Annotated in this window: 226 protein-coding genes, 1 tRNA gene, 1 other RNA gene, 1 pseudogene, 1 riboswitch and 5 other annotated features (1 of these 235 running past the window's edge); of the genes and pseudogenes, 184 read left to right on the top strand and 45 right to left on the bottom strand. The window is 44.5% G+C overall.

Going from position 1 to position 230,686, the window contains the following annotated elements:
• Positions 1-43: the end of a sulfite exporter TauE/SafE family protein gene (locus CW370_RS15005; protein WP_029946073.1), read on the top strand. The gene continues 860 nt to the left of window position 1, outside the view; the window shows 43 of its 903 coding nt (coding positions 861-903); its start codon lies beyond the left edge, outside the window; its stop codon occupies positions 41-43.
• A 175-nt stretch (positions 44-218) separates the two neighbouring features.
• Positions 219-1,538, top strand: a complete 1,320-nt coding sequence (locus tag CW370_RS15000) for a CBS domain-containing protein (protein ID WP_004398641.1) — start codon at positions 219-221, stop codon at positions 1,536-1,538.
• 18 nt (positions 1,539-1,556) lie between these two features.
• On the opposite strand, the gene CW370_RS14995 is transcribed toward CW370_RS15000, so the two are convergent.
• Positions 1,557-1,859, bottom strand: a complete 303-nt coding sequence (locus CW370_RS14995) for a YtpI family protein (protein ID WP_003229401.1) — start codon at positions 1,857-1,859, stop codon at positions 1,557-1,559.
• Positions 1,860-1,989: 130 nt separating this feature from the next.
• Here CW370_RS14995 and nrnA point away from each other — a divergent pair, with 130 nt between their 5' ends.
• Positions 1,990-2,931 (top strand): bifunctional oligoribonuclease/PAP phosphatase NrnA, encoded by a 942-nt coding sequence (gene nrnA, locus CW370_RS14990; RefSeq protein ID WP_004398971.1) that lies wholly within the window; start codon positions 1,990-1,992, stop codon positions 2,929-2,931.
• A gap of 17 nt (positions 2,932-2,948) precedes the next feature.
• Here the strand turns inward: nrnA and CW370_RS14985 are convergent, their stop codons facing one another.
• The 3 genes from CW370_RS14985 to ytrH all read right to left on the bottom strand — a co-directional run bounded on the left by CW370_RS14985 (position 2,949) and on the right by ytrH (position 4,083).
• Positions 2,949-3,140 (bottom strand): hypothetical protein, encoded by a 192-nt coding sequence (locus CW370_RS14985; RefSeq protein ID WP_003229407.1) that lies wholly within the window; start codon positions 3,138-3,140, stop codon positions 2,949-2,951.
• A gap of 101 nt (positions 3,141-3,241) precedes the next feature.
• Positions 3,242-3,745, bottom strand: a complete 504-nt coding sequence (ytrI, locus tag CW370_RS14980; RefSeq protein WP_003229408.1) for a sporulation membrane protein YtrI — start codon at positions 3,743-3,745, stop codon at positions 3,242-3,244.
• Positions 3,742-4,083: a sporulation membrane protein YtrH gene (gene ytrH, locus CW370_RS14975; RefSeq protein ID WP_003229410.1), complete on the bottom strand. Its 342-nt coding sequence runs from the start codon at positions 4,081-4,083 to the stop codon at positions 3,742-3,744. Before ytrH ends, ytrI begins: the two co-directional genes overlap by 4 nt.
• A gap of 139 nt (positions 4,084-4,222) precedes the next feature.
• On the opposite strand from ytrH, the gene dnaE reads away from it, so the two are divergent.
• The 7 genes from dnaE to CW370_RS14940 all read left to right on the top strand — a co-directional run bounded on the left by dnaE (position 4,223) and on the right by CW370_RS14940 (position 14,527).
• Complete coding sequence (dnaE, locus tag CW370_RS14970) at positions 4,223-7,570, top strand: DNA polymerase III subunit alpha (RefSeq protein ID WP_024572449.1); 3,348 nt, start codon at positions 4,223-4,225, stop codon at positions 7,568-7,570.
• A 136-nt stretch (positions 7,571-7,706) separates the two neighbouring features.
• The gene (gene maeB / locus CW370_RS14965; protein WP_024572448.1) at positions 7,707-8,939 is read left to right on the top strand and encodes an NADP-dependent malic enzyme; all 1,233 of its coding nucleotides are present in this window, start codon (positions 7,707-7,709) and stop codon (positions 8,937-8,939) included.
• Between the two features lie 334 nt (positions 8,940-9,273).
• Entirely contained in the window at positions 9,274-10,146 is an 873-nt protein-coding gene (gene accD, locus CW370_RS14960) for an acetyl-CoA carboxylase, carboxyltransferase subunit beta (RefSeq protein WP_024573337.1), read from the top strand.
• Positions 10,131-11,108: an acetyl-CoA carboxylase carboxyl transferase subunit alpha gene (accA, locus tag CW370_RS14955; protein ID WP_003229417.1), complete on the top strand. Its 978-nt coding sequence runs from the start codon at positions 10,131-10,133 to the stop codon at positions 11,106-11,108. The genes accD and accA overlap by 16 nt, the downstream gene beginning before the upstream one ends.
• 183 nt (positions 11,109-11,291) lie before the next feature.
• Entirely contained in the window at positions 11,292-12,251 is a 960-nt protein-coding gene (gene pfkA / locus CW370_RS14950; protein WP_003237788.1) for a 6-phosphofructokinase, read from the top strand.
• 42 nt (positions 12,252-12,293) lie between these two features.
• Positions 12,294-14,051, top strand: a complete 1,758-nt coding sequence (gene pyk, locus CW370_RS14945) for a pyruvate kinase (RefSeq protein WP_024573339.1) — start codon at positions 12,294-12,296, stop codon at positions 14,049-14,051.
• A 92-nt stretch (positions 14,052-14,143) separates the two neighbouring features.
• Positions 14,144-14,527 (top strand): FxsA family protein, encoded by a 384-nt coding sequence (locus CW370_RS14940; RefSeq protein WP_015251477.1) that lies wholly within the window; start codon positions 14,144-14,146, stop codon positions 14,525-14,527.
• Positions 14,528-14,560: 33 nt separating this feature from the next.
• On the opposite strand, the gene ytvI is transcribed toward CW370_RS14940, so the two are convergent.
• Positions 14,561-15,676 carry a sporulation integral membrane protein YtvI gene (gene ytvI / locus CW370_RS14935; protein ID WP_004399115.1) on the bottom strand — a complete coding sequence of 372 codons (1,116 nt, stop codon included), beginning with the start codon at positions 15,674-15,676 and terminating at the stop codon, positions 14,561-14,563.
• A gap of 96 nt (positions 15,677-15,772) precedes the next feature.
• Between ytvI and CW370_RS14930 the strand changes: the two genes are divergently transcribed.
• From CW370_RS14930 to coaE, 10 genes and pseudogenes are all read left to right on the top strand, one after another.
• Entirely contained in the window at positions 15,773-16,237 is a 465-nt protein-coding gene (locus CW370_RS14930; RefSeq protein WP_004398695.1) for a DUF441 domain-containing protein, read from the top strand.
• A 337-nt stretch (positions 16,238-16,574) separates the two neighbouring features.
• Positions 16,575-17,693 (top strand): citrate synthase, encoded by a 1,119-nt coding sequence (gene citZ, locus CW370_RS14925; protein WP_101169785.1) that lies wholly within the window; start codon positions 16,575-16,577, stop codon positions 17,691-17,693.
• A gap of 164 nt (positions 17,694-17,857) precedes the next feature.
• Entirely contained in the window at positions 17,858-19,129 is a 1,272-nt protein-coding gene (gene icd, locus CW370_RS14920; protein ID WP_014477637.1) for an NADP-dependent isocitrate dehydrogenase, read from the top strand.
• Between the two features lie 43 nt (positions 19,130-19,172).
• Positions 19,173-20,111: a malate dehydrogenase gene (gene mdh, locus CW370_RS14915; protein ID WP_003237775.1), complete on the top strand. Its 939-nt coding sequence runs from the start codon at positions 19,173-19,175 to the stop codon at positions 20,109-20,111.
• Positions 20,112-20,322: 211 nt separating this feature from the next.
• Complete coding sequence (phoP, locus tag CW370_RS14910; protein WP_014477634.1) at positions 20,323-21,045, top strand: two-component system response regulator PhoP; 723 nt, start codon at positions 20,323-20,325, stop codon at positions 21,043-21,045.
• The gene (gene phoR / locus CW370_RS14905; protein WP_046160730.1) at positions 21,038-22,777 is read left to right on the top strand and encodes a sensory box histidine kinase PhoR; all 1,740 of its coding nucleotides are present in this window, start codon (positions 21,038-21,040) and stop codon (positions 22,775-22,777) included. The genes phoP and phoR overlap by 8 nt, the downstream gene beginning before the upstream one ends.
• A 243-nt stretch (positions 22,778-23,020) precedes the next feature.
• Positions 23,021-25,663, top strand: coding sequence for a DNA polymerase I (gene polA, locus CW370_RS14900; RefSeq protein ID WP_101169784.1), 2,643 nt, complete (start codon positions 23,021-23,023; stop codon positions 25,661-25,663).
• Between the two features lie 22 nt (positions 25,664-25,685).
• Positions 25,686-26,516, top strand: a complete 831-nt coding sequence (gene mutM, locus CW370_RS14895) for a DNA-formamidopyrimidine glycosylase (protein WP_024572149.1) — start codon at positions 25,686-25,688, stop codon at positions 26,514-26,516.
• Positions 26,517-26,664: 148 nt separating this feature from the next.
• Positions 26,665-27,315 (top strand): annotated as a pseudogene (ytaF, locus tag CW370_RS14890) (sporulation membrane protein YtaF); the annotation flags it as partial.
• A gap of 15 nt (positions 27,316-27,330) precedes the next feature.
• Complete coding sequence (coaE, locus tag CW370_RS14885) at positions 27,331-27,924, top strand: dephospho-CoA kinase (protein ID WP_004398928.1); 594 nt, start codon at positions 27,331-27,333, stop codon at positions 27,922-27,924.
• Between the two features lie 42 nt (positions 27,925-27,966).
• Here the strand turns inward: coaE and ytbE are convergent, their stop codons facing one another.
• Together ytbE and CW370_RS14875 are read right to left on the bottom strand one after the other, a co-directional pair.
• Complete coding sequence (ytbE, locus tag CW370_RS14880) at positions 27,967-28,809, bottom strand: aldo/keto reductase YtbE (RefSeq protein WP_003229455.1); 843 nt, start codon at positions 28,807-28,809, stop codon at positions 27,967-27,969.
• Between the two features lie 23 nt (positions 28,810-28,832).
• The gene (locus tag CW370_RS14875) at positions 28,833-30,023 is read right to left on the bottom strand and encodes an MFS transporter (RefSeq protein ID WP_015483547.1); all 1,191 of its coding nucleotides are present in this window, start codon (positions 30,021-30,023) and stop codon (positions 28,833-28,835) included.
• A gap of 183 nt (positions 30,024-30,206) precedes the next feature.
• Here CW370_RS14875 and CW370_RS14870 point away from each other — a divergent pair, with 183 nt between their 5' ends.
• The 9 genes from CW370_RS14870 to thrS all read left to right on the top strand — a co-directional run bounded on the left by CW370_RS14870 (position 30,207) and on the right by thrS (position 39,589).
• A complete protein-coding gene (locus CW370_RS14870) occupies positions 30,207-30,587 on the top strand; it encodes a winged helix-turn-helix transcriptional regulator (RefSeq protein ID WP_003229458.1) in 381 nt (126 codons plus the stop codon).
• Between the two features lie 206 nt (positions 30,588-30,793).
• Positions 30,794-31,816: a glyceraldehyde-3-phosphate dehydrogenase gene (locus CW370_RS14865; RefSeq protein ID WP_003229459.1), complete on the top strand. Its 1,023-nt coding sequence runs from the start codon at positions 30,794-30,796 to the stop codon at positions 31,814-31,816.
• A 238-nt stretch (positions 31,817-32,054) separates the two neighbouring features.
• Positions 32,055-32,435: an adenosylmethionine decarboxylase gene (gene speD, locus CW370_RS14860; RefSeq protein WP_003223584.1), complete on the top strand. Its 381-nt coding sequence runs from the start codon at positions 32,055-32,057 to the stop codon at positions 32,433-32,435.
• A 273-nt stretch (positions 32,436-32,708) separates the two neighbouring features.
• Positions 32,709-33,167 carry a transcriptional regulator NrdR gene (nrdR, locus tag CW370_RS14855; protein WP_003223586.1) on the top strand — a complete coding sequence of 153 codons (459 nt, stop codon included), beginning with the start codon at positions 32,709-32,711 and terminating at the stop codon, positions 33,165-33,167.
• A 114-nt stretch (positions 33,168-33,281) separates the two neighbouring features.
• A complete protein-coding gene (gene dnaB, locus CW370_RS14850; RefSeq protein ID WP_029946071.1) occupies positions 33,282-34,700 on the top strand; it encodes a replication initiation membrane attachment protein DnaB in 1,419 nt (472 codons plus the stop codon).
• Positions 34,701-34,727: 27 nt separating this feature from the next.
• Complete coding sequence (dnaI, locus tag CW370_RS14845; RefSeq protein WP_024573514.1) at positions 34,728-35,663, top strand: primosomal protein DnaI; 936 nt, start codon at positions 34,728-34,730, stop codon at positions 35,661-35,663.
• A 33-nt stretch (positions 35,664-35,696) separates the two neighbouring features.
• Positions 35,697-36,338: a TVP38/TMEM64 family protein gene (locus tag CW370_RS14840; protein WP_029946070.1), complete on the top strand. Its 642-nt coding sequence runs from the start codon at positions 35,697-35,699 to the stop codon at positions 36,336-36,338.
• A 78-nt stretch (positions 36,339-36,416) separates the two neighbouring features.
• Entirely contained in the window at positions 36,417-37,262 is an 846-nt protein-coding gene (gene ytxC, locus CW370_RS14835; protein ID WP_024573513.1) for a putative sporulation protein YtxC, read from the top strand.
• 395 nt (positions 37,263-37,657) lie between these two features.
• Positions 37,658-39,589 (top strand): threonine--tRNA ligase, encoded by a 1,932-nt coding sequence (thrS, locus tag CW370_RS14830; RefSeq protein WP_024573512.1) that lies wholly within the window; start codon positions 37,658-37,660, stop codon positions 39,587-39,589.
• A 39-nt stretch (positions 39,590-39,628) separates the two neighbouring features.
• Here thrS and CW370_RS14825 read toward each other — a convergent pair whose 3' ends face one another.
• Positions 39,629-40,411, bottom strand: coding sequence for an HAD family hydrolase (locus CW370_RS14825; protein WP_015251491.1), 783 nt, complete (start codon positions 40,409-40,411; stop codon positions 39,629-39,631).
• Between the two features lie 166 nt (positions 40,412-40,577).
• Here CW370_RS14825 and lytS point away from each other — a divergent pair, with 166 nt between their 5' ends.
• The 4 genes from lytS (at position 40,578) to lrgB (ending at position 44,353) form a co-directional block, all read left to right on the top strand.
• Entirely contained in the window at positions 40,578-42,359 is a 1,782-nt protein-coding gene (gene lytS / locus CW370_RS14820) for a two-component system sensor histidine kinase LytS (protein WP_015251492.1), read from the top strand.
• The gene (gene lytT / locus CW370_RS14815; RefSeq protein WP_015251493.1) at positions 42,337-43,062 is read left to right on the top strand and encodes a two-component system response regulator LytT; all 726 of its coding nucleotides are present in this window, start codon (positions 42,337-42,339) and stop codon (positions 43,060-43,062) included. The genes lytS and lytT overlap by 23 nt, the downstream gene beginning before the upstream one ends.
• Before the next feature lie 133 nt (positions 43,063-43,195).
• Positions 43,196-43,636 carry an antiholin-like murein hydrolase modulator LrgA gene (lrgA, locus tag CW370_RS14810; protein ID WP_014477620.1) on the top strand — a complete coding sequence of 147 codons (441 nt, stop codon included), beginning with the start codon at positions 43,196-43,198 and terminating at the stop codon, positions 43,634-43,636.
• A 21-nt stretch (positions 43,637-43,657) separates the two neighbouring features.
• Positions 43,658-44,353: an antiholin-like protein LrgB gene (lrgB, locus tag CW370_RS14805; RefSeq protein ID WP_003229482.1), complete on the top strand. Its 696-nt coding sequence runs from the start codon at positions 43,658-43,660 to the stop codon at positions 44,351-44,353.
• Positions 44,354-44,384: 31 nt separating this feature from the next.
• On the opposite strand, the gene CW370_RS14800 is transcribed toward lrgB, so the two are convergent.
• A complete protein-coding gene (locus CW370_RS14800; protein WP_024573510.1) occupies positions 44,385-45,047 on the bottom strand; it encodes a hypothetical protein in 663 nt (220 codons plus the stop codon).
• A 256-nt stretch (positions 45,048-45,303) separates the two neighbouring features.
• Positions 45,304-45,434, top strand: a sequence feature (ribosomal protein L20 leader region).
• A gap of 58 nt (positions 45,435-45,492) precedes the next feature.
• On the opposite strand from CW370_RS14800, the gene infC reads away from it, so the two are divergent.
• The 4 genes from infC to CW370_RS14780 are packed head-to-tail and all read left to right on the top strand — an operon-like array spanning position 45,493 to position 46,944.
• Positions 45,493-46,014: a translation initiation factor IF-3 gene (gene infC / locus CW370_RS14795; protein ID WP_010886591.1), complete on the top strand. Its 522-nt coding sequence runs from the start codon at positions 45,493-45,495 to the stop codon at positions 46,012-46,014.
• Between the two features lie 12 nt (positions 46,015-46,026).
• The gene (gene rpmI / locus CW370_RS14790; protein WP_003222418.1) at positions 46,027-46,227 is read left to right on the top strand and encodes a 50S ribosomal protein L35; all 201 of its coding nucleotides are present in this window, start codon (positions 46,027-46,029) and stop codon (positions 46,225-46,227) included.
• 31 nt (positions 46,228-46,258) lie between these two features.
• Positions 46,259-46,618: a 50S ribosomal protein L20 gene (rplT, locus tag CW370_RS14785; RefSeq protein ID WP_003222420.1), complete on the top strand. Its 360-nt coding sequence runs from the start codon at positions 46,259-46,261 to the stop codon at positions 46,616-46,618.
• Between the two features lie 56 nt (positions 46,619-46,674).
• Positions 46,675-46,944, top strand: coding sequence for a DUF1294 domain-containing protein (locus CW370_RS14780; RefSeq protein ID WP_101169783.1), 270 nt, complete (start codon positions 46,675-46,677; stop codon positions 46,942-46,944).
• 15 nt (positions 46,945-46,959) lie between these two features.
• Here the strand turns inward: CW370_RS14780 and ysdB are convergent, their stop codons facing one another.
• Positions 46,960-47,352, bottom strand: a complete 393-nt coding sequence (ysdB, locus tag CW370_RS14775) for a sigma W pathway protein YsdB (RefSeq protein ID WP_003229493.1) — start codon at positions 47,350-47,352, stop codon at positions 46,960-46,962.
• Between the two features lie 183 nt (positions 47,353-47,535).
• On the opposite strand from ysdB, the gene CW370_RS14770 reads away from it, so the two are divergent.
• The 14 genes from CW370_RS14770 to CW370_RS14705 all read left to right on the top strand — a co-directional run bounded on the left by CW370_RS14770 (position 47,536) and on the right by CW370_RS14705 (position 62,873).
• Positions 47,536-48,621: a M42 family metallopeptidase gene (locus CW370_RS14770; protein WP_101169782.1), complete on the top strand. Its 1,086-nt coding sequence runs from the start codon at positions 47,536-47,538 to the stop codon at positions 48,619-48,621.
• A gap of 196 nt (positions 48,622-48,817) precedes the next feature.
• Positions 48,818-49,789 (top strand): arabinan endo-1,5-alpha-L-arabinosidase AbnA, encoded by a 972-nt coding sequence (abnA, locus tag CW370_RS14765; RefSeq protein WP_024573508.1) that lies wholly within the window; start codon positions 48,818-48,820, stop codon positions 49,787-49,789.
• Between the two features lie 177 nt (positions 49,790-49,966).
• Positions 49,967-51,457, top strand: a complete 1,491-nt coding sequence (araA, locus tag CW370_RS14760) for an L-arabinose isomerase (protein WP_014477615.1) — start codon at positions 49,967-49,969, stop codon at positions 51,455-51,457.
• Positions 51,458-51,470: 13 nt separating this feature from the next.
• The gene (gene araB, locus CW370_RS14755; protein WP_029946069.1) at positions 51,471-53,153 is read left to right on the top strand and encodes a ribulokinase; all 1,683 of its coding nucleotides are present in this window, start codon (positions 51,471-51,473) and stop codon (positions 53,151-53,153) included.
• Between the two features lie 16 nt (positions 53,154-53,169).
• Positions 53,170-53,859, top strand: coding sequence for an L-ribulose-5-phosphate 4-epimerase (gene araD / locus CW370_RS14750; protein WP_003229501.1), 690 nt, complete (start codon positions 53,170-53,172; stop codon positions 53,857-53,859).
• Positions 53,837-54,655, top strand: coding sequence for a sugar-phosphatase AraL (araL, locus tag CW370_RS14745; protein ID WP_080263034.1), 819 nt, complete (start codon positions 53,837-53,839; stop codon positions 54,653-54,655). The genes araD and araL overlap by 23 nt, the downstream gene beginning before the upstream one ends.
• Entirely contained in the window at positions 54,652-55,836 is a 1,185-nt protein-coding gene (egsA, locus tag CW370_RS14740; RefSeq protein ID WP_029946067.1) for a sn-glycerol-1-phosphate dehydrogenase, read from the top strand. The genes araL and egsA overlap by 4 nt, the downstream gene beginning before the upstream one ends.
• Positions 55,837-55,866: 30 nt before the next feature.
• Complete coding sequence (locus CW370_RS14735) at positions 55,867-57,168, top strand: ABC transporter substrate-binding protein (RefSeq protein ID WP_024573044.1); 1,302 nt, start codon at positions 55,867-55,869, stop codon at positions 57,166-57,168.
• Between the two features lie 35 nt (positions 57,169-57,203).
• Positions 57,204-58,145: a carbohydrate ABC transporter permease gene (locus CW370_RS14730; protein WP_003229507.1), complete on the top strand. Its 942-nt coding sequence runs from the start codon at positions 57,204-57,206 to the stop codon at positions 58,143-58,145.
• The gene (araQ, locus tag CW370_RS14725) at positions 58,146-58,991 is read left to right on the top strand and encodes an arabinose ABC transporter permease AraQ (RefSeq protein WP_014480513.1); all 846 of its coding nucleotides are present in this window, start codon (positions 58,146-58,148) and stop codon (positions 58,989-58,991) included.
• Between the two features lie 18 nt (positions 58,992-59,009).
• Entirely contained in the window at positions 59,010-60,512 is a 1,503-nt protein-coding gene (gene abfA, locus CW370_RS14720) for an alpha-L-arabinofuranosidase AbfA (RefSeq protein ID WP_101169781.1), read from the top strand.
• Between the two features lie 150 nt (positions 60,513-60,662).
• Positions 60,663-62,459, top strand: a complete 1,797-nt coding sequence (gene cstA, locus CW370_RS14715; RefSeq protein WP_014477607.1) for a carbon starvation protein CstA — start codon at positions 60,663-60,665, stop codon at positions 62,457-62,459.
• Positions 62,402-62,590 carry a hypothetical protein gene (locus tag CW370_RS21605; RefSeq protein WP_100506469.1) on the top strand — a complete coding sequence of 63 codons (189 nt, stop codon included), beginning with the start codon at positions 62,402-62,404 and terminating at the stop codon, positions 62,588-62,590. Before cstA ends, CW370_RS21605 begins: the two co-directional genes overlap by 58 nt.
• Entirely contained in the window at positions 62,505-62,873 is a 369-nt protein-coding gene (locus CW370_RS14705; RefSeq protein ID WP_225510034.1) for a VOC family protein, read from the top strand. The genes CW370_RS21605 and CW370_RS14705 overlap by 86 nt, the downstream gene beginning before the upstream one ends.
• 38 nt (positions 62,874-62,911) lie before the next feature.
• Here CW370_RS14705 and CW370_RS14700 read toward each other — a convergent pair whose 3' ends face one another.
• The 4 genes from CW370_RS14700 to sspI all read right to left on the bottom strand — a co-directional run bounded on the left by CW370_RS14700 (position 62,912) and on the right by sspI (position 67,148).
• Positions 62,912-64,246: a (Fe-S)-binding protein gene (locus CW370_RS14700; protein ID WP_101169780.1), complete on the bottom strand. Its 1,335-nt coding sequence runs from the start codon at positions 64,244-64,246 to the stop codon at positions 62,912-62,914.
• Positions 64,243-65,655 (bottom strand): glycolate oxidase subunit GlcD, encoded by a 1,413-nt coding sequence (gene glcD / locus CW370_RS14695; protein WP_101169779.1) that lies wholly within the window; start codon positions 65,653-65,655, stop codon positions 64,243-64,245. Before glcD ends, CW370_RS14700 begins: the two co-directional genes overlap by 4 nt.
• A gap of 102 nt (positions 65,656-65,757) precedes the next feature.
• On the bottom strand, positions 65,758-66,864 hold the full coding sequence (locus tag CW370_RS14690) for a CdaR family transcriptional regulator (protein WP_101169778.1): 1,107 nt from the start codon (positions 66,862-66,864) through the stop codon (positions 65,758-65,760).
• A 68-nt stretch (positions 66,865-66,932) separates the two neighbouring features.
• Positions 66,933-67,148: a small acid-soluble spore protein SspI gene (gene sspI / locus CW370_RS14685; RefSeq protein ID WP_003229525.1), complete on the bottom strand. Its 216-nt coding sequence runs from the start codon at positions 67,146-67,148 to the stop codon at positions 66,933-66,935.
• A 118-nt stretch (positions 67,149-67,266) separates the two neighbouring features.
• Between sspI and CW370_RS14680 the strand changes: the two genes are divergently transcribed.
• Complete coding sequence (locus tag CW370_RS14680; protein WP_003246182.1) at positions 67,267-68,013, top strand: TrmH family RNA methyltransferase; 747 nt, start codon at positions 67,267-67,269, stop codon at positions 68,011-68,013.
• 66 nt (positions 68,014-68,079) lie between these two features.
• On the opposite strand, the gene CW370_RS14675 is transcribed toward CW370_RS14680, so the two are convergent.
• A complete protein-coding gene (locus CW370_RS14675) occupies positions 68,080-68,286 on the bottom strand; it encodes a hypothetical protein (protein WP_004398812.1) in 207 nt (68 codons plus the stop codon).
• A gap of 81 nt (positions 68,287-68,367) precedes the next feature.
• On the opposite strand from CW370_RS14675, the gene pheS reads away from it, so the two are divergent.
• Together pheS and pheT are read left to right on the top strand one after the other, a co-directional pair.
• Entirely contained in the window at positions 68,368-69,402 is a 1,035-nt protein-coding gene (pheS, locus tag CW370_RS14670) for a phenylalanine--tRNA ligase subunit alpha (protein WP_004398818.1), read from the top strand.
• Positions 69,403-69,417: 15 nt separating this feature from the next.
• On the top strand, positions 69,418-71,832 hold the full coding sequence (gene pheT, locus CW370_RS14665) for a phenylalanine--tRNA ligase subunit beta (RefSeq protein ID WP_101169777.1): 2,415 nt from the start codon (positions 69,418-69,420) through the stop codon (positions 71,830-71,832).
• A gap of 191 nt (positions 71,833-72,023) precedes the next feature.
• Here the strand turns inward: pheT and rnhC are convergent, their stop codons facing one another.
• On the bottom strand, positions 72,024-72,965 hold the full coding sequence (rnhC, locus tag CW370_RS14660; RefSeq protein WP_101169776.1) for a ribonuclease HIII: 942 nt from the start codon (positions 72,963-72,965) through the stop codon (positions 72,024-72,026).
• Positions 72,966-73,098: 133 nt separating this feature from the next.
• Between rnhC and zapA the strand changes: the two genes are divergently transcribed.
• From zapA to CW370_RS14580, 14 genes are all read left to right on the top strand, one after another.
• A complete protein-coding gene (gene zapA / locus CW370_RS14655; RefSeq protein WP_003229534.1) occupies positions 73,099-73,356 on the top strand; it encodes a cell division protein ZapA in 258 nt (85 codons plus the stop codon).
• A gap of 6 nt (positions 73,357-73,362) precedes the next feature.
• Complete coding sequence (locus tag CW370_RS14650) at positions 73,363-73,896, top strand: CvpA family protein (protein WP_014477597.1); 534 nt, start codon at positions 73,363-73,365, stop codon at positions 73,894-73,896.
• Between the two features lie 73 nt (positions 73,897-73,969).
• Positions 73,970-75,682: a DNA polymerase/3'-5' exonuclease PolX gene (polX, locus tag CW370_RS14645; protein ID WP_029946063.1), complete on the top strand. Its 1,713-nt coding sequence runs from the start codon at positions 73,970-73,972 to the stop codon at positions 75,680-75,682.
• 20 nt (positions 75,683-75,702) lie between these two features.
• On the top strand, positions 75,703-78,060 hold the full coding sequence (locus CW370_RS14640; RefSeq protein WP_024571822.1) for an endonuclease MutS2: 2,358 nt from the start codon (positions 75,703-75,705) through the stop codon (positions 78,058-78,060).
• A 14-nt stretch (positions 78,061-78,074) separates the two neighbouring features.
• The gene (locus tag CW370_RS14635) at positions 78,075-78,479 is read left to right on the top strand and encodes a DUF350 domain-containing protein (protein WP_003237674.1); all 405 of its coding nucleotides are present in this window, start codon (positions 78,075-78,077) and stop codon (positions 78,477-78,479) included.
• Between the two features lie 189 nt (positions 78,480-78,668).
• Positions 78,669-80,351 carry a long-chain-fatty-acid--CoA ligase LcfA gene (gene lcfA / locus CW370_RS14630; RefSeq protein WP_101169775.1) on the top strand — a complete coding sequence of 561 codons (1,683 nt, stop codon included), beginning with the start codon at positions 78,669-78,671 and terminating at the stop codon, positions 80,349-80,351.
• 104 nt (positions 80,352-80,455) lie between these two features.
• Positions 80,456-81,040 (top strand): fatty acid metabolism transcriptional regulator FadR, encoded by a 585-nt coding sequence (fadR, locus tag CW370_RS14625; protein ID WP_014477593.1) that lies wholly within the window; start codon positions 80,456-80,458, stop codon positions 81,038-81,040.
• A 14-nt stretch (positions 81,041-81,054) separates the two neighbouring features.
• Positions 81,055-81,831 (top strand): enoyl-CoA hydratase, encoded by a 777-nt coding sequence (locus CW370_RS14620; RefSeq protein ID WP_024573019.1) that lies wholly within the window; start codon positions 81,055-81,057, stop codon positions 81,829-81,831.
• Positions 81,832-81,845: 14 nt separating this feature from the next.
• Positions 81,846-82,619, top strand: coding sequence for an electron transfer flavoprotein subunit beta (gene etfB / locus CW370_RS14615; RefSeq protein ID WP_014480500.1), 774 nt, complete (start codon positions 81,846-81,848; stop codon positions 82,617-82,619).
• Positions 82,620-82,654: 35 nt separating this feature from the next.
• Entirely contained in the window at positions 82,655-83,632 is a 978-nt protein-coding gene (etfA, locus tag CW370_RS14610; RefSeq protein ID WP_024573020.1) for an electron transfer flavoprotein subunit alpha, read from the top strand.
• 217 nt (positions 83,633-83,849) lie between these two features.
• Positions 83,850-85,337 carry an alpha-L-arabinofuranosidase AbfB gene (gene abfB / locus CW370_RS14605; RefSeq protein ID WP_029946060.1) on the top strand — a complete coding sequence of 496 codons (1,488 nt, stop codon included), beginning with the start codon at positions 83,850-83,852 and terminating at the stop codon, positions 85,335-85,337.
• Between the two features lie 322 nt (positions 85,338-85,659).
• Positions 85,660-85,974 carry a thioredoxin gene (gene trxA, locus CW370_RS14595; protein WP_003222500.1) on the top strand — a complete coding sequence of 105 codons (315 nt, stop codon included), beginning with the start codon at positions 85,660-85,662 and terminating at the stop codon, positions 85,972-85,974.
• Between the two features lie 135 nt (positions 85,975-86,109).
• On the top strand, positions 86,110-87,882 hold the full coding sequence (uvrC, locus tag CW370_RS14590) for an excinuclease ABC subunit UvrC (RefSeq protein ID WP_017696677.1): 1,773 nt from the start codon (positions 86,110-86,112) through the stop codon (positions 87,880-87,882).
• 64 nt (positions 87,883-87,946) lie between these two features.
• A riboswitch (Lysine riboswitch) is annotated at positions 87,947-88,126 on the top strand.
• Positions 88,127-88,251: 125 nt separating this feature from the next.
• Positions 88,252-89,478 (top strand): aspartate kinase, encoded by a 1,227-nt coding sequence (locus CW370_RS14580; RefSeq protein WP_024572581.1) that lies wholly within the window; start codon positions 88,252-88,254, stop codon positions 89,476-89,478.
• Between the two features lie 43 nt (positions 89,479-89,521).
• Here the strand turns inward: CW370_RS14580 and CW370_RS14575 are convergent, their stop codons facing one another.
• On the bottom strand, positions 89,522-89,968 hold the full coding sequence (locus CW370_RS14575; RefSeq protein WP_003222508.1) for a YslB family protein: 447 nt from the start codon (positions 89,966-89,968) through the stop codon (positions 89,522-89,524).
• A 292-nt stretch (positions 89,969-90,260) separates the two neighbouring features.
• On the opposite strand from CW370_RS14575, the gene sdhC reads away from it, so the two are divergent.
• The 12 genes from sdhC (at position 90,261) to CW370_RS14515 (ending at position 99,183) form a co-directional block, all read left to right on the top strand.
• Positions 90,261-90,869 carry a succinate dehydrogenase cytochrome B558 gene (gene sdhC, locus CW370_RS14570; RefSeq protein ID WP_003222512.1) on the top strand — a complete coding sequence of 203 codons (609 nt, stop codon included), beginning with the start codon at positions 90,261-90,263 and terminating at the stop codon, positions 90,867-90,869.
• 33 nt (positions 90,870-90,902) lie between these two features.
• Positions 90,903-92,663, top strand: a complete 1,761-nt coding sequence (gene sdhA, locus CW370_RS14565) for a succinate dehydrogenase flavoprotein subunit (RefSeq protein WP_003229567.1) — start codon at positions 90,903-90,905, stop codon at positions 92,661-92,663.
• Between the two features lie 2 nt (positions 92,664-92,665).
• A complete protein-coding gene (gene sdhB, locus CW370_RS14560) occupies positions 92,666-93,427 on the top strand; it encodes a succinate dehydrogenase iron-sulfur subunit (protein ID WP_003229569.1) in 762 nt (253 codons plus the stop codon).
• Between the two features lie 60 nt (positions 93,428-93,487).
• Positions 93,488-93,931, top strand: coding sequence for an acyl-CoA thioesterase (locus CW370_RS14555; protein ID WP_101169774.1), 444 nt, complete (start codon positions 93,488-93,490; stop codon positions 93,929-93,931).
• A 115-nt stretch (positions 93,932-94,046) separates the two neighbouring features.
• Positions 94,047-94,271: a spore germination transcription factor GerE gene (gene gerE / locus CW370_RS14550; RefSeq protein WP_003184172.1), complete on the top strand. Its 225-nt coding sequence runs from the start codon at positions 94,047-94,049 to the stop codon at positions 94,269-94,271.
• A 244-nt stretch (positions 94,272-94,515) separates the two neighbouring features.
• Positions 94,516-94,956, top strand: a complete 441-nt coding sequence (locus tag CW370_RS14545; RefSeq protein ID WP_003229573.1) for a MarR family winged helix-turn-helix transcriptional regulator — start codon at positions 94,516-94,518, stop codon at positions 94,954-94,956.
• A gap of 7 nt (positions 94,957-94,963) precedes the next feature.
• Positions 94,964-95,782, top strand: coding sequence for a glutamate racemase (racE, locus tag CW370_RS14540; protein WP_015251521.1), 819 nt, complete (start codon positions 94,964-94,966; stop codon positions 95,780-95,782).
• 114 nt (positions 95,783-95,896) lie between these two features.
• Positions 95,897-96,997, top strand: coding sequence for a spore germination protein GerM (gene gerM / locus CW370_RS14535; RefSeq protein ID WP_003229578.1), 1,101 nt, complete (start codon positions 95,897-95,899; stop codon positions 96,995-96,997).
• Between the two features lie 110 nt (positions 96,998-97,107).
• Complete coding sequence (gene rph / locus CW370_RS14530) at positions 97,108-97,845, top strand: ribonuclease PH (RefSeq protein ID WP_003246039.1); 738 nt, start codon at positions 97,108-97,110, stop codon at positions 97,843-97,845.
• A 12-nt stretch (positions 97,846-97,857) separates the two neighbouring features.
• Positions 97,858-98,454: an XTP/dITP diphosphatase gene (locus tag CW370_RS14525; RefSeq protein WP_015251523.1), complete on the top strand. Its 597-nt coding sequence runs from the start codon at positions 97,858-97,860 to the stop codon at positions 98,452-98,454.
• Positions 98,455-98,469: 15 nt separating this feature from the next.
• The gene (locus tag CW370_RS14520) at positions 98,470-98,979 is read left to right on the top strand and encodes a metallophosphoesterase (RefSeq protein ID WP_024572295.1); all 510 of its coding nucleotides are present in this window, start codon (positions 98,470-98,472) and stop codon (positions 98,977-98,979) included.
• A gap of 130 nt (positions 98,980-99,109) precedes the next feature.
• A tRNA-Arg gene (locus tag CW370_RS14515) sits at positions 99,110-99,183 on the top strand.
• Positions 99,184-99,246: 63 nt separating this feature from the next.
• Here CW370_RS14515 and CW370_RS14510 read toward each other — a convergent pair.
• The 3 genes from CW370_RS14510 to cotQ form a co-directional block, all read right to left on the bottom strand.
• Positions 99,247-100,071, bottom strand: coding sequence for a YsnF/AvaK domain-containing protein (locus CW370_RS14510; protein ID WP_024572294.1), 825 nt, complete (start codon positions 100,069-100,071; stop codon positions 99,247-99,249).
• A 182-nt stretch (positions 100,072-100,253) separates the two neighbouring features.
• Entirely contained in the window at positions 100,254-100,709 is a 456-nt protein-coding gene (locus tag CW370_RS14505; RefSeq protein WP_024572293.1) for a GNAT family N-acetyltransferase, read from the bottom strand.
• Positions 100,710-100,873: 164 nt separating this feature from the next.
• Positions 100,874-101,209, bottom strand: coding sequence for an inner spore coat protein CotQ (gene cotQ, locus CW370_RS14500; protein ID WP_024572292.1), 336 nt, complete (start codon positions 101,207-101,209; stop codon positions 100,874-100,876).
• Positions 101,210-101,655: 446 nt separating this feature from the next.
• Positions 101,656-101,902, top strand: a binding site (T-box leader).
• A gap of 121 nt (positions 101,903-102,023) precedes the next feature.
• Here cotQ and ilvB point away from each other — a divergent pair.
• The 13 genes from ilvB to yihA all read left to right on the top strand — a co-directional run bounded on the left by ilvB (position 102,024) and on the right by yihA (position 119,115).
• Positions 102,024-103,748, top strand: a complete 1,725-nt coding sequence (gene ilvB / locus CW370_RS14495) for an acetolactate synthase large subunit (protein WP_021480256.1) — start codon at positions 102,024-102,026, stop codon at positions 103,746-103,748.
• Positions 103,745-104,263, top strand: coding sequence for an acetolactate synthase small subunit (ilvN, locus tag CW370_RS14490; protein ID WP_004399096.1), 519 nt, complete (start codon positions 103,745-103,747; stop codon positions 104,261-104,263). Before ilvB ends, ilvN begins: the two co-directional genes overlap by 4 nt.
• A 23-nt stretch (positions 104,264-104,286) precedes the next feature.
• Positions 104,287-105,315: a ketol-acid reductoisomerase gene (gene ilvC, locus CW370_RS14485; RefSeq protein ID WP_003222549.1), complete on the top strand. Its 1,029-nt coding sequence runs from the start codon at positions 104,287-104,289 to the stop codon at positions 105,313-105,315.
• Positions 105,302-106,858, top strand: a complete 1,557-nt coding sequence (locus CW370_RS14480; protein ID WP_024572347.1) for a 2-isopropylmalate synthase — start codon at positions 105,302-105,304, stop codon at positions 106,856-106,858. The genes ilvC and CW370_RS14480 overlap by 14 nt, the downstream gene beginning before the upstream one ends.
• 20 nt (positions 106,859-106,878) lie before the next feature.
• Entirely contained in the window at positions 106,879-107,976 is a 1,098-nt protein-coding gene (leuB, locus tag CW370_RS14475; protein ID WP_015251530.1) for a 3-isopropylmalate dehydrogenase, read from the top strand.
• Positions 107,977-108,025: 49 nt separating this feature from the next.
• Entirely contained in the window at positions 108,026-109,444 is a 1,419-nt protein-coding gene (leuC, locus tag CW370_RS14470) for a 3-isopropylmalate dehydratase large subunit (protein ID WP_021480252.1), read from the top strand.
• Positions 109,445-109,456: 12 nt separating this feature from the next.
• The gene (gene leuD, locus CW370_RS14465; RefSeq protein WP_014480472.1) at positions 109,457-110,056 is read left to right on the top strand and encodes a 3-isopropylmalate dehydratase small subunit; all 600 of its coding nucleotides are present in this window, start codon (positions 109,457-109,459) and stop codon (positions 110,054-110,056) included.
• A gap of 118 nt (positions 110,057-110,174) precedes the next feature.
• Positions 110,175-111,179 (top strand): DNA damage checkpoint antagonist DdcA, encoded by a 1,005-nt coding sequence (gene ddcA / locus CW370_RS14460; RefSeq protein WP_024572348.1) that lies wholly within the window; start codon positions 110,175-110,177, stop codon positions 111,177-111,179.
• Positions 111,180-111,406: 227 nt separating this feature from the next.
• Positions 111,407-112,681: a trigger factor gene (gene tig / locus CW370_RS14455; protein WP_003229611.1), complete on the top strand. Its 1,275-nt coding sequence runs from the start codon at positions 111,407-111,409 to the stop codon at positions 112,679-112,681.
• Positions 112,682-112,952: 271 nt separating this feature from the next.
• Positions 112,953-114,215: an ATP-dependent protease ATP-binding subunit ClpX gene (gene clpX / locus CW370_RS14450; protein ID WP_003229613.1), complete on the top strand. Its 1,263-nt coding sequence runs from the start codon at positions 112,953-112,955 to the stop codon at positions 114,213-114,215.
• 152 nt (positions 114,216-114,367) lie between these two features.
• Complete coding sequence (gene lonB / locus CW370_RS14445) at positions 114,368-116,026, top strand: ATP-dependent protease LonB (protein ID WP_004398923.1); 1,659 nt, start codon at positions 114,368-114,370, stop codon at positions 116,024-116,026.
• 180 nt (positions 116,027-116,206) lie between these two features.
• Positions 116,207-118,531 carry an endopeptidase La gene (gene lon / locus CW370_RS14440; protein ID WP_003229618.1) on the top strand — a complete coding sequence of 775 codons (2,325 nt, stop codon included), beginning with the start codon at positions 116,207-116,209 and terminating at the stop codon, positions 118,529-118,531.
• Positions 118,528-119,115 (top strand): ribosome biogenesis GTP-binding protein YihA/YsxC, encoded by a 588-nt coding sequence (yihA, locus tag CW370_RS14435; RefSeq protein ID WP_003229621.1) that lies wholly within the window; start codon positions 118,528-118,530, stop codon positions 119,113-119,115. The genes lon and yihA overlap by 4 nt, the downstream gene beginning before the upstream one ends.
• A 21-nt stretch (positions 119,116-119,136) precedes the next feature.
• Here the strand turns inward: yihA and CW370_RS14430 are convergent, their stop codons facing one another.
• Complete coding sequence (locus CW370_RS14430; protein WP_024572349.1) at positions 119,137-119,634, bottom strand: hypothetical protein; 498 nt, start codon at positions 119,632-119,634, stop codon at positions 119,137-119,139.
• Positions 119,635-119,863: 229 nt separating this feature from the next.
• Between CW370_RS14430 and hemA the strand changes: the two genes are divergently transcribed.
• The 8 genes from hemA (at position 119,864) to cotN (ending at position 129,033) form a co-directional block, all read left to right on the top strand.
• Entirely contained in the window at positions 119,864-121,231 is a 1,368-nt protein-coding gene (gene hemA / locus CW370_RS14425) for a glutamyl-tRNA reductase (protein ID WP_004399038.1), read from the top strand.
• A 7-nt stretch (positions 121,232-121,238) separates the two neighbouring features.
• Positions 121,239-122,069, top strand: a complete 831-nt coding sequence (locus tag CW370_RS14420; RefSeq protein WP_003222575.1) for a cytochrome c biogenesis protein — start codon at positions 121,239-121,241, stop codon at positions 122,067-122,069.
• 32 nt (positions 122,070-122,101) lie between these two features.
• The gene (hemC, locus tag CW370_RS14415) at positions 122,102-123,046 is read left to right on the top strand and encodes a hydroxymethylbilane synthase (protein ID WP_080263035.1); all 945 of its coding nucleotides are present in this window, start codon (positions 122,102-122,104) and stop codon (positions 123,044-123,046) included.
• On the top strand, positions 123,036-123,824 hold the full coding sequence (hemD, locus tag CW370_RS14410; protein ID WP_024572901.1) for a uroporphyrinogen-III synthase: 789 nt from the start codon (positions 123,036-123,038) through the stop codon (positions 123,822-123,824). Before hemC ends, hemD begins: the two co-directional genes overlap by 11 nt.
• The gene (gene hemB, locus CW370_RS14405; protein WP_003229631.1) at positions 123,821-124,795 is read left to right on the top strand and encodes a porphobilinogen synthase; all 975 of its coding nucleotides are present in this window, start codon (positions 123,821-123,823) and stop codon (positions 124,793-124,795) included. Before hemD ends, hemB begins: the two co-directional genes overlap by 4 nt.
• Positions 124,796-124,824: 29 nt before the next feature.
• On the top strand, positions 124,825-126,117 hold the full coding sequence (hemL, locus tag CW370_RS14400; RefSeq protein ID WP_029946082.1) for a glutamate-1-semialdehyde 2,1-aminomutase: 1,293 nt from the start codon (positions 124,825-124,827) through the stop codon (positions 126,115-126,117).
• Between the two features lie 130 nt (positions 126,118-126,247).
• Positions 126,248-127,975, top strand: coding sequence for a spore coat morphogenetic protein SpoVID (gene spoVID / locus CW370_RS14395; protein ID WP_029946083.1), 1,728 nt, complete (start codon positions 126,248-126,250; stop codon positions 127,973-127,975).
• A gap of 32 nt (positions 127,976-128,007) precedes the next feature.
• Positions 128,008-129,033 carry a spore coat protein CotN gene (gene cotN, locus CW370_RS14390; protein WP_014480462.1) on the top strand — a complete coding sequence of 342 codons (1,026 nt, stop codon included), beginning with the start codon at positions 128,008-128,010 and terminating at the stop codon, positions 129,031-129,033.
• An 18-nt stretch (positions 129,034-129,051) separates the two neighbouring features.
• Here cotN and CW370_RS14385 read toward each other — a convergent pair whose 3' ends face one another.
• Entirely contained in the window at positions 129,052-129,243 is a 192-nt protein-coding gene (locus tag CW370_RS14385) for a hypothetical protein (RefSeq protein ID WP_003222590.1), read from the bottom strand.
• Positions 129,244-129,408: 165 nt separating this feature from the next.
• Positions 129,409-129,631, top strand: a binding site (T-box leader).
• A gap of 59 nt (positions 129,632-129,690) precedes the next feature.
• Between CW370_RS14385 and valS the strand changes: the two genes are divergently transcribed.
• The 16 genes from valS (at position 129,691) to rpmA (ending at position 144,117) form a co-directional block, all read left to right on the top strand.
• Positions 129,691-132,333, top strand: a complete 2,643-nt coding sequence (gene valS / locus CW370_RS14380; protein ID WP_024572908.1) for a valine--tRNA ligase — start codon at positions 129,691-129,693, stop codon at positions 132,331-132,333.
• Between the two features lie 59 nt (positions 132,334-132,392).
• Positions 132,393-133,685 carry a bifunctional folylpolyglutamate synthase/dihydrofolate synthase gene (locus tag CW370_RS14375; protein ID WP_024572907.1) on the top strand — a complete coding sequence of 431 codons (1,293 nt, stop codon included), beginning with the start codon at positions 132,393-132,395 and terminating at the stop codon, positions 133,683-133,685.
• Between the two features lie 140 nt (positions 133,686-133,825).
• The gene (locus CW370_RS14370; protein WP_029946084.1) at positions 133,826-134,572 is read left to right on the top strand and encodes a prepilin peptidase; all 747 of its coding nucleotides are present in this window, start codon (positions 133,826-133,828) and stop codon (positions 134,570-134,572) included.
• A gap of 133 nt (positions 134,573-134,705) precedes the next feature.
• Positions 134,706-135,704: a stage II sporulation protein SpoIIB gene (spoIIB, locus tag CW370_RS14365; protein ID WP_024572905.1), complete on the top strand. Its 999-nt coding sequence runs from the start codon at positions 134,706-134,708 to the stop codon at positions 135,702-135,704.
• A 152-nt stretch (positions 135,705-135,856) separates the two neighbouring features.
• Positions 135,857-136,426 carry a Maf family nucleotide pyrophosphatase gene (locus CW370_RS14360; protein ID WP_024572904.1) on the top strand — a complete coding sequence of 190 codons (570 nt, stop codon included), beginning with the start codon at positions 135,857-135,859 and terminating at the stop codon, positions 136,424-136,426.
• A 36-nt stretch (positions 136,427-136,462) separates the two neighbouring features.
• Positions 136,463-137,158 (top strand): RadC family protein, encoded by a 696-nt coding sequence (radC, locus tag CW370_RS14355; protein ID WP_003246034.1) that lies wholly within the window; start codon positions 136,463-136,465, stop codon positions 137,156-137,158.
• 91 nt (positions 137,159-137,249) lie between these two features.
• Complete coding sequence (gene mreB / locus CW370_RS14350) at positions 137,250-138,263, top strand: cell shape-determining protein MreB (protein WP_003229650.1); 1,014 nt, start codon at positions 137,250-137,252, stop codon at positions 138,261-138,263.
• A gap of 30 nt (positions 138,264-138,293) precedes the next feature.
• Positions 138,294-139,166, top strand: coding sequence for a rod shape-determining protein MreC (gene mreC, locus CW370_RS14345; RefSeq protein WP_003222609.1), 873 nt, complete (start codon positions 138,294-138,296; stop codon positions 139,164-139,166).
• Positions 139,163-139,681, top strand: a complete 519-nt coding sequence (gene mreD / locus CW370_RS14340; RefSeq protein ID WP_004398811.1) for a rod shape-determining protein MreD — start codon at positions 139,163-139,165, stop codon at positions 139,679-139,681. The genes mreC and mreD overlap by 4 nt, the downstream gene beginning before the upstream one ends.
• Before the next feature lie 52 nt (positions 139,682-139,733).
• Entirely contained in the window at positions 139,734-140,414 is a 681-nt protein-coding gene (minC, locus tag CW370_RS14335) for a septum site-determining protein MinC (protein WP_024572735.1), read from the top strand.
• A gap of 1 nt (position 140,415) precedes the next feature.
• A complete protein-coding gene (gene minD / locus CW370_RS14330; RefSeq protein WP_004398624.1) occupies positions 140,416-141,222 on the top strand; it encodes a septum site-determining protein MinD in 807 nt (268 codons plus the stop codon).
• A gap of 148 nt (positions 141,223-141,370) precedes the next feature.
• On the top strand, positions 141,371-142,165 hold the full coding sequence (gene spoIVFA / locus CW370_RS14325; RefSeq protein ID WP_024572736.1) for a stage IV sporulation protein SpoIVFA: 795 nt from the start codon (positions 141,371-141,373) through the stop codon (positions 142,163-142,165).
• The gene (gene spoIVFB, locus CW370_RS14320) at positions 142,158-143,024 is read left to right on the top strand and encodes a stage IV sporulation intramembrane metalloprotease SpoIVFB (protein ID WP_024572737.1); all 867 of its coding nucleotides are present in this window, start codon (positions 142,158-142,160) and stop codon (positions 143,022-143,024) included. Before spoIVFA ends, spoIVFB begins: the two co-directional genes overlap by 8 nt.
• A gap of 57 nt (positions 143,025-143,081) precedes the next feature.
• Positions 143,082-143,157: a sequence feature (ribosomal protein L21 leader region), on the top strand.
• Positions 143,158-143,170: 13 nt separating this feature from the next.
• A complete protein-coding gene (gene rplU, locus CW370_RS14315) occupies positions 143,171-143,479 on the top strand; it encodes a 50S ribosomal protein L21 (protein WP_003229668.1) in 309 nt (102 codons plus the stop codon).
• A gap of 2 nt (positions 143,480-143,481) precedes the next feature.
• Positions 143,482-143,820, top strand: a complete 339-nt coding sequence (locus CW370_RS14310; RefSeq protein WP_003229669.1) for a ribosomal-processing cysteine protease Prp — start codon at positions 143,482-143,484, stop codon at positions 143,818-143,820.
• A gap of 12 nt (positions 143,821-143,832) precedes the next feature.
• Positions 143,833-144,117: a 50S ribosomal protein L27 gene (gene rpmA / locus CW370_RS14305; RefSeq protein WP_003222623.1), complete on the top strand. Its 285-nt coding sequence runs from the start codon at positions 143,833-143,835 to the stop codon at positions 144,115-144,117.
• 120 nt (positions 144,118-144,237) lie between these two features.
• On the opposite strand, the gene CW370_RS21320 is transcribed toward rpmA, so the two are convergent.
• Positions 144,238-144,360, bottom strand: coding sequence for a hypothetical protein (locus CW370_RS21320; protein WP_003229671.1), 123 nt, complete (start codon positions 144,358-144,360; stop codon positions 144,238-144,240).
• A 77-nt stretch (positions 144,361-144,437) separates the two neighbouring features.
• Between CW370_RS21320 and spo0B the strand changes: the two genes are divergently transcribed.
• Genes spo0B through pheA form a run of 4 tightly spaced genes read left to right on the top strand, consistent with a single transcriptional unit; the run spans position 144,438 to position 147,714 of the window.
• Entirely contained in the window at positions 144,438-145,016 is a 579-nt protein-coding gene (gene spo0B / locus CW370_RS14300) for a sporulation initiation phosphotransferase Sop0B (protein WP_014480451.1), read from the top strand.
• A 33-nt stretch (positions 145,017-145,049) separates the two neighbouring features.
• Entirely contained in the window at positions 145,050-146,336 is a 1,287-nt protein-coding gene (gene obgE, locus CW370_RS14295) for a GTPase ObgE (RefSeq protein ID WP_029946085.1), read from the top strand.
• Between the two features lie 60 nt (positions 146,337-146,396).
• Positions 146,397-146,840, top strand: coding sequence for a transcriptional regulator ThrR (thrR, locus tag CW370_RS14290; RefSeq protein ID WP_003222630.1), 444 nt, complete (start codon positions 146,397-146,399; stop codon positions 146,838-146,840).
• 16 nt (positions 146,841-146,856) lie between these two features.
• Entirely contained in the window at positions 146,857-147,714 is an 858-nt protein-coding gene (gene pheA / locus CW370_RS14285) for a prephenate dehydratase (protein WP_004398512.1), read from the top strand.
• A gap of 23 nt (positions 147,715-147,737) precedes the next feature.
• Here the strand turns inward: pheA and CW370_RS14280 are convergent, their stop codons facing one another.
• Positions 147,738-148,280 carry a transcription repressor NadR gene (locus CW370_RS14280; RefSeq protein ID WP_004398582.1) on the bottom strand — a complete coding sequence of 181 codons (543 nt, stop codon included), beginning with the start codon at positions 148,278-148,280 and terminating at the stop codon, positions 147,738-147,740.
• The gene (gene nifS, locus CW370_RS14275; RefSeq protein WP_024572140.1) at positions 148,240-149,427 is read right to left on the bottom strand and encodes a cysteine desulfurase NifS; all 1,188 of its coding nucleotides are present in this window, start codon (positions 149,425-149,427) and stop codon (positions 148,240-148,242) included. The genes CW370_RS14280 and nifS overlap by 41 nt, the downstream gene beginning before the upstream one ends.
• A gap of 102 nt (positions 149,428-149,529) precedes the next feature.
• Here nifS and nadB point away from each other — a divergent pair, with 102 nt between their 5' ends.
• The 6 genes from nadB (at position 149,530) to CW370_RS14245 (ending at position 155,890) form a co-directional block, all read left to right on the top strand.
• Positions 149,530-151,125, top strand: coding sequence for an L-aspartate oxidase (nadB, locus tag CW370_RS14270; RefSeq protein ID WP_024572141.1), 1,596 nt, complete (start codon positions 149,530-149,532; stop codon positions 151,123-151,125).
• Positions 151,079-151,948 (top strand): carboxylating nicotinate-nucleotide diphosphorylase, encoded by an 870-nt coding sequence (nadC, locus tag CW370_RS14265; protein WP_024572142.1) that lies wholly within the window; start codon positions 151,079-151,081, stop codon positions 151,946-151,948. Before nadB ends, nadC begins: the two co-directional genes overlap by 47 nt.
• Positions 151,935-153,041: a quinolinate synthase NadA gene (nadA, locus tag CW370_RS14260; RefSeq protein WP_024572143.1), complete on the top strand. Its 1,107-nt coding sequence runs from the start codon at positions 151,935-151,937 to the stop codon at positions 153,039-153,041. The genes nadC and nadA overlap by 14 nt, the downstream gene beginning before the upstream one ends.
• 116 nt (positions 153,042-153,157) lie before the next feature.
• Positions 153,158-154,321, top strand: coding sequence for a spore coat assembly protein SafA (safA, locus tag CW370_RS14255; protein ID WP_029946089.1), 1,164 nt, complete (start codon positions 153,158-153,160; stop codon positions 154,319-154,321).
• A gap of 147 nt (positions 154,322-154,468) precedes the next feature.
• Positions 154,469-155,065, top strand: a complete 597-nt coding sequence (gene sgpA, locus CW370_RS14250) for a spore germination protein SgpA (RefSeq protein ID WP_015714450.1) — start codon at positions 154,469-154,471, stop codon at positions 155,063-155,065.
• 102 nt (positions 155,066-155,167) lie between these two features.
• Positions 155,168-155,890, top strand: a complete 723-nt coding sequence (locus CW370_RS14245) for a YebC/PmpR family DNA-binding transcriptional regulator (protein ID WP_015714449.1) — start codon at positions 155,168-155,170, stop codon at positions 155,888-155,890.
• 41 nt (positions 155,891-155,931) lie between these two features.
• Here CW370_RS14245 and CW370_RS14240 read toward each other — a convergent pair whose 3' ends face one another.
• The 3 genes from CW370_RS14240 to CW370_RS21315 form a co-directional block, all read right to left on the bottom strand.
• Positions 155,932-157,386: an alanine/glycine:cation symporter family protein gene (locus CW370_RS14240; protein WP_017696342.1), complete on the bottom strand. Its 1,455-nt coding sequence runs from the start codon at positions 157,384-157,386 to the stop codon at positions 155,932-155,934.
• A 163-nt stretch (positions 157,387-157,549) separates the two neighbouring features.
• Positions 157,550-157,690, bottom strand: a complete 141-nt coding sequence (locus tag CW370_RS14235) for a hypothetical protein (protein ID WP_017696343.1) — start codon at positions 157,688-157,690, stop codon at positions 157,550-157,552.
• Positions 157,691-157,696: 6 nt separating this feature from the next.
• Positions 157,697-158,023 (bottom strand): DUF5412 family protein, encoded by a 327-nt coding sequence (locus tag CW370_RS21315; protein WP_175405008.1) that lies wholly within the window; start codon positions 158,021-158,023, stop codon positions 157,697-157,699.
• Positions 158,024-158,223: 200 nt separating this feature from the next.
• Here CW370_RS21315 and CW370_RS21310 point away from each other — a divergent pair, with 200 nt between their 5' ends.
• Positions 158,224-158,346, top strand: a complete 123-nt coding sequence (locus CW370_RS21310; protein WP_003229707.1) for a hypothetical protein — start codon at positions 158,224-158,226, stop codon at positions 158,344-158,346.
• A gap of 45 nt (positions 158,347-158,391) precedes the next feature.
• Here the strand turns inward: CW370_RS21310 and CW370_RS14225 are convergent, their stop codons facing one another.
• Entirely contained in the window at positions 158,392-159,039 is a 648-nt protein-coding gene (locus tag CW370_RS14225) for a phosphotransferase (RefSeq protein ID WP_024572252.1), read from the bottom strand.
• 237 nt (positions 159,040-159,276) lie between these two features.
• Here CW370_RS14225 and iolG point away from each other — a divergent pair, with 237 nt between their 5' ends.
• From iolG to yajC, 9 genes are all read left to right on the top strand, one after another.
• Positions 159,277-160,302 carry an inositol 2-dehydrogenase gene (gene iolG, locus CW370_RS14220; protein WP_024572251.1) on the top strand — a complete coding sequence of 342 codons (1,026 nt, stop codon included), beginning with the start codon at positions 159,277-159,279 and terminating at the stop codon, positions 160,300-160,302.
• Between the two features lie 70 nt (positions 160,303-160,372).
• Complete coding sequence (locus CW370_RS14215) at positions 160,373-161,680, top strand: MFS transporter (RefSeq protein ID WP_003246197.1); 1,308 nt, start codon at positions 160,373-160,375, stop codon at positions 161,678-161,680.
• 47 nt (positions 161,681-161,727) lie between these two features.
• Positions 161,728-162,240, top strand: a complete 513-nt coding sequence (gene bofC, locus CW370_RS14210; protein ID WP_003229715.1) for a sporulation cell-cell signaling protein BofC — start codon at positions 161,728-161,730, stop codon at positions 162,238-162,240.
• A 138-nt stretch (positions 162,241-162,378) separates the two neighbouring features.
• Positions 162,379-162,984: a Holliday junction branch migration protein RuvA gene (ruvA, locus tag CW370_RS14205; RefSeq protein ID WP_014477531.1), complete on the top strand. Its 606-nt coding sequence runs from the start codon at positions 162,379-162,381 to the stop codon at positions 162,982-162,984.
• Between the two features lie 10 nt (positions 162,985-162,994).
• On the top strand, positions 162,995-163,999 hold the full coding sequence (gene ruvB, locus CW370_RS14200) for a Holliday junction branch migration DNA helicase RuvB (RefSeq protein ID WP_003229718.1): 1,005 nt from the start codon (positions 162,995-162,997) through the stop codon (positions 163,997-163,999).
• Positions 163,992-164,192: a DUF2905 domain-containing protein gene (locus CW370_RS14195; protein WP_003222669.1), complete on the top strand. Its 201-nt coding sequence runs from the start codon at positions 163,992-163,994 to the stop codon at positions 164,190-164,192. The genes ruvB and CW370_RS14195 overlap by 8 nt, the downstream gene beginning before the upstream one ends.
• Before the next feature lie 29 nt (positions 164,193-164,221).
• The gene (queA, locus tag CW370_RS14190) at positions 164,222-165,250 is read left to right on the top strand and encodes a tRNA preQ1(34) S-adenosylmethionine ribosyltransferase-isomerase QueA (RefSeq protein ID WP_003229723.1); all 1,029 of its coding nucleotides are present in this window, start codon (positions 164,222-164,224) and stop codon (positions 165,248-165,250) included.
• A gap of 26 nt (positions 165,251-165,276) precedes the next feature.
• Complete coding sequence (tgt, locus tag CW370_RS14185; protein ID WP_024573542.1) at positions 165,277-166,422, top strand: tRNA guanosine(34) transglycosylase Tgt; 1,146 nt, start codon at positions 165,277-165,279, stop codon at positions 166,420-166,422.
• Between the two features lie 37 nt (positions 166,423-166,459).
• A complete protein-coding gene (gene yajC / locus CW370_RS14180) occupies positions 166,460-166,726 on the top strand; it encodes a preprotein translocase subunit YajC (RefSeq protein ID WP_004398708.1) in 267 nt (88 codons plus the stop codon).
• Positions 166,727-166,941: 215 nt separating this feature from the next.
• Here the strand turns inward: yajC and CW370_RS14170 are convergent, their stop codons facing one another.
• Complete coding sequence (locus CW370_RS14170) at positions 166,942-167,331, bottom strand: TIGR04086 family membrane protein (protein WP_031315243.1); 390 nt, start codon at positions 167,329-167,331, stop codon at positions 166,942-166,944.
• Positions 167,332-167,528: 197 nt separating this feature from the next.
• On the opposite strand from CW370_RS14170, the gene CW370_RS14165 reads away from it, so the two are divergent.
• On the top strand, positions 167,529-168,185 hold the full coding sequence (locus tag CW370_RS14165) for a DUF421 domain-containing protein (protein ID WP_024573583.1): 657 nt from the start codon (positions 167,529-167,531) through the stop codon (positions 168,183-168,185).
• Between the two features lie 3 nt (positions 168,186-168,188).
• Here the strand turns inward: CW370_RS14165 and spoVB are convergent, their stop codons facing one another.
• A complete protein-coding gene (gene spoVB / locus CW370_RS14160) occupies positions 168,189-169,745 on the bottom strand; it encodes a stage V sporulation protein B (RefSeq protein WP_029946160.1) in 1,557 nt (518 codons plus the stop codon).
• Between the two features lie 115 nt (positions 169,746-169,860).
• On the opposite strand from spoVB, the gene comN reads away from it, so the two are divergent.
• The 8 genes from comN (at position 169,861) to dtd (ending at position 179,233) form a co-directional block, all read left to right on the top strand.
• Positions 169,861-170,157 (top strand): post-transcriptional regulator ComN, encoded by a 297-nt coding sequence (gene comN, locus CW370_RS14155; protein WP_003229735.1) that lies wholly within the window; start codon positions 169,861-169,863, stop codon positions 170,155-170,157.
• A gap of 38 nt (positions 170,158-170,195) precedes the next feature.
• Complete coding sequence (gene secDF, locus CW370_RS14150) at positions 170,196-172,409, top strand: protein translocase subunit SecDF (RefSeq protein ID WP_015714442.1); 2,214 nt, start codon at positions 170,196-170,198, stop codon at positions 172,407-172,409.
• Positions 172,410-172,566: 157 nt separating this feature from the next.
• Positions 172,567-173,064, top strand: a complete 498-nt coding sequence (locus tag CW370_RS14145) for a cation:proton antiporter regulatory subunit (protein WP_024572662.1) — start codon at positions 172,567-172,569, stop codon at positions 173,062-173,064.
• 75 nt (positions 173,065-173,139) lie between these two features.
• Positions 173,140-173,463: a LapA family protein gene (locus CW370_RS14140; protein WP_003229740.1), complete on the top strand. Its 324-nt coding sequence runs from the start codon at positions 173,140-173,142 to the stop codon at positions 173,461-173,463.
• Positions 173,464-173,529: 66 nt separating this feature from the next.
• Positions 173,530-175,890 carry a single-stranded-DNA-specific exonuclease RecJ gene (gene recJ / locus CW370_RS14135; RefSeq protein WP_024572661.1) on the top strand — a complete coding sequence of 787 codons (2,361 nt, stop codon included), beginning with the start codon at positions 173,530-173,532 and terminating at the stop codon, positions 175,888-175,890.
• Positions 175,891-175,895: 5 nt separating this feature from the next.
• Positions 175,896-176,408, top strand: coding sequence for an adenine phosphoribosyltransferase (locus CW370_RS14130; RefSeq protein WP_029727134.1), 513 nt, complete (start codon positions 175,896-175,898; stop codon positions 176,406-176,408).
• Positions 176,409-176,575: 167 nt separating this feature from the next.
• The gene (gene relA, locus CW370_RS14125; protein ID WP_003229747.1) at positions 176,576-178,780 is read left to right on the top strand and encodes a GTP diphosphokinase; all 2,205 of its coding nucleotides are present in this window, start codon (positions 176,576-176,578) and stop codon (positions 178,778-178,780) included.
• Positions 178,781-178,792: 12 nt separating this feature from the next.
• Positions 178,793-179,233 (top strand): D-aminoacyl-tRNA deacylase, encoded by a 441-nt coding sequence (gene dtd, locus CW370_RS14120; RefSeq protein WP_004398689.1) that lies wholly within the window; start codon positions 178,793-178,795, stop codon positions 179,231-179,233.
• A gap of 26 nt (positions 179,234-179,259) precedes the next feature.
• Here dtd and CW370_RS14115 read toward each other — a convergent pair whose 3' ends face one another.
• The gene (locus CW370_RS14115; RefSeq protein ID WP_024571557.1) at positions 179,260-180,816 is read right to left on the bottom strand and encodes an SH3 domain-containing protein; all 1,557 of its coding nucleotides are present in this window, start codon (positions 180,814-180,816) and stop codon (positions 179,260-179,262) included.
• 132 nt (positions 180,817-180,948) lie between these two features.
• Here CW370_RS14115 and CW370_RS14110 point away from each other — a divergent pair, with 132 nt between their 5' ends.
• From CW370_RS14110 to CW370_RS14090, 5 genes are all read left to right on the top strand, one after another.
• A complete protein-coding gene (locus tag CW370_RS14110) occupies positions 180,949-181,119 on the top strand; it encodes a YrzK family protein (RefSeq protein ID WP_004399157.1) in 171 nt (56 codons plus the stop codon).
• A gap of 59 nt (positions 181,120-181,178) precedes the next feature.
• Positions 181,179-181,411: a binding site (T-box leader), on the top strand.
• A gap of 89 nt (positions 181,412-181,500) precedes the next feature.
• Positions 181,501-182,775, top strand: coding sequence for a histidine--tRNA ligase (gene hisS, locus CW370_RS14105; RefSeq protein ID WP_024571558.1), 1,275 nt, complete (start codon positions 181,501-181,503; stop codon positions 182,773-182,775).
• Between the two features lie 13 nt (positions 182,776-182,788).
• A complete protein-coding gene (gene aspS, locus CW370_RS14100) occupies positions 182,789-184,567 on the top strand; it encodes an aspartate--tRNA ligase (protein WP_024571559.1) in 1,779 nt (592 codons plus the stop codon).
• 60 nt (positions 184,568-184,627) lie between these two features.
• A non-coding RNA gene (ssrS, locus tag CW370_RS14095) (6S RNA) lies at positions 184,628-184,820 on the top strand.
• An 81-nt stretch (positions 184,821-184,901) separates the two neighbouring features.
• The gene (locus CW370_RS14090; RefSeq protein ID WP_003229763.1) at positions 184,902-185,666 is read left to right on the top strand and encodes a tRNA threonylcarbamoyladenosine dehydratase; all 765 of its coding nucleotides are present in this window, start codon (positions 184,902-184,904) and stop codon (positions 185,664-185,666) included.
• A 39-nt stretch (positions 185,667-185,705) separates the two neighbouring features.
• Here the strand turns inward: CW370_RS14090 and CW370_RS14085 are convergent, their stop codons facing one another.
• Positions 185,706-186,971 carry a replication-associated recombination protein A gene (locus CW370_RS14085; protein ID WP_024571560.1) on the bottom strand — a complete coding sequence of 422 codons (1,266 nt, stop codon included), beginning with the start codon at positions 186,969-186,971 and terminating at the stop codon, positions 185,706-185,708.
• Between the two features lie 202 nt (positions 186,972-187,173).
• On the opposite strand from CW370_RS14085, the gene cymR reads away from it, so the two are divergent.
• The 8 genes from cymR (at position 187,174) to CW370_RS14045 (ending at position 193,958) form a co-directional block, all read left to right on the top strand.
• A complete protein-coding gene (gene cymR / locus CW370_RS14080) occupies positions 187,174-187,590 on the top strand; it encodes a cysteine metabolism transcriptional regulator CymR (RefSeq protein ID WP_003225879.1) in 417 nt (138 codons plus the stop codon).
• Positions 187,591-187,608: 18 nt separating this feature from the next.
• Entirely contained in the window at positions 187,609-188,751 is a 1,143-nt protein-coding gene (locus CW370_RS14075) for a cysteine desulfurase family protein (protein ID WP_014477512.1), read from the top strand.
• A 27-nt stretch (positions 188,752-188,778) separates the two neighbouring features.
• Positions 188,779-189,894, top strand: coding sequence for a tRNA 2-thiouridine(34) synthase MnmA (gene mnmA, locus CW370_RS14070; RefSeq protein ID WP_004398509.1), 1,116 nt, complete (start codon positions 188,779-188,781; stop codon positions 189,892-189,894).
• An 85-nt stretch (positions 189,895-189,979) separates the two neighbouring features.
• A complete protein-coding gene (locus tag CW370_RS14065) occupies positions 189,980-190,600 on the top strand; it encodes a tetratricopeptide repeat protein (protein ID WP_202926392.1) in 621 nt (206 codons plus the stop codon).
• A 24-nt stretch (positions 190,601-190,624) separates the two neighbouring features.
• Positions 190,625-193,021 carry an SF1B family DNA helicase RecD2 gene (recD2, locus tag CW370_RS14060; RefSeq protein WP_029946514.1) on the top strand — a complete coding sequence of 799 codons (2,397 nt, stop codon included), beginning with the start codon at positions 190,625-190,627 and terminating at the stop codon, positions 193,019-193,021.
• Positions 193,022-193,077: 56 nt separating this feature from the next.
• Complete coding sequence (locus tag CW370_RS14055; RefSeq protein ID WP_080262650.1) at positions 193,078-193,602, top strand: PRC-barrel domain-containing protein; 525 nt, start codon at positions 193,078-193,080, stop codon at positions 193,600-193,602.
• Between the two features lie 11 nt (positions 193,603-193,613).
• On the top strand, positions 193,614-193,805 hold the full coding sequence (locus CW370_RS14050) for a hypothetical protein (protein ID WP_003225893.1): 192 nt from the start codon (positions 193,614-193,616) through the stop codon (positions 193,803-193,805).
• 21 nt (positions 193,806-193,826) lie between these two features.
• Complete coding sequence (locus CW370_RS14045) at positions 193,827-193,958, top strand: YrzQ family protein (RefSeq protein WP_003229780.1); 132 nt, start codon at positions 193,827-193,829, stop codon at positions 193,956-193,958.
• Between the two features lie 34 nt (positions 193,959-193,992).
• On the opposite strand, the gene CW370_RS14040 is transcribed toward CW370_RS14045, so the two are convergent.
• The 4 genes from CW370_RS14040 to CW370_RS14025 are packed head-to-tail and all read right to left on the bottom strand — an operon-like array spanning position 193,993 to position 196,948.
• Positions 193,993-194,649, bottom strand: coding sequence for an amino acid ABC transporter permease (locus tag CW370_RS14040; protein ID WP_003229784.1), 657 nt, complete (start codon positions 194,647-194,649; stop codon positions 193,993-193,995).
• Positions 194,650-194,665: 16 nt separating this feature from the next.
• Positions 194,666-195,316 carry an amino acid ABC transporter permease gene (locus CW370_RS14035; protein WP_017696071.1) on the bottom strand — a complete coding sequence of 217 codons (651 nt, stop codon included), beginning with the start codon at positions 195,314-195,316 and terminating at the stop codon, positions 194,666-194,668.
• A 60-nt stretch (positions 195,317-195,376) separates the two neighbouring features.
• A complete protein-coding gene (gene glnH / locus CW370_RS14030) occupies positions 195,377-196,198 on the bottom strand; it encodes a glutamine ABC transporter substrate-binding protein GlnH (RefSeq protein ID WP_024572806.1) in 822 nt (273 codons plus the stop codon).
• 21 nt (positions 196,199-196,219) lie between these two features.
• Positions 196,220-196,948, bottom strand: a complete 729-nt coding sequence (locus tag CW370_RS14025; RefSeq protein WP_101169772.1) for an amino acid ABC transporter ATP-binding protein — start codon at positions 196,946-196,948, stop codon at positions 196,220-196,222.
• A 154-nt stretch (positions 196,949-197,102) separates the two neighbouring features.
• On the opposite strand from CW370_RS14025, the gene CW370_RS14020 reads away from it, so the two are divergent.
• From CW370_RS14020 to CW370_RS13960, 13 genes are all read left to right on the top strand, one after another.
• Positions 197,103-198,164: an AI-2E family transporter gene (locus CW370_RS14020; RefSeq protein ID WP_009967889.1), complete on the top strand. Its 1,062-nt coding sequence runs from the start codon at positions 197,103-197,105 to the stop codon at positions 198,162-198,164.
• Positions 198,165-198,494: 330 nt separating this feature from the next.
• On the top strand, positions 198,495-201,131 hold the full coding sequence (alaS, locus tag CW370_RS14015; protein ID WP_024573506.1) for an alanine--tRNA ligase: 2,637 nt from the start codon (positions 198,495-198,497) through the stop codon (positions 201,129-201,131).
• Positions 201,132-201,215: 84 nt separating this feature from the next.
• Positions 201,216-201,482: an IreB family regulatory phosphoprotein gene (locus CW370_RS14010; protein WP_003225903.1), complete on the top strand. Its 267-nt coding sequence runs from the start codon at positions 201,216-201,218 to the stop codon at positions 201,480-201,482.
• Between the two features lie 7 nt (positions 201,483-201,489).
• Positions 201,490-201,906: a Holliday junction resolvase RuvX gene (gene ruvX / locus CW370_RS14005; RefSeq protein ID WP_003229795.1), complete on the top strand. Its 417-nt coding sequence runs from the start codon at positions 201,490-201,492 to the stop codon at positions 201,904-201,906.
• A 17-nt stretch (positions 201,907-201,923) separates the two neighbouring features.
• Positions 201,924-202,205, top strand: coding sequence for a DUF1292 domain-containing protein (locus CW370_RS14000; protein WP_003246199.1), 282 nt, complete (start codon positions 201,924-201,926; stop codon positions 202,203-202,205).
• A 130-nt stretch (positions 202,206-202,335) separates the two neighbouring features.
• The gene (gene mltG / locus CW370_RS13995; protein ID WP_014477501.1) at positions 202,336-203,418 is read left to right on the top strand and encodes an endolytic transglycosylase MltG; all 1,083 of its coding nucleotides are present in this window, start codon (positions 202,336-202,338) and stop codon (positions 203,416-203,418) included.
• Positions 203,419-203,569: 151 nt separating this feature from the next.
• Positions 203,570-204,223, top strand: coding sequence for an O-methyltransferase (locus tag CW370_RS13990; protein WP_015714429.1), 654 nt, complete (start codon positions 203,570-203,572; stop codon positions 204,221-204,223).
• Positions 204,224-204,228: 5 nt separating this feature from the next.
• On the top strand, positions 204,229-205,158 hold the full coding sequence (locus tag CW370_RS13985; RefSeq protein WP_024573228.1) for a peptidase U32 family protein: 930 nt from the start codon (positions 204,229-204,231) through the stop codon (positions 205,156-205,158).
• 18 nt (positions 205,159-205,176) lie between these two features.
• Positions 205,177-206,445, top strand: coding sequence for a peptidase U32 family protein (locus CW370_RS13980; RefSeq protein ID WP_003229802.1), 1,269 nt, complete (start codon positions 205,177-205,179; stop codon positions 206,443-206,445).
• A gap of 6 nt (positions 206,446-206,451) precedes the next feature.
• Positions 206,452-207,087, top strand: a complete 636-nt coding sequence (gene udk / locus CW370_RS13975; protein ID WP_003225916.1) for a uridine kinase — start codon at positions 206,452-206,454, stop codon at positions 207,085-207,087.
• A 250-nt stretch (positions 207,088-207,337) separates the two neighbouring features.
• Positions 207,338-207,811 (top strand): transcription elongation factor GreA, encoded by a 474-nt coding sequence (gene greA / locus CW370_RS13970; RefSeq protein ID WP_004399078.1) that lies wholly within the window; start codon positions 207,338-207,340, stop codon positions 207,809-207,811.
• A gap of 53 nt (positions 207,812-207,864) precedes the next feature.
• Entirely contained in the window at positions 207,865-209,619 is a 1,755-nt protein-coding gene (locus CW370_RS13965) for a peptidoglycan D,D-transpeptidase FtsI family protein (protein ID WP_024572771.1), read from the top strand.
• Positions 209,620-209,683: 64 nt separating this feature from the next.
• Positions 209,684-210,385 (top strand): YrrS family protein, encoded by a 702-nt coding sequence (locus CW370_RS13960; RefSeq protein ID WP_003246156.1) that lies wholly within the window; start codon positions 209,684-209,686, stop codon positions 210,383-210,385.
• Positions 210,386-210,421: 36 nt separating this feature from the next.
• On the opposite strand, the gene CW370_RS13955 is transcribed toward CW370_RS13960, so the two are convergent.
• Positions 210,422-210,625, bottom strand: coding sequence for a YrzA family protein (locus CW370_RS13955; RefSeq protein ID WP_014477495.1), 204 nt, complete (start codon positions 210,623-210,625; stop codon positions 210,422-210,424).
• 192 nt (positions 210,626-210,817) lie between these two features.
• Between CW370_RS13955 and CW370_RS13950 the strand changes: the two genes are divergently transcribed.
• The 5 genes from CW370_RS13950 to CW370_RS13930 all read left to right on the top strand — a co-directional run bounded on the left by CW370_RS13950 (position 210,818) and on the right by CW370_RS13930 (position 214,616).
• The gene (locus CW370_RS13950) at positions 210,818-211,459 is read left to right on the top strand and encodes a class I SAM-dependent DNA methyltransferase (RefSeq protein ID WP_014480412.1); all 642 of its coding nucleotides are present in this window, start codon (positions 210,818-210,820) and stop codon (positions 211,457-211,459) included.
• Positions 211,460-211,479: 20 nt separating this feature from the next.
• The gene (mtnN, locus tag CW370_RS13945) at positions 211,480-212,175 is read left to right on the top strand and encodes a 5'-methylthioadenosine/S-adenosylhomocysteine nucleosidase (RefSeq protein WP_009967881.1); all 696 of its coding nucleotides are present in this window, start codon (positions 211,480-211,482) and stop codon (positions 212,173-212,175) included.
• A gap of 63 nt (positions 212,176-212,238) precedes the next feature.
• Positions 212,239-213,162, top strand: coding sequence for an O-acetylserine dependent cystathionine beta-synthase (locus CW370_RS13940; protein ID WP_042976679.1), 924 nt, complete (start codon positions 212,239-212,241; stop codon positions 213,160-213,162).
• 1 nt (position 213,163) lies between these two features.
• On the top strand, positions 213,164-214,303 hold the full coding sequence (locus tag CW370_RS13935; RefSeq protein ID WP_101169771.1) for a bifunctional cystathionine gamma-lyase/homocysteine desulfhydrase: 1,140 nt from the start codon (positions 213,164-213,166) through the stop codon (positions 214,301-214,303).
• Positions 214,304-214,385: 82 nt separating this feature from the next.
• Positions 214,386-214,616 carry a YrhC family protein gene (locus tag CW370_RS13930; RefSeq protein ID WP_003237358.1) on the top strand — a complete coding sequence of 77 codons (231 nt, stop codon included), beginning with the start codon at positions 214,386-214,388 and terminating at the stop codon, positions 214,614-214,616.
• Positions 214,617-214,651: 35 nt separating this feature from the next.
• Here CW370_RS13930 and CW370_RS13925 read toward each other — a convergent pair whose 3' ends face one another.
• Both CW370_RS13925 and fdhF read right to left on the bottom strand, forming a co-directional pair.
• Positions 214,652-215,134 carry a DUF1641 domain-containing protein gene (locus tag CW370_RS13925; RefSeq protein WP_014477490.1) on the bottom strand — a complete coding sequence of 161 codons (483 nt, stop codon included), beginning with the start codon at positions 215,132-215,134 and terminating at the stop codon, positions 214,652-214,654.
• An 18-nt stretch (positions 215,135-215,152) separates the two neighbouring features.
• Complete coding sequence (gene fdhF, locus CW370_RS13920; RefSeq protein ID WP_010886582.1) at positions 215,153-218,095, bottom strand: formate dehydrogenase subunit alpha; 2,943 nt, start codon at positions 218,093-218,095, stop codon at positions 215,153-215,155.
• A gap of 315 nt (positions 218,096-218,410) precedes the next feature.
• Here fdhF and CW370_RS13915 point away from each other — a divergent pair, with 315 nt between their 5' ends.
• From CW370_RS13915 to cypB, 7 genes are all read left to right on the top strand, one after another.
• Entirely contained in the window at positions 218,411-218,779 is a 369-nt protein-coding gene (locus tag CW370_RS13915; protein ID WP_004398508.1) for a DUF2294 domain-containing protein, read from the top strand.
• A gap of 262 nt (positions 218,780-219,041) precedes the next feature.
• Entirely contained in the window at positions 219,042-219,842 is an 801-nt protein-coding gene (locus CW370_RS13910; RefSeq protein WP_024572080.1) for a formate/nitrite transporter family protein, read from the top strand.
• Positions 219,843-220,231: 389 nt separating this feature from the next.
• Positions 220,232-220,381: a YrzI family small protein gene (locus CW370_RS13905; RefSeq protein WP_004399102.1), complete on the top strand. Its 150-nt coding sequence runs from the start codon at positions 220,232-220,234 to the stop codon at positions 220,379-220,381.
• A gap of 156 nt (positions 220,382-220,537) precedes the next feature.
• Positions 220,538-220,696, top strand: a complete 159-nt coding sequence (locus tag CW370_RS21305; protein WP_014477487.1) for a hypothetical protein — start codon at positions 220,538-220,540, stop codon at positions 220,694-220,696.
• A 187-nt stretch (positions 220,697-220,883) separates the two neighbouring features.
• Complete coding sequence (locus CW370_RS13900) at positions 220,884-221,426, top strand: class I SAM-dependent methyltransferase (protein WP_024572079.1); 543 nt, start codon at positions 220,884-220,886, stop codon at positions 221,424-221,426.
• Positions 221,427-221,647: 221 nt separating this feature from the next.
• Entirely contained in the window at positions 221,648-222,232 is a 585-nt protein-coding gene (gene fatR, locus CW370_RS13895; protein WP_021480200.1) for a transcriptional regulator FatR, read from the top strand.
• 16 nt (positions 222,233-222,248) lie between these two features.
• On the top strand, positions 222,249-225,413 hold the full coding sequence (cypB, locus tag CW370_RS13890; RefSeq protein WP_101169770.1) for a bifunctional cytochrome P450/NADPH--P450 reductase CypB: 3,165 nt from the start codon (positions 222,249-222,251) through the stop codon (positions 225,411-225,413).
• Positions 225,414-225,654: 241 nt separating this feature from the next.
• Here the strand turns inward: cypB and CW370_RS13885 are convergent, their stop codons facing one another.
• The 5 genes from CW370_RS13885 to CW370_RS13865 form a co-directional block, all read right to left on the bottom strand.
• Entirely contained in the window at positions 225,655-225,945 is a 291-nt protein-coding gene (locus CW370_RS13885) for a YrhK family protein (RefSeq protein WP_101169804.1), read from the bottom strand.
• A gap of 201 nt (positions 225,946-226,146) precedes the next feature.
• Positions 226,147-228,051: a peptidoglycan O-acetyltransferase OatA gene (gene oatA, locus CW370_RS13880; protein ID WP_101169769.1), complete on the bottom strand. Its 1,905-nt coding sequence runs from the start codon at positions 228,049-228,051 to the stop codon at positions 226,147-226,149.
• A gap of 110 nt (positions 228,052-228,161) precedes the next feature.
• On the bottom strand, positions 228,162-229,019 hold the full coding sequence (rsiV, locus tag CW370_RS13875) for an anti-sigma-V factor RsiV (protein WP_101169768.1): 858 nt from the start codon (positions 229,017-229,019) through the stop codon (positions 228,162-228,164).
• Complete coding sequence (gene sigV / locus CW370_RS13870; protein ID WP_004398891.1) at positions 229,019-229,519, bottom strand: RNA polymerase sigma factor SigV; 501 nt, start codon at positions 229,517-229,519, stop codon at positions 229,019-229,021. Before sigV ends, rsiV begins: the two co-directional genes overlap by 1 nt.
• 197 nt (positions 229,520-229,716) lie before the next feature.
• A complete protein-coding gene (locus CW370_RS13865) occupies positions 229,717-230,544 on the bottom strand; it encodes a TrmB family transcriptional regulator (protein ID WP_024571535.1) in 828 nt (275 codons plus the stop codon).
• Positions 230,545-230,686 lie beyond the last annotated feature (142 nt).

Below are 230,686 nucleotides of genomic sequence, written 5' to 3'. Positions count from 1 at the left end.
TATTGTTAAGACAGCGGTTGATGTCCATTTAAAAGAAAAATAAAGGTTTTTCCGCTTTACGATGTAAAAGGAGCCACGGGGTCCTTGCGCTTGACTGGAACGAAATCAACGCTGTAAGAAGCCGGTCGGGCTTCTTTTTTATTTTCCAGCCTCATTGCGTATAAATCCTTTGAAACCTTATAATAAAAACAAGAAGACTGTCCTTAGAGGTGAAAGGCTTGGCAACGAAGCATGAACAAATTTTAACGTATATCGATTCACTGCCTGTCGGTGAAAAAATTTCTGTCCGAAGAATTGCAAAGGAAATGAAAGTAAGCGAAGGAACCGCGTACAGAGCGATCAAGGAAGCAGAGAATAAAGGGTTTGTCAGCACGATTGAACGTGTGGGCACAATCAGAATTGAACAAAAGAAAAAAGAGAACATTGAAAAGCTTACCTATGCAGAGGTTGTAAATGTTATAGACGGACAAGTGCTCGGAGGCAGGGCAGGGCTCCATAAGACATTGAATAAATTCGTCATCGGCGCGATGGAGCTTGACGCGATGATGCGTTACACCGCAGCGGGGAATCTTTTGATTGTCGGAAACAGAATCAATGCACACAGGCAGGCGCTTGAAGCGGGCGCGGCCGTATTGGTGACCGGAGGCTTTAACACGGATGACAGCATTGTGCAGCTGGCAGATGAGCTTGAACTGCCGATTTTATCCACGAGCTATGACACCTTTACAGTTGCCGCGATGATTAACCGGGCAATTTATGACCAGCTGATCAAAAAAGAAATTGTTTTAGTGGAGGACATCCTAACACCTGCTGACCGCACGGTATATCTTTCGCCTAAGGATAAACTTGAAAAATGGTATGAGAAAAATTTTGAAACGGGGCACGGCCGCTTTCCGGTTGTCGACGATCAAATGAAAATCCATGGCATTCTGACATCAAAAGATATTGCTGGCCATGACCGAAATGCATCTATAGAAAAAGTTATGACCAAAAATCCCGTCACGGTTATTGGGAAAACATCTGTCGCTTCAGCTGCGCAAATGATGGTATGGGAAGGGATCGAAGTGCTTCCCGTCACTGACGGCCACCAAAAACTCATCGGCATGATCAGCCGCCAAGACGTATTGAAAGCTCTTCAAATGATTCAAAAGCAGCCGCAGGTCGGGGAGAAGCTTGATGATATCGTTTCAAGGGGGTTTAAAGATGAGGGTGATGATAAAGAAGATCAAACGGTTTACGAGTATGAAGTCACGCCGCAAATGACAAATCAGCTTGGAACCATTTCTTATGGCGTATTTACGACCATTTTGACGCAAGCGGCAAACCGATTTTTGCGCTCGAAAAAACGCGGCGAACTCGTCATAGAGAGCATCACCATCTTCTTTTTGAAGCCTGTGCAGATGGAATCAGTCATCGAAGTCAAACCTCGCATCTTGGAGGCTGGCAGAAAGTTTGGGAAAATGGAAGTGGAAGTGCACAGCCAAGGTCATATCGTGTCTAAAGCGATGCTGATGGTTCAGCTGATGGAAAGAAGCTAAGGGACGTTCAGGCGCCCCTTACGCGTGATCTCTTTCAGCTTCTTTGGCGTGAAGGGGATTGTAATGCCTGAAGGCTTTATAACCTGCCCAAGCGCTTCCTGCTCCTATGACGATAAAGATACCGCCGATTACTAACGTTAATACTGAATGGAATAATATCATTTGGTTGAGCCCGTAGAACAGGACTAGTGACCCTAAGGCCATGCTTGATTTTGCTGAACATATTTCTTTTGCCAAAGATGGCTTTGCCCGTACGCCTTTTACTTTATAGTACACATAAAAGCAGGCGGAAAGCCCAATCAAAAAAACAAGAACCAGCATAAATGAAATCCTCCATCGTAAAAGTTTACAAACCCATTTTATACAAAAACGGGCTTGGTTTTGACGTTATTTTTCTTTTCCGTCGGCAGAGAATGTGATTTAATGAATAAAAACAATAAAGGAGTATCAAATGAAAACAGAATTGATCAGAACCATATCATTATATGACACGATTATCTTACATAGACATGTGCGTCCTGATCCGGATGCCTACGGATCACAGTGCGGGCTTACGGAAATCCTGCGCGAAACATATCCTGAAAAAAATATTTTTGCGGTCGGCACGCCTGAACCGTCCCTCTCTTTCTTATATTCCCTCGATGAGGTGGACAATGAAACATATGAAGGCGCACTTGTCATTGTCTGCGATACGGCAAATCAGGAAAGAATCGACGATCAGCGTTATCCTTCAGGCGCCAAACTAATGAAAATCGACCACCATCCGAACGAAGATCCATACGGTGACCTTCTCTGGGTCGATACAAGCGCCAGCTCAGTAAGTGAAATGATTTACGAGCTGTATTTAGAAGGAAAAGAGCACGGCTGGAAGCTGAATACGAAAGCGGCAGAGCTGATCTACGCCGGCATTGTTGGAGATACCGGACGCTTTTTATTTCCGAATACCACGGAAAAAACATTAAAATATGCAGGCGAGCTCATTCAGTATCCATTCTCTTCCTCAGAGTTATTTAATCAATTGTATGAAACAAAACTGAATGTGGTGAAGCTTAACGGCTTTATCTTTCAAAATGTGTCTTTGTCCGAAAACGGGGCGGCTTCTGTTTTCATCAAAAAGGATACGCTTGAAAAATTCGGCACAACGGCTTCTGAAGCGTCACAGCTTGTCGGGACGCTTGGCAATATCTCAGGTATTCGCGCCTGGGTGTTTTTCGTAGAAGAAGACGATCAAATCAGAGTCAGATTCCGTTCGAAGGGGCCTGTCATTAACGGACTTGCCCGGAAATATAACGGCGGAGGGCATCCGTTAGCTTCAGGCGCCTCTATTTACAGCTGGGATGAAGCTGATCGGATTTTAGCTGATCTGGAAACATTATGTAAAGAACACGAGTAGAGGGGAGACCCTCTCTCTTAGTGTTCATCTGTGACGGGGATGAACCAGCAGCCGAAATCAGTAAGGTCCTCGTAGACTTGGAGATTGTGTGATTGAAGTTCTTTTTTGATGAGGGAAGCGAGTGAGTTTGTTTCGGCATATGCAGAAAAACCTTGTCTGAGACGGGCTGCTTGATCTTTTGCTAACTGACGGTCACTGTAAACCTCCATTTCCCTTCCTCCTTCCTTTCGCCATTAAGCCTCACATATAGTTTATAAAAAAGAATGGGAAAAAGCGACAGAAGTTTGGAGAATTTAAAAAAAATCCATAATTATGTGGCGAAAGAAATTTCAAGTTCCACTGTCAGCCTCGTATAAATAATCAATTCTCTGACGGTTGCCTCGTATTTTTTTTCATTGATCATATAGACTTTATTTTCAATTGTCCGCTTCAAGAGATCCTTTGTTTGATAGACGCTCTCTATGTCTTTTGTAATCACCTCTGAAATATCATCCTTTACATGCTCCTCGAATTTCGTTTTATCCGGCTGTGATATTTTATATTTATCCCCATTCAGCAATTTGACGCTGACGCTTTGAATCAGCAGTTTTCTTTTATTATCTTCATTCAGTTTATGGAGGTCTTCCTGATAGATCGAAATTTGATTGTTCAAGTCTTTTACATGCTCTTTTTGCTTTTCGATGAGGCTGACCTGCTCCTCTTGGAATGTTCCGTAAGTAAACAGGAAAAAGAACCAGCTGATTACGGCTCCGCACATCATTCCCGCGAAAAAACGCTGCCATCCCGGTTTTTTGTAATGCTGGGGGACCCTCATGAAGAAAGATGCTCCTGGGTCAGCCATGATATAATAAGCCAGCCGCTTTGCGCGCCCCCCATGGCCGAAATAATTAAAAGAAGCTGTTTAAAGATATCTCTCGTATTGCCTTCGAGTATGCCGCGTTCAAAGCTGTATACCGCATCAAAGGTGCCTCCGATAGCTGCGACAAGCGCCCATATTTTTAACCGGTTGGCAAGCTTTGTAATGGCTGTAAGCGGGGGTTCGCCTGCCAAGTATGCTCCGAGCCCTCCAATGAGTGCGCCTCCGATCAGCACCCCTAACGCAATGAAGTAGCTATTGATAAAATTCACCATAAATCCTGCTTCCTGATCCATCTTTATCACCTCACCTTTTATATCATATTGAGCTTTCAGGACAAGTATGATGATGAGTCAAAAAAGAACATTTGTTTCTTTTGGAAACCGGCCTTATAATGAAGGAAGAAATGGATCGTAATGAGAAAGAGGTGATAGCATGTCTTTTGTTCACCTGCAAGTGCATAGCGGGTACAGCCTGCTAAACAGCGCCGCGGCTGTGGAAGAGCTCGTCAGTGAAGCTGACAGGCTCGGATATGCGTCTTTGGCGCTGACAGATGATCATGTCATGTACGGAGCTATTCAATTTTATAAAGCTTGCAAGGCGAGAGGGATCAACCCAATAATCGGTTTGACGGCTTCTGTTTTTACGGATGACAGCGAGCTTGAAGCATACCCGCTCGTCCTGCTGGCAAAATCAAATACAGGCTATCAAAACCTGCTGAAAATCAGCAGCGTTCTGCAATCTAAATCAAAAGGCGGACTGAAGCCGAAATGGCTTCACAGTTATCGAGAAGGGATTATCGCAATAACGCCCGGCGAAAAAGGATATATTGAAACGCTTCTTGAAGGAGGGCTGTTCGAACAGGCTGCTCAAGCCTCGCTGGAATTTCAGTCTATATTCGGAAAGGGAGCTTTTTATTTCTCCTATCAGCCTTTTAAAGGGAATCAAGTCTTGTCTGAGCAGATTCTAAAGCTGTCAGAAGAAACGGGTATCCCTGTTACGGCCACAGGCGATGTGCATTACATAAGGAAGGAAGATAAGGCTGCCTACCGTTGTCTGAAAGCGATTAAAGCGGGGGAAAAACTGACGGATGCACCCGCTGAAGATTTGCCTGATCTCGATTTGAAACCACTCGAAGAAATGCAAAACATTTATCGAGAGCATCCCGAGGCACTGCAAGCTTCTGTAGAGATCGCGGAACAATGCCGGGTTGACGTCAGTCTCGGGCAGACCCGTCTACCGTCTTTTCCGACCCCAGACGGAACGTCCGCTGATGATTATTTAACGGATATCTGTATGGAGGGACTCCGCAGCCGTTTCGGCAAGCCTAATGAACGATACCTTCGCCGTCTTCAATATGAGCTTGATGTCATCAAGCGGATGAAGTTCAGCGATTACTTTCTGATCGTGTGGGATTTTATGAAGCACGCCCATGAAAAAGGGATTGTTACAGGACCGGGAAGGGGTTCTGCGGCAGGTTCTCTTGTGGCATATGTGCTGTATATCACAGATGTTGACCCGATTAAGCATCACCTTCTGTTTGAAAGATTTTTAAATCCCGAGCGCGTCAGCATGCCGGATATTGATATTGACTTTCCCGATACTAGAAGGGATGAAGTCATTCAATATGTTCAGCAGAAATACGGTGCAATGCACGTCGCACAGATTATCACCTTTGGAACACTTGCGGCAAAGGCGGCGCTCCGGGACGTCGGCAGAGTATTCGGCGTCAGCCCGAAGGAGGCAGATCAGCTTGCAAAACTCATTCCTTCAAGACCGGGAATGACGCTGGATGAAGCGAGACAGCAGTCACCGCAGCTGGATAAGCGGCTTCGGGAGTCAAGCCTGCTTCAGCAAGTCTATTCAATTGCCCGGAAAATAGAAGGGCTGCCAAGGCATGCATCAACCCACGCAGCGGGTGTTGTCCTGAGTGAAGAACCGTTAACAGATGTTGTTCCGCTTCAAGAAGGGCATGAAGGGATCTATTTAACGCAATACGCGATGGACCATCTTGAAGACTTAGGCCTTTTAAAAATGGATTTCTTAGGTTTGAGGAACCTGACACTTATTGAATCCATCACTTCAATGATTGAAAAAGAAGAAAATATTAAAATAGATCTTTCAAGTATTTCCTACAGCGATGACAAAACGTTCTCCTTGCTGTCAAAAGGGGATACGACAGGCATTTTCCAGCTTGAATCTGCAGGGATGAGAAGCGTCTTGAAACGGCTGAAACCTTCGGGCCTAGAAGATATTGTGGCGGTCAATGCACTGTACCGGCCGGGTCCGATGGAAAATATTCCGTTATTTATCGACCGTAAACACGGCCGGGCGCCTGTTCACTATCCTCATGAAGATTTAAGGAGCATTTTGGAAGATACATATGGCGTCATTGTGTATCAGGAACAAATTATGATGATTGCTTCCCGTATGGCGGGGTTTTCTTTAGGCGAAGCGGACCTATTGAGAAGGGCGGTCAGCAAAAAGAAAAAAGAAATCCTGGACAGAGAGCGAAGCCATTTTGTTGAAGGGTGCTTAAAAAAGGAGTATTCTGTAGACACTGCAAATGAGGTCTACGATTTAATCGTCAAATTCGCAAACTATGGCTTTAACCGAAGCCATGCGGTGGCATACAGCATGATCGGGTGCCAGCTTGCGTATTTGAAAGCTCATTATCCGTTATATTTTATGTGCGGATTGCTGACAAGCGTCATTGGCAATGAGGATAAAATCTCTCAATATCTTTACGAAGCAAAGGGGAGCGGGATTCGTATCCTTCCTCCGTCAGTGAATAAAAGCAGTTTTCCGTTTACCGTTGAAAACGGATCTGTCAGATACAGCCTCCGCGCGATAAAAAGTGTAGGCGTCTCAGCAGTCAAAGATATATATAAAGCAAGAAAAGAGAAACCATTTGAAGATCTTTTCGATTTCTGCTTTCGCGTGCCGTCAAAAAGCGTAAATCGCAAAATGCTTGAAGCACTTATCTTTTCTGGTGCGATGGACGAATTCGGCCAAAACCGGGCCACGCTGCTCGCATCCATTGATGTTGCTTTGGAACATGCTGAGCTATTCGCCGCGGACGATGACCAAATGGGATTGTTTTTAGATGAATCGTTTTCAATTAAGCCGAAGTATGTGGAGACGGAGGAGCTTCCTCTGGTGGATTTACTTGCGTTTGAAAAGGAAACGCTCGGCATTTATTTTTCAAATCATCCCCTCTCCGCCTTCCGAAAACAGCTCACTGCGCAAGGAGCAGTCTCTATTCTGCAGGCTCAGCGGGCAGTCAAAAGGCAGCTTTCGATAGGCGTTCTGCTGTCGAAGATCAAAACGATTCGGACGAAAACAGGTCAAAACATGGCGTTTTTAACGCTCAGTGATGAAACCGGCGAGATAGAAGCCGTAGTCTTCCCTGAACAATTCAGACAGCTTTCTCCCGTTTTAAGAGAAGGCGCTCTTTTGTTCACAGCGGGGAAATGCGAAGTAAGACAAGATAAGATCCAATTCATCATGTCCCGGGCAGAATTATTAGAAAATATGGATGCAGAAAAAGCGCCATCGGTTTATATAAAAATAGAAAGCAGTCAGCACAGCCAGGAGATCCTGGCAAAGATTAAGCGCATTTTGCTGGAGCATAAAGGGGAAACAGGCGTTTATCTCTATTATGAAAGGCAAAAACAGACGATTAAGCTACCTGAGTCGTTCCATATCAATGCAGATCACCAGGTGTTATATCGCTTAAAAGAGCTGTTGGGTCAAAAAAACGTCGTTTTAAAACAGTGGTAACGATTCGCTTTTTGTTATACAATTGGAGCAATTATGTGATCCTGTTTAAATATTCAGATAGATTTACTCCGCAGAATGCAGCAATCAACGCAGCAGTATACGAATCAAAAAATATCCATAAGGAGTGTTTAGGAGAATGTCATTAAGAGAAGAAGCATTACACCTGCATAAAGTCAACCAGGGGAAACTGGAGTCTAAATCAAAAGTAGAGGTCAGAAATGCGAAAGATCTAAGCCTCGCGTATTCTCCGGGTGTTGCAGAACCGTGTAAGGATATTCATGAAGACATTAACAAAGTATATGATTATACAATGAAGGGGAACATGGTAGCAGTTGTAACTGACGGTACAGCTGTACTTGGCCTTGGAAACATCGGCCCTGAAGCGGCGCTTCCTGTTATGGAAGGGAAAGCAGTTCTTTTCAAAAGCTTTGCGGGCGTAGATGCGTTCCCGATTGCTTTAAACACAAACGATGTTGATAAAATCGTTGAAACTGTAAAATTGCTGGAACCGACATTTGGCGGCGTCAACCTTGAAGATATTGCAGCGCCAAATTGCTTTATCATTGAAGAGCGCCTCAAAAAAGAAACAAACATCCCGGTTTTCCATGATGATCAGCACGGTACTGCCATTGTAACCGTAGCAGGTCTTGTGAACGCGCTGAAACTGTCTGGAAAATCCATGTCATCCATTAAAGTTGTCGCAAACGGCGCGGGTGCGGCTGGCATTGCGATTATCAAGCTTCTTCATCATTATGGCGTTCGCGACATTGTGATGTGCGATTCCAAAGGGGCCATTTATGAAGGGCGCCCGAACGGCATGAATGATGTCAAAAATGAAGTGGCGAAGTTCACGAACCAAGATCGCAAAGACGGTTCTCTGAAAGATGTCATCGTTGATGCTGACGTATTTATCGGTGTCTCTGTAGCAGGCGCGTTAACAAAAGAAATGGTTCAAAGCATGGCAAAAGATCCAATTATCTTTGCAATGGCAAATCCAAATCCGGAAATCATGCCGGAAGATGCGCGTGAAGCCGGAGCAAGCGTTATCGGAACTGGCCGTTCTGACTTCCCGAACCAAGTAAACAATGTTCTTGCATTCCCTGGTATTTTCCGCGGAGCACTTGATGTGCGTGCCACTCATATTAACGAGGAAATGAAAATCGCAGCGGTTGAAGCCATTGCTTCACTGGTTTCAGAAGATGAGCTTAGCGCAGACTATGTCATCCCTGCACCGTTTGATAAACGTGTTGCGCCTGCTGTTGCGAAGGCTGTGGCAAAAGCTGCGATGGAAACAGGTGTTGCAAGAATCGCTGTTGACCCTGAGGAAGTCGCAGAAAAAACAAGAAAACTTACGATTATTGGTGAATAATTTTAATTCATTCCAAAAATGGCAGCGCGTTGGCGGAGACCGGCGCGCTGTTCTCAAGTTAAACTGACGGCTGAAATTTTTTTAGGGGGTTAGCCTTAAAAAAATTTCAGCCGGGTTTAACATTATTTTTGAATGCGCTGTCAACCTTGTCGTTTCAACACCTTATCTGATTTCATACAAGCCTTTCCGAGCACGTCATCGAATAAAAAGTTGTCGAATTGAGGATGACAGCGTTTGACAAAAAAAGTACAATAGTTTCGGTAAAGTTATTAGCAAGTCTATCTGTTTGATGACATGCGGTGAAGAGAACCCTTCACAAAAGGGAGGTAATCATTTGTTAAAGGATATATTCACGAAAAAGAAAAAGTATGCTTCCGTACCATCTGATCAAGCGAAGCACGATGTTCCGGAAGGCATTATGACAAAATGTCCTAAGTGTAAAAAAATCATGCTCACTAAAGAGTTGGATAAAAATATGCGGGTATGCATGAACTGCGATTATCATTTCCCAATGAACGCAAAACAGCGTATCGAAAGCTTGATGGATGAAAAATCCTTTGAGGAATTCAATCAGGGAATGCTCTCGGAAAATCCGCTTGGTTTCCCGGGATATCTGGAAAAGCTTGAAAAAGATCGCGAGAAAACATCCTTAAACGAGGCTGTTGTGACAGGCAAGGGCACCATCGGCGGACACCCGGCTGTAGTCGCCGTCATGGACTCTTCATTCAGAATGGGCAGCATGGGTTCAGTCGTCGGTGAAAAAATCACGCTTGCGATTGAAAAAGCAAAAGCTGATAAAGTTCCGTTTATTATTTTTACGGCTTCAGGCGGCGCTAGAATGCAGGAAGGCGTATTAAGTTTGATGCAGATGGCTAAGACAAGCTCTGCGTTAAAACTGTTCAGTGAAGAACAGGGTCTTATTATTTCAGTAATGACGCATCCGACTACCGGGGGCGTATCAGCAAGCTTTGCATCCCTTGGCGATTACAATTTCGCTGAGCCTGGCGCGCTGATTGGTTTTGCCGGAAGACGGATTATTGAACAGACAATAGGAGAAAAACTGCCTGAGGACTTCCAAACGGCTGAATTTTTATTAAAACATGGACAGCTTGATGCGGTTATTCATCGTGACGATATGAAAAAAACGTTAGAAAATCTGCTGGATATGCATCAAACAGGAGGTGACATTGAGTGGCTCCAAGATTAGAATTTGAAAAACCGGTGATTGAACTGCAAACCAAAATCGCCGAACTAAAAAAATTCACCCAAGATTCCGATATGGATCTAAGTGCGGAAATCGAACGGCTCGAAGACCGTCTCGCTAAGCTTCAGGATGATATTTACAAAAATCTGAAGCCATGGGACCGGGTTCAAATCGCGCGTCTGGCGGACCGTCCGACAACTCTTGATTATATCGAACACCTGTTTACCGACTTTTTTGAATGTCACGGAGACAGAGCGTACGGGGACGATGAAGCCATTGTCGGCGGGATTGCGAAGTTCCACGGCCTCCCTGTAACGGTAATCGGGCATCAGCGCGGCAAAGACACGAAGGAAAACCTAGTCCGCAATTTTGGGATGCCGCATCCTGAAGGCTACAGAAAAGCGCTTCGTCTGATGAAACAGGCTGACAAATTTAACAGGCCGATTATCTGTTTTATTGATACGAAGGGGGCATACCCTGGACGAGCAGCTGAAGAAAGAGGACAAAGTGAAGCTATTGCCAAAAACCTGTTTGAGATGGCCGGCCTTCGAGTGCCTGTTATCTGCATCGTCATTGGTGAAGGCGGAAGCGGCGGAGCCCTTGGTCTGGGTGTAGGCAATCACTTGCATATGCTGGAAAACTCTACTTATTCTGTTATTTCTCCGGAAGGTGCCGCGGCACTTTTATGGAAGGACTCCAGTCTTGCTAAAAAAGCAGCAGAAACAATGAAAATCACTGCGCCGGATTTAAAAGAATTAGGTATTATAGATCATATGATTAAAGAAGTAAAAGGCGGAGCGCACCATGATGTGAAGCTGCAGGCAAGCTATATGGACGAAACCCTTAAACAATCGTTAAAAACTTTGCTGAAGCTGAGCGAAGAAGAATTAGTTCAGCAGCGCTATGAAAAATATAAAGCAATTGGCAAAGTCTCGGTTGAAGATCAATATATCGGGGTAAACTAAATAAACGTGAAGCCTTTGGCTCACGTTTATTTTTTGTGACATTCCTTAAATTTTATTTAAAAACAATTTATTTAATTGTATAATAGGTAAGGTTTCATAGGGAGGATGGAGATCCCTTTTCATTGTTTTTAGGGCAATGATCATGTTATGTTTAATCATATATGTTGCTGAGGTGAATGGAGAATGAAACGTATAGGGGTATTAACGAGCGGCGGGGATTCCCCGGGAATGAACGCAGCAGTTCGCGCAGTAGTTAGAAAAGCGATCTATCATGACGTTGAAGTTTACGGTATTTACAACGGATACGCGGGATTAATCAGCGGAAAGATTGAAAAGCTTGAACTCGGATCAGTAGGCGATATTATACATCGTGGAGGAACTAAGCTTTATACGGCAAGATGTCCTGAATTCAAAACAGTTGAAGGCCGTGAAAAAGGGATAGAAAACTTGAAGAAGCTTGGTATTGAAGGCCTTGTTGTTATCGGCGGAGACGGTTCATATATGGGTGCGAAAAAATTAACGGAACACGGGTTTCCATGTGTAGGTGTACCGGGTACAATTGATAATGACATTCCGGGCACTGATTTTACAATCGGTTTCGATACAGCTTTAAATACAGTAATTGACGCAATTGATAAGATTCGCGATACAGCGACTTCTCATGAACGTACATATGTAATCGAAGTAATGGGTCGTCATGCCGGCGATATCGCATTGTGGGCCGGTCTTGCAGGGGGCGCGGAATCGATCTTAATCCCTGAGGCAGACTATGACATGCACGAAATCATTGCCCGCTTAAAACGCGGCCACGAACGCGGCAAGAAGCACAGTATTATTATTGTTGCCGAAGGTGTAGGCAGCGGTGTTGAATTCGGGAAACGCATTGAAGAAGAAACAAATCTTGAAACTAGGGTATCTGTATTGGGCCATATCCAGCGCGGAGGTTCTCCGAGTGCTGCTGACCGTGTGTTAGCAAGCCGTCTCGGCGCATATGCAGTTGAACTGCTGCTTGAAGGAAAAGGCGGACGCTGTGTAGGTATACAAAACAATAAGCTTGTAGACCATGATATTATAGAAATACTTGAGACAAAACACACAGTTGAGCAAAACATGTATCAGCTTTCAAAAGAACTGTCTATCTAATGTGCAGCTGAAGGCTGAAGATTTCAGAAGGAAGTGAACCAAATGAGAAAAACTAAAATTGTTTGTACCATCGGTCCGGCAAGTGAAAGTATTGAAATGCTTACGAAATTAATGGAGTCAGGAATGAACGTGGCTCGATTAAACTTTTCTCACGGAGATTTTGAGGAGCACGGTGCAAGAATTAAAAATATCCGCGAAGCAAGTAAAAAACTTGGCAAGAACGTTGGAATTCTGCTTGATACAAAAGGTCCTGAAATCCGCACACATACAATGGAAAATGGCGGTATTGAGCTTGAAACAGGCAAAGAGCTCATTATTTCAATGGACGAGGTTGTAGGAACAACAGATAAAATTTCAGTGACATATGAAGGTTTAGTCCATGACGTTGAACAAGGTTCAACGATTCTTTTAGATGACGGCCTTATCGGTCTTGAGGTACTTGATGTAGATGCCGCTAAACGCGAAATCAAAACAAAAGTATTAAACAACGGAACACTCAAAAATAAAAAAGGTGTTAACGTACCGGGCGTAAGTGTCAATCTTCCGGGTATTACTGAAAAGGATGCGCGAGACATCGTTTTCGGTATTGAGCAAGGAGTAGACTTCATCGCACCATCTTTCATTCGACGTTCTACGGATGTGCTCGAAATCCGTGAGCTTCTTGAAGAGCATAACGCTCAGGATATTCAAATCATCCCTAAAATCGAAAACCAAGAGGGCGTTGACAACATCGATGCGATTCTCGAAGTGTCTGACGGCTTAATGGTTGCACGCGGAGACTTAGGTGTGGAAATTCCAGCTGAAGAAGTGCCGCTTGTGCAAAAAGAACTGATCAAAAAATGCAACGCGCTGGGCAAACCTGTTATTACAGCGACACAAATGCTTGACAGCATGCAGCGCAACCCGCGTCCGACTCGTGCGGAAGCAAGTGACGTTGCAAACGCGATCTTCGACGGAACAGATGCGATCATGCTATCTGGTGAAACTGCTGCCGGAAGCTATCCGGTTGAAGCAGTTCAAACAATGCATAACATCGCGTCCCGTTCTGAAGAAGCTTTAAATTATAAAGAAATTCTCTCAAAACGCAGAGATCAAGTGGGCATGACAATTACAGACGCAATTGGACAATCTGTCGCGCATACGGCGATTAACCTGAATGCTGCTGCGATCGTAACGCCGACAGAAAGCGGCCATACAGCACGTATGATTGCAAAATACCGTCCGCAGGCTCCGATTGTTGCGGTTACTGTAAATGACTCTATTTCCAGAAAGCTTGCCCTCGTATCTGGCGTATTCGCGGAAAGCGGCCAAAATGCGAGCTCAACAGATGAGATGCTTGAGGATGCTGTCCAAAAATCATTGAACAGCGGAATTGTAAAACACGGCGATCTTATCGTTATTACAGCAGGCACTGTCGGTGAGTCCGGCACTACGAATTTAATGAAGGTTCATACTGTCGGTGATATCATCGCTAAAGGCCAAGGCATTGGACGCAAATCAGCTTACGGTCCGGTTGTCGTTGCACAAAATGCAAAAGAAGCTGAGCAAAAAATGACTGACGGTGCGGTACTTGTTACCAAAAGCACTGACCGTGATATGATTACATCCCTTGAAAAAGCGTCTGCTCTTATTACAGAAGAAGGCGGTTTGACTAGCCATGCTGCGGTAGTCGGATTAAGCCTTGGCATCCCGGTTATCGTGGGTCTGGAAAATGCGACATCTATTTTGACAGATGGCCAGGATATTACAGTTGACGCTTCCAGAGGTGCAGTCTATCAAGGCCGTGCGAGCGTTCTTTAATTACAGGTGAAAACGGAAGGGGAATCCCTTCCTTTTCTCTTTATCATGCCTTTTGTTGAACAGAACGTGTTACACGTGTGGGGGGCTTGGATATGAGATTTTTGTTTTTGCTTTTTATTGTGTTTCCGGCAATAGAAATCGGCATATTCCTATTTTTAGGCAAGCTGATTGGCATTTTACCGACAGTTCTATTCATGATTCTGACGGGCATTATCGGCGCAGCAGCTGCAAAAAAACAAGGAACCGAAGTGTATTATAAGGTTCAGCGTGATCTTCAATATGGCAAAATGCCGGGGGAAGCGATTGCTGACGGTCTGTGCATTTTCATTGGCGGTCTATTGCTGATGCTTCCGGGCTTTTTATCAGATTTGGCCGGCGCCTGTCTTCTTATCCCGTTTACCCGCGGCTGGTGTAAGCCGATTCTGTTCAAATGGCTGAGAGGAATGTCGAAGAATAAGCGGATCATCATCAAATAAAAAACGGCAGCCATGAAAAAAACGGCTGCCGTTTTATTTTTGCTGAACGGTGATATAGGACCATATTTCTTTTAATGCGCCTGTTGTGATGAAAGCTTGGATGATGACGAGTACAGCCGGTCCCGCAATCAGTCCTAAAAACCCGAATAATTTAAAGCCGGCAAACAGGGCGATGAGCGTTGCCAGCGGATCGATCCCGATAGATTTACTTAGTATCTTGGGCTCTGTCAGCTGCCGCTGAATAAGAACGACGAGGTACAGGATACCAATTCCGATCGCTTGGGGCAGCTGGCCCGTAATCGATAAATACAAAATCCAGGGCACAAATACGGAGCCGGCACCCAAGTAAGGGAGAAGATCTACAAGCCCGATTAAAAAAGCAATTGTTGCGGCGTGTTCAACCTTTAAGAGAGAAAGGCCGATAAATACAATCACCATCGTGATGAAAACGAGGACGGCTTGTGCTTTGATAAAACCAGTCATTGCTTTTTTTAATTCGCTGCTGATCGCTTTGCTGTTAGCTGTCACACGATCCGGCAGAATTAAAACAAGCATGGCTTTCAGCTTATGCCAATCCTTTGTCATAAAAAAGGTTGCCAGAAGAGAAAAAATCAGAACCGCCGCCGTATTGGGGAGAAGAGCGAAAAATCTCGGGATCATCTCTAGAATGTGGGACAGCAGGAGTCCGGCATTTTTAGCGGCCGAATCACCGAGTGTCTGGATATGAGTGACGATGGAAGCCTGCTGGTTCGTTTCCAATTCTTGAAACAAAAGAGTTAACTCGTTATAGAGCGGCTGAATATGAGTTGTAAACAATTTTTCGCAATATGAAATAAACGTGCTGATATGCGGAGGCAGCGTTTTTGCTAGATAGGCTGTTCCCGTTACGATTTCGGCTACCAGAATGGTGAGCACGCCGAAGGCTGCGAGCAGAAAAAAAGCAAGAACGCCCAGAACATTTATCGTTCGGGGGAATCCTGTCACTTTGTCCAAATAATCGACAACAGGATGAATCACTGATGAAAGAATAAGGGCGATCAGGAACGGATAAGTTAACGGAAACGAATAATAGGCCGCAGCTATCGACCCTGCGGTCATTGATATGACAAAGAGGGTTCTGAAAAAAATAGTGATATAAGATTGATTCACGAAAACGGTCCTCCTCTCGTCAGCATGTCCTATTTTTTATATGTATTCACGCTGTTGCTGAATATGAATACATTCATCTTAAAGGAGGGATGGCATGTGTTTACACAAGCGAATTTATTTTTAATTTTACTCTTGGCTATCGCACTTATCGCAAAAAACCAATCATTGCTCTTTGCTGTATCCGTCCTTTTGATCATCAAAATCGTTGGGCTTGATCAGAAATTATTTCCGACCATCCAGTCAAAAGGCATTAACTGGGGTGTGACCATTATTACCATCGCCGTTCTTGTCCCGATTGCCACGGGAGAAATCGGATTTAAGCAGCTTGGAGAAGCAATGCGGTCTTCCTACGCATGGATCGCCCTTGGAGCGGGGATCGCAGTGGCGCTGATTGCAAAAAACGGCCTGACCCTGCTTGAAAATGATCCGCATATTACAACTGCTCTCGTGATCGGGACCATTCTTGCAGTCGCGCTTTTTGGAGGAGTTGCGGTGGGACCGCTGATCGGAGCGGGGATTGCTTATTTAGCCATGCAGATCGTAAAACTGTTCACTTCATAAAAAAAAAGCGGCCTTAAAGCCGCTTTTTTTTTTGTATGCAAAAACCCGCAAATAAAGGCGTTTTTTCGGGGAAATCACAGAATGAAAAAAAAAATTATAGGTAAACATTTAACAAATGTCTGATTATTGTTTATAATGAGAATAGGCTTAAACTTAAATAAGCTTATAAGAATTTGTTATGTTCTTTCATAAGCAAAGGGTTTTAGTTCCAGCAGCCAGTAAAATGTAAGCATTTTCTTTTTGGGGGAGAGAAATACTTGCATCGTGCTTTTTAAGTAAGCCTCATGTTTTTACAACACTCTTAAAGGGGAAATTTATTGAAAAGGAGATGTTATATATGACAGCGACACGCGGTCTTGAAGGGGTTGTAGCAACAACATCATCTGTTAGTTCTATTATTGATGATACCCTTACATATGTGGGGTATGATATCGATGATTTGACAGAGAATGCAAGTTTTGAAGAAATCATCTACTTGCTTTGGCATCTAAGGCTGCCAATCAAAAAAGAGCTTGAAGAGTTAAAGCAGCAGCTTGCAAAGGAAGCTGCCGTTCCGCAAGAAATTATTGAGCACTTCAAATCTTATTCCCTCGAAAATGTTCATCCCATGGCTGCTCTTCGGACAGCAATTTCATTACTAGGCCTGCTTGACAGCGAGGCTGATACCATGAACCCGGAAGCCAACTACAGAAAGGCGATCCGCCTTCAGGCAAAGGTGCCTGGCCTGGTTGCAGCGTTTTCCAGAATTCGCAAGGGTCTTGAGCCTGTTGAACCGAGAGAAGATTACGGTATTGCGGAGAATTTTCTTTACACATTAAACGGTGAAGAGCCTTCACCAATTGAAGTTGAAGCCTTCAACAAAGCATTGATTTTACATGCTGACCATGAGCTGAACGCATCAACGTTCACAGCGAGGGTCTGCGTCGCAACACTTTCTGACATCTATTCAGGCATTACTGCAGCAATCGGCGCGCTGAAAGGGCCTCTTCACGGCGGAGCGAATGAAGGCGTTATGAAAATGCTGACAGAAATCGGTGAAGTGGAAAACGCTGAGCCGTACATCCGCGCTAAACTTGAAAAGAAAGAAAAAATCATGGGATTCGGCCACCGTGTGTATAAGCATGGTGATCCGCGCGCGAAGCATCTGAAAGAAATGAGCAAGCGCCTGACCAACCTGACAGGCGAAAGCAAATGGTATGAGATGTCGATTCGTATAGAAGACATCGTCACATCAGAGAAAAAGCTTCCGCCTAACGTTGATTTCTATTCGGCTTCTGTATATCACAGCCTCGGTATTGACCATGATTTGTTTACACCGATTTTTGCTGTAAGCAGAATGTCCGGCTGGCTCGCTCATATTCTTGAGCAGTATGACAACAACCGTCTGATCCGCCCGCGGGCAGATTACACAGGCCCTGACAAACAAAAATTCGTTCCGATTGAAGAAAGAGCCTAAAGAACCATTGGAGGCTGGCTTGCGTTAATGAGGTTAGCCTCTTGTTCAGAACATCAAAATTGGGTTACACTTTAAATTGAATGTTAGGAAAAATCATTTTATTTTCTATATAAGAAAAATAAAATGTTTTCTAAATATGAATTACATACTGGGAGGTTTTTATTGTGGCACAAGGTGAAAAAATTACAGTCTCTAACGGAGTATTAAACGTACCAAACAACCCGATTATCCCATTTATCGAAGGAGACGGAACCGGTCCTGATATTTGGAACGCGGCTTCGAAGGTTTTGGAAGCAGCAGTAGAAAAAGCATACAAAGGCGAAAAGAAAATTACATGGAAAGAAGTTTACGCCGGAGAAAAGGCTTATAATAAAACAGGTGAGTGGCTCCCTGCTGAAACATTAGATGTGATCCGCGAATATTTCATCGCGATTAAAGGCCCGTTAACGACACCTGTCGGCGGCGGTATCCGTTCTTTGAACGTAGCGCTCAGACAAGAGCTTGACCTATTCGTCTGCTTAAGACCTGTAAGATACTTTACTGGAGTGCCGTCACCGGTAAAACGCCCTGAAGATACTGATATGGTCATCTTCCGTGAAAATACAGAAGATATTTACGCAGGCATCGAGTATGCAAAAGGCTCTGAAGAAGTGCAAAAGCTTATCAGCTTCCTTCAAAATGAGTTAAACGTCAACAAAATCCGTTTCCCTGAGACATCAGGTATCGGCATTAAGCCTGTTTCAGAAGAAGGAACAAGCCGCTTGGTCAGAGCTGCCATTGATTATGCGATCGAGCATGGCCGCAAATCTGTAACGCTTGTTCACAAAGGAAACATCATGAAGTTCACAGAAGGCGCCTTCAAAAACTGGGGCTATGAACTTGCTGAAAAAGAATACGGAGATAAAGTCTTCACATGGGCTCAATATGACCGCATTGCTGAAGAAGAAGGAAAAGACGCTGCCAACAAAGCGCAAAGCGAAGCGGAAGCAGCAGGAAAAATCATTATCAAAGACAGCATTGCTGACATTTTCCTTCAGCAGATCTTAACGCGTCCAAACGAGTTTGATGTCGTTGCGACAATGAACTTGAACGGAGATTACATTTCTGATGCTCTTGCTGCGCAAGTCGGCGGAATCGGCATTGCTCCTGGAGCGAACATCAACTACGAAACAGGACATGCGATTTTCGAGGCGACGCACGGAACGGCTCCTAAATATGCAGGCCTTGATAAAGTAAACCCATCTTCAGTTATTCTTTCAGGCGTTCTGCTTCTTGAGCATTTAGGATGGAACGAAGCGGCTGATTTGGTTATCAAATCTATGGAAAAAACAATCGCTTCCAAAGTCGTAACTTACGATTTTGCTAGATTAATGGACGGGGCGACTGAAGTGAAATGTTCAGAGTTCGGAGAAGAACTGATCAAAAACATGGACTAAGCAAGGAAAAAGCCTAAAACTAGCCATAAAGGAGAAGAGAGACATGGGAAATACTCGTAAAAAAGTTTCTGTTATCGGAGCAGGTTTTACCGGAGCTACAACTGCATTTTTAATCGCTCAAAAAGAGCTGGCAGACGTTGTTCTTGTTGACATTCCGCAATTGGAGAACCCGACAAAGGGAAAAGCGCTTGATATGCTTGAAGCAAGCCCGGTTCAAGGCTTTGACGCAAAAATTACGGGAACATCCAATTACGAGGATACAGCTGGCTCTGACATTGTTGTCATTACAGCCGGTATCGCAAGAAAACCTGGTATGAGCAGAGATGATCTGGTCTCTACAAACGAAAAGATTATGAGAAGCGTTACGCGGGAAATCGTGAAATATTCTCCTGACTCTATTATTGTGGTGCTGACAAATCCTGTTGATGCAATGACATACGCGGTGTACAAAGAATCAGGCTTCCCTAAAGAGCGTGTAATCGGCCAGTCCGGTGTGCTTGATACGGCAAGATTCAGAACATTTGTGGCAGAGGAATTAAACCTGTCAGTGAAAGATGTGACTGGTTTCGTACTCGGCGGACACGGTGACGATATGGTGCCGCTTGTGCGTTATTCTTATGCTGGCGGTATCCCGCTTGAAACTCTTATTCCGAAAGAACGGATTGACGCAATTGTGGAGCGCACTAGAAAAGGCGGAGGCGAAATCGTGAATCTTCTTGGAAACGGAAGCGCGTATTATGCGCCTGCGGCTTCTCTGACAGAAATGGTCGAAGCGATCTTGAAGGATCAGCGCCGCGTCCTTCCTACAATTGCTTATCTTGAAGGGGAATACGGCTATGAAGGCATCTACCTTGGTGTTCCTACAATTGTAGGCGGCAACGGTCTTGAGCAAATCATTGAACTTGAACTGACAGACTATGAAAGAGCGCAGCTGAATAAATCAGTTGAATCTGTCAAAAATGTCATGAAAGTATTATCCTAATAAAAAGAGAGAAAGGCTTGCTTAATACAGCCTTTCTCTTTTTACTATAAATGAAAGCGTTATCATAAACATCTATATTTCTTTTAAAAATGATGTAAAAGGCGAATTGTCGGAATGTCCTGCTTTCGCTAAAATAAAATCATGAAACATGTTAAGATGACATAAAATAGAGAAATAGGATGTCGGGGAATTATAATACTGGAGGCACAGCATGAACAAGAAAATTTTAGTTGTGGATGATGAAGAATCTATTGTTACTCTTTTACAGTACAATTTGGAACGGTCAGGCTATGATGTCATTACCGCCTCGGATGGGGAAGAAGCACTCAAAAAAGCGGAAACAGAGAAGCCTGATTTGATTGTGCTTGATGTGATGCTTCCAAAATTGGACGGAATCGAAGTATGCAAGCAGCTGAGACAGCAAAAACTGATGTTTCCCATTTTAATGCTGACAGCGAAGGATGAGGAATTCGACAAAGTATTAGGGCTTGAGCTCGGTGCTGATGATTATATGACCAAGCCGTTCAGTCCAAGGGAAGTAAATGCGAGAGTAAAAGCGATTTTAAGGCGTTCGGAAATGGCTGCGCCCTCTAGTGAGATGAAGAATGATGAAATGGAAGGCCAGATCGTAATTGGCGATCTGAAAATCCTGCCTGATCATTATGAAGCGTACTTTAAAGAAAGTCAGCTTGAACTGACACCGAAAGAATTCGAACTGCTGCTCTATTTAGGCAGACATAAAGGCAGAGTTCTGACAAGAGACCTGCTGCTGAGCGCAGTCTGGAATTATGATTTTGCCGGAGATACGAGAATTGTTGATGTGCACATCAGCCATCTTCGCGACAAAATTGAAAACAATACCAAAAAACCGATCTACATTAAAACGATTAGGGGATTGGGGTATAAACTGGAGGAGCCAAAAATGAATGAATAAATACCGTGTGCGCCTTTTTTCTGTATTCGTTGTCTGTATGATTCTGGTGTTTTGTGTCCTCGGGCTGTTTTTACAGCAGCTTTTTGAAACATCTGATCAAAGGAAAGCAGAGGAACACATTGAAAAAGAAGCAAAATACTTGGCTTCGCTTCTTGATGCCGGCAATCTGAATGATCAAGCAAATGAGAAAATCATTAAAGATGCAGGCGGCGCGCTTGATGTGAGCGCATCCGTTATCGATACAGACGGCAAGGTGCTGTATGGGTCAAACGGGAGAGCGGCTGATTCCCAAAAGGTGCAGGCGCTTGTTTCTGGACATGAGGGTATTCTGTCAACAACAGATAACAAGCTTTATTACGGACTTTCACTTAGAAGCGAAGGTGAAAAAACAGGATATGTGCTGCTTTCCGCCTCTGAAAAAAGCGACGGCTTAAAAGGCGAATTGTGGGGGATGCTGACGGCCAGTCTTTGTACCGCATTTATCGTCATTGTTTATTTTTATTCCAGCATGACCTCACGTTATAAAAGGTCAATTGAGTCAGCGACAAATGTAGCCACAGAACTCTCTAAGGGCAACTACGATGCACGGACGTACGGCGGCTATATTAGGCGTTCTGATAAGCTAGGACATGCGATGAACAGCCTTGCCATTGATCTGATGGAAATGACGCGAACGCAGGAAATGCAGCGGGATCGGCTGCTGACAGTCATTGAAAACATTGGTTCCGGGCTGATTATGATCGACGGAAGAGGCTTTATTAATCTCGTAAACAGGTCTTACGCCAAGCAGTTTCATATCAATCCGAATCATATGCTGCGCCGTCTTTATCACGATGCATTTGAACATGAAGAAGTGATCCAGCTTGTCGAAGACATTTTTATGACGGAGACAAAGAAATGCAAGCTGTTAAGACTTCCGATCAAAATAGAACGGCGTTATTTTGAAGTGGACGGCGTTCCGATTATGGGTCCGGACGATGAATGGAAAGGAATTGTGCTCGTTTTCCATGACATGACGGAAACAAAGAAATTAGAGCAGATGAGGAAGGATTTTGTGGCCAATGTTTCTCATGAGCTGAAAACGCCGATTACGTCCATAAAAGGGTTTACGGAGACGTTATTGGATGGGGCGATGGAGGACAAAGAGGCGCTTTCTGAATTTCTCTCTATTATTCTTAAGGAAAGCGAAAGGCTTCAGTCTTTGGTTCAGGATTTGCTCGATCTCTCAAAAATCGAGCAGCAAAATTTCACGCTCAGTATCGAAACGTTTGAGCCGGCCAAAATGCTTGGTGAGATTGAAACGCTTCTGAAGCATAAGGCGGATGAGAAAGGCATCTCCTTGCAACTGAATGTCCCGAAAGACCCTCAATATGTATCTGGTGACCCGTACAGGCTGAAACAGGTATTTCTTAATCTCGTAAACAATGCATTAACCTACACGCCTGAGGGGGGCTCCGTGGCTATCAATGTAAAGCCCAGAGAAAAAGACATTCAGATTGAGGTTGCCGATTCTGGAATTGGAATTCAGAAAGAAGAAATTCCGCGCATCTTTGAACGCTTTTACCGCGTAGATAAAGACAGAAGCAGGAATTCGGGCGGAACAGGGCTGGGCCTTGCGATTGTCAAGCATTTAATAGAGGCTCATGAAGGGAAAATTGATGTCACAAGCGAGCCTGGACGGGGAACTGTCTTTACCGTGACGCTGAAACGGGCCGCTGAAAAGTCCGCCTAATGTTTACAAAGGTTTAACAATATCTTCATGCACTGTTAAACCTATGCTGGTAGGATGTAGTAGAACCCCTTCATCCAAGGAGCCAATTTTGACGGCGGGAACCTATTTGTGTTCCCGTCCTTTTTTGTGTCTTCTCTTATAGTTCACGTATTTTCCTTTCAAATTGAACTTTGTTAAAATAAGAGGAGCTAATGACTATGTAAGAGATGAATGGAAGCCTGAGGCTTCTTAGGAGGAAATTGAATGACGGAACGAAAAAAATTAGTGCTTGTAGACGGAAACAGTCTGGCTTACCGGGCGTTTTTTGCATTGCCGCTGTTAAGCAATGATAAAGGTGTTCATACAAATGCTGTATACGGCTTTGCGATGATTTTGATGAAAATGCTTGAGGATGAAAAACCGACGCACATGCTGGTTGCGTTTGATGCCGGGAAAACAACATTTCGTCACGGCACATTTAAAGAATATAAAGGCGGCAGACAGAAAACCCCGCCTGAGCTTTCCGAACAAATGCCGTTTATCCGCGAGCTGCTGGATGCCTACCAGATCAGCCGCTATGAACTGGAACAATATGAAGCGGATGATATTATCGGCACACTGGCCAAATCGGCTGAAAAAGACGGATTTGAAGTTAAGGTTTTCTCAGGAGATAAGGATTTAACCCAGCTGGCAACGGACAAAACGACAGTTGCCATTACGAGAAAGGGAATTACCGATGTTGAATTTTACACACCGGAGCATGTCAAAGAGAAATACGGGCTTACGCCTGAACAAATCATTGACATGAAGGGTCTGATGGGCGATTCCTCAGATAATATTCCGGGTGTGCCCGGCGTCGGAGAAAAGACTGCGATTAAGCTTTTAAAACAATTTGATTCCGTTGAAAAGCTGCTGGAGTCCATTGACGAGGTGAGCGGAAAGAAATTGAAGGAAAAGCTTGAGGAGTTTAAGGATCAGGCATTGATGAGCAAGGAGCTTGCGACAATTATGACGGATGCTCCGATTGAGGTATCTGTTTCCGCCCTGGAATATCAAGGCTTTAATCGTGAACAGGTCATTGCCATCTTTAAAGATCTTGGCTTCAACACGCTTCTTGAACGGCTTGGAGAAGACAGTGCAGAAGCAGAACAGGATCAATCGTTGGAAGACATTAATGTCAAAACAGTCACAGACGTGACAAGCGATATATTTGTTTCTCCATCCGCATTTGTCGTTGAACAGATTGGCGATAATTATCATGAAGAGCCGATTCTCGGATTTTCGATCGTAAATGAAATGGGGGCTTATTTCATTCCGAAAGACATTGCCGTTGAGTCTGAGGTGTTTAAAGAATGGGTGGAAAATGACGAGCAGAAGAAATGGGTCTTCGACAGCAAGCGGGCTGTTGTCGCTTTGCGCTGGCAGGGCATTGAGCTGAAAGGAGCCGAGTTTGATACGCTCCTTGCGGCTTATATCATCAACCCGGGCAATTCATATGACGACGTTGCGAGTGTGGCTAAGGATTACGGCCTGCATATCGTTTCAAGTGATGAATCAGTTTATGGAAAAGGAGCAAAACGGGCAGTGCCGTCAGAAGACGTACTGTCTGAGCACCTTGGCCGAAAAGCGTTAGCGATTCAAAGCCTTCGGGAAAAGCTCGTTCAGGAGCTGGAAAACAACGACCAGCTTGAACTGTTTGAAGAGCTGGAAATGCCTCTTGCGCTTATTCTTGGAGAAATGGAATCAACTGGCGTCAAGGTCGATGTTGACCGTTTAAAACGGATGGGCGAAGAACTGGGTGCGAAGCTGAAGGAATATGAAGAAAAAATCCATGAGATTGCGGGAGAGCCGTTTAACATCAATTCTCCGAAACAGCTAGGCGTCATCTTATTTGAAAAGATCGGCCTTCCTGTCGTAAAGAAAACGAAAACAGGCTATTCTACGTCTGCCGATGTGCTTGAAAAGCTGGCTGACAAGCATGATATTGTCGACTATATTTTACAGTACAGACAAATTGGCAAGCTTCAATCAACATATATCGAAGGGCTTTTAAAGGTGACGAGACCGGATTCGCATAAAGTGCACACGCGATTTAACCAGGCCTTAACGCAAACTGGCCGTCTCAGCTCGACTGATCCGAACCTGCAAAACATTCCGATCAGGCTTGAGGAAGGGCGGAAAATTCGCCAAGCTTTTGTGCCGTCTGAAAAAGACTGGCTCATTTTTGCAGCCGATTATTCACAAATCGAGCTGCGGGTGCTTGCCCATATTTCAAAGGATGAAAATCTGATCGAAGCTTTTACAAATGATATGGATATTCACACGAAAACGGCAATGGATGTGTTCCATGTCGCTAAGGATGAAGTGACATCTGCGATGAGACGCCAGGCGAAAGCGGTCAACTTTGGCATTGTTTACGGGATCAGCGATTACGGTCTGTCACAGAACCTCGGCATTACTCGGAAGGAAGCGGGAGCATTTATCGACCGCTATCTGGAAAGCTTCCAAGGCGTAAAAGCGTACATGGAAGATTCAGTACAGGAAGCGAAGCAAAAAGGATACGTAACAACGCTTATGCATCGCCGCCGCTACATCCCTGAGCTGACGAGCCGGAACTTTAATATCCGAAGTTTTGCAGAGCGGACGGCCATGAATACGCCGATTCAAGGAAGCGCCGCTGATATTATCAAAAAAGCCATGATTGACATGGCTGCCAAGCTGAAAGAAAAACAGTTGAAAGCAAGGCTTCTGCTTCAAGTACACGATGAATTGATTTTTGAGGCGCCAAAGGAAGAAATTGAAATTCTTGAAAAGCTTGTTCCTGAAGTGATGGAGCATGCGCTTGCATTAGATGTGCCGTTAAAGGTGGACTTTGCATCAGGCCCATCTTGGTACGATGCGAAATAAACAGAGATAGGAAGTGATGGATGTGCCGGAATTACCAGAGGTTGAGACGGTCCGGCGCACTCTGACCGGGCTTGTAAAGGGAAAAACAATCAAATCGGTAGAGATCAGATGGCCGAATATCATCAAACGGCCTGCCGAACCGGAGGAATTTGCGCGAAAACTAGCAGGAGAAACGATACAGTCCATCGGAAGACGGGGAAAGTTTTTACTGTTTCATTTAGATCATTATGTTATGGTTTCTCACCTTCGAATGGAAGGAAAATACGGTCTTCATCAAGCCGAGGAGCCTGACGATAAACACGTGCATGTCATATTCACGATGACGGATGGAACCCAGCTTCGGTACAGGGATGTGCGGAAATTTGGAACCATGCACTTATTTAAACCGGGAGAAGAAGCGGGCGAGCTCCCGCTTTCTCAGTTAGGTCCGGAGCCGGATGCAGAAGAATTTACGAGTGCGTATTTAAAAGAACGGCTTGCGAAAACAAACCGCGCTGTCAAAACTGCCCTACTGGATCAAAAAACGGTAGTTGGACTAGGGAACATTTATGTGGATGAGGCTCTTTTCAGAGCGGGTGTCCATCCCGAGACAAAAGCAAATCAATTATCAGATAAAACAATCAAAACCCTTCACTCTGAAATCAAAAACACTCTGCAGGAGGCGATTGATGCGGGCGGAAGCACAGTCCGTTCATATATCAACTCCCAAGGGGAAATCGGAATGTTCCAGCTGCAGCATTTTGTCTACGGAAAAAAAGACGAGCCATGCAAAAATTGCGGAACGATGATTTCGAAAATTGTCGTTGGAGGAAGAGGCACGCATTTTTGCGCAAAGTGCCAGAAAAAAAAGTAGCATAATGCTTCATCGTCCAAGCTGTCAGTGCATATATCAGTAACTCTGTAATGGAGGATGCCATTTTCGAAACACGGATTTTTCACTTTCCCATATATATGATTGTGATGAATCCCGGGCATTTCACATCTGATACAAGAGCACCAACAGAAAGGAAGAAACGGATATGCAAATGGTTTCTATACTGCTGCTGGCGTTGGCTGTCAGCTTGGACAGTTTTTCAGTCGGATTTACGTACGGATTGAGAAAAATGAAAATACCGTTTAAAGCGATTTTGGTTATCGCCTGCTGTTCCGGTGCTGTCATGTTTATATCCATGCTGATCGGAAGCTTTCTCACGAAGTTTTTTCCTGTATATGTGACGGAGAAGCTTGGCGGTTTGATATTGGTTGGAATCGGTGCGTGGGTTCTGTACCAATTCTTCAAACCGGCAAAAGATAAAGAATACCTATTGCATGAAAAAACGCTGCTTAATTTAGAGGTTCGGTCATTAGGGATTGTGATTCATATTTTGAGAAAACCCATGAGTGCGGATATCGACAAATCGGGTGTGATCAACGGAATTGAGGCGGTCTTATTGGGATTTGCCTTATCGATTGATGCCTTTGGAGCAGGTATAGGCGCAGCCATTCTCGGTTTTTCGCCGATTGTGATGAGCATCGCCGTGGCAATCATGAGCTCGCTGTTTGTATCAATTGGAATCAATGCCGGCCATTTTCTGTCTAAGTGGAAATGGATCGATAAAATGGCGTTTTTGCCGGGGCTTCTATTAATCACGATTGGGCTCTGGAAATTGTAAAAAGGAGTGGATCTCTTGACCTTAGTCATTGGTTTAACGGGAGGAATAGCTAGCGGCAAAAGCACGGTAGCCAATATGCTGATTGAAAAAGGAATAACAGTTATAGATGCAGATATCATTGCAAAACAAGCGGTAGAAAAAGGGATGCCGGCCTACCGGCAAATCATTGACGAATTCGGTGAAGACATACTGCTCTCAAATGGCGATATAGATCGAAAAAAGCTTGGAGCGCTGGTATTTACAAATGAACAAAAGCGTCTCGCTCTAAATGCAATTGTTCATCCCGCAGTCAGGCAGGAAATGCTCAATCGCCGTGATGAAGCCGTTGCAAATCGGGAGGCATTTGTTGTATTGGATATCCCGCTATTGTTCGAAAGCAAATTGGAATCATTGGTTGATAAAATTATTGTGGTCAGTGTGACAAAAGAGCTTCAACTGGAACGTCTGATGAAGCGCAATCAGCTGACGGAAGAAGAAGCAGTCAGCCGTATCCGCTCTCAAATGCCCTTAGAGGAAAAAACAGCAAGAGCAGATCAAGTCATTGATAACAGCGGCACGCTTGAAGAGACCAAAAGGCAGCTTGATGAAATCATGAACAGCTGGGCATAATACAAAAAACACCGTTCATATTGAACGGTGTTTTTTTTGCCATTAAAAATCAAAGTTGTCCGGATCAGGACCGACGCGCAAGTTTTCATTCAGTGCATCGATTCGGTTCATGTCATCCTGCGTTAATTCAAAGTCAAATACGCTTGCATTTTCTTTAATGCGGTGTTCCTTCGTTGATTTAGGAATCGTAATGATGCCATGCTGCAGATCCCAGCGCAAAATAATTTGTGCGACAGATTTATTATATGTTTGAGCGATGTCAGCCAATACAGGGTGATCCAGCAGCTGTCCCTGCATTAAAGGTGACCAAGCCTCCATCTGGATGCCCTGATTTTGGCAGTATCTTATCAACTCTTTTTGTGTGAGGCGCGGGTGAAATTCCACTTGGTTAATCATAGGCTTAATTTCAGCTGCCGTCATCAGATCTTCAAGATGGTGAATTTGGAAGTTGCTTACGCCAATCGCTTTGATACGGCCTTCTTTATACAGTGTTTCAAGCGCTCTCCAAGCTTCTTTATACTTTCCTTCTACAGGCCAGTGGATGAGGTATAGATCCAAATAATCCAGACCGAGTTTGGACAGACTTGTTTCAAACGCGGCGAGTGTTTCTTCGTAGCCTAAATCCGCATTCCATACTTTCGATGTGATAAACAGATCCTCTCTTGAAATGCCTGCTTCTTCAATGCCTTCCCGAATCCCTTCTCCGACTCCAGCTTCATTTCCATAGATTGCTGCAGTATCAATACTGCGGTACCCGTGAACAATGGCAGTTTTAACTGCGTTTACCAGTTCAGATCCTTCTTCCACTTGGAACACGCCGAGGCCGAACCAAGGCATTTCTACCCCATTATGAAGTGTTGCTTTTGCTTGTAAATGTGTTGTCATGTTCATTTCCTCCTTTAAAATTGTCAGGCTTCCTGCCGATCTCGTTTTTCCATCAAGCGGCTCCAGCCTGTTAAAATGACTGCACCGACCACCATTAATCCGCCTATCCAAGCGGTATGAATCAATCCGATTGAATCGGTGATCACACCGCCAAGGTATGACCCAAGCGCGATCCCTGCATTAAAGGCAGCGATATTCATCGCGGATGCGACGTCAACTGCACTCGGGACAAAACGCTCAGCCAGCATGACGACATACACCTGAAGGCCGGGCACGTTCATAAAGGCCAGCAATCCCATACAGAGAATGGTAATGAGCCCAGCTGCTTGATACGGGGCTGTAAATGTCAGTACGAATAGAACAATTGCCTGTACGATAAACATATAGAATAAAGCGGCAATTGGATTTCGGTTTGACAGCTTTCCGCCAATCATATTGCCGATAGCAATAGCTATTCCGTATCCGAGCAGAATCACTGCAACAGTCCCGGCTTTGAAGCCTGTTACTTCCTGAAGCAGGGGAGACAGATACGTGAACACAACGAATGTTCCTCCGTATCCAAGCGCTGTAATGACAAATAAAAGCAATAACCGGCTGTTTGTCACAAGCTTCAATTGATCCCGCATCGTTGTTTTCGTCCCTTTTCGTAATTTGGACGGTACAAGAATGCCATTTGTAATGAAAGCAATGATTCCGACGGCGATAATGACCATAAAGGCGAAACGCCAGCCGAACTGCTGGCCGATAAATGTCCCAAAAGGAACTCCGGTTACAGTTGCCACAGTGAGGCCAGTAAACATAATTGAAATCGCGCTAGCCCTTTTATCCTCCGGGACAATATCCGCTGCGATTGTCGAACCGATCGACATAAACACACCGTGCGAAAATGCCGATATCACACGTGCTGCTAGTAAAATCCCGATGCTTGAAGCGGTTGCTGCCATCGTATTACCGGCAATAAAAATAAACATGATCCAAAGCAATAGTGTCTTACGTGACATGCTTGAGGTCAATGAAGTTAATATAGGTGCCCCAAATGTAACGCCGAGCGCATAAAGGGAAACGGTCAATCCTGCTGTCGTGACTGGAATATCCAGGTCATCAGCAATGAGCGGCAAAAGGCCGACACTGATAAATTCAGTTGTCCCTATTGCGAATGCACTTACGGCCAAAGCCAGTAGTGCAGGAATACTGCTTTTATTGGCTGAAGTCATGATGTTCCTCCTTTGTAAGATGTGTTGTATGATTGAAATTCTGCCGAGTAAGCTATATAAATAAAAAAGAGCAGATTCAAATCAGCCGGCAAATGTGATTATGAAACATATCGTTAAGAAATAAAAGTACGTACTTTGAAGTGCTATAGTCACTTTTTGGTGCCTGTGAGGAGAATGGATTGTATGGAGAAGAAAAAATATAACATTTCTGTTGAAGCGACTCTTGAAGTGATCGGTGGGAAATGGAAATGCGTCATTTTATGCCATCTGACGCACGGAAAAAAACGCACAAGTGAATTAAAACGCCTAATGCCCAACATCACGCAAAAAATGCTGACTCAGCAGCTGCGCGAGCTGGAAGCGGACGGTGTCATTAACCGAATCGTATATAATCAAGTTCCTCCCAAAGTGGAATACGAGCTCAGCGAATACGGCCGCAGCTTAGAAGGGATTTTAGATATGCTGTGTGCTTGGGGAGCGAATCATATTAACAGAGTGTACGGGGATACATTTTCTGTGCTAGAAGAAAGTGTGCTCAATGATAAGTTAAAACAGGAATCATAAAGCATGAGGCAGTCAGTGCGGAGCGCTGGCTGCTTTTTGGTTCTTATACGCCTGATATTCTGTGCAAGAAAACATAAGATGCATCATAAATTAGCGTTATAATCGTTGATTTTTATCAATATGTACTGGCGAATTTGTTTTAATGTGTTATACTAATTTTAGATAGTAACAAATTAGGATGGCATAATTGATAAGGGGTGTCCAACATGAAGGTAAAAGTAGCGATCAACGGGTTTGGAAGAATCGGAAGAATGGTTTTTAGAAAAGCGATGTTAGACGATCAAATTCAAGTAGTGGCCATTAACGCCAGCTATTCCGCAGAAACGCTGGCTCATTTAATAAAGTATGACACAATTCACGGCAGATACGACAAAGAGGTTGTGGCTGGTGAAGACAGCCTGATCGTAAATGGAAAGAAAGTGCTTTTGTTAAACAGCCGTGATCCAAAACAGCTGCCTTGGCGGGAATATGATATTGACATAGTCGTCGAAGCAACAGGGAAGTTTAATGCTAAAGATAAAGCGATGGGCCATATAGAAGCAGGTGCAAAAAAAGTGATTTTGACCGCTCCGGGAAAAAATGAAGACGTTACCATTGTGATGGGCGTAAATGAGGACCAATTCGACGCTGAGCGCCATGTCATTATTTCAAATGCGTCATGCACGACAAATTGCCTTGCGCCTGTTGTAAAAGTACTGGATGAAGAGTTTGGCATTGAGAGCGGTCTGATGACTACAGTTCATGCGTATACGAATGACCAAAAAAATATTGATAACCCGCACAAAGATTTGCGCCGGGCGCGGGCTTGCGGTGAATCCATCATTCCGACAACAACAGGAGCGGCAAAGGCGCTTTCGCTTGTGCTGCCGCATCTGAAAGGAAAACTTCACGGCCTCGCCTTGCGTGTCCCTGTTCCGAACGTCTCATTGGTTGATCTCGTTGTTGATCTGAAAACGGATGTTACGGCTGAAGAAGTAAACGAGGCATTTAAACGCGCTGCCAAAACGTCGATGTACGGTGTACTTGATTACTCAGATGAACCGCTCGTTTCGACTGATTATAATACGAATCCGCATTCAGCGGTCATTGACGGGCTTACAACAATGGTAATGGAAGACAGGAAAGTAAAGGTGCTGGCGTGGTATGACAACGAATGGGGCTACTCCTGCAGAGTTGTTGATCTGATCCGCCATGTAGCGGCACGAATGAAACATCCGTCTGCTGTATAAAATAAGGTCATGGACACATTTTAAAGAAAAAACCCTTAACAGCATATTTCTGAAAAAACGCACCTTGCAAATTAGACTTAAACACAGTATACTATTTTTCGTGAACTTCTTGCTTGAGACTGTTTCGGAATTACTTAAAGGGTTAGGACCTCTCCGGACTAACTTTCCCCCGTGGTAAATGGCCGACCCAGTTGTTGGAATTTCACTTTTTAATTCTTGTTAAGGGGGGTCCATGACTATGGAAACAATGGGGCGTCACGTTATCTCCGAGCTATGGGGATGCGATTTTGATAAGCTGAATGACATGGATTTTATTGAAAAAACGTTTGTAAATGCTGCTCTAAAATCAGGTGCTGAGGTGCGCGAGGTTGCATTTCACAAATTTGCACCGCAAGGCGTAAGCGGAGTTGTGATAATTTCTGAATCACACTTAACGATTCACAGTTTTCCTGAGCACGGATATGCGAGCATTGATGTTTATACTTGTGGAGACTTAGATCCTAATGTCGCTGCTGATTACATTGCAGAGGCATTACATGCTGATACAAGAGAAAACATTGAAATACCAAGAGGAATGGGGCCTGTGCAAATTAAACAGGCGCAAGCGAAAGTACTATAAAGTAAATTGCGAACACAAAGGGAGCTGAAGCTAGAAAGCCATTATGCGCTTTTTAGCTTATGCTCCTTTTATTTTTATAAAGAAACGAGAGTGTCAGCTTTTTCTTTTTTCATTTTTTTTGTAAAATAAGAAAGAGATTTTCACAAACCACCTAATGCTATAGAAACAAATTTAACAACGGCTCTCCCGACAGATGCTGTCACATCTATTTTTAAAAGGCGGAGGCTGCCGAAAATACATTGCAGGGAACGATATAGTTGGGAGCTGATTTTATTGAAATGTCCTTCATGCCAGCATAACGGAACACGAGTCCTTGATTCACGGCCTGTGGATGACGGAAAGTCGATTCGCCGAAGACGCGAGTGCGAATCCTGCCACTACCGGTTTACGACCTTTGAGAAAGTGGAGGAAACCCCGCTCATCGTCGTGAAAAAAGAAGGTGTGCGTGAGGAATTCAGCAGAGAAAAAATGCTGCGCGGCCTCATAAAAGCATGTGAAAAAAGGCCTGTTTCACTCAAAACGCTTGAAGACATGTGCTTTGATATTGAAAAAGAGCTTCGCAATCAAGGCTGCTCCGAGGTGAAGAGTGAGCTCGTCGGAGAAATGGTCATGGACCGGCTGGCTAAGATTGACGAAGTCGCATATGTGCGGTTCGCGTCCGTCTATCGGCAGTTTAAAGATATAAACGTCTTTATCGACGAATTAAAAGACTTAATAAAGAAAGAGCGTTAAAAGAGCTAAGAGGATTCTTCTAGCTCTTTTCTCATGTGCAAAATTGGCATTTGATAGATATAAGAAACGGTGTAAAATGAATGGTAGAAACAAATTCGGAAGGTTTGAGAATGTATGGCTGACTATTGGAAAGATGTACTGCCTGTAGACCCGTATGTGGTTAAAAGCAGATCGATGCTGCAGGATGTTGACAGACAAATTATTACACAACTGTACCAGCCCTTAATCGGCCCTGTTGCATTCTCTCTTTATATGACATTGTGGGGAGAGCTTGAACAAAACCGTCTGTGGGGCGGAGAGTCCACACATAGACAGCTGATGGGGATGACACAGTCCAACTTAAAAACGATCCATCAGGAACAGGGGAAGCTCGAGGGCATCGGATTGCTGAAAGTATATATGAAAGAATCCGAGCGGCAGGAGCGCCTCTTTATATATGAACTCCTTCCGCCGCTCAGACCAAATGAATTTTTTGAAGACGGAATGCTGAATGTTTTTCTGTATAATAGAGTCGGAAAAACGAAATATCAGCAATTAAAACAATTTTTTACGCACCCGGCCATTTCAGAAGATGCGAAGGACATTACGCGGCCGTTTAATCACGCGTTTGAATCGCTGCAGCCGAGTGAATGGAAGCTCACATCCGATATGGAGGAAACGGTAAGGCTTGCCGAGGGGTCCGAGTATACTTCTGTCGGACAGTCTCCGTCCTACACCATAACGGAGGATGTGTTTGATTTTGATTTGTTTTTAGCGGGACTTTCTGAGACGATGATACCGAGAAAAGCGATGACCCAGCAGGTGCGGGACACAATCAAAAAGCTTTCTTACCTGTACGGAATTGATCCTTTGCAAATGCAAAACGTTGTGATGAGCGCAATTGATGAGCGTGACGTCATTACGACGGAGGCATTAAGAAAAGCGGCGAGCGACTGGTATCAAATTGAAAGAAACGGACAGCTGCCCGATTTGGTGGAAAAAACACAGCCGGTGCATCTGCGTGAAGGCGAAAAACCGGCAGAAGAGGATTCTCTGGATGGGAAGCTGATCGCATTGCTGGAGGCGATTTCCCCGAAGAAGCTTCTGCAGGACATTGCTGACGGAACAGAGCCGTCAAAAGCTGATCTGAAGATCATAGAAGAAATTATGTTCGAACAGAAGCTCGAGCCAGGCGTCACAAATGTGTTAATTTATTATGTCATGCTGAAAACCGACATGAAGCTGTCGAAAAACTATATCCAAAAAATCGCTTCGCATTGGGCACGCAAAAAGGTGAAAACGGTCAGGGAAGCGATGAAGCTCGCAATAGAAGAAAACCGCCAGTATCTTGAATGGGCTGAGGGAAAAACAAAGTCTTCGAAACGAAACCAAAAAGTGATTCGTGAAGAAAAGCTTCCTGATTGGATGACAGAAAAGGAAACAGCGTCCGATTCAGAATCCGGACAGCAGAAGCTGCATCCGCAGGATTTGGAAGAACAGAAGAAAAAGATGATGGAAGAAATGCAAAAACTGAAAAAATACTCTGCCTATTAAAGACAGAGATGCGGGGTGAAGGAATAGATGGAACCAATCGGCCGTTCCCTGCAGGGCGTAACCGGCAGGCCGGATTTCCAAAAACGTCTTGAACAAATGAAGGAAAAAGTCATGAAAGATCAAGATGTTCAAGCATTTTTGAAGGAAAACGAAGAAGTGATTGACCAAAAAATGATCGAAAAGAGCTTAAATAAGCTTTATGAATATATCGAACAAAGCAAGAATTGCTCCTATTGTTCGGAAGATGAAAACTGCAACAATTTGTTGGAGGGCTACCATCCGAAGCTTGTTGTCAATGGGCGGTCTATTGATATCGAGTATTATGAATGTCCAGTCAAACGGAAGCTCGACCAGCAGAAGAAACAAAAGTCTCTTATGAGAAGCATGTATATCCAGCAGGATCTTCTCGGAGCGACGTTCCAGCAAGTCGATATTAGTGACCCGAGCAGGCTCGCGATGTTCCAGCATGTTACAGACTTCCTGAAAAGCTATAATGAGACGGGAAAAGGGAAAGGATTATATTTATACGGGAAATTCGGGGTAGGAAAAACGTTTATGCTCGCTGCGATTGCCAATGAGCTGGCGGAAAAAGAGTATTCTTCCATGATTGTCTATGTGCCTGAATTTGTGAGAGAGCTTAAGAATTCGCTGCAAGACCAGACATTGGAAGAGAAGCTCAATATGGTAAAGACCACACCCGTATTGATGCTTGATGACATCGGAGCAGAATCAATGACAAGCTGGGTAAGGGATGAAGTCATCGGAACGGTGCTTCAGCACAGAATGTCCCAGCAGCTGCCTACTTTCTTTTCTTCTAATTTCTCACCTGACGAGCTGAAGCATCATTTTACGTATTCGCAAAGGGGGGAAAAGGAAGAAGTAAAAGCGGCAAGATTAATGGAGCGGATATTATATTTGGCTGCTCCGATCCGCCTTGACGGAGAAAACCGCCGCCATCCGTAACTGCTGCGGTTCAAAGGGGAAGGAACTGAGGGTATGAATCGAAAAACCGCTTTTAAATGGCTGGCAGTGCTGGCAGGTGCAGGTTTAATCTTTTGGGGAAATAAAATATATTTGAATGTATCGCCGAAAGAGATCAGGGTATGGGTATTGTCGTTCGGAGTCTTTGCACCTTTGATGTTTATCGGGATATCCATCGTCAGGCCACTTGTTTTATTTCCGGTGTCTGTTATTTCAATAGCTGGCGGACTTGCGTTTGGCCCGCTTCTCGGCACGCTTTATACGTTATTCGGTTCGATGTGCGCTTCAGCTGTTTCGTTTTTTGCGGCCGGTTTGTTTGCGGCGAAAAAGAACGGGCATTACGAAAGGCTTGAAGCCATACAGAAGCAAATGGAAGATAACGGATTTTTCTATATCTTTCTTTTGAGAATCCTGCCGATCAATTTTGATTTCGTCAGCTATGCGGCAGGCCTTTCCAATGTCAAAGCGCTGCCGTATTTTGCGGCAACGGCTGTGGGAATCATCCCTGGGACCATTGCGCTTAATGTGCTGGGTGCGAGCTTTTTGGCTGGTAATCTGCCCGCTTTCTTTATGGTGCTCGCTTTGTATATCGTGTTTATCTCGCTGCCATTTATCTTCAGAAAGAAAATGCAAAACTTGTTCCAGGAATCAAATTAAGATTTGCCAATGACCTTTACGTCTATTTTAAAAACATCCCCCATATACTTGTAACAGATGCCGTAAGGGGGGACAAACATGCTTGAAATAATCTTTGAAGATGACCATGATGCAGCCGCTTTTTTACATCTCATTCAGCATTCGGACGATCGGAACAATATCATTGTCCGTGAAGGCATACGAAAAATCGGGATTGAAAAAGCGAATCCGGCTTTTCCTATTCAGCATTTTATGGAGCCGATTCTGGTCAAATTTTTTTTGGAATGCAAAGAAGACGAGCATATGCTGTCATTGATTGAGGAAACGTATTGTTTCACGGACCAGGATGAACAGCAGCAAATCCTTCAGCTCGCACACAGTATTATTGAAGGTGAAGCAGACGATCTTCCGTTTGAGCCGCTGAAGCTTTCACGGAAACAATCAATTTTGGATGAACTCCAAACGATCTGTTTAGAGGAAGGAGTATTTTACATTCGCTCCTTTCAGACCTTCCGACTTGGATCATACTATAAGCAGCTGAGAGATATTACAGAAGCAGCGATTGATGAATATAAGATGGAACAGGAATATCAAAACTTTATTCAAACACTCAGAGACTATGTAAACGCCAAACAGCCGCGAATCAAAAAAGTGCATATTGTCCATGATGGTTCCTTTACATTATGGGAGCTGCGCTATGTGCCGGAACGGGAAAAAATGAAATACATAGACAGGAGATTTGTCCGGGATCATCCTATGTATATTGATTCTCATTTGCTCGCGCCGCTGATTTCCATTGCGCCTGATGAAGTCGTGCTTTATACCGACCAGCCCGAGCACATGATGGCAAGGACCATTCAAAACGTATTTCAAGAGAGAGTGGAAATGCTCCCGCTGCATGCTTTTACAGATGCAGAAATACCGGTGAAGCACTCGGAAGGATGAGGGCCGGCAGCCTGTCTATATAAGGCTGTCGGTTTAAAAAAGGAAACGCGATCGTGTTGATTTTTTGGATTGAACAATTTATAATACATAGGAGATTAAGAAAGACACACGTATTGATAAGGACACGAAGGAATGATACCGGCTCAAAGAGAGGGAAGCCCTGGCTGCAAGCTTCCCAGCTAAGGACCATTCGCTTTACCGCCTTTGAACTTCAGCTGTGAACCTCTTGAAAAGGAACAGTAATGGCTGACGGGAACTCCCGTTACAGAGCTTAGAGCCGCAGGTGCCGTGTATTGGCTTTGCGGAAAAAAGGGTGGAACCACGATTCCGTTTATTCAACCTCGTCCCTTTCATAGGGGGCGGGGTTTTTATATGTAAAAAAAGGAGTGACAAAGATGTCAGATATGGTAAAAATCACATTTCCTGATGGAGCAGTCAAGGAGTTTGCGAAAGGAACAACAACAGAAGATATCGCGGCATCCATCAGTCCGGGATTAAAGAAAAAGTCATTAGCCGGAAAACTGAACGGAAAAGAAATCGATTTGAGAACGCCGATCAATGAAGACGGTACAGTGGAAATCATTACAGAAGGCTCAGAAGAAGGTCTTCAAATTATGCGCCACAGTACGGCTCACTTGCTGGCTCAAGCGATTAAACGCATCTACAAGGATGTTAAATTCGGCGTCGGTCCGGTTATCGAAAACGGGTTTTACTACGATGTAGAAATAGACGAAGCGATTACACCGGAGGATCTGCCGAAAATCGAGAAAGAAATGAAAAAAATCGTTAATGCGAACCTTCCGATCGTTCGAAAAGAAGTCAGCCGTGAAGAAGCGAAAGCCCGTTTTGCGGAAATCGGCGACGACCTGAAGCTTGAACTATTGGATGCGATTCCTGAAGGAGAAACCGTTTCGATCTATGAGCAAGGCGAATTCTTTGACCTGTGCCGCGGCGTCCATGTTCCTTCAACCGGAAAAATCAAAGAGTTTAAGCTGTTAAGCCTTGCTGGCGCATACTGGCGCGGTGACAGCAAAAACCAAATGCTTCAGCGCGTATATGGTACAGCTTTCTTCAAAAAAGCTGATCTTGAAGAGCATCTTCGTATGCTAGAAGAAGCGAAAGAACGCGATCACAGAAAGCTCGGCAAAGAATTAAAGCTGTTCGCGAACTCTCAAAAAGTCGGACAAGGCCTGCCGCTTTGGCTGCCAAAAGGCGCGACAATCCGCCGCGTCATCGAGCGCTACATTGTTGATAAAGAAATCAGCCTCGGCTATGAGCACGTATACACACCTGTGCTAGGTAGCAAAGAGCTGTATGAAACATCAGGACACTGGGATCATTATCAGGAAGGCATGTTCCCTCCGATGGAAATGGACAATGAAACACTTGTATTGCGTCCGATGAACTGTCCGCACCATATGATGATTTACAAACAAGACATTCACAGTTACCGCGAGCTTCCGATTCGTATAGCAGAGCTTGGAACGATGCACCGCTATGAAATGTCAGGTGCGCTGTCAGGACTTCAACGGGTACGCGGAATGACGTTAAATGATGCACACATCTTTGTGCGCCCGGATCAAATTAAGGATGAGTTTATCCGTACAGTCCGTTTAATCCAGGATGTTTATGAAGACTTCGGTTTAAGTGATTACACATTCCGTCTGTCTTACCGCGATCCGGAAGATACAGAGAAATATTTTGATGACGATGAAATGTGGAACAAAGCGCAATCCATGCTGAAAGAGGCAATGGACGAAATCGGCCACGACTATTACGAAGCAGAAGGTGAAGCGGCATTCTACGGCCCTAAACTTGATGTTCAGGTGAAAACTGCGATCGGAAAAGAAGAAACACTGTCTACGGTACAGCTTGATTTCTTATTGCCGGAACGTTTCGACCTGACATACATCGGTGAGGACGGCAAGCAGCACCGTCCGGTTGTCATTCACAGAGGTGTCGTTTCAACAATGGAACGCTTTGTTGCCTTCTTAATCGAAGAACACAAAGGCGCGCTGCCGACATGGCTTGCACCGGTTCAGTTCCAAGTCATCCCGGTTTCTCCGGCTGTGCATTTAGACTACGCGAAAAAAGTGCAGGAACGCCTGCAGCGTGAAGGCCTGCGTGTTGAAGTCGACAGCCGCGATGAAAAAATCGGCTACAAAATCCGTGAAGCGCAAATGCAAAAAATCCCGTACATGCTGGTGGTCGGTGACCAAGAAGCAGAAAACGGAGCGGTAAACGTGCGTAAATACGGAGAACAGAACTCTGAAACCATTTCACTTGATGAGTTTGTGAAAAAGGCAGTAGCTGAGGCGAAAAAATAAAATAAAAAAGCATGATCTCATTGAAGAGATCATGCTTTTTTATTTCTCTAATATAGGAAACAAATCATGAAGGCTGCTGATGATGTAATCAGGCGTTACGTCAGTTTCGTTTTTCTTATCCGTCCGGTTGATCCAAACGGTTTTGATTCCGGCTCTTGAAGCGCCTAAAATATCAGTATTCAAATTATCGCCGACCATGATGGCATCGTCTTTTTCAATATTCATCAGCTTAAGGCAGTGTTCAAAAATTGAAACATCCGGCTTGCCCTTGCCGAATGCGCCCGAGATGACGATTTCATTGAAGTAAGGAGCGAGCTCAGGCACGCCGGCAAGCTTCTCCTTTTGCAGACTCGGATCTCCATTTGTCAAAAGCAATAATTCATACTTGCCTTTTAATTGATCGAGTACAGCAAAAGTTTCATCATATACAAAAGGGCGTTTTCTGCGCTCTGCCGCAAAAAACTCTCCCAAGTATTCGCCATATGCAGGATCATCGATCCCAAGCGCTTTCAGTCCGTTTGTCCATGCATTTCTTCTGTACTCCGGCACAATCTTGTTCAGCTTTTGAAAGCCTTCACTGATTGGCTCTGAGAAATTGGACCACAGTCCTTCAAACGGGTTAATGCCGATCATCACTGTATATGGATACGTCTCATATGACATGTACAATTCTCTCGCCGCTTCGCGAACAGCTGCTTCGAATTCCTCAGGGGCAAGGCCATATTTTTTCTCCGCCTGTAAGCAAGTTTCTGCAAATGTTGTTCTGACGCTTTTTTCGTCCCAAAGTAGTGTATCATCTAAATCAAAAAATACGGCTTTCATGATCTTCTCCTCTGCTTCAGATTCAAATCTTTCTGCCAAAAGGCTCATGTTTTATTTTACAATAGATAAAAGCCTTGTGAAATATGTTTTCAGATGATTTTAAAAAAACAGTCAGCCGTAAAACAAAAACATGCTAGAATGAAAACGGAAAGAACAGGTGACATGAATGATTCATTTAATGATTATGATGCTGGAGAGAGTGGGGATTATTGTTATATTAGGGTTCATTCTCGCCCATACGAAACTTTTCAGACAAGCTCTTCAGAATCAGGACGGCTATAAAGGAAAAGCGATTTTAATTTCTATTTTTTCTCTTTTCAGCATCATCAGCAATTATACAGGCATCGAAATTCAAAGAAATATGATTGTAAACAATGACTGGGTGTTTACGATAGATCCATCGGGCTCTATCGCGAATACCCGTATTTTAGGCGTGGAAATCGGGGGCCTTCTCGGAGGTCCTTTTGTAGGGGCTGGGATCGGCATACTTGCGGGCCTGCATCGTTTTTCACTCGGTGGCAGCACGGCCTTAAGCTGTGCCGTCTCATCTATTTTAGCGGGTGTTCTTGCAGGCTTGATCGGCAGGTATTTTACGAAGCGATATCGAATGCCGACACCGCGCATCGCCGCTCTTGTGGGAATCGGCATGGAGTCACTGCAAATGATCATTATTTTGCTGATGGCAAAGCCGTTCAGTGACGCTTGGGAGCTTGTCAGCATGATCGGAATTCCGATGATACTCATCAATGGAACAGGCAGTTTTATTTTTCTGTCTATTATTCAAGCAATCATTCGCAAGGAAGAACAGGCAAGGGCTCTCGAAACGCATCGAGTGCTGACGATTGCTGATCAGACACTTCCATTTTTTCGCCAAGGATTAAATGAGAACTCCTGTAAAAGTGTAGCGGCTATTATCCATAAGCTGACAGGAACAGATGCGGTGTCTCTCACTGACAAAGAAAAGATCCTTGCGCATGTCGGTGCGGGAATGGATCACCACATCCCATCGAAAAGCTTGATCACCGGCCTGTCCAAAAAGGTGATTAAAACAGGGCATATTATGAAGGCAATTTCGCAGGAAGAGATTGAATGCACGCATGCTGAATGCCCTTTGCACGCTGCAATTGTCCTGCCGCTGACATCGAACGGCAATACAATCGGCACCTTAAAAATGTACTTTAAAAGCCCGGCAGGCCTGAGTCAGGTAGAAGAGGAACTTGCCGAGGGGCTGGCCATGCTGTTTTCGACACAGCTTGAGCTTGGGGAAGCAGAGCTGCAAAGCAAACTTCTCAAGGATGCTGAAATTAAAGCGCTTCAAGCACAGGTGAATCCGCATTTTTTATTTAATGCGATCAACACGATTTCTGCGCTATGCCGTACAGATGTTGAAAAAACCCGTAAGCTCCTATTGCAGCTCAGTGTTTATTTTCGTTCAAACCTTCAAGGAGCGAGACAGCTGCTGATTCCGCTCTCAAAGGAGCTGAACCATCTTAACGCTTATTTGTCATTAGAACAGGCGCGTTTTCCCGGGAAATATAAAATTGAGCTTAATATCGACAGCAGACTGGAGCAGATTGAAATCCCTCCGTTTGTTTTGCAGGTGCTTGTCGAGAACGCGCTTCGGCACGCGTTTCCGAAAAAACAAGACATATGCAAGGTTACAGTCTGTGTCTTATCTGATAACGCCTCCGTCTATATGAAGGTGGCGGATAACGGACGCGGAATTCCGCCGGACGTCTTGCCGGAACTGGGGAAGAAACCGTTTCCGTCTAAGGAGGGAACCGGTACAGCGCTTTATAACCTAAATCAGCGGCTGATCGGTTTATTCGGACAGCAGGCTGCACTGCATATCAGCAGTGAGGTTCATAAAGGGACAGAGGTTTCCTTTCAAGTGCCAATGCAACAGATGAAAGAGGGAGAAGAACATGCTCAGGGTGTTAATAGTTGATGATGAGATGCTGGCAAGGGATGAACTGGCTTACTTGCTTAAGCGGACCAATGAGGAAATGGAAATCAATGAAGCGGAAAATATCGAATCCGCTTTTGACCAAATGATGGATCAAAAACCTGATTTGCTGTTTTTAGACGTTGATTTATCCGGAGAAAACGGTTTTGATATCGCAAAGCGATTGAAGAAAATGAAGCATCCTCCTGCTGTTGTGTTTGCGACAGCGTATGACCAGTATGCGCTCAAAGCGTTTGAGGTGGACGCTCTTGATTATTTAACCAAGCCTTTCGATGAAGAAAGAATTCAGCAAACGCTGAAAAAATATAAAAAAGTCAATCGGGATATTGTAGAAACAGAGCAAAACAGCCATGCCGGCCAGCACAAGCTCGCGCTATCTGTGGGGGAATCGATTGTGATTGTGGATACGAAGGACATTATCTATGCCGGAACAGAAGATGGTCATGTCAATGTAAAAACCTTCGATCATTCTTATACGGTCAGCGATACACTCGTTGTGATTGAGAAAAAGCTGCCGGATTCTGATTTTATCCGCGTCCATCGGAGCTTTGTCGTGAATACTGAATATATTAAAGAAATTCAGCCATGGTTTAATTCAACGTATAATCTGATCATGAAAGACGGATCGAAAATACCGGTCAGCCGGACATATGCGAAGGAATTGAAAAAGCTGCTCCATATTTGATGGGCGGCTTTTTGCATTTCAGCCATTTGATTCTGCAACTCAGACCCGCTATACGGCATGTTATCTTGTAAGCGCTTTATAACAGGGAATTCTTATTTATAATGAGGGTACCAAAGAGAAAGAGGTGAAGAAAATGAGTGCTAAAAAAGTGTACGGGTTTTTAACACAAGCATTTATTTTTGCCGTCATTATGCTGGTTTCAAATATGATTGCCGCTATTGTCCCAATACCTATCCCGGCATCGGTTGTAGGGTTGGTCTTATTATTTCTCCTATTATGTTTGAAAGTCATTAAACTGGAACAAGTGGAAACGCTCGGAACGTCTTTAACCTCTCTGATCGGATTTTTATTTGTTCCATCAGGTATATCTGTTATGAATTCGCTTGGTGTGATGCAGCAATACGGCCTGCAAATTGTTCTTGTCATTCTGCTCGCAACGATTATTTTGCTGGGGGCTACGGGATTGTTTTCTCAGCTGATTCTGTCGCTGAGCGGAAAACGCAAAACCGCAGCGGACATGAAAACAAAAACAGTGCAAAGCCCGCAGAACAATAACGAACTCGTTCACCATTAAGGGAAACAGGAGGTTCTTCACATGGAAAGCACAATGAGTCCTTATTTTGGGATTGTCGTATCACTTGCTGCATTCGGCATCGGCACCTTTTTATTTAAGAAAACGAAAGGCTTCTTCCTTTTCACTCCTTTGTTTGTTGCCATGGTGCTGGGGATCGCATTTTTAAAAATCGGCGGTTTTTCCTACGCGGATTATAATAACGGGGGAGAGATCATTAAGTTTTTCCTTGAACCGGCAACGATTGCATTTGCAATTCCTTTGTACAAACAAAGAGATAAGCTTAAAAAGTACTGGTGGCAAATCATGGCCTCCATTATTGCCGGCTCTATCTGCTCTGTCACGATTGTTTATTTGCTCGCTAAAGGCATTCATCTCGATTCGGCCGTAATGAAAAGCATGCTTCCGCAGGCGGCTACAACGGCAATTGCGCTTCCTTTATCAAAAGGCATCGGGGGCATCAGCGACATCACAGCCTTTGCGGTCATCTTTAACGCTGTCATCGTATATGCGCTCGGAGCATTGTTCTTGAAGGTGTTTAAAGTGAAAAATCCGATTTCTAAAGGATTGGCTCTTGGAACATCCGGACATGCACTTGGTGTAGCGGTCGGGATTGAGATGGGAGAAGTTGAAGCTGCGATGGCAAGTATTGCTGTTGTCGTAGTAGGAGTGGTAACGGTTCTGGTCATCCCTGTGTTCGTGCAGCTGATCGGTGGATAAGCCAAGGCTGAATGCCTTGGCTTTTTTTATTTTATGGTGCGTCTTCGGGATCGATATACCCTTGTTTAATGCCCCATTCTACTTGATCGTCATGCCACTTTTTTCGTTCTTCATAACCATAACCATCGTCATCAGGAAGCTCTGAAGCTGGCTGTTGAATGGTTTTATCTGTCTGACTCGAGGAAGATGGTGGATCTTGACTATTAGATGAGGGTGCCTCAGTCTGCTGCCGTTGTGCCTGCGATTGCCGCTTTTTCTCAGCGTTCGCTTTCTGCTCTTTTTGGATTGCTGCCTGCCGCTGTCTTTCAAGTTCAGCTTGTCTTTCCGCTTCGGCTAATCGCTGTCTCTCTGCAGCCTGCTGCTCTGCTAATCGCTGTCTCTCCGCTTTTTCCTCCTGCTGTTTCTTTCGTTTCGCCTCCCGCTCTTTTTCAAGCTTTTTCTCAGCGGCGATTTGTCTTTGCTTTTCAGCTTCTTCTTTTGCCTTCCGCTTTCCTAACTCAGTAGCGAGTGGACTCTCGAACTTCATGTCCAATGAAACGGGTTTTAGTTTTTTTAGCTCTTTCTCCAGCTCCTTTTGAGGAAATGCTGCAGTTGTCTTAACAGTTTCGACTTTTGATTCGGAAGATGTGCTGATATTCGAGCAACCGGTTAATATCAATGTGAAAAATAAAGCAAGCTGTATCAGTTTGTTCATGTGTCAGGCTCCCTTCTGCTTCTTATATCGGTCAAAGATTAACTTTGTTTTACATTTCTTCCTGTCGGTGGTTTTGTTGTAAATTGCGAAATAAGGGGGGAATTGTTGGTTCTTTGCATTTTGGTGGGGCTGAAAGATTTTCTTTTTCTCTCTTGCGCTCATAGAAAACCCATGTTACAATGTAAAAGTTGTTCCGGATAAGTCGTCCTTGACTAAAGATCCGGTATTGTGTAGAATAGTTATTGAATTGAATATAAATCACAAGCAGAAGCACCCGCTTCTCACCTGATTGACACATGCATGTAGTTGGCAGGTTGACCGTACATTTTTATTGATACAGATGTTCGTAGTGTGGGTGTTTTATAATGCCCACACTTTTTGTTTGCCTGCAAAATGCATTCAAAATGAGTTGTGAATCAATTCGAAGAAACTATGGAGGTGGCTCATTATTAGCAAAGATCAATTGGTTAATGAGGGTATCCGTGCACGTGAGGTCCGTTTAATCGGACAAAATGGCGACCAGCTTGGAATCAAGTCCCGTCAGGAAGCACTTGAAATCGCCGGCCGCGCAAATCTTGACCTTGTGTTAGTTGCAGCGAATGCAAAACCGCCTGTCTGCCGAATCATGGACTACGGTAAGTTCCGATTTGAGCAGCAGAAAAAGGAAAAAGAAGCACGCAAGAATCAAAAAATCATTAACTTAAAAGAAGTTCGGTTAAGTCCGACAATCGATGAGCATGACTTTAACACGAAATTGCGCAATGCGATTAAATTCCTTGAAAAAGGCGATAAAGTGAAAGCTTCTATCCGCTTTAAAGGACGCGCAATCACTCATAAAGAAATCGGTCAGCGTGTATTAGACCGTTTCTCCGAAGCATGTGCTGAGGTTGCGACAGTCGAAACAAAACCAAAAATGGACGGCCGCAGCATGTTCTTAATGCTCGCACCGAAAAACGAAAAGCAATAAGGAGGAAATCCCATGCCAAAAATGAAAACTCACCGCGGATCTGCTAAACGTTTTAAAAAGACAGGTTCTGGGAAGTTAAAACGTTCTCACGCGTACACAAGTCACTTATTCGCCAACAAATCTCAAAAGCAAAAGCGTAAGCTTCGCAAGAGTGCTGTTGTAAGCGCAGGAGACTTCAAACGTATCAAACAAATGCTTGCTAACATCAAGTAATCGGATAAGGAACAATTAGGAGGGAAATTCAATGCCAAGAGTAAAAGGCGGAACTGTTACACGTAAGCGTCGTAAAAAGGTTCTTAAATTAGCAAAAGGTTATTTCGGTTCAAAACATACATTATACAAAGTAGCTAACCAGCAGGTCATGAAATCTGGAAACTATGCTTTCCGTGACCGTCGTCAGAAAAAACGTGATTTCCGTAAACTTTGGATCACTCGTATCAACGCAGCTGCTCGCATGAACGGCCTTTCTTACAGCCGTTTAATGCACGGTCTTAAGCTTTCTGGTATCGAAGTAAACCGTAAAATGCTTGCTGATCTTGCTGTAAACGATCTTACTGCATTCAATCAGCTTGCTGATGCTGCTAAAGCTCAATTAAACAAGTAATCATATAGAGCCGCTCTCCAGCAGAGCGGCTTTTTCTATATAAAGGATGAGGCAACATGATTATTGCTGCTTATTTGGTGTTGATTAATCTGTGCGGTTTTTGGGTGATGGGCTTTGACAAACGCAAAGCGCAGCAGCACAAGTGGAGAATTTCTGAAGACCGGCTGTGGCTGATAGCCATCGTGTTTGGAGCGCTCGGTGTCTGGCTTGGCATGCAAACCTTCAGACATAAAACGAAACACGCTTCTTTTAAGTATGGAGTACCGCTTCTTCTGGTAATTGAAGCGATTCTCATCGCTATTTACTACAGCCCGTTTGATTTATAAAAAGCAGAAAAGCGTTTAACGCTCTTCTGCTTTTTTTGCGAGTTTAATGGGCTGGTCCCAGTCAATCTTACAATTTGGATATCGTTCCAGCACTTTTTCTTCAATGTTCTCAAAATCTTTTGCAGAGAAATGTTTCAGCTTCTCAGGAGATTCTGTCCAGACAAAGATCGTGTGAATAAACAGCGGATGATCCTTGGAAGGAATATGCTTTTCTCCCTCAAAAAGCACGCCTTTATACGTCAGCTGAAAATTCTTCCGGGTATTGTTTTGTTCATCAATAATATAAAAATGTTCTTTTGATTGGGCCAGCTTAAGCCTTCTCTTAGGATTCGCGACATATTTGACCACGGCATAAATACAATAAGCAAAAAGTGCAAGCAAAATAATCCTTAGAACCATGACAAACATTGTGTGAAGGCACCTCCCTTATGGTGATGATCTGATGTAATACGAAAAGCATAGAAAAAGGTTTCACTTTTTCTAAAAGAAAGCTGTAAAAACATATACCCGATTTTCAAGTGAAATAGTCGTATGGTTCGCGCCATGTTTTGTATAATAAGAATGCAGGACTGATGAAGGAGGGTTTGGAACATGGCAAAATTAGATGAAACATTGACCATGCTGAAAGATTTAACAGATGCAAAAGGCATACCCGGCAATGAAAGAGAAGTAAGGCAAGTGATGAAATCATACATAGAACCATTTGCTGATGAGGTGACAACAGATCGCCTGGGCAGTTTAATTGCCAAAAAAACTGGTGCAGAAAATGGCCCGAAAATTATGATCGCCGGACATTTGGATGAAGTCGGCTTTATGGTGACACAAATCACAGATAAAGGCTTTATCCGTTTTCAAACCGTTGGCGGATGGTGGGCTCAGGTTATGCTTGCCCAGCGCGTCACCATTGTCACAAATAAAGGAGAAATCACAGGGGTTATCGGATCTAAGCCGCCTCATATTTTGTCTCCTGAAGCAAGAAAAAAATCAGTGGAAATAAAAGACATGTTTATTGATATTGGAGCTTCAAGCCGGGAAGAAGCCTTGGAGTGGGGTGTACTCCCGGGAGATATGATCGTTCCGCATTTTGAGTTTACGGTCATGAACAATGAAAAATTCCTACTCGCAAAGGCCTGGGACAACCGCATCGGCTGTGCGATTGCAATTGATGTGTTAAGAAACTTACAAAACACAGACCATCCAAATATAGTGTATGGCGTTGGAACCGTGCAGGAGGAAGTCGGGCTGAGGGGAGCGAAAACGGCTGCACACACCATTCAGCCTGATATTGCGTTTGGTGTTGATGTAGGGATAGCAGGAGACACGCCTGGCATTTCCGAGAAGGAAGCGCAGAGCAAAATGGGCAAAGGCCCGCAGATTATCGTTTACGATGCATCCATGGTCTCTCACAAAGGTTTGCGCGATGCAGTTGTAGCCACTGCGGAGGAAGCCGGCATTCCGTACCAATTTGATGCCATTGCCGGCGGCGGAACTGATTCGGGTGCCATCCATTTGACGGCAAATGGCGTTCCTGCGCTGTCCATTACCATTGCAACCCGCTACATTCATACGCACGCGGCCATGCTGCATCGTGATGATTATGAAAACGCGGTAAAGCTAATTACAGAAGTCATTAAGAAGTTAGATCGAAAAACGGTTGACGAAATTACGTACCAATAAAGATACGGAAGAATCCGCCTATTGAGGTGGATTCTATTTTTTTGTCTGTACAAATTACAGCATAGTGACTACAATAAAGGGGATACCGAAAATTTCCTGAACATGACGATATACGATACGCAGTCGATTTGACAGGAAGGGAGGATAAATAATCTAATTTGTAAGCGCTTTCTGAAATAAAGGAGGTTGAACAAAATTGAAAAAGAAAAAAACATGGAAACGCTTCTTACACTTTTCGAGTGCAGCTCTGGCTGCAGGTTTGATATTCACTTCTGCTGCTCCCGCAGAGGCAGCGTTTTGGGGTGCATCCAATGAGCTGCTTCATGACCCGACTATGATTAAAGAGGGGAGCTCATGGTATGCGCTCGGAACAGGGCTTACTGAAGAACGGGGACTGCGGGTTTTGAAGTCTTCAGACGCTAAAAATTGGACCGTACAAAAATCCATTTTCAGTACACCGCTATCGTGGTGGTCCAATTATGTACCGAATTATGGTCAAAACCAGTGGGCGCCGGACATCCAATACTATAACGGCAAGTACTGGCTGTATTATTCCGTTTCTTCTTTTGGAAGCAATACATCTGCCATTGGCCTGGCATCTTCAACAAGCATCAGTTCGGGGAGCTGGAAGGACGAGGGCTTGGTGATCCGTTCGACAAGCTCAAATAATTATAACGCAATTGATCCGGAGCTGACATTCGACAAGGATGGCAACCCGTGGCTTGCATTCGGCTCGTTTTGGAGCGGCATTAAGCTGACTAAGCTCGATAAGAGTACGATGAAGCCTACAGGCTCGCTCTATTCGATTGCAGCTAGACCGAATAATGGAGGTGCCTTAGAAGCTCCTACTCTTACGTATCAAAATGGATATTACTATTTAATGGTTTCATTTGATAAATGCTGTGACGGGGTAAACAGTACGTACAAAATTGCTTACGGAAGATCCAAAAACATTACAGGCCCTTATCTTGATAAAAGCGGAAAAAGCATGCTTGAAGGCGGAGGCACTATTTTGGATTCGGGCAATGACCAATGGAAAGGACCTGGAGGCCAGGATATTGTGAACGGAAACATTCTTGTTCGCCATGCCTATGATGCCAATGACAATGGCATTCCGAAGCTTCTCATCAATGATTTGAATTGGAGCTCGGGCTGGCCGTCCTATTGAATCAAAAAGCCGGGCTCTGCCCCCGGCTTTTTTTAAAAGAAAAGATTGACAGTATAATAGTCAATTACTATAATAAAATTGTTCGTACAAATATTTATTTATAGGTTTATTTTCTATCATTAGTACGTATCTTTTATATTTGAAAGCGTTTTATTTTATGAGAAAGGGGCAGTTTACATGCTTCAGACAAAGGATTATGAATTCTGGTTTGTGACAGGAAGCCAGCACCTATACGGGGAAGAGACGCTGGAACTGGTAGATCAGCATGCTAAAAGCATTTGTGAGGGGCTCAGCGGGGTTTCTTCCAGATATAAAATCACTCATAAGCCCGTCGTCACTTCACCGGAAACCATCAGAGAGCTGTTAAGAGAAGCAGAGTACAGTGAGACATGCGCTGGCATCATTACATGGATGCACACATTTTCCCCTGCAAAAATGTGGATAGAAGGCCTTTCCTCTTATCAAAAACCGCTTATGCATTTGCATACTCAATATAATCGCGATATCCCGTGGGGTACGATTGACATGGATTTTATGAACAGCAACCAATCCGCGCATGGCGATCGAGAGTACGGTTACATCAACTCGAGAATGGGGCTTAGCCGAAAAGTCATTGCCGGCTATTGGGATGATGAAGAAGTGAAAAAAGAAATGTCCCAGTGGATGGATACGGCGGCTGCATTAAATGAAAGCAGACATATTAAGGTTGCCAGATTTGGAGATAACATGCGTCATGTCGCGGTAACGGACGGAGACAAGGTGGGAGCGCATATTCAATTTGGCTGGCAGGTTGACGGATATGGCATCGGGGATCTTGTTGAAGTGATGGATCGCATTACGGACGACGAGGTTGACACGCTTTATGCCGAGTATGACAGACTATATGTGATCAGTGAGGAAACAAAACGTGACGAAGCAAAGGTAGCGTCCATTAAAGAACAGGCGAAAATTGAACTTGGCTTAACCGCTTTTCTTGAGCAAGGCGGATACACAGCGTTTACGACATCGTTTGAAGTGCTGCACGGAATGAAACAGCTGCCGGGACTTGCCGTTCAGCGCCTGATGGAGAAAGGCTACGGGTTTGCCGGTGAAGGAGATTGGAAGACAGCGGCCCTTGTGCGGATGATGAAAATCATGGCTAAAGGAAAAAGAACTTCCTTCATGGAAGATTACACGTACCATTTTGAACCGGGAAATGAAATGATTCTGGGCTCTCACATGCTTGAAGTGTGTCCGACTGTTGCTTTGGATCAGCCGAAAATCGAGGTTCATCCACTTTCGATTGGCGGCAAAGAGGACCCTGCGCGTTTTGTATTTAACGGCATCAGCGGTTCTGCCATTCAAGCTAGCATTGTTGATATTGGCGGGCGTTTCCGCCTTGTGCTGAATGAAGTCAACGGCCAGGAAATTGAAAAAGACATGCCGAATTTACCGGTTGCCCGTGTTCTCTGGAAGCCGGAGCCGTCATTGAAAACAGCAGCGGAGGCATGGATTTTAGCCGGCGGTGCACACCATACCTGCCTGTCTTATGAACTGACAGCGGAGCAAATGCTTGATTGGGCGGAAATGGCGGGAATCGAAAGTGTTCTCATTTCCCGTGATACGACAATTCATAAACTGAAACACGAGTTAAAATGGAACGAGGCGCTTTACCGGCTTCAAAAGTAGAGGGGGATGTCACATGGCTTACACAATAGGGGTTGATTTTGGAACTTTATCAGGAAGAGCAGTGCTAGTTCATGTCCAAACAGGGGAGGAACTTGCGGCTGCTGTAAAAGAATACAGGCATGCTGTCATTGATACCGTCCTTCCAAAAACGGGTCAAAAGCTGCCGCGTGACTGGGCGCTGCAGCACCCTGCTGATTACCTCGAAGTCTTGGAAACAACCATTCCGTCTTTACTCGAACAGACGGGCGTTGAACCGAAAGACATTATCGGGATTGGAATTGATTTCACGGCATGTACGATCCTTCCTATTGACAGCAGCGGGCAGCCGTTATGCATGCTGCCTGAATATGAAGAGGAGCCGCACAGCTATGTGAAGCTCTGGAAGCATCATGCGGCTCAAAAACATGCTGATCGGCTCAATCAAATCGCGGAAGAAGAAGGAGAGGCTTTTTTACAGCGGTACGGAGGAAAAATTTCATCAGAATGGATGATTCCAAAGGTCATGCAAATTGCCGAGGAAGCGCCTCACATTTATGAAGCGGCTGACCGGATCATCGAGGCTGCGGACTGGATCGTGTACCAGCTGTGCGGCTCGCTCAAGCGAAGCAACTGTACTGCAGGGTATAAAGCGATGTGGAGTGAAAAAGCGGGGTATCCGTCAGATGATTTCTTTGAGAAATTAAATCCTTCAATGAAAACGATTACAAAGGACAAATTGTTAGGTTCTATTCATTCAGTAGGAGAAAAAGCCGGCAGTCTGACTGAAAAAATGGCAAAGCTGACAGGGCTTCTCCCGGGAACGGCTGTTGCGGTTGCCAATGTGGACGCTCATGTTTCCGTACCGGCGGTCGGCATTACAGAGCCAGGGAAAATGCTGATGATTATGGGAACCTCGACGTGCCATGTTCTACTTGGTGAAGAGGTGCATATCGTTCCAGGAATGTGCGGCGTTGTGGACAACGGAATTCTCCCGGGCTATGCGGGATATGAAGCCGGGCAGTCCTGTGTCGGCGATCATTTTGACTGGTTTGTGAAAACATGTGTCCCGCCAGCTTATCAAAAGGAAGCAAAGGAAAAAAACATTGGCGTTCATGAGCTGCTGAGTGAGAAAGCAAACCATCAAGCGCCAGGTGAAAGCGGCTTGCTTGCTTTAGATTGGTGGAATGGAAACCGTTCAACTCTTGTTGATGCAGATTTAACAGGGATGCTGCTTGGAATGACACTGCTGACGAAGCCTGAAGAGATTTATAGAGCGTTAGTTGAAGCGACAGCTTACGGAACCCGGATGATTATCGAAACATTCAAAGAAAGCGGTGTCCCGATTGAGGAACTATACGCAGCGGGCGGAATAGCTGAGAAAAACCCGTTTGTCATGCAGATTTATGCGGATGTGACAAATATGGACATTAAAATCTCTGGTTCACCGCAAGCCCCAGCCTTAGGATCTGCCATTTTCGGCGCGCTTGCAGCAGGCAAAGAAAAAGGCGGCTACGATGACATCAAAGAGGCAGCGGCGAACATGGGAAAACTGAAAGATATAACTTATACGCCAAATGCCGAAAACGCCGCGGTTTATGAAAAATTGTACGCTGAATATAAAGAGCTGGTTCATTATTTCGGAAAAGAAAACCATGTCATGAAGCGTCTGAAAACGATCAAAAATCTTCAATTTTCATCTGCCGCCAAAAAGAATTGATAAAGGGTGATGGAGCATGCTTGAAACATTAAAAAAGGAAGTGCTGGCTGCCAACCTGAAGCTTCAAGAGCATCAGCTGGTAACCTTTACGTGGGGAAATGTCAGCGGGATTGACCGTGAAAAAGAAAGAATTGTCATCAAACCTAGCGGAGTCGAATACAGCGACTTGACAGCAGATGACTTGGTTGTTTTGAACCTTGATGGAGAGGTCGTCGAAGGCTCGCTTAAGCCTTCTTCAGATACACCTACCCATGTTTATTTATATAAAGCCTTTCCGAATATCGGGGGAATTGTCCATACCCATTCTCAATGGGCGACAAGCTGGGCGCAATCGGGCAGAGACATCCCTCCGTTAGGCACGACCCATGCTGATTATTTTGACAGTGCGATTCCATGTACGCGAGAAATGTACGATGAAGAAATCATTCATGACTACGAACTGAATACAGGAAAAGTCATAGCGGAAACCTTTCAGCATCATAACTACGAACAGGTGCCGGGTGTGCTCGTGAATAATCACGGACCGTTCTGCTGGGGCACTGACGCCTTAAATGCCATTCATAACGCAGTTGTATTAGAAACGGTTGCCGAAATGGCCTATCACTCCATTATGCTGAACAAGGATGTAACCCCAATCAATACAGTTCTGCATGAAAAGCATTTTTATCGAAAACACGGAGCAAATGCGTATTATGGCCAGTCATGATACGCCTGTGTCACCGGCCGGCATTCTGATTGACTTGGACGGTACTGTATTCAGAGGAAATGAGTTGATCGAAGGAGCAAGAGAAGCGATCAAAACGCTTAGGAGAATGGGAAAGAAAATCGTCTTTTTAAGCAACCGGGGGAATATCTCCCGTGCCATGTGCAGAAAAAAACTTCTCGGCGCGGGGATTGAAGCGGACGTAAACGACATTGTTCTGTCATCAAGCGTGACAGCGGCTTTTCTGAAAAAACATTATCGTTTTTCAAAGGTGTGGGTGCTTGGGGAGCAAGGCTTGGTTGACGAGCTGAGGATGGCTGGTGTGCAGCACGCGAACGAACCGAAGGAAGCGGATTGGCTCGTGATCTCTCTTCATGAAACGCTCACGTACGAAGATTTAAATCAAGCCTTTCAAGCGGCTGCCGGCGGCGCTCGCATCATTGCTACAAACAAAGACCGCTCTTTTCCGAACGAAGACGGAAATGCCATTGATGTGGCCGGAATGATTGGGGCGATAGAGGCTTCCGCACAAGCGAAGACTGAACTTGTTGTCGGAAAGCCGTCATGGCTGATGGCGGAGGCTGCCTGTACAGCAATGGGGCTGTCCGCACATGAATGCATGATTATAGGAGACAGCATTGAATCTGACATTGCGATGGGGAAGCTTTATGGCATGAAAAGCGCCTTAGTGCTAACTGGTTCTGCGAAACAGGGCGAACAGCGTTTGTACACGCCGGATTATGTGCTGGATTCTGTTAAGGATGTAACCAAATTGGCTGAGGAGGGGATTCTGATATGAATCGTATCGCAGCTGACGTTCAGCGTGCTTTTGAACACGCCGGAGAAAAGACGTTGCCTATAAAAGTTGAAGAAATTGTTCTCGGTAAACAAGCAGCTGATTCGCTTTTGGATTATGTAAAACGAAAAAACAATAAACATATTGTCCTTGTCTGCGACGCGAATACACACCGCATTGCAGGAATTGATCTGGAAAATCAGCTGAATCAAGAAGGATTTCAGGCCGAGTGCCTGATCATTCCAGAAAATGAAGCCGGAGATGTGACAGCTGATGAACGATCGCTCATTCATGTGCTGATCCATACGAAACAAACAACGGATGTCATGATCGCAGTCGGTTCGGGCACGATTCATGATATCGTCCGCTTTGCAGCGTTTCAAAGAGATTTGCCGTTTATTTCTTATCCGACTGCTCCATCTGTAGACGGTTTTACATCAGCAGGGGCGCCGATTGTTTTATACGGTACGAAAACAACCATTCAAACGAAGGCCCCGTCTGCACTGTTCGCTGATCTGGATCTATTAAAAGCGGCACCGCAGTCAATGGTGGCGGCTGGATTTGGTGACATGCTCGGTAAAATAACGTCTTTAGCAGATTGGGAAATATCCCGGCATCTTGCCGGCGAGCCTTATTCGCCAGCAGGAGCTAAGATTGTTCAGGAGGCGCTTGCTGCCTGCATTGAACACACAGAAGACATTGCGATGAAAACGGAAACAGGCATACGGGTTTTGATGGAGTCTTTACTTGTATCGGGGCTTGTCATGCTGGCATTAGATCATTCCCGCCCGGCATCAGGCGGAGAGCATCATATTTCACATTGGATTGAGATGGAATTAATGGAGAAAAAACGGCCGCAGATTCTTCATGGGGCAAAGGTGGGCTGTGCAGCTGTTTTATTAACTGACACATACAGAAAGCTCGCTAAGGATGACGGGCTCAACGAATTTTCACCGAGCCGGCGGCAAGCCATCCAATCGGCTTATCAAACTCTCCCGGAAGGAGAAGTGCTGGCTGATTGGCTGAGATCAGCCGGAGGCCCTGCGTATTTTGACGAAATCGGTGTCGGGCAGGATTCCGTCAAGAATGCCTTCAGACACGCGCACACCTTAAGAGACCGCTGCACCGGATTAAGAATCATTAATGAAAACAAAACGCTGATCAACCATGGTCTATATGAATAGCCCGCACCTCGAATGGAAGGGGTAACGCAGATGAAAAAAATGACTGTCTGTTTTCTTGTGCTCATGATGCTGCTGACATTAGTCATTGCCGGGTGTTCAGCAGAAAGATCATCCGGGAAGTCGGGTGAAACCGAGCTGACCTTTTGGACATTTAACGGGCTTCATGAGCAGTTCTATGTGGAAATGGTGAAGGAATGGAATAAAAAATATCCTGACCGCAAAATTAAGCTGAATACGGTCGTTTATCCGTATGGACAAATGCACGATAACTTGTCTATCTCCTTAATAGCGGGAGAAGGCGTCCCTGATATTGCCGATGTTGAATTGGCCCGTTTTTCAAACTTTTTGAAGGGCTCTGACATACCGCTTGCCGACTTGACTCCGCTGATTGAAAAGGACCGCGATAAATTCGTTGAGGCGCGGCTGACCCTGTACAGCAAAAACGGCAAGCTTTACGGACTCGATACGCATGTAGGAACAACAGTCATGTTTTATAACATGGATGTTATGAAGAAAGCCGGCGTCAATCCTGACGATATTAAAACATGGGATGATTACCATAAAGCCGGACAGAAAGTGCGCAAAGTGACCGGGAAGCCGATGGGAACGGTGGAAACAAATGATTCCGGAACGTTCTTATCTATTATTTCACAGCAAAACTCAGGCTATTTTGATAAAAACGGCAAGCTGATCCTCAATAATGACACCAACGTAAAAACACTTCAATATTTAAAAGACATGATCAATGATAAAACGATGATTCCTGCGCCGGGCGGCGGGCATCACAGTGAAGAATACTACGGCTTTATGAACCAAGGAGGAGCTGCTTCAGTCCTCATGCCGATTTGGTATATGGGAAGATTTATCGATTATATGCCTGATCTGAAAGGGAAGATTGCCATCAGGCCGCTCCCGGCATGGAAAAAGGGAGGCGACCGCTCGGCAGGTTTGGGCGGTACGGCAACCGTTGTGCCGAAGCAAGCCAAGCATGTTGAGTTAGCAACAGAGTTTTTAGCCTTTGCGAAGGGCTCTAAAGAAGGAAACAAAAAGCTCTGGAGCGTACTTGGGTTTGACCCGCTTCGCTGGGATGTCTGGAGCTCCAAGGAATTGAAAGAGAAAAACAAATACACGGATTACTTCCAAAACGGAACAGGCATTTTTTCCGTGCTGCTCGATATCAAGGATGAAATCAATCCGATTTATTTACATGAGGATTTTGCCAAGGCTTCAGACCTTGTCAACAGAAGCGTGTTGTTCGACGCACTTAAATCTCAGCAAAAAACGCCTAAACAAGCCTTGGACAGAGCGGCAGGTGAACTGAAACAGAAATAGAATCCCATTCAAAAAGTGAAAGCGGGGAGGTTCTCATGAAACCTGTGAAAACAGGAACGGTTCATCCCGTTCCTTCAGCTGCGAAACAATCAGGCTGGCGAGATCTATTTTATTCAAAAAAAGCGGCGCCCTATCTGTTTACAGCGCCATTCGTTTTATCCTTTCTCGTATTTTTTCTATACCCCATCATTAGTGTCTTCATCATGAGCTTCCAAAGAATTTTGCCGGGAGAGGTGTCCTTTGTCGGATTGTCTAATTATACAGCGCTAAACAACCCGACGTTCTATACCGCCCTTTGGAATACGCTGGAATACACCTTTTGGACGCTGATCGTGCTGATTCCTGTCCCATTGCTTCTGGCCATATTCCTGAATTCAAAGCTGGTCAAATTTAGAAATATATTTAAATCAGCACTATTCATCCCGGCATTGACCTCCACCATTGTCGCGGGGATCATTTTTCGGCTGATCTTCGGAGAAATGGAAACGTCTCTGGCCAATTCCATCCTACTCAAACTCGGCTTTTCACCTCAGAACTGGATGAACAATGAACATACCGGCATGTTTTTGATGGTGCTGCTTGCTTCATGGAGATGGATGGGAATCAACATCCTTTACTTTTTAGCCGGTTTGCAAAATGTGCCGAAAGAGCTGTACGAAGCCGCTGATATAGACGGCGCGAATACAATGAAAAAATTTCTGCACATCACGCTGCCGTTTCTCAAGCCTGTAACCGTATATGTGCTGACCATCAGCATCATCGGCGGCTTCAGGATGTTTGAGGAAAGCTACGTCCTTTGGCAGAATAATTCCCCGGGTAATATTGGTCTGACGCTTGTCGGATATTTGTATCAGCAGGGGCTTGCCTACAACGAAATGGGGTACGGAGCAGCCATCGGCATCGTGCTTTTGATTGTGATCCTTGTTGTCAGCCTGATTTCATTAAAGCTGTCAGGCTCGTTTAAGGGGGAGGGATAAATGTTGCGGCACAGTCCTCAGTTCAGCGTTTATAGAATCGCGCTAACCCTGTTTTTTATTATGCTGAGCCTATTGTATCTTTTTCCGATTTTCTGTTTGCTTTTAGGATCATTAAAGCCCTCATCTGAGCTTTTGCGTGTGGGGCTCAATCTCGACATTGATCCTAAAGTAATGAGTCTTGATAATTATACATTTCTGTTTAACGGCGGAAGCATTTATTTCAAATGGTTTTTTAACAGTCTTGTACTTGGGCTTTTCACAACCATGCTCACCCTGTTTTTTTCTTCGATGATCGGGTACGGGCTTGCGGTTTATGATTTTAAGGGAAGAAATATCATCTTTGTTCTTGTGCTGATTATTATGATGGTTCCGCTGGAAGTGATGATGCTTCCTCTGTTTAAGCTTACTGTCGGACTGCACTTGATCGATTCATATACGGGTGTCATATTGCCGTTTATCGTTTCACCTGTTGCCGTTTTCTTTTTCAGGCAATATGCTCTTGGCCTTCCAAGAGATCTGCTGGACTCTGCAAGGATGGACGGCTGTACGGAATTCGGCATCTTTTTCAGGATTATGGCACCGCTGATGAAACCGGCTTTCGGTGCGATGATTATCCTTCAGTCCTTAAACAGCTGGAACAACTTCTTGTGGCCGCTGATTGTGCTTCGGTCGAAAGAAATGTTTACGCTTCCAATAGGGCTGTCCAGCTTGCTGAGCCCTTATGGAAATAATTACGACATGCTTATATCCGGCTCAGTATTTGCGATTTTGCCGGTGATTATCATTTTCTTGTTTTTCCAAAAGTACTTTATCTCCGGCCTGACGGTAGGGGGAGTCAAAGGTTAATGAAGGAGGAAACGTGTGATGAAAAAAGCGCGAATGATTGTAGACAAAGAATATAAAATCGGTGAAGTAGATAAACGGATTTATGGCTCGTTTATCGAACATATGGGTCGTGCGGTATATGAAGGCATATACGAGCCTGATCACCCTGAAGCGGATGAAGATGGATTTAGAAAAGATGTCCAGTCGCTGATCAAAGAATTACAGGTTCCCATCATCCGCTATCCGGGCGGAAACTTTTTATCCGGATACAACTGGGAGGACGGTGTCGGACCAGTCGAAAACCGCCCGAGACGGCTTGACTTGGCATGGCAAACGACAGAAACCAATGAAGTGGGAACAAATGAATTTTTATCTTGGGCAAAAAAGGTGAACACTGAGGTCAATATGGCCGTCAACCTTGGCACAAGAGGCATAGATGCCGCTCGTAATCTCGTTGAATATTGCAACCATCCGAAAGGCTCTTACTGGAGTGATTTAAGAAGATCGCATGGCTATGAACAGCCGTATGGCATCAAAACATGGTGCTTAGGAAACGAAATGGATGGACCGTGGCAGATCGGCCACAAAACAGCTGATGAATACGGACGGCTTGCTGCAGAGACAGCAAAGGTCATGAAGTGGGTTGACCCATCAATTGAACTCGTTGCCTGTGGCAGCTCAAACAGCGGCATGCCGACCTTTATCGATTGGGAAGCGAAGGTGCTGGAGCATACGTATGAACATGTCGACTATATCTCTCTTCACACCTACTACGGAAACCGGGATAACAATCTGCCAAACTACTTGGCCCGTTCCATGGATTTGGATCATTTTATCAAATCAGTCGCTGCGACCTGTGACTATGTAAAAGCGAAAACACGCAGCAAGAAAACAATCAATCTTTCTCTGGATGAATGGAACGTCTGGTACCACTCAAATGAGGCTGATAAAAAAGTCGAGCCGTGGATCACTGCGCGTCCGATTTTAGAGGATATTTACAATTTTGAAGATGCCTTATTAGTCGGCTCTCTGCTCATTACGATGCTGCAGCACGCAGACCGTGTGAAAATTGCGTGTCTTGCACAGCTTGTCAATGTCATCGCGCCGATCATGACGGAAAAAGGCGGAGAAGCATGGAGACAGCCGATTTTCTATCCATACATGCATGCTTCTGTTTACGGAAGGGGCGAGTCACTGAAACCGCTTATTTCTTCTCCTAAGTACGATTGTTCTGATTTCACTGATGTGCCATATGTTGATGCTGCTGTTGTGTACTCTGAAGAGGAAGAAACACTCACTATTTTTGCGGTAAACAAGGCTGAGGATCAGATGGAGACGGAGATTTCGCTCAGAGGCTTTGAATCTTACCAAATCGCAGAGCACATCGTACTTGAGCATCAGGATATCAAAGCGACAAACCAGCATAACAGAAAAAATGTCGTTCCGCATTCCAACGGATCATCGTCTGTCAGCGAAAATGGCTTAACTGCTCATTTCAAGCCGCTTTCCTGGAATGTAATCCGCCTGAAAAAACAGTCATAAGAATAGCAAAGCCGGAGAGAAATCTCCGGCTTGTCTTTCAACTGCCACGAGCCGGCTCGTTCCAGCCGGCTTTTTGTATAGGAAAAAATGACCGCTTTTCCCCATGAAATTATGATATATTTATGAAAACAGCAAAGGGGATGGGAGAAAATGAATGCGGTTACAATTGTGATAGCATCAATGTGTATTTTGGCTATTGCCTATCGTTTATACGGAACATTTATGATGGTGAAGGTTCTCAAAGTGAATGATGACAAGCCAACACCTGCTCATGCGCTTGAGGATGGGAAAGACTATGTGCCTACAAATAAATGGGTTTCGTTCGGCCACCACTTTGCCGCGATCGCAGCGGCCGGGCCGCTGGTCGGACCAATTCTGGCGGCGCAGTTTGGCTATTTGCCGGGATTATTGTGGCTGTTAATCGGGGCGGTAATTGGGGGAGCCGTCCATGATATTGTGGTGTTGTTTGCATCGATGCGCAAAAACGGAAAATCGCTGTCGGAAGTGGCGAAGGATGAGCTTGGCCCTGTTGCAGGATTTTGTACAGGACTGTCCATGCTGTTTATCATCACGATCACAATGGCGGGCCTGTCGATGGTTGTCTTGCATGCGCTTGAACGTAATCCATGGGGAACATTTGCGGTAGGGATTACGATACCGATTGCGATGGGTGTGGGCTTATTTTATAAGAAAACGGGAAATTTAAAGCTCGCTTCAACGGTCGGCTTTCTCTTTTTAATGGCAGGAGTCTTTATCGGTCCATGGGTACAGACTACAGCGCTTGGTGACTTTTTAACGCTAGATACGAAAACGCTTGCAATCGCGCTTCCTGTTTATGCATTTTTTGCGGCTGCGCTTCCCGTTTGGCTGCTTCTTGCTCCGCGTGATTATTTAAGCAGTTTTATGAAAATCGGTGTTTTTATCGCTTTGATTGTTGGTGTGTTTGTCGTCAATCCGTCCATTCCGTTCCCTGCGTTTACAGAATTCGTAAAAGGCGGCGGGCCGGTGCTGGCAGGACCTGTCTGGCCGTTCATCTCAATAACCATCGCCTGCGGGGCGATCTCTGGGTTCCATGCCTTTGTCGGCTCAGGAACGACACCGAAAATGCTGAATAAATGGAGTGATATGAAGCCGGTTGCGTTTGGCGCAATGCTTGTTGAGTGTCTTGTCGGCATCATGGCGCTGATTGCAGCGACCGCTTTACAGCCTGCTGATTACTTTGCGATTAACAGCACGCCTGAGGTTTTCCGTACGCTTGGCATGAATGTCGTACATTTGCCTGAATTGAGCAGGGAAATCGGTTTGGACTTAGAAGGAAGAACAGGGGGAGCCGTCACACTTGCGGTGGGGATGACTTATATTTTTACCGGAATGCCGTTTTTCAGCCATTTGGCCTCATACTTTTTCCAATTTGTCATTATGTTTGAAGCGGTCTTTATTTTAACAGCGATTGACGCCGGCACACGCGTTGCCCGTTATTTGATCCAGGATTTCTTCGGGGAGGTGTATAAGCCGCTGAAGAAAACAGACTGGATTCCGGGCTCTGTATTTGCCAGCGCGCTTGCCTGTTTAATGTGGGGGTACTTGCTGTATTCAGGAGATATCGGTTCCATTTGGGCGCTGTTCGGCGTTTCTAATCAGCTGATGGCTTCAGTGGGGCTCATTATCGGAGCGACCATCGTGTTGAAAATCGCCGATAAACGCCGGTACATTCTGACCTGTCTTATCCCGCTTGCCTATTTATATGTCACTGTCAATTATGCGGGCTATTGGATGGTGCGCAATGTGTATCTCAATCCTGAAGCAGCAGGATATAGTGTATTAAATGGCGTATTATCTATCATCATGCTGGTGTTAGGCTTCATTATTATCGTGGCGGCTGTGAAAAAATGGGCGCAGATGTGGAAAGATCCGAGCTTAAGGATGGAAGCGTCTATACCGGGCTAGAAGGACTATTGAAAATGCTGAGGGGGGTTGGCAATGAATCTATCAATGAAATATCTTATTCTATACGTATCGGACAGCAAGCGGGCTATTCATTTTTACCGGGATATTTTAGGACTGCCGATTCGTGCTGAACACGGCACGTATGTCGAATTTGATACAGGGTCTACGATATTGGCGCTTAATACGCGGGAAAGCGCCAGAGACATCACGGCGCTGGACATTCCGGATACATCTGCTTCAAACACATTTGAAATCGGGTTTGTTACTGAAAATGTAGAAGCGGTCATCAAAAGGATGAGAGAACAAGGCGTATCGATTATCGGGGAGCCGAAAGTGAAACCATGGGGGCAGACGGTCGCCTATATCGCTGATCCGGATGGACATTATATCGAAATTTGCAGTCCGATGGAATAACGCACAAAAGCCCAAAACAATATCTGTTTTGGGCTTTCTCATGATGTTTTGTGCCCGGCTGCTTCCAATAGCAAATCAGCCAGGTGAACGGCTCTGACTTTACCGCTTAGTCCTTCGCGTTCAATGCCGAGCTTCATTTGCAGCAGGCAGCCGGGATTTGCTGTTACAATGAGGATCGCTTCGGTTGCTTTGACGGCAGCCATTTTGCTGTCCAGTATTTTCATAGACATTTCAGCTTCGACGATGTTGTAAATTCCCGCTGACCCGCAGCAGCTGTCTGCTTTCTCCATTTCTTTGAATTCCGCCCCTTTGATGCTTTTAAGAAGCTGGCGGGGCGCAAGCGACGTATGCATTACATTTCTTAGGTGGCATGAATCTTGATAGGTAACGACCTGAGGCGTCTTGAGCGCTAAGTCCATTTGATGGAAATCGAGTTCAACCAAAACGGAAGAAAAATCCTTCAGCTTTTGAACAAAAGCGGCGGCCCGCTCCGACCATTCCGGGTCATCCTTCAGCAAATGATCATATTCGGTAAGAAAGGCTCCGCATCCTCCTGCGTTTGTAATGACTGCATCCACGTCTAATGCTTCGAAAGCAGCGATATTTTGTTTCGCGAGCTCTTTCCCTGTGTTTTTTTCACCGCTGTGTCCATGAAGCGCCCCGCAGCAAGCCTGTTCAGGCGGGATGACAATGTCGCAGCCTGCCAGCTGTAAAAGCTTCAATGTGGCATTGTTAGTCGGTAAAAACATCGTATCCATTAAGCAGCCCGAAAAAAAGGCGACCCGTTTTTTCATGGGGCCAATGGACGGCAGGAAACGCGGCCTATTGTTCATTTCTTTGCTTTTTGGAACATCAGGAAGAACGGCTTCCATCGTCCGCAAATGCTCAGGCAGGATTCGAAGCATGCCTGATTTTCGCACAGCGGTTTGCAGCCCTGACCGCTGATATAAACCGATAAGGCTTACAGCTGAGCGCATGCGGTTTTGATGCGGAAACAGCTCGTGAAAAGCCGTCTTTCGCATGACACGTTCGGCAAGCGAGTGTTTTTTATTTTGGTGGATAATATCTCTGGCTTCCTCAAGCAGCTGCCCGTATTTCACGCCAGACGGGCATACAGGTTCACAGGCGCGGCAGCCGAGGCAAAGTGACAGCGACCGTTCGACATCTTCATCCGGTTCAATCATACCGTCGGCTACGGCTTTCATTAAGGCGATACGCCCGCGCGGAGAGTGTGTTTCCTGAAATCCCGATTCGATATAGGTCGGACAGGAAGGAAGACAGAAGCCGCAGCGCATACAATTTAATAACTCGCCTTCATCCATACGCTCTTTAAATTCATTTTGGATCTGTTTCATTTCTTTTTCTGTTGTCATCTTTCCGTCACCACACGTTTTCTCGCATCTTTCGCAAACATTTTGCCGGGATTTAATATGTTCCGGGGGTCAAATGCCGCTTTCAACGCTTTCATCGCATCAATGCCTTCTTTTTTCAGCTTCATTTCCAAGTAAGGCGCTTTCATTTCCCCGACTCCGTGCTCTCCGGTTATCGTCCCGCCAAGTTCAATCGCTTTCTCAAAAATCTCGGCAAAAGCCTGTTCGACACGTTTCATTTCATCCTTATTTCTTATGTCTGTCGTGCATGTCGGGTGAAGGTTCCCGTCTCCCGCATGGCCAAAGGTGCAGATGGAAATATCATATTTAGCAGCAATATCATTAATCGCTTTAACCATATTGGCGATTTCTGAGCGAGGAACGGTTGCATCCTCTAAAATCGTCGTCGGTTTGAGGCGGGCTAGGGCAGAAAGTGCAGAACGCCGGGCTTCAGTCAGGGCAAACGCTTCCTCCTCTGTTTGTGCGGTCTGAACGGAAACGGCGTCGCCTTTTTTGCAAATCGCCTCAATCTTTTCCATATCCCGTGCCACGATTTCAAGCGGTCCGTCTTGCTCAATTAATAAAACCGCCTTTGCGTTTGTCGGCAGTCCGATTTTGGCATAATCCTCAATCACCAAAAGTGTAGGCTGGTCGAGAAATTCAAGCGTGGCGGGTATGATTTTTGCGGCAATGATGTCTGATACCGTTTGAGCAGCGGCATCGATGTTTTCATAAAGGGCAAGCAGCGTCTTCTTTGTTTCAGGCTTTGGAACAAGTTTGACGATGGCTTCGGTCACAATGCCGAGTGTTCCTTCTGAGCCGACAAAAAGACGTGTGAGATCGTATCCGGCCACATCCTTCGCGAGTTTTCCCCCGGTGCGGATGATGTCTCCATTTGCGAGCACAACCTCCAGACCGATGACATAGTCGCGGGTGACGCCGTATTTTAATCCACGTAGCCCGCCGGAATTTTCATTGATGTTACCGCCGATAGTTGATATTTTCATAGAACTCGGATCGGGCGGATAAAACAAACCTTTGCTTTCAACTGCCCGGATCATATCCAACGTAATGACGCCCGGCTGAACTGTGGCAGTTAAATTTTCTTCATCAATCTCAAGAATCTGGTTCATGTGCTTAAAGAGAAGCACAAGTCCGCCTTCAGTCGGGCACGTGCCGCCGCACAGGTTTGTCCCTGATCCTCTTGGAACGATCGGCACTCGATGTTCGCTGCAAATTGTTAAAATGCGTGATACTTCATCAGTATTCCTTGGAGCAATCACGGCATCAGGCATAGACTGATACTGAGGCGTCGCATCATATGAATAGACGAGACGGCCGGCATTCGAGTCATCAAAGTTTTCTGGTCCGGAGATCCGAATCAGCTGCTCCTTTACATCCTTGGTGATCATTTCACCCATCCCCCTGTCAAAAAACGCTTTCAATCTATTGTAAAAGAAAAAAAGCAAAGCCTTCTATAGAGAGACATACAAAAAATGAAACTGAAACTCTCTCTATTTTGTATCTTGATCTAAAAAATAGAGTGCAACGTACATCGTGACGATGTCCTCGGTACGGTCAAAACGTAAACCCGTCAGCTGTTCAGCCTTAGCCAGACGATAACGCAATGTATTGATATGAATATGCATATTTTCTGCGGTTTGTTTCAAAGACAAATCGTGATGAAAGAAAGTCCGTAACGTATTCATAAGTTCCTGATGCTCTAGCGCCTCTCCTAATACTCTTTGCGGAAATTCATTTCGGGTTCCCGGGCTGATCTCCGTCAGACACATATCAAGCTTCAGATCCTCTTCAAATATGGGCGTTTTTCGCTTAAGGCTGACAGCCAGCGCTTTTTCCGCTTGCTCGTATGAATCTGTCAGGCTGGAGCTTGCGACAGCCCTTCCGGCGCCAGCTGCTGTATATTGGCTGCTTGCGGTATTGGCAAACGAACAAATGTGAAGGATCTTCCGTAAAAGCTGATCCCTTTGTTCATGCTGCGGCACTTCATGATTAATCAAGATCCGTTCATTTCCCCACCTGATGAACAAATCCGCAGGGTACGAGGATTTCCAGCTGCGTGCCATTTGTTCAATATCATGAGGTGACCACTCATACCCCTGAATAAGAATCATTTGGCGCCGGGAGGCAAGGTCAACACCAAGAAGCTGAGCTTTCTCAAGAAAACTGGGAGACCACTCCTTTAATTGCAGCCAATCGATCATAAAGGACTCCAGCATTCTCTCACGCCACTGGGATTGCTCTAAATGCCGTGATTCCTTAATGAACAGCTCTGTCATTTTTCGAAGCAGTTCTCCGAATGGCTGAATCTCTGCAGGCTTACCTGTCAGCCCGAAGACGGCGATCACATCATGGTCAAAAAATACAGGGAGGTTTATGCCTGCTTTCACTCCTTTTAACCTTGTTTCATCTTCTTTTGTAATAATCACGCTGCGTCTTTCTTTTGCGCAGATAAGCGCTCCCTCATGAAATTGTCCGACACGCTCATCGTTTGTGCCTGCCATAATAAGACCGTCCGTGTTTACAATAATGACTTCACGTTCGTACATTTTTTTAACTTCAGCAATAATTTTTTTCGCTAATAACGGCTGTAAAAACATGGCGTTCCCCCTCATCATGTTTTTATTATATAAGAAAAAAACCGGGCGCTGTCACCCGGTTTCATGTCTTATTCGGCGGGTTTTAATCCGCCTTCAAGCGTTTTCAGCATTTCGTTTTTCTCACTTTCGGATGCGTGCTGCCAAATGACTTCGAATAAAACGCCGAGCCCTGGAAGCATTTTTTCTTCACCGCTTTGAATCGCATCTACGATTGTATGCTCAAGCTGCTCCTGATTATTGCCGGTGACATTGGCAATGACGGCATGACGTAAATTAAGATCCATGTAAAACGCTCCTTTTTCTAAAATGTAATACGTATATTCTAACCCTGCACCTGGTTTATTATGTGCTGTTCTTGCGATATAATAACATCATGTTAAAAAAAGGAGCGCCACATAGACAGTGAAACAAATAGAATCGGCAAAAAACCAAAAAGTGAAGGATTGGAAAAAGCTTCACACAAAAAAAGAACGAACAAAAACAAATACATTTCTGATAGAGGGAGAACACCTCGTTGAAGAGGCGTTGAAAAGCCCGGGCATTGTGAAAGAAATCCTTGTAAAGGATGAAACGAGGATTCCTTCAGATCTTGAGACTGGTATCCAGTGCTATATGCTGAGTGAAGATGCGTTTTCAGCTGTGACTGAAACCGAAACGCCGCAGCAGATTGCCGCTGTGTGCCATATGCCTGAAGAAAAGCTGGCAACGGCACGCAAGGTGCTGCTGATTGACGCTGTTCAAGATCCGGGAAACCTTGGCACAATGATTCGAACGGCTGATGCGGCCGGTTTGGATGCGGTTGTACTCGGTGACGGCACGGCGGACGCCTTTAACGGAAAAACACTGCGATCTGCTCAAGGATCTCACTTCCATATTCCTGTTGTGAGAAGAAACCTGCCTTCATATGTGGACGAATTGAAGGCAGAGGGCGTAAAAGTATACGGCACGGCGCTGCAAAACGGAGCGCCTTACCAGGAGATTCCTCAGTCTGAATCCTTTGCGCTCATTGTAGGAAATGAAGGTGCAGGGGTGGATGCTGCATTGCTGGAAAAAACGGATTTGAACCTGTACGTGCCGCTTTACGGACAGGCTGAATCACTAAACGTTGCGGTTGCGGCTGCCATCCTCGTGTATCACTTGCGAGGATAGTGTTGCGCCAAGCGTTGGATTTCTCTATAATAGAACATAATATTTCAAAAACCGTGACAGAGGACCTCAATTTCTGATCAACTGCTTTCCAGGGAGAAAATGCCGCTGACTGAGAGCATTTTTAACGCAGCCGGAAATTGGCTTCACCTCTTGAGTTGTCGCCGGGACCGCGTACACTGCGCGTAAAGGTGAACCGGAATCTGATTCCGTTATGTCAATGAAGCTGACGACAGCATCAGTCTGTCTGAAATAAGGGTGGTACCGCGGCCACAACTCGTCCCTTGTACAAGGGACGGGTTTTTTTTATTTTCCAAAGACATATGACGGTTTGTTTACATAAAAGGAGGATGCAAAATGGAAGAAAAGCTAAAACAGCTGGAACAAGAAGCTTTAGAACAAGTAGAAGCGGCAAGCTCATTGAAGGTTGTCAATGATATTCGGGTGCAATATCTCGGAAAAAAAGGGCCGATTACAGAAGTGCTGCGCGGAATGGGCAAGCTTTCTGCTGAGGAACGTCCAAAAATGGGGGCGCTCGCGAACGAAGTAAGGGAGCGTATTGCCAATGCGATTGCTGACAAAAACGAGAAGCTTGAAGAAGAGGAAATGAAACAGAAGCTTGCAGGACAGACAATTGACGTCACGCTGCCGGGGAACCCTGTTGCAGTCGGCGGCCGCCATCCGCTCACTGTTGTCATTGAAGAAATTGAAGATTTATTTATCGGTATGGGCTACACAGTCGAGGAAGGGCCAGAGGTTGAAACGGATTACTACAACTTCGAATCGCTCAATCTTCCGAAAGAACACCCTGCGCGCGATATGCAGGACAGCTTTTACATCACAGAGGAGACTTTGATGAGAACGCAAACTTCCCCTGTCCAAACACGGACGATGGAAAAGCATGAAGGCAAAGGTCCCGTTAAAATCATTTGCCCGGGTAAAGTATATCGCCGTGATAACGATGATGCGACGCACTCTCACCAATTTATGCAAATTGAAGGGCTTGTCGTTGACAAAAACATCAGCATGAGTGATTTAAAAGGAACGCTTGAACTTGTTGCGAAAAAAATGTTCGGACAAGACCGCGAAATCAGACTCCGCCCAAGCTTCTTCCCGTTTACTGAGCCTTCAGTAGAAGTGGATGTGACATGCTTTAAATGTGGTGGGAACGGCTGCTCAGTATGTAAAGGAACAGGCTGGATTGAAATCCTCGGTGCCGGAATGGTTCACCCGAACGTGCTTAAAATGGCTGGCTTTGATCCGAAGGAATATCAGGGCTTCGCATTCGGAATGGGTGTTGAGCGCATCGCGATGCTGAAATACGGCATTGATGATATCCGCCACTTCTATACAAACGATGTCAGATTTATTTCGCAGTTTAAACAGGCGTAAGAGGAGGATGCAAGGATGTTTGTTTCTTATAAATGGTTAGAGGATTATGTTGATTTAAAAGGCATGGACCCGGCTGTTCTTGCTGAAAAAATTACAAGAGCCGGTATTGAGGTTGAAGGAATTGAATACAAAGGAGAAGGCATCAAAGGCGTTGTCATCGGCCATGTGCTGGAGCGCGAGCAGCACCCGAATGCTGATAAGCTGAATAAGTGCCTTGTGGATATCGGAGCTGAAGCCCCTGTACAAATCATTTGCGGCGCGCCGAATGTGGATAAGGGACAAAAAGTCGCAGTTGCAACAGTCGGAGCGGTGCTGCCGGGCAATTTCAAAATCAAAAAAGCCAAGCTTCGCGGTGAAGAATCAAATGGCATGATCTGTTCCTTACAGGAGCTTGGTATCGAAAGCAAACTTGTGGCGAAGGAGTATGCAGAAGGCATTTTCGTATTCCCTAATGACGCTGAAACAGGAAGCGATGCCTTAGCGGCTTTACAGCTTGACGATGCGATTCTTGAGCTGGGTTTAACGCCAAACCGCGCGGATGCCATGAACATGCTTGGTGTTGCTTACGAGGTTGCCGCGATTTTAGACACTGAGGTAAAGCTTCCGCAAACGGATTACCCGGCTGCTTCAGAACAAGCGTCTGATTACATTTCAGTCAAAATTGAAGATCAAGAAGCGAACCCGCTGTACACTGCAAAAATCATTAAAAATGTCACGATTGCTCCGTCACCGCTTTGGATGCAGACAAAGCTGATGAATGCAGGCATTCGTCCGCACAACAACGTCGTTGACATCACAAATTTTGTCCTGTTGGAATACGGACAGCCGCTTCATGCGTTTGATTATGACAGATTTGGCTCTAAGGAAGTCGTAGTAAGAAAAGCAGCTGAGAATGAAATGATCGTCACTCTTGATGATCAAGAACGTAAGCTGTCCGCCGATCACCTTGTCATTACAAACGGAATGAAAGCGCAGGCCGTTGCGGGTGTCATGGGAGGAGCAGAGTCAGAGGTTCAGGAAGATACGAAAACGATTTTGCTTGAGGCTGCGTATTTCAACGGGCAGACGGTTCGCAAGGCTTCCAAAGACCTTGGTTTGAGAAGTGAATCAAGCGTAAGATTTGAAAAAGGAATTGATCCGGCGCGCGTACGTCTTGCAGCAGAACGGGCTGCGCAGCTGATCCATCTGTATGCCGGCGGTGAGGTGCTTGCTGGAACAGTTGAGGAAGATCACCTGACAATCGAAGCAAATAACATTCACGTATCTGCTAACAAAGTGAGCAGCGTTCTAGGCCTGACGATCAGTAAAGAAGAACTGATCAGCATTTATAAACGTCTCGGTTTTACGGTCGGTGAAGCGGATGAACTTCTCGTTGTGACTGTCCCATCACGCCGCGGCGACATTACAATAGAAGAGGATTTAATTGAAGAAGCGGCAAGACTGTACGGCTACGATAACATTCCGTCTACGCTTCCTGAGACAGCGGGAACTACAGGCGGATTAACGCCATATCAGGCAAAACGCCGTAAAGTCAGACGCTTCCTTGAAGGCGCAGGCTTATCACAGGCCATCACTTACTCACTGACAAACGAGAAGAAAGCGGCAGCGTTTGCGATTGAAAAATCACTGAATACTGTGCTTGCGCTTCCAATGAGTGAAGAAAGAAGCATTCTCAGACACAGTCTTGTTCCGAATCTGCTTGATTCTGTTTCTTACAACCTTGCGAGGCAGACTGACTCAGTTGCACTGTACGAAGTTGGCTCCGTTTTCCTAACGAAGGAAGAGGACACAAAACCTGTTGAAACAGAGCGCGTAGCAGGAGCTGTTACCGGATTATGGCGCAAGCAGCTATGGCAGGGTGAAAAGAAACCAGTTGATTTCTTTGTTGTCAAAGGAATTGTGGAAGGGCTGTTAGACAAACTCAACGTCCTAGACAGCATTGAATTTGTACAGTCTGAACGCAAACAGCTGCATCCGGGCAGAACAGCGAACATTTTATTGAATGGTTCTCTGATCGGCTTCATCGGCCAAGTCCACCCTTCATTGGAAAAAGAACTGGATATAAAGGAAACATACGTATTTGAGCTCGATCTTCATGCGTTGCTCGCAGCAGAAACAGCACCGCTTGTTTACAAGGCGATTCCAAAATATCCGTCTGTGACACGTGATATCGCTCTTGTAACAGATAAAACCGTCACAAGCGGACAGCTCGAGAGCGTCATTAAAGAGGCCGGGGGCAAGCTTCTGAAAGAGGTAACCGTATTTGACGTATACGAAGGAGAGCATATGGAGGAAGGCAAGAAGTCAGTCGCTTTCTCACTCCAGTATGTCAATCCTGAACAAACACTGACTGAAGAAGAAGTGACAAAGGCGCACAGCAAAGTGCTGAAAGCGTTGGAAGACACATATCAAGCTGTTTTAAGAGGCTGATAAAAAAGCTTGCAGAGAAATGCAGGCTCAGCGTGTCGGCAAACCCCCGCATTCGTTGTCAGGTCTGCGCGTTGGTGCTCACGCATTAGAACATTCGCTGTGCTCCAATGCTCGCCTTTCCTAGACTTCAAGGGTTTTCAATCACGCTGAAAAGATGAAAAAAGCTTGCAGAGAAATCTGCAAGCTTTTTTCTATGAACGTTTTTTATCAGCAAGGCGCTGCGCTTTTTGCGTATTGGCGAAATGGAGTTTTGTAAAGGTTCTGAGTGCAGATGCCCCTTTTTTGAGGATCAGCTTGGCGGCCGCTTCATCGACGTGAGGACCGGCCCCTTTTGGAAGCGTCATTCCTGCCTCGCGTGATAGTTTATCCATTTCCATTAAAAACGAATATCTTGCAATGATTGAAGCAGCGGCGACAGCCAGGTGAATGCCTTCAGCTTTTGTGCTAAAATAGGTCCGCTCCTTCACAATGTCTCTGCCCTTTAAATGATTGAAGTAGACGCCTGGCTCAGCGAATTGGTCAATCAAAATGGCTTCAGGCTTTACTCCATCCAATTTTCTTAATAAATGGGTGATCGCCTGATTGTGCAGCAAAGCTTTCATTTTCCCTTGGCTCATGCCTTTTTCCTGCATGCTGTTATACTTTTCATTCTTTAAAACCAGCAGGCTATATGGAATGGTTTTGATCAGGTTTCGGGCAATCTCGATGATTTGCGGATTTTTTAAATCTTTAGAATCCTTAACACCGAGTTCCTTCATTAAAGGAAGCATGGTTTTGTCGACGTACGCACATACAACCGTCATTGGGCCAAAGTAATCTCCGGTTCCGACTTCGTCAGAACCGATAACAGACATTCCGGCGATATCTGCCGGAGGGGCATAGCGGGGATCAGCCGGCTTTTTGGCCGTTTTCTTCTTTTCCTGAGGCTCTGCTGTTCCCCAGCGCGCGGATTCTGCCGCAGCGTTTTTGCCTTGAAACAAGACCTTGCCTGATTTATATGCTGTAATGGTACAGCCGGGCGGTTTCGCCTGAAAAACGGCTCCCTGCGGAACAGAGGCTGTAAGCGAACCGCTGTACGTCATTTTCATTTGGTCAATAGCAGACAACGATACTTTTATCACTGAATGGGACACGTAATAATCTCCTTTTTTTACACTTTTCACTGTATATACCAGTGTATCATAACAGCGGGAGGCTCGTCTTTCCATTCATTTAATAAACGTGTTATGATAAGAACTAGGATTCTCGCGGAATGGAGGAGAAACGTTGTCTGACGGCAAAAAAACAAAAACAACCGTTGACATTTACGGCCAGCACTTCACGATTGTCGGTGAAGAAAGCAGAGCCCATATGAGGTATGTCGCCGGAATTGTTGATGATAAAATGAGAGAAATCAATGAAAAAAATCCATACCTTGATATAAATAAACTTGCAGTGCTGACAGCGGTAAATGTGGTGCACGATTATGTCAAATTACAAGAGAAATGTGAAAAACTGGAGCGTCAGCTTAAAGAAAAGGATTGAACAACTATGCTAGATATCATCATCTTAATCTTGCTCCTGATGGGGACTTTACTGGGGTTAAAACGCGGTTTTATCCTGCAGTTTATCCGCTTGACGAGCTTTATTTTATCAATTGCCTTTGCGGCTTTATTCTATAAAAACGTGGCACCGCATTTACATTGGATTCCCGCACCCGATTTTTCAGCGGGACAGCCGGCTCTTTCTTTTTTTACGGGGAATTTGGAAGCAGCGTACTATAATGCGATTGCGTTTATCGTTTTATTTATCATTGCTAAAATCTTACTGAGAATCATCGGCTCGTTCCTGAGTATTGTAGCCGGCATTCCGGTGATTAAACAAATTAACCAGATGCTGGGCGCCGTTCTCGGTTTTCTAGAAGTCTATTTATTTACATTTGTGCTGCTGTATGTCGCATCCGTTCTTCCGATAGATGCACTGCAGCAAATGATGGGGCAATCGTCTCTCGCAAATGTGATCATTAACCATACACCATACTTGTCAGGGCTCCTACAAGAGCTGTGGACACAGTACGGGGCATAAAAAAACTTCTCTTGTCCGGAGAAGTTTTTTTCAAGTATGATGGAAACATATGTGAACGTCTGGGGGTTATGATATGCATAAAAAAGATATTATCCGGCTGCTTGAAACCATTGCAGTCTATATGGAACTAAAAGGGGACAACCCGTTTAAAGTATCTGCCTTCCGAAAAGCGGCGGCAGCCCTGGAACAGGACGACCGAAGCTTATCAGAAATTGACGATATGATGTCGCTGTCCGGAATTGGAAAAGGAACGTACAGCGTCATTAAAGAGTATATAGATGAAGGAAAGTCAAGCACGCTCGAATCGCTGCAGAAAGAAGTGCCGGAAGGACTCGTGCCTTTATTGAAGCTGCCAGGGCTCGGCGGCAAAAAAATCGCAAAGCTGTATAAAGAGCTCGGCGTACATGATGCAGAATCTCTGAAGGAAGCCTGTGAGCAGCAAAAGGTCCAGGGTCTTGCAGGCTTCGGCAAAAAATCGGAAGAAAAAATATTACAGGCGCTCGGGGAAGCCGGAAAACAGCCTGAACGGTTCCCGATCGGATACGCCCTCCGGATCGCGCGGGAAATTGAGGAGCATCTTTCTCAATTTACGCATATCATCAAATTTTCTCGTGCCGGAAGTCTCCGCAGAGCGCGGGAAACGGTGAAGGATCTGGATTATATCATTGCTACAGATCAGCCGGCTGAAGTAAGAGAGCAGCTTCTTGAGCTGCCAAACATCAAAAGCGTGATCGCAAGCGGAGATACGAAGGTGTCCGTCATCCTTTCCTTTGAATATGAAACAAGCGTCGATTTCCGTCTTGTGACGGAGGAGCAGTTTCCGACAACACTCCATCATTTTACGGGATCAAAGGATCACAATATTAAGATGCGCCAAATCGCCAAAGAACGCGGCGAGCGGATCAGTGAATACGGCGTTGAGACAGTTGAAACCGGAGAGATCAAAACATTTCCGAGTGAACGTGAATTTTATGCGCACTTCGGCCTGCCGCTGATTCCGCCGGAAATTCGTGAAAGCGGACAGGAAGTGGAAACCTACAGCGACAGCATTGAACTGATAGAGCTCGGGCAAATCAAAGGTGATCTCCACATGCACTCAACGTGGAGCGATGGCGCATTTTCGATCAGAGAGATGGCTGAAGCCTGCATCAAAAAAGGCTATCAATACATGGCGATCACCGATCATTCACAATATTTAAAGGTCGCCAACGGCCTTACTGCAGAAAGACTTAAGCAGCAGGCAAAAGAAATTGACGCGCTAAATGCAGAGTTCGAAAACTTCCGTATTTTGAAAGGCGTTGAGATGGATATCCTGCCTGACGGTACGCTCGATTATGATGACGATGTGCTTGCGGAAATGGATATCGTTATTGCATCGATTCATTCCAGTTTTAATCAGCCGGAACACGTGATTATGAAACGGCTTGAGACGGCACTGACAAACAAGCATGTTGACATTATCGCACACCCGACCGGGCGCCTTATCGGCAGACGGGCCGGTTACGAAATCGATATTGATCAGCTGATTGAGCTTGCGAGGAAAACAAATACGGCGCTTGAACTCAACGCCAACCCTGCGCGCCTTGATCTGCGCACAGAGCATTTAATGAAAGCAAACGAACAAGGGGTTACATTGGTGATTAATACTGATGCCCATAATATTGAGATGTTAGACGATATGAAAACTGGCGTTACTGCCGCGCGCAAAGGATGGACGGAAACGAAAAACGTTCTGAATGCCCGGTCGCTTAAAGACGTAGAGGCATTTCTGAAGCGCAACGATTAAGTAAGGAGGCTCACACAATCGTGCAGCAAAAAGTATTATCAGCTCTTGAATTTCATAAAGTGAAAGAACAGGTTATTGGGCATGCCGCTTCATCGCTCGGAAAAGAAATGCTTCTCGAGCTTAAGCCTTCTGCTTCTATAGACGAAATCAAAAAACAGCTGGATGAAGTAGACGAAGCTTCTGACATTATCCGGCTGAGAGGCCAAGCGCCATTTGGCGGCCTTGTAGATATCAGAGGAGCGTTAAGACGGGCGGAAATCGGCAGCGTTCTCAGTCCTTCTGAATTCACTGAAATCTCAGGCCTGCTTTATGCAGTTAAACAAATGAAACATTTTATCACCCAAATGGCTGAAGACGGTGTCGACATTCCGCTGATCCATCAGCATGCTGAACAGCTTATCACGCTGTCCGATTTAGAGCGGGACATTAATTCCTGCATCGATGATCACGGAGAAGTGCTTGATCATGCATCGGAAACATTAAGAGGAATCCGCACACAGCTCAGAACACTCGAATCAAGAGTCAGAGACCGGTTAGAGTCGATGCTGCGTTCCTCTTCCGCATCGAAAATGCTGTCTGATACGATTGTTACGATTCGGAATGACCGCTTTGTGATCCCGGTCAAACAGGAGTACAGATCCAGCTATGGAGGAATTGTGCACGACACCTCATCCTCTGGTGCGACACTATTCATTGAACCGCAGGCGATTGTAGATATGAACAATTCCCTTCAGCAGGCGAAAGTGAAAGAAAAGCAAGAAATTGAACGGATTTTGCGTGTGCTGACAGAGAAAACGGCAGAGTATACAGAGGAGCTATTTCTAGATTTGCAAGTGCTGCAGACGCTTGACTTTATTTTTGCAAAAGCTAGATATGCAAAAGCGGTTAAAGCGACAAAACCGATTATGAACGACACCGGCTTTATCCGTTTGAAAAAAGCCCGCCATCCATTGCTTCCGCCTGATCAGGTTGTTGCCAATGACATCGAGCTTGGCCGCGATTTTTCAACCATTGTCATCACAGGGCCAAACACCGGGGGGAAAACAGTCACCCTTAAAACGTTAGGCCTGCTAACCTTAATGGCGCAGTCAGGTCTTCATATCCCGGCAGATGAAGGGTCAGAAGCGGCAGTATTTGAGCACGTATTCGCTGATATCGGTGATGAACAGTCGATTGAGCAAAGTTTAAGTACGTTCTCATCCCATATGGTGAACATTGTCGGCATTTTAGAACAGGTCAATGAAAACAGCCTTGTGCTTTTTGATGAACTTGGTGCAGGGACAGACCCACAGGAGGGGGCGGCCCTCGCCATGAGCATCTTGGATGACGTGCATCGCACCAATGCACGAGTGTTAGCTACGACGCATTATCCGGAATTGAAGGCGTACGGCTATAACAGAGAAGGCGTCATGAATGCCAGCGTTGAATTTGACATCGAAACGCTGTCACCGACCTATAAACTTTTAATTGGTGTGCCGGGTCGAAGCAATGCTTTCGAAATTTCAAAACGCCTCGGGCTCCCAGACCATATCATCGGGCAGGCGAAATCAGAAATGACGGCCGAGCATAACGAAGTCGATACGATGATTGCGTCGCTGGAACAAAGCAAAAAACGTGCGGAAGAAGAGCTTTCTGAGACAGAATCAATCAGAAAAGAAGCGGAAAAACTGCATAAAGAGCTGCAGCAGCAAATCATCGAGCTTAACAGCAAAAAAGACAAAATGCTTGAAGAGGCAGAACAGCAGGCTGCTGAAAAAGTAAAAGCGGCAATGAAAGAAGCCGAGGACATTATTCATGAATTGCGCACCATAAAAGAAGAACACAAATCCTTCAAGGATCACGAGCTGATTAACGCGAAGAAACGGTTAGAAGGCGCTATGCCGGCTTTTGAAAAGTCCAAGAAACCGGAAAAGCCGAAAGCGCAAAAACGCGACTTTAAGCCTGGCGACGAGGTGAAAGTCCTCACTTTCGGGCAAAAAGGAACATTGCTCGAAAAAACAGGCGGCAATGAATGGAACGTTCAAATCGGTATTTTAAAGATGAAAGTAAAAGAAAAAGATCTGGAGTTTATCAAATCAGCTCCGGAGCCAAAAAAAGAAAAAATCATTACAGCGGTCAAGGGAAAGGACTATCACGTATCGCTTGAACTTGATCTCCGCGGCGAACGCTATGAAAGTGCCCTCAGCCGGGTTGAAAAATACTTGGATGATGCGGTGTTAGCCGGATATCCAAGAGTGTCAATCATCCACGGAAAAGGAACCGGCGCTTTAAGAAAAGGCGTACAGGATCTTCTGAAAAACCACCGCAGCGTCAAAAGTTCCCGTTTCGGTGAAGCAGGTGAGGGAGGATCAGGCGTTACGGTTGTTGAACTAAAATAAAAGGGAGTATGGCCATGAGTGATTTTTGGGAAAACGAGCTTGTGGAAATCGCGGCATATTACAGTGTCGCGGTTCTCTGCCTCGTCCTCTTTTTGACTGTGTTTGAGCTGGTGACGGCTTATAAAAACTGGGAAGAGATTCAAAAAGGAAATCTTGCGGTGGCAATGGCGACCGGCGGAAAAATTTTGGGGATCGCAAACGTATTTCAGCATTCCATCTCCCAGCATAATTCGCTGCTGCAAATGATCGGCTGGGGCGTTTACGGGTTTGTTATGCTTCTGATCAGCTACTTTATTTTTGAGTTTTTGACTCCGCGGTTTAAAATTGATCAGGAAATCGAAAATGATAACCGGGCTGTCGGCTTTATTTCATTTGTCATTTCTGTCGGGCTTTCATTTGTGGTGGCAGCCGGAATATAAGGGGACGGAGAATAAATGGAAAAGCTTGCAAAAGTACTGCTCGCCGCGGCGGGAATCTTTTTGTTAATTGGTCTTATATATCTGTTCATATTATGAGAAAAAGAAAGATTTACCTTTCTTTTTCTTTTTTTTGCCGTCCATCTGCTATAATGATAAGGTGGAACTCTAAAATCGAAAGGGGGAGGTTTTATGCAGTCTCAAAAGCCGTGGCTTGCCGAGTATCCCAACGATATCCCGCATGAGCTCCCGTTGCCGAATAAAACCCTGCAATCCATCCTGACAGACTCCGCCGCACGATTCCCTGATAAAACCGCAATATCGTTTTATGGAAAAAAACTCACCTTTCATGACATTCTGACGGATGCTCTTAAACTTGCAGCTTTTTTGCAGTGCAATGGCCTGCAAAAAGGAGACAGAGTGGCTGTTATGCTGCCCAATTGCCCGCAAACAGTGATTTCTTATTATGGCGTCTTGTTTGCCGGTGGCATCGTGGTGCAGACGAATCCGCTTTATACCGAGCATGAGCTTGAATACCAGCTTAGAGATGCTCAGGTAAGTGTAATCATCACCTTAGATTTGCTTTTTCCGAAGGCAATAAAAATGAAAACGTTATCAATAGTCGACCAGATTTTGATAACCAGCGTAAAAGACTATTTGCCTTTTCCGAAGAATATTCTTTACCCGCTGACGCAAAAACAAAAAGTGCATATCGACTTTGAAAAAACAGCTAACATTCACACGTTCGCTTCCAGTATGAAGCAGGAAAAAACTGAACTCCTGACAATCCCGAAGATCGATCCTGAGCATGATATCGCTGTCCTCCAGTATACCGGAGGAACAACCGGAGCTCCAAAAGGGGTCATGCTCACGCACCAAAATATTTTGGCAAATACTGAAATGTGCGCCGCTTGGATGTATGACGTGAAAGAAGGCGCTGAAAAAGTGCTGGGCATCGTCCCGTTTTTTCATGTCTACGGACTGACGGCAGTCATGAACTATTCGATTAAACTAGGCTTCGAAATGATTCTTCTTCCTAAGTTTGATCCGCTCGAAACACTTAAAATCATCGACAAACACAAACCGACGCTCTTTCCTGGCGCACCGACAATTTACATTGGCCTTTTGCATCACCCCGAATTGCAGCATTATGATCTGTCATCCATTAAAAGCTGTCTTAGCGGATCAGCCGCGCTCCCCGTGGAGGTAAAGCAGAAATTTGAAAAGGTGACTGGCGGAAAGCTTGTGGAAGGCTATGGTTTGTCTGAGGCATCCCCAGTGACGCACGCCAATTTTATCTGGGGAAAAAACAAGCCGGGCAGTATCGGCTGTCCTTGGCCGAGTACGGACGCCGCGATCTATTCTGAAGAGACGGGTGAGCTTGCCGCTCCGTATGAGCATGGAGAAATCATTGTAAAAGGTCCGCAAGTCATGAAAGGATACTGGAATAAACCAGAGGAAACCGCCGCTGTGCTGAGAGATGGCTGGCTGTTCACCGGGGACATGGGCTATATGGATGAAGAAGGCTTCTTCTATATTGCTGACAGGAAGAAGGATATCATCATTGCCGGCGGTTACAATATTTACCCGCGTGAGGTAGAAGAAGCGCTTTATGAACATGAAGCCATCCAGGAAATTGTTGTCGCAGGCGTTCCCGATTCCTACAGGGGAGAAACAGTAAAAGCATTTGTCGTATTAAAGAAAGGCGCAAAAGCCGATGCAGAAGAACTAGACACTTTTGCGAGATCACGTCTAGCTCCCTATAAGGTGCCCAAAGCCTATGACTTCAGAAAGGAGTTGCCGAAAACGGCGGTGGGAAAAATTTTAAGAAGGCGTTTACTTGAAGAAGAAACCGAAAATCATCATATCAAATAAAAAAAGAGAACGCCTATGAATAAACTTGACAAACCTGAAAATCCTTCTTATCATAAAATTATGAATGAATAGTCATTCATTTCTATAGGAAGGAACGATGAACATTGAAGCAAAAACGGCCAAAGTATATGCAGATTATTGATGCAGCAGTAGAAGTCATTGCAGAAAACGGCTACCACCAGTCACAGGTATCCAAAATTGCCAAACAAGCCGGGGTAGCGGACGGCACCATCTATCTCTATTTTAAAAACAAAGAAGATATTTTAATTTCTCTTTTCAAAGAAAAAATGGGTCAATTTATTGAGAGGATGGAAGAGGACATTAAAGAAAAAGCAACAGCGAAAGAGAAATTGGCGCTTGTGATTTCAAAGCATTTTTCCCTTTTAGCGGGTGACCATAATCTCGCGATTGTCACGCAGCTTGAGCTCCGCCAATCCAACTTGGAGCTGCGCCAAAAAATCAACGAAATATTAAAAGGCTACTTAAATATTTTGGATGGCATTTTGACGGAAGGTATACAATCAGGCGAATTAAAAGAAGGCCTCGACGTCCGCCTCGCCCGGCAGATGATTTTTGGAACGATTGACGAAACCGTGACAACTTGGGTGATGAATGACCAAAAGTACGATCTCGCTGCGCTTTCAGACAGCGTTTTAGAATTATTGGTGTCCGGAATTCATAATAAGTAAAGGAGTTCTGTCCTATGAATGCAATATCACTGGCAGTTGATCAATTTGTGGCAGTTTTGGCGATTCACAATCCGCCGGCAAATGCGCTTTCCAGCCGGATATTAGAAGAGCTGTCTTCCTGTCTTGATCAATGTGAGACAGATGCAGGCGTACGAAGCATTATCATTCACGGCGAGGGGAGATTTTTCTCAGCCGGCGCTGATATTAAAGAATTTACATCGCTTAAAGGCAATGAGGATTCCTCATTGCTCGCTGAGCGCGGCCAGCAGTTAATGGAGAGAATCGAAAGCTTTCCAAAACCGATTATCGCAGCGATTCACGGCGCTGCTCTCGGAGGCGGGCTGGAGCTTGCGATGGCCTGTCATATCAGAATCGCAGCAGAAGATGCTAAGCTGGGGCTCCCGGAGCTTAATCTCGGTATCATTCCAGGTTTTGCGGGGACACAGCGCCTTCCGAGATATGTCGGTACAGCCAAAGCATTAGAGCTCATCGGATCAGGAGAACCAATATCCGGAAAAGAAGCGCTTGATCTCGGACTTGTCTCAATTGGAGCGAAAGATGAGGCAGAAGTGATTGAAAAAGCAAAAGCACTTGCCGCTAAGTTTGCAGAGAAAAGCCCGCAAACGCTGGCATCTTTGCTTGAACTTCTTTATTCCAACAAGGTGTATTCCTATGAAGGCAGCTTAAAGCTTGAAGCAAAGCGATTTGGGGAAGCATTTGAGTCAGAGGACGCCAAGGAAGGCATCCAGGCATTTCTCGAAAAAAGAAAGCCTCAGTTCAAAGGCGAATAAAAGGGGATATGATCATGAATCTATTTGTACTGATGAAACGGACGTTTGACACAGAAGAAAAAATCGTCATTGAAACAGGAAAGATTCAGGATGACGGAGCTGAATGGATCATTAATCCATATGATGAGTACGCGATAGAAGAAGCCATCCAGCTGAAGGAAAAGCATGGCGGCACGATCACCGCCGTCACGGTCGGCGGTGAAGAAGCGGAGAAAGAATTGCGTACGGCGCTTGCCATGGGTTGTGACCAAGCTGTTTTAATCAACATAGAAGATGATCTCGAAGAACCCGACCAATATTCCATTTCTCAAGTTTTATACCACTATATGAAGGATCAGGAGTTTGATTTGATTCTCGGCGGAAATGTTGCCATTGACGGAGGATCAGGACAAGTGGCGCCTCGGCTTGCCGAGCTACTGGACATTCCGTGTATCACTACGATCACCAAACTCGAAATCAACGGCACTGATGCAGAAGCAGAAAGGGACGTCGAAGGGGATGTTGAAAAAATCAAAACGACGCTCCCATTGCTTGTCACAGCTCAGCAGGGCTTAAACGAGCCGCGCTATCCATCGCTTCCGGGAATTATGAAGGCTAAGAAAAAGCCGCTTGAAGAGCTTGAACTTGATGATCTTGACCTGGACGAAGAGGATGCTGAACCAAAGCTGAAAACCATTGAACGTTTTCTGCCGCCGAAAAAAGAAGCCGGGAAGCTTCTCCAAGGTGAGCCTGCTGAACAGGCAAAAGAGCTTGTTTCATTGCTCCGCAGCGAAGCTAAAGTCATTTAAAGCTTGGACATTCAAAGAAACAGGGGGATGTTAGAATGGGAAAAAAAGTGATCGTGCTTGGAGAAATACGCGATGGGGAATTGCGGAATGTCACCTTTGAAGCAATAGCTGCAGGAAGAACCATTTCAGGAGATGGAGAAGTCATCGGTGTTCTCATCGGTGAAAATGTACAAAGCATTGCACAAGAGCTTATTCATTACGGAGCAGATAAAGTTCTTACCGCTGAGGACCCGAAGCTGAAAACATACACGGCAGACGGGTACAGCCAGGTCATGAGAGGTGTTATCGAGCAAGAAAATCCTGATTTAGTCATCTTCGGGCATACGGCAATGGGCAAGGATCTTTCACCGAAGCTTGCTGCCCGTCTGCAAACAGGCTTAATTTCTGATGCTATAGATGTAAGCGTTACCGGAGGGAATGTTGTGTTCACACGCCCGATTTACTCGGGGAAAGCTTTTGAACGCGTCATTTCAACCGATCCGATGATCTTTGCAACAATTCGCCCCAATAACATTCAAGCTTCAGAAAAAGACATCAGCAGATCGGGAAGCATCGAAAGCATGAATGTCTCTCTTACTGACCTCCGCACTGTGATTCAAGAGGTCGTGAAAAAAACGGCGGACGGTGTTGATCTCTCCGAAGCGAAAATTATCGTTGCGGGCGGCCGAGGAGTCAAAAGCAAGGAAGGATTTCAGCCGCTGCAGGAGCTTGCAGAGGTGCTAGGGGCCGCAGTCGGGGCTTCTCGCGGGGCATGTGACGCTGATTATTGCGATTACGCGCTCCAAATCGGGCAGACCGGGAAAGTCGTCACTCCGGATTTGTACATTGCATGCGGCATTTCCGGCGCCATCCAGCATTTGGCCGGCATGTCAAACAGCAAGGTGATCGTCGCCATCAATAAAGACCCCGAAGCCGATATCTTTAAAATAGCGGATTACGGCATCGTCGGTGATTTATTTGAAGTTGTCCCGTTATTAACTGAGGAATTCAAACAATTGAATATACACTCATAAAGGAAATCCCGGACTTTAAAAGTTCGGGATTTTTTCATATTTATAAATACATACGTACAAATATAAAAACAATAGAAAATGTCGTTGACATGTACGAACATATATAATATGGTTACTTTAAAAGCGCTTACATTCATGCTGACTCCTCAGGCAAAAGACAGATCACATATTTGACTGTGGTGCTTTTCATATCCGTATGAAAGGAATGATCAGAGGCATGTCTGAACATCAAGCAGTGATTCAAACAGATATCGTAAAAGGAACCATTAACAAAAATATATACGGTCATTTTGCTGAGCATTTAGGAAGAGGGATTTATGAGGGGATCTGGGTTGGAACGGACTCAGACATCCCCAATATCAACGGGATACGAAAGGACGTGCTGGAGGCGCTCAAACAGCTGCACATTCCTGTCCTCAGGTGGCCGGGCGGGTGTTTTGCGGACGAATACCATTGGGCAAACGGTGTCGGTGACCGTAAGACAATGCTGAACACTCACTGGGGCGGTACAATTGAATCAAATGAATTCGGAACGCATGAATTTATGATGCTTTGCGAGCTGCTTGAATGCGAGCCATATATTTGCGGCAATGTCGGAAGCGGAACCGTTCAGGAAATGGCGGAGTGGATTGAGTATATGACATTTGAAGAAGGCACGCCGATGTCAGACTGGAGAAAACAAAATGGAAGAGAAGAGCCTTGGAAGCTGAAATATTTCGGCGTGGGTAATGAAAACTGGGGCTGCGGCGGCAACATGCATCCCGAATACTACGCAGATCTGTACCGGCGTTTTCAGACTTATGTCCGCAATTACAGCGGGAATGAAATTTATAAAATTGCAGGCGGCGCAAATGTGGATGATTTTAATTGGACGGACGTGCTTATGAAAAAAGCCGCTGGCCTGATGGACGGGTTGAGTCTTCATTATTACACGATTCCGGGGGATTTCTGGAAGGGCAAAGGATCAGCCACAGAATTCACGGAAGATGAGTGGTTTATTACGATGAAAAAAGCCAAATACATCGATGAATTGATTCAAAAACACGGCACGATTATGGACCGGTACGATCCGGAGCAGCGGGTCGGGCTGATTATTGATGAATGGGGCACTTGGTTTGATCCCGAGCCAGGCACGAATCCCGGTTTCTTATATCAGCAAAACACCATTCGTGATGCACTGGTGGCGGCTTCTCATTTCCACATTTTCCATCAGCATTGCCGCCGGGTGCAAATGGCCAACATCGCCCAAACAGTAAACGTTCTACAAGCGATGATTTTGACTGAGGGCAAGCGGATGCTTTTGACACCGACGTACCATGTATTCAATATGTTTAAGGTGCACCAGGACGCTTCTCTTTTAGCAACAGAGACAATGTCTGCCGACTATGAATGGAAGGGTGAAACGCTTCCGCAAATCAGCATTTCAGCGTCGAAACAAGCTGAAGGTGATATCAATATCACTATTTGCAACATCGATCACCAAAACAAAGCGGAGGCGGAAATCGAGCTGAGAGGCCTACACAAGGCAGCGGACCATTCCGGAGTCATTCTTACGGCAGAAAAAATGAATGCGCATAACACGTTTGACGATCCTCATCATGTCAAACCGGAATCCTTCAGACAATACACGCTCAGCAAAAACAAACTGAAAGTAAAACTCCCGCCAATGTCAGTCGTCTTACTTACGCTGCGTGCTGATTCTTAATCGCGCAAGAGCGCCGGAGCTTCATGCCGGCGCTCTTTTTCAGGTTTTAAAACAGCTCCGGCAGGGCATGGTAAAGTACATGACAGTGAAGAGGAGATGTGATCTTATGCTTCGTACCATTTTAATGATTATTGGGGCAATTGTAGTGATCGGGGCCATTATCAGATTTGTGTTTTAAAAAAAGAGCATATCCCATTCAACCATATAAAAATGAGTAAACCGGCTGTGATCAGGAAAAAATAATTTGTAAGCATTAAAATAGCGTGAACGAATGGGAGATGCTATACTAAAAATCATCATTTCACATTGGAGGAATTCAATAATGGCTATCGTAAAAGCAACTGATCAATCTTTCTCAGCTGAAACAAGCGAAGGCGTCGTACTGGCAGACTTCTGGGCTCCTTGGTGCGGACCTTGTAAAATGATTGCACCTGTTCTTGAAGAATTGGATCAAGAAATGGGAGACAAACTGAAAATCGTAAAAATTGATGTAGACGAAAACCAAGAAACTGCCGGAAAATACGGCGTTATGAGCATCCCGACTCTTCTTGTGTTAAAAGACGGCGAAGTAGTTGAAACTTCAGTCGGCTTCAAACCAAAAGAAGCGCTTCAAGAGCTTGTAAACAAACATCTTTAATTTTCCGCTGCTTACATGCCAGAGCGATTCCGATTGAGGGATCGCTTTTTTTATTCGCCAATTGTGAACCATAGAGAAAAACAAACGTTCGTGTTAAACTGGATATAAAGGATTAAACATAAGGAAGGGTAACATATGAACAAACAACTGAAAGAAAAACTCGCCCTCCTTCCCGATCAACCGGGTTGTTATCTCATGAAGGACCGGCAGCAGACTGTGATCTATGTAGGGAAAGCAAAAGTGCTGAAAAACAGAGTGCGCTCCTACTTCACCGGTTCTCACGACGCGAAAACCCAAAGGCTTGTGACGGAAATCGAGGATTTTGAATATATCGTGACGTCCTCCAATCTTGAAGCGCTTATTTTAGAAATGAATCTGATCAAAAAGCATGATCCGAAATACAACGTCATGCTCAAAGACGACAAAACCTATCCTTTCATAAAACTCACCCATGAACGCCACCCAAGGCTGATTGTCACCCGCAATGTCAAAAAAGACAAAGGGCGCTATTTCGGGCCTTATCCGAATGTACAGGCAGCAAGGGAAACAAAAAAACTGCTCGACCGTCTGTATCCTCTCAGAAAATGCTCCAAGCTCCCGGACAGAGTGTGCCTTTATTATCATCTGGGCCAATGTCTTGCTCCGTGCGTAAAGGATATTTCCGAAGAGACGAACAGAGAGCTGGTTGAAAGCATTACACGTTTCTTAAGGGGCGGCTATAATGAGGTCAAAAAAGAGCTTGAAGAGAAAATGCATGAAGCTGCTGAGAATCTTGAGTTTGAACGAGCAAAAGAGCTTCGTGACCAAATTGCCCATATTGAATCAACGATGGAAAAACAAAAAATGACGATGAACGATCTAGTCGACCGTGATGTATTCGCGTACGCGTACGATAAGGGCTGGATGTGCGTGCAGGTCTTTTTCATCCGCCAAGGGAAGCTCATTGAACGCGATGTCAGCATGTTCCCGCTTTATCAGGAAGCAGATGAAGAGTTCCTCACGTTCATCGGGCAGTTTTATTCAAAAAACAACCACTTCCTTCCGAAAGAGATTTTAGTTCCGGACAGCGTAGATCAATCCATGATCGAGCAGCTGCTGGAAACAAACGTTCACCAGCCGAAAAAAGGCCCGAAAAAAGAACTGCTCATGCTGGCCCATAAAAATGCGAAAATCGCATTGAAAGAAAAATTCTCTTTAATCGAACGCGACGAGGAGCGTTCAATCGGGGCTGTGCAGAAACTAGGTGAGGCATTAAATATTTATACGCCGCACAGAATTGAAGCGTTTGATAACTCAAACATACAGGGGACAAACCCGGTTTCCGCGATGATTGTGTTTATCGACGGCAAACCATACAAAAAGGAATACCGCAAATATAAAATCAAAACCGTTACAGGGCCGGATGATTACGGTTCTATGAGAGAGGTTGTCAGAAGACGCTATACGAGAGTGCTTCGTGAGAATCTGCCGCTGCCCGATCTGATTATCATTGACGGAGGAAAAGGGCAGATCAACGCAGCAAGGGATGTCATTGAAAATGAACTCGGCTTGGATATCCCGATCGCCGGTTTAGCGAAAGATGAAAAACACAGAACCTCAAATTTACTGATCGGTGATCCGCTGGAGGTGGTGTATCTGGAACGAAACAGCCAGGAATTTTACCTCCTGCAGCGCATTCAGGACGAGGTGCACCGTTTTGCAATCAGTTTTCACAGGCAAATCCGCGGAAAAAGCGCGTTTCAATCCGTTTTGGACGACATCCCGGGTATCGGAGAGAAAAGAAAGAAAATGCTGTTAAAGCATTTCGGTTCCGTTAAAAAAATGAAGGAAGCAAGCCTTGAGGACATCAAAAAAGCCGGTGTTCCCACAGCGGCGGCTCAGCTCCTTTACGACAAATTGCAAAAATAATGTTGTCCTTTTAAATAAGATCTGATAAAATGTGAACTAATTTCATAGTTAGATCGTGTTATATGGTGAAGATAGAGGTGCGAACTTCAAGAGTATGCCTTTGGAGAAAGATGGATTCTGTGAAAAAGGCTGAAAGGGGAGCGTCGCCGAAGCAAATAAAACCCCATCGGTATTATTTGCTGGCCGTGCATTGAATAAATGTAAGGCTGTCAAGAAATCATTTTCTTGGAGGGCTATCTCGTTGTTCATAATCATTTATGATGATTAATTGATAAGCAATGAGAGTATTCCTCTCATTGCTTTTTTTATTGTGGACAAAGCGCTCTTTCTCCTCACCCGCACGAACCAAAATGTAAAGGGTGGTAATACATGGGTCTTATTGTACAAAAATTCGGAGGCACTTCCGTCGGCTCAGTCGAAAAAATTCAAAATGCGGCAAACCGCGCAATTGCAGAAAAACAGAAAGGCCATCAAGTCGTTGTCGTCGTTTCAGCAATGGGAAAATCCACTGACGAATTGGTCAGCCTTGCAAAAGCTATTTCTGACCAGCCGAGCAAACGCGAAATGGATATGCTGCTGGCGACAGGCGAGCAGGTCACGATTTCACTCCTTTCAATGGCATTGCAGGAAAAAGGCTATGACGCTGTGTCTTATACTGGCTGGCAGGCGGGAATCCGTACGGAGGCCATTCACGGAAACGCCAGAATTACAGATATCGACACTTCGGTTTTAGCAGACCAGCTTGAAAAAGGAAAAATTGTCATTGTTGCAGGCTTCCAAGGAATGACAGAGGATTGTGAAATTACGACATTGGGCCGGGGCGGTTCAGATACAACAGCAGTTGCTTTGGCTGCCGCTTTAAAAGCTGATAAATGTGACATATACACAGACGTGCCAGGTGTGTTTACAACCGATCCGCGCTATGTGAAATCAGCGAGAAAACTTGCGGGCATCTCATACGATGAAATGCTTGAGCTTGCCAATTTAGGCGCCGGCGTTCTTCATCCGAGAGCAGTTGAGTTCGCGAAAAATTACCAAGTGCCGTTAGAAGTGCGTTCAAGTACAGAAACCGAAGCGGGAACATTAATTGAGGAGGAATCATCCATGGAACAGAATTTAATTGTCAGAGGCATTGCATTTGAAGATCAAATCACAAGAGTAACCATTTACGGGCTGACTAGCGGCCTGACAACTTTGTCTACTATTTTTACGACACTTGCCAAAAGAAACATAAACGTGGATATCATTATCCAAACGCAGGCCGAGGACAAGACTGGAATTTCCTTCTCTGTCAAAACAGAAGATGCAGACCAAACCGTTGCGGTGCTTGAAGAGTATAAAGACGCGCTGGAATTTGAGAAAATCGAGACAGAAAGCAAATTGGCTAAAGTATCCATTGTTGGATCCGGCATGGTCTCAAATCCCGGTGTAGCGGCTGAAATGTTTGCTGTACTGGCGCAAAAAAACATTTTAATCAAAATGGTCAGCACATCTGAAATCAAAGTGTCAACAGTCGTAAGCGAAAATGACATGGTGAAAGCAGTCGAGTCGCTTCACGATGCATTTGAGCTTTCAAAACACCCTTCAGCTGTGTAATGACAATCAAAAAGGCGGGACTATGCAGTCACCGCCTTTTTGATTACACTGGGTCTTTCATATCCCATTTCACAGTCAGAACCACTTTATCGGCTCTCTTTTTCACTTGTTCATATGATTCGGCAATCTGATCATTCATCAATTGAATTTGTTCAGCGATAAAACCAGCCTCCAGCTGAAAGCAAGGTTCTTTCTGATGTTTAAGCCGGTTGGAAATGATCGGCCCTTCAAGTTCAAATTCAAGCTCCTGTTTTTTAGCGCTTACGTTGGTGAGGGTTCCCCAGCCCGCTTCTTCAAAGAAGGCCGGAAATTCCTCCCATGATTCAAGAGGAAACTTACGGGCGAGATGTTTTCCTGCCCAATACATCATGGAAGAGTAATCTTGGCCAAGCATATCTGGGAGAACGATCTCTCGTATTAGTTCGTAGGCATAGGCGTTCATTTCAATTTCTTTTAGGTTGTCAATAGATGCTTCAAATTTAGACTTCATATCTGTCTCCCCTCTCTCCTGCGTATATTATAGCTCAAACAGGGGGGAGGATTACAGAATGATCCTGTAATTCTTATGAAAAATTAAGCAAGAAATATATATTGATAAAATAAAATTTTTCAATCAACTAACCAATTCGGAAAATTATAATTTATGTACGCGTTTTCTTGACGCCCTTTTGAGGGAGGAGTAAAATGAAATTGTCAATAAATCTTAATAAAGTGCTTACAATTGAAAGAAGTGGGGGAAGAGATTTAGCACATTTCGCACTTATCAAACAGGGGGTAAAGTAATGTCTGGGAACAGAGAGTTTTATTTTCGAAGATTGCATTCCTTGCTTGGCGTCATACCGGTCGGCATCTTTCTTATTCAGCATTTAGTCGTCAACCAGTTTGCCGCAAGGGGCGCTGAAGCATTCAATAGCGCTGCTCATTTTATGGATAGTCTGCCTTTCAGGTATGCCTTGGAAATTTTTATTATCTTCTTACCATTAATTTATCATGCAGTTTATGGTGTGTACATAGCGTTTACTGCGAAAAATAACGCAGGCCAATACAGCTACATGAGAAACTGGCTATTCGTCCTGCAGCGTGTAACCGGTATCATCACCCTCATTTTCGTCAGCTGGCACGTGTGGGAAACCCGCATTGCCGCACAAATGGGCGCTGAGGTCAATTTCGACATGATGGCGAATATTTTGAGCTCTCCGGCTATGCTTGGTTTTTACATTGTCGGTGTTTTATCAACAATTTTCCACTTCTCGAACGGTTTATGGTCTTTCGCTGTTACATGGGGCATCACGGTAACGCCTCGTTCTCAAAGAATTTCGACATACGTTACGCTGATTATTTTTGTTGCACTGTCATACGTAGGCTTAAAAGCGATTTTCGCATTTGTTTAAGAGTACTAGATTACTAGAGGGAGAGGGGCTATCATGAGTCAATCAAGCATTATCGTAGTCGGCGGGGGTCTTGCCGGCCTCATGGCGACAATTAAAGCAGCGGAATCAGGAATGGCGGTTAAGTTGTTTTCCATCGTTCCTGTCAAACGTTCTCATTCGGTTTGTGCGCAAGGCGGCATAAACGGAGCGGTCAATACAAAAGGGGAAGGTGACTCTCCGTGGGAACATTTTGATGACACGGTATACGGGGGAGACTTTCTTGCCAACCAGCCGCCGGTCAAGGCGATGTGTGAAGCGGCGCCTTCAATCATCCACTTATTAGACCGGATGGGCGTCATGTTTAACCGGACGCCTGAAGGCCTGCTTGATTTCCGCCGATTCGGGGGTACACAGCACCACAGAACTGCTTATGCTGGTGCGACGACGGGACAGCAGCTGCTTTACGCACTGGACGAGCAAGTGCGCAGATACGAAGTTGCGGGTCTGGTCACAAAATACGAAGGCTGGGAATTCCTTGGCGCTGTTTTAGATGATGACAGAACCTGCCGTGGAATTGTTGCACAAAACCTGACAAACATGCAAATTGAATCCTTCCGTTCAGACGCTGTCATTATGGCGACGGGCGGACCGGGAATCATCTTTGGAAAATCAACGAACTCCATGATTAATACAGGATCTGCTGCATCAATCGTTTATCAGCAGGGAGCGTATTATGCAAACGGAGAATTCATTCAAATCCACCCGACAGCCATACCGGGCGATGACAAATTAAGACTGATGAGTGAATCAGCGCGTGGTGAAGGCGGTCGCGTGTGGACATATAAAGACGGCAAACCATGGTATTTCCTGGAGGAAAAATATCCGGCATACGGAAACCTGGTGCCGCGTGATATTGCGACACGCGAAATATTTGATGTGTGTGTGAACCAGAAGCTCGGCATTAACGGTGAAAACATGGTCTATCTCGATCTGTCTCATAAAGATCCGAAAGAGCTTGATATTAAGCTTGGCGGCATCATTGAGATTTACGAGAAATTCATGGGAGACGACCCGCGTAAGCTTCCAATGAAAATCTTCCCTGCGGTCCATTATTCTATGGGCGGTTTATGGGTGGATTACGATCAAATGACAAACATCCCTGGACTGTTTGCGGCTGGGGAATGTGATTATTCTATGCACGGCGGCAACCGCTTGGGAGCGAACTCCCTGCTGTCTGCGATTTACGGAGGCATGGTGGCCGGTCCGAATGCGGTGAAATATGTAAACGGCTTAGAATCTTCAGCGGAAGACATGTCTTCATCTTTATTCGACGCTCATGTTAAGAAAGAAGAAGAAAAATGGGCTGATATTATGAGTATGGACGGAACCGAAAATGCCTATGTTCTTCACAAAGAGCTCGGTGAGTGGATGACGGCGAACGTAACGGTTGTCCGCCATAATGACAAGCTTTTGAAAACGGATGACAAAATTCAGGAGTTAATGGAGCGCTTCAAAAAGATCAACATCAATGACACGACAAAATGGAGCAACCAGGGAGCGATGTTCACACGCCAGTTCTCAAACATGCTTCAGCTTGCTAGGGTGATTACCCTTGGCGCATACAATCGTAATGAAAGCCGGGGCGCCCATTATAAACCGGATTATCCTGAACGTAATGATGATGAATGGCTCAAAACAACAATGGCTAAACATGTAAGCCCGTATGAAGCGCCGGAATTTGAGTATCAGGATGTCGATGTATCACTGATAACGCCTCGGAAACGGGATTACTCGAAGAAGAAGGTGGCGAAATAATCATGAGTGAACAAAAAACCATACGATTTATTATCACACGTCAAGATACAGCCGACAGCACGCCTTACGATGAAGAATTTGAGATTCCATACCGCCCGAATCTGAACGTCATTTCCGCTCTGATGGAAATCCGCCGGAATCCGGTTAATGTCAAAGGTGAGAAGACAACCCCTGTCACATGGGATATGAACTGTCTTGAGGAAGTATGCGGCGCATGTTCAATGGTCATAAACGGAAAACCCCGCCAGTCTTGTACGGCGCTTATCGACCAGCTTGAACAGCCGATCCGTTTAAAACCAATGAAAACATTCCCAGTCGTTCGTGATTTGCAGGTTGATCGCAGCAGAATGTTTGATTCATTGAAAAAAGTAAAAGCATGGATACCGATTGACGGTACGTACGATTTAGGACCGGGGCCGAGAATGCCGGAAAAACGCCGTCAATGGGCATATGAATTATCAAAATGCATGACATGCGGCGTCTGCCTCGAAGCTTGCCCGAATGTGAACAGCAAATCGAAGTTCATGGGGCCTGCACCGATGTCGCAAGTCCGCCTGTTTAACGCGCATCCGACAGGCGCCATGAATAAATCTGAACGATTAGAAGCATTAATGGATGAAGGCGGCCTTGCAGATTGCGGCAACTCGCAAAACTGTGTTCAATCCTGTCCGAAGGGGATTCCGCTTACCACTTCGATTGCAGCCTTGAATAGAGATACAAACTTACAAGCGTTCCGCAATTTCTTCGGAAGCGACAGAGTATAAGAAGAAAAAACCTCTTCCGCATGGGAGAGGTTTTTTTAAACAATAAGGAGATGAAAAAAGATGAAGCTTCCCGCTTATATTGATATGCCGTTTCAAGAATGGAAAACATCCTTTTCTTTTTTCAATGAGGTATCCGTAAGATTTTCCGAGACAGACATGTTTGGGCATATGAATAATGTAACCCCTTTTATATATTTTGAGGAGGCGCGGATTTCTTATTTTAAAAAGCTGAATATGATGAGTGAAAACAAACAGACCATGACAGTCGTGGCAAGCCAGCAATGCGATTATTTGCGCCAAGTCATGCCTTATGAAGAGTTGCGCATCTATGTGAAAACAAGCGCAGTCGGCAGTTCATCTCTTACCTTGCACTATCTCGGAGAGAACCGCGAAGGCGAGCCCTGCTTCACCGGGGCAGTCGTGATGGTTCAAGTCTCAAAGGAAAGCGGCAAGGCTGTCAGCTGGACGGATGAGGAGAAAGAAACGCTTCTTCATACACGATAAACTAATTATCTTGTAAACGTCACCTCCTGCGCCCTTCTTACATATGATATCTCGACTATATCAAAACCCATTCGTTTCTGATTCGCTCTCACCTTAGCAAGGAGGGTTACAATACTTGAAGGAGAAAGAATTTCAATCGAAGCCGCTGCTAACGAAAAGAGAAAGAGAAGTGTTCGAATTGCTCGTTCAAGATAAGACAACAAAGGAGATTGCAAGCGAGCTATTTATCAGTGAGAAAACCGTTCGAAACCATATTTCAAATGCCATGCAGAAATTGGGTGTGAAAGGGCGTTCGCAAGCCGTTGTTGAGCTTCTTAGAATGGGTGAGCTAGAGCTTTAATCCTTGCCGGTATTCCTTCTTTTAGGAAGGAGCCGGTTATTGCTGTTTGTTTGGAACATTCGAAACCAAATTTGGAATGCTGTGCAAAACGTAGGCAAGTCATAAAATAAATTTTATTTCTTGATGTTGTTTGACTAAAGTCCTCTATTTCTCTCCTGCGAGTCTTGCATTTTCTTCAAAAAAGAAGGAAAATAGACACGGAACGCTTTTGTGCGTAAGAGATCCTTGAGTGAGGGATGGACAAATGACATCAAAACCTTTGGAGCATGTTGCGGATATTGAAAAGTCACTCCGCCACATTGCCGCGATCATTAAGCAAAAAGGACGAGAAATCCTTAATCAATATGCGATTACGCCGCCGCAATTTGTCGGCTTGCAATGGCTTTATGAATTAGGAGATATGACAATCGGTGAATTATCGGGCAAAATGTATCTGGCATGCAGCACGACAACGGACTTAATCGACCGCATGCAAAAAAATGAGCTTGTTGAGCGGGTCAAGGACCCGGCGGACAGACGTGTTGTCCGGATACATCTGCTGCCTGAAGGAGAACGGATTATCCAAGAGGTCATTACAAAAAGACAGGAATATCTGCGTGATATGTTCGAATCGTTTACAGATGAAGAAATAGCCATCTTCGAAAAATCTTTGATGAAACTGCAGCATGAAATGAAGAGAAAATGAGGCGATTTTGTTGGAACAACCAATAGGAGTCATTGATTCCGGGGTTGGCGGTTTAACCGTTGCGAAGGAAATCATGAGACAGCTACCTAAAGAAAATATTATCTACGTCGGGGATACGAAACGGTGTCCTTATGGGCCGCGCCCTGAAGAAGAGGTGCTTCAATATACGTGGGAGCTGACGAATTATTTACTCGAAAACCACCACATCAAAATGCTCGTGATCGCCTGTAATACAGCAACAGCGATCGCATTGGATGACATCCAGCGAAGCGTCGGTATACCGGTGGTCGGAGTGATCCAGCCTGGTGCGAGAGCAGCGATAAAAGTGACGGATAATCAGCATATCGGTGTCATCGGCACAGAGAATACGATTAAGAGCAATGCATACGAAGAGGCGCTTTTGGCATTAAATCCTGATCTGAAGGTTGAAAACCTTGCTTGCCCGTTGCTTGTGCCTTTTGTGGAAAGCGGGAAGTTTCTCGACAAAACAGCAGACGAGATTGTCAAAACCTCGTTGTATCCGTTAAAAGATACATCGATTGATTCGCTGATTTTAGGCTGCACCCACTATCCCATTTTAAAAGAAGCCATTCAAAGATATATGGGAGAACACGTGAACATTATTTCGTCCGGCGATGAAACAGCCCGGGAAGTCAGCACGATTCTCTCGTATAAAGGGCTGCTGAACCAGTCTGCGAATGCCCCTGATCATCAGTTCTTGACAACAGGAGCGCGTGATCAGTTTGCGAAAATCGCAGACGATTGGTTTGGCCATGAGGTGGGCCATGTGGAATGCATCTCACTGCAAGAACCGATTAGAAGATAGTTTTCCCCGCAACGGTATGTTGCGGGTTTTTTTCTGTTTTGCCGGAATTCTTCGGTCTATTTCCTAAAGAGGCTCGTATACATAATAGTACAAACATCCTTAGGAGGGAAAAGTATGCTGAAAAAAGGACCTGCAGTCATTGGTGCCACTTGTCTCACCTCTGCCTTGCTTTTATCCGGATGCGGTTTGTTTCAATCTGATAAGGCAGCCGAGGAAATTGATCCGCCTCAAGACGTTACATTCGTGAACGATGAAGCGGGTGCCAATTCAAATACAACAGCAGCCAAAAAAACAGAAAGTGAAAAAAGCGATACCGCAAAAGCGGATCAAGCCTCATCTACTGTCATGAGGGAGCTTTATCTCATTGATAAAAACGGGTATGTTGTTGCGCAAACGCTGCCTCTCCCTAAAAGTGAGAGCACGGCTAAGCAGGCGCTTGAATACCTCGTACAGGGCGGGCCTGTGTCTGAAATTCTTCCGAATGGCTTCAGAGCTGTATTGCCGGCTGACACCACCGTTAACGTTGACATCAAAAAAGATGGAACCGCGATAGCTGATTTCTCTAATGAGTTCAAAAATTATAAGAAAGAAGACGAACAGAAAATCGTTCAATCTGTGACGTGGACGCTGACGCAATTTAGTTCGATAGATAAAGTGAAGCTGAGAATAAACGGGCATGAACTGAAGGAGATGCCTGTAGGAGGGACGCCGATCTCAGATGATTTAAGCCGCAAAGACGGCATTAATTTGGAAACAGCCGGTGTAAATGATCTCACTGCTACCCATCCGCTGACAGTCTACTACTTGGCGGAAAACGAAGACAGTGAATACTACGTGCCGGTGACCAAACGAATCGACAATTCGGAAAAAGACGACATCACGGCAGCCATCAATGAATTGGCTAAAGGGCCAAGCAAGGTGAGCGGGCTGTTAACAGACTTCAGTGAAGATGTAAAGCTGGTCAGCAAACCGAAAATCAAAGACGGGCGCGTGACGTTGGATTTCAATCAATCTATATTCGGCAGCGCCGATGAGAAGACGAAAATGATTTCTTCAGAAGTGCTGAACAGCATTGTGCTGACGTTAACGGAGCAGCCGGATGTAAAAAGCGTCTCTGTTAAAGTGAACGGAAAATCAGAGCTTGTAAATGAAAAAGGCGAAAAGCTCACAGAACCGGTCTCCAGACCTTCTCAAGTGAATACGGGTAGTTTTTAAATTGGGATTTTTGATATACTAGAAAGAAAGAGGTTAGCGTTCCGGCTGCCTCTTTCTTTATTCAATTCCGGGACAAAAATGGTTTATGTACATACAATCGGAGGTAAAACATGAGACATGACGGAAGACAACACGATGAGCTGCGTCCAATCACATTCGATTTGGATTTTATCAGCCATCCGGAAGGTTCTGTTCTAATAACAGCAGGGAATACAAAGGTAATCTGCAACGCGTCTGTTGAGGACCGCGTACCGCCGTTTTTGCGGGGCGGAGGGAAAGGCTGGATTACAGCAGAGTACAGCATGCTGCCGCGGGCAACAAACCAAAGAACAATCAGAGAATCTTCTAAGGGGAAAATTTCCGGCAGAACAATGGAGATCCAACGCCTGATCGGCCGAGCGCTTCGAGCTGTTGTAGATCTGGAAAAGCTTGGTGAACGGACGATTTGGATTGACTGTGATGTCATTCAAGCTGATGGAGGAACTAGAACAGCTTCCATTACAGGCGCATTTCTTGCTATGGCGATTGCGATTGGCAAGCTGATCAAAGCAGGAACAATCAAGACAAATCCGATCACTGATTTTCTTGCTGCAATCTCTGTTGGAATTGATAAGGAACAGGGAATTTTGTTAGATTTAAATTATGAAGAAGATTCCTCGGCTGAAGTTGACATGAATGTCATCATGACAGGCAGCGGCCGTTTTGTGGAACTGCAGGGAACCGGGGAAGAGGCGACTTTTTCAAGAGAGGATCTGAACGGTCTTCTGGGTCTTGCGGAAAAAGGAATTCAAGAGCTGATTGACAAGCAAAAAGAAGTGCTGGGTGATTCTCTGCCAGAACTGAAATAAAGACAGAAAGGCTTGATCATCATGAAAGAAGCAATTATTGCGACACATAATCCGGGAAAAGTGAAGGAATTCAAAGAAATTCTTGAGCCAAGAGGCTATGATGTCAAATCTTTAGCTGAAATTGGATTCACAGAAGAAATTGAAGAAACAGGCCATACATTTGAAGAAAATGCCATTCTGAAAGCGGAAGCTGTTGCCAAAGCAGTGAACAAAATGGTGATTGCGGACGACTCCGGTCTATCCATCGATAATCTTGGCGGCAGGCCCGGGGTTTATTCAGCCCGCTATGCAGGGGAACAGAAAGACGACCAGGCAAATATCGAAAAAGTGCTCAGCGAGCTGAAAGGTATCGAAAAAGAACAGCGCACCGCCCGTTTCCGCTGCGCACTGGCCGTGAGTATTCCCGGAGAGGAAACAAAAACAGTCGAAGGCCATGTTGAAGGGTATATTGCTGAAGAACCGAGAGGAGAATATGGCTTTGGCTATGACCCAATTTTTATCGTGAAAGATAAAGATAAGACAATGGCTGAACTGACAAGTGATGAAAAAAATAAAATCAGCCATAGGGCTGACGCGCTTAAAAAGCTGTCTAAGCTTTTGGAGGCATAAGGAGGAAGCTTGTACATGAACGTGCTGATTATCAGTGACAGCCATGGGCTTGAAGAAGAACTCCAAACCATTGCGAAACGGCATGAGGCAGAAGTTGATCTCATGATTCATTGCGGGGACTCTGAGCTTGAAACGAGGCATCCTGCATTGGAGCCTTATGCGGTTGTAAAAGGCAATTGCGATTTTGCCGGCGATTTTAAGGACGAGCTTCTTCTGAATGCCGGCTCAAGAAAAATACTGGTCACACACGGTCACCTTCACGGTATAAAACAGACCTTGTTAAACGTATACTATCGTGCAGAGGAGCTTGGAGCGGATGTTATCTGCTTCGGGCATTCGCACATCGCGGGAAGCGAAGTGCTGCGCGGAAAACTGATGATTAACCCAGGCAGCATCCGGCTTCCGAGGGTGCGCAGGACAGAAAGCTATGCTATACTGACATTAGAAAATGATGCTGCGACAGTCCGTTTTTACGACCAAGCAGGCAATGAAATTGAGGATCTGCAAAATCGAGTCACACTATGAAAATGTCATGAGGAAGAAAATTTTCTTCCTCATGAAAAAAATTCTAAAAAACCGTTGACTTATTATTGCATCCCATATATAATAAATCTTGTCGCTGATAGTTAAAGCGAAAAACAAAAAAACAAAACGTGTCCCAGTAGCTCAGCTGGATAGAGCAACGGCCTTCTAAGCCGTCGGTCGGGAGTTCGAATCTCTCCTGGGACGTACCAAAAGAAAAACCTCAAATCCTAATTGGATTTGAGGTTTTTTGTTGTCGGTCTATGATTTTCATTTGTTATTTAACGGATCATCATCCAAGCCGTCAACTTTTCCTTCTTTATTCAGACGAGGTTCTTCTTTTTTCACAGTTTCAGAAATATGTTCATTTTCTTCAACGGTGCGTTTGCCGACAACCACTTCATCAGTGACAACCGGTTTTTTAGTCACTTCCAGCTTTTCCTCAACGATTGGAACTCTGATCTCTTCCGAATCGTTGACGGGAGCAGCGTCTGTTTTATTTTCATCCACTGGACGGCGTTCGACATAAATTTCATCATGTCTCACCGGAATGTCCATATCTCTTTTTTCTGTTTTCACTTCTTTTCCTATCTCTACTTCGCCGGTTTGAACGTCTTCCTTATCGACCTTCAGCTGTTCTTCCCGGAGCGGCATCGTTTTTTCTTCTTTCGTTGTATAATCCGCCATTTCATTTGTGCTTGAAAAGCCGCCTGAAAGGGCATTGCCGTTATCAATAGGAGCATTTACATCTGCATCTGTATCGACGGCTACCAGAAGTTTTCCGTCATCCAAATCTTCTTGATACTTGTCTATTTCATCAGTTTTAATATCCAAATCGGATAATGCTTTGCTGTGTGTAGCAGTATCATCCATTGTGAAATAATCTTTCAGTTTATCGAAAAAAGATTCAGATTCGTCCTGATGTGCATCGATAGCTTGATTGACTTCTGTTCCTGTACGTGACTCCAAATAATCTGTATCTCGCCGGCTTGTCACAACAGAAATGTCATCAGAATCATAGCCTTTTGTGAGTAAGCCTTCAATCGCTGCGATGGTTTCCTGCGGAGTTTCATATACACCAACTATGCTTTTCATATCAATCTCCTCCTTTATGAATTTGCATGATATCGTTCATGTCGTTTGTAATTCCCGCTGTTCTTTGAATTAAACAAAATTGAAAACATTGCGTGTATCATAAAGGTGAAAAATGTGTGAATATAAAAAAAGATAGATAAGACAGACCTTCCTCTGTACTTATCTATCCTTATAAAGCCGTCTCACAATTCCTTCGTCATAAACACACTGTTTGGATCTTCAACATAGTCTGCAAACGGTTCACAGTACTGAAAACCGAAGCTTTCATACAACTTTCTTGCTGGCTCAAATGAAGCCATTGAACCCGTTTCTAAGCTTAACCGCTCATAGCCTCGCTTTCCAGCTTCTTCAATGATATGCTGGAGAATTTGTTTGGCAACGCCTTTTCTTAAATGTGATGCAGCTGTTCGCATTGATTTGATTTCTCCGTGCCGGCTGTCCAGTTCTTTTAGCGCTCCGCAACCGGCTAGCTCATCACCCTCCCATGCACTCCAAAATGTTATTCCAGGGCCTCTTAGTTTCTCTAAACCTAAGGCATGGATGCTTTCCGGCGGGGACATAAGCGTCATGCTATGTAAATGCTCATTCACCAGTGAAACCACCTGATGACCAGTTAAATCATCTAGTTTTATATACATTTTATTCCTCCTCAAACATTCATCTTAATCATATTCGATCCTGTTTCCAACTATAAAGACAGATAATCTGACAGTATTGAAGCCTTTTTGGAATGTATGAGCTGCAAAAGATGCTTGAAAGCAAAAAAGAGGCCGAAATCGTTGTTCGGCCCTTGCAGTTTTCTTTAATATCTAAAGCCTCCATGCACACCGGCTGTTCCGCTAAAACCGCCGACATGTGTCGCCGGAATACTGAACCCGCCGCTATGGCCGCTGAAGCCAGTGCCTGAAAATTGCTGCCCGAAAAAATCTGAAGTGTATGGATAAGAGGAGTACATAGCAGAGGGAGTGGTTAACGGGCTATATGCCTGGCTGAACGGCTGTCCGTATCCGTAGCCTCCAAATGGCTGATGGCTTTGCTGGTAAAAGGAAGGGACAGCAGGATAGTACTGCTGCGGAAAGCTCGGGAAGCTTGGAAAGCCTGCAGGGAATCCTTGCATGTCTGCTAATGATTTATTCATCGTATCACCTTTTCTTTGCAAGATACCATTAATGTATGCCGGGGAATAATAGGGGTGCCTATCCGAAATTGAAATGGATTGCAAGATGATCTGTCAGACTCAATCCATATACGAACCATAGCGTGTTATAAAATCTTACATGTTTATATAAAATTAAATAATTCTGGTGTATTCTTGATAGATTAATAAAAAAATTATAAAAACTTTTAACATTTGCAATTCCTTTTGTACCAATAATGAAAGCGTATACAATATAGATTGATTAATCAAAATTGTCTAATAATTTTAAAAAATGCTGTTGACACTGCGTCCAAAGCGGCGTAATATGAGTTCAACAAAAGATAAACGCAAGCTTCACAAGCGAAAATCATCGCAGTATGATTCTAAAAAAATGAAAAACGAACGACCTTCTTGAACAGCTGGAAAGCCGTTCCGAAGGCTGAATATGAAAAGCGCAGATGAGGATAAGTAGCCTTGATAAAGCTTTCCACAGAGAACCGGGTTAGCTGAGAACCGGCGAAGCTTTACAAGGTGAACTCGCCTCAGAGTGCCAGTCTGAAATGACAGTAGGACTTGGCCGGGTGAACTTGATTCACTCGTTACTAAAGCGGATAGAAATATCCATGAGACGGCCGATTAACAGGCCGTAAACAAGGGTGGTACCGCGGAAAGAAAAGCCTTTTCGCCCCTTTTAGCTATCGCAGTTACTGCGCGGCTGATTGTGGGCGGAAGGGCTTTTTTTATTGAATAATCAGCTATCTAGCTAGTGAAAAGATGATCTTTAAAGGATGAAAATCCAAAAGGAGGAACTAAAATGGGGACTAATGTACAGGTAGATTCAGCATCTGCCAAATGTACACAGACGATGAGCGGAGCATTAATGCTGATTGAATCATTAAAAAAAGAGAAAGTAGAAATGATCTTCGGTTATCCGGGCGGGGCTGTGCTTCCGATTTACGATAAGCTATACAATTCAGGGTTGGTACATATCCTTCCCCGTCACGAACAAGGAGCAATTCATGCAGCGGAGGGATACGCAAGAGTCTCCGGAAAACCGGGTGTCGTCATTGCCACGTCAGGGCCGGGAGCGACAAACCTTGTTACAGGCCTTGCTGATGCCATGATTGATTCATTGCCGTTAGTTGTCTTTACAGGGCAGGTAGCAACCTCTGTAATCGGGAGCGATGCATTTCAGGAAGCAGACATTTTAGGGATTACGATGCCAGTAACAAAACACAGCTACCAGGTTCGCCAGCCGGAAGATCTGCCGCGCATCATTAAAGAAGCGTTCCATATTGCAACAACTGGAAGACCCGGACCTGTATTGATTGATATTCCGAAAGATGTAGCAACAATTGAAGGAGAATTCAGCTACGATCATGAGATGAATCTCCCGGGATACCAGCCGACAACAGAGCCGAATTATTTGCAGATCCGCAAGCTTGTGGAAGCCGTGAGCAGTGCGAAAAAACCGGTGATCCTGGCGGGTGCGGGCGTACTGCACGGAAAAGCGTCAGAAGAATTAAAAAATTATGCTGAACAGCAGCAAATCCCTGTGGCACACACCCTTTTGGGACTCGGAGGCTTCCCGGCTGACCATCCGCTTTTCCTGGGGATGGCGGGGATGCACGGTACTTATACAGCCAATATGGCCCTTCATGAATGTGATCTATTAATCAGTATCGGCGCCCGTTTTGATGACCGTGTCACAGGAAACCTGAAACACTTTGCCAGAAACGCAAAGATTGCTCACATCGATATTGATCCAGCTGAAATCGGAAAAATCATGAAAACACAGATTCCTGTAGTCGGAGACAGCAAAATTGTCCTGCAGGAGCTGATCAAACAAGACGGCAAACAAAGCGATTCAAGCGAATGGAAAAAACAGCTCGCCGAATGGAAAGAAGAGTATCCGCTCTGGTATGTAGATAATGAAGAAGAAGGTTTTAAACCTCAGAAATTGATTGAATATATTCATCAATTTACAAAAGGAGAGGCCATTGTCGCAACGGATGTAGGCCAGCATCAAATGTGGTCAGCGCAATTTTATCCGTTCCAAAAAGCAGATAAATGGGTCACGTCAGGCGGACTTGGAACGATGGGATTCGGTCTTCCGGCGGCGATCGGCGCACAGCTGGCCGAAAAAGATGCTACTGTTGTCGCGGTTGTCGGAGACGGCGGTTTCCAAATGACGCTTCAAGAACTCGATGTTATTCGCGAATTAAATCTTCCGGTCAAGGTAGTGATTTTAAATAACGCTTGTCTCGGAATGGTCAGACAGTGGCAGGAAATTTTCTATGAAGAACGTTATTCAGAATCTAAATTCGCTTCTCAGCCTGACTTCGTTAAATTGTCCGAAGCATACGGCATTAAAGGCATCAGAATTTCATCAGAAGCGGAAGCAAAGGTAAAGCTGGAAGAGGCATTAACATCAAGAGAACCTGTTGTCATTGACGTGCGGGTTGCCAGCGAAGAAAAAGTATTCCCGATGGTGGCTCCGGGGAAAGGGCTGCATGAAATGGTGGGGGTGAAACCTTGAAAAGAATTATCACATTGACTGTGGTGAACCGCTCCGGAGTGTTAAACCGGATCACCGGTCTATTCACAAAAAGGCATTACAACATTGAAAGCATTACAGTTGGACACACAGAAACAGCCGGCGTTTCCAGAATCACCTTCGTCGTTCACGTTGAAGGAGAAAATGATGTTGAACAGTTAACGAAACAGCTCAACAAACAGATTGATGTGCTGAAAGTCACAGACATCACAAATCAATCGATTGTCCAGAGGGAGCTGGCCTTAATCAAGGTTGTCTCCGCGCCTTCAACGAGAACAGAGATTAATGGAATCATAGAACCGTTTAGAGCCTCTGTCGTTGATGTCAGCAGAGACAGCATCGTTGTTCAGGTGACAGGTGAATCTAACAAAATTGAAGCGCTTATTGAGTTATTGAAACCTTATGGCATTAAAGAAATCGCGAGAACAGGTACAACGGCTTTTGCGAGGGGTACCCAGCAAAAGGCGTCATCCAATAAAACAATATCTATTGTATAAAACATAACAAGGGAGAGATTGAAATGGTAAAAGTATATTATAACGGTGATATCAAAGAGAACGTATTGGCTGGAAAAACAGTAGCGGTTATCGGGTACGGTTCGCAAGGCCACGCACATGCTCTGAACCTTAAAGAAAGCGGAGTAGACGTGATCGTCGGTGTTAGACAAGGAAAATCTTTCACTCAAGCCCAAGAAGACGGACATAAAGTATTTTCAGTAAAAGAAGCGGCAGCCCAAGCCGAAATCATCATGGTTCTGCTTCCGGATGAGCAGCAGCAAAAAGTCTACGAAGCTGAAATCAAAGATGAATTGACAGCAGGAAAATCATTAGTATTCGCTCATGGATTTAACGTGCATTTCCATCAAATTGTTCCTCCGGCGGATGTAGATGTATTCTTAGTGGCCCCTAAAGGCCCGGGACACTTGGTAAGAAGAACATATGAGCAAGGAGCTGGCGTACCTGCATTGTTCGCAATCTATCAAGATGTGACTGGAGAAGCAAGAGACAAAGCCCTCGCTTATGCTAAAGGAATCGGCGGCGCAAGAGCGGGCGTATTAGAAACGACATTTAAAGAAGAAACAGAAACAGATTTGTTCGGTGAGCAAGCAGTTCTTTGCGGCGGATTAAGCGCGCTTGTCAAAGCCGGATTTGAAACATTAACTGAAGCAGGTTATCAGCCTGAACTTGCATACTTCGAGTGCCTTCATGAGCTGAAATTAATCGTAGACCTTATGTACGAAGAAGGACTTGCAGGAATGAGATATTCAATCTCTGACACAGCACAGTGGGGAGATTTCGTATCAGGCCCTCGCGTTGTGGACGCTAAAGTAAAAGAATCTATGAAAGAAGTATTAAAAGATATCCAAAACGGAACATTCGCAAAAGAGTGGATCGTCGAAAACCAAGTAAACCGTCCTCGTTTCAACGCTATCAATGCAAGCGAGAACGAACATCAAATCGAAGTAGTGGGAAGAAAGCTTCGTGAAATGATGCCGTTTGTGAAACAAGGCAAGAAGAAGGAAGCGGTGGTCTCCGTTGCGCAAAATTAATTTTTTCGATACGACGCTTCGTGATGGTGAACAGTCCCCTGGAGTGAACTTAAATACACAGGAGAAACTTGCCATAGCTAAGCAGCTCGAAAGACTCGGGGCAGATATCATTGAAGCGGGATTTCCCGCTTCGTCCCGAGGTGACTTTTTAGCTGTTCAGGAAATCGCAAGAACCATTAAAAATTGTTCAGTAACTGGTCTGGCCCGTTGTGTAAAAGGTGATATTGATGCTGCTTGGGAAGCGTTAAAAGAAGGTTCTCACCCGAGAATTCATGTTTTTATCGCCACATCGGACATTCATTTGAAGCACAAGCTGAAAATGACACGTGAGCAAGTCATTGAAAGAGCGGTTGAAATGGTGACATACGCAAAAGAACGTTTTCCGATTGTGCAATGGTCAGCGGAAGATGCCTGCCGCACTGAACTGCCGTTTCTAGCAGAAATCGTCGAAAAAGTGATTGACGCAGGCGCCAGTGTTATCAATCTTCCGGACACTGTCGGCTACCTGGCCCCAGCGGAATACGGAAATATCTTTAAATATATGAAGGAAAACGTTCCGAACATTCACAAAGCAAAGCTTTCAGCCCACTGTCATGATGATTTGGGAATGGCAGTCGCAAACTCTCTTGCTGCGATTGAAAATGGCGCTGATCAAATCGAATGCGCTGTGAACGGGATCGGTGAAAGAGCCGGAAATGCGGCACTAGAGGAAATTGCCGTAGCCCTCCATACCAGAAAAGATTTCTACCAAGTCGAAACAGGTATTACTCTGAACGAGATTAAGAGAACAAGTGATTTAGTAAGCAAACTGACAGGCATGGCTGTCCCGCGCAACAAAGCGGTTGTTGGAGATAATGCATTTGCTCATGAATCAGGCATCCATCAGGACGGCTTTTTAAAGGAAAAATCGACTTATGAAATTATTTCACCGGAGCTTGTCGGCGTAACCGCAGATGCGCTTGTCCTAGGTAAACATTCCGGACGCCACGCATTTAAAGACCGGCTGACTGCTTTAGGATTCCAATTTGACAGTGAAGAGATTAATAAATTCTTTACGATGTTCAAAGAGTTGACTGAGAAGAAAAAAGAAATCACTGATGAGGATCTTGTTTCTCTTATTTTAGAAGAAAAAGTAACAGATCGCAAGATTGGGTATGAATTTCTTTCTCTGCAAGTACATTACGGAACAAGTCAGGTCCCTACGGCTACTCTTTCTTTGAAAAATCAAGAAAACGCAGAGCTTATTCAGGAAGCTGCAACTGGAGCTGGAAGCGTGGAAGCAATCTACAATACGCTTGAGCGCTGCATCGATAAGGACGTGGAGCTCTTAGACTACCGCATTCAGTCTAACAGAAAAGGCGAAGATGCATTTGCCCAGGTGTATGTAAGAGTTTTGGTGAACGGAAAAGAATCAGCAGGGCGGGGCATAGCGCAAGACGTATTAGAAGCATCAGCGAAAGCCTATTTGAACGCAGTAAACCGTCAATTGGTTTTCCAGTCGAATATGAGCGGATTGAAAAACCACACAGCTGTCGGATCATAAAAGAAAGGAGAACGGTTAACTTGAAGAAACGTATTGCTCTATTGCCCGGAGACGGGATCGGCCCTGAAGTATTAGAATCAGCGACAGACGTACTGAAAAGTGTTGCCGAACGCTTTAACCATGAATTTGAATTTGAATATGGCCTGATTGGAGGGGCGGCTATTGATGAACATCATAACCCCCTCCCGGAGGAAACCGTTGCTGCTTGTAAAAATGCAGACGCGATATTGCTTGGCGCTGTCGGCGGACCGAAATGGGATCAAAATCCTTCGGAACTGAGACCGGAAAAAGGGCTGCTCAGCATCAGAAAACAGCTTGATTTGTTTGCGAATTTGCGGCCTGTGAAGGTATTTGAAAGCCTTTCTGACGCTTCGCCTTTGAAAAAAGAATATATAGATAATGTTGATTTCGTTATCGTTCGTGAGCTCACAGGCGGCTTGTATTTCGGCCAGCCGAGCAAACGCTATGTAAACACTGAAGGTGAGCAGGAAGCAGTAGATACACTGTTTTATAAGCGAACGGAAATTGAACGAGTGATCAGAGAGGGCTTTAAAATGGCGGCAGCCAGAAAAGGCAAAGTGACCTCTGTAGATAAAGCGAATGTTCTTGAATCAAGCCGGCTGTGGCGTGAAGTGGCTGAGGACGTTGCACAAGAGTTTCCTGATGTGAAGCTTGAGCACATGCTTGTGGATAACGCGGCCATGCAGCTAATTTATGCACCGAATCAATTTGATGTCGTGGTGACTGAAAATATGTTCGGTGATATCTTAAGCGATGAAGCGTCCATGCTTACAGGCTCGCTCGGAATGCTCCCGTCAGCCAGCCTATCAAGCTCTGGTCTTCATCTGTTTGAACCTGTTCATGGCTCCGCGCCTGATATTGCCGGTAAAGGGATGGCAAATCCGTTCGCAGCCATATTGTCAGCGGCAATGCTTTTGAGAACATCTTTCGGGCTTGAAGAGGAAGCGAAAGCTGTAGAAGATGCGGTAAACAAAGTCTTGGCTTCCGGAAAAAGAACAAGAGACTTGGCACGGGGTGAAGAGTTCAGCAGCACTCAAGCCATTACAGAGGAAGTTAAGGCAGCAATCATGAGTGAAAATACAATTTCTAATGTGTGACAGCTTACGTTAAGCGGTCTTAGCTCTAGGTAGGGGGAGGAAATAAAAGATGATGCCTCGAACAATCATCGAAAAGATTTGGGATCAGCATATTGTAAAACATGGTGAGGGAAAGCCGGATCTTCTCTATATTGATTTGCACCTCATTCATGAGGTGACATCTCCTCAGGCATTTGAAGGCTTGAGACAAAAGGGAAGAAAGGTCAGAAGACCCCAAAACACATTTGCGACAATGGACCACAACATTCCGACTGTCAATCGTTTTGAGATAAAGGATGAAGTTGCGAAACGCCAAGTAACGGCGCTTGAAAGAAACTGTGAGGAATTTGGCGTGCGCCTTGCCGATCTTCACAGCGTGGATCAAGGGATTGTCCATGTCGTCGGCCCTGAACTGGGCTTAACGCTTCCAGGGAAAACGATTGTGTGCGGTGACAGTCATACATCAACACATGGCGCTTTCGGCGCTCTTGCATTTGGAATCGGGACGAGTGAAGTTGAACATGTCCTTTCCACACAGACACTTTGGCAGCAGCGTCCAAAAACACTGGAAGTGCGCGTAGATGGAACGCTTCAAAAAGGGGTGACGGCAAAGGATGTCATTCTTGCTGTCATCGGCAAATACGGTGTGAAATTCGGCACAGGCTACGTCATTGAGTACACTGGGGAAGTATTTAGAAATATGACGATGGATGAACGAATGACTGTTTGTAACATGTCAATTGAAGCAGGAGCAAGAGCAGGTTTGATTGCACCTGACGAGGTGACGTTTGAATATTGCAAAAATCGCAAGTACACGCCAAAAGGCGAAGAATTTGACAAGGCCGTAGAGGAATGGAAGGCGCTGCGCACAGACCCGGGCGCTGTTTACGATAAATCTATCGTCCTTGACGGCAACAAAATTTCTCCTATGGTGACATGGGGCATTAACCCGGGAATGGTTCTTCCTGTCGATTCTGAAGTTCCTTCGCCGGAAAGCTTTTCTGCAGAAGACGATAAAAAAGAAGCGATTCGCGCTTATGAATATATGGGACTGACTCCTCACCAGAAAATTGAAGACATTAAAGTGGAGCACGTATTTATCGGTTCCTGCACAAATTCCCGCATGACTGACCTTCGACAGGCTGCTGACATGATCAAAGGGAAGAAGGTAGCTGACAGCGTAAGAGCCATCGTCGTGCCCGGATCCCAAAGCGTGAAGCTTCAGGCTGAAAAAGAAGGGCTTGACCAGATTTTCTTGGAAGCTGGATTTGAATGGAGAGAGTCAGGCTGCAGCATGTGTTTGAGTATGAATAATGATGTTGTTCCTGAGGGAGAGCGCTGCGCATCAACCTCTAACCGCAACTTCGAGGGCAGACAAGGAAAAGGTGCAAGAACACATCTCGTCAGCCCGGCAATGGCTGCGATGGCTGCCATTCACGGACACTTCGTTGATGTCAGAAAGTTTTATCAGGAAAAAACAGTTGTGTAAGGAGTGCGCGAGATGGAACCTTTGAAATCACATACGGGGAAAGCAGCCGTATTAAATCGGATCAATGTGGATACAGACCAGATTATTCCTAAGCAATTTTTGAAGAGGATTGAAAGAACAGGCTACGGACGTTTTGCATTCTTTGACTGGAGATATGATGCGAATGGTGAACCGAACCCTGAATTTGAATTAAACCAGCCTGTTTATCAAGGAGCTTCCATTTTAATAGCAGGAGAAAACTTCGGCTGCGGGTCATCGCGTGAACACGCTCCGTGGGCACTTGATGATTATGGGTTTAAAATTATCATTGCGCCGTCATTCGCTGATATTTTCCATCAGAACTGCTTTAAAAACGGCATGCTTCCGATCCGCATGCCATATGACAATTGGAAACAGCTTGTCGGCCAGTATGAAAACCAGTCATTGCAAATGACTGTTGACCTTGAAAAGCAGCTGATTCATGACAGTGAAGGCAATCAAATTTCATTTGAAGTTGATCCGCATTGGAAAGAGATGCTGATCAACGGATATGATGAAATTTCATTAACGCTGCTGCTGGAAGATGAAATCAAGCAATTTGAATCACAAAGAAGCTCTTGGCTTCAAGCCTGAAAAAGCGGCCGGTATTTGTCCGGCGGCTTTTTTTGCCTGGTGAAACCTTTCATTTCTTGTTTTTGTTCACAGGTGTTGATACACTTGAACAAAATAAATGCCTGAAAGGAATATAGGTATGACGCATGACAAGAAAAACGCAAAAATTATTCCTTTTCCTCATCTGAAAGACCGCCTTGTGGAAAAAGGGATGTCATCACTCAAGGAAAAAAAGTATCAAGAAGCGCTTGAACTGTTTTCAGAAGCGATGAAATATGATGATACTGAATCCGATCTTCACTTAGGGATGGCCATCTGCTTTTTAGAGCTGGGCGAGCTGGAAGAGGCAGAAAGCGTGTGCGAGAAGATGCTCAAAGAAGGTTATGGCCATTATTTTACGGTTTTGCAGGTGTACATGACCATCTTAATTCAGCTCAAAAAGTACGAAGAAGTCAAAAGCACCATTGAAGCCGTTTTGGAAGAAAATCAGCTGCCGGCAGAAAGTGCCGAGCAATTTTATAAGCTGCTGGATTTCAGCCGGAAAATGACCGATCCGGATCGTGAGGACGAGGCTTGGGCCGAAGAATATGAGGATACAATTGACACCGAGAAAGTGCTGGCAAGCCCTGAGGAGCAAATGAATCTCATTCATTCCTTAAAAGACCGTAACGTAGCAAAGTATACAGGATTGCTCAAAACAATCCTCCAAGACCCCTCAGCCCATCCGATTATCAAAACGATGATTGTCATGCTGTTAGCTGAGCATGAGTACAGTAAACCTGTACACATTAGTAAATTTGGCGAGTCGTTGACAATTGAACCGTCTGAGATTGTTCCGCCTGATGCCGCCCCGATTCTGCACCGTGTTCTCAGGGTGCTGGATGAGACACTTGGAAATGAAAATCCAACCTTATATGCGGCAGTAGAAGAATTGTGGAGAAGACATTTGTACGTTTTATATCCGTTCCAGCCGAAATTGCTGTCGGCTGACCTTTGGGCGGCTGCCCTGCATAAAGTCGGTTACGAGATGCACGGAATTGAAATTGAAAGAGAAGAACTTCATATGATGTATGAATTTACCGACAGAGAACTCGATGAAGCTTGCGCAATGTTAAAAGATATTGAAGAAATTTCTTATTTGTAAATCGCGCCATATAGTTGAAAGCGCTATGTGTTATGTTATAATATAGTGGTTGTATTTGTGTATAACGGGTTATAAGAAATACGGTTGGACAGGCTTTGCAGTTCATTATTAACATCTATACATAATGATTCTGATCTTTGGCAGCTTTGTTTTTGTTGGACGAAGCCGAATGATTGCTTTAGAATGGAAGACCGACACAACCTGAATAGATTTTTGGAGGGAAACACATGTCTGTAAAATGGGAAAAACAAGAAGGCAACGAAGGCGTTTTAACGGTTGAAGTTGATGCTGAAACGTTTAAAACAGCACTTGATGATGCATTTAAAAAAGTAGTAAAACAAGTTTCAATTCCTGGATTCCGTAAAGGTAAAATTCCTCGCGGATTATTCGAACAGCGCTTTGGCGTAGAAGCTCTTTACCAAGATGCTTTGGATATTCTTCTTCCTGTAGAATACCCTAAAGCGGTTGAAGAAGCTGGAATCGAGCCTGTAGACCGTCCTGAAATCGATGTTGAAAAAATCGAAAAAGGCGAAAGCTTAATCTTCACTGCGAAAGTAACAGTAAAACCTGAAGTGAAGCTTGGCGAATACAAAGGCCTGGGCATTGAAAAAGACGACACAACTGTAACTGACGAAGATGTTCAAAACGAACTAAAAGCTCTTCAAGAGCGTCAAGCTGAACTTGTTGTAAAAGAAGAAGGCGCTGTTGAAGAAGGAAACACAGTTGTTCTTGATTTCGAAGGATTCGTTGACGGCGAAGCTTTCGAAGGCGGAAAAGCTGAAAACTACTCTCTAGAAGTAGGTTCTGGTTCATTCATCCCTGGCTTCGAAGATCAATTAGTCGGCCTTGAAGCAGGTGCTGAGAAGGATGTTGAAGTGACATTCCCTGAGGAGTACCACGCTGAAGATCTTGCAGGCAAACCAGCTGTGTTTAAAGTGAAAATTCACGAAATCAAAGCGAAAGAGCTTCCTGAGCTTGACGATGAATTCGCAAAAGATATCGATGAAGAAGTGGAAACACTTGCTGAATTAACTGAAAAAACAAAGAAACGTTTAGAAGAAGCAAAAGAAAACGAAGCTGACGCTAAATTGCGTGAAGAGCTTGTTCTGAAAGCTTCTGAAAATGCTGAAATCGATGTTCCGCAAGCAATGGTCGACACTGAGCTTGACCGCATGCTGAAAGAATTCGAACAGCGTCTGCAAATGCAAGGCATGAACCTTGAGCTTTACACTCAATTCTCAGGCCAAGATGAAGCTGCGCTTAAAGAGCAAATGAAAGAAGATGCTGAAAAACGCGTAAAATCTAACCTGACTCTTGAGGCGATTGCGAAAGCGGAAAACCTTGAAGTATCAGATGAGGAAGTTGATGCTGAGCTTACAAAAATGGCTGAAGCATACAACATGCCTGTTGAAAATATTAAACAAGCCATCGGTTCTACTGACGCGATGAAAGAAGATTTAAAAGTTCGCAAAGCAATTGATTTTCTTGTAGAAAACCGTTAATATGGTGCATAATAATAGTACTAATAAAACAGGGCGCGAATCATTCGTGCCTTGTTTTGTACAATTATGAGTTATCTCTTTTTCTTGGGGCAATATAGTTAATGCAGGGCTGTTTTTTGTCATACATATAGAATGTGCAAGTCAGAAACACATTGTTACCGTCTTTTTGGAAAGTATGGTAAAATGCAATACATACTCGTTCGTTTCAAGAATCATTTTCTTTTGCTCTGCCGGTAAAAGAAAAAGTGAGACAAGATTAAGGGGTGAAAGAATGTTTAAATTTAACGAGGAAAAAGGACAATTAAAATGCTCGTTCTGTGGAAAAACACAAGATCAGGTTCGTAAGCTTGTAGCTGGACCTGGTGTATATATATGTGACGAATGTATCGAACTCTGCACTGAAATTGTAGAGGAAGAACTCGGAACAGAAGAAGAAGTAGAATTTAAAGACGTACCAAAGCCTCAGGAAATTCGCGAAATTTTGAATGAATATGTCATCGGCCAAGATCAAGCGAAGAAATCACTTGCTGTTGCTGTTTATAACCACTATAAGCGCATTAACTCTAACAGCAAAGTTGATGATGTTGAGCTTTCAAAAAGTAATATTTCATTAATCGGCCCTACGGGAAGCGGTAAAACCCTTCTGGCGCAAACATTGGCTCGCATTTTAAATGTGCCGTTTGCGATTGCGGACGCTACATCTTTGACTGAAGCTGGATACGTGGGTGAAGATGTAGAGAATATTCTCTTGAAGCTCATCCAAGCTGCTGATTATGATGTGGAAAAAGCCGAAAAAGGCATTATCTATATTGATGAAATCGATAAAGTGGCTAGAAAATCTGAAAACCCATCTATCACACGTGATGTGTCAGGTGAGGGTGTACAGCAGGCATTGCTTAAAATTCTTGAGGGTACAGTGGCAAGCGTGCCGCCTCAAGGTGGACGTAAGCATCCTCATCAAGAATTCATTCAAATTGACACAACAAATATTTTGTTCATTTGCGGCGGAGCTTTCGATGGTATCGAACAAATCATCAAACGCCGTTTAGGCCAAAAAGTGATTGGATTCGGTGCCGACAATAAAGCTGCTGATCTTGAGAAAGAAGATCTTCTTTCAAAAGTGCTTCCTGAAGATTTGCTCCGTTTCGGGTTAATTCCTGAATTTATCGGACGTCTTCCGGTTATTGCAAGCCTTGAAAAGCTTGACGAAGAAGCATTGGTTGCGATCTTAACAAAACCGAAAAACGCTCTTGTTAAGCAATTCAAGAAAATGCTTGAGCTTGACAACGTTGAGCTTGAGTTTGAAGAAGAAGCGCTTTCTGAAATTGCTAAAAAAGCAATTGAACGCAAGACTGGAGCACGCGGACTCCGTTCTATCATTGAAGGCATCATGCTTGATGTGATGTTTGAGCTGCCTTCTCGTGATGACATTGAAAAATGTGTAATTACCGGGGCAACTGTGACACACGGAGAGCCTCCTCGCCTCTTATTAAAAGATGGCACTGAGGTAAGCCAAGATAAAACATCTGCATAAAGATAAGCACAAACCTCCTGAGTGGTAACACTCAGGAGGTTTTTTTTGCATGCAACTCTTCCGGAAAAACGTTTATTCCCGTCTTTTATGGGAGATACTAGCAATCAGAGGAATGAATTGGATACATAAATTGTTTTTCAGGAGGGACCACCATGAGTTGGACAGGGATCGCGTTATTTATTCAGCTGTTTTTTGGGATCATCATCGGTTTGTATTTTTGGAATTTGCTTAAAAATCAAAGGACACAAAAGGTCACGATAGATAAAGAATCAAAGAAGGAAATGGAGCAGCTTCGGAAAATGCGCGCTATCAGCTTGTCCGAGCCATTATCTGAGAAGGTCCGCCCCAAAAGCTTTAAAGATATCGTCGGACAGGAAGACGGCATTAAAGCATTAAAGGCGGCTTTATGCGGGCCAAATCCTCAGCATGTGATTGTCTATGGGCCACCGGGAGTTGGGAAAACGGCTGCTGCGCGGCTTGTGTTGGAAGAAGCAAAAAAACATAAACAATCACCGTTTAAAGAGCAGGCTGTCTTCGTGGAACTCGATGCGACAACAGCCCGTTTTGATGAAAGAGGAATTGCCGATCCGCTCATCGGCTCTGTCCATGACCCGATATACCAAGGGGCCGGAGCGATGGGACAGGCTGGGATTCCGCAGCCGAAGCAGGGAGCTGTCACCCATGCCCATGGCGGTGTGCTGTTTATTGATGAAATAGGGGAGCTGCATCCTATTCAAATGAATAAAATGCTGAAGGTGCTTGAGGACAGAAAAGTCTTTTTAGACAGTGCGTATTACAGTGAGGAAAATACACAAATTCCGAATCATATTCATGATATTTTTCAAAATGGGCTGCCGGCTGATTTTCGCTTGATTGGCGCGACCACGAGAATGCCAAACGAAATTCCGCCAGCTATCCGGTCCCGCTGTTTGGAGGTTTTTTTCCGCGAGCTTGAAAAGGATGAGCTGAAAACGGTTGCTAAAACAGCAGCGGATAAAATTGAAAAAAATATCTCCGAAGAAGGACTGGATCTTTTGACCAGCTACACGCGGAACGGGCGGGAAGCCGTCAATATGATTCAAATCGCAGCGGGGATGGCTGTAACGGAGAATCGGAAGGACATTACGATTGAGGATATTGAATGGGTCATTCACTCCAGTCAGCTTACTCCAAAGCACGAGCAAAAAATCGGTGTTGAACCACAGGTTGGCATTGTAAATGGGCTTGCAGTCTATGGGCCTAACAGCGGATCGCTTCTGGAAATCGAAGTGAGTGTAACCGCGGCTCAAGATAAAGGATCAATTAACATCACAGGAATAGCTGAAGAAGAAAGCATCGGCAGCCAATCAAAATCAATCAGACGAAAAAGCATGGCGAAGGGTTCGGTTGAAAATGTATTAACCGTGCTCCGGACAATGGGAATGAAGCCTTCTGATTATGATATTCACATCAATTTCCCAGGAGGGATTCCGATTGATGGGCCGTCAGCAGGCATTGCGATGGCGGCGGGGATTTTCTCGGCGATACACAAAATTCCTATTGACAATACCGTTGCGATGACGGGCGAAATCAGCCTGAACGGTCTTGTGAAACCCATCGGAGGCGTCATTCCGAAAATAAAAGCGGCCAAGCAGTCCGGTGCGAAAAAGGTGATTATCCCATATGAAAATCAGCAGGCGATCTTAAAGCAGATTGACGGGATCGAAATTATTGCAGTGAAGACGTTCCAAGAAGTGCTTGATGAAATTTTAGTGAATCCGCCAACGGAACAAAAACCGTTTCATATTGAAATCAATAAAGAATCCGTTTAAACCCTATTTTGATAATAGGGTTTTTTTCATGAAGGACATCTTTTCCTTTTTCATATCAGAAAGAAAGGGTATACTACGAGGAGACTGTTTTATAGAAAATGGAACCATGCCGTTTATTGTACAAGGATGAAAAAGTTGTATTATAATGGTTCATACTAAAGTCACGGAGGTGTCAGTCACATGGCAGAAGAATTAAAACGCAGCATCCCGCTCCTCCCTTTAAGAGGTTTATTAGTGTACCCGACGATGGTTTTGCATTTAGATGTAGGACGTGACAAGTCGGTTCAGGCTCTTGAACAGGCAATGATGCATGATCATATGATATTTTTAGCCACTCAGCAGGATATTTCGATAGACGAACCTGGTGAAGACGAGATTTTCACTGTCGGCACCTATACAAAAATTAAGCAAATGCTGAAGCTTCCGAACGGTACGATTCGTGTGTTGGTGGAGGGCCTCAAGCGCGCCCATATCGTCAAATACAATGAACACGAGGATTACACGTCGGTCGACATTCAACTTATTCATGAAGATGATTCAAAAGATACAGAAGACGAAGCATTGATGCGGACTTTGCTAGACCACTTTGATCAGTACATAAAAATTTCTAAAAAAATCTCGGCCGAAACGTACGCCGCGGTTACTGATATCGAAGAGCCGGGTAGAATGGCAGACATCGTTGCTTCTCATCTGCCCCTTAAACTAAAGGATAAGCAGGATATTTTAGAAACGGCTGATGTCAAAGACAGGCTGAACAAGGTCATTGATTTTATTAATAATGAAAAAGAAGTGCTGGAGATTGAGAAAAAAATCGGCCAGCGCGTCAAACGTTCGATGGAGCGTACGCAGAAGGAATACTACTTGCGTGAACAAATGAAGGCGATCCAAAAAGAGCTTGGCGATAAAGAAGGCAAAACTGGCGAAGTTCAGACCCTGACGGAAAAAATCGAAGAAGCAGGAATGCCTGATCATGTGAAGGAAACAGCGCTTAAAGAATTGAACAGATATGAAAAAATTCCGTCAAGTTCTGCGGAAAGCTCCGTGATCCGCAACTATATCGACTGGCTTGTTGCTCTTCCGTGGACGGATGAAACAGATGATAAGCTTGATTTGAAAGAAGCAGGACGTCTCTTGGACGAAGAGCATCACGGGCTTGAAAAAGTAAAAGAACGTATTTTAGAATATTTGGCTGTCCAGAAGCTGACAAAATCTCTGAAAGGCCCGATTCTCTGTTTGGCAGGACCTCCAGGTGTCGGAAAAACGTCTTTAGCCAAATCAATTGCAAAAAGCTTGGGACGCAAATTCGTCAGAATCTCACTCGGAGGAGTACGGGATGAATCAGAGATACGCGGACACAGACGGACCTATGTCGGAGCAATGCCTGGACGTATTATTCAAGGGATGAAAAAAGCGGGCAAGCTGAATCCGGTCTTCTTATTAGACGAAATTGACAAAATGTCATCTGATTTTAGAGGAGACCCGTCTTCCGCTATGCTTGAAGTGCTTGATCCAGAGCAAAACAGCAGCTTCAGTGATCACTATATTGAAGAAACCTTTGATTTATCCAAAGTGCTGTTTATCGCAACGGCGAACAATTTGGCCACAATCCCGGGCCCGCTCAGAGACAGAATGGAAATTATTAATATCGCAGGCTACACAGAAATAGAAAAACTTGAAATCGTAAAGGATCACTTGCTTCCAAAGCAAATCAAAGAACACGGACTGAAGAAAAGCAACCTGCAGCTGCGTGATCAGGCGATTCTTGATATTATCCGCTACTATACGAGAGAAGCTGGTGTGAGAAGCCTTGAACGCCAGCTTGCCGCGATTTGCCGTAAAGCTGCAAAAGCCATTGTTGCTGAAGAGCGAAAACGGATTACGGTTACTGAGAAGAACCTTCAAGACTTTATCGGAAAACGCATTTTTAGATATGGACAAGCTGAAACAGAGGATCAGGTTGGTGTAGTGACAGGGCTTGCTTATACAACCGTTGGCGGAGATACGCTGTCGATTGAAGTATCGCTTTCTCCGGGGAAAGGGAAGTTAATCCTGACAGGAAAGCTCGGAGATGTTATGAGAGAGTCAGCTCAGGCTGCATTCAGCTATGTGCGATCCAAAACAGAAGAACTTGGCATTGAACCTGACTTTCATGAGAAGTATGATATTCATATACATGTACCAGAGGGTGCGGTGCCAAAAGATGGTCCGTCAGCCGGTATTACGATGGCAACAGCGCTTGTTTCTGCTTTAACGGGACGGGCGGTTTCGCGTGAAGTCGGCATGACTGGGGAAATCACGCTTCGCGGGCGCGTGCTGCCGATCGGCGGCTTAAAGGAAAAAGCGCTTGGCGCACATAGAGCGGGATTAACGACCATTATTGCGCCCAAAGATAATGAAAAAGATATAGAGGATATTCCGGAAAGCGTCAGGGAGGGGCTGACATTTATATTGGCGTCCCACTTAGACGAGGTTTTGGAACATGCCTTAGTAGGAGAGAAGAAATGAAAGTCACAAAGTCAGAAATCGTGATCAGTGCAGTAAAACCGGAACAGTACCCTGAAGGGGGGCTTCCAGAAATCGCATTGGCCGGAAGATCGAACGTAGGAAAATCGTCTTTTATCAATTCATTAATCAATCGCAAAAATCTTGCGAGAACGTCATCAAAGCCGGGAAAAACACAAACGCTTAATTTCTACATTATCAATGATGAGTTGCATTTTGTGGATGTGCCGGGCTACGGTTTTGCCAAAGTGTCAAAGTCTGAGCGTGAAGCATGGGGGAGAATGATTGAAACCTATATCACGACACGCGAGGAATTAAAAGCTGTGGTGCAGATCGTTGATTTGCGGCATGCGCCATCTAATGATGATGTACAGATGTATGAATTCTTAAAGTATTACGGCATTCCTGTTATTGTTATCGCTACAAAGGCGGATAAGATCCCGAAAGGCAAATGGGACAAACACGCAAAGGTTGTCCGACAAACATTAAATATTGATCCGGAAGACGAGCTCATTCTCTTTTCCTCAGAAACGAAAAAGGGAAAAGACGAAGCTTGGGGAGCGATCAAAAAAATGATAAACCGGTAGAGGATCCTCTACCGGTTTTATTTATCGTATAGATTTTTTTCGTTTTATCAATAATAACAATAAACTGATTCCAATAAAGACAAACGGCCAATACTCCTTCAGAAGCGCTGTTGGAATATGCGCAGACTCAAGCCATGCCATAATTTGTTTGAAAAAGTACAAAAACAGGGAAAAACAAATCATCGACACAGCCTCATATACATATTCTTTTTTTTGAACGGTTGAAACGAGAAGTGAGAAGCCGATCATAAAGAGGAGCATTTCAAAATCATCTGGCCACCATACCCATTTCGGCTTGGCAAAAAAGTGTAAACCGATCCCGAAGAGAAGTAAACCAATAAAAAAATGGGGTGTAACGGCTTCTTTTTTTCCTTGATATACAAAGGCTGCGCCTAACAGCATGAGGAGAACAGGCCATTGATCCTGCCCTGAAAACAGTTCGGCTTGACCGCTTTCTAGCCATGCATTTAAAGAAGCGGCAAGCAGCAGACAAGGGAATAAAATTGATTTTTGTTTCATGCATATCACCTTCTTGTTTTTTAGAGCTGATGTGTAGTAAATTTCTGCTGTTTTTGGTATTGTCAATAGGAATGCTTCTTTTCCCTGAAGCTTTTTCTAATATAGCATAAGAATTTTAAAATCTGTTCACATTTTGTGAAAGAAACTATGTTATAATTATTATAAATAATGAGTTCTATGTTAGAATGATTATAAATTAAGATTGGGTGTTGGGGGTGTAATTAGAGCGATGCATATACTTGTTGTGGGAGTAGATTATAAATCCGCCCCTATTGAGATACGTGAAAAAGTAAGTTTTCAGCCGAATGAGCTGGCAGAAGCAATGGTGCAGCTGAAAGAAGAGAAAAGCATTCTTGAAAACATCATTGTCTCAACCTGCAACCGCACTGAAATTTATGCGGTAGTCGACCAGCTTCATACCGGCCGTTATTATATAAAAAAGTTTTTAGCTGATTGGTTTCAATTAAGCAAAGAAGAGCTGTCACCGTTCTTAACGTTTTATGAGAGCGATGCCGCTGTTGAGCATTTATTCCGTGTAGCCTGCGGACTTGATTCTATGGTGATTGGCGAAACGCAGATTCTCGGACAGGTACGCGACAGCTTTAAAACAGCTCAGCAAGAAAAAACGATCGGGACTATTTTTAATGAGCTGTTTAAGCAGGCAGTTACAGTGGGCAAACGGACTCACGCCGAAACAGACATTGGCTCAAATGCGGTGTCAGTAAGCTATGCTGCAGTTGAACTTGCTAAAAAAATCTTCGGAAATCTTTCAAGCAAGCACATATTGATTCTCGGTGCGGGAAAAATGGGCGAGCTTGCTGCGGAAAACCTGCACGGACAGGGAATCGGCAAGGTCACTGTCATTAACCGAACATACTTGAAAGCGAAGGAGCTTGCAGACCGTTTCTCAGGTGAAGCGAGAAGCTTGAATCAGCTTGAAAGCGCGCTTGCGGAGGCTGATATTTTAATCAGTTCAACCGGTGCAAGTGAATTTGTCGTGTCCAAAGAGATGATGGAAAACGCGAATAAGCTTCGCAAGGGACGTCCGCTGTTTATGGTCGACATTGCCGTGCCTAGAGATCTTGATCCGGCGCTGAATGATCTTGAAGGTGTTTTTCTTTATGATATCGACGATCTGGAAGGCATTGTAGAAGCGAACATGAAAGAGCGGAGAGAAACAGCTGAAAAAGTTGAACTGTTAATTGAAGAAACCATTGTGGAATTTAAACAATGGATGAATACACTTGGTGTTGTGCCGGTTATTTCTGCATTGCGCGAAAAGGCGCTTGCCATCCAGTCAGAAACGATGGACAGCATTGAGCGTAAGCTGCCTCACTTAAGCACAAGAGAGAAAAAACTGTTGAACAAACACACCAAAAGTATTATTAACCAAATGCTTCGTGATCCGATTTTAAAGGTGAAAGAGCTTGCGGCAGATGCTGATTCTGAAGAAAAACTCGCGTTGTTTATGCAGATTTTTGATATTGAAGAAGCTGCGGGCCGTCAAATGATGAAAACCGTTGAAAGCAGCCAGAAGGTCCACTCTTTTAAGAAGGCTGAATCAAAAGCGGGCTTTAGCCCACTTGTAAGTGAGTGAAAGCTGAATGATTGATACTGCAATGGCAAGACTTAATGAGGGGACAATCGTCATTTACGCGTTAAGTGTACTCTTTTATTTTATAGATTTTCTTCAACACAACCGGAAGGCTGGAAAAATGGCCTTCTGGTTGCTTTCTATTGTCTGGACTCTGCAAACCGTGTATTTGGCCTATTTTATGTGGGTGACGGGGCGGTTTCCGGTATTAAATGTGACAGAGGCACTTTATTTTTATGCCTGGGTGCTTGTCACGCTGTCACTTGTACTGACAAAGCTTTTACGTGTTGACTTTATCGTGTTTTTTACAAATGTTATAGGATTTTCTATGATCGCCATTCACACATTTTCACCGACAGAGCAGCAGTCAGCTGCTTTTTCCGGGCAGCTTGTATCTGAGCTTTTGGTGATTCATATTACAATGGCGATTCTTTCATACGGCGCTTTTTCCCTTTCTTTCGTTTTTTCTGTGCTATATATGTTTCAATATCATCTGCTGAAAAAGAAAAAGTGGGGAAAATGGCTGTTGAGAATAGAAGATTTATCAAAGCTTGATTATATGGCGTATGTTTTAAATGTCATTGGGGTTCCGATGCTGCTGCTGAGTTTGATTCTCGGCGTCATTTGGGCGTATGTCTCACTAGAAACGCTGTATTGGTTTGACGCCAAAGTGCTTGGTTCGTTTGTCGTCCTGCTGCTGTACAGCTATTATCTTTATATCAGGCTGATTAAAGAGCTGCAAGGAAAGGTCGCTGCACTGTGGAATACGGCTTGTTTTCTGGTGCTGATGATCAATTATTTCCTGCTTGGAAGCCTGTCGCAATTCCATTGGTTCAGTTAAACGATGTCCCAAGCAGATTCGGGAGGAAAGAAATGATGAGAACGATTAAAGTAGGTTCCAGACGGAGCAAACTCGCTATGACTCAAACAAAATGGGTTATTCAAAAACTGAAGGAAATCAATCCTTCGTTTGCTTTTGAAATTAAAGAGATTGTGACAAAGGGCGACCGGATTGTCGATGTTACACTCTCAAAAGTGGGTGGAAAAGGGCTGTTTGTCAAAGAAATTGAACAGGCGCTTTTAAACGAAGAGATTGATATGGCGGTGCACAGCATGAAGGACATGCCTGCTGTTTTGCCTGAAGGCCTTGTGATCGGCTGTATTCCTGAACGGGAGGACCCGCGTGATGCCCTTATTTCAAAGAATCGCGTAAAGCTTTCAGAAATGAAGGAAGGTGCTGTCGTTGGCACAAGCAGTTTAAGAAGAAGCGCGCAGCTTTTGATTGAGCGCCCTGACCTTACAATTAAATGGATTAGAGGTAATATAGATACAAGACTTCAAAAGCTGGAAACAGAGGATTATGACGCGATTATTTTAGCGGCTGCCGGCCTTTCCAGAATGGGTTGGAAGCAAGATGTCGTAACCGAATTCCTTGAGCCTGAGCGCTGTTTGCCTGCTGTGGGGCAGGGAGCACTGGCGATTGAGTGCCGAGAATCGGATGAAGAGCTGTTGGCGTTGTTTTCTCAGTTTACAGATGAATATACAAAACGGACTGTCTTAGCGGAACGTGCTTTTTTAAACGCGATGGAGGGCGGCTGCCAGGTTCCGATCGCAGGCTACTCCGTGTTAAATGGACAGGATGAAATTGAAATGACAGGTCTTGTCGCTTCACCTGACGGCAAAATCATTTTTAAAGAAACCGTCACCGGAAACGATCCGGAGGAAGTAGGAAAGCGCTGTGCCGCTCTTATGGCTGACAAAGGAGCAAAAGATTTAATTGATCGTGTAAAACGGGAGCTTGATGAGGATGGAAAATGATTTTCCGTTGAAAGGAAAAACAGTGCTTGTCACCCGGAATAAGGCACAAGCAACATCATTTCAGCAAAAAGTGGAGGCGCTTGGCGGTAAAGCGGTTTTAACCTCTTTGATTACGTTTCGCCGCGCTTTGCCGAATGATGTTGCGGAACAGGTAAGGGAGGATCTAACCGCGCCAGGCTGGCTTGTTTTTACAAGTGTGAACGGGGCAGACTTCTTTTTTTCTTATCTGAAGGAAAATCAGCTTATTCTCCCTGCGCATAAAAAAATTGCAGCCGTCGGTGAAAAAACCGCCCGCCGTTTAAAAACGCATAACGTATCGGTTGATGTGATGCCACAGGAGTATATTGCTGAACAATTGGCTGACGCTCTTAAGCAGCATGCTGAACCGGGGGAGCCCATTACCGTGATGAAAGGGAATTTGTCACGTGATGTGATAAAACAAGAGCTTGTCCCGCTCGGTTTTGAAGTAAAGGAATGGGTTCTCTACGAAACGATTCCGGATGAAGAAGGCATTGAGGCACTGAAAGACGCTGCGGGTCAATATTCCTTTGACTATGTAACATTTACGAGTTCATCAACCGTACATACGTTTATGCATGTCTTGGGAGAAGAATTAAAAAAGTGGAAGGCGAATGGGACGGCCTGTATCAGCATTGGGCCTTTAACAAATGATGCCCTTCTGACATACGGCATCACATCGCATATGCCTGATACATTTACAATAGATGGCATGCTTGAGCTAATGTGCAGCATGTCAAGAGAGGAAGAGAGAATATGAGTCAATCATTTAATAGACACCGCCGCCTGCGGACATCAAAAGCAATGAGAGAAATGGTAAAGGAAACACGTTTGCACCCATCAGATTTTATTTATCCGATTTTTGTCGTTGAAGGTCTGGAAGGCAAAAAAGCTGTTCCGTCAATGCCTGATGTTCACCATGTATCATTAGATTTATTGAAGGATGAAGTAGCGGAGCTGGTCAAACTGGGCATTCAATCTGTTATCGTGTTCGGCATCCCGGAAGAAAAAGATGATTGCGGAACACAAGCGTACCATGATCACGGAATTGTCCAAAAAGCCATCACAGAAATTAAAGAACACTTCCCTGAAATGGTTGTTGTCGCTGACACGTGCCTGTGCGAATATACAGACCACGGCCATTGCGGACTTGTCAAAGACGGGGTCATCCTCAATGATGAATCGCTGGAGCTTTTGGCGCAGACAGCTGTCAGCCAAGCGAAAGCAGGTGCGGATATCATTGCGCCATCAAACATGATGGACGGATTTGTTACAGTGATCAGAGAAGCACTTGATAAAGAAGGATTCGTCAATATTCCCATCATGTCTTACGCTGTTAAATATTCAAGTGAGTTTTACGGTCCGTTCCGTGATGCAGCAAACAGCACACCGCAATTCGGAGACCGCAAAACATATCAGATGGACCCTGCCAACCGTATGGAGGCACTCCGCGAAGCACAATCAGATGTCGAAGAAGGCGCAGACTTTTTGATTGTCAAACCTTCGCTTTCTTATATGGATATCATGCGTGACGTAAAAAATGAGTTTACTTTGCCGCTCGTCGCTTATAATGTAAGCGGAGAGTATTCAATGGTGAAGGCTGCAGCGCAGAACGGCTGGATCAAAGAAAAAGAAATTGTGTTGGAAATTTTGACAAGCATGAAGCGCGCGGGTGCCGACCTGATTATTACGTATCATGCGAAAGACGCAGCGAAATGGCTTGCGGAGTAATTTTATTCAGTTGACAGGAGTTGAGGCAGATGAGAAGCTATGAAAAATCAAAAACGGCTTTTAAAGAAGCGCAAAAACTCATGCCAGGCGGTGTGAACAGTCCCGTTCGCGCATTTAAATCGGTAGACATGGACCCGATTTTTATGGAGCGCGGAAAAGGCTCGAAAATCTTTGATATTGACGGGAATGAATATATTGACTACGTCTTGTCATGGGGGCCTTTAATTTTAGGGCATACAAATGACCGCGTCGTAGAAAGCCTCAAAAAAGTGGCTGAATACGGGACAAGCTTTGGTGCTCCGACTGAAGTAGAAAATGAACTGGCTAAGCTCGTCATTGATCGTGTGCCATCTGTAGAAATTGTACGAATGGTAAGCTCCGGAACAGAGGCTACAATGAGTGCCCTCCGTTTGGCAAGGGGCTATACGGGCCGCAACAAGATTTTAAAATTTGAGGGCTGCTACCACGGACACGGCGATTCTCTCTTGATTAAAGCTGGTTCAGGTGTTGCCACTCTCGGTCTGCCTGACAGCCCGGGGGTGCCTGAAGGCATTGCGAAAAACACCATCACCGTTCCGTACAATGATTTAGAAAGTGTAAAGCTTGCTTTCCAGCAATTCGGTGAAGACATTGCGGGAGTCATTGTAGAGCCAGTTGCCGGAAATATGGGTGTTGTTCCGCCGCAAGAAGGCTTCCTGCAGGGTCTGCGTGATATCACTGAGCAGTACGGCTCCCTGCTGATTTTTGATGAAGTGATGACTGGCTTCCGGGTCGATTATAACTGCGCTCAAGGCTACTTCGGCGTAACGCCTGATCTGACTTGTTTAGGAAAAGTAATCGGGGGCGGACTTCCTGTCGGCGCTTATGGCGGAAAGGCAGAAATCATGGAGCAGATCGCTCCAAGCGGTCCGATCTATCAAGCTGGTACATTGTCAGGCAACCCGCTTGCGATGACGGCTGGCTTAGAGACATTGAAACAGCTGACACCTGAATCCTACAAGAATTTCATTAAAAAAGGCGACAGGCTGGAAGAAGGAATTTCAAAAGCCGCCGAGGCTCATGGCATTCCGCATACCTTTAACCGTGCAGGTTCGATGATCGGTTTCTTCTTTACAAACGAACCAGTCATCAATTATGAAACGGCGAAATCATCTGATTTGAAGCTGTTCGCAAGCTATTATAAAGGGATGGCAAATGAAGGGGTATTCCTTCCGCCATCACAATTCGAAGGTCTTTTCCTCTCAACGGCCCATACTGATGAAGATATTGAAAACACAATCCAGGCAGCTGAGAAAGTATTTGCTGAGATCAGCCGCAGATAAGAGTGAAAACCGGTATCAAGGACTCCTTGTGCCGGTTTTTTCGTGCTCTCCCACTCATATTTTCTCCAGTTCATACATACACCTTTAGTGACATCTAATTTTAAGGATTAGATGAAAGGAGGATATGAACTTGCCGCAAAATCATCGATTGCAATTTTCTGTAGAAGAATCGATCTGTTTCCAAAAAGGACAGGAAGTTTCTGAACTGCTTTCTATTTCATTAGATCCTGATATTAGGGTTCAGGAAGTAAATGATTATGTATCAATCATAGGATCGCTTGAACTTACAGGTGAGTACAACATAGATCAAAACAAACATACCGAAGAGATTTATACAGATAAGCGGTTTGTTGAACAAGTCAGAAAGAGAGAGGATGGAAGTGCGGAACTGACTCACTGTTTTCCTGTGGATATTACCATTCCGAAAAATAAAGTGAGCCATTTACAGGATGTCTTCGTCTTTATTGACGCATTTGACTATCAATTGACGGATTCGCGCATTTTAACAATTCAAGCTGATTTAGCGATTGAAGGGCTTTTGGATGATACGCAAGACAAAGAGCCGGAGATACCTTTATATGAAGCTCCTGCGGCATTCAGGGAGGAAGAGCTTTCAGAGCCGCCGGCACATAGTGTAGTAGAAGAACCGGGTGCATCATCGGCAGAGGAAGCAGTTCTTCAGCATGAACCGCCAGCTGAACCGCCAGAACTTTTTGTCTCGAAAGCGGGGCTCCGTGAAGAACTGGAGACAGAAAAAGCAGAATCTGAGCCGCCTGAATCGGTTGCTTCAGAACCAGAGGCCAGAGAAGATGTGAAAAAGGAAGAAGAGTCAGAAGAGCTTGCTGTGCCGGAAACGGAGGTTCGTGCTGAATCGGAAACAGAAGAATCTGAGCCAGAACCTGATCCTTCAGAAATAGAGACTCAAGAGATCGTTAAAGCAAAAAAAGAAACGGCTGAACCGGCAGCTGCAATAGCGGATGTTCGTGAAGAAGCAGACTCTCCAGCGGAGACTGAGCTTCGTGAACACGCCGGAGCAGAAGAATCGCCTGCTTTGGAAGCTGAGCTTCATTCAGAGACTGTGATTGCAGAGGAAAAAGCGGAAACAACAGTGTCTCCTAATCATGAATATGCGCTGCGCCAAGAGGCTCAAAATGAAGAAGCGGCTCAATCGGATCAGGCTGATCCTGCGCTTTGCCAAGAAGAGGCGGAACCGGATGAAGCTTTGGAGAGTGTATCAGAGGCCGCTCTCTCCGTAGAAGATAGCAGAGAAACAGCTTCAGCTGTATATATGGAGAATGACAATGCCGATTTACATTTCCATTTCAATCAAAAAACAAGCTCGGAGGAGGCATCTCAAGAAGAGTTGCCTGAACCGGCATACCGTACCTTCCTGCCTGAACAAGAAGAGAAGGATTCTTTTTATTCAGCGCCTAAGCTGCTGGAGGAGGAAGAACAAGAGGAAGAGAGCTTCGAAATTGAAGTGAGAAAAACACCATCAGCTGAAGAGCCTAAGGAAGAAACACCTTTTCAATCCTTCCAGCTGCCTGAAACTTCTGAGACTGAAAGGAAGGAAACGGATGCTGTTCCTAGGGTTGCTCCTGCTGCTGAAACGAAGGAACCTCAAACAAAGGAAAGTGATAATTCTCTTTATTTAACAAAACTCTTTACAAAAGAAGCGGATGAGTTTTCGAGAATGAAAATTTGTATTGTGCAGCAGGAAGATACGATCGAGCGTTTATGCGAACGGTATGAAATTACATCCCAGCAGCTGATCAGGATGAATTCTTTAGCCTTGGATGATGAATTAAAAGCAGGACAGATTCTCTATATTCCTCAATATAAAAATAGCCATGCGTAAACCGTAAGTGATCGGAAAATGTGGTGAATGAAATGGAAGATACCCAATCGGTTCTTCAGGAATACGGACTGACTGCTCAATTTATTGAGCCTGTCAGTCCTCTTGTTTGGAAAGTGTATACAGACTACGGCATATTTGCCCTGAAAAAATTGAAAGAGGGTCGCGGCAAGCATTTTACAGATCATATGGTGGCGATTGAGGAAAAAGGCTTTCGTTCATTCGTTCCCGTTTACAGAACAAATAGCGGTGAGTTTTTCTCAGCAGGCATACAATACGGAGATACCTACTATTTAATGCCTTGGCTCCAATTTGACCAAGAGGAAGAACGGGATCAGAAACATGCTTATTTATTTAGAGAAACAGCCCGTCTTCACGAGAGAACCGCGCAGGAACTAAAGGTTAGACGTGATGAGATTGAACGTTATTACGGGCAAACGAAAAAAAAGTGGGAACAAGATAAAATTTTCTATGAGCAGTTTGTGGATAGAGCGGAGAAGGAATGGTACCTTTCTCCTTTTGAACTCCAGGCCATAACCTATTTTTCAGAAACCATTTCGGCGGTGAATTTTGCGCTGGAACGGCTGGAGGACTGGTATGAGTCTGCAAAGGAAAAGGACGTTTCAAGGGTTGTAATGAACCACGGCAGCCTGTCTATACACCATTTTCTGTATAATGATGCAGGGACCGGATATTTTACAAACTTCGAAAGAGCATCTGTCGGTCCGCCGCAAAACGACCTGCTCGGCTTTTATACAAAAATGTTCAGAGGCTTTCCGAAAGCTTGTCCGGAATGCGTCGAATGGTTTTATGGATATACGAAATCATTCCCTTTGCGTGAAGCGGAAGTCAGCCTTTTTCTCAGCTATATGGCATATCCGGCAGCCATGTACAAGGTGCTGAACGGTTATCAAACTGGGAAAAGACAGCATGAAAAAGAGGAATGTACACAATTATTAAAGGCTTATTGGCAAATGAAAAACATAGAGCCGTTTGTGATGAAAATTCATCAGATTGAACAAGAGAAAAAATTTCAGGCTGAAAACGAGTCCACGTCTTAATGGCGCGGACTTGTTTGTTTATATCCATTCTAAATGAAGGGCGCAAGCTAAAAAGATTAGGATTGCGAGCAGCAAAACATCAAAGGTTGTCGGAAAGAAAATGGTTCTGATTCCTTGAAAAATCGTAATGGGAATAATCACTTGTGCGGATACAAGCCGAATTTGCCTTACCCATGGCGGCAGCGAATAAGAGCTGAAACGTTTCTTCACGGTGCATCCTCCTCTACGCATTTACAAGCATCATATGTAAACTTGGGCAATAGGTGCCTGCCCATCTGTATAGAAAGCGGTGTTTTTGGAAAAGATGATTGACGAATCAAAAACACTTTTACTATAATAAAGAACATAAATAATGTATACAATGAGCTGATAAATACACCTGCTTAGAACGGGAAGAGTACAAAAAAGGCGCATGCAGAGAGAGAAGCCGTTTGCTGAAAGGCTTCTTATGTTGTCTGATTGGAAGGTCGCCCGGGAGCATAATTTCTTGAAAGAAGAGTAGAGAAATTCGGGAAACACCCGTTATCCGTTATAAGTGCATGAACTGATAGAGTTCATGAAAAAAGGTGGTACCGCGAAAGAGCTTTTCGTCCTTTTACAGGGATGAAGAGCTCTTTTTTCGTTCTCAGCCATTTTTAAACATGCTGGAGGGTTATGATGGAAACGAATGAACAAACAATGCCGACGAAATATGATCCGGCAGCGGTTGAAAAAGACCGATATGATTTTTGGCTAAAAGGCAAATTTTTTGAAGCGGGCAGTGACCAGACAAAAGAGCCATACTCTGTTGTCATCCCGCCGCCAAACGTAACAGGAAGACTTCACCTTGGCCACGCATGGGACACAACGCTGCAAGACATTGTAACAAGAATGAAACGCATGCAGGGCTATGATGTGCTGTGGCTTCCTGGCATGGACCACGCCGGCATCGCGACACAGGCTAAAGTAGAGGCGAAACTTCGTGAAGAAGGCAAATCCCGCTACGATTTAGGCCGTGAAAAATTCCTCGAAGAAACGTGGAAGTGGAAGGAAGAATATGCTGACTTTATTCGCAGCCAGTGGGCGAAATTAGGTCTTGGCCTAGATTATTCCCGTGAACGTTTTACGCTGGATGAAGGCTTGAGCAAAGCGGTAAGGGAAGTATTCGTTAAGCTTTATGAAAAAGGCCTGATCTACAGAGGCGAATATATTATTAACTGGGACCCAGCGACAAAAACAGCCCTATCCGACATTGAGGTGATTTACAAGGATGTTCAAGGCGCATTCTATCATATGAGCTATCCGCTTGCTGACGGTTCAGGCTCAATTGAAATTGCGACGACACGTCCTGAAACAATGCTCGGTGATACAGCTGTTGCCGTTCACCCTGAAGACGAGCGCTATAAACACCTTATCGGAAAAACGGTGATCCTGCCGATTGTAAATCGTGAAATTCCGATTGTCGGTGATGACTATGTTGATATGGAATTTGGTTCAGGTGCCGTGAAAATTACGCCTGCTCATGATCCGAACGACTTCGAGCTTGGCAACCGCCACAATTTAGAACGCATCCTTGTCATGAATGAAGATGGCACGATGAATGAAAATGCGCTCCAATATCAAGGTATGGATCGTTTTGAATGCCGCAAAAAGCTCGTGAAAGATTTACAGGAGGCGGGAGTTCTCTTCAAGATCGAGGATCATATGCACTCTGTCGGCCATAGTGAACGAAGCGGGGCTGTTGTGGAGCCTTATCTTTCTACACAATGGTTTGTGCGCATGCAGCCGCTTGCTGATGCAGCGATTGAGCTGCAAAAGAAAGAAGAAAAGGTCAACTTTGTGCCTGACCGTTTCGAAAAAACGTATTTACACTGGATGGAAAATATCCGCGACTGGTGTATCTCCCGTCAATTGTGGTGGGGCCATCGTATTCCTGCCTGGTATCATAAAGAAACAGGCGAGCTATATGTCGGGCTTGAAGCGCCGGAAGACAGCGAAAATTGGGAACAGGATACAGACGTACTGGATACATGGTTCAGTTCTGCGCTATGGCCTTTCTCCACAATGGGCTGGCCTGATGTAACGGCTGAAGACTTTAAACGCTACTATCCGACAGATGTTCTCGTGACAGGGTACGATATCATTTTCTTCTGGGTATCACGCATGATTTTCCAAGGCATTGAATTTACAGGCGAGCGCCCGTTCAAAGATGTTTTAATCCACGGCTTAATCCGTGACGAGCAAGGCCGGAAAATGAGTAAATCTCTTGGCAACGGTGTCGACCCGATGGATGTGATTGACAAGTACGGAGCCGATTCTCTGCGTTATTTCCTTGCGACTGGAAGCTCTCCTGGCCAGGATCTGCGCTTCAGCTATGAAAAAGTGGAATCGACCTGGAATTTTGCCAATAAAATTTGGAACGCCTCCCGTTTTGCATTAATGAATATGGATGGCATGACGTACGATGAGCTTGATCTGTCAGGCGAAAAGTCAGTCGCTGACAAGTGGATTTTAACGCGATTAAATGAAACGATCGAGCACGTGACCCAGCTTGCTGATCGATATGAATTTGGTGAAGTAGGACGCCATTTATATAACTTTATTTGGGATGATTTCTGTGATTGGTATATTGAAATGGCGAAGCTTCCGCTTTATGGAGAAGACGAAGCGGCTAAGAAAACTACCCGTTCCATCCTTGCTTACGTACTTGATCAAACGATGCGTCTGCTCCATCCGTTTATGCCATTCTTAACGGAGGAAATTTGGCAGCACCTTCCTCACCAAGGGGAATCGATTACAGTAAGTCAATGGCCTGCAGTAGTGCCGGAGCATACCGATACTGAAGCGGCAGCTGACATGAAGCTTCTTGTTGAGCTGATCCGTTCTGTGCGCAATATCCGCAGTGAAGTCAATACGCCAATGAGCAAGCAGGTTGAACTGTACATTAAAACAAGCACAGACGAAATAGCGTCCCGCCTCGAAGCGAACCGTTCATATGTTGAACGCTTTACGAATCCGAGCGTGCTTAAAATCGGCACCCATATTGAGGCTGTTGATAAGGCGATGACGGCCGTTGTCTCAGGAGCAGAGGTTATTCTTCCGCTTGAAGGCTTAATCAATATTGATGAAGAAATTGCCCGTCTGCAAAAAGAATTTGATAAACTGACAAAAGAAGTTGAGCGTGTCCAAAAGAAACTTGGAAATGAAGGATTTATGAAAAAAGCGCCTGCACACGTAATTGATGAAGAACGTGAAAAAGAAAAAGATTATGTGGCGAAGCGTGACGCTGTTCAAAAACGAATGGCTGAGCTGAAGGGTTAATGAAAAGCCGGGGCGGTTTCTAGAGAAACCGCCTTGTCTTATAAAAGAGGGGATTATCATTGTTTACTGCATATCAAGATGCGCGCAGCTGGATTCACGGGAGGCTGAAATTCGGGGTGAAGCCCGGACTTGGCCGAATGAAACAGCTGATGGCGCGGTTAGGACATCCTGAAAAAAAAATCCGAGCGTTCCACGTCGCAGGAACAAACGGTAAAGGATCAACTGTCGCTTTTATCCGTTCTATGCTGCAGGAAGCCGGATATACGGTTGGAACATTTACATCGCCTTATATTATTACGTTTAATGAACGGATCAGCGTAAACGGGATACCGATTTCTGATGAGGAATGGACAGCACTCGTCAATCAAATGAAACCGCACGTTGAAGCCCTTGATCAAACGGAATACGGACAGCCGACAGAATTTGAAATTATGACAGCTTGTGCATTTTTATATTTTGCAGAGTTTCATAAGGTCGATTTTGTTATTTTTGAAACAGGTCTGGGCGGTAGATTCGATTCTACTAATGTGGTTGAACCGCTCTTAACTGTGATTACAAGCATCGGGCACGATCATATGAACATTTTGGGAAACACCATTGAAGAAATTGCAGGAGAAAAGGCCGGTATTATTAAAGAAGGTATTCCAATCGTTACAGCAGTTACCCAGCCGGAAGCTTTACAGGTCATCCGCCATGAAGCCGAACGGCATGCTGCGCCGTTCCAGTCATTGCATGATGCATGTGTTATTTTCAATGAAGAGGCTCTGCCTGCAGGAGAACAGTTTTCATTCAAAACGGAAGAGAAATGCTATGAAGATATTCGGACATCTCTGATTGGCACCCATCAAAGACAAAATGCTGCTTTGTCCATTTTGGCTGCGGAGTGGCTCAATAAGGAGAATATTGCCCATATCAGTGACGAAGCGTTAAGGAGCGGGCTTGTGAAGGCTGCTTGGCCGGGACGGTTAGAGCTTGTTCAGGAACATCCTCCGGTATATTTAGACGGTGCGCATAACGAAGAAGGTGTTGAAAAGCTGGCGGAAACGATGAAGCAGCGTTTCGCCAATTCACGCATTTCTGTGGTGTTTAGCGCGTTAAAGGACAAACCGTATCAGAACATGATTAAAAGACTGGAAACCATTGCTCATGCGATTCATTTTGCTTCTTTTGATTTCCCGCGTGCTTCTCTTGCAAAAGATCTCTATGATGCAAGTGAAATCAGCAATAAAAGCTGGAGTGAAGATCCAGACGATGTGATCAAATTCATAGAAAGTAAAAAGGCCTCAAATGAAATTGTGCTGATTACCGGATCTCTTTACTTTATTTCTGACATTCGAAAAAGGTTGAAATAAAAGGATCCGGCTCCGGCAGAATCAAAAAAAAGATTCTGCCGGTTTTTTTATGTGTAAAATTGAATATCCCCAATTGGAGCTCAGGATGCTCATTTTGCTACAATCCATACCAGAACTCAGTGAGTAAAGGTGTGTTGTCTATGCTATCCCTTCTTTTTATCTTCGGGCTTATCCTTGGTTCTTTTTACTATACGGCCGGGTGCCGTATCCCCTTACATCTATCTATTATTGCGCCCCGTTCATCATGCCCGTTTTGCCGGCGGACATTAACTCCTGCAGAATTAATTCCCATCCTGTCATTCCTATTTCAAAAAGGTAAATGTAAAAGCTGCGGGCATAGGATTTCTTTTATGTATCCCGCAGCAGAGCTTGTGACAGCGTGTTTATTTGCCGCCGCAGGAATACGCTTTGGCACGTCGCTGGAACTGTTTCCCGCTCTGGTGTTTATCTCTCTTCTCATTATTGTTGCAGTGACAGATATTCATTTTATGCTGATTCCAAATCGTATATTGATTTTCTTTCTTCCCTTTTTGGCGGCCGCGAGATTGATTTCTCCGCTTGATTCCTGGTATGCAGGCCTGTTAGGTGCGGCAGCCGGATTTCTATTTCTGGCTGTAATTGCCGCAATCACCCATGGGGGAGTAGGGGGAGGAGATATTAAATTATTTGTGGTGATTGGCTTTGTGCTTGGTGTGAAAATGCTGGCAGCTGCCTTTTTCTTTTCTGTTTTGATAGGTGCATTATATGGAGCGGCAGCCGTTCTGACTGGTAGACTCGCTAAAAGGCAGCCGCTTCCCTTTGCCCCCGCTATAGCCGCAGGGAGCATTTTAGCCTATTTATACGGTGACTCTATCATTTCTTTTTATATCAAAATGGCATTGGGCTGACTGCTGAAAAATTTGACGAACGTTTTTTGGACAAGGCGACAAAAGTCTTGTTCTTTTTTTCTTTGCCTGTGCTAAAGTGTGTAGCATGAAAAGCCGACAAGAACGGTCAAGCAAATGAAGGGAGGAAGCGGAATTGAAAAAAAGAAAGAATAAAAAAAACAGTAAAGCCGCAGAAAAAGCCCTCAAGGTGACGATTAATGGAAAAGAAGAGACGGTTTACGAACAAGAGACGCCTGAGACAGAGGCGGATAAAAGCATGACATTTTCAAATTGGGAGGAAAAAAGACAGGCAGAACAAGAGGTTGCGGCATCCCAGGAACATCCTGATGAAGATGAATTCAATTGGGATTCAGAGGAAGACAAGGTGTTTAAAGAGGACCCAAAAGTTGTTCCTCCTTTTCAAAAGAAAAAAACAAAGCTTTATGCAAAAGGAAAGACCGGGGCTGCCAAACCGGTAAAAAGAGTGGCCGCGACGATTGCCTTCGCGGCTGTCATTGGCACTGGATTAGGGCTATTCGCGTTAAACATATCGGGGAATAAAGAAGCGTCAGCACCGGCCTCTTTAGAGGATTCTCTAGGCAGCCAAACGGCAAAAGCAGGGGATACTTCAACTGATAAACAAACTTCAGGCACAGAAAAACAAGCGGCGCAAACTGAAGGTACATATAAAACATACGCTGTACAAGCCGGAAAATTTTCAAATGAAAAGGGTGCCGAAACGTTAACAGAACAATTGACCGAAAAAGGATATTCCGCCGTGTCACTGTCAAAGGATGACGGGTATACGTATGTCATCGCGGGCTTAGCCAGTGATAAGGATGTCTCACAGCAGTTAGGACAGGTTTTAATCGACAGTGATTTTGAAGCCTGGGGAGGCAAGGAGCTTTCCTTATCAATAGAGTCAGATATGACAGATTCTTTTAAGGAAACAGCGGAGCTTGCAGCAAAGGCGATTCTCGGCGAAGACATTACAAAAGCGAGTGTAGAGAAAATAGAAAAGTCTCTTGGTGAAACAAAAGCGTCAGAAACAGGAGAGAAAAAAGCGATTTTGCAGGCTTTAAAGGAATTAGAGGATCCAAGTGCTGAAGCCGGGTGGAAGGCTCAGCAGGAGCTGTTAGCCGTCGTAAAATAAGAGATAGTGCCCTGAGCCTTCGTCCTTTAGTGACAGGCTTTTTTTATTTTGTCATGAAAAAGTTATTTTTCTGAAATTGTGACAAGCCTCGTGATTTGGTAGGATAAACGAGTATCTTTTTTTCTTAAGCAAACCCTGAAAGGATGACGAACATGACAAAACCGCTAATACTTGCATCACAATCTCCGCGCAGGAAAGAACTCCTCGATCTTCTCCAGCTGCCCTACTCCATTATTGTCAGTGAAGTAGAAGAAAAATTAAATCGAAACTTTTCACCAGAAGAAAACGTCCAATGGTTGGCAAAACAAAAAGCTAAGGCTGTAGCTGATCTCCACCCGCATGCAATCGTTATCGGTGCTGATACAATGGTATGCCTTGACGGCGAATGTCTTGGCAAACCGCAGGATCAAGAAGAAGCTGCTTCTATGCTGCGGAGGCTTTCAGGCCGAAGTCACTCAGTAATAACCGCGGTCAGCATTCAAGCTGAAAATCACAGCGAGACTTTTTATGATAAGACAGAAGTTGTGTTTTGGTCCCTCAGTGAAGAAGAGATTTGGACGTATATTGAAACAAAAGAGCCGATGGATAAAGCAGGTGCATACGGCATCCAAGGAAGAGGCGCGCTTTTTGTAAAGAAAATAGACGGAGATTATTATTCAGTCATGGGCCTTCCTATATCAAAAACAATGAGAGCTCTTCGCCATTTTGATATAAGGGCATGACGGTTCTATAAACGGGAAGGGAAAGAAAAGGAGTGCTTGGTCATACACGATCTGCCATTAAAACTCAAAGATTTCCCAATGAAAGAAAAGCCAAGAGAACGGCTCCTGAAAGTCGGAGCCGAGAACTTAGCGAATCATGAACTTTTGGCTATATTATTGCGGACAGGGACTAAACACGAATCTGTTTTGGACCTGTCAAACAGGCTGCTGCGCTCATTTGACGGGCTGCGCCTGCTCAAGGAAGCATCGGTTGAAGAGCTGTCAAGCATCCCGGGAATCGGTATGGTAAAAGCGATTCAAATACTGGCTGCAGTTGAGCTTGGAAGCCGGATTCATAAATTAGCCAACGAAGAACATTTCGTTATTCGCTCCCCGGAAGACGGCGCTAATCTTGTCATGGAGGATATGCGCTTTTTAACCCAGGAGCATTTTGTCTGTTTATACTTAAATACAAAAAATCAAGTCATCCATAAACGCACCGTATTTATCGGAAGCCTGAATTCATCTATTGTCCACCCGCGAGAGGTGTTTAAAGAAGCGTTTAAACGATCTGCCGCTTCCTTTATCTGTGTTCATAATCATCCTTCTGGAGATCCGACGCCGAGCAGGGAAGATATTGAAGTGACAAGACGGCTGTTTGAATGCGGAAACCTGATTGGCATCGAGCTGCTTGACCATTTGGTGATCGGGGATAAAAAATTTGTGAGTTTAAAGGAAAAAGGATATTTGTAACACTTTTTTTTTCGTCGAATTAAGCTATAATAGAGTTTATGAGTTTTTCCCATTAGGGTATTTTTGCTTTAAGAAAGGAAGATACATACATATGTTTGGAATTGGTGCTAGAGACCTTGGTATAGATCTTGGAACTGCGAATACGCTTGTTTTTGTAAAAGGAAAAGGAATCGTTGTGAGAGAGCCGTCAGTTGTCGCTTTGCAGACGGATACGAAATCGATTGTCGCTGTCGGAAATGATGCGAAAAATATGATTGGACGGACACCGGGCAACGTGGTGGCTCTTCGCCCGATGAAAGACGGCGTTATCGCTGATTATGAAACAACGGCGACGATGATGAAATATTACATCAATCAAGCCATAAAAAATAAAGGCATGTTTGCCAGAAAACCATATGTAATGGTATGTGTCCCATCAGGCATTACAGCTGTTGAAGAACGCGCTGTTATCGATGCGACAAGACAGGCGGGAGCGCGTGACGCGTATCCGATTGAAGAGCCTTTTGCCGCAGCAATCGGGGCCAATCTGCCAGTTTGGGAACCGACTGGAAGCATGGTTGTTGATATCGGGGGCGGTACGACAGAAGTTGCGATTATTTCCCTCGGAGGCATCGTAACGTCTCAGTCAATCCGTGTAGCCGGTGATGAGATGGATGACGCGATTATCAACTACATCAGAAAAACGTACAATCTGATGATCGGTGACCGTACGGCTGAAGCGATTAAAATGGAAATCGGATCTGCAGAAGCTCCTGAAGAATCCGACAACATGGAAATCCGCGGACGCGATTTGCTGACAGGTCTGCCGAAAACAATTGAAATTACAGGAAAAGAGATTTCTAATGCTCTACGCGACACTGTATCTACAATTGTCGAAGCAGTGAAGAGCACACTCGAAAAAACACCGCCTGAGCTTGCAGCAGATATCATGGACAGAGGTATAGTGTTAACCGGCGGCGGAGCGCTTTTGCGCAATTTGGACAAAGTCATCAGCGAAGAAACAAAAATGCCGGTCCTTATCGCCGAAGATCCGCTTGATTGTGTAGCGATCGGAACAGGGAAAGCACTGGAGCACATCCATCTTTTCAAAGGGAAAACTAGATAATCGGGAGTTCAATAGAAGAGGTGTAACACGATGCCGAATAAGCGGTTAATGCTATTACTTCTGTGTATTATCATATTGGTGGCTATGATTGGATTTTCGCTGAAGGGCGGCCGCAATACCACCTGGCCTGAGAAAGTGATCGGCGATACGACGGGAGTATTTCAAAATATTTTTCATACGCCTGCCGAATTTTTTGCAGGAATATTTGAGAACATCAATGATTTAAAAAACACATACAAAGAAAACGAGCGTCTAAGAGAAAAACTTGACGGACAGACACAATATGAAGCCAAGCTTCAAGAGCTTGAAGAAGAAAACAAATCCTTGCGTGACGAGCTTGGCCATGTCAAATCGATTAAAGATTACAAGCCGATTTTAGCAACGGTCATCGCCAGAAGCCCTGATAATTGGGCCAAACAGGTCACCATTAACAAGGGGACTCAGCAAAACGTAGCGAAAGATATGGCCGTTACAAACGAAAAAGGCGCATTAATTGGCAAGATCAAAAGTTCCGGACTTAACAATTTTACGTCTACTGTTCAGCTTTTAAGCGATACTGACCGCAATAACAGAGTCGCGACAAAAATTTCCGGAAAAAAAGGCAGCAAAGGCTACGGCTTGATCGAAGGATATGACAAAGAGAAAAAACGTCTTAAGATGACAATTATTGAGCGTAAGGATAAACAAGACGTGAAAAAAGGCGATCTTATTGAAACATCAGGGACAGGCGGTGTTTTCCCAGAAGGGCTGACAATCGGTGAAGTGACTGATATCGAGTCAGATTCCTATGGATTAACGAAGGTTGCTTATGTAAAACCCGCGGCTGACCTTACAGATTTAAATAATGTGATCGTTGTTAACCGTGACGTGCCGACTGTCGATACAGAGGAGGAAGGATCGTGAAACGTTTCCTTCTCCCTTTCGTTATGATGCTTGTTTTTTCTGCGGAAAGCATTTTTACAGATTTGGTGCATTTTCCTTTCGTTACAGATGACCAAGTGCTCGCCCCGCGTTTTTTGATGCTTGTATTGATATTCATGTCGGCTTTTATCAACCAAAAACACGCGATGATTTACGGATTTATTTTTGGTTTTCTATATGACATGAACTATACAAGTCTATTAGGCGTTTACATGTTTGGTTTTGCAGGGCTATGCTATTTGGCTTCAAAAGCGTTTAAAGTGTTGCATACAAACGCATTTGTAGTGATATTGATAGCAGTTCTGGCTGTCTGTCTGCTCGAATTTTACGTATTCGGCATTCAGTCTTTGATTCATAAAGACATTATGACGTTTAACGGATTTGTGCTTGACCGGTTTATACCGACAATTTTATTAAATATTGCAGCAGCTCTTATTCTTGTTCTGCCATTTAGATTGTTTTTTATGAGTCTAAAGAAAGAATTGAGAGATGAGTAAAAAGGATTTTATCTTTTTTTGACGAAATGAGTATGTTGTTGAGGTGAATATTGTGAAGACCAAAAAGCAGCAATATGTAACAATAAAAGGAACAAAGAATGGACTAACATTGCATCTGAATGATGCGTGTTCTTTTGATGAGCTTCTCGATGGTCTTCAGAATATGCTGTCAATTGAACAATATACCGATGGAAAAGGCCAGAAAATCAGTGTTCATGTTAAGCTGGGAAATCGCCTTTTATATAAGGAGCAAGAGGAACAGCTAACCGAATTGATTGCGTCAAAGAAAGATTTGTTTGTTCATTCTATTGACAGTGAAGTCATTACTAAAAAAGAAGCACAGCAGATAAGAGAGGAAGCCGAAATTATTTCTGTATCAAAAATTGTCCGTTCAGGCCAAGTGCTGCAGGTAAAAGGCGACTTGCTCCTGATTGGTGACGTGAATCCCGGCGGAACAGTCAGGGCCGGAGGGAACATTTTTGTTCTGGGCTCACTGAAAGGAATCGCGCATGCCGGGTTTAATGGAAATAATCAAGCGGTCATCGCCGCCTCTGAAATGCTTCCGACACAATTAAGAATCAATCATGTGTTAAATCGCTCCCCAGACCACATTCAAAAAGGGAACGAAATGGAATGTGCTTATTTAGATACAGACGGAAATATGGTCATTGAACGCCTTCAACATTTGGCTCATTTAAGACCTGATCTAACAAGGCTTGAGGGAGGAATGTGAATTGGGTGAGGCTATCGTAATAACTTCGGGAAAAGGCGGAGTAGGTAAGACAACAACATCTGCGAACCTCGGTACCGCCTTAGCCATTTTAGGGAAGCGCGTATGCTTAGTAGATACTGATATAGGACTGCGCAACCTTGATGTTGTAATGGGTCTTGAAAATAGAATTATTTACGATCTGGTAGACGTTGTAGAGGGCAGATGCAAAATGCATCAGGCGCTCGTAAAAGACAAACGTTTCGATGATCTGCTCTATTTAATGCCCGCTGCTCAAACGAGCGATAAGACAGCTGTTGCTCCTGAACAAATTAAAAACATGGTCCAAGAGCTCAAACAGGAATTTGACTATGTCATCATAGACTGTCCTGCCGGAATCGAGCAAGGGTACAAAAATGCCGTTTCCGGAGCTGATAAAGCGATTGTGGTCACTACGCCTGAAATCTCAGCTGTTCGTGATGCTGACCGTATTATAGGACTGCTGGAGCAAGAGGAAAATATTGAACCGCCGCGGCTCGTTGTTAACAGAATCAGAAATCACCTGATGAAAAACGGTGACACGATGGATATCGACGAAATCGTACAGCATCTGTCGATCGATTTGCTCGGAATCGTGGCTGATGATGATGAAGTCATTAAAGCTTCCAATCATGGCGAACCGATTGCGATGGACCCTAAAAACCGGGCTTCCATTGCATATCGCAATATTGCCCGCCGCATCTTAGGTGAATCTGTTCCTTTACAGGTGCTTGAAGAGCAAAACAAAGGAATGATGGCTAAGATTAAGTCATTTTTCGGAGTAAGATCTTAATGTGATAGAATCAAAGAGAAGAATCTGACAAAGCATATGCTGTGTCAGGTTTTTTTGTTTTTGCCTGCTTTGTTCTTGACTAAACCGAATATTTGCCATGGACAAGACATATGATGTACAAACCCAACGAATGCAAAGGATGATGGCAATGAGTCACAGAGCAGATGAAATCAGAAAACGATTAGAGAAAAGAAGAAAGCAGCTTTCCAGCTCAAAGCGTTTCTCTACTCAGACAGTTTCTGAAAAGCAGAAACCCCCGTCCTGGGTGATGGTAACGGATCAGGAAAAACATGGAACACTTCCGGTTTATGAAGATAACATGCCAACATTCAACGGAAAACACCCATTGGTGAAAACAGATTCAATTATCCTGAAATGTCTTCTGTCGGCCTGCCTTGTTCTCGTTTCAGCTATAGCCTATAAAACAAACATTGGACCCGTCAGTCAGATTAAACCCGCTGTAGCCAAAACCTTTGAAACTGAATTTCAATTTGCCTCAGCAAGCCATTGGTTCGAAACCAAATTCGGAAATCCGCTTGCTTTCCTGGCTCCTGAACACAAAAATAAGGAACAGCAGATTGAAGTAGGCAAAGATCTGATCGCGCCTGCATCCGGGAAAGTACAGCAGGATTTTCAGGACAATGGGGAAGGAATTAAAGTCGAAACAAGCAGCGATAAGATTGATAGTGTAAAAGAAGGCTATGTGGTTGAAGTCAGCAAAGACAGCCAGACGGGACTGACGGTTAAGGTGCAGCATGCTGACAACACCTATAGTATCTATGGCGAGCTCAAAGATGTGGATGTTGCTTTATATGATTTTGTGGATAAAGGCAAAAAGCTCGGTTCGATTAAGCTTGATGATCATAATAAAGGGGTCTATTATTTTGCCATGAAAGACGGCGATAAATTTATTGATCCGATTCAGGTGATTTCATTTGAATAAATGGCTCGACCTTATCTTAAAGATCCATGTGCATCCTTTTCTTTGGATTATCGCGGCGCTGGGCTTGCTCACAGGCCATATGAAAGCATTATTTTGTCTGCTCCTGATTGTATTGATTCATGAGCTGGGGCATGCTGCTCTGGCTGTGTTTTTTTCTTGGAGAATCAAGCGTGTTTTTTTGCTGCCGTTTGGTGGAACGGTCGAAGTGGAAGAGCACGGGAATCGGCCGTTAAAGGAAGAGTTTGCGGTCATTATTGCCGGCCCTCTTCAGCACATCTGGCTTCAGTTTGCCGCCTGGATGCTTGCAGAAGTCTCAGTGATTCATCAGCATACCTTTGAACTCTTCACCTTTTATAATCTTTCTATCTTATTTGTCAATTTACTGCCGATCTGGCCGCTGGATGGAGGAAAACTGTTATTTTTGTTGTTTTCCAAACAGCTGCCTTTTCAAAAGGCTCACCGGCTTAATCTAAAAACGTCGCTCTGCTTCTGCCTGTTGCTCGGGTGCTGGGTTTTATTCGTGATTCCTCTGCAAATCAGCGCATGGGTTTTGTTTGTCTTTCTGGCTGTTTCCTTATTTGAGGAATATCGGCAAAGGCACTATACCCATGTGAGATTTCTCCTCGAAAGGTATTACGGAAAAAACAGGGAGCTTGAGAAACTTCTGCCGCTGACAGTAAAGGCGGAGGATAAAGTCTATCATGTGATGGCCGAGTTCAAACGTGGCTGTAAGCATCCGATTATTATAGAAAAATCAGGCCAAAAGCTCAGCCAGCTTGACGAGAATGAAGTGCTGCACGCTTACTTTGCCGATAAGCGGACGAATTCTTCCATGGAGGAACTGCTTCTGCCCTACTAAAACTGATTGACAAACGCCTTGTATTTTGGTATATTTTTTAATGTTATGGATGTAGCACCATTGCTACAACCGCTCAGTACAGGTGTTAAGAGCTTTTACAGCCCCCTGGTATCTGGCGAGTCTTAGTCTAATAGGAGGTGCAGAGAATGTACGCAATCATTAAAACAGGCGGTAAACAAATCAAAGTTGAAGAAGGCCAAACTGTTTACATCGAAAAACTTGCTGCTGAAGCAGGTGAAACAGTTACTTTTGAAGACGTTTTGTTTGTTGGCGGAGACAACGTGAAAGTCGGCAACCCTACAGTTGAAGGCGCAACAGTAACGGCTAAAGTTGAAAAACAAGGCCGCGCGAAAAAAATCACTGTTTTCAGATACAAACCAAAGAAAAACGTTCATAAAAAACAAGGTCATCGTCAGCCTTACACTAAAGTGACGATCGAAAAAATCAACGCGTAAGCATGATTCAGGCAACAATCAGAAGGTCTCATGATAAAGGCATATTGTCTTTTGAAATGACGGGCCATGCGAATTTTGCTGAACATGGACAAGATCTTGTTTGTGCCGGAGTGACAGCCGTTGTGTTTGGAGCCGTTAACGCGGTCATTGTGCTCGCGGGCTTCGAGCCGCTTCTTGATATAGGGGAGGACGGGGGTTATTTTTATTTTGAATTCCCTGAATCTCTTGATCCAGAGGCACGCCAAAAAGCTCAGCTGCTGATTGAAGGCATGATTGTTTCGCTGGAGACAATCGAACGGGATTACAAAGACAACTTGCGTGTGACCACAAACATAATATAGGAGGTGAGCTACATGCTTAGATTAGATCTTCAGTTTTTCGCTTCTAAAAAAGGAGTAGGTTCTACAAAGAACGGACGTGACTCTGAGGCTAAACGTTTAGGTGCTAAACGTGCTGACGGTCAATTCGTAACAGGCGGTTCTATCCTTTACCGTCAACGCGGAACAAAAATTTACCCAGGTGAAAACGTGGGCCGCGGCGGAGATGACACTCTATTTGCGAAAATCGACGGAACTGTTAAATTCGAACGTTTCGGCCGTGACCGCAAAAAAGTGAGCGTATATCCTGTAGCTCAATAATGATTCAAAAAACTCCGGTCGATGATGACTGGAGTTTTTTTTGCAATATGCGGAGTAAACACCTAGAATGAAATGCAGAGTATGTGCGAGCAGACCCCGCCAAGAATGAGAATAAACATCTCAAACCCACTGGATATGTTCCCCAAGCAGTAATACATAAAATGTTCTGCCTGGCTGCAAATCAACCAAAGCCAGAAAAAAGGAACATGATATTTCTGGGAAAAACAATTGTTTTTCTAACAAAGCCTTCTCTGTTATAATTCATAATACACACTTATACAGACTCCTAAATAAGAAATTAAATGATTGGGAGTGCGAAAATGAAGGATGTTTCAAAAAATCAAGAAGAAAATATAAGCGACACGGCATTAACAAACGAACTGATTCATCTGCTTGGCCATTCCCGGCATGATTGGATGAATAAGCTGCAGCTGATTAAAGGAAACTTAAGCTTGCAGAAGTATGACCGCGTCTTTGAAATGATTGAAGAAATGGTTATAGACGCAAAGCACGAATCAAAGCTCTCAAACCTGAAAACACCGCATTTGGCGTTTGATTTTCTTACGTTTAATTGGAAAACCCATTATATGACGCTTGAATATGAAGTTCTCGGAGAAATTAAGGATTTGTCGGCTTATGATCAAAAGCTGGCGAAACTGATGAGAAAGCTGTTTCATCTGTTTGATCAAGCAGTTAGCAGAGAGAGTGAAAATCATTTAACGGTTTCGCTTCAAACAGATCATCCTGACAGACAGCTGATTCTGTACCTTGATTTTCACGGCGCCTTTGCCGATCCATCTGCTTTTGATGATATTCGGCAGAATGGATATGAGGACATTGACATCATGCGTTTTGAAATCACGAGTCACGAATGTTTGATTGAAATAGGGTTGGACTAGCGGAGTTTTTAACGGTTTAGAACGGAGGACATTATGTTTGTAGATCAGGTCAAAGTATATGTAAAAGGCGGCGACGGCGGCAACGGTATGGTTGCGTTTCGCCGTGAAAAATATGTGCCGAAAGGCGGCCCTGCCGGCGGTGACGGAGGAAAGGGAGGAGACGTCGTTTTTGAAGTAGATGAAGGTCTCCGCACCCTGATGGATTTTAGATACAAAAAACACTTTAAAGCGATTCGCGGCGAGCATGGCATGTCCAAAAACCAGCACGGACGAAATGCTGATGATATGGTCATTAAAGTTCCGCCGGGCACCGTTGTGACAGACGATGATACGAAACAGGTCATCGCTGATTTAACAGAGCACGGACAGCGGGCTGTCATTGCAAGAGGCGGAAGAGGCGGAAGAGGAAATAGCCGCTTTGCTACACCGGCTAATCCCGCGCCTCAGCTTTCAGAAAACGGCGAGCCGGGAAAAGAACGCTACATTGTTCTTGAATTAAAAGTGCTTGCAGATGTCGGACTTGTCGGGTTCCCGAGTGTGGGAAAATCTACTTTGCTGTCTGTTGTCTCATCTGCAAAACCGAAAATTGCGGACTATCACTTTACAACGCTTGTCCCGAATCTCGGCATGGTTGAAACGGATGACGGACGCAGCTTTGTCATGGCTGATTTGCCAGGACTGATTGAAGGCGCACACCAAGGCGTCGGACTTGGCCACCAGTTTTTGCGTCATATTGAACGGACGAGGGTTATTGTTCACGTCATTGACATGTCGGGCTTAGAGGGCCGCGATCCGTATGAGGATTATCTTACGATTAACCAGGAGCTGAGCGAGTACAATCTGCGTCTCACTGAGCGTCCGCAAATTATCGTTGCAAATAAAATGGACATGCCGGAGGCTGCGGTAAATCTCGAAGCCTTTAAAGAAAAGCTGACGGATGATTATCCGGTATTCCCGATCAGTGCGGTGACAAGAGAAGGTCTGCGTGAGCTTCTGTTTGAAGTCGCCAATCAGCTTGAAAACACACCGGAGTTCCCGCTGTATGACGAGGAAGAGCTTACACAAAACCGTGTCATGTACACGATGGAAAATGAAGAAGTGCCATTTAACATTACACGCGATCCAGACGGTGTATTTGTGCTTTCAGGAGACAGCCTTGAGCGGTTATTCAAGATGACTGATTTCTCACGTGATGAATCGGTTAAACGGTTTGCAAGACAGATGCGCGGAATGGGTGTTGATGAAGCACTCAGAGAACGCGGAGCCAAGGATGGAGATATAATCAGGCTTCTGGAATTTGAATTTGAATTTATTGATTAATGAATGTTGGCTGAAAAGAGAGCCTGGTGTCAGGCTCTCTATTTTAAAGGGGGGATGCAAATGAAAGAGGAGACATTTTATCTTGTCCGTGAAGATGTATTGCCCGATGCAATGAGAAAAACATTGGAAGTCAAAAAGCTGCTTGATCGAAAAAAAGCAGATTCAGTAGCAGATGCCGTTCAAAAGGTCGATTTAAGCAGAAGTGCGTTTTATAAATACAGGGATGCTGTTTTTCCATTCTACACCATGGTAAAAGAACAAATTATCACACTTTTCTTTCATTTAGAGGATAGGTCAGGTGCGTTATCTCAGCTTCTTCAGGCGGTAGCTGATTCTGGAAGCAACGTTCTTTCCATTCATCAGACCATTCCGCTTCAAGGCAGAGCAAATGTGACACTGTCTATCAGTACGTCGGCAATGGAAGAAGACATTCATACATTAATGAATAAGCTCAGGAAGTTTGATTTTGTAGAAAAAGTTGAAATATTAGGTTCAGGTGCATAAGGGAGAGAAAATCGTCATGAAAGTCGGTTATTTAGGTCCAGCAGCTACATTTACACATCTAGCAGTCAGTTCTTGTTTTCAAAACGGCGCCGAACATGTTGCTTACCGCACCATTCCGGAGTGTATAGATGCAGCCGTTGCAGGCGAAGTTGATTTTGCTTTTGTTCCTTTGGAAAATGCATTAGAAGGATCTGTTAATCTAACAATAGACTATTTAATACATGAACAGCCCTTGCCAATCGTGGGTGAAATGACGTTGCCGATTCATCAGCACTTGCTCGTCCATCCCTCAAGAGAGAATGCATGGAAAGAGCTCGACAAAATTTACTCGCATTCACACGCGATTGCGCAATGCCATAAATTTCTCCATCGACATTTTCCTTCCGTTCCATATGAATACGCCAATTCTACCGGGGCGGCAGCAAAGTTTGTCAGTGACCATCCCGAGCTGAATATCGGGGTCATTGCCAATGATATGGCAGCTTCTACATACGAATTAAAAATCGTGAAACGGGATATACAGGATTATAGGGACAATCATACAAGATTTGTTATTCTGTCTCCTGATGAAAACATATCTTTTGAAGTGAATTCAAAATTGAGCTCTAGGCCCAAAACGACCTTAATGGTCATGCTGCCGCAGGATGATCAGTCCGGGGCGCTGCATAGAGTGCTGTCTGCATTTTCTTGGAGAAATTTAAACCTGTCAAAAATTGAGTCACGTCCGACTAAAACCGGATTAGGCCATTATTTCTTTATTATTGATATTGAAAAAGCGTTTGATGATGTATTGATTCCAGGGGCCATGCAGGAGCTTGAAGCGCTCGGCTGCAAAGTGAGGCTTCTTGGTGCATACCAGTCTTACCAATTATAAAAAAGCCCACTAGAGGGCTTTTTTTAGTCTTTAATTAAAATGCCGGCTTCTTCGAGGGCTTGGCAGGCTTGATCGATGCGATGTTCATCAGGTGCTGTCAATGTATGCAGGTGCACGCCGTCGGTCAGCTGTGATAAGTAGGCAGCATTCGTAGAATTGATTTTTTTGATGAAATGGCTAACTTCTTTCCGGGTGCCTACTTGGATGGCTGCAGTTAAATCTCCATATACGGGATGCTCGATTTTTACGTCTTTTACTGTAACGCCTTCGTCGACGATGAGCTGCAGTTCCTCTTCTGTCCGTTCAGGACCGTGCAGACATGCTATGATTCTTTCTGCCTGCTGGTGCTGCTGAGCGGCTGCATCCATGTATACATATCCTTGGCTTGTGGCGATAATCGGTACATTTTTCGCTTTCAAGAGCGATATATCCTGTACAATAACCTGTCTTGAAACGTTCGCTTTTTTTGCGAGTTCTCCTCCTGTCAGCGGTGATTTAGATTCCTTCAGCCACAGAAGAAGCTGGTCACGCCTGTTGGCGCCCATTAGCTTTAATTCTTCGGTCAATATCAAATTCTCCTTTCTTTTGTTCCCAAAGCACTGTAAACGTATGTAATAACTGTTTCAGCTGTTCAGCTGTTGTATGCCTGCCAAAAGAGATGCGGATAAATTGCAGAGCTTCTTGTTCGGTTTTTCTTAATGCTTTCATTGTTTCAGACGGACCGTGGTAACCTGCAGAACAAGCGCTGCCGGTTGAAATGCAAATATTACTCCGATTACATTCTAACATAACATATTGTCCTTCAAATGAGTGAAAAAAACACCCTATAATATGCGGAAGACATTCTGCTTGCGAAGTGTCTGCCGCAAGGGTTACAGGGAGAGACCGAATACGGATTTGGTCTAGAAAGTATGTTCTTAATGCCTCATTGCGGGATATCTGTTTTTCCATTTCGCTTACGATCAATTCTGCAGCGGCAGTGAAGGCACCGATCCCGGGAACATTTACGGTGCCGGCTCTGAATCCGTATTCGTGAGTAGTCAGAGGATAAACGGGTTTCCAAGGGACATCCGGTCGGATATAGACCGCCCCTACTCCTTTAGGACCGTGGATTTTATGGCTGGACATTGAGAGTGCATCTACTCCCAGATTTTTTGTATTGATCGGGATCTTTCCAAACGTTTGAACAGCGTCGCAATGAAGAAGAATCCCCTTATTGTGCAGGTATGAAGACAGGCGTTGAATGGGCTGAATGATCCCGGTTTCAGAATTTGCATGCTGAATAGATACAAGGCCTGTATCCGGCCGGATATGGGCTAGTAATATTTCCTCGGTAATAAGCCCGTATTCATTCGGTTCAATGACTGTTACATCATACCCCTGCTGTTCCAAAAAAGCAGCGCAATTATGAATGGACTGATGCTCCATGGCAGTCGTAATAAAATGTCTTTTCGTTTTTGGCAGGCCGTTTAGCAATGATTGAATGGCCAGAAAATTGGATTCAGTGCCGCCGCTTGTAAAATAGATGCCGCTTGCTTCTCCGCCAATGATGTTGGCGATTTTTTCACGGCAGTACTCCAGTATGTGCTTTGCTTTTCCTCCTGCATCATGCAGGCTGCTGGCATTTCCGTACATATCCATACTAAGCTTCTGATATACAGTAAGGGCTTCCTCACAAATAGGCGTTGTTGCTGCATAATCTAAATAAATCATCCGGTCTTCCTCCATCCGTTCTCCATAAAAAACTCTTGAGTTTATTTTATCCTTGTGTAAATATAGGTGTCAAGACAGGTGTAAACAACAGGAGGATGGCATATGTCTAAAAAGACGATTGCAGTCATCGGTTCAGGGGCGGCGGCACTTTCCTTAGCTGCAGCTTTCCCGCCCTCATACGAAGTGACTGTTATCACAAAAAAAAGCGTCAAAAACAGCAATTCTGTCTATGCACAAGGCGGGATTGCTGCGGCCTATGCAAAAGATGACTCGATTGAAGCCCATCTGGAGGATACGTTATACGCAGGGTGCGGCCATAATAATCTAGCTATTGCAGCAGACGTATTACATGATGGAAAAATGATAGTTCAAAGCCTATTGGAGCGTGGATTTCCATTCGACCGCAATGAACGAGGCGGTGTTTGTCTTGGAAGAGAAGGGGCCCACTCATACAACCGTATATTTCATGCAGGCGGAGACGCAACAGGCAGGCTGCTTATCGATTATTTGCTCAAACGGATCAACAGCAAAATCAAGTTAATCGAGAATGAAACGGCAGCAGATTTGCTTATAGAGGACGGACGATGTATCGGCGTCATGACAAAAGACAGCAAAGGGCGGCTCAAGGTAAGGCACGCAGACGAAGTTGTGCTGGCTGCCGGCGGCTGTGGAAACCTGTTTCTTCACCATACGAATGATCCCACTGTCACAGCTGACGGTCTTTCTCTGGCTTACCGGGCCGGAGCGGAATTAACGGATTTGGAGTTTACTCAGTTTCACCCGACACTGCTTGTGAAAAATGGTGTTTCCTACGGGCTTGTTTCAGAAGCTGTCAGAGGGGAAGGCGGATGTTTAGTAGACGAAAACGGCCGCAGGATTATGGCTGAACGACATCCTTTAGGTGACCTCGCTCCAAGAGATATTGTCTCACGGGTTATTCACGAAGAAATGGCAAAAGGAAATCGCGTTTATATAGACTTCAGTGCGATTTCTGATTTTGAAACGCGTTTCCCTACCATCACCGCTATTTGTGAAAAAGCAGGGGTTGATATTCACAGCGGAAAAATTCCTGTTGCTCCGGGAATGCATTTCTTAATGGGAGGTGTTTCAGTTAATCGCTGGGGAGAAACGACAGTGCCGGGGCTTTATGCGATTGGCGAGACAGCATGCTCCGGTTTACATGGAGCAAACCGGCTTGCAAGCAATTCTTTATTGGAAGCGCTGGTATTTGGAAAAAGGGCAGCAGAGCATATTATCCAAAAACCGGTTTATAACAGGCAATATCAATCAGGGCTAGAAACCAGTGTCGTCTACGAGGTGCCGGATATAGAGGTGTATGAACTGCAAAGCAAAATGACAAGCCACATGTCTATTCTGCGGGAACAAAGCAGTTTGATTGAGCTTAGCATCTGGCTTCATACGCTGCCTTTTCAGGAAGTAAATGTGAAGGATATCACAATTCGGCAGATGGAACTTTCTCATTTATGGCAAACTGCAAAGCTGATGACGTTTTCTGCGCTTTTGCGGGAGGAAAGCAGAGGGGCTCACTTCCGCACCGATTTTCCTCATGCTGAGGTGAGCTGGCAAGGAAGACAAATTGTCCATACAAAAAAAGGAACGAAGATCAGAAAAAACGAGGGGATTTGGAACAATGAATCATTTACAGCTGAAAAAATTACTGAATCACTTTTTTCTTGAGGATATTGGGACAGGGGATCTTACATCGCAGTCTATTTTTGGAGAACAGAGCTGTGAAGCGGAGATTGTTGCAAAGTCAGAGGGTATTTTTGCAGGAGCAGCGATCATAAAAGAAGGCTTTTCGTTATTGGACGAAAATGTTCAAATCATTTTACACAAAAAAGATGGGGACATGTTGCATAAAGGTGAAGTGATTGCCGAGTTACACGGTCCCGCAGCTGCGCTCCTTTCAGGAGAGCGGGTCGTATTAAATCTTATTCAGAGGCTGTCAGGAATTGCGACAATGACAAGAGAGGCTGTTCGGTGTCTGGATGATGAACAGATTAAAATTTGTGACACGAGAAAAACAACACCGGGGCTCAGAATGCTGGAGAAATATGCTGTCAGAGCCGGCGGCGGGTATAATCATCGATTCGGTTTGTATGACGGCATCATGATTAAAGATAATCATATCGCAGCATGCGGCTCTATTTTAGAGGCATGCAAAAAAGCCCGTCAGGCCGCAGGGCACATGGTAAATATCGAGGTGGAAATTGAAACGGAGGGACAGCTGCGGGAAGCAATTGCAGCTGGCGCGGATGTTATTATGTTTGACAACTGTCCGCCTGATACGGTCCGTCATTTTGCAAAGCTCACACCGGATCATATAAAAACTGAAGCCTCCGGCGGGATTACGTTAGAATCTTTGCCTGCTTTTAAAGGGACGGGTGTGAATTATATTTCATTAGGATTTCTGACTCATTCCGTCAAAAGTTTAGATATCAGCATGGATGTTACGTTATCAAATGAATCTGTGGAGGAATGCCGTTATGTCAATTCTTGATGTGATCAAACAATCGAATGATATGATGCCCGAAAGTTATAAAGAACTATCGAGAAAGGATATGGAAACGCGCGTTGCCGCCATTAAGAAAAAGTTCGGCAGCAGTCTCTTTATACCAGGCCATCATTATCAAAAGGATGAAGTGATACAATTTGCTGACCAAACAGGCGACTCCCTGCAATTGGCCCAAGTAGCGGAAAAAAACAAAGAAGCGGATTATATCGTATTTTGCGGCGTTCACTTTATGGCAGAAACCGCCGATATGCTGACAAGCGAGCAGCAAACGGTCGTCCTGCCAGATATGAGAGCTGGATGTTCTATGGCTGACATGGCTGACATGCAGCAGACCAATAGGGCATGGAAGAAGCTTCAGCATATATTTGGAGATACGATCATACCTTTAACTTATGTGAACTCCACTGCGGAGATCAAGGCATTCGTCGGAAAGCATGGCGGAGCAACTGTGACTTCTTCGAATGCGAAAAAAGTGCTTGAATGGGCGTTTACACAGAAAAAAAGAATTTTATTTTTGCCTGATCAGCATTTAGGGAGAAATACGGCTTATGATCTGGGCGTTGCGCTTGAAGATATGGCTGTGTGGGACCCGATGAAAGATGAATTAGTAGCTGAATCCGGGCATACGAATGTGAAAGTGATTTTGTGGAAAGGGCATTGCTCTGTTCACGAGAAATTCACCACTAAAAATATCCATGATATGAGAGAGCGAGACCCCGACATTCAGATCATTGTGCACCCGGAATGCTCACACGAAGTCGTGACACTAAGCGATGATAACGGATCAACGAAATATATTATCGACACAATCAATCAGGCTCCGGCGGGAAGCAAGTGGGCAATCGGGACAGAAATGAATCTTGTTCAGCGGATCATTCACGAGCATCCAGATAAACAAATCGAATCACTCAACCCTGACATGTGCCCTTGCCTGACAATGAACCGAATTGATTTGCCGCATTTGTTGTGGTCGCTGGAACAAATTGAAAAAGGAGAACCTTCAGGCGTCATCAAGGTGCCAAAAGCCATTCAGGAAGATGCACTCCTTGCCCTGAATCGAATGCTTTCGATCACGTAGATCAGAAATATTTTCCCTTCCTTTACTCATAACTTCTTTTGTTCAGGCATATGTTGTGAAGAAACATATTGTAATCACAGCTGAACTGTTCACGTTTTGCATAGGAGGGGAAAACGTTGAAAATCCATATCGTTCAAAAAGGCGATTCGCTCTGGAAAATAGCTGAAAAGTACGGAGTCGATGTTGAGGAAGTGAAAAAACTCAATACACAGCTTAGTAATCCAGACTTAATCATGCCTGGAATGAAAATAAAAGTGCCGTCAGAAGGAGTCCCGGTCAGAAAAGAGCCAAAAGCGGGCAAAAGTCCTGCGGCCGGGAGTGTGAAGCAAGAACATCCATATGCGAAAGAGAAGCCTAAATCCGTTGTCGATGTAGAAGACACAAAGCCGAAAGAAAAGAAGTCCATGCCGTATGTCCCGCCGATGCCTAATTTGCAGGAAAATGTGTACCCTGAAGCTGATGTGAACGATTATTATGATATGAAACAGCTTTTCCAGCCTTGGTCGCCTCCTAAACCGGAGGAGCCGAAACAACATCATGACGGAAATATGGATCATATGTATCATATGCAAGACCAATTTCCACAACAGGAGGCTATGAGTAATATGGAAAATGCAAATTATCCGAATATGCCTAATATGCCAAAGGCGCCAGAGGTAGGCGGTATAGAAGAGGAAAACGTTCATCACACAGTTCCGAATATGCCGATGCCGGCTGTTCAGCCTTATTATCATTATCCGGCTCATTTCGTACCGTGTCCGGTGCCTGTTTCGCCAATTCTTCCAGGATCAGGATTATGCTATCCGTACTATCCGGCACAGGCTTTTCCAATGCATCCGATGCATGGATACCAGCCAGGCTTTGTATCGCCTCAGTATGACCCGGGTTATGAAAACCAGCATCATGAAAACAGCCATCACGGACATTACGGTTCATACGGTGCGCCGCAATACGCATCTCCGGCTTATGGATCTCCGTATGGACATATGCCGTATGGCCCTTATTACGGCACTCCCCAAGTAATGGGAGCATACCAGCCTGCTGCGGCTCATGGTTACATGCCATACAAAGATCATGACGACTGCGGCTGTGACGGTGATCATCAGCCATATTTCTCTGCACCTGGCCATTCGGGAATGGGAGCTTATGGAAGCCCTAATATGCCATATGGCACAGCTAACCCAAATCCAAACCCATATTCGGCAGGAGTTTCTATGCCAATGACGAATCAGCCTTCTGTAAACCAAATGTTTGGCCGGCCGGAAGAAGAAAATGAGTGATCGTTCGGAACGATGTAAATCGTTCCTTTTTTTGTTTTCAAGCAGATCACTGCCAAATGGAGAGAACTGACACGCTTAACATGGCCCCCATACGCACATGATAAAAGCGAGCAAACATGCTCAATTCGTCCACGGGGGGTTTTTCCATTGGGTAAAAAAATGACGATCGCTAGCCTGATTCTAATGACAGCCGGCTTAACAGCATGCGGAGCAAACGATAATGCTATGAATGATACGCGGAATAACGGCAATACCCGTCCAATCGGATATTATACAAATGAAAATGACGCCGATAGACAGGGAGACGGAATCGACCACGATGGTCCTGTTTCTGAATTAATGGAGGATCAGAACGACGGTAACCGAAACACCACGAATGTAAATAACCGTGACCGTGTTACTGCTGACGATCGTGTTCCTTTGGCAACTGACGGAACATATAACAACACGAATAACCGAAACATGAATCGGAATGCAGCGAACAACGGGTATGACAACCAAGAAAACAGAAGACTGGCTGCAAAAATTGCCAACCGTGTGAAACAAGTGAAAAACATCAATGACACACAAGTTATGGTATCGGATGACCGAGTAGTTATCGCAGTCAAAAGCCACAGAGAGTTCACAAAGTCTGACAGAGATAATGTCGTAAAAGCAGCGCGCAACTATGCAAATGGCCGTGACGTCCAAGTATCAACAGATAAAGGGCTGTTCAGAAAACTTCATAAAATGAACAACCGCTAGGAAGGAAGGGCTGCCGGAAGTGATATTCGGCAGCCTTTTTCTTTGCATCAGCGAACAATTCCCATTAAAGTGTACATAGAAAATGTAAAAGAAGGTGAAAACATGGCAGGCCATTCCAAGTGGAAAAACATTCAAAAAAGAAAAAATGCACAGGATGCAAAGCGCGGCAAAATATTTATGAAGCTGGCAAAAGAAATCTATGTGGCAGCGAAAGAAGGCGGAGCGGATCCAGAAGCAAATTCAGCATTGCGTCTTGTCATCGAAAAAGCAAAAGGCGCCAATATGCCGAATGAAAATATAGATCGAGCCATTAAAAAAGCTGCGGGAGGCCAAGATGGAAGCAGTTATGAAGAAATCACCTATGAAGGCTACGGCCCTTCAGGGATTGCCGTCATGGTTGAATGCGTAACAGATAATAAAAACCGAACGGCGTCAAATGTGCGGACAGCCTTTAATAAAAATGGCGGAAGTCTGGGAGAAAGCGGATGTGTAGCCTTTTTATTTGAACGAAAGGGTTTCATTACGATAGACCGTACTGAACGGCAAATAGAAGAAGATGAGCTCATGCTTGATGTGCTTGAAGCAGGAGGAGAAGAGCTGCGAATTGAAGAAGACCTATATGAGGTTTTCACAGAGCCTGAGCATTTTGAAGAGGTGAAAACAGCCCTCGAATCGAAATATCCAATTTCTTCGGCGGAGGTGACCATGCTTCCCAATACCTATGCAGAAGCCGATGATCAGGCTGTTGAGAAGCTGGAAACATTAATAGACATCCTTGAAGATGACGATGATGTTCAAGAAGTGTATACAAACTATCGCTCATAAAAAAACCGGCACGATGTTATATCGGGCCGGTTTTAGTATGTTCAGGAGACACGTTCACTATCATGAGTGTATTCTTTCTCCCAGAAATCAGCGTTTTTGATACCCAGCGCTTTTGGATCAAAGACCGGGTCTAAGCCCTGCTTCTTTTGGCGCTCATAATCCTTTAAAGCAAGAAGCGCCGGTTTGGCAAGCAGCACAATGGCAATGACGTTCAGCCATACCATAATGCCAAGCCCTGCATCCCCTAATGCCCAAGCAAGTGAAGCTGTTTTCACAGTACCATAGAACGTGGCGGCTAAAATAATCAGTTTTAAGCCAAGCATCGCCCATTTGCTTTCTCTGCCTCGTGCTAAATAGGCGATATTTGTTTCTGCGATGTAGTAATACGCCATAATTGTTGTAAAAGCGAAGAAGAATAAAGCGATGGCAACAAAGCCTGCACCGAATCCGGGAAGAACACTGTCAATTGCCGCTTGTGTGAAACCAGGTCCTGCTTCTACGCCTTTAAGCTGGTGAACGATAAAGGAACCATCTGCAGCCTGGGTATTGTACATGCCGGTAAACAAGATCATGAAAGCTGTAGCGGAACATACAAACAAGGTGTCAATATAAACAGAAAATGCCTGAACCAGTCCCTGCTTGACCGGATGAGAAACTTCTGCAGCAGCTGCCGGATGCGGGCCTGTTCCCTGGCCGGCTTCGTTTGAGTAAATGCCACGTTTAACGCCCCAGGAAATCGCCATGCCGATCAAGCCGCCAAAAGCGGAATCCAATGCAAAGGCGCTTTTGAATATTAATGAGAGCACAGCAGGTAATTCAGACACATTCATGACAATAATAATCAAAGACAGCAGGATATATCCAATGGCCATAAATGGAACAATCATTTGCGCCGCACTGGCAATTCGTTTGACGCCGCCAAAAATAATAAACCCTAATAATAAAACCAGACCGCACCCTGTGACGAAAGGAGAGATGCCGAATGCATTTTGGATCCCAGCCGCAATGGAGTTGGACTGTACGCCTGGCATTAGAAAGGCCATTGCAATAAGGGCAGCAGCGGCAAATAAGACGGCAAACCACTTAATGCCTAAGCCTTTTTCTATATAATAAGCAGGGCCGCCCCGATATTGACCGTCTTGTTTTACTTTGTAAATTTGAGCAAGTGTTGATTCTACAAAGGCACTCGCCGCCCCGATAAAGGCAATCGCCCACATCCAGAACACCGCACCGGGTCCGCCGAATGCAATTGCTGTCGCCACTCCCGCGATGTTTCCTGTGCCCACACGGCCGGACAGCGCAATCGATAACGCTTGGAAAGATGAAACGCCGGCTTCAGAGCTCTTGCCTTTGAACATCTGAACAATCATTTCTTTTAAATGTCGGACTTGTAAAAAACGGGTCATAATTGAAAAGGCGAATCCAATTCCCAATAAAATATAAATGACGGGCGTACTCCATAAGACCGCATTCAAACTAGCAACAAAATCTGCCATCAAGCTTCCCCCTCACTTCAAATTCGAATACATGTATAAAAAGGATTTTGGTCTAATCGAACTATTTCTACAATCGATTTGTCACATTATATGACCTGTAATTATCAATAAGAAGAGGAAGGGAAAAAGAAAAAACGCGGCGTATCGACTACGCTGCGTTTTTCTACAGAGGCAAACTTATGGCAATTGTTATAAAATCCTTCAGCAACAAATAGCCTAGTTCAGTCAAACCGTATATAAAGGATAAAGCAATCACAAAATGATTGAAATGCTTGTCATCATTTGTTCCGTTTATCTTATTCATGTTTCATCACCTCGCTGACGCCTGCGGCGGTTCTTCACGGATCCAATGATCATCTTTTCGCCAATCATATGTTTCATCAGTATCAAGATGTAAAGTCTGATTGCCGATTTTCACTGTATTGTGATTGACCCACGTCACTGCTGGGCGGCTGTCTGGGTAATTCCAGTAGATTGTTCTCTTGACAAGTGTTTTTTCATTTGCAAGTTCACCTCTGGCTGCATCTAAGCTCAAGGTGTTTTCGGATACATAAGTGTTTAACGTATAGCTGCCGTCCGGCGATTCAACCGATTGGACGAGATTTCCTTTCGGAACGTTTTTTAGTGAAAATAACATCCAATAGATGGCGCCGCCGAAGAAGACCAGCAGGGCAAACATAATAAGCGGGATGTTGCTGCGTGTCTTAATGTCTCTCCCTTTTTTTCTCTCATTTTACTATATATCGGATTCATATGATCTTTACATTTCTTTAAAATTACCTTAATAAAGCAATGATAAGATGAAATAAAGCCAATAAAGGGTGAGGGGAGACAGAAATGGAGAAAACGTATTGTCATTCCGGCGAGAAGGACCCAGAAGCGGTCTACTTAACTGTGAGAGGCTATCGAATTAAGCTGTCGCCTGAACAAATGAAACTGATTTCTGCCGTCAGAAAGTAAAAAATACATGATAAAGGCAGCCGCTTGTGCGGCTGCCTTTTTGATTTAAGAATATTTTCTTTTCCGCTGTGCGAAATGCTTTTGAAACCAATCTTTCTTATATAAAAATGCGATGATCTCCAGCCAAAAACCCGGAATCTTTTTGGGGAATATCGGTTTTTTGTAGAGTGCATGATATGCGGATTTTAAGTCGTCCCACTGCGTGCATGTTTTTGTCTGCTCAAATCTCGCAACATCAATCACCCGCACCGCCCCGGTTTCTGTCAATATCAGATTCCGCAAATGGATATCTGACGGGTTCAGGCCGGCAGCCCGGGCGTCAGAAAGCGCTTCTTCAACCTGCTGAATCATGTCATCACTGATCGCAATGCCTTTCTTCAGACAGTTATAAAATGTTTCACCTTTAATATATTCCATGAGAATAAATGAATCGCCAGTTTCGTAAATGTCAGGATAGAATGCGGACCCGGCTAATTTTTCATAGATCGCTGCTTCTTTGACTGCTGTCGCTTGATATTCCGGAAAAAATACTTTCAGCGCCATTTTTCGACCGCCTTCTGTTAAGGCAAACACATAGGCGCTTCTTCCCTTGCCGATTAGTGTTAATTCCTCGGATTTCTCTTTGACTTTATCAAATCTGCTGTTCTTGCGGTATATGACGGAATGGGCCAGTGCCTCTGCTTTTGTCAGCATTTCATTCACCTTCTTTGCTCTATTTTATGCAGCTGTTTATAGGAAAATCATAAACTGTTCAGGAAAAAGAGCCTAATTCTAGTGTATCTGGTCTTGAAGAAGAAGGCTACTTATAAGCATGAATTGTGATAAAAGAGACATAGAAGGTTTAATTTCCATTCTTGAAAAGCGCTTACAAATGGGATAGTATTAATTTTAAATAAAGCGCTTTCGTGAATGATCAAGGGGGAAGAAGCCATGACAAAACAGATTGTGACAGGGATTATCGGTGCAGGCCGCATCGGCAAACTTCATGTTCAAAATATAAGCCGGATTCCTCACATGAAAATAAAAGCAGTCTCTGACATTCAGGCAAGCCGTATAAAAAGCTGGGCCGACAGTCATCAGATTGAATACATAACCTCTGATTATCGTGATTTATTACATGATCCTGATATTGATGCTATTTTTATTTGCTCTCCTACAGCCGTACATGCACAGATGATCAAAGAAGCAGCCGAGGCGAAAAAGCATATATTTTGTGAGAAGCCCGTTAGTTTCTCTCTGGACGAAACGAGTGAAGCGCTTGCGGCTGTCCGGAAAAACGGGGTAACACTTCAAGTCGGATTTAACCGCCGCTTTGATCCTCATTTTAAGAAAATCAAAACGATTGTTGAAAATGGTGAAATTGGTACGCCTCATTTATTAAAAATCACTTCTCGGGATCCAGAACCCCCGAATATAGATTATGTCCGTACGTCAGGCGGGTTGTTTATGGATATGTCGATCCATGATTTTGATATGGCCAGATATATTTTGGGGAGCGAAGTGACGGAAGTGTATGCCAAAGGGGCGGCTTTGGTGAATCCTTCTTTTGCGGAACTGGGTGATATTGATACAGCTGTTATTACACTGACTTTTGAAAACGGTGCCATGGCTGTGATTGATAACAGCCGCCAAGCTGTGTACGGATATGACCAGCGGGTTGAGGTTTTCGGGACGAAAGGCTCTGCAGCGGCTGACAATAGCAGGCCGACAACGGTTGAGGTGTCAACAGCTGATTTTGTGATGAAGGATAAACCGCATTTCTTTTTCCTTGAACGCTATAAGGATTCATATGAGGAGGAGATTCTCCGTTTTGCAGAAGCGATCGGCACAAACCAGGAGATTCCCTGCACCGGTAATGACGGTTTACAGGCCGGAAGGATCGCCAGAGCAGCACAGCAATCGCTTGCTTTTGGCATGCCTGTCAGCATTGAGCACACTGAAAAAATCGCTTTTTAATCTAACAGGATTACAATTCAGCAAGCTTGGGTATATACTCCATTGATACTTTAAGTAGGCGGTGGAGAAAATGAATACAGTACATGCTAAAGGAAATGTTTTGAACAAAATCGGAATTCCTTCTCACATGGTTTGGGGTTATATTGGCGTTGTCATCTTTATGGTTGGAGACGGCCTCGAACAAGGCTGGCTGTCTCCTTTTCTCGTTGATCATGGTCTCAGTATGCAGCAATCCGCATCGTTATTTACCATGTACGGCATTGCTGTCACCATCTCAGCTTGGCTTTCAGGAACGTTTGTCCAAACTTGGGGGCCGAGAAAAACGATGACTGTCGGATTGCTTGCATTTATCCTCGGTTCGGCCGCTTTTATCGGCTGGGCGATTCCTCATATGTATTATCCGGCTCTCTTGGGCAGCTATGCTCTTAGAGGCTTGGGATATCCGCTGTTTGCATACTCTTTTCTCGTATGGGTGTCATACAGCACCTCTCAAAATATTCTCGGAAAAGCCGTCGGATGGTTTTGGTTTATGTTTACGTGCGGCCTTAACGTGCTCGGCCCGTTCTATTCCAGCTATGCGGTTCCGGCCTTTGGAGAAATCAATACGCTTTGGAGCGCTTTACTGTTTGTGGCGGCAGGCGGAATTCTTGCCTTATTTTTTAACAAAGATAAATTTACTCCGATACAAAAACAAGATCAGCCGAAATGGAAAGAATTGTCGAAGGCATTTACAATTATGTTTGAAAACCCTAAGGTAGGCATCGGCGGAGTGGTCAAGACGATTAATGCGATAGGACAATTTGGATTTGCCATCTTTCTTCCTACTTATTTAGCACGATACGGGTATTCGGTTTCGGAATGGCTGCAAATATGGGGGACGCTGTTTTTTGTGAATATTGTGTTTAATATCATTTTCGGTGCAGTCGGAGATAAACTTGGCTGGCGCAATACGGTCATGTGGTTTGGCGGTGTCGGATGCGGTATTTTTACGCTGGCGCTGTATTACACGCCTCAGCTGATCGGGCATCAGTATTGGGTGCTCATGATTATCGCCTGCTGCTACGGCGCGGCTTTAGCAGGGTACGTCCCATTAAGCGCGCTTTTGCCGACGCTTGCACCTGATAATAAAGGTGCTGCCATGTCAGTGTTGAATTTGGGATCTGGTTTATGTGCGTTTATCGCGCCGGGCATCGTGAGTCTTTTCATTGGGCCGCTCGGTGCAGGCGGCGTGATTTGGATCTTTGCGGCATTGTATTTTTTCAGTGCCTTTCTGACGCGATTCTTGACAATTTCTGAGCAAAGCACAGATGTGTATACGGAGGAACGGTTTGTCAGGGAAAATGTGCAGACAAATTTTGATAAAACGGTTAAGCAGTAGCCTCTTTGGTCAAACTAATCATAAACGTGTGCAAAGAGGTGTAGAGGGTGAAACGATTCAGCACGGCGTATCTTTTGCTGGGCATTCTTTGCTCAGCGGCAGTATTTTTAATAGGAGCTCCTTCCCGCGCACTTGGCGCGGAAGTGGAGCACTATGAGCCGCTGCAGGTGCATGTGCAGCTTGAAAAGGTGTATTTGGACGGCGATGTCAGCATTGAGCATAAGCATGAAAAAGTGTTTTCTATGGATGATTTTTGGGCAGCTTATGCCGGATGGACGCTTGTGGAACAAAAAAAGGGATATGTGCTCTTTCGGAAGCAAATGGACGATATTTCTCCGCTCAGCAAGGTCAACGGGTATATCGGTGTATCGGATAATGGAGTGATTTCCACTTTTCATGGGCGGCCTGAGCCAGCTTCCGAACCAATTCAGTCTTTTTTTCAAATTGATTTAGAAAGGCTGGAAAGCCATATGCAAAAAAATCTGCTGAAAGGCATTCCATTTCGGACAAAAGCGGAGTTTGAGGATGTCATCGAACATATGAAGACATACAGCGGGTAACGCCCGCTGATTGAAGACATGAATTCATGTCTTTTTTTTCGTGAAAGAATGAGAGAGAAGCGAACATATGTTAACTTTTCTATAAGACTTTGGCTGTTTTTATGGTACAATGAAGAACAGTCAAAGAGGTGAATTTGCGTGATTGAATTTGTTAAAGGGACGATTGATTATGTATCTCCCCAATATATTGTCATAGAGAACGGCGGCATCGGCTATCAGATTTTCACGCCGAATCCGTTTATATATAAGGAGAGAAGCCAAGAAACGATTTTTACATACCATCATATCAGAGAGGATGCTTTTTCGCTTTACGGTTTTTCAACAAGAGAGGAGAAGGCGCTCTTTACAAAGCTGTTAAACGTGACCGGAATTGGCCCGAAAGGAGCACTTGCCATCTTGGGCTCGGGTGATCCCGGAGCGGTCATCCAAGCAATTGAAGATGAGGATGAAGCTTTTTTGGTCAAGTTTCCTGGAGTAGGAAAGAAAACCGCACGCCAGATTATTCTAGATTTAAAAGGAAAGCTGGCAGATGTTGTGCCTGAAATGATTGAAAATCTGTTTAATCATGAAGAAAGGCTTGAAAAGCAAACAGCGGAAACGGCTCTTGAAGAAGCACTTGAAGCCCTCAGGGTTCTCGGATATGCTGAAAAAGAAATCAAAAAGGTGCTTCCTCACCTTAAAGAAGAAATTGGGCTGACAACAGACCAATATGTGAAAAAAGCATTACAAAAACTATTAAAGTAAGGTGATGTTCATGGATGAACGGCTCGTCTCAAGTGAAGCAGACAACCATGAATCAGTGATAGAGCAAAGCCTGAGGCCGCAAAATCTGGCACAGTATATCGGGCAGCATAAGGTAAAAGAAAATTTGCGCGTGTTTATAGATGCGGCGAAAATGAGACAGGAGACGCTGGATCATGTTCTTCTGTACGGGCCGCCCGGACTCGGAAAAACAACGCTTGCTTCGATTGTTGCTAATGAAATGGGAGTGGAATTGCGGACGACATCAGGGCCTGCGATTGAAAGGCCTGGTGATTTGGCTGCTATATTAACGGCGCTGGAACCGGGAGATGTATTATTTATTGATGAAATACATAGGCTGCACAGATCGATCGAAGAGGTGCTTTATCCTGCAATGGAAGACTTTTGCCTGGACATTGTGATTGGCAAAGGCCCATCTGCCCGTTCGGTTCGGCTCGACCTTCCGCCTTTTACGCTGGTGGGAGCCACGACGAGGGTGGGGCTTTTGACGGCTCCTTTAAGAGACAGATTCGGCGTCATGTCTCGCCTTGAGTACTATACACAAGAAGAACTGGCGGATATTGTCACAAGAACCGCTGATGTATTCGAGGTTGAGATTGATAAACCGTCGGCTCTTGAAATTGCAAGAAGATCGAGAGGGACGCCCCGCGTGGCGAACCGCCTGCTGAGAAGGGTGCGCGATTTCGCCCAAGTGCTGGGTGACAGCAGGATTACGGAAGACATTTCTCAGAATGCGCTGGAGCGGCTTCAGGTTGACCGCCTCGGTTTGGATCATATTGATCATAAGCTGCTGATGGGCATGATCGAAAAATTCAACGGCGGCCCAGTAGGCCTTGATACGATTTCAGCTACCATCGGCGAGGAATCGCATACGATTGAAGACGTATATGAACCATATCTGCTGCAAATTGGATTTATACAAAGAACGCCGCGTGGAAGGATCGTGACACCGGCCGTTTATCATCATTTCCAAATGGAGGCTCCCCGATATGACTGAATTTCCTAAGATCATTATGATTCTTGGTGCTGTTTTGCTTATTATCGGAGCAGTTTTGCATTTTGTCGGCAAGATGCCGGGAGATATTTTTGTGAAAAAAGGAAATGTCACGTTTTTCTTCCCGGTTGTCACTTGTATTATTATAAGTGTGGTATTATCAATTTTGCTCAATCTTTTTGGCAGAATGAAATAACAAAAGACTAGAATAAAGGTGAAATCATCATGAAAGTCGATTTATTTGATTTTGAACTACCAGAACGTTTAATTGCACAAGTACCGTTGGAGCAGCGTGATGCTTCAAGGCTGATGGTGCTCGATAAACATACAGGAGAGCTTACTGACAGCTCGTTTAAACACATTATCAGCTTCTTTAACGAAGGCGATTGTCTTGTCCTGAACAATACCCGGGTACTGCCTGCGCGGTTATTCGGCACAAAAGAGGATACCGGCGCGAAAGTGGAACTTCTTTTGCTGAAACAGGAAACCGGTGATAAATGGGAAACACTTGCCAAACCGGCGAAACGGGTAAAAAAAGGAACTGTTGTCACATTTGGAGACGGAAGATTGAAGGCAATCTGCACGGAAGAGCTTGAGCACGGCGGCAGAAAGATGGAATTTCAATATGACGGTATTTTCTACGAGGTGCTTGAATCCCTTGGAGAGATGCCGCTCCCTCCATATATCAAAGAACAGCTTGATGACAAAGAGCGCTACCAGACAGTGTATTCAAAAGAAATCGGCTCTGCTGCTGCGCCTACAGCTGGCCTTCACTTCACGGAAGAAATCTTACAGCAGCTGAAAGACAAAGGCGTGCAAATTGAGTTCATCACACTGCACGTAGGCCTTGGAACGTTTCGCCCTGTGAGTGCCGATGAAGTGGAAGAGCATAATATGCATGCAGAGTTTTATCAAATGTCAGAAGAAACGGCTGCAGCCTTAAACAAAGTAAGAGAAAATGGCGGCAGAATCATTTCTGTCGGCACAACCTCGACACGCACGCTTGAGACGATTGCCGGGGAACATGACGGGCAATTTAAAGCATCAAGCGGCTGGACATCTATTTTTATTTATCCGGGCTATGAATTTAAAGCCATTGACGGAATGATTACAAACTTCCATTTGCCGAAATCGTCATTGATTATGCTGGTCAGCGCGCTTGCTGGAAGAGAAAACATTCTGCGTGCCTATAACCATGCAGTGGAAGAGGAATACCGTTTTTTCAGCTTCGGAGACGCGATGCTGATTATATAATTTGAGAACAGGAGGCCTCATCAAAAGTGGCTGAACAACCAATACGCTATGAATTTATAAAAGAATGCAAACAAACAGGAGCGCGGCTGGGCAAAGTGCATACGCCTCACGGCTCCTTTGAAACGCCGGTTTTTATGCCGGTCGGCACACTGGCGACAGTCAAAACAATGTCGCCTGAAGAGCTGAAAGCAATGGATGCAGGCATCATTTTGAGCAACACTTATCATCTATGGCTTCGTCCGGGCCAAGACATTGTCAAAGAAGCGGGCGGGCTCCATAAATTTATGAACTGGGACCGCGCAATTTTAACAGATTCAGGCGGTTTTCAGGTCTTTTCTTTAAGCAAGTTTCGTAATATAGAGGAAGAGGGTGTCCATTTCCGCAATCATCTCAATGGAGACAAGCTGTTTTTATCTCCAGAAAAAGCGATGGAGATCCAAAACGCACTCGGCTCTGATATTATGATGGCGTTTGATGAATGCCCGCCATACCCGGCGGAGTACGACTACATGAAGAGGTCAGTTGAACGGACAAGCCGTTGGGCGGAACGTTGCCTGAATGCCCACAATCGTCAGGATGAACAAGGGCTGTTTGGTATTGTACAAGGCGGAGAATATGAAGATCTGCGGACACAAAGTGCGAAGGACTTGATTTCCCTTGATTTTCCGGGATATGCTATAGGCGGATTGTCTGTAGGTGAACCGAAGGATGTCATGAACCGTGTACTCGAATTTACAACACCGCTCTTGCCGAAGGATAAACCGAGATATCTGATGGGAGTAGGTTCTCCGGACGCACTGATCGACGGAGCGATCCGCGGGGTCGATATGTTTGACTGTGTGCTGCCTACACGGATTGCAAGAAACGGCACAGTGTTTACTGCTGAAGGACGACTCAATATGAAAAATGCGAAATTTGAAAGAGACTTCCGTCCGATTGATGAAGAGTGTGATTGCTATACATGTAAAAACTACACTCGCGCGTACATTAGGCACTTGATTCGCTGCAATGAAACATTCGGCCTTCGATTAACAACTTACCATAACCTTCATTTTCTGTTACACTTAATGGAGCAGGTAAGACAGGCTATTCGCCAGGATCGTCTGGGTGATTTCAGAGAAGAGTTCTTTGAGCGTTACGGCTATAACAAGCCAAATGCGAAAAGCTTCTAAATAAAACATAACAGGCTTACAGAAAGGGGTGAAAATGATGACTGGCACTTTAGGTACATTGGTTCCTATTATTTTAATGTTTGCGGTCCTTTACTTCTTGCTGATTCGTCCTCAGCAAAAGCAGCAAAAGGCTGTACGCCAAATGCAAGAGGAACTGAAAAAAGGCGATTCAGTAGTGACAATCGGGGGATTGCACGGTACTGTTGACTCTATCGACGAAAGCAAAGTCGTAATTAAGACTGGTGATAACACACGTCTTACGTTCGACCGCCGCGCGATCAGAGAAGTTTCTGCTGCTGAATAACAGCAGGAGCTATACATAGCAAACAAAAAAGAGCGGGCGAGTGAGCCCGCTCTTTTTTTGTCATCTTTTCAGCAAGATTGAAAACCCTTGAAGTCTAGGAAGGCCGAGTACCGGAGCGCAGCGAATGTATAAATTCGTGAGTACCGGAACGTAGGCCTGACAACGAATGCGAGGGTTTGTCGACATGCTGAAAGAGCGGGTGAGCCCGCTCTTTTTTATGTGGAAGACCTGTTTCCCCTCATGTTCACGCCGAAAATCCCGCCCAGCATGCACACCCCTAAAAATCCCAGATGGAAGATCAGCTGTTCTGCTGTAAATGTCTTTCCGAATCCTAAATACTGAAACAATAAGATAATCAGAGAAAAACTTAAGGCAGTCAATGCTCCAATCATCCAGCCTCTTTCCTTGCCTTTCCCGCCTGAAATGAATCCGCCGATAAATAAAGAGAGAAATGAGATAGCTGTGATCAGCCAGTTAAATGATGATTCTTCCAGCGAGGTTGCGGTCAATAAAAGTGAAACCGCCAAACTTGTCAGGAGCATGGCTGCAAATATGGCGATTAAGCCGTAAAGAATGCCTTTTCCAACTTGTTTCGTTTCCTCCATAATTGTCTCCTCTCTGCCTGTATTAAAAGGCTTCTGTTCTTTTTGTTCAAAACCGTCAGACATGCTGATGGCTCGTCTTTGTAAAAATGTATTCCCTTATCCCATGAATTAGACGTAAAAGCTTTGTGAAATGCAATCGGTTTTTCTTACATAAATTGATCATTTTGTTGCAACCTATAATGAGTTGGAGGTGCATAATGGAAGAGCTTCTCACTATTGCGTTTCGCACAGTCGTATTGTATTTTGTGATATTGGTCATTTTTCGTTTCATGGGCAAACGGGAGATCGGAGAGCTTAGTATTTTAGATCTCGTTGTCTTTATCATGATGGCTGAAATTGCCGTTTTAGCCATAGAAAACGTAGACGATCATCTATTTCATACCATTTTGCCAATGCTTGTATTAATGATCATTCAAGTGACTTTGGCATACTTTTCTTTAAAAAACCGAAAAGTCCGCCAGCTTCTTGACGGTAAGCCGACCATAATTATCAAATATGGAAAAATTGACGAAGAAGCCATGAAATCACAGCGTTATAATTTTGATGATTTAATGGTTCAGCTCAGAGAAAATAGCGTCGACAGAGTAGCTGACGTATCATTTGCCATTTTAGAGCCGTCGGGCAAACTGACTATTGTAAAGAAAGAAAATAGCGGAGAGCATCGGCAGCTCGAAATGCCGCTCATTATAGACGGCTTCATTCAAACAGAAAACCTGTCCAGAATCAGTAAAGATAGAAAATGGCTGCTTGAAAGTTTGCAAAAACACGGATACACAAACCCTTCAGATATTTCATTTTGCTCGTTTACAGACGGAGAATTATTTATTGACGAAAAAGATGGGCACCGCACGTGACCATTATCGGATGATCAACCGTCCGATAATGGGAATGCGGCGAAGCTCATCTTTTTTAATTAAACGGAAAACGAGCAGGAGGATCATATAAATGGCGGCGCTCGCCGCAATCCATCCGGCTAGATTGACAGCCTCAGATGCTCCAAAGTTTATATATTGTTTGATGGCGGAGCTGATGAATCCGCAAATTACAATAACAGCGAAGCTGAGCGCGTACTCCTTGATTTTGATGCTGATCGGCAGCACTTTGCTTACGGTTGCTGCGTGCAATAGCGTGACGAGCACCATGCCTGTCACAATGGCTAATGCCGCGCCCATAATGCCAAGAGAAGGCCTTGTGGCAAGGACAAAAATAAGGCCTGTTTTGACTAGCGCTCCGATTAAGCTGTTCATCATCGCAGCTCCTGCCAAATTAAGCGCCTGCAGAACAGCTTGAAGCGGGCCTTGGAAATAATAAAGCAGAAAAAACGGGGCCATCACTTTTATAAATACAGCTGCGCCTGAGGAACCGTACATCACTCTCATCAGCTCATCCGCAAATACAAATAAAATAACAACTGAAATGCCTCCGCTGAGCAGACAGAGACGCATCGCCTGTTCCAAACGGTATTCCACCACCTGCAATTTTTTCTGCTCCATTCCTTCACTGATCGCAGGAACAAGCGCGGTCGACAAAGAATATGTAATAAAGCTGGGCAGAGTCAGCAGCGTCATGGCAAAGCCGGTCAGTTCCCCGTATTGCTTTGTTGCGGCAACTGTTGCCACACCGGCGATGGCAAGGCTTTGAGCGACGACGATTGGCTCGAAAAACCAAGAGAGGTTTCCGATAAAGCGGCTCCCGGTTGTTGGAAGGGACACGCTCATTAATTGGGTAAAGGTTTGTTTTCCGTTTTTAATTGACTGGAAAAAATGCTTTCTGATTTTAATTGTCTTTTTATACTTAAAGCAAACGAATAAATAAAGAAGTGATGCCAGCTCCCCTGCCACTGAGGATAGCATTGCCCCCGCTGCAGCATATTCAATTCCGTAAGGGAGAAAAATCGTTGTGCAGACAGCCACGAGTGAAATGCGGACGACCTGTTCAAGGACTTGTGACATAGCAAGCGGGTTCATATTCTGTTTTCCTTGAAAGTATCCCCTCAGCACACTCGATATAGCAATAATCGGCACAACCGGCGTAATGGCCAAGAGCGGATACAGTGTTCGCTTATCTGTCAGCATCGTTTCAGCCATAACCGGGGCGAAAAACAGAAACAGCGGTGTAAAGATGAGGCTGAGCACTCCCGTGATGGTCAGAGACATGACTAAAATATTTTTCGTTTTTTGATGATCTCCGCGCGCACTGGCTTCAGCGACTAGCTTGCTGATCGCGACCGGCAGACCGAATTGAGTTAATGTAGTGGCCAAGAAGAAGGTAGGCGCCGCCATCATGTAAAGCCCGACTCCTTCTTCACCGATAAAACGGGCGATAACCACCCGGTTGACAAACCCGAGCATTCTTGTAACCATTCCTGCTGCGATAAGGATAAGAGTGCCCTTTAAAAACGTCTGTTTCGCCATTTTTACCCCCTGCCTTCTCAAACTACCTGGAATCATATACAATAAAGATATGCGTATATATCGTCCAAGCATGACAAGTCTTCTTGAAAAACAATAAAAAAGGAGCGTGGAATTCGTGGAGAAGCATCCAGCCGATCTATATAAAGACCACGTCAGGCCGTTTCTTTACAGCAAACTGGAAGAGTTTAAGATTCTCGGGTATGATGATGTTGAACTCGAAAGTTTGTGGTCATACTTAACAGATAAGAAGTGGAAAAAGAAAACGGAACTGAACATTTATGAACTGGCGAGTGATATTTTATCAGTGAAAATTGGCGAATTTATGAACTATGCAACCGTTGAGTCATTTAAAACGTCTAATTGGCTGGGCAGTGAAGAGGGCCAGGAAGCATTGGAAGAACTGCTGAGATAGCAGGTTGATTCGCACAGGTTTAAGGGAGGATATACATAATGAAAAAAGGACGCTTGATTGCGTTTTTCCTTTTCGTTCTATTGATCGGCACGGGCTTGGGCTACTTTACGAAGCCTGCCGCTAACAATATTACGTTAGGATTGGATTTGCAAGGCGGATTTGAGGTGCTGTATGATGTACAGCCTGTAAAAAAAGGTGACAAAATCACAAAAGACGTTCTGGTCAGCACAGTAGAGGCATTGAACCGCCGGGCCAATGTTCTCGGTGTCAGCGAACCGAACATCCAAATTGAAGGGAATAACCGGATTCGCGTTCAGCTCGCTGGTGTGACAAACCAAAACAGAGCGCGTGAAATTCTGGCGACTGAAGCGCAGCTTTCTTTCAGAGATACGAATGACAAAGAATTGCTGAATGGCTCTGACCTCGTCGAAAACGGAGCTAAACAAACGTATGACGCCAAAACAAATGAACCGATTGTCAGCATTAAACTGAAAGATGCTGATAAATTCGGCGAAGTGACCAAAAAGGTCATGAAAATGGCGCCAAACAACCAGCTTGTTATTTGGATGGATTATGAAAAAGGGGACTCCTTTAAAAAAGAGGTTCAAAAAGAGCACCCTAAATATGTATCCGCCCCAAATGTAAGTCAGGAATTAAACACAACTGACGTTACAATTGAAGGGCAATTTACGGTTCAAGAAGCAAAAGATTTAGCCAGCATTTTAAACGCAGGCGCACTTCCTGTGAAACTGACTGAAAAATATTCAACATCAGTAGGCGCACAATTCGGCCAGCAGGCTCTCCATGATACGGTGTTTGCCGGTATTGTCGGTATCGCAATTATTTTCTTATTTATGCTTTTCTATTACCGTCTGCCGGGGTTAATCGCGGTGATTACGCTATCTGTTTATATCTACATTACACTCCAGATCTTTGACTGGATGAATGCCGTACTCACGCTTCCGGGAATTGCCGCTCTCATTTTAGGTGTCGGGATGGCTGTTGACGCCAACATTATTACCTATGAGCGGATTAAAGAAGAGCTCAAGCTAGGAAAGTCAGTCCGCTCTGCCTTCCGTTCAGGAAACAGACGGTCATTTGCGACGATTTTTGATGCGAATATTACAACCATTATTGCAGCGGTTGTGCTCTTTATCTTTGGGACAAGCTCTGTTAAAGGGTTTGCGACAATGCTGATCCTATCGATTTTGACAAGCTTTATCACTGCCGTTTTCTTATCGAGATTTCTCCTCGCTCTCCTTGTGGAAAGCAGATGGCTTGATCGGAAAAAAGGCTGGTTTGGTGTCAATAAGAAACATATCATGGATATTCAGGATACGGATGAAAATACAGAGCCGCATACGCCATTCCAAAAATGGGATTTCACGAGCAAACGCAAATACTTCTTTATTTTCTCCAGTGCAGTCACGGTTGCCGGGATTATTATCCTGCTTGTGTTCAGGCTGAATCTTGGCATTGACTTTGCAAGCGGTGCACGGATTGAAGTACAAAGCGACCATAAGCTGACGACAGAGCAAGTTGAAAAGGACTTTGAATCTCTTGGTATGGACCCTGATACTGTCGTTCTGTCAGGCGAAAAGAGCAATATCGGTGTTGCCCGTTTTGTCGGGGTGCCAGATAAAGAAACCATAGCAAAAGTAAAAACGTATTTTAAAGACAAATACGGGTCTGAGCCAAATGTCAGCACAGTTTCACCGACAGTGGGTAAGGAGCTGGCAAGAAATGCGCTGTACGCAGTTGCTATAGCTTCTATTGGCATCATTATTTACGTTTCAATCCGATTCGAATACAAAATGGCGATTGCTGCCATCGCCTCATTGCTATATGACGCATTCTTTATCGTCACGTTCTTCAGTATTACAAGGCTTGAGGTAGATGTTACGTTCATCGCGGCCATCTTGACGATAATCGGGTATTCCATTAACGATACAATCGTTACATTTGACAGGGTCCGCGAGCATATGAAAAAGCGTAAGCCGAAAACATTTGCCGATCTGAACCATATTGTAAACCTGAGCCTGCAGCAAACCTTTACACGTTCAATTAACACTGTATTAACTGTTGTGATTGTTGTTGTGACATTGCTGATCTTTGGAGCATCTTCTATTACTAACTTCTCAATTGCTTTATTGGTCGGGCTGTTAACAGGCGTTTATTCTTCTCTATACATTGCCGCACAAATTTGGCTTGCATGGAAAGGAAGAGAACTGAAAAAAGATTCGGCGCAATAAAAAATATCAGGCTGTCCTCTGCAGGGCAGCCTGTTTTTTGAAGTTGCATTGAACTTAAAATAGACATTTGCTATAATGACATACGCTTACATTTAAACATATATATGGTGTTAAAAGTGTTTATGACTGGTTTTCAGATATGTAGGAGGGTTTATATATGAGGGTTCGCGAATCAGAGCTGCCGGGCATAGGACAAAAAGTTGAAATGATTACTAGAAACCGTGATAAAATTTCAATTATCATTCATCATGACGGACGGAGAGAGCTTTACTATTTTGACGAAAACGACCATGAGGAATGTGTTGCCTCCGTGCAGTTTGATGACGCTGAAGCAAGGCAAATGTCTGCAATTCTTGGCGGAATGGCCTATAAACCGAAAGCATTAGAACAGGTCGAGTCAGCCCTTGATGATTTGATTATAGAGTGGTGTAAAGCAGAGGCGGGAGCGCCTGCCATTCATCAGACGATTGGTGATTTGAATGTGGGTCAGGAATATCATGTGACGGTCATTGCAATTATTAAGAAGAATCAGGATAAACAACTGAATCCGAGCTCTGAAACAGTCATTGACGAAGGCGATACACTTGTGATTTCCGGTGAGGGAACCGGACTGAAGAGGCTGATCCGGGAAAAATTAACAGCGAATGGGGCTTAACCCAGTGTTAAGCCATGTTTAAAACCAGTCTTGATGGGGAAAGTTACCTCAATAAGAAGTTTGGGGGAAAAGAGAATGAATAAACAATGGACCATTATTTTCGCACTTATTTTCACCTTAATTGTCGCTATTTTCGCAGTCATTAATGTTCGATCCGTAGAAGTTGATTACCTGTTTGGAAGATCAGAATGGCCGCTCATTCTTGTTATTTTGGGCTCAGTTTTAATGGGAGCGCTGATCGTATTTTCTGTCGGCATTTTTCAGGTAATGAAATTGAAGCGGGAAATAAAAACCTTGCGGAAAGAAAATAGAACAGCAATACATAAACAAGAGGATACTCATCTTGCTGATCAGACTGACACACAGGATGCATCAGCCATGATTGAGAAAAAAGACTAGTTTTCGAATATTATTTGAAACCCCTCAGCCTGCTCTAGTATAATAGGGTGGTTGAGGGGTGAATTTATGTTAGCGTCAAAAATGCGATGGGAAATCCAGCGACCAGATCAGGATAAGGTCAAATCACTCACAGAACAATTGCATATAACACCTCTTGTTGCGTCCCTGCTTGTAAAAAGAGGCTTTGATACGGCAGAAAGCGCTAGGCTGTTTTTACATACAAAGGATGCCGATTTTTATGATCCTTTTGAAATGAAAGGCATGAAAGAAGCGGCAGATCGAATAAAACAGGCGATTTCACAACAAGAAAAGATTATGATATATGGCGATTATGACGCCGATGGGGTTACAAGTACGTCAGTGATGCTTCACACGCTGCAAAAACTGTCGGCTCAAGTTGATTTTTATATACCTGACCGTTTTAAAGAAGGATATGGACCTAATGAACAGGCGTTTCGTTCGATTAAAGAACGGGGCTTCTCTTTGATCATTACGGTTGATACAGGAATTGCCGCTGTGCATGAAGCGAAGGTGGCAAAGGAACTCGGACTGGATGTCATCATTACCGATCATCATGAACCGGGACCGGAGCTTCCGGATGTCCATGCGATCGTCCACCCGAAGCAGCCTGGCTGCACTTACCCGTTTAAGGAGCTTGCCGGGGTTGGAGTCGCGTTTAAGCTTGCCCACGCTTTATTGGGTGAACTTCCTGATGAACTGCTTGACCTGGCGGCTATCGGCACCATTGCCGATCTAGTCCCGCTGCATGACGAAAACAGATTAATTGCAACACTAGGACTTGAAAGGCTTCGACGGACAAATCGGCTCGGCTTAAAAGAGCTGATTAAGCTGTCAGGCGGAGACATCGGAGAAGCGAACGAAGAAACTATCGGATTTCAGCTCGCACCAAGGCTGAATGCCGTCGGAAGAATCGAACAGGCGGATCCCGCTGTTCATTTGCTTATGTCAGAGGATTCGTTTGAAGCGGAAGAGCTTGCCGCAGAAATTGACCAGCTGAACAAAGAGCGCCAAAAAATGGTCAGCAAAATGACGGATGAAGCGATTGAAATGGTTGAACAGCAAGGGCTCGATCAAACTGCAATTGTCGTGGCCAAAGCCGGATGGAACCCGGGAGTCGTCGGGATTGTGGCTTCAAAGCTTGTGGACCGTTTCTACCGACCGGCCATTGTTCTTGGCATTGATGAAGAAAAGGGAATCGCTAAAGGTTCGGCCCGAAGCATCAGAGGATTTAATTTATTTGAGAGCCTTTCTGAATGCAGAGATATTCTTCCTCATTTCGGCGGCCATCCAATGGCTGCGGGGATGACGCTGAAAGCCGAAGATGTGCCGGATTTGCGAAGCAGGCTGAATGAAATAGCGGACAATACGCTTACGGAAGAGGATTTTATTCCCGTACAGGAAGTCGACCTTGTCTGCGGCGTCGAAGACATTACAGTTGAAAGCATCGCAGAAATGAACATGCTGTCTCCTTTTGGCATGCTGAACCCGAAACCGCACGTTCTCGTAGAAAACGCAGTACTGGAAGATGTCCGCAAGATAGGGGCAAATAAGACTCATGTTAAAATGACGATCAGAAACGAGTCGTCCCTGCTTGATTGCGTCGGTTTTAATAAAGGCGAGCTTGAAGAAGGCATCGTACCGGGTTCAAGAATTTCCATTGTCGGTGAGATGTCAATCAACGAATGGAACAATCGAAAAAAGCCGCAGCTTATGATAAAGGATGCCGCTGTTTCTGAATGGCAGCTGTTTGATTTAAGGGGAAAACGGACGTGGGAAGACACAGTTTCCGCCCTTCCATCTGCTAAACGGGCCATTGTCTCTTTCAAAGAAGACTCAACAACATTACTTCAAACTGAAGACCTTCACCGAGAAGTGCACGTCATCAGCTCTGAGGATCAAGCAAAGGCGTTTGACCTCGATGGTGCATATATTGTATTACTGGATTCGCCGCCTTCGCTGGACATGCTCGCACGTTTGCTGGAAGGCAAGGCGCCTGAGCGGATATATTTTATTTTTCTCAATCATGAGGACCACTTTTTATCAACTTTTCCCGCAAGAGACCACTTTAAATGGTATTATGCGTTCTTGCTGAAAAGAGGCGCTTTTGACGTGGAAAAACACGGTTCAGAGCTTGCAAAACATAAAGGCTGGTCCGTTGAAACAATCAATTTCATGACAAAGGTGTTTTTTGATCTCGGTTTTGTTAAAATAGAGAATGGTGTGCTGTCTGTTGTGAGCGGAGCAAAGAAACGCGACTTAACAGACTCACAAACATATCAGGCGAAACAGCAGCTGATGGAACTGGATCAAAAGCTGAATTATTCTTCTGCTGAAGAGCTGAAGGAATGGCTGAATAAGCTGATGAAACAAGATTCAGAGGCTTATGAAAGTACGAGGAGGACATAAAACAGATGGATTTAAAACAATACGTAACAATTGTACCGGATTACCCGAAAGAGGGCGTGCAATTTAAAGATATTACGACACTGATGGATAAAGGCGATGTATACCGCTATGCCACAGATCAAATTGTTGAATATGCGAAAGAAAAGCAAATTGATTTGGTCGTTGGCCCTGAAGCGCGCGGCTTTATTATCGGCTGTCCCGTTGCTTACGCGCTTGGCGTAGGTTTTGCGCCGGTCCGCAAAGAAGGCAAGTTGCCTCGTGAAGTAATCAAAGTGGATTATGGCTTGGAATACGGAAAAGACGTATTAACGATCCACAAAGATGCGATTAAGCCTGGTCAGCGTGTGCTTATTACAGATGACCTGCTTGCGACAGGCGGCACAATTGAAGCGACAATCAAACTTGTTGAAGAACTTGGCGGCGTTGTTGCTGGTATCGCTTTCTTAATCGAGCTTTCTTACCTTGACGGCAGAGATAAGCTGGAAAATTACGACATCTTAACATTGATGAAATACTAAGGATAACCGCATAACGAAAAAGCACTCCATGTCAGGGTGCTTTTTTCCTATTGTTTTGCAATTATTTTATATAATATTTGGCTATTTGAACTTCTGCTCTTTACATCTTTCGTTTTTTTCTTGATAATAAACTACAATACAGTTTACATTTTAAAAAAGGTGATTCCATGGCGAACGAACAAGTATTGACTGCCGAGCAAGTTATAGATAAAGCGCGCAGCTATCTATCTGATGAGCATATCGCATTTGTCGAAAAAGCATATCTGTACGCTGAAGATGCTCATCGCGAGCAATACCGCAAATCGGGCGAGCCATATATTATTCATCCGATTCAGGTTGCGGGGATACTCGTTGATCTTGAAATGGACCCTTCCACAATCGCGGGCGGATTTTTGCACGATGTCGTGGAAGATACAGATGTGACGCTCGATGACCTGAAAGAAGCATTTTCCGAAGAAGTGGCAATGCTTGTAGACGGCGTAACGAAACTCGGCAAAATTAAATATAAATCTCAAGAGGAACAGCAGGCGGAAAATCATCGCAAAATGTTTGTCGCTATGGCTCAAGATATCAGGGTCATATTGATCAAGCTGGCGGATCGTCTTCACAATATGCGGACACTGAAACATCTGCCTCAGGAAAAACAGCGGAGAATCTCCAATGAAACGCTGGAAATTTTTGCTCCTTTGGCGCATCGTCTCGGGATTTCAAAAATTAAGTGGGAATTGGAAGATACGGCGCTCCGTTATTTGAACCCTCAGCAATATTACAGAATTGTCAACCTCATGAAGAAGAAACGTGCAGAACGTGAGCTTTATGTCGATGAGGTTGTCAATGAAGTGAAGAAACGTGTCGAAGAAGTAAATATCAAGGCTGACTTCTCGGGACGTCCGAAACATATTTACAGCATTTATCGAAAAATGGTGCTGCAAAACAAGCAATTCAATGAAATTTACGATTTGCTGGCTGTCCGTATTCTTGTGAATAGCATAAAGGACTGCTACGCGGTGCTTGGCATCATTCACACATGCTGGAAACCGATGCCCGGCAGATTCAAAGATTATATCGCAATGCCGAAGCCGAATATGTATCAATCGCTTCATACAACGGTTATTGGGCCTAAAGGCGATCCGCTTGAAGTGCAGATCCGCACCTTTGAAATGCATGAAATAGCGGAATACGGGGTTGCGGCTCACTGGGCTTATAAAGAAGGGAAAGCAGCCAATGAAGGTGCAACCTTTGAGAAAAAGCTTTCTTGGTTCCGTGAAATTTTAGAATTTCAAAATGAATCGACAGATGCAGAAGAATTTATGGAATCGCTCAAAATTGATTTGTTCTCTGATATGGTGTATGTCTTTACGCCAAAAGGAGATGTAATCGAGCTTCCGTCCGGTTCTGTTCCGATTGATTTTTCTTACCGGATTCACTCTGAAATCGGCAATAAAACAATCGGTGCCAAAGTAAACGGAAAAATGGTTACGCTTGACCATAAGCTTCGGACAGGTGATATCGTTGAAATTCTCACCTCTAAGCATTCCTACGGCCCGAGCCAGGATTGGGTGAAGCTTGCCCAAACATCCCAAGCGAAGCATAAAATCCGTCAATTCTTTAAGAAACAGCGGCGTGAAGAAAATGTCGAAAAAGGCCGTGAGCTGGTCGAAAAAGAAATTAAAAACCTGGATTTTGAATTGAAGGATGTTTTAACGCCGGAGAATATTCAAAAGGTTGCTGACAAATTTAATTTCTCAAATGAAGAGGATATGTACGCGGCGGTCGGTTACAACGGCATTACGGCTCTGCAGGTGGCGAACCGCCTAACAGAAAAAGAGAGAAAGCAGCGCGATCAGGAAGAACAGGAAAAGATCGTTCAGGAAGTCACTGGGGAACCTAAGCCATACCCGCAAGGAAGAAAACGGGAAGCTGGCGTTCGTGTCAAGGGCATCGACAACCTCCTTGTCCGTTTATCAAAATGCTGCAATCCTGTGCCAGGTGATGATATTGTCGGCTTTATCACAAAAGGCAGAGGGGTTTCGGTCCATCGCGAAGACTGTCCGAATGTCAAAACGAATGAAGCCCAAGAGCGGCTGATCCCGGTAGAGTGGGAGCATGAGTCACAGGTTCAAAAGCGCAAGGAATACAATGTTGAGATAGAGATTCTTGGGTATGATCGCCGCGGATTGCTGAACGAGGTACTCCAGGCAGTGAATGAAACGAAAACAAATATTTCATCTGTCTCTGGCAAATCGGATCGCAATAAAGTGGCAACCATTCATATGGCGATTTTTATCCAGAATATCAATCACTTGCACAAAGTCGTCGAGCGTATTAAACAGATTAGAGATATCTATTCTGTGCGCCGCGTCATGAACTAAAGGGGTTAGAAAATGAGATTAGTTGTTCAGCGAGTAACAGAAGCAAGCGTTACAGTGGACGAAGAGGTCGTCGGCCAAATTGGACAAGGCCTCATGGTGCTGGTCGGCATCACTCATGATGATACAGAAGATGATGCAGCTTATTTAGCCGATAAAGTTGTCAATCTCCGTATTTTCGATGACAGTGAAGGAAAAATGAATCTGTCTCTTGTAGATATAGGAGGAGAGATTTTATCCGTCTCACAGTTTACGCTTTATGGAGATACGAAAAAAGGGCGCCGGCCGAACTACATGAACGCGGCCAAACCCGATAAAGCTTTAGGTCTTTATGAAAAATGGAATGACCTGCTTCGTGAAAAGGGAATCAAAGTGGAGACCGGAACGTTTGGAGCAATGATGGATGTTCAGCTTACAAACTCCGGACCGGTCACGCTCATTATGGATTCAAAATAAAAAAAGCTGCCAAAAGGCAGCTTTTTTTATTGGAAGTATTTCTCTAATCCGCTTTCGATCCCATCTGTTACTTTTTCTTGGTATGAATTGCTATGTACAATGGCTTCTTCCTGCGGATGGCTTACATATCCCAGCTCATACAGCATTGCGGGCTGTCTGTTTTCCCGGAGCACATAATAATCTCCGAATAATACGCCGCGGTCTGGAATGGAAGAACGCTTCACCACTTCTGAGTGGACATCTGATGCGAGTTCCTGATCTTTGGCAGGACTGTAGTAATATGCTGTACTGCCTCTTGTAGAGGTATCCGCATAGCTGTCATAATGAATACTGATAAAGGCGTCAGCGTTACGGTAGTGAGACGTAGAGACCCGTGACTGCAGGCTGACAAAGGTATCATCCTGGCGTGTCACATATACATCCGCTCCAGCCGATCTAAGTTTGCTGGCGAGCAGTTTTGCCGTTTTGATCGTCAGGTTTTTCTCGAATTTCCCCGAATATCCGATCGTTCCGCTGTCTTTTCCTCCATGTCCCGGGTCAACAATAATCGTTTTATTGTTTAGAGAGCCGTTTCCAGACGGGGAATCAGAGACTGGCGGTTCACCTGCTTCTTCTGCGCTTTTAGACGTTTGGACCACCCAATTGGCTACATAAGCAGTTTGCCCGTTATCAAGCTTTATTTCATACCAGCTTCCCTTTGAACCGGTAATGGTGTATGAATCTCCTTTGGCAGCGCGCTCAACGATCGAAGCTGATGTTGACGCATCACTTCTTAGATTCGTTCCTCCGTACATGATATAGGCTTTTTTAGCGGAGGATGAACTGCCGGTATTTGCTGAATCATCAGCTGGAACAGAACTAGTCAAAAGGTAATGGCTTGCAACCCAGCCTTTTAGCCCGTTCACCTCAATGTGAGCCCAGCCATTTTTCTCGTTGAGAACCGTCAGTTTCGTTCCGCGATCAAGTTTTGTTATAATTGCCGCGTCATGTGAGGCGGAGGCTCTTACATTTAGCGAAGAAACACCGACTGTGCCCGTCGTTGACGCACCGGAATCCTCGGTTTGGTCACTCTCATCAGACGCTGAACTGCTGCCTCCTGATGTGACATATTCAGATGATACCCACCCGGTGGCACTGTGATAGGATATCTTGATCCAGCCCGAATCTTTATCAATGACAGATGCTTGGCTGCCTTGCGGGAATTTGCCGATGACTTCGTAGGAAGTGCCCGGGCCGCTTCTCATCCGCAGATCGGGGTCTGTTGATGTCACAGTGTCACTGCTTCCTGAGGAGCTTGTGCTGGCCTGGTCTTCCTTTGTAATAAGCCAGGAGACTACCCAGCCCTTTTCTCCGGAACCAAGCTGTATCTGCACCCAGTCTCCATCTTCCTTTAAAATCGGATAGCGTTCTCCCTTTTTTACTTCCGCTGTAATGCCGTAGCTAAGCCCAGGGCCGCTTCTGACGTTCATTTCATCTGTTGCGATGACCGCTTCTCCTCGAGCAGCTGTAACGGATGAAAAGGTCGGGAATAGCGCTGCGGTGAAAATAATACATACAATAAGGACAAAGTATTTCTTGTTCATTGTGTCCTCCTTTCTGATGATCATTAAAAAAGCATTCTTGTTTAATATCGTAAAGTCCTTTCTGATTTTTAAATAAAAATAAAATGATTTGTTTATACTAAGCGTAAATACAATCAAAAAGGTGTGCAAATCATGAAATATCATCCAAAAATGGGACGTGCATTTCACGACGGTGAAGCGAATCTGCATTACAGCGATCACGCAGATCCCGATACGACTGGTTATCTTACGGAAACAGCATCTGAATTTGGTCTTATGTCCAAAGAAGCAGCGCTGAGGAAAAACAACCGGAATAAAGCTTGACAGAGAACCCCAATCCCATTATTATAATAGAAATTGAGTACATAGCAAATGATGAAAGATTTGAACCAATAATGGAGAAGAGTAGGTCAGATTGCATGATTAGAGAGGAACCCGCCCCAGGCTGAAAGCGGATCCCATTGCGTCTTTCTCGAAACAACACTCCGGAGGTTTCCTGCTGAACGCGTGAATAACGCCATTAGGCAGTGAACGTGAACCTGCGTTAAAGGATCGAGCGGGAATATGAACGTATTCCAACTAGGGTGGCACCACGGGTTTAACTCTCGTCCCTACTATCATGTATAGTAGGGGCGGGAGTTTTTTTCATTTTCATCATTAACGATCATTGGATATTTTATAAGGAATACATAAGGAGGTCTACCTATGGGATATAACATTCCGAGAGGAACACAGGATATTCTGCCTGGAGAATCAGATCGCTGGCAGTATGTTGAACAAATTATGAGAGACACTTGCCGTACTTATCAATATAAAGAAATCCGCACACCGATTTTTGAGCATACAGAACTGTTTGCCAGAGGCGTCGGAGAATCAACGGATATCGTACAAAAAGAAATGTATACCTTCGAGGACCGCAAAGGCAGAAGCCTGACGCTTCGTCCCGAGGGAACAGCTGCTGCGGTTCGCGCCTTTAATGAAAACAAGCTGTTCGCAAATCCTGTACAGCCGACAAAGCTTTATTATGTCGGGCCGATGTTCCGTTATGAACGTCCTCAGACGGGCCGTTACCGCCAGTTTTATCAGTTTGGAATTGAAGCGATTGGTTCGAAAGACCCTGCAATCGATGCTGAAGTAATGGCGCTTGCGATGAGTATTTATGAAAAAGCAGGTTTAGAAAACGTTAAGCTTGTCATAAATAGTCTCGGCGATCAAGATAGCCGCAAAAGCTACAGAGAAGCGCTCGTGAAACACTTCGAGCCTCGCATCGAAGAATTTTGTTCAGACTGCCAGTCACGACTGCACACGAACCCGCTTAGAATCTTGGACTGCAAAAAAGACCGTGATCATGAGCTGATGAAATCGGCACCTTCAATTTTGACATATTTAAACGATGAATCGGCCGCTTATTTTGAAAAAGTGAAACAATACTTAAACGATCTGGGCATTTCGTATGAAATCCATCCGAACCTTGTGAGAGGGCTGGATTATTACAACCACACCGCATTTGAAATTATGAGCAATGCGGAGGGCTTTGGCGCGATTACGACACTTGCCGGCGGCGGACGCTACGACGGGCTTGTCGAACAGATCGGCGGACCTGAAGCACCGGGCATCGGATTTGCGATGAGCATCGAACGCTTGCTTGCCGCAATTGATGCTGAAAAACGAGAGCTGCCTGTTGATAAGGGAATCGACTGCTATATCGTCACACTCGGCGAAAAAGCAAAGGATTATTCTGTTTCATTGGTGTACAAACTGAGAGAAGCAGGCATTTCCAGTGAAATCGATTATGAAAATAAGAAAATGAAAGGCCAGTTTAAAACAGCTGATCGCTTAAATGCCAGATTTATTGCGATTTTGGGTGAAGATGAGCTTGCCCAAAACAAAATCAATGTAAAGGATGCACAGACGGGCGAACAGATTGAAGTGGCACTTGATGAATTTATACATGTGATGAAGGCAAACCAAAAGGGATAAGGAGTGAAACGCATTGTTTGGAAGAACATATTATTGCGGTGATATAACTGAAAAAGCAATTGGCGAATCTGTAACGCTGAAAGGCTGGGTCCAAAAAAGACGAGACCTCGGCGGATTGATTTTTATTGACTTGCGTGACCGTACGGGCATTGTTCAAGTCGTTTTTAACCCTGATGTGTCAAAAGAAGCGCTTGTTATTGCGGAAGGCATCAGAAATGAATACGTGCTTGATATTCAAGGAAAAGTGGTGGCGCGTGAAGAGGGAACAGTTAATCCGAATTTGAAAACAGGCGCGATCGAAATACATGCTGATGGAGTGAACGTATTAAATGCTGCAAAGACACCTCCATTTGCAATTTCTGATCAAGCAGAAGAAGTGTCAGAGGACGTTCGTTTAAAACACCGTTACTTAGATTTGCGCAGACCGGCAATGTTCCAGACGATGCAACTGCGCCATAACGTGACGAAAGCTGTTCGCAGCTTTTTAGATGAAAATGGGTTTCTTGATATTGAAACGCCGATTTTAACAGGAAGCACGCCTGAAGGTGCACGTGACTACTTGGTGCCGAGCCGTGTGCACGAAGGTGAGTTCTACGCGCTGCCGCAGTCCCCGCAGCTATTTAAACAGCTTCTGATGGTATCAGGCATTGAACGATATTATCAAATTGCCCGCTGTTTCCGCGATGAAGACTTGCGTGCGGACCGTCAGCCTGAGTTTACGCAAATTGATATTGAAATGTCCTTTATGAGCCAGGAAGACATTATGTCATTGGCTGAGGAGATGATGGCAAAGGTTATGCGTGAAACAAAAGGTAAGGAACTTAAGCTTCCTCTTCCTCGAATGACGTATGACGAAGCAATGAACAAGTACGGTTCTGATAAACCGGATACGCGTTTTGACATGCTTTTGACGGATGTGTCTGACATTGTAAAGGATACGGAATTTAAAGTGTTCTCATCAGCTGTAGCAAACGGCGGCGTGGTTAAAGCCATCAACGTAAAAGGCGGTGCCGGCGATTACTCCAGAAAAGACATCGACGCTCTTGGCGCTTTTGCTGCAAACTACGGGGCAAAAGGGCTTGCCTGGGTGAAGGTTGAGGCAGACGGAGTGAAAGGCCCGATCGCTAAATTCTTTGATGAAGAAAAGCAGTCTAAGCTAATTGAAGCACTTGATGCTGCTGAAGGTGATTTGCTGCTGTTCGGAGCGGATCAATTCGAAGTTGTGGCCGCATCACTCGGCGCCCTGCGCTTAAAGCTTGGGAAAGAGCGCGGGCTGATTGACGAAAAATTGTTCAATTTCTTATGGGTCATCGACTGGCCGCTATTAGAGCATGATCCGGAAGAAGGCCGTTTTTACGCAGCGCACCATCCGTTCACAATGCCTGTCCGAGAAGACCTTGAGCTGATTGAAACAGCGCCTGAAGACATGAAAGCACAAGCCTATGACCTCGTCTTAAACGGCTATGAGCTTGGCGGCGGTTCAATCCGTATTTTCGAAAAGGATATTCAGGAAAAAATGTTTGCGCTTCTCGGCTTCTCACCAGAAGAAGCGGCTGAACAGTTCGGATTCCTGCTGGAAGCATTTGAATACGGCGCTCCTCCGCACGGCGGAATCGCACTCGGCTTAGACCGTCTCGTTATGCTTCTCGCTGGACGTACGAACCTGAGAGATACGATTGCATTCCCGAAAACGGCAAGTGCAAGCTGCCTGATGACAGAGGCGCCGGGAGAAGTAAGCGACGCTCAGCTTGACGAGCTTCATCTTTCTATCAAGAAAAAAGTTAAGAACTGAATGTGCAGTTCGATTCTTGAAAATCAAAATCGCCTGTGATATGATTTTGACAAGTTAAATAAAGTCCTGATGTGTTAGTTGTACACCTAGTTTTGACCGAACATTTTTTTGATTTGGGAGCCCGCATTTTTAAATGGCGTACATGCCTCTTTTCATTCGGTAAAGAGGACTTACAAGATTTAAAAGAGGGCACCCACCTGCTGAGAGCGGGTTCAAAACAAAGGAAAGCTGCAACGGCACTATTGGGACTTTATTTTTTGTGCGCAGAAAAACGGCTGCTCATGGATCAGCCATTTTATAGATGAAACCAGAATACGAATGTGGAGTGAGGTTCTTGTTACACCAGTTTTCACGCAATGAATTAGCTATCGGAAAAGAAGGCCTTGAAACGCTGAAAAACAGCACAGTTGCTGTGCTTGGAGTCGGGGGAGTCGGGTCGTTCGCAGCGGAAGCTCTCGCGCGGTCAGGCGTCGGCCGCATTCTGCTTGTCGACAAAGATGATGTCGACATTACAAATGTAAACCGTCAGCTTCACGCGCTGCTTTCAACTGTCGGACAGCCGAAAGTTGATTTAATGAAGGCGCGGATCGCAGACATTAACCCGGAGTGTGAAGTGATCGCGTTAAAAATGTTCTATACGGAGGAAACGTATGAGCAGTTTTTTGACTATGATCTTGACTATGTCATTGATGCGTCAGACACCATTTGTTATAAAATTCATTTAATGAAAGAATGTCTGAAACGGGATATTCCGCTCATCTCCAGCATGGGTGCAGCAAATAAAACGGATCCGACACGCTTCCAAATCGCTGATATCTCAAAAACGCACACTGATCCAATTGCGAAGGTCGTCCGTACGAAATTACGCAAAGAGGGGATCAAAAAAGGCGTTCAAGTGATTTTCTCTGATGAAAGCCCGATTGTCATTCGGGAAGATGTCAGAAAAGAAGTGGGAAATGACGAAGCGAAAATCCGTAAAGCAAAAATGCCGCCTTCCTCTAATGCTTTTGTGCCGTCAGTCGCAGGTTTGATTATGGGCGGACATGTTGTCATGGATCTTTTGAAAGACATTGAAATCAAACGTGTGAAGGATAAATAATGCATAAAAACAGCCTTGATGATCAAGGCTGTTTTTGTTTTATTTTCTTTTCATTAATTTATCGTACACCTGCTTTAAGGCGGATTCGAATTTTCCTGTCTGTTTCGGCTTATAGTATTGCTTATTTTTCAGAGGATCAGGGAGGTATTGTTGTTCGACCCAACCGTTGTCGTAATTGTGCGGGTATTTATAGTCGATTCCTCTTCCTAATTCCTGAGCTCCTTTATAATGCGCGTCTTTTAAATGCTTCGGGACATCCCCAATTTTTCCGGCTCTGATATCTGCCAGAGCCTCATCGATTGCCAGAATGGCCGAGTTTGATTTCGGTGAGAGGCAAAGCTCAATAACTGCGTTGGCCAGAGGGATTCGCGCTTCAGGAAACCCGATTCGCTCAGCGGTCTGAATAGCATTCAGCACTCTAGGGCCGGCTTGCGGGCTTGCTAAACCGATATCTTCATAGGCGATAACAAGCAATCGTCTTGCGATGCTCTCCAGATCACCGGCTTCAATTAATCTAGCCAAATAGTGAAGAGCAGCGTTGGCATCAGAGCCGCGGATCGATTTTTGAAAAGCGGACAGTACATCATAATGCGCGTCACCATCTTTATCGTGAGAAAAGCTTTTTTTCTGCAAGCATTCTTCCGCGGTTTCTAATGTAATGTGAATTTCACCGTCTGCTGACTCCTTCGTTGACAACACGGCAAGCTCAAGCGCATTTAAAGCGGAGCGGACATCTCCTCCGCATCCGTGGGCAAAATGCTCCATCGCCTGATCATCAATGGATACAGAATAGGTGCCAAGGCCCCGATGCTCATCATGGAGCGCGCGTTCCAGTGCCTGTTTAATCAGATCAGGTGTTAACGGTTCAAGCTCAAAAATCTGGGTCCGGCTTCTGATCGCCGGATTAATGGCATGATACGGGTTAGCCGTTGTTGCTCCGATCAAAATGATCATCCCGTTTTCTAAATAGGGTAATAGAAAATCCTGTTTTCCTTTATCCAGCCTGTGGACTTCATCCAGAATCAAAATCACTTGGCCGGACATCTTGGCTTCCTGAGCTACGATTTCCATATCTTTTTTATTGTTAATGACAGCATTCAGCTTTCGAAAAGCAATACTTGTTGAACCGGCGATTGCTGTTGCGATTGATGTTTTTCCAATTCCGGGCGGCCCGTACAAAATCATGGATGACAAATGTTTTGCCTGGACCATTCTGCCAATAATTTTATCTTCAGCCACCAGATGCTGCTGGCCGATAATATCCTCTATTTTTGTCGGACGCATCCGATATGCCAATGGCTTCATCTATCATCTCTCCTTACTTAATTACAGGGTAACGGAAAACCGTACATTAGAAAAGGGTAAAGGCCCCTTTCCTTCTGCCTCAATGAAAATTCGCTGAAGGTATGTTATAATAACAGTTGGTCTATAAGATAATAAACGGACGAAACATATAGAAATTACCATTATAAATGTGGAAAATCATGAAATAACAGAGGTGTTCATGTTGAAAATATCAACTAAGGGAAGATACGGGCTCACCATTATGATCGAGCTTGCAAAAAAGCACGGTGAAGGCCCGACTTCATTAAAAAGCATCGCACAGACGAATAATTTGTCCGAGCATTATTTGGAGCAGCTGGTATCGCCGCTCAGAAATGCCGGTTTAGTGAAAAGCATCAGAGGCGCATATGGCGGATATGTATTAGGCAGTGAGCCGGATGCCATTACCGCGGGAGATATTATCCGTGTGCTTGAGGGGCCGATCAGCCCTGTTGAAGTGCTGGAAGATGAGGAGCCTGCCAAGCGTGAGCTCTGGATTCGCATCCGGGATGCTGTAAAAGAGGTTTTAGACAGTACAACATTAGAGGATCTTGCCAGCTATACAGACGGAGAGCAAGAAGCTTATATGTTCTATATTTAGATCAGAGGTGTAAACATAATGGAACGGATTTATTTAGATCATGCCGCAACGTCTCCGATGGATGAGCGCGTGCTGGAAAAAATGATACCGCACTTCTCCGGCAGTTTCGGTAATCCCTCCAGTATTCATTCATTTGGCAGAGAATCTCGAAAATGGGTGGATGAAGCAAGAGCGCAAATCGCAGCAGAAATCGGAGCGGCAGAGCAGGAGATCATTTTTACAAGTGGGGGAACGGAAGCTGATAACTTGGCGATCATGGGAACCGCACTTGCAAGAAAAGATCTTGGCAGACATATCATCACAACAAAAATTGAGCATCACGCCGTGCTTCACACATGTGAAAAACTTGAGGAAGACGGATTTGACATAACGTATCTGGACGTTGACCAAAATGGAAGAGTCAGTGCAAAACAGGTGAAAGAAGCACTGCGTGATGATACAATCCTTGTGACAGTGATGTATGGAAATAATGAAGTTGGAACAGTGCAGCCGATCGAAGAAATCGGTGAGCTGTTAAAGGAACACAAAGCTTATTTTCATACCGATGCTGTTCAGGCATTCGGGTTGCTGCCAATTGATGTGAAAAACAGCCATATTGACCTTCTGTCTGTTTCCGGGCACAAGCTCAACGGGCCAAAAGGGACAGGCTTTTTATATGCTAGTAAAGATGTGAAGCTTTCACCGCTTTTATTCGGAGGAGAGCAAGAAAGAAAACGCCGTGCCGGAACCGAAAATGTTCCAGGCATTGTCGGGCTGAAAGAAGCGATCAAGCTGTCAAGTGAAGAACGGGACGAAAAAAACGAGAAGTATCAATCGTTTAAAGCAATCTTTGCCGACACGCTTAGAGATGCAGGTGTGGCATTCGAGATCAACGGGGACAAAGAGCATAGTCTGCCGCATGTTCTGAATCTTTATTTCCCCGGTGTGTCAGTGGAAGCGCTGCTGGTTAATCTTGATATGGCGGGTGTCGCTGTCTCCAGCGGTTCAGCGTGCACGGCCGGTTCAGTCCTGCCGTCACATGTTCTGACTGCTATGTTCGGAGAAGAGAGTGACCGGCTGACGTCCTCTATTCGAATCAGCTTCGGCCTCGGCAATACGGCTGAGCAAGTGAAAACTGCTGCCAAACATGTGGCCGACGTTGTCAAACGGCTGACACAATAAGGCGGCTTAGTAATTGGAGTGAATGAAATGGAAAAACGGCCGGAGGATACAAGAGTCGTCGTCGGCATGTCCGGCGGAGTAGACTCATCTGTGGCGGCCCTGCTGTTAAAAGAACAGGGCTATGATGTAATCGGAATCTTTATGAAAAATTGGGACGATACGGACGAAAACGGTTTTTGCACGGCGACAGAGGATTATGAAGATGTGATCCGCGTCTGCAACCAAATCGGAATTCCGTATTATGCCGTAAACTTTGAAAAGCAATATTATGAGAAGGTATTTCAATACTTCCTTGATGAATATAAAGCAGGCAGAACACCAAACCCGGATGTACTGTGCAACAAAGAAATTAAATTCAAGGCCTTTTTGGAGCATGCATTGTCACTTGGCGCCGACTATTTAGCGACTGGCCACTATGCAAGAGTAGACAGAAGCGGCGGAAAAGTCAGAATGCTGCGCGGCATTGATGAAAACAAGGATCAAACGTACTTCTTGAATCAGCTGACAGAAGATACGCTGAGCAAAGTCATGTTCCCGATCGGCGAACTTCAAAAAAGCCGTGTGCGTGAAATCGCCAAAGAAGCAGAACTTGCAACGGCGACGAAAAAAGACAGTACAGGCATCTGCTTTATCGGCGAACGCAACTTCAAAACGTTTCTCAGCCAATATCTCCCTGCACAGCCGGGCGATATGATGACGATGGACGGTGAAGTAAAAGGCCGTCACGACGGGTTGATGTATTACACGATCGGACAGCGTCACGGCCTTGGCATCGGCGGAAGCGGCGAGCCGTGGTTTGCGGTAGGCAAAGATCTTGAAAAGAACATCCTCTACGTGGATCAAGGGTTCCATAACCCGCTTTTATATTCTGACAAAATCACAGCAACAAATATCAGCTGGGTACGTTCGGATATCATGAAGGGCGAAGAGATTTCCTGCACGGCTAAATTCCGTTACCGCCAAGAGGATCATAAAGTAACGGTGCGCATGACTGGCGAAGGTGAAGCGGAAGTCATCTTTGATGAACAAGTCCGTGCTGTAACGCCGGGACAAGCCGTTGTCTTCTATGACGGCGAAGAATGTCTTGGCGGCGGGACAATTGATGATGTGTACAAAGATGGAACAAAATTGTGGTACGTATAAAAGATGAAAAACCTCAACACTGAGTTGGGGTTTTTTAATGAAAGGAAGATGATCGGTGGATTATAATCAACTCGGTATAGAGGCGATGCAGGAAGGCGATTACGAGAAAGCGGCAGAGGCATTTACAAAAGCGATTGAAGAAAATAAAGAAGACGCGATTCCGTATATCAATTTTGCCAACCTGCTTTCATCCGTAAACGAGCTGGAACGTGCGCTTGCGTTTTATGATAAAGCGCTTGAATTAGACAATAGCGCAGCCACTGCTTATTATGGAGCAGGAAATGTCTATGTTGTAAAAGAAATGTACAAAGAAGCCAAAGACATGTTTGAAAAAGCGCTTCGTGCGGGGATGGAAAACGGCGACCTGTTTTACATGCTCGGAACGGTGCTTGTCAAGCTCGAACAGCCTAAGCTTGCACTGCCATATTTACAAAGAGCGGTCGAACTGAATGAAAACGATACGGAAGCGCGTTTTCAATTCGGGATGTGCTTAGCCAACGAGGGCATGCTGGACGAAGCGCTCAGCCAATTCGCAGCTGTGACAGAGCAAGACCCGGGGCATGCAGATGCATTTTATAATGCCGGTGTCGCTTATGCTTATAAAGAAAACCGAGAAAAAGCGCTGGAAATGCTGGACAAGGCAATTGATATCCAGCCAGATCATATGCTTGCGCTTCATGCTAAAAAACTGATTGATCCATCATAACAGGCACAGGAGGAGGGACAGCTCGTGCAGCAGCATCCGGATCAGCTTAAACTGGAGGAAGAGCCCTATTTAAAAGGGACAGTCAACACAGTCATCTATCATAATGACACCAATTTATATACGGTTCTGAAAGTGAAAGTCACAGAGACCTCCGAAGCCATTGAAGATAAAGCCGTATCCGTGACGGGCTACTTCCCTGCGCTTCAAGAAGAAGAGACCTACACGTTTTACGGAAAGATCGTAACCCATCCAAAATTCGGGCTCCAATTTCAGGCGGAGCATTTCAAAAAGGAGATTCCAACGACTAAGGAAGGCATCATTCAATATTTATCGAGTGATTTATTCGAGGGAATCGGCAAAAAAACTGCTGAAGAAATTGTGAAAAAGCTGGGCGACAGCGCCATTAATAAAATATTGGCTGACGCTTCAGTGCTTTATGATGTTCCCAGACTCTCAAAAAAGAAAGCCGACACGCTGGCCGGTGCATTGCAGCGGCATCAGGGACTGGAGCAAATCATGATTTCCTTGAATCAGTTTGGTTTTGGCCCGCAGCTGTCTATGAAAATCTATCAAGCCTATGAATCCGAGACGCTTGAAAAGATTCAGGAAAATCCTTATCAGCTTGTGAAGGATGTAGAAGGCATCGGGTTTGGGAAAGCAGATGAGCTGGGCAGCAGAATGGGTCTTTCGGGTAACCATCCTGAGCGGGTAAAAGCTGCTATTTTGTACACGCTTGAAACGACTTGTTTGTCAGAGGGGCACACGTACATAGAAACGGAACAGCTGATCATTGACACCCAATCTCTGTTAAACCAGTCAGCAAGGGAAGGGCAGCGCATCACAGAAATGGATGCCGCTAACGCGATTATTGCCCTTGGAGAAAATAAAGACATTGTCATTGAAGATGGCCGCTGTTATTTTCCGTCGCTGTTTTACGCAGAACAAAACGTTGCAAAGCGTGTGAAACATATCGCTAGCCAAACCGAATATGAGAACCAGTTTCCCGAATCAGAGTTTTTGCTCGCGTTGGGAGAACTGGAAGAACGGATGAACGTTCAGTATGCCCCCAGCCAGAAGGAAGCGATTCAAAAAGCCCTTTCCTCGCCGATGCTTCTTTTAACAGGCGGCCCGGGAACAGGAAAAACGACGGTAATCAGAGGGATTGTCGAGCTCTACGGAGAGCTTCACGGTGTGTCACTAGACCCGTCAGCTTATAAAAAGGATGAAGCTTTTCCGATTGTTTTGGCCGCTCCGACAGGGAGAGCAGCAAAACGGATGAGTGAATCAACGGGACTTCCTGCAGTCACGATACACAGGCTGCTTGGCTGGAACGGTGCTGAAGGCTTTACTCATACAGAGGATCAGCCGATCGAAGGGAAGCTGTTAATTATCGATGAAGCCAGTATGCTTGATATATGGCTGGCGAATCATTTGTTCAAGGCGATCCCTGATCATATACAAATCATCATTGTAGGAGACGAAGACCAGCTGCCTTCCGTCGGTCCGGGACAAGTGCTCAGAGACCTGCTGGCATCCCAGGTGATTCCGACTGTGAGACTGACAGACATCTATCGTCAGGCGGAGGGGTCATCAATCGTCGAGCTTGCCCACCAGATGAAAAATGGATTGCTGCCGAACAATTTGACTGCCCCGACAAAGGACCGTTCCTTTATTCGCTGCGGCGGGTCGCAAATCAAAGAAGTAGTTGAGAAGGTTGTCGCCAATGCATTGAAAAAAGGCTATACAGCAAAGGACATTCAGGTCCTCGCTCCGATGTACAGAGGAAAAGCCGGCATTAATGAATTGAATGTGATGCTGCAGGACATTTTAAATCCTCCTAAAGAAAAACGGAGAGAATTGAAGTTCGGGGATGTTGTCTACAGAACCGGAGATAAAATTTTGCAGCTTGTCAATCAGCCGGAAAACAATGTGTTCAACGGAGATATTGGCGAAATCACGTCGATATTTTATGCAAAGGAAAATACAGAAAAAGAAGACATGGCCGTCGTTTCTTTTGACGGCAATGAAATGACATTTACGAAAAAGGATTTTAATCAATTTACCCATGCGTATTGCTGTTCTATTCATAAATCGCAGGGAAGTGAATTTCCGATTGTGGTTTTGCCTGTTGTGAAAGGCTATTATAGAATGCTCAGAAGAAACCTTCTTTATACCGCGATTACAAGAGCGAAGAAATTTCTCATTTTATGCGGGGAAGAGGAGGCGCTGGAGTGGGGCGTGAAAAATAATGATGCAACTGTCAGACAGACCTCCTTGAAAAACAGGCTGTCCGTACAGGTTGAGGAAATGGATGCCGAGCTTGAGGCTCTCCAAAAAGAGCTCCCGTTCAGCGTATACGACGCCAACATTGGCATGGAAGGCATTACACCATTCGATTTTATGAAAGAAGAACAGCAATAAAATGCTCCCGTGTAAGCGGGAGTTTTTTTCATTTGCAGTGGAATTGATTTCATCGTATGAGTCTAAGTCGCAAAGCAAAACCTAAGCCTGTTCAACAAAAGGTGGTTGATCACACTTTGAGAACATGCCATGAAGTAGAAGGATTCCCAGTATACTCAGAACGAACTTCTTGTTATCTCGGGGCAATTTCCGATATTTGTTTTTCTCTGAAAGGAGATTGTCTTGGGTTTATTCTTGCACAAAAACGCTTTTTGCATCATCATCATGCGCTATTACGGGCGTGTGATATCTCTTCCATTCTTGATGACCGCATATTGGCTTCGGTCAGTTCAGAACAGCTTCTGCCTCTTCCGAAAACATGCTTCACATACGAGCAGATGAAGATGAAGCTTGTGAAATCGCAAGAGGGGGATATATTGGGGATGCTGGAAGATGTATACTTTTGTTTGGACAGGGGCATAATCGTAGCATATGAACTCTCGGACGGTTTCTTTTCTGACCTGGCGGGAAGCAAGCGCCAGATCCAAAGAGCGGATTCGCTTGTCGAGGTGCGGAAAGACGAGATCGTTCTGAACGGATAGAGGTGTGAGGTATGCTTATATGCCCGAATTGCAAAAGTAAGGATATCGGCAAAATCGGCGTGAACCAATATTATTGCTGGGGCTGTTTTATTGAACTGACAGTGGCGAAAGGGAAGATTGCAACTCATCAGGTGGAAGAAGACGGAACGTTAAGCAGCTTGGATGATTTGTTTTCTGAGGATGAACGCAGCATCAATTTTTAATCATGAAAGGAGATGCGCAGGATGAATCGGACGATGACTTCTCTTTTGGCAATGGGAGCCGGAGCTCTCGTGTACCGAATGGCGACTCAATCTGACATGCTGAATAATCGAAGCATGAAGCGGATGAGAAGAAGAATTACGAAAATGTTTTAATGCAAAAAGGATACTCTCCAAAGAGTATCCTTTTCTATGTTTGCCGGACCTCGAGGCGTCTTGCTGCGAGTGAAAGGCTGTAGTTGACTGCGAAATACATAAGGGCCGCAAGTAAAAAGATCGGGAAAAAATAACTGCCGTCTGCGCTTTGGCCGTTTATAATTTGCGCGTTGTGAATCAGTTCAGGCAGGGCGATCACAACAGCGAGCGATGTATCTTTTAATAAAGAAATAAACTGGCTTACGATGGGCGGAACCATGCGGCGAAGCGCTTGCGGCATGACGATAAAGAACAGGGTCTGTGTATAGCTCAGCCCGGAGGAGCGCGCCGCTTCAATTTGTCCTTTGTCAATTGATTTCAGTCCGCTTCGGATAATTTCAGATAGCATAGCGGATTCAAAAATCGTTAGTGCTGTAATTGCAGCAGCTGTAATTTCAAGCTTAATCCCAATTTCCGGAAGGGCAAAAAACGTAAAGAAAATAATTAACAGCAAGGGGAGGTTTCTGATCGTTTCAACGAGAACCGCAATCAATTGAGAAAGAACGGGAACTTTCGCATAACGCAGGGTTCCTGCGATTAAACCGAAGAAAAAGCTCAGAATGATGGAGATGAAAGCAACGTACAAGGTGACGAGAAAGCCATCCCATAAAAACGCTAAATGCTCCTGTGAATAAGCACCGATGAAATCCAATGTAACTCACTCCTTATTAATAGCTTTTTTCCAGCCGTTTTTCCAGATAGTTAACACCGATGCTAAGCGGAATCGTCAGCACTAAGTAAAAAAGCGCCACGAAAATATAAACATCAAATACAACGAGTGTGCTCGACGAGACTAAATCAGCCTGGTACATAAGATCCAATCCGGCCACAACCCCAAGAATCGAAGAGTTTTTGACTAAGTTTAAAAATTGATTGCCTAAAGGCGGAATGACGATTTTGATTGCCTGCGGCAAAATAATATGGAGCATGGCCTGGCTGTAGGTAAAGCCTGACGAGCGTGCCGCTTCCATCTGCCCTTTTGAAACAGACTGGATGCCTGCTCTGATGGCTTCAGCGATAAACGCAGAGGTATAAATGGTGAGAGCAACCGTTCCCGCTTGAAAACCGTCAAGCCTCAGGCCTGCGTTTGGAAGTCCGAAATAGAAAACAAAGGTAATTAAAAGAAGAGGGATGTTGCGGATGAACTCTACATATGCGGTCCCGAGCCATTGCAGCGGCTTAAAGACTGTTATTCTCATAACCGCTACAGTAACGCCGAGGACAAAACTGCCGGCCAGCGCGATAACACTTGCGAGCAAGGTATGGTAAAAACCGTCCATATACATGCCGAAGTTATCGAAAAGAATTGACACATTCATCTGCCTATTCACTCCTTATCAAATTGGGATGAGCATCGCCTGCTCATCCCGGGATGGTTGTTATTCAGCTGGGTCTTCTTTGATCCATTTTTTATAAATTTCATCGTATCTGCCATCCGACTTCATCTTTTTAAGTGAAGCGTTGATTTCTTTCGCGAGAGCCGATTGCCCTTTTTTCACGGCGATCCCGTAAGGCTCATCTGTAAAAGGCTTTCCTGTTAATTGATAATTTTTATTTTCATCAGCCATTCCATATAAAATCGCATTATCTGTGGTGAGGGCATCGCCTTGCCCCGATTTAAGGGCTGTAAAGGCTTCTGCGTAGTTTTCAAATTCTAAAACAGATGCTTCAGGCGCCTTTTCACGAATGTTTTGAGAGGAGGTGGAGCCTTTTACTGCAAGAACTTTTGAGCCTTTGCCAAGATCCTCGACACTCTTGATTTTGCTGCCTTTTTTCACGAGCAGCGATTGCCCGGCCTCGAAATAGACATCAGAAAAGTCAACTTCCTTTTTTCGTTCTTCAGTGATCGTCATTGTGGCGACAATGGCGTCGATATCCCCGTTTTGCAGCATAGGAATCCTTGTTTTTGAGGTGACCTCTTTAAATTCAGCTTTTTTCTCATCACCTAAAATGTCTTTAGCGATTTGTTTGGCAATATCAATATCAAAACCCTCAATCTCACCTGAGCTTGGATTTTTAAGACCGAACAGTCGAGTGTCCGTTTTTACGCCGAAGACAATTTTGTCATTGTCTTTAATGGCGGCTAGCGTATCTTTTTTGCTCTCCTTTGAGGCTTCTCCGTTTGATCCCTTGCTGCCGCAAGCGGCAAGCAAGATGACAGCGAATAAAGAAATCAATGCTAAAGAAAAAATCTTTTTCATACAAGCTCCCCCATTTCTGTTTTAATGATTTAAAATACGGCTTAAGAATAAGCGGGCCCGTTCTTCCTTTGGGTTCGCGTAAAACTCAGCCGGCATTGCTTCTTCTAAAATTTTTCCTCCGTCAATGAAGACGATCCGGTCGGCAACTTCTTTGGCAAACCCCATTTCGTGTGTCACGACAACCATTGTCATGCCTTCTTTGGCGAGTGTTTTCATGACATCTAACACCTCGCCGATCATTTCAGGATCAAGTGCTGATGTCGGCTCGTCAAACAGCATGACCTCCGGCTTCATCGCCAGTCCTCTTGCGATGGCAACACGCTGCTGCTGCCCGCCGGAAAGCTGGGAAGGATAGGCGTCACCCTTGTCTGGGATGCCGACTTTTTCAAGATAGTACCGCGCCGTTTCCTTTGCTTGTTCAGGTGATTGTCTAAGCACTTTTACCGGAGCCAGCATGATGTTCTGCAGCACTGTTTTATGCGGATATAAATGAAAGTGCTGAAACACCATCCCGATATTCCGCCGCACTTGATTGATATCAGTTTTTCTGTCGTTAATGGCGGTGCCGTTTACTGTGAGCACTCCCTCATTGATCGTCTCAAGTCTGTTGATGCATCTGAGCAATGTGCTTTTACCGGAACCGGATGGGCCGATGATAACAACGACTTCGCCTTTTTCGATTTGAAGATTAATTTGTTTTAACACGTGAAAATCTCCGTAATGCTTGTTTACATTTTGAAATGTGATCATCGCAATCCTCCTATCAGAAATTTGACCAAAAAGTAAATGATCAAACTTTTCTGAAAATTAAATGTGGAAAAATGTCCATGACTTCTGGCTGACTAAAGAAACATAAAGAATAATTCCGTGTAAACCTCAAAAGATATAGGTGAGGTGAAAGCAGATGCTCCAAAAACCGGTGCAGCTTTTGTTGTGGGTGGCTATTTGTTTGCTGGTTCTGTTAACAGTCTATGTCTTTTTTATGCTTGATATGTTATGGTCACCCTTTTGGCTCGTCATAAAAACGATCTTTATTCCCTTGATCATTTCTATTTTTATATCTTATTTATTGCTTCCGGTCACGGAATGGCTGCATGGCAAAGGATTGCCTAGGACTTTGAGCATCTTGGTCATTTATGTTCTTTTTTTTGGCGGGATTGGCTGGGCGTTGTATAAAGGGGTGCCTGTTTTAATCGTGCAGCTGACGGATTTGTCAGAAAATATACCCATGTTTGCCGAAACGTATAACGGGCTTCTTCTTCATGTGCATAACCATACGGATGACTGGCCTGATGGTATGCATCACCGTATAGATAAAATGATCCGCCAGACGGAGGCGTTTTTTGCGGGAACGATCGAGGGTGCGATCAGCGGGATCCGCAATGTGCTTGATTACTTCTTAATTGCTGCAACAATCCCTTTTCTCGTGTTTTATATGGTGAAGGACATTGAGTTAATGAAAAAGACAGTATGGTACTTGACTCCGAAGTCGTGGAGAAAGCGGGGCAGCGCCTTTTTGCGGGATGTGGATGATTCGCTTGGCGATTATATCCGCGGCCAGCTTTTGGTCTGCTTGATTCTTGGTGTGATTGCAGGCATTTCGTTCTGGGTATTTGGGCTTCCGTATCCGCTGATACTTGGCCTTATCTCTGGAGTAACGAATGTCATCCCGTATTTTGGCCCTTTCATCGGAGCTGTTCCTGCGTTGTTAATTGCGATGACGATCTCAGTCAAAGCGGTTCTTGTTGTGGTGATTACGGTGTTTATTCTGCAGTTTATGGAAGGAAATATCCTCAGTCCGTTCATTGTCGGCAGAAGCCTTAAAATGCATCCGGTCGTTATCATGCTTGCACTCCTTGCCGGAGGGGAGCTTGCGGGAATCGTCGGGATGATTCTGGCTGTTCCTGCGACCGCTGTTTTAAAAGTAATGATGATCCATTTTTTGCGGATGAGGACGGAGCATTGACATCGGCGTGCCGCTTGTCTATAATTTCTCGTAGAATACATACGAATCTCGAGTGACGGATCTGAGTACGCCGAAGCCCTGTTAAAGAGAGAAGCTCCATAAGCTGAAAGGAGCTTTATCAGAAGATCGGAGGAAGCTAATCCTGAGTGCAGTTAATCACTGCCGCTTATCCTGCGTTACAGGGTTAAAGGTGACGGGCGCATGAATGCCCGTAATCAGGGTGGTACCGCGAGACAGCTCTCGTCCCTGTGTAAACGTTGGTTTACATAGGGGGAGGGCTTTTTTGCTGTCACTGAAGAGAATTTCGATTTTTATAGAGGAGGAAATACAATGAAACACTTAACTTCTGCGGAAGTGCGTCAAATGTTTTTGGATTTCTTTAAAGAAAAAGGACATGCGGTAGAGCCAAGCGCGTCATTAGTGCCTCATGAGGATCCTTCACTGCTTTGGATCAACAGCGGTGTTGCGACGCTGAAAAAATATTTTGACGGCCGTGTCGTGCCGGAAAATCCAAGAATCGTAAACGCTCAAAAAGCGATCAGAACAAACGATATAGAAAATGTAGGTAAAACTGCGCGCCATCACACTTTCTTTGAAATGCTCGGAAACTTTTCCATCGGCGATTATTTCAAAGAAGAAGCCATTACATGGGCTTGGGAGTTTTTAACGAGCGACAAGTGGATTGGCTTCGACAAAGAGCTTCTCTCTGTTACGGTTCATCCTGAAGATGAAGAGGCATATGAGTTTTGGGCGAAAAAAATCGGTATTCCTGAAGAAAGAATTATCCGTCTGGAAGGGAACTTCTGGGATATCGGTGAAGGGCCGAGCGGACCGAATACGGAAATCTTTTACGACCGCGGTGAAGCATACGGTAATGATCCAGAAGATCCGGAGCTTTACCCAGGCGGGGAAAACGACCGTTACCTGGAAGTATGGAACCTAGTGTTCTCAGAGTTCAACCATAACCCTGACGGCACGTACACACCGCTTCCAAAGAAAAACATTGATACTGGCATGGGTCTTGAAAGAATGGTATCTGTCATCCAGAATGTTCCGACAAACTTTGACACCGATTTGTTTATTCCGATCATTAAAGCAACAGAATCGATTTCTGGTGAAACATATGGCAAAGACAATGTGAAAGACACTGCGTTTAAAGTGATTGCTGACCATATCAGAACGGTTGCCTTTGCTGTCAGTGACGGTGCGCTGCCGTCAAATGAAGGCCGCGGCTATGTATTAAGACGCTTATTACGCCGTGCCGTGCGTTATGCCAAAACGATCAACATCCATCGTCCGTTCATGTTTGATTTAGTGCCGGTTGTCGCAGAAATCATGGCTGATTTCTATCCTGAAGTGAAAGAGAAAGCGGATTTCATCGCAAAAGTCATTAAAACCGAGGAAGAACGCTTCCATGAGACCCTTAATGAAGGGCTTGCGATCCTGTCAGAAATGATCAAAAAAGAAAAAGACAAGGGCAGCAGCGTTATCTCAGGTGCTGATGTGTTTAAACTGTATGATACGTATGGATTCCCGGTTGAATTGACTGAAGAATACGCAGAAGACGAGAACATGACGGTTGACCATGAGGGCTTTGAGGAGGAAATGAACCAGCAGCGTGAACGGGCAAGAAACGCCCGCCAGGATGTCGGCAGCATGCAGGTGCAGGGCGGCGCACTGCGCGACGTGACAGTTGAAAGCACATTTGTCGGCTACTCTCAAACCAAAGCTGATGCCAATATCATTGTGCTTCTTCAGGACGGCCAATTAATCGAAGAGGCTCATGAAGGAGAAAGCGTTCAAATCATTCTTGATGAAACACCGTTCTATGCAGAAAGCGGCGGCCAAATCGGCGACAAAGGCTATCTCCGAAGCGAGCAGGCAGTTGTAAGAATTAAAGATGTTCAAAAAGCGCCGAACGGCCAGCATGTGCATGAAGGTGTTGTGGAGAGCGGTACTGTTCAAAAAGGCCTGCATGTTACGGCTGAAGTTGAAGACCATATGAGAAGCGGCGTCATTAAAAACCACACGGCAACGCATTTATTGCATCAGGCTCTAAAAGATGTTCTTGGAACTCATGTCAATCAGGCGGGCTCTCTTGTAACGGAAAACCGTCTTCGTTTTGACTTCTCGCACTTTGGCCAAGTGACAAAAGAAGAGCTTGAACAAATTGAAAGAATCGTAAACGAAAAGATCTGGGCGAGCATCCCGGTCAGCATTGATTTGAAACCGATCGCTGAAGCAAAAGAAATGGGTGCGATGGCACTGTTCGGCGAAAAATATGGCGATATTGTCCGTGTCGTTCAAGTTGGAGATTACAGCTTAGAGCTGTGCGGCGGCTGCCATGTCAGAAATACAGCAGAAATCGGCTTGTTTAAAATCGTTTCTGAATCTGGAATCGGCGCAGGCACAAGACGGATTGAAGCTGTAACGGGACAAGGCGCTTACGTCGAAATGAACAGCCAGATTTCTGTATTGAAGCAGACCGCTGACGAGCTGAAAACAAATATCAAAGAAGTGCCGAAACGGGTCGCGGCTCTGCAGGCTGAACTGAAGGAAGCACAAAGAGAAAATGAATCTCTTCTTGCAAAACTAGGCAACGTGGAAGCAGGAGCAATCCTGTCGAAAGTAAAAGAAGTTGACGGCGTAAACGTGCTTGCGGCAAAAGTAAATGCAAAAGACATGAATCATCTCCGCACTATGGTCGATGAACTCAAAGCAAAGCTTGGCTCTGCGGTGATCGTGCTTGGTGCGGTACAAAACGATAAAGTTAATATCTCTGCCGGAGTCACAAAGGACCTCATTGAGAAAGGACTTCACGCCGGCAAGCTGGTTAAACAAGCTGCGGAAGTTTGCGGCGGAGGCGGCGGAGGCCGTCCGGACATGGCGCAGGCAGGCGGTAAACAGCCGGAAAAATTAGAAGAAGCTTTGGCTTCTGTAGAAGATTGGGTGAAATCCGTTTTATAATTCGCCCATGTAGTGTAGAATGATGGTAAGATTAGGACCCCAGGCTGAACTTTGCCTGCGAATTTGGGAAAGAGGTGCAAAACGGTGAGCTCGTTTGATAAAACGATGAAATTTAATTTCTCCGATGATTCTGCTGAGACTAACGTAAATGAGGTGCTGATTACAGTGTATGACGCGCTTCAGGAAAAGGGCTACAATCCAATCAACCAGATTGTCGGATACTTGCTGTCAGGTGATCCCGCTTATATTCCTAGGCATCGTGACGCTCGCAATTTAATTCGCAAACTTGAAAGAGACGAATTAATCGAGGAATTGGTAAAGTCTTATTTAGAACAGCATAAAGAGGCGTAAATAAAGAATGAGAATATTAGGACTCGATTTAGGAACCAAAACACTCGGTGTAGCTCTGAGCGATGAAATGGGCTGGACTGCTCAAGGCATTGAGACCATAAAGATAAATGAAGCAGAAGGCGATTATGGTTTATCCCGTTTATCTGAACTGATAAAGGACTATACTATAGATAAAATCGTGCTCGGCTTTCCTAAGAACATGAACGGAACAGTCGGCCCGAGAGGCGAAGCCAGCCAAACATTTGCGAAAGTGCTTGAAACAACGTACAATGTTCCTGTTGTGCTGTGGGACGAGCGTCTTACCACAATGGCGGCTGAAAAAATGCTGATTGCAGCTGACGTCAGCAGGCAAAAACGAAAAAAAGTCATTGATAAAATGGCGGCTGTTATGATTTTACAAGGATATCTTGACAGCTTAAATTAAAGCCAGAGGTGAAGAAAATGGAACACGGCGAAAAAAATATTACAATTGTTGACGATCAAGGAAATGAACAGCTTTGTGAAGTGCTGTTTACATTTGAAAACGAAGAGTTTGGCAAGTCTTATGTCTTGTACTATCCAATCGAATCAAAAGATGACGAAGAAGTAGAAATTCTTGCTTCCAGCTTCACGCCAAACGAAGACGGTGAAAACGGTGAGCTATTCCCGATTGAAACTGACGAAGAATGGGATATGATCGAAGAAACACTAAACACATTCTTAGCGGACGAAGACGAAGAGTAAAACATCGCGCCAAACCAAAGCCGGAGCTATACTGCTCCGGCTTTTTTCTGCTTTATGCAGGCCTCTTTTTGTAATAAATTGCCGAAATACAATGAATCATGTAGTATAAGAGCTGATGGGAGGAGACCTAATGTATATCAATCAGCAAAAAAAATCGTTTTTTAATAAAAAAAGAATCATACTGTCTTCCATTGTTGTGCTGTTTCTCATCATTGGCGGGGCATTTTTATATGGGAAATCATTGCTTGAACCTGTTGAAAAAGACAGTAAAACGACAGTTAATATTAACATTCCGAGCGGTTCGTCTGTTTCAGCCATCGCATCGATATTAAAGAAAAATGATGTCATAAAAAGCGAGAAGGCGTTTCAGTACTATGTGAAATATAAAGGTGCTTCCGGGTTTCAGGCCGGATTCTACCATCTGAATAAAGGTATGGATTTAGATGCCATTATTCAGAAGCTGACAAGCGGGGCTACAGGCTACGCTTTTCAAATCACAGTGACTGAGGGAGCACAGCTGACCCAAATCGCGGCTGCTATTGCTGATGAAACAAAATACTCTAAAAAACAAGTCATAGCGAAGCTGGACGATGAAACATTTATCAATCAGCTGAAGAAAGAATTCCCGGACACTGTGACAAATGATGTTTTCAATAAAAACATTAAGCACCCGCTTGAAGGGTACCTATTCCCGGCTACATACCCTTTTAACGATCCGGACACATCACTTGAAGACATTATCAAGGCAATGATTAAGCAGACAAATTCTTATGTGGAAACATATAAATCAGAAATGAAGAAAAACAAACTTTCTGTGCATAAGCTGCTGACGATGGCTTCTTTGATAGAAGAAGAAGCGACTGAAAAAGCCGACCGCCACAAAATTGCGAGCGTCTTTTATAACCGCCTGAAAAAGAAAATGCCGCTCCAAACAGATCCGACCGTGCTGTACGCGGCAGGCAAGCATAAAGATCGGGTTCTTTATAAGGATCTGGAAATCGATTCACCATACAATACGTATAAAAACACAGGGCTGACGCCAGGGCCGATTGCCAATGCCGGCATGTCGTCATGGGAAGCGGCGCTGCATCCGGATAAAACGGACTATCTGTATTTCTTGGCCAAATCAAATGGTGAGGTCGTATTTACAAAAACGCTAAAAGAGCATAATAAAGCAAAAGAAAAATACATTTCCTCAAAAAATGAGAAATAAAAGGAGAGCAAAAAGCTCTCCTTTTGTTCGCTTTCCGCAAGGTTTTATGATAAAATATATCGGGTTGTTTACCGATGTATCATGATGTATTCAGAGAGTGTCCTGCGCATAAGACTGGGGCACTCCTTTTTAGAACGGGAGGCTGTTTGTAGTGACTGACCGGTATGAACAAATAAATGACTATATAGAAGCATTATTAAAGCCTCGGCCGGATAACGTGAAGAAGCTTGAAGCATATGCAGAAGAACATCATGTCCCGATCATGGAAAAAGCGGGCATGGAGGTGCTGCTTCAAATTTTGTCTGTGAAACAGCCGAAAAAAATACTAGAAATCGGAACGGCCATTGGTTATTCAGCTATTCGAATGGCGCTGGAGCTGCCGTCTGCTGAAATATATACAATTGAACGCAATGAGAAACGGCATGAAGAAGCGGTAAACAATATCAAGGAATTTCAGCTTGATGACCGGATTCATGTTTTTTACGGAGATGCGCTTGAATTAGCCGACGCCGTTCATGTAACTGCGCCTTACGATGTCATTTTTATTGACGCTGCAAAAGGTCAGTATCAAAACTTTTTTCATTTATATGAACCGATGCTTTCACCGGACGGGGTGATTTTAACGGACAACGTGCTGTTTAAGGGTCTGGTGGCAGAGGATTACAGCAAAATAGAACCGAAGAGAAGGCGCAGGCTTGTAGCAAAAATTGATGAATATAATCATTGGCTGATGAATCATCCGGATTATCAAACTGCGATTATTCCTGTCGGGGACGGACTTGCGATTAGTAAAAAGAAGAGGTGAACGTCATGAAAAAACCAGAGCTCTTAGTGACGCCGACGAGCACAGCGGACATTTTGCCGCTCATACAGGCGGGGGCAACTGCGTTTTTAGTTGGGGAACAGAGATACGGCTTGAGATTAGCCGGAGAATTTTCTCGTGAAGATGTAACAAAAGCCGTAGAGATTGCTCACAAAGAAGGAGCAAAAGTATACGTTGCTGTAAATGCAATTTTCCATAACGATAAAGTGGGTGAGCTTGGCGAATATCTGGCTTTCTTAGCAGAAGCCGGTGTCGATGCAGCGGTATTCGGTGATCCTGCCGTGCTGATGGCTGCCCGTGAATCTGCGCCTGATCTGAAGCTTCATTGGAGCACAGAAACGACAGGCACCAACTATTATACATGCAACTACTGGGGACGCAAGGGTGCGGCGCGCTCTGTGCTTGCCAGAGAATTAAACATGGACAGCATTGTTGAGATTAAAGAAAATGCGGAAGTCGAAATTGAAATCCAGGTGCATGGAATGACGTGCATGTTCCAATCGAAGCGTTCTTTGATTGGAAACTATTTTGAATATCAGGGCAAAGTCATGGACATTGAAAGAAAGAAAAAAGAATCAGGCATGTTTTTACACGATAAAGAACGTGATAATAAATATCCGATTTTCGAAGATGAAAACGGCACTCACATCATGAGCCCGAACGATGTGTGCATCATTGATGAGCTCGAGGAATTGATAGATGCCGGAATTGATTCTTTCAAAATCGATGGTGTTTTGAAAACGCCTGAATACCTAATAGAAGTCACCAAAATGTACAGAGAAGCAATTGATTTGTGCGTGGAAAACCGTGACGAATACGAAGTGAAAAAAGAAGACTGGATCGAACGCATTGAAAGCATCCAGCCAGTAAACAGAAAAATTGATACCGGATTCTTCTTCAAGGAAACGGTTTATTAATCAAAAGGAGGTTAAGCTATGACTGCCGTAAATGATAAAATATCCACAATCGTTAATGGAAAGCGTGTGATTACGAAAAAGCCGGAGCTTCTCGCACCTGCGGGTAATCTTGAAAAGCTGAAAATCGCTGTTCATTACGGAGCGGACGCGGTCTTTATCGGGGGACAGGAATACGGGCTGCGCTCGAATGCCGATAACTTTACGATCGAAGAAATTGCAGAAGGCGTTGAATTCGCAAAGAAATATGGCGCGAAGATCTACGTAACAACGAATATTTTCGCTCATAATGAAAACATGGACGGGCTTGAAGACTATTTAAAAGCGCTTGGAGACGCCAACGTTGCCGGTATTATTGTGGCAGATCCGCTTATTATCGAAACATGCCGCAGAGTGGCGCCGAATGTTGAGGTTCACTTGAGCACACAGCAGTCTCTTTCAAACTGGAAGGCTGTCCAGTTCTGGAAGGAAGAAGGTCTCGACCGCGTCGTGCTGGCACGTGAAACAAGCGCTCTTGAAATCAGAGAAATGAAAGAAAAGGTAGATATCGAAATCGAATCCTTTATTCATGGCGCAATGTGTATCGCATATTCCGGCCGCTGCGTGCTGAGCAATCACATGACAGCGCGGGATTCCAATCGCGGAGGCTGCTGCCAGTCATGCCGCTGGGATTATGATCTCTACCAAACAGACGGTGCCAACGCCGTTGCTTTGTATGGTGAAGAAGATGCACCATTTGCGATGAGCCCGAAAGATTTGAAGCTGATTGAATCCATTCCGAAAATGATTGAAATGGGGATCGACAGCTTAAAGATTGAAGGCCGCATGAAATCCATTCACTATGTAGCAACTGTTGTCAGCGTATACCGCAAAGTAATCGATGCTTATTGCGCTGATCCAGAGAACTTTGTGATTCAAAAAGAATGGCTTGAAGAGCTTGATAAGTGCGCCAACAGGGACACTGCGACAGCTTTCTTTGAAGGAACGCCAGGCTATGAAGAGCAAATGTTCGGCGAACACGCCAAGAAAACGACATATGATTTTGTCGGCTTAGTGCTGAATTATGATGAAGATACACAAATGGTCACGCTTCAGCAGCGCAATTTCTTCAAAAAAGGCGACGAAGTGGAATTTTTCGGTCCAGAAATCGAAAACTTTACACATACGATTGAAACCATTTGGGACGAAGACGGAAATGAGCTAGATGCTGCCCGCCATCCCCTGCAAATTGTCAAATTCAAACTAGACAAAAAGATTTATCCGAGCAACATGATGAGAAAGGGGAAGTAACAGCCCATGGGTAAGAATCCAGTAGTCATTGGAATCGCAGGAGGTTCCGGTTCAGGAAAAACGAGTGTCACACGGTCCATTTATGAACAATTTAAAGGACACTCGATTTTAATGATCCAGCAGGACCTTTATTATAAAGACCAAAGCCATCTTCCGTTTGAAGAAAGGCTGAACACAAACTATGATCATCCGCTTGCGTTTGATAATGACTATTTAATCGAGCATATTCAGGATCTATTGAATTATCGCCCGATTGAAAAGCCGATTTATGACTATAAGCTTCACACACGTTCAGAAGAAACGGTTCACGTAGAGCCAAAGGATGTTATTATCCTTGAAGGCATTCTTGTTCTTGAAGACAAAAGGCTTCGTGATCTGATGGATATCAAGCTTTATGTTGATACGGACGCTGACTTGCGTATCATCAGACGGATTATGAGAGATATTAATGAGCGCGGACGCTCTATTGATTCTGTCATTGAACAATATGTGTCAGTGGTCCGTCCGATGCATAACCAATTCGTCGAGCCGACGAAACGATACGCTGATATTATTATCCCGGAAGGCGGTCAGAATCACGTCGCAATTGATCTGATGGTCACAAAAATTCAAACCATTCTTGAACAAAACGCGATTTTGTAATACCATAGCATAGACATAAATAACTCTGACCATATTATGTATAGGCAGGAAGGGAATGTGCGAATTCCCTTCTTTCCCTGTTTATAAACGCGAAATATTTGCAGAACGACACGATTCAGTTTAAGATAAACAGTACCTATATGGGAGAGAAGAACGAGGACTGCCCTGTGTTCTCATTCTTGTATTTTTTAGTTTATGCTCTCATACATAATCGAAGATGTTGAGGGACAACCAGAAGGAGTGAAGGGACATGGCACAAGAGAAAGTTTTTCCTATGACTGCAGAAGGAAAACAAAAACTTGAACAAGAATTAGAATATTTGAAAACGGTTAAACGAAAAGAAGTAGTAGAGCGAATCAAAATTGCGAGAAGCTTCGGAGACCTTTCCGAGAACTCTGAATACGATTCAGCGAAAGAAGAGCAGGCATTTGTAGAGGGCCGCGTGACGACTCTTGAAAATATGATTCGCAATGCGAAAATCATTGAAGATGACGGCGGCTCTAACGTTGTCGGTTTGGGTAAAACCGTCACTTTCGTCGAACTGCCTGACGGTGATGAAGAATCATATACGATCGTCGGAAGCGCGGAAGCTGACCCGTTTGAAGGGAAAATCTCAAACGATTCACCGATCGCAAAAAGCCTCTTGGGCAAAAAAGTAGATGAAGAAGTCACAGTACAAACACCGGGCGGAGAAATGCTCGTGAAAATTGTGAAAATTTCATAATATCTGTTTAGCAGCGAAACACCTCGTCCACAATGTGGGTGAGGTGTTTTTTTATGAAGATATCGAAACGAATGAAGCTGGCAGTCATCGCTTTTTTGATTGTATTTTTTCTGCTTCTGCTGAGGCTTGCAGAAATCCAGCTGTTTTTCACAGAATCATTTTCTAAAAAGAAAATTAATTTGATTCAAGAAAGTGTGAAACAGCGGACGGAGGAAGTGCTTATTTCAGATGGAAGAGGCTCTTTTTTAGATCGAAACGGGCGGGCGCTGACAGGACAAAGCGAGCCTGCGGTTGTTTTGTTCCCTTTTCTGTTGACGCAGGATTGGCCGATCAAAAAAGTTGCGGACATCCTCGGCATGTCTGAAGATGATTTGCGCCAGACACTAGGTAAGGCAAAAAAACCGGTCATTTTGCAGCAAAAGAAAATCAAAACACTTTCAAAACAATCTATCACAAAAATCAATTCTTTGAAATATCCCGGCATTTACGGCGTATATATGGAGAATGAAGACAAGCCCAGCCTTGCTTCACATACGATAGGGAGCACGAACCAAGATCCGGCGCTGCTTCGCAAGAAATATCCTGACAAGGAGAGCCTTCCGATTACAACAGAAATCGGAACAACCGGTTTAGAACGGACATTTGACGAGTTTTTGCTTCCGGAACAAGACACAAAGCTTTTATATCATGTGGACGGAAAAGGAAACCCTTTGTTTGGCATGGACGTCAAATATACAGCTGAAGCCAATACATTTTATCCGCTCCAGGTCAAAACAACGATCGATCAAAGCATTCAAAAAGCGATGGAGGAGGTATTGGATGAACAGGGGCTGAAAAAGGGAGGAGCTGTGCTGCTGGACATCGAAAATAGCAGTGTTCTGGGAATTGTAAGCAAACCAGATGCGGATGTGTCCCGGCAAAACACACTTCAAAATTATATGCTGACGCCAATCTATCCCGGATCAGTTTTTAAAACAGTCATTGCCGCAGCTGCAATCGAAAATAATATGGTGAAGCCTAGTCAAACCTTTAATTGCAATTTAAACCTGTACGGGGAACCGGGGGACGACAAAGGCACCTTGTCTTTTGATGAAAGTTTTGCCCAAAGCTGTAATTACACATTTACGAGTCTTGCAGAACAATTAATGAAGAAAGACAGCTCGGTTATTGAAGATATGTCCGAGAAGCTGGCTCTCACTGATCGGGCAGGCTGGGAGGGAAAACTGTACCACGAAACCGATTTCCGCCAGCTGTATAACGAAAAAAGCGGCGTGATTTGGGGGGATGAAAAAGACAAATCAGTCAAAAAAGCCATTGCGCAAACAGCAATCGGGCAGAAAAATGTAAAGGTAACGCCGCTGGAGGTAGCCAATATGATGGCGACAATCGCCCGCGGCGGAGAAAAACGGCAGGTGAAAATTGCCGAACAAATTGAGTATAAGAACGGCACAACGCTCGTTACGTTTAAGGATCAGAAGCTCAAAGGGGAAACGATAGACAAATATACGTCACAGCAGCTTCAAAAAATACTGCGGCGGGTGGTAGAATCTCCTTCCGGAACGGGCAGAAGGTTTCAAGATCTTCCGTATACTGTAGCAGGGAAGTCGGGCACAGCCCAAACAGGCAAGCTTTCAAAAGAGAAGGAAACGCTCTATGAAAAATGGTTTGCCGGATATTTTCCCGCGGATAAGCCGAAATACGCTCTGGTTGTTTTACACATGGATACACCGGGAGATAAGGCTCTGACAAATTCGGTGTTTTATGATATTGTTAAAAAAGTACACGAAATTGAAATCAATCAGAAATAGAACAACTTCTCAGCACATGTTAAAATATATGCTGAGCCAAGAGGGATAAAGGAGTGCAGAATTATTGAGCAATAATCAATCTCGTTATGAAAATCGTGATAAACGCAGAAAAGCCAATTTAGTGCTTAACATTTTAATCGCAATCGTATCCATACTAATTGTCGTAGTAGCAGCGAATCTCTTCATTAACAGTCCTTCTAGCAAAGATGTCAGCAAGGATTCTGAAACGGCGCAAAAACAGGAATCTCCGGCTTCAGGAAAGACGGAAAAGAAATCGGATGAGGATATAAAAGACAGCAAGAAAGATACATCTGACAGCGAAAAGGATTCTGAGAAGTCTTCTGACTCTGATTCCAAAAAAGATGATTCTTCTTCTAAAAAAGATGACTCTGATTCAGATTCAAGCTCAGATTCAGCCGGTGACGGGCTTAAAGATGCAAAAGTAACAGAAGGCGGCTCATCGAGCGATGTGGAAAAAACGTATGAAAATCCTGACTGGAAAGCAGTCGGAACTGAGCAGACTGGCGAGCATGCCGCTACTTATGATTCAAGCTCACAAGATTGGGCTGAGATGCTGAAAGCCATCTCGTACGCAACTGGTGTCTCAACAGATAACATGACGGTGCTCTGGCTTGGAAATAACGGCAGCCCTCAGGATGCTAAAGGCAAGATTTTGGACAAGGCGACTGGGAATAAATATCAAGTGACGATTACATGGGTCGATGAAAAAGGCTGGAAGCCGACAAAAGTAGAAAAGCTAAAATAAACAAAAGCAGCCGGGTTACAACCGGCTGCTTTTGTTTTAGGCTTCAGCTGCGAAATGAACCACCGCGCTGTACAATATTCTTCCTTCTGCCACAGCAGTTTGGTGTGAAACAGATTTCACCCGGAGCATGATGGCTTTATTGTTTTCAATTTGTGTATTGATTTTCTTTTCAAGCTCCTGCAATGAAGCCGCTTCAAAAAATTCCACTTTGTCTTTAATCAGATCTAATTGAAAATTCATGTCTTGACCCTCCAGCTTTCACAAGTCATATGAAGTATAAGCTTTTTTGCGGTCAATGCGCAATATGAGATGGCATAAAATACACAAAGTGTTTTAGTACCTGCTTTTCAGAAGATGTGGTATTATAGGAACTGTTCCATCATTAATTCATAGTATGCTTATAGGAATTATTAAATATGGAGTGTGACAAATATGGGACGTGAATTTATCCCTCTCTTTGAAGATTGGGCAGCAACTTATGACCAAACAGTACAAGGTTTAGATATTCAGTATAAAGAAGCGTTCAGAGGCTATGATCATATCCTTGATGCCATCGTCAGCAAATCTGGAACGCATGTGTTAGAATTTGGCCCGGGGACCGGGAATTTGACGGCTAAGCTGCTCGATGCAGGCAAAACTGTATTTGGAATCGAACCTTCTCCAGCAATGCGTAAACTGGCTTCTGACAAGCTTTCAGGCAGGTCGGAAATCGTTGATGGAGACTTCCTGACATTCCCTGAGCCGCCATTTCAGGCTGATACAATTGTCAGTTCATATGCTTTTCATCATTTGACTGACGAAGAAAAGCGGGCTGCCATAAAGCAATATGGCAAATACCTTCACTTGCATGATAAAATAGTGTTTGCCGATACCGTCTTTGAAGATGCGCAAGCGTATCAAAAGGCTATCGATAAAGCCCGTTCTCAAGGCTTTTATCAGCTTGCAAATGATTTAGAGACAGAGCATTATCCTACATTGGATGCGTTGAAAGAAATGTTTACAGCTGAAGGTTTTGCAGTCCGATTCACTCAGCAAAACGACTTCGTGTGGATAATGGAGGCGATCAAACGGTAAAGTGAAGGGAATGTGAATAGATGAGACTAGCAGTCATCGGAGCAATGGAAGAGGAAGTTACCATCTTAAGAAACAAACTTGAAAATGCAAAAACAGAAACGATCGCACACTGTGAATTTACAACAGGCGAATATGAAGGAACTGAAGTAATTCTTTTAAAATCAGGAATTGGAAAAGTAAATGCTGCTATCAGCACGACGCTTCTGCTTGACCGTTACAAGCCTGATTATGTCATTAACACAGGCTCAGCCGGCGGATTTCATCATACATTGAATGTAGGAGATGTCGTCATTTCCACTGACGTTCGCCACCATGATGTAGACGTAACGGCTTTTGACTATGAATACGGCCAAGTGCCGGGTCTTCCGGCTGCTTATGCGGCGGATGAAAAGCTGATCAGCATCACTGAAGAAGCGGTATCTGAACTCGACGGCATTCAGGTTGCAAAAGGAACGATTGCAACAGGCGATTCTTTCATGAACGATCCGAAGCGGGTTGAAGAGGTGCGTGCGAGATTTTCTGATTTGTATGCGGTTGAAATGGAGGCTGCGGCAGTGGCTCAAGTGTGCCATCAATTTAAAACGCCGTTTGTCGTCATCAGAGCGTTATCTGATATCGCAGGAAAAGAATCACATGTTTCATTTGACCAATTTTTAGAGCAGGCGGCTGTCCATTCAACAGAGCTTGTGTTAAAGGTGATCAAACGAATTCATTAAAACGGGGAGAATGTTCTCCTCCGTTTTTTCTAAAAACACCCTCTAATAAGGAGGAGGACATATATGACAGTGATTACGGACATTACCGAGCTGATTGGGAATACACCGCTTCTCCGCTTGAAGAACTTTGATGTTCCAGAAGGAGTCGCGGTGTATGCCAAGCTTGAAATGATGAATCCCGGGGGTAGCATCAAAGACAGACTGGGAGATATGCTGATTCGTGACGCGCTCGATTCAGGCAAGGTGAAACCCGGCGGAGTGATTATAGAAGCTACGGCAGGCAATACAGGGATCGGCCTTGCGCTAAGTGCCAGAAAATATGGGTTGAAAGCGATTTTCTGTGTCCCTGAACATTTCAGCAGAGAGAAACAGCAAATTATGCAAGCGCTTGGCGCATCAATCATTCATACACCGCGTCAAGACGGAATGCAGGGCGCCATTCAAAAAGCCATTCAGCTGGAGTCTGAAATTGAAAATTCTTATTGCGTTTTGCAATTTAAAAACCGAGTAAATCCATCGACTTACTATAAGACGCTTGGACCTGAAATGTGGGAAGCGCTTGACGGGAATATTCATACGTTTGTCGCAGGGGCAGGATCAGGGGGCACGTTCGCAGGAACAGCTTCCTTCTTAAAAGAAAAAAATCCAGCAGTCAAAACGGTGATTGTTGAACCGGAGGGCTCGATTTTAAACGGAGGAGAGCCTCACGCTCATAAAACAGAAGGCATTGGCATGGAGTTTATCCCCGATTATATGGATAAGAGCCATTTTGACGAGATCTACACCGTAACAGATGAGAATGCGTTTAGACTTGTGAAAGAAGCGGCAGAAAAAGAAGGCCTGCTGATTGGAAGCTCTTCAGGTGCAGCGCTTTATGCGGCATTGGAGGAAGCAAAAAAAGCATCTGCTGGAACTAACATTGTCACAGTATTTCCTGACAGCAGTGATCGATATATCAGCAAACAAATATACGAAGGAGGCATCTGATATGAAGAAAAAAACATTGATGATACATGGCGGAATCACAGGTGATGAGAAAACAGGCGCAGTTTCCGTGCCCATTTATCAAGTAAGCACGTACAAGCAGCCGAAAGCAGGACAGCATACAGGCTACGAGTATTCAAGAACGGCCAATCCGACTCGAATCGCTCTCGAAGCACTTGTGACAGAACTGGAAAGCGGGGAAGCAGGCTATGCGTTCAGCTCAGGAATGGCTGCCATTACAGCGGTTATGATGCTGTTTAACAGCGGAGATCATGTCGTGTTGACTGATGATGTGTACGGCGGAACATATCGCGTGATGACAAAGGTGCTTAACCGTCTTGGCATTGAATCAACATTTGTTGATACGAGCAGCAGGGAAGAAGTTGAAAAAGCGATTCGCCCTAATACAAAAGCCATTTATATTGAAACACCGACAAACCCGTTGCTCAAAATCACCGACCTGACGCTCATGGCTGATATCGCAAAAAAAGCGGGTGTTCTGCTTATTGTAGACAATACCTTTAACACTCCTTATTTTCAGCAGCCGCTTACTTTAGGCGCTGATATCGTACTTCACAGTGCGACAAAATATCTTGGCGGACACAGTGATGTCGTCGGAGGTTTAGTTGTGACAGCTTCGAAAGAGCTTGGAGAAGAGCTGCATTTTGTGCAAAACTCCACAGGCGGCGTGCTTGGCCCTCAAGATTCCTGGCTGTTAATGAGAGGAATCAAAACGTTGGGACTCAGAATGGAAGCGATCGATCAAAATGCGCGGAAAATCGCAAGCTTTCTTGAGAATCACCCTGCTGTCCAAACGTTATATTACCCTGGTTCTTCAAATCATCCCGGACATGAGCTTGCAAAAACGCAAGGATCTGGCTTCGGCGGCATGATCTCCTTTGATATTGGCAGTGAAGAACGGGTTGATGCGTTTTTAGGAAAACTGAAACTGTTTACCATTGCTGAAAGCCTGGGGGCGGTTGAAAGCTTAATTTCTGTTCCTGCAAGAATGACACATGCCTCTATTCCGAGAGAACGCCGGCTTGAGCTCGGCATTACGGACGGCTTGATCAGAATTTCTGTAGGAATTGAAGATGCGGAAGACTTGTTGGAAGATATCGGCCAAGCGCTTGAAAATATATAACAAATGGATAGAATTACTTTCTCTGTAAGCCGCCGGATTATATTATAATAGTCGTATACTATGAATCTGGCAGGTGATTCTTTTGAACAAAAATAGAATGAAATCTTTAAAAGAAGATTACAAGCATTTTGCTTTTACATTGCTTGCAGTCAGCACTTTTTTATATATAGGCGCAGTTCTCCCTGATCAAGGCTTAACATTAGGCCAGAAATCGACTATGTTTTTAGCGGATTGCGTATTTTTAGCCGGTGCCTTCTTTTGCGCTGACCGTTCACTTATTTACAAGAAGCGTTTGGAAGAAGCCGACGAATAAAAAAACAGCCATCATCAAAAGATGGCTGTTTTTTGTTATTTTTCTCGAAGTTCTTTTCCCATGCCTTTTAAAAACTGAAGACCGAAGCCGACGGCTCTGTTGATGTCAGGATCGTTCATTGCTTTTAACAGGTCGAGAATCCCGACTTTCTTGTCTTCTTTTAAAAAGCTTTGTGCCTGTTCAGTCCCAGCCATTACGCTTTCTAAAAGCTTTGCTGTAAACTCAGGATCGGCTTTTGTCAATGCGCCTCCGGCGGCCATCATCGTGTTGATGAGGTTGGTGACAGGCTCGCGGGAAACTTGGCCAAGCGCAATCTTGGCAATGTCTTCCTTCGCTCTGAGCATGCTTGTTGCCGCGTCAAAAATTCCAAGATCATTGAGTTCATTCATTAATGTCATCGTTTTAGAGACGGCGTCCTCATTTTCCGCCAGCAGCTCTTTCAGTTCTTCTATTTTTTCAAGCTTAATTTGCTCAGCTGTTTTTGTTTCTTTTTTGATCGTCGTAATCGGAGTGGCCATTCGTTTTCCTCCTATCGTTTAATCAGTCAGATGGACATAGCCAGGACGGTTCCATTTTCTTTCTGCTTCGACTCCGTTTTGCGGATGCCGTTTTTTGTTGCGCGGATTTGTTTTTGGAAGCGGCGCTGTTTCACAGCCGCCAAGCACTTCCATGCGGACTTTTGTCTGTTTATAAGCAGGCGTGTTCGTCCGTTTATCAGCTGCAGGGCCCGTCAAGAAGTTAATCGCTGACTCCTTGTCTGTCGAGTTCATTGGCAGATAGAGTTCATTTTTCCGTACCCGGTCTGTGATCAGCGCGTTCAATTTGACTGCTCCGAACGGAGAAACGAGCCGTACAAGCGAACCGTCACAAACACCTCGCTCTTGTGCAAGCTCAGGTGAGATCTCAACGAATACATTCGGCACTTTCGCTTGGATGCCTTTCGATTTATTTGTCATGTTTCCTTCGTGGAAATGCTCCAGCATCCGGCCGTTATTGATATGAAGGTCATATTCCTCCGGAAATGCCGCTGGCTCGGTCCAATCAGAAAGGGCAAAGCGGGCTTTTTTGTCAGGGAAATTAAATCCGTCTTCATACAGAAGCGGTGTGCTTTCACCTGTGAAGCTGCCCCATAGGAAGCTGTTCCAGCCTTCAAGCACCTCATAGCTTGCTTTGGCAAACAGAGGAGAAAGACTCGCCATTTCAGAGAAAATGTCACTTGGATGGCTGTAATTCCAATTCGCTCCTAAACGGTTTGCCACCTCTTGAATAATCCACCAGTCCGGTTTTGCGTCACCAAGCGTCGGAAGCGCCTGATACAATCGCTGGACACGGCGTTCTGTGTTGGTAAATGTTCCGTCTTTTTCAAGTGAAGGAGTGGCTGGCAAGACGACATCAGCATATTGAGCTGTTCTTGACAGGAAGATGTCCTGTACCACGAAGAAATCAAGGCTTGATAAAATATCATGCACATGGTTCGCGTTTGAATCGACCAGTGCCATATCCTCACCGACAAGATACATAGCTTTCATTTTTCCTTCTTCAATGGCATGAAGCATTTGAATATTATCTAAACCAGGCTTTCCATCAATCTCGACACCATATGCCTCTTCAAATTTAGCGCGGGCTTTGTCATCTGTAATATGCTGATATCCCGGCAGCCAGCCAGGCAATGTTCCCATATCACATGCGCCTTGCACGTTATTGTGTCCGCGCAGAGGATAAGCGCCGGCACCTGGACGGCGATAGTTGCCCGTAGCGAGAAGCAGGTTTGAAATGGCTGCTGATGTATCGGAACCGCCTGTATTTTGTGTGACACCCATTCCCCAAAGGACACAAGTGCCGTCAGCATCACGAATCATTTCAGCAATTTGAATGATGTTTTCTTTTGAAAGGCCTGTGATGCGTTCTGCATAATCAAGCGTATACGTTTTAAGGGTTTCTTTATAATCTTCAAAGTAATTGACGTTCTCATCAATAAACGCCTGATCGTGCCAGCCTTGGTCGATCATATATTTCGTAACAGCCATCAGCCAAACTTGATCTGTGCCTTGTTTAGGGCTGATGAACAGATCAGATCGCTCAGCCATCTCATTTTTACGCAGGTCGGCAACAATCAGTTTTTGACCGTGGAGCTTGTGTGCCCGTTTGACGCGTGTTGCGAGCACTGGGTGTCCTTCCGCCGGATTGGCACCGACAATGATGACGAGACCGGCTTTGGCAATATCTTTAATCGTGCCGGCGTCACCGCCCATGCCGACAGTGCGGAACAATCCGTCTGTAGCAGGAGACTGGCAATAGCGTGAGCAGTTATCGACGTTATTTGTTTCAAATACCTGACGCGCTAGCTTTTGAATGACGTAGTTTTCTTCATTCGTAATTTTAGAAGAAGAAATAAACCCGACAGAGCCTTTACCGTACTGCTCTTTAATTGATCCTAATCTGCTTGCGACAAGATCGAGGGCCTCTTCCCAAGAAGATTCCACAAAGGCTCCGTTTTTACGGATTAAAGGCTTTGTGATCCGCTCTTTTGAATTGACAAAATCCCAGCCGAATTTCCCTTTGACACATGTGGAAATCGCGTTAACCGGAGCATCAGAAACAGGCTGGATCTTTAAAATATCCCGTCCTTTTGTCCATACTTCAAATGAACACCCGACACCGCAGAACGTACATACAGTTTTCGTTTTTTTCGTTCTCGTTTCACGCATTGCCGCTTCGACTTCAGAAATGGCAAAAATGCTGCCATACCCCGGTTCAACATTTTTCACGAGATCAATCATCGGTTCCATGACGTCCTCTTTAATGCCTGTCATAAAGCCAGCCTGCCCGAGCATTGATTTTTCCATCAGTGCATTACATGGACATACTGTTACACACTGACCGCAGCTGACACAGGAAGATTCATTGATCGGAACTCCCTCATCCCAAATGACGCGAGGGCGTTCGCGTTCCCAGTCGATTGAGAGTGTTTCATTTACCTGAAGGTTTTGACAGACCTCAACACACTGGCCGCAGGCAATACATTGGTTTGGATCATAGCGGTAAAAAGGATGAGACATATCAACCGCGCAAGAAGGATCTTCTTTTGGCGTGTATGGGTATTTTTGATGCTCGATCCCCATCATTTCCGCTGTATTATGCAGCGTACAGTTTCCATTGTTGTTATCGCAAACTGTACAATACAGCAAATGATTTTCAAGAAGGCGGTCCATCGCTTCGGTTTGCGCTTCTTTCACTCGATTTCCTGATAGATCAATAGACATCCCGTTTTCTGCAACCGTCGCGCATGAACGAACCAGCTTGCCGTTTGCCTCTACTATGCAAGTATCACAAGTTTGAATCGGGTCAACCTCTGGTACGTGGCAAATCTGCGGGTACTCAATTCCGTTTTCATTTAAAATATCTAAAATTGTGGCCCCTGCTCGTGCTTGAATTTCTGTTCCGTCTACACGGACACTGATCGACTTAACGTCCATCATATTCATATTCCCCTCCATCTTTCTTTCAAGAAGTCAAAAAAAGCCATGTATAGATACACCTGCCCTTAATTCTAAGAAGGTGTAAACACACATGGCGGAATAGTTCACTAGCAAGTCTTACTAACAGACCAATCCTTGATTTTTATAAAACGATAGACTCATAACAAGATCCTATTACAAATCCATCAACACTGCTTTTATTATAATGTGATATTTATTATAATACAATATGGCAGGAAAATTTTAACCAAGTGAAATGTCCTGAGGGGAACCGGGAAAAGCCTTTATAAGGCAATATCGGAAGGGGTAATCAGCATGTCTAAAAAAATTCATGAATTCAATGATATCATTCGAAAACTTCGCAAAGAATTGTTCGGAAAAGGGCCTGAGAGAATTCATACTGTATTTGTAGAAAACATGGCAGTTTCAACACTATACGGAAATCTGAGTGCAAGCGAGCAGTTTATTGCCCGCACGCCTGAAGGAAGAGAGATGGTACATGCGGCCCGGACAAGCCTAATTCAAGACCTTTATTCCAAACAAACACCGGAAGGAATGGAGGAACTTATGGGAGCTAAGCTAGTCCATTTGTTTTCTGATATTAAAATTGAGGAAAACATCGCTGTATCTGTATTTGTTTTTGACCGAAAAATAGATGAGCAAAAAGAAGCTCTGCAAAGCTAGTATATTTGTCATTGACACAAATTTGTCACATTTGATATGATGTTGCTACAGTTATAGAAGGCTAAAGCAATGGAATGTATGCACGAACTGTATATATTCTCTTTCAATATCTTACATACTGCTTGATATTGTTGTATGGGTATGCATACAAGTTAGGCAGCATTCAAACGCCTGGTTTGACACAGGTTATTTGAGTGCTGCCTTTTTTATTGCCTTTCTTGCATAACTGTGAGAAAAGAAGAAGTAATGGAGGCGTTTTATTATGGCTTTTCGAAAACCGGATGAAATAGCGGAAGCAGCAATTGAAGCAGGGATGAAAAAAATAAAGCTCCCGCTGCCGTCACTGCTTGTGCTGGGGTTTTTAGGCGGTGCATTTATTGCGCTTGGGTATTTGCTTGATATCAGGGTAATCGGCGATCTTCCGAAAGAATGGGGGAGCCTGTCCAGTTTGATTGGTGCAGCAGTATTTCCAGTCGGCCTGATCCTTGTCGTTCTCGCTGGCGCTGAACTGATCACAGGCAATATGATGTCAGTTGCGATGGCGTTATTTTCGAGAAAAATATCAGTAAAAGAGTTAGCGATTAACTGGGGAATCGTCACAATTATGAACTTAATCGGCGCATTGTTTGTTGCGTACTTTTTCGGGCATTTGGTTGGATTGACTGAAACAGGTCCCTATTTAGAAAAAACGATTGCCGTTGCCCAAGGAAAGCTCGATATGAGCTTTGGCAAGGTTCTCATTTCCGGCATCGGCTGTAACTGGCTTGTATGTCTTGCAGTGTGGCTTTCTTTCGGCGCCCAAGACGCAGCAGGAAAAATCCTTGGCATCTGGTTCCCAATCATGGCTTTTGTGGCTATCGGATTTCAGCACGTTGTCGCCAACATGTTTGTGATTCCTGCTGCCATTTTTGCAGGCTCATTCACGTGGGGGCAGTTCATCGGAAACATCATTCCGGCTTTTATCGGTAATGTCATCGGCGGAGCTGTATTTGTAGGTCTCATTTATTTTATTGCATATCATAAGAAAGACCGTTCCAGAAAAGAAATGAAGCAGGTGTCATGACCAACGGGCAAATCCATTCGATGATTTACACAATTTCCGTCCATTTTTAGAAAAAGATGTTTACAAAATGGAATTTGGTGGATATACTTACAAAGTAAGAAAAAAGCAAAGGAGGCTGAACCAAAATGACAATGAGACAACGACGTCAACCTGTACGTGATACACATGTAAAAGTTCATAGTTTATTCAGCCTGTGGAAGAGTTCGTGTCCTTCCTTAACCGATGCTTATCGCACGCATTAAATTCGGAATAGTCGGACATACGCAACTCCCCGCAGGCAGTAGAGGCATTGGTGTCTTCTTTTGTCTGCGGTTTTTATTTGCCCGCGGCAGAAGGGGTGTGCCGCGGGTTATTTCGCTTGATGCGGACTTTGAAAGGGGGTGAGCGATATGACGATTAACCTATTCTTTTTAACGTTAACGATAAAAAAACGGTTTAAAAGCCTGGAAGAATTCGAACGAGAACAGCAGATTGAGCAGATTTATGATGAAATGAAAGAGTCTCAGTTAAAGCATCTTTATTTAACAAACTGGCGCTAAAAGCAACGAAAAAAACTGAAGGGGGAATGGCATATGCTTAGAATGGAATTATTGATGCATTATACAATGGAGAAGGACCAAGTTTAGCGAAACAGCTGTCAAGGAAATGCCTGCCTGCATACAATAAATCAACGTTACTGTGAGGCAGGTGATGGCATGATGAACGATTATCAAAAAAGGCTTCCGTCGATTGGCCATGGTTATGCGTCCATGCCGCATTCCTTCAAACATGGTTATGGAAATCCATTCCGACAGCAGAGGCTGATGGCAATGCAGCAGCAAAGGCTGTTTGCATTCCCTTATCATTGGCATTAGAAAGAGGGCAGAAAACATTTTGTTTTCTGCTTTTTTTGCGGAAAAAAATGAAAAAGTTTAGTTCTATTGAAACATTTTTCAATACATTGCCGTCTAGTTGGTACCTTCCTTCACTTTTAGAATGAAGATGATGTTTATTTTTTGAATATAATAAATAAACATAGGAAACCAAAAGCAGGTGTTTAAAATGCTAGAAAATAGACTCTATAAACGATCGGATTTTTGGAAATTATTTTCTCGGAAATATAAGCTAACCAAAACAATTGAGCATATGATGATTGACTCTATAGATATACAAGAAAATGACAGAATTTTAGAAATTGGAATTGGGAATGGCACTGTCTTTAAAAGCATAACCAAGAAACTAGAAAAGGGAAGCCTAAAAAGCATTGATCCTTCAAAGCGAAAGGTAAGACAGATATTACGTGCGAATCGAAAGAACATGGGGAACGGGGAGATTTTTCATGGCTATCCAGAGGACATTCCCTTTGATGACCGTACCTTTAATAAAGTCTTTTCTTTACATACGGTTCAGAGCTGCACCGATATTAGGCTTGCATTAAGAGAAATTTACAGGGTGCTTCAAATTGACGGCCGGTTTTATATCAGTATTGACACAAATACCGGTGAAAAAGAGAAAACGTATATTCAACTGCTGAAAGACCAGCATTTCAGGGATCTTTCTGTTATCAGGCGTGATTCCTGTCTATGTATTGTGGCTGTTAAATAAAAAATTTCTCGGGAAATATATCCAAGATCCTCGCATTAGGATTTGGGTATATTTTCTTAATTTTTTATTTTTTGCATATACTTTATATTAAAAAAAGTTTTTTTCATATAAACTTATAACAGAAGAAAGAACAAAGAGGTGATTTCAGACAGGGCAGACATTCTTTATGAACAATAGGAATGAATATTCATTCCGCAAACGAATCGGAGGTTGTAGATTACATGTTATCCGCATCCAGCAGTAAATACGACATGATTATGAAAGCGTCGGTCTCACTTTTTACGGAAAGGGGTTTTGACGCTACCACTATTCCTATGATAGCTGAACGTGCTCATGTAGGGACAGGAACGATCTATCGTTATTTTGACAGCAAAGAAACACTCGTCAACGTACTGTTTCAAGAAAGCATCCAGCGATTTACGGAAAAACTGAAGCAAGATGTTTCAGAATTGCCTGTCAGAGAAGGCTTTCACCACGTATTTTGCTGTCTCGTTCAGTTTACGAAAGAGAGCGACTATGCGCTTTTTTTTCTTGAAACCAAAAAAGATGCTCATTACTTAAATCATACAAGCAAAAAAATGATAGAAAATCTGACTCAAATGCTTGATGACTATTTTAATAAGGGAAAAGCGGAAGGCGTGATTCGCAGCCTGCCCTCTAATGTGTTAATTGCGATTGTATTAGGAGCGTTTCTCAAGATATATCAGCTCGTCCAAACAGGTGATATAGAGATGGACACTGATTTAATTACTGAATTGGAACAATGCTGCTGGGACGCCATTAAGCTTCATTCATCACAAAAATAAGGAAGGGGAGATGTTAATGAAACAGGCAAGCGCAATACCTCAGCCCAAAACATACGGACCTTTAAAAAATCTTCCGCATCTGGAAAAAGAACAGCTTTCTCAATCCTTATGGCGGATAGCTGATGAATTGGGACCGATTTTCCGTTTTGATTTTCCGGGAGTATCCAGTGTTTTTGTCTCGGGCCACAATTTTGTGGCTGAAGTATGTGATGAAAGCCGCTTTGACAAGAACCTTGGCAAAGGCTTGCAAAAGGTGCGTGAGTTCGGGGGAGATGGCTTATTTACAAGTTGGACGCACGAACCGAACTGGCAAAAAGCCCACCGCATTTTGCTGCCGAGTTTTAGTCAAAAAGCGATGAAAGGCTATCATTCTATGATGCTGGATATCGCAACTCAGCTGATTCAAAAGTGGAGCCGGTTAAACCCTAATGAAGAAATTGATGTAGCGGACGATATGACACGTCTGACGCTTGATACGATTGGGTTATGCGGGTTTAACTATCGATTCAACAGCTTTTACCGTGATTCACAGCATCCGTTTATCACCAGTATGCTCCGTGCCTTAAAAGAGGCGATGAATCAATCGAAAAGACTGGGCCTGCAAGATAAAATGATGGTGAAAACGAAGCTGCAGTTCCAAAAGGATATAGAAGTCATGAACTCCCTGGTTGATAGAATGATAGCGGAGCGAAAGGCGAATCCGGATGAAAACATTAAGGATCTCTTGTCTCTCATGCTTTATGCCAAAGATCCAGTAACGGGTGAAACGCTGGATGACGAAAACATTCGATACCAAATCATCACATTTTTAATTGCTGGACATGAGACAACAAGCGGGTTGCTATCCTTTGCGATTTATTGTCTGCTTACACATCCGGAAAAACTGAAAAAAGCTCAGGAGGAAGCGGATCGCGTGTTAACGGATGACACGCCTGAATATAAACAAATCCAGCAGCTCAAATACATTCGGATGGTTTTAAATGAAACCCTCAGACTGTATCCAACAGCTCCGGCTTTTTCTCTATATGCGAAGGAGGATACTGTTCTAGGCGGGGAATATCCGATCAGTAAAGGGCAGCCAGTCACTGTTTTAATTCCAAAACTGCACCGGGATCAAAACGCTTGGGGACCGGATGCGGAAGATTTCCGTCCGGAACGGTTTGAGGATCCTTCAAGTATCCCTCACCATGCGTATAAGCCGTTTGGAAACGGACAGCGCGCTTGTATTGGCATGCAGTTTGCTCTTCAAGAAGCGACAATGGTTCTCGGTCTTGTATTAAAGCATTTTGAATTGATAAACCATACTGGCTACGAACTAAAAATCAAAGAAGCATTAACGATCAAGCCGGATGATTTTAAAATTACTGTGAAACCGCGAAAAACAGCGGCAATCAATCTACAGAGAAAAGAACAGGCAGACATCAAATCAGAAACAAAGTCAAAAGAAACCAAACCTAAACACGGCACACCTTTACTTGTTCTTTACGGTTCAAATCTTGGGACAGCTGAGGGAATAGCCGGTGAATTGGCTGCTCAAGGCCGCCAGATGGGCTTTACAGCTGAAACGGCTCCGCTTGATGATTATATCGGCAAGCTCCCTGAAGAAGGGGCAGTCGTCATTGTAACGGCTTCTTATAATGGGGCGCCGCCTGATAATGCTGCCGGATTTGTAGAGTGGCTGAAAGAGCTTGAGGAAGGCCAATTGAAAGGTGTTTCCTATGCGGTATTCGGCTGCGGAAACCGGAGCTGGGCCAGCACGTATCAGCGGATTCCCCGCCTGATTGATGACATGATGAAAGCAAAGGGGGCATCGCGTTTAACAGCGATTGGGGAAGGTGACGCCGCCGATGATTTTGAAAGCCACCGCGAGTCTTGGGAAAACCGCTTCTGGAAGGAAACGATGGACGCATTTGATATTAACGAAATAGCCCAGAAAGAAGACAGGCCTTCATTATCGATTACTTTTCTCAGTGAAGCGACGGAAACGCCGGTTGCTAAAGCATATGGCGCGTTTGAAGGGATTGTGTTAGGGAATCGAGAACTCCAGACAGCTGCCAGCACGCGTTCAACCCGCCATATTGAATTGGAAATTCCGGCTGGTAAAACATATAAAGAAGGCGATCATATCGGAATCCTGCCAAAGAACAGCAGGGAGCTTGTTCAGCGGGTTCTCAGCCGATTCGGTTTGCAGTCCAATCATGTGATAAAAGTAAGCGGAAGCGCTCATATGTCTCATCTGCCGATGGATCGGCCGATCAAAGTTGCGGATTTATTGTCGTCCTATGTGGAGCTGCAGGAACCGGCATCAAGGCTTCAGCTACGGGAGCTGGCCTCTTATACAGTCTGTCCGCCGCATCAAAAAGAGCTGGAACAGCTCGTTTCAGATGATGGCATTTACAAAGAGCAGGTACTTGCAAAACGTCTTACCATGCTTGATTTTTTAGAGGATTATCCTGCCTGCGAAATGCCGTTTGAACGGTTTTTAGCACTTTTGCCATCACTAAAACCGAGATACTATTCCATTTCAAGCTCACCGAAAGTTCATGCAAATATCGTGAGCATGACGGTAGGAGTTGTGAAAGCCTCAGCATGGAGCGGCCGAGGTGAATACCGGGGTGTCGCCTCTAATTATTTAGCAGAATTGAATACAGGTGATGCAGCAGCCTGTTTCATTCGTACCCCGCAGTCCGGATTCCAGATGCCGGATGAGCCTGAAACGCCTATGATTATGGTCGGGCCGGGCACAGGAATTGCGCCATTCAGGGGCTTTATTCAGGCAAGATCGGTTTTGAAGAAGGAAGGAAGCACCCTTGGTGAAGCACTTTTATACTTCGGCTGCCGCCGCCCGGACCATGACGACCTTTACAGAGAAGAGCTGGATCAAGCGGAACAGGACGGTTTGGTCACAATCCGCCGATGCTACTCGCGCGTCGAAAACGAACCAAAAGGATATGTCCAGCACTTGCTCAAGCAAGATACGCAGAAATTGATGACACTCATTGAAAAAGGGGCTCATATTTACGTATGCGGTGATGGATCGCAAATGGCTCCTGATGTAGAGAAAACTTTGCGATTGGCGTATGAAGCTGAAAAAGGAGCAAGTCAGGAAGAATCAGCTGAATGGCTGCAAAAGCTGCAAGATCAAAAACGTTATGTAAAAGACGTTTGGACAGGAATGTAAAATATAAAATCCCGCCAATCTGATTGGCGGGATTGATTTGCATGTGAGAAAACCGGCACGATAATGAAATCTACTGAAAAGGATGTTATAGGGAGTATCGCGCCGGCCTTATTGTTAATATCGGCAAACAGGGACGAAAGTTTATGTTTTTTGCCTTATTTTTAAAAATAAATAGTCTTAAAGTCTTGTTTTTGCAATTTTGACATCATTTTTTTGCATTTTATCTTGTGATTCTTCGAGATCAGTCATCTGTTGAAGATTGATGCTTGAATTGCCGTTCCACATGTTTACGGTAATGAAAGTCATGAATCAGCCGGATCGTGGGCCTGATTAACAGCAGCAAGCTTCCGATCGCAAACAGCCATATCCCTGCCGACATTAATCGGTCATAAAAAAAGAAAAAGCTCCCGACGAGAAACAAAGCACCAATGATAAAATCGTTTACTGTATAAAGAATCTTATATCGTTTTTTGAAAAAAAGCTCATATCGTTTCAGCTCTTTTTGGATGTCACGTTCTTCATTTACTGTCACCATCATCCCTCCATTCTATTTTGGCTTACCCTTACGTAAACGGAATGTAAACATAAGAGCTGCCTTGCCGAAAGGAGACATAATCAACGATTTTAAGCAATTAGAATACTCTTCTATTTGAATGTTTAGTTATAGTCACAAGATCTTCCTTCAAAAACCAGAGGCAATTAGTAAAAAAGAGATCCACATAGAATCTCTTTTTTACGATTTCATCGCCTGAACAATAAGAGCAGTCAAAGCTTTTGCCCCTTTAGGAACCAAGTGAACACCATCAGGGGTAAAATATTCTGGATGCTGAAGAGCTTCTGTATGCCAGTCAACTAACGTAACATGTTGATGTGCGCTTGCCTGGTGTTGTAAAGACTCATTAACCTTGCTTTCCCATTGGCGGGGAACCCGTGTATTGACAAGATAGATATGAGCTTTTGAGAAAGATTGAAGCAGTTGTTCGATTTGGCTGTTTGTAAAGTAGCCATTGGTTCCAAGCTCAATGATGACAGCCTTGTTCGGCTGATTAAAAGACTTGTATTCCCTTGCGAGTTCCAAAGCTTGAGACATTTGTCTCCCTACCTTTCCATCAATCGTCACATGTGAAAGTGACTGACGCAGGTGTGAAGAAATATCAAGCATGACGGAATCTCCTATAGCTAACACCTCTTTCGCAGTGTCTGCTGGTTTTTTCGCCTGTTGAGATTGCGTGTCTTTCTTTTTATGAGTCTCTTGCCCACTATCTTTGTTTTCCTTTTGACGTTGATCGGATTCTGTTGTCTTTTGTTCAGGATTGTGTTTTTTATCTGCTGCAGCGTTCTTTTTATCCCCAGAAGCATGGCTGGTGTCAGCATTTGTTTCTTGTGAGCTATATGTCCATTTGGTAGGGTGCTTTTGCTCGCCGGCTAGCCCTGACAGCCCGCCTGCAAAAATAAGTATAGCGAAAATGATGAAACCAATTGACATTTTGCTGATGACAGATGTCGTTTTCCATTCCTTGATTCTATGTATAAAAACACGGCGGAAAAATGACCTGAATCCCTGTGTCCGTATCGGCTTCTCAATAAAATGGTAGGAAAGCTCGGCAAGTATACATGTCACAATGACCTTTAGCACGATATGCCAAAAAACAGGGTTTCCGATTTCTTGAACTGGCGTGCTTAACACAATAACAGGGTAGTGCCAAAGATAAATTCCGTAAGACCTCGTTCCAAGCCACCGAAGCGGCCTCCATGAAAGCAGATTGCCTAAAAAGCTGCTCGGATGGCAAACACATGCAATAAGGATTGCGGCAGTCACGCTAATGAATAGCATTCCGCCTCTGTAAAGAAAAGGCTCGTATTCATCTGTGAAATAGACACACAACACTAAAATACAAAATGCCGAAAATTCAGTGGCGTGCAAAGTGTGCTTCAGTTTGCTAGGCAGCCTGTTGGAAGACAGCCTTTTCATCGGCCATACCAAAGCCAAGGCACATCCGATGAGAAGTCCAAACGAACGAGTGTCTGTGCCATAGTAAACGCGGCTCGGATCTCCGCCAGGTTCATACAGTACGCTCATCATCACGGCTGAACAAAGCGCAAGCAACGATATCACCGCAGCCAATCTGGCGCGGCTTTTCATTATGTACATTCCAACAACTAAGAACATCGGCCATATGATATAAAATTGTTCTTCAATCGCCAGCGACCAAAGGTTTTTTAGAGGTGATGGGGAACCGAAACTATCAAAATATGATAGCTTGTGAAAAATAAACCACCAATTGCTCATATAAAAGAGAGAAGAGATCGCATCTCCACGTACAGTGTGCAATAGTTCTCGATCAAACAATACGACCCACACAACAGTGGAAAAGATCATAAGGTACGCTGCCGGCAGAAGCCGCCGAATGCGGCGCACCCAAAAGTCCCGAAAATCAAGATTGATATCATTTCCATATGCCGGTAATAGAATGGATGTAATCAAATATCCGGATAAAACAAAAAAGATATCAACTCCGATAAAACCACCGTTAGCCCAATTGAAATTTAGGTGATAAGCGATAACTGACAGGACGGCAAAAGCCCGAAGGCCATCAAGTCCAGGGATGTATCGATGATGCTGTGTCTTGTGATACATGGGTATTCCTCCAATAGTATGCAAATATTCTCGTTGTTTTTGATAGCGAGGTTACGACCTCAATAAGAGAAGAGAGAAAACATCCATAATCTTAGATGGATGTTTTTATTTTATCGAATATAACGTTCTCCCACGAGCAAGTTTGAAATGACGCTGGTTGGAATTGTAAACTCGGTAACGCCCATATAGCCGGGGGCGACTTCATATTCGTCAAATGAGATCACAAGTTTATGGTCTTCAGTAATGTAAAACGTCTGATCAGGAAGAATCGTTTTGAACGGTTCTGCATCTTCGTCAGTGAGCCAATATATTTTATTTGGATCTTCCTTCATTTGCTGTTTCATTTGTTCTTTGATGTTTTGACTGATGACTTTGATATAGCGCTCATCTTTGAATAAGCTTTTTAATGTAAGTAAAATATCATTCTTTTTGTCAATTGTAATATAACGGCTTTGTGTGTAGGAAGATGCTTGTGTTTTTTCAATATTGCGCCGGATAGAGAGTAAATCTGGCGTGTCTGTGACCGTCTCGTAATCACTGTAGATGCTGAGATGCCCTTTTTTGTTTTGGGATGTGGACTGTATAAAATCTTTATACAGCTGCTGGCTTTCTTTCAAGTATTTCTCGTTAATGCTGTTTTCAAGCTCTTTATTAGAAAGTCCGGACAAAGCAGGTGTTTTGACATCAATGCTTGATTGGTTTTTTTCCTCTTTGATTTCAATAAAGGTGATCGCTTTGACGATTTTGCCGATGACAGGGATCTTTGACATAGCCTGAGCGGCGTCCGGGTTGATATTAACAAGCGCAGTGAATAAAATAGCTGCAGCGATTGCTGCTGATGTCGGCCACATGACGATTCTTTTCTTTTTTGGTTCTTGCTGAAGGGCTTTTTCAACAATGATATCCAATTCTTTAGGAATCTGAACATTTTTATATTCTTCTCTTAATTGCTGTAATCTCTTATCCATTAAGAAAGATCCTCCTTCGTCAACTGAATGCGCATCAGCTTCAATGCTCTGTATAGGCGCGTTTTGACGGTATTCGTGTTTTCTCCTGTGATTTCCGCAATTTCTTCTAATTTGAGGTCTTCAAAAAAGCGTAAAATAATAATGGTTTTATAGCGGTACGGCAATTCGTCAAGCGCTTCATGGAGATCAGTATCCTTGTAATGGTCTTCCTTTCCTTTGCTTAAAAATTCTATCGTTTCGTCGTCCATCACTCTTATCTTTTTTTGTTTGCGCAAAAAATCAATGGCTGTCCGTACTAAAATTTTATAAAACCAGCTTTTTATCGTCTCAGGGTTCCTGACCGTTTCAACTGAGCTCAGCGCTTTTTTTATAGATTCTTGAACAATATCTAATGCGTCATCTTGATTTTTTACATAACTGAAAGCCAACCTGTAGAAATCTTGCTTATGGTCAGTTATGCATGTGACAAGCAACGCTTTTGTTGTTTGTTTTTTCTTCATTGCAATAAAGGGCTCCTTTTTGAATATACGTATATCGTAGGCTGTTACCTAGGATAGACGCGGCAGGCTGAAAAATAGTTTGTGCAGAATCACATTTTTTTAAAAGAGAGAAGTAAATCAGCATGGGGGGTTATGCATAAAAAAAAACAAGGCTTGTTTTGTACAAGCCATGTTTTTGGGGTAAGAGATGCCAAACATTATTCCAAATAATGTTTCTTGAAATCTGAGTGAATAGAAAATTTACGGCGCAACTGGATGAGATTTTTCCCGAAGCTCTCTTCTAAAAGCTCTCTATGCTTTTTCAGAATTTCCATGAGGTACAGATCATGAATGATCACTTCAGTAATAGGCATGACTAAACCTACATGCATCGTCCATGCAGCACGGCTGTCGTTGCCAAGTGAGACAATGCCCGCTACTACTTCTGAATCATCTCCGCTATAGACAAGCCACCGTCCATCATACTCTTCTGTAATTTCACTGCTCATATCGTGAAGGTAAACATTGGCAAAATCAGATACGATGTCTCCGTACGCAATAATGGTGACAATAACGCCTTGTTCTGCCGCATGTTTGAGCTCTGATTCTATCTCCTTAAAATCCTCTTTCCATATTTCTAAGAGGATTCTTTTTTTGGCGGATAAGATACAAGCCTTCACCTTTTCAAGAATTTCACTGCGGCCGGTGATATTCCAGATGTTTTCCCGGTCATTAGCAGTCTGCTCGAACTTTTCAAAATATTTCTCAGCCTGATCAAAATGCTCTTCCGCTTTGAGCCGGCGGTTTTTAATCAGTTCTTTTGCGGGGACTGGAACATACTGAGGCGTATTTCCATGACTGACAAAAACATCTCCCCTTATGACAAGGCTTTCCAATACTTCATAAATTTTAGAACGGGGCACTCCGGATTTTTTGGCAACGGCATAGCCTGTTAAAGGTGATTCTTGCAATAATGCCAAATACGCTTTCGATTCATATTCTGTAAAATTGAGGTTTTTTAAAATGTCTAACATATTTTCTTTCATATATCCTCCAATTTAAAGAGCAATCGCTGCCTTAGTAATCGCTATTTTAACAAACCATATTGATTTATTCCAAACGCATTGATACACTTTTATAAAGTAGTTACTTTTGTAGTCACTATATGATTGAGGGGATTTTTAAAGG

Origin of the sequence: Bacillus sp. SN32 (assembly GCF_002837495.1) — a bacterium.
Taxonomy (GTDB): Bacteria; Bacillota; Bacilli; order Bacillales; family Bacillaceae; genus Bacillus; species Bacillus subtilis.
This window is presented reverse-complemented; position numbering and strand designations above follow the sequence as displayed.

Bases quoted from the DNA above. Each gene is read 5' to 3' on its own strand.
- rph (WP_003246039.1), top strand. From the start codon at position 97,108: ATGAGACATGACGGAAGACAACACGATGAGCTGCGTCCAATCACATTC.
- CW370_RS14650 (WP_014477597.1), top strand. From the start codon at position 73,363: ATGCTAGATATCATCATCTTAATCTTGCTCCTGATGGGGACTTTACTG.
- uvrC (WP_017696677.1), top strand. From the start codon at position 86,110: ATGAACAAACAACTGAAAGAAAAACTCGCCCTCCTTCCCGATCAACCG.
- rpmA (WP_003222623.1), top strand. From the start codon at position 143,833: ATGCTTAGATTAGATCTTCAGTTTTTCGCTTCTAAAAAAGGAGTAGGT.
- mtnN (WP_009967881.1), top strand. From the start codon at position 211,480: ATGAGACTAGCAGTCATCGGAGCAATGGAAGAGGAAGTTACCATCTTA.
- ytrI (WP_003229408.1), bottom strand. From the start codon at position 3,745: ATGAGGGTCCCCCAGCATTACAAAAAACCGGGATGGCAGCGTTTTTTC.
- hemD (WP_024572901.1), top strand. From the start codon at position 123,036: ATGGAAAATGATTTTCCGTTGAAAGGAAAAACAGTGCTTGTCACCCGG.
- CW370_RS13935 (WP_101169771.1), top strand. From the start codon at position 213,164: ATGAAGAAAAAAACATTGATGATACATGGCGGAATCACAGGTGATGAG.
- CW370_RS13955 (WP_014477495.1), bottom strand. From the start codon at position 210,625: ATGAATTTTCAATTAGATCTGATTAAAGACAAAGTGGAATTTTTTGAA.
- leuC (WP_021480252.1), top strand. From the start codon at position 108,026: ATGATGCCTCGAACAATCATCGAAAAGATTTGGGATCAGCATATTGTA.
- araL (WP_080263034.1), top strand. From the start codon at position 53,837: ATGCGTATTATGGCCAGTCATGATACGCCTGTGTCACCGGCCGGCATT.
- CW370_RS14780 (WP_101169783.1), top strand. From the start codon at position 46,675: ATGATTATTGCTGCTTATTTGGTGTTGATTAATCTGTGCGGTTTTTGG.
- CW370_RS13900 (WP_024572079.1), top strand. From the start codon at position 220,884: ATGCTAGAAAATAGACTCTATAAACGATCGGATTTTTGGAAATTATTT.
- CW370_RS14235 (WP_017696343.1), bottom strand. From the start codon at position 157,690: ATGAATAAGATAAACGGAACAAATGATGACAAGCATTTCAATCATTTT.
- tig (WP_003229611.1), top strand. From the start codon at position 111,407: ATGTCTGTAAAATGGGAAAAACAAGAAGGCAACGAAGGCGTTTTAACG.
- CW370_RS13925 (WP_014477490.1), bottom strand. From the start codon at position 215,134: ATGGCCACTCCGATTACGACGATCAAAAAAGAAACAAAAACAGCTGAG.
- spo0B (WP_014480451.1), top strand. From the start codon at position 144,438: ATGAAGGATGTTTCAAAAAATCAAGAAGAAAATATAAGCGACACGGCA.
- rpmI (WP_003222418.1), top strand. From the start codon at position 46,027: ATGCCAAAAATGAAAACTCACCGCGGATCTGCTAAACGTTTTAAAAAG.
- speD (WP_003223584.1), top strand. From the start codon at position 32,055: ATGGAAACAATGGGGCGTCACGTTATCTCCGAGCTATGGGGATGCGAT.
- CW370_RS14110 (WP_004399157.1), top strand. From the start codon at position 180,949: ATGAAATATCATCCAAAAATGGGACGTGCATTTCACGACGGTGAAGCG.
- CW370_RS14420 (WP_003222575.1), top strand. From the start codon at position 121,239: ATGATTGATACTGCAATGGCAAGACTTAATGAGGGGACAATCGTCATT.
- nifS (WP_024572140.1), bottom strand. From the start codon at position 149,427: ATGATTTATTTAGATTATGCAGCAACAACGCCTATTTGTGAGGAAGCC.
- CW370_RS14430 (WP_024572349.1), bottom strand. From the start codon at position 119,634: ATGAAACAAAAATCAATTTTATTCCCTTGTCTGCTGCTTGCCGCTTCT.
- thrS (WP_024573512.1), top strand. From the start codon at position 37,658: ATGTCAGATATGGTAAAAATCACATTTCCTGATGGAGCAGTCAAGGAG.
- pheT (WP_101169777.1), top strand. From the start codon at position 69,418: ATGTTTGTTTCTTATAAATGGTTAGAGGATTATGTTGATTTAAAAGGC.
- pfkA (WP_003237788.1), top strand. From the start codon at position 11,292: ATGAAACGTATAGGGGTATTAACGAGCGGCGGGGATTCCCCGGGAATG.
- araB (WP_029946069.1), top strand. From the start codon at position 51,471: ATGGCTTACACAATAGGGGTTGATTTTGGAACTTTATCAGGAAGAGCA.
- CW370_RS14690 (WP_101169778.1), bottom strand. From the start codon at position 66,864: ATGTTTTTACAGCCGTTATTAGCGAAAAAAATTATTGCTGAAGTTAAA.
- CW370_RS14165 (WP_024573583.1), top strand. From the start codon at position 167,529: ATGGAAGAGCTTCTCACTATTGCGTTTCGCACAGTCGTATTGTATTTT.
- ytrH (WP_003229410.1), bottom strand. From the start codon at position 4,083: ATGGATCAGGAAGCAGGATTTATGGTGAATTTTATCAATAGCTACTTC.
- mnmA (WP_004398509.1), top strand. From the start codon at position 188,779: ATGGAAAAACGGCCGGAGGATACAAGAGTCGTCGTCGGCATGTCCGGC.
- CW370_RS14245 (WP_015714449.1), top strand. From the start codon at position 155,168: ATGGCAGGCCATTCCAAGTGGAAAAACATTCAAAAAAGAAAAAATGCA.
- hemA (WP_004399038.1), top strand. From the start codon at position 119,864: ATGCATATACTTGTTGTGGGAGTAGATTATAAATCCGCCCCTATTGAG.
- hemL (WP_029946082.1), top strand. From the start codon at position 124,825: ATGAGAAGCTATGAAAAATCAAAAACGGCTTTTAAAGAAGCGCAAAAA.
- spoIVFA (WP_024572736.1), top strand. From the start codon at position 141,371: ATGAGTCACAGAGCAGATGAAATCAGAAAACGATTAGAGAAAAGAAGA.
- ytxC (WP_024573513.1), top strand. From the start codon at position 36,417: ATGCTTGAAATAATCTTTGAAGATGACCATGATGCAGCCGCTTTTTTA.
- sdhA (WP_003229567.1), top strand. From the start codon at position 90,903: ATGAGTCAATCAAGCATTATCGTAGTCGGCGGGGGTCTTGCCGGCCTC.
- CW370_RS14140 (WP_003229740.1), top strand. From the start codon at position 173,140: ATGAATAAACAATGGACCATTATTTTCGCACTTATTTTCACCTTAATT.
- cotN (WP_014480462.1), top strand. From the start codon at position 128,008: ATGGAAGATACCCAATCGGTTCTTCAGGAATACGGACTGACTGCTCAA.
- lrgB (WP_003229482.1), top strand. From the start codon at position 43,658: ATGGAAAGCACAATGAGTCCTTATTTTGGGATTGTCGTATCACTTGCT.
- hisS (WP_024571558.1), top strand. From the start codon at position 181,501: ATGGGATATAACATTCCGAGAGGAACACAGGATATTCTGCCTGGAGAA.
- yihA (WP_003229621.1), top strand. From the start codon at position 118,528: ATGAAAGTCACAAAGTCAGAAATCGTGATCAGTGCAGTAAAACCGGAA.
- CW370_RS14240 (WP_017696342.1), bottom strand. From the start codon at position 157,386: ATGGCAGATTTTGTTGCTAGTTTGAATGCGGTCTTATGGAGTACGCCC.
- CW370_RS14940 (WP_015251477.1), top strand. From the start codon at position 14,144: ATGAGATTTTTGTTTTTGCTTTTTATTGTGTTTCCGGCAATAGAAATC.
- CW370_RS14045 (WP_003229780.1), top strand. From the start codon at position 193,827: ATGAATCGGACGATGACTTCTCTTTTGGCAATGGGAGCCGGAGCTCTC.
- CW370_RS14050 (WP_003225893.1), top strand. From the start codon at position 193,614: ATGCTTATATGCCCGAATTGCAAAAGTAAGGATATCGGCAAAATCGGC.
- CW370_RS14000 (WP_003246199.1), top strand. From the start codon at position 201,924: ATGGAACACGGCGAAAAAAATATTACAATTGTTGACGATCAAGGAAAT.
- CW370_RS14545 (WP_003229573.1), top strand. From the start codon at position 94,516: ATGACATCAAAACCTTTGGAGCATGTTGCGGATATTGAAAAGTCACTC.
- CW370_RS14370 (WP_029946084.1), top strand. From the start codon at position 133,826: ATGCTATCCCTTCTTTTTATCTTCGGGCTTATCCTTGGTTCTTTTTAC.
- pheS (WP_004398818.1), top strand. From the start codon at position 68,368: ATGGAAGAAAAGCTAAAACAGCTGGAACAAGAAGCTTTAGAACAAGTA.
- CW370_RS21310 (WP_003229707.1), top strand. From the start codon at position 158,224: ATGGAGAAAACGTATTGTCATTCCGGCGAGAAGGACCCAGAAGCGGTC.
- CW370_RS14555 (WP_101169774.1), top strand. From the start codon at position 93,488: ATGAAGCTTCCCGCTTATATTGATATGCCGTTTCAAGAATGGAAAACA.
- ilvC (WP_003222549.1), top strand. From the start codon at position 104,287: ATGGTAAAAGTATATTATAACGGTGATATCAAAGAGAACGTATTGGCT.
- mdh (WP_003237775.1), top strand. From the start codon at position 19,173: ATGGGAAATACTCGTAAAAAAGTTTCTGTTATCGGAGCAGGTTTTACC.
- egsA (WP_029946067.1), top strand. From the start codon at position 54,652: ATGAATCGTATCGCAGCTGACGTTCAGCGTGCTTTTGAACACGCCGGA.
- phoP (WP_014477634.1), top strand. From the start codon at position 20,323: ATGAACAAGAAAATTTTAGTTGTGGATGATGAAGAATCTATTGTTACT.
- fatR (WP_021480200.1), top strand. From the start codon at position 221,648: ATGTTATCCGCATCCAGCAGTAAATACGACATGATTATGAAAGCGTCG.
- alaS (WP_024573506.1), top strand. From the start codon at position 198,495: ATGAAACACTTAACTTCTGCGGAAGTGCGTCAAATGTTTTTGGATTTC.
- CW370_RS13940 (WP_042976679.1), top strand. From the start codon at position 212,239: ATGACAGTGATTACGGACATTACCGAGCTGATTGGGAATACACCGCTT.
- citZ (WP_101169785.1), top strand. From the start codon at position 16,575: ATGACAGCGACACGCGGTCTTGAAGGGGTTGTAGCAACAACATCATCT.
- CW370_RS13915 (WP_004398508.1), top strand. From the start codon at position 218,411: ATGTCTAAAAAAATTCATGAATTCAATGATATCATTCGAAAACTTCGC.
- CW370_RS14840 (WP_029946070.1), top strand. From the start codon at position 35,697: ATGAATCGAAAAACCGCTTTTAAATGGCTGGCAGTGCTGGCAGGTGCA.
- udk (WP_003225916.1), top strand. From the start codon at position 206,452: ATGGGTAAGAATCCAGTAGTCATTGGAATCGCAGGAGGTTCCGGTTCA.
- CW370_RS14075 (WP_014477512.1), top strand. From the start codon at position 187,609: ATGGAACGGATTTATTTAGATCATGCCGCAACGTCTCCGATGGATGAG.
- CW370_RS21305 (WP_014477487.1), top strand. From the start codon at position 220,538: ATGATGAACGATTATCAAAAAAGGCTTCCGTCGATTGGCCATGGTTAT.
- dnaI (WP_024573514.1), top strand. From the start codon at position 34,728: ATGGAACCAATCGGCCGTTCCCTGCAGGGCGTAACCGGCAGGCCGGAT.
- sdhC (WP_003222512.1), top strand. From the start codon at position 90,261: ATGTCTGGGAACAGAGAGTTTTATTTTCGAAGATTGCATTCCTTGCTT.
- CW370_RS14870 (WP_003229458.1), top strand. From the start codon at position 30,207: ATGGAGAAGAAAAAATATAACATTTCTGTTGAAGCGACTCTTGAAGTG.
- CW370_RS13910 (WP_024572080.1), top strand. From the start codon at position 219,042: ATGGCTTTTCGAAAACCGGATGAAATAGCGGAAGCAGCAATTGAAGCA.
- CW370_RS13965 (WP_024572771.1), top strand. From the start codon at position 207,865: ATGAAGATATCGAAACGAATGAAGCTGGCAGTCATCGCTTTTTTGATT.
- CW370_RS14225 (WP_024572252.1), bottom strand. From the start codon at position 159,039: ATGCTGACAAAAGCAGAGGCACTGGCCCATTCCGTCATATACCGCAAG.
- CW370_RS13985 (WP_024573228.1), top strand. From the start codon at position 204,229: ATGAAAAAACCAGAGCTCTTAGTGACGCCGACGAGCACAGCGGACATT.
- dnaE (WP_024572449.1), top strand. From the start codon at position 4,223: ATGTCTTTTGTTCACCTGCAAGTGCATAGCGGGTACAGCCTGCTAAAC.
- CW370_RS13950 (WP_014480412.1), top strand. From the start codon at position 210,818: ATGGGACGTGAATTTATCCCTCTCTTTGAAGATTGGGCAGCAACTTAT.
- CW370_RS14170 (WP_031315243.1), bottom strand. From the start codon at position 167,331: ATGGAGGAAACGAAACAAGTTGGAAAAGGCATTCTTTACGGCTTAATC.
- CW370_RS14825 (WP_015251491.1), bottom strand. From the start codon at position 40,411: ATGAAAGCCGTATTTTTTGATTTAGATGATACACTACTTTGGGACGAA.
- CW370_RS21605 (WP_100506469.1), top strand. From the start codon at position 62,402: ATGGGCGCAGATGTGGAAAGATCCGAGCTTAAGGATGGAAGCGTCTAT.
- gerM (WP_003229578.1), top strand. From the start codon at position 95,897: ATGCTGAAAAAAGGACCTGCAGTCATTGGTGCCACTTGTCTCACCTCT.
- mreC (WP_003222609.1), top strand. From the start codon at position 138,294: ATGCCGAATAAGCGGTTAATGCTATTACTTCTGTGTATTATCATATTG.
- CW370_RS14505 (WP_024572293.1), bottom strand. From the start codon at position 100,709: ATGTATATAAAACTAGATGATTTAACTGGTCATCAGGTGGTTTCACTG.
- secDF (WP_015714442.1), top strand. From the start codon at position 170,196: ATGAAAAAAGGACGCTTGATTGCGTTTTTCCTTTTCGTTCTATTGATC.
- ruvX (WP_003229795.1), top strand. From the start codon at position 201,490: ATGAGAATATTAGGACTCGATTTAGGAACCAAAACACTCGGTGTAGCT.
- lytS (WP_015251492.1), top strand. From the start codon at position 40,578: ATGATTCATTTAATGATTATGATGCTGGAGAGAGTGGGGATTATTGTT.
- spoVB (WP_029946160.1), bottom strand. From the start codon at position 169,745: ATGGCGAAACAGACGTTTTTAAAGGGCACTCTTATCCTTATCGCAGCA.
- clpX (WP_003229613.1), top strand. From the start codon at position 112,953: ATGTTTAAATTTAACGAGGAAAAAGGACAATTAAAATGCTCGTTCTGT.
- greA (WP_004399078.1), top strand. From the start codon at position 207,338: ATGGCACAAGAGAAAGTTTTTCCTATGACTGCAGAAGGAAAACAAAAA.
- CW370_RS13980 (WP_003229802.1), top strand. From the start codon at position 205,177: ATGACTGCCGTAAATGATAAAATATCCACAATCGTTAATGGAAAGCGT.
- dtd (WP_004398689.1), top strand. From the start codon at position 178,793: ATGAGATTAGTTGTTCAGCGAGTAACAGAAGCAAGCGTTACAGTGGAC.
- nrnA (WP_004398971.1), top strand. From the start codon at position 1,990: ATGAAAACAGAATTGATCAGAACCATATCATTATATGACACGATTATC.
- CW370_RS14520 (WP_024572295.1), top strand. From the start codon at position 98,470: ATGAACGTGCTGATTATCAGTGACAGCCATGGGCTTGAAGAAGAACTC.
- glcD (WP_101169779.1), bottom strand. From the start codon at position 65,655: ATGATCACCAAGGATGTAAAGGAGCAGCTGATTCGGATCTCCGGACCA.
- leuD (WP_014480472.1), top strand. From the start codon at position 109,457: ATGGAACCTTTGAAATCACATACGGGGAAAGCAGCCGTATTAAATCGG.
- etfB (WP_014480500.1), top strand. From the start codon at position 81,846: ATGAATCTATTTGTACTGATGAAACGGACGTTTGACACAGAAGAAAAA.
- etfA (WP_024573020.1), top strand. From the start codon at position 82,655: ATGGGAAAAAAAGTGATCGTGCTTGGAGAAATACGCGATGGGGAATTG.
- CW370_RS14575 (WP_003222508.1), bottom strand. From the start codon at position 89,968: ATGAAGTCTAAATTTGAAGCATCTATTGACAACCTAAAAGAAATTGAA.
- relA (WP_003229747.1), top strand. From the start codon at position 176,576: ATGGCGAACGAACAAGTATTGACTGCCGAGCAAGTTATAGATAAAGCG.
- CW370_RS14510 (WP_024572294.1), bottom strand. From the start codon at position 100,071: ATGAAAAGCATAGTTGGTGTATATGAAACTCCGCAGGAAACCATCGCA.
- ddcA (WP_024572348.1), top strand. From the start codon at position 110,175: ATGACGCATGACAAGAAAAACGCAAAAATTATTCCTTTTCCTCATCTG.
- nadB (WP_024572141.1), top strand. From the start codon at position 149,530: ATGTCTAAAAAGACGATTGCAGTCATCGGTTCAGGGGCGGCGGCACTT.
- CW370_RS14620 (WP_024573019.1), top strand. From the start codon at position 81,055: ATGAATGCAATATCACTGGCAGTTGATCAATTTGTGGCAGTTTTGGCG.
- sdhB (WP_003229569.1), top strand. From the start codon at position 92,666: ATGAGTGAACAAAAAACCATACGATTTATTATCACACGTCAAGATACA.
- glnH (WP_024572806.1), bottom strand. From the start codon at position 196,198: ATGAAAAAGATTTTTTCTTTAGCATTGATTTCTTTATTCGCTGTCATC.
- CW370_RS14865 (WP_003229459.1), top strand. From the start codon at position 30,794: ATGAAGGTAAAAGTAGCGATCAACGGGTTTGGAAGAATCGGAAGAATG.
- CW370_RS14700 (WP_101169780.1), bottom strand. From the start codon at position 64,246: ATGACAACAGAAAAAGAAATGAAACAGATCCAAAATGAATTTAAAGAG.
- abfB (WP_029946060.1), top strand. From the start codon at position 83,850: ATGTCTGAACATCAAGCAGTGATTCAAACAGATATCGTAAAAGGAACC.
- valS (WP_024572908.1), top strand. From the start codon at position 129,691: ATGGAAACGAATGAACAAACAATGCCGACGAAATATGATCCGGCAGCG.
- maeB (WP_024572448.1), top strand. From the start codon at position 7,707: ATGTCATTAAGAGAAGAAGCATTACACCTGCATAAAGTCAACCAGGGG.
- lcfA (WP_101169775.1), top strand. From the start codon at position 78,669: ATGCAGTCTCAAAAGCCGTGGCTTGCCGAGTATCCCAACGATATCCCG.
- abfA (WP_101169781.1), top strand. From the start codon at position 59,010: ATGAAAAAAGCGCGAATGATTGTAGACAAAGAATATAAAATCGGTGAA.
- lytT (WP_015251493.1), top strand. From the start codon at position 42,337: ATGCTCAGGGTGTTAATAGTTGATGATGAGATGCTGGCAAGGGATGAA.
- CW370_RS14035 (WP_017696071.1), bottom strand. From the start codon at position 195,316: ATGAATGTGTCAATTCTTTTCGATAACTTCGGCATGTATATGGACGGT.
- pyk (WP_024573339.1), top strand. From the start codon at position 12,294: ATGAGAAAAACTAAAATTGTTTGTACCATCGGTCCGGCAAGTGAAAGT.
- lon (WP_003229618.1), top strand. From the start codon at position 116,207: ATGGCAGAAGAATTAAAACGCAGCATCCCGCTCCTCCCTTTAAGAGGT.
- cotQ (WP_024572292.1), bottom strand. From the start codon at position 101,209: ATGAATAAATCATTAGCAGACATGCAAGGATTCCCTGCAGGCTTTCCA.
- ruvB (WP_003229718.1), top strand. From the start codon at position 162,995: ATGGATGAACGGCTCGTCTCAAGTGAAGCAGACAACCATGAATCAGTG.
- nadC (WP_024572142.1), top strand. From the start codon at position 151,079: ATGAATCATTTACAGCTGAAAAAATTACTGAATCACTTTTTTCTTGAG.
- dnaB (WP_029946071.1), top strand. From the start codon at position 33,282: ATGGCTGACTATTGGAAAGATGTACTGCCTGTAGACCCGTATGTGGTT.
- CW370_RS14985 (WP_003229407.1), bottom strand. From the start codon at position 3,140: ATGGAGGTTTACAGTGACCGTCAGTTAGCAAAAGATCAAGCAGCCCGT.
- cypB (WP_101169770.1), top strand. From the start codon at position 222,249: ATGAAACAGGCAAGCGCAATACCTCAGCCCAAAACATACGGACCTTTA.
- CW370_RS14145 (WP_024572662.1), top strand. From the start codon at position 172,567: ATGAGGGTTCGCGAATCAGAGCTGCCGGGCATAGGACAAAAAGTTGAA.
- ysdB (WP_003229493.1), bottom strand. From the start codon at position 47,352: ATGTTTGTCATGGTTCTAAGGATTATTTTGCTTGCACTTTTTGCTTAT.
- mreB (WP_003229650.1), top strand. From the start codon at position 137,250: ATGTTTGGAATTGGTGCTAGAGACCTTGGTATAGATCTTGGAACTGCG.
- CW370_RS14310 (WP_003229669.1), top strand. From the start codon at position 143,482: ATGATTCAGGCAACAATCAGAAGGTCTCATGATAAAGGCATATTGTCT.
- rsiV (WP_101169768.1), bottom strand. From the start codon at position 229,019: ATGGATAAGAGATTACAGCAATTAAGAGAAGAATATAAAAATGTTCAG.
- CW370_RS14875 (WP_015483547.1), bottom strand. From the start codon at position 30,023: ATGACTTCAGCCAATAAAAGCAGTATTCCTGCACTACTGGCTTTGGCC.
- araD (WP_003229501.1), top strand. From the start codon at position 53,170: ATGCTTGAAACATTAAAAAAGGAAGTGCTGGCTGCCAACCTGAAGCTT.
- phoR (WP_046160730.1), top strand. From the start codon at position 21,038: ATGAATAAATACCGTGTGCGCCTTTTTTCTGTATTCGTTGTCTGTATG.
- CW370_RS14215 (WP_003246197.1), top strand. From the start codon at position 160,373: ATGAATACAGTACATGCTAAAGGAAATGTTTTGAACAAAATCGGAATT.
- trxA (WP_003222500.1), top strand. From the start codon at position 85,660: ATGGCTATCGTAAAAGCAACTGATCAATCTTTCTCAGCTGAAACAAGC.
- lrgA (WP_014477620.1), top strand. From the start codon at position 43,196: ATGAGTGCTAAAAAAGTGTACGGGTTTTTAACACAAGCATTTATTTTT.
- mltG (WP_014477501.1), top strand. From the start codon at position 202,336: ATGTATATCAATCAGCAAAAAAAATCGTTTTTTAATAAAAAAAGAATC.
- hemB (WP_003229631.1), top strand. From the start codon at position 123,821: ATGAGTCAATCATTTAATAGACACCGCCGCCTGCGGACATCAAAAGCA.
- CW370_RS13905 (WP_004399102.1), top strand. From the start codon at position 220,232: ATGACGATTAACCTATTCTTTTTAACGTTAACGATAAAAAAACGGTTT.
- lonB (WP_004398923.1), top strand. From the start codon at position 114,368: ATGAGTTGGACAGGGATCGCGTTATTTATTCAGCTGTTTTTTGGGATC.
- CW370_RS14705 (WP_225510034.1), top strand. From the start codon at position 62,505: ATGAAATATCTTATTCTATACGTATCGGACAGCAAGCGGGCTATTCAT.
- CW370_RS14995 (WP_003229401.1), bottom strand. From the start codon at position 1,859: ATGCTGGTTCTTGTTTTTTTGATTGGGCTTTCCGCCTGCTTTTATGTG.
- recJ (WP_024572661.1), top strand. From the start codon at position 173,530: ATGTTAGCGTCAAAAATGCGATGGGAAATCCAGCGACCAGATCAGGAT.
- ytbE (WP_003229455.1), bottom strand. From the start codon at position 28,809: ATGACAACACATTTACAAGCAAAAGCAACACTTCATAATGGGGTAGAA.
- CW370_RS14770 (WP_101169782.1), top strand. From the start codon at position 47,536: ATGGCAAAATTAGATGAAACATTGACCATGCTGAAAGATTTAACAGAT.
- CW370_RS14730 (WP_003229507.1), top strand. From the start codon at position 57,204: ATGAAACCTGTGAAAACAGGAACGGTTCATCCCGTTCCTTCAGCTGCG.
- CW370_RS14115 (WP_024571557.1), bottom strand. From the start codon at position 180,816: ATGAACAAGAAATACTTTGTCCTTATTGTATGTATTATTTTCACCGCA.
- CW370_RS14055 (WP_080262650.1), top strand. From the start codon at position 193,078: ATGAGTCTAAGTCGCAAAGCAAAACCTAAGCCTGTTCAACAAAAGGTG.
- rplT (WP_003222420.1), top strand. From the start codon at position 46,259: ATGCCAAGAGTAAAAGGCGGAACTGTTACACGTAAGCGTCGTAAAAAG.
- yajC (WP_004398708.1), top strand. From the start codon at position 166,460: ATGACTGGCACTTTAGGTACATTGGTTCCTATTATTTTAATGTTTGCG.
- fdhF (WP_010886582.1), bottom strand. From the start codon at position 218,095: ATGATGGACGTTAAGTCGATCAGTGTCCGTGTAGACGGAACAGAAATT.
- CW370_RS14130 (WP_029727134.1), top strand. From the start codon at position 175,896: ATGGATTTAAAACAATACGTAACAATTGTACCGGATTACCCGAAAGAG.
- CW370_RS21315 (WP_175405008.1), bottom strand. From the start codon at position 158,023: ATGTTATTTTCACTAAAAAACGTTCCGAAAGGAAATCTCGTCCAATCG.
- iolG (WP_024572251.1), top strand. From the start codon at position 159,277: ATGACAAAACAGATTGTGACAGGGATTATCGGTGCAGGCCGCATCGGC.
- polX (WP_029946063.1), top strand. From the start codon at position 73,970: ATGCATAAAAAAGATATTATCCGGCTGCTTGAAACCATTGCAGTCTAT.
- CW370_RS14195 (WP_003222669.1), top strand. From the start codon at position 163,992: ATGACTGAATTTCCTAAGATCATTATGATTCTTGGTGCTGTTTTGCTT.
- thrR (WP_003222630.1), top strand. From the start codon at position 146,397: ATGAAAGAGGAGACATTTTATCTTGTCCGTGAAGATGTATTGCCCGAT.
- rplU (WP_003229668.1), top strand. From the start codon at position 143,171: ATGTACGCAATCATTAAAACAGGCGGTAAACAAATCAAAGTTGAAGAA.
- CW370_RS14065 (WP_202926392.1), top strand. From the start codon at position 189,980: ATGCAGGAAGGCGATTACGAGAAAGCGGCAGAGGCATTTACAAAAGCG.
- CW370_RS14020 (WP_009967889.1), top strand. From the start codon at position 197,103: ATGCTCCAAAAACCGGTGCAGCTTTTGTTGTGGGTGGCTATTTGTTTG.
- obgE (WP_029946085.1), top strand. From the start codon at position 145,050: ATGTTTGTAGATCAGGTCAAAGTATATGTAAAAGGCGGCGACGGCGGC.
- hemC (WP_080263035.1), top strand. From the start codon at position 122,102: ATGATGAGAACGATTAAAGTAGGTTCCAGACGGAGCAAACTCGCTATG.
- CW370_RS14800 (WP_024573510.1), bottom strand. From the start codon at position 45,047: ATGAACAAACTGATACAGCTTGCTTTATTTTTCACATTGATATTAACC.
- araA (WP_014477615.1), top strand. From the start codon at position 49,967: ATGCTTCAGACAAAGGATTATGAATTCTGGTTTGTGACAGGAAGCCAG.
- CW370_RS14735 (WP_024573044.1), top strand. From the start codon at position 55,867: ATGAAAAAAATGACTGTCTGTTTTCTTGTGCTCATGATGCTGCTGACA.
- nadA (WP_024572143.1), top strand. From the start codon at position 151,935: ATGTCAATTCTTGATGTGATCAAACAATCGAATGATATGATGCCCGAA.
- CW370_RS14025 (WP_101169772.1), bottom strand. From the start codon at position 196,948: ATGATCACATTTCAAAATGTAAACAAGCATTACGGAGATTTTCACGTG.
- CW370_RS14085 (WP_024571560.1), bottom strand. From the start codon at position 186,971: ATGAAGCCATTGGCATATCGGATGCGTCCGACAAAAATAGAGGATATT.
- sspI (WP_003229525.1), bottom strand. From the start codon at position 67,148: ATGGATCTTAATTTACGTCATGCCGTCATTGCCAATGTCACCGGCAAT.
- cstA (WP_014477607.1), top strand. From the start codon at position 60,663: ATGAATGCGGTTACAATTGTGATAGCATCAATGTGTATTTTGGCTATT.
- queA (WP_003229723.1), top strand. From the start codon at position 164,222: ATGAAAGTCGATTTATTTGATTTTGAACTACCAGAACGTTTAATTGCA.
- CW370_RS14360 (WP_024572904.1), top strand. From the start codon at position 135,857: ATGACAAAACCGCTAATACTTGCATCACAATCTCCGCGCAGGAAAGAA.
- ilvB (WP_021480256.1), top strand. From the start codon at position 102,024: ATGGGGACTAATGTACAGGTAGATTCAGCATCTGCCAAATGTACACAG.
- oatA (WP_101169769.1), bottom strand. From the start codon at position 228,051: ATGTATCACAAGACACAGCATCATCGATACATCCCTGGACTTGATGGC.
- sigV (WP_004398891.1), bottom strand. From the start codon at position 229,519: ATGAAGAAAAAACAAACAACAAAAGCGTTGCTTGTCACATGCATAACT.
- pheA (WP_004398512.1), top strand. From the start codon at position 146,857: ATGAAAGTCGGTTATTTAGGTCCAGCAGCTACATTTACACATCTAGCA.
- CW370_RS13865 (WP_024571535.1), bottom strand. From the start codon at position 230,544: ATGAAAGAAAATATGTTAGACATTTTAAAAAACCTCAATTTTACAGAA.
- polA (WP_101169784.1), top strand. From the start codon at position 23,021: ATGACGGAACGAAAAAAATTAGTGCTTGTAGACGGAAACAGTCTGGCT.
- CW370_RS14635 (WP_003237674.1), top strand. From the start codon at position 78,075: ATGAGTGATTTTTGGGAAAACGAGCTTGTGGAAATCGCGGCATATTAC.
- CW370_RS14580 (WP_024572581.1), top strand. From the start codon at position 88,252: ATGGGTCTTATTGTACAAAAATTCGGAGGCACTTCCGTCGGCTCAGTC.
- araQ (WP_014480513.1), top strand. From the start codon at position 58,146: ATGTTGCGGCACAGTCCTCAGTTCAGCGTTTATAGAATCGCGCTAACC.